At 45.6% G+C, this 230,686-nt stretch carries 199 protein-coding genes, 10 tRNA genes and 3 rRNA genes (1 of these 212 cut by a window edge); 128 read left to right on the forward strand and 84 right to left on the reverse strand.

The genetic code is table 11. The annotated features are described in order from the left end of the window. The first annotated feature begins 216 nt into the window (after positions 1-216). From dnaA to J4N44_RS00025, 5 genes are all read left to right on the forward strand, one after another. Complete coding sequence (gene dnaA, locus J4N44_RS00005; RefSeq protein WP_005451061.1) at positions 217-1,623, forward strand: chromosomal replication initiator protein DnaA; 1,407 nt, start codon at positions 217-219, stop codon at positions 1,621-1,623. Between the two features lie 63 nt (positions 1,624-1,686). Next, positions 1,687-2,787 (forward strand): DNA polymerase III subunit beta, encoded by a 1,101-nt coding sequence (dnaN, locus tag J4N44_RS00010; RefSeq protein ID WP_005451063.1) that lies wholly within the window; start codon positions 1,687-1,689, stop codon positions 2,785-2,787. Between the two features lie 9 nt (positions 2,788-2,796). Next, entirely contained in the window at positions 2,797-3,870 is a 1,074-nt protein-coding gene (recF, locus tag J4N44_RS00015) for a DNA replication/repair protein RecF (RefSeq protein ID WP_252044701.1), read from the forward strand. Positions 3,871-3,889: 19 nt separating this feature from the next. Then, positions 3,890-6,307 (forward strand): DNA topoisomerase (ATP-hydrolyzing) subunit B, encoded by a 2,418-nt coding sequence (gene gyrB, locus J4N44_RS00020; protein ID WP_017818155.1) that lies wholly within the window; start codon positions 3,890-3,892, stop codon positions 6,305-6,307. A 657-nt stretch (positions 6,308-6,964) separates the two neighbouring features. Then, the gene (locus J4N44_RS00025) at positions 6,965-7,402 is read left to right on the forward strand and encodes an Hsp20 family protein (protein WP_252044703.1); all 438 of its coding nucleotides are present in this window, start codon (positions 6,965-6,967) and stop codon (positions 7,400-7,402) included. Between the two features lie 107 nt (positions 7,403-7,509). Here J4N44_RS00025 and J4N44_RS00030 read toward each other — a convergent pair whose 3' ends face one another. From J4N44_RS00030 to glyQ, 4 genes are all read right to left on the reverse strand, one after another. Then, the gene (locus J4N44_RS00030) at positions 7,510-8,784 is read right to left on the reverse strand and encodes a valine--pyruvate transaminase (protein ID WP_252044704.1); all 1,275 of its coding nucleotides are present in this window, start codon (positions 8,782-8,784) and stop codon (positions 7,510-7,512) included. A gap of 229 nt (positions 8,785-9,013) precedes the next feature. Next, positions 9,014-11,098: an alpha-amylase gene (locus J4N44_RS00035; protein ID WP_252044705.1), complete on the reverse strand. Its 2,085-nt coding sequence runs from the start codon at positions 11,096-11,098 to the stop codon at positions 9,014-9,016. A 218-nt stretch (positions 11,099-11,316) separates the two neighbouring features. Then, entirely contained in the window at positions 11,317-13,383 is a 2,067-nt protein-coding gene (gene glyS, locus J4N44_RS00040; protein ID WP_252044707.1) for a glycine--tRNA ligase subunit beta, read from the reverse strand. Between the two features lie 13 nt (positions 13,384-13,396). After that, positions 13,397-14,314, reverse strand: coding sequence for a glycine--tRNA ligase subunit alpha (glyQ, locus tag J4N44_RS00045; RefSeq protein WP_005451074.1), 918 nt, complete (start codon positions 14,312-14,314; stop codon positions 13,397-13,399). Positions 14,315-14,797: 483 nt separating this feature from the next. Here glyQ and J4N44_RS00050 point away from each other — a divergent pair, with 483 nt between their 5' ends. Beyond that, positions 14,798-15,352, forward strand: a complete 555-nt coding sequence (locus J4N44_RS00050; RefSeq protein ID WP_005451076.1) for a TMEM165/GDT1 family protein — start codon at positions 14,798-14,800, stop codon at positions 15,350-15,352. Between the two features lie 160 nt (positions 15,353-15,512). Beyond that, the gene (locus J4N44_RS00055) at positions 15,513-15,773 is read left to right on the forward strand and encodes a hypothetical protein (protein ID WP_005451077.1); all 261 of its coding nucleotides are present in this window, start codon (positions 15,513-15,515) and stop codon (positions 15,771-15,773) included. 44 nt (positions 15,774-15,817) lie between these two features. Here J4N44_RS00055 and tusA read toward each other — a convergent pair whose 3' ends face one another. After that, positions 15,818-16,066: a sulfurtransferase TusA gene (gene tusA, locus J4N44_RS00060; RefSeq protein ID WP_005426051.1), complete on the reverse strand. Its 249-nt coding sequence runs from the start codon at positions 16,064-16,066 to the stop codon at positions 15,818-15,820. A 132-nt stretch (positions 16,067-16,198) separates the two neighbouring features. Between tusA and J4N44_RS00065 the strand changes: the two genes are divergently transcribed. Both J4N44_RS00065 and J4N44_RS00070 read left to right on the forward strand, forming a co-directional pair. Continuing rightward, positions 16,199-16,381: a hypothetical protein gene (locus tag J4N44_RS00065; protein ID WP_005426049.1), complete on the forward strand. Its 183-nt coding sequence runs from the start codon at positions 16,199-16,201 to the stop codon at positions 16,379-16,381. 167 nt (positions 16,382-16,548) lie between these two features. After that, positions 16,549-17,490: a LysR family transcriptional regulator gene (locus J4N44_RS00070; RefSeq protein WP_009699107.1), complete on the forward strand. Its 942-nt coding sequence runs from the start codon at positions 16,549-16,551 to the stop codon at positions 17,488-17,490. A 73-nt stretch (positions 17,491-17,563) separates the two neighbouring features. Here the strand turns inward: J4N44_RS00070 and acuI are convergent, their stop codons facing one another. The 3 genes from acuI to fadB form a co-directional block, all read right to left on the reverse strand. Continuing rightward, the gene (acuI, locus tag J4N44_RS00075) at positions 17,564-18,544 is read right to left on the reverse strand and encodes an acrylyl-CoA reductase (NADPH) (protein ID WP_005451082.1); all 981 of its coding nucleotides are present in this window, start codon (positions 18,542-18,544) and stop codon (positions 17,564-17,566) included. A gap of 236 nt (positions 18,545-18,780) precedes the next feature. Continuing rightward, on the reverse strand, positions 18,781-19,956 hold the full coding sequence (gene fadA / locus J4N44_RS00080) for an acetyl-CoA C-acyltransferase FadA (RefSeq protein WP_005426042.1): 1,176 nt from the start codon (positions 19,954-19,956) through the stop codon (positions 18,781-18,783). Positions 19,957-19,970: 14 nt separating this feature from the next. Further along, on the reverse strand, positions 19,971-22,142 hold the full coding sequence (gene fadB, locus J4N44_RS00085; RefSeq protein WP_050902810.1) for a fatty acid oxidation complex subunit alpha FadB: 2,172 nt from the start codon (positions 22,140-22,142) through the stop codon (positions 19,971-19,973). A gap of 266 nt (positions 22,143-22,408) precedes the next feature. On the opposite strand from fadB, the gene J4N44_RS00090 reads away from it, so the two are divergent. The 11 genes from J4N44_RS00090 to J4N44_RS00140 all read left to right on the forward strand — a co-directional run bounded on the left by J4N44_RS00090 (position 22,409) and on the right by J4N44_RS00140 (position 31,081). Then, positions 22,409-23,032: a YigZ family protein gene (locus J4N44_RS00090; protein ID WP_045485546.1), complete on the forward strand. Its 624-nt coding sequence runs from the start codon at positions 22,409-22,411 to the stop codon at positions 23,030-23,032. A 46-nt stretch (positions 23,033-23,078) separates the two neighbouring features. Beyond that, positions 23,079-24,536 (forward strand): TrkH family potassium uptake protein, encoded by a 1,458-nt coding sequence (locus J4N44_RS00095; protein ID WP_005451087.1) that lies wholly within the window; start codon positions 23,079-23,081, stop codon positions 24,534-24,536. A 9-nt stretch (positions 24,537-24,545) separates the two neighbouring features. Beyond that, positions 24,546-25,073 (forward strand): menaquinone-dependent protoporphyrinogen IX dehydrogenase, encoded by a 528-nt coding sequence (gene hemG / locus J4N44_RS00100; protein ID WP_005451088.1) that lies wholly within the window; start codon positions 24,546-24,548, stop codon positions 25,071-25,073. 451 nt (positions 25,074-25,524) lie between these two features. Further along, positions 25,525-27,074 (forward strand): 16S ribosomal RNA (locus tag J4N44_RS00105). An 89-nt stretch (positions 27,075-27,163) separates the two neighbouring features. Further along, a tRNA-Glu gene (locus J4N44_RS00110) sits at positions 27,164-27,239 on the forward strand. A gap of 2 nt (positions 27,240-27,241) precedes the next feature. Then, positions 27,242-27,317: transfer RNA gene (locus tag J4N44_RS00115), tRNA-Lys, on the forward strand. Positions 27,318-27,326: 9 nt separating this feature from the next. Next, positions 27,327-27,402, forward strand: a tRNA-Ala gene (locus J4N44_RS00120). Between the two features lie 35 nt (positions 27,403-27,437). Beyond that, positions 27,438-27,513, forward strand: a tRNA-Val gene (locus J4N44_RS00125). 327 nt (positions 27,514-27,840) lie between these two features. Further along, a 23S ribosomal RNA gene (locus J4N44_RS00130) occupies positions 27,841-30,728 on the forward strand. Between the two features lie 91 nt (positions 30,729-30,819). Next, positions 30,820-30,936 (forward strand): 5S ribosomal RNA (rrf, locus tag J4N44_RS00135). Together the 16S, 23S and 5S rRNA genes with 5 tRNA genes alongside form the textbook arrangement of a ribosomal RNA operon. 68 nt (positions 30,937-31,004) lie before the next feature. Continuing rightward, a tRNA-Asp gene (locus J4N44_RS00140) sits at positions 31,005-31,081 on the forward strand. Between the two features lie 408 nt (positions 31,082-31,489). Here J4N44_RS00140 and ilvY read toward each other — a convergent pair. Then, on the reverse strand, positions 31,490-32,380 hold the full coding sequence (gene ilvY / locus J4N44_RS00145; RefSeq protein ID WP_252044709.1) for an HTH-type transcriptional activator IlvY: 891 nt from the start codon (positions 32,378-32,380) through the stop codon (positions 31,490-31,492). Between the two features lie 142 nt (positions 32,381-32,522). Between ilvY and ilvC the strand changes: the two genes are divergently transcribed. Beyond that, positions 32,523-34,007 carry a ketol-acid reductoisomerase gene (gene ilvC / locus J4N44_RS00150; RefSeq protein WP_005446356.1) on the forward strand — a complete coding sequence of 495 codons (1,485 nt, stop codon included), beginning with the start codon at positions 32,523-32,525 and terminating at the stop codon, positions 34,005-34,007. 379 nt (positions 34,008-34,386) lie between these two features. On the opposite strand, the gene ubiK is transcribed toward ilvC, so the two are convergent. The 4 genes from ubiK to J4N44_RS00170 all read right to left on the reverse strand — a co-directional run bounded on the left by ubiK (position 34,387) and on the right by J4N44_RS00170 (position 39,610). Continuing rightward, entirely contained in the window at positions 34,387-34,638 is a 252-nt protein-coding gene (gene ubiK / locus J4N44_RS00155; protein ID WP_005427244.1) for a ubiquinone biosynthesis accessory factor UbiK, read from the reverse strand. Positions 34,639-34,769: 131 nt separating this feature from the next. After that, positions 34,770-37,892 carry a multidrug efflux RND transporter permease subunit VmeD gene (gene vmeD, locus J4N44_RS00160; RefSeq protein ID WP_005446354.1) on the reverse strand — a complete coding sequence of 1,041 codons (3,123 nt, stop codon included), beginning with the start codon at positions 37,890-37,892 and terminating at the stop codon, positions 34,770-34,772. A gap of 11 nt (positions 37,893-37,903) precedes the next feature. Next, positions 37,904-39,010, reverse strand: a complete 1,107-nt coding sequence (vmeC, locus tag J4N44_RS00165) for a multidrug efflux RND transporter periplasmic adaptor subunit VmeC (RefSeq protein WP_005446353.1) — start codon at positions 39,008-39,010, stop codon at positions 37,904-37,906. An 18-nt stretch (positions 39,011-39,028) separates the two neighbouring features. Further along, on the reverse strand, positions 39,029-39,610 hold the full coding sequence (locus tag J4N44_RS00170) for a TetR/AcrR family transcriptional regulator (protein WP_005446352.1): 582 nt from the start codon (positions 39,608-39,610) through the stop codon (positions 39,029-39,031). A 170-nt stretch (positions 39,611-39,780) separates the two neighbouring features. Between J4N44_RS00170 and rep the strand changes: the two genes are divergently transcribed. Further along, entirely contained in the window at positions 39,781-41,796 is a 2,016-nt protein-coding gene (gene rep / locus J4N44_RS00175) for a DNA helicase Rep (protein WP_009703181.1), read from the forward strand. Positions 41,797-41,868: 72 nt separating this feature from the next. On the opposite strand, the gene J4N44_RS00180 is transcribed toward rep, so the two are convergent. Further along, positions 41,869-42,282: a c-type cytochrome gene (locus J4N44_RS00180; protein WP_005446350.1), complete on the reverse strand. Its 414-nt coding sequence runs from the start codon at positions 42,280-42,282 to the stop codon at positions 41,869-41,871. Positions 42,283-42,642: 360 nt separating this feature from the next. Between J4N44_RS00180 and J4N44_RS00185 the strand changes: the two genes are divergently transcribed. The 5 genes from J4N44_RS00185 (at position 42,643) to J4N44_RS00205 (ending at position 43,247) form a co-directional block, all read left to right on the forward strand. Next, positions 42,643-42,719, forward strand: a tRNA-Arg gene (locus tag J4N44_RS00185). A gap of 35 nt (positions 42,720-42,754) precedes the next feature. Next, positions 42,755-42,830: transfer RNA gene (locus tag J4N44_RS00190), tRNA-His, on the forward strand. Between the two features lie 76 nt (positions 42,831-42,906). Next, positions 42,907-42,983 (forward strand) — tRNA-Pro (locus J4N44_RS00195). 47 nt (positions 42,984-43,030) lie between these two features. After that, positions 43,031-43,106, forward strand: a tRNA-His gene (locus tag J4N44_RS00200). A 64-nt stretch (positions 43,107-43,170) separates the two neighbouring features. Continuing rightward, a tRNA-Pro gene (locus J4N44_RS00205) sits at positions 43,171-43,247 on the forward strand. A 467-nt stretch (positions 43,248-43,714) separates the two neighbouring features. On the opposite strand, the gene J4N44_RS00210 is transcribed toward J4N44_RS00205, so the two are convergent. Then, entirely contained in the window at positions 43,715-44,440 is a 726-nt protein-coding gene (locus J4N44_RS00210) for an HAD family hydrolase (RefSeq protein ID WP_047512706.1), read from the reverse strand. 686 nt (positions 44,441-45,126) lie between these two features. On the opposite strand from J4N44_RS00210, the gene J4N44_RS00215 reads away from it, so the two are divergent. The 5 genes from J4N44_RS00215 (at position 45,127) to J4N44_RS00235 (ending at position 51,730) form a co-directional block, all read left to right on the forward strand. Next, complete coding sequence (locus J4N44_RS00215; RefSeq protein ID WP_252044711.1) at positions 45,127-46,842, forward strand: ABC transporter ATP-binding protein; 1,716 nt, start codon at positions 45,127-45,129, stop codon at positions 46,840-46,842. A gap of 105 nt (positions 46,843-46,947) precedes the next feature. Then, on the forward strand, positions 46,948-48,501 hold the full coding sequence (locus J4N44_RS00220) for an ABC transporter substrate-binding protein (RefSeq protein ID WP_252044713.1): 1,554 nt from the start codon (positions 46,948-46,950) through the stop codon (positions 48,499-48,501). A 144-nt stretch (positions 48,502-48,645) separates the two neighbouring features. Further along, positions 48,646-49,623 (forward strand): ABC transporter permease, encoded by a 978-nt coding sequence (locus J4N44_RS00225; protein WP_005446342.1) that lies wholly within the window; start codon positions 48,646-48,648, stop codon positions 49,621-49,623. A 2-nt stretch (positions 49,624-49,625) separates the two neighbouring features. Further along, positions 49,626-50,582: an ABC transporter permease gene (locus J4N44_RS00230; protein ID WP_005446340.1), complete on the forward strand. Its 957-nt coding sequence runs from the start codon at positions 49,626-49,628 to the stop codon at positions 50,580-50,582. Positions 50,583-50,743: 161 nt separating this feature from the next. After that, positions 50,744-51,730 (forward strand): SPOR domain-containing protein, encoded by a 987-nt coding sequence (locus J4N44_RS00235; protein ID WP_252044716.1) that lies wholly within the window; start codon positions 50,744-50,746, stop codon positions 51,728-51,730. Between the two features lie 59 nt (positions 51,731-51,789). Here J4N44_RS00235 and J4N44_RS00240 read toward each other — a convergent pair whose 3' ends face one another. The 5 genes from J4N44_RS00240 to J4N44_RS00260 all read right to left on the reverse strand — a co-directional run bounded on the left by J4N44_RS00240 (position 51,790) and on the right by J4N44_RS00260 (position 59,664). Then, the gene (locus tag J4N44_RS00240; protein WP_252044717.1) at positions 51,790-54,435 is read right to left on the reverse strand and encodes a hypothetical protein; all 2,646 of its coding nucleotides are present in this window, start codon (positions 54,433-54,435) and stop codon (positions 51,790-51,792) included. A 248-nt stretch (positions 54,436-54,683) separates the two neighbouring features. Continuing rightward, a complete protein-coding gene (locus J4N44_RS00245) occupies positions 54,684-56,225 on the reverse strand; it encodes a hypothetical protein (RefSeq protein WP_252044719.1) in 1,542 nt (513 codons plus the stop codon). A 4-nt stretch (positions 56,226-56,229) separates the two neighbouring features. Beyond that, the gene (locus J4N44_RS00250; RefSeq protein WP_005446332.1) at positions 56,230-56,802 is read right to left on the reverse strand and encodes a sigma-70 family RNA polymerase sigma factor; all 573 of its coding nucleotides are present in this window, start codon (positions 56,800-56,802) and stop codon (positions 56,230-56,232) included. Positions 56,803-56,804: 2 nt separating this feature from the next. After that, entirely contained in the window at positions 56,805-58,280 is a 1,476-nt protein-coding gene (locus tag J4N44_RS00255; RefSeq protein ID WP_252044721.1) for a chromosome partitioning protein ParA, read from the reverse strand. 31 nt (positions 58,281-58,311) lie between these two features. Further along, the gene (locus J4N44_RS00260) at positions 58,312-59,664 is read right to left on the reverse strand and encodes a serine/threonine-protein kinase (RefSeq protein ID WP_017189912.1); all 1,353 of its coding nucleotides are present in this window, start codon (positions 59,662-59,664) and stop codon (positions 58,312-58,314) included. A 231-nt stretch (positions 59,665-59,895) separates the two neighbouring features. Between J4N44_RS00260 and J4N44_RS00265 the strand changes: the two genes are divergently transcribed. The 4 genes from J4N44_RS00265 to J4N44_RS00280 all read left to right on the forward strand — a co-directional run bounded on the left by J4N44_RS00265 (position 59,896) and on the right by J4N44_RS00280 (position 62,797). Then, positions 59,896-60,903 carry a LacI family DNA-binding transcriptional regulator gene (locus J4N44_RS00265; protein WP_252044723.1) on the forward strand — a complete coding sequence of 336 codons (1,008 nt, stop codon included), beginning with the start codon at positions 59,896-59,898 and terminating at the stop codon, positions 60,901-60,903. 54 nt (positions 60,904-60,957) lie between these two features. Continuing rightward, positions 60,958-61,884 (forward strand): LysR family transcriptional regulator, encoded by a 927-nt coding sequence (locus J4N44_RS00270; protein ID WP_009699062.1) that lies wholly within the window; start codon positions 60,958-60,960, stop codon positions 61,882-61,884. A gap of 203 nt (positions 61,885-62,087) precedes the next feature. Then, positions 62,088-62,465, forward strand: coding sequence for an SMR family transporter (locus J4N44_RS00275; RefSeq protein ID WP_077201213.1), 378 nt, complete (start codon positions 62,088-62,090; stop codon positions 62,463-62,465). 2 nt (positions 62,466-62,467) lie between these two features. Then, on the forward strand, positions 62,468-62,797 hold the full coding sequence (locus tag J4N44_RS00280) for an SMR family transporter (protein WP_005434604.1): 330 nt from the start codon (positions 62,468-62,470) through the stop codon (positions 62,795-62,797). Positions 62,798-62,974: 177 nt separating this feature from the next. Here J4N44_RS00280 and edd read toward each other — a convergent pair whose 3' ends face one another. Next, positions 62,975-64,771, reverse strand: a complete 1,797-nt coding sequence (edd, locus tag J4N44_RS00285; protein ID WP_252044725.1) for a phosphogluconate dehydratase — start codon at positions 64,769-64,771, stop codon at positions 62,975-62,977. Further along, positions 64,768-65,289, reverse strand: a complete 522-nt coding sequence (locus tag J4N44_RS00290; RefSeq protein ID WP_005449047.1) for a gluconokinase — start codon at positions 65,287-65,289, stop codon at positions 64,768-64,770. The genes edd and J4N44_RS00290 overlap by 4 nt, the downstream gene beginning before the upstream one ends. A 152-nt stretch (positions 65,290-65,441) precedes the next feature. Here J4N44_RS00290 and J4N44_RS00295 point away from each other — a divergent pair, with 152 nt between their 5' ends. Both J4N44_RS00295 and J4N44_RS00300 read left to right on the forward strand, forming a co-directional pair. After that, positions 65,442-66,818, forward strand: coding sequence for a GntP family permease (locus J4N44_RS00295; protein WP_252044726.1), 1,377 nt, complete (start codon positions 65,442-65,444; stop codon positions 66,816-66,818). A gap of 9 nt (positions 66,819-66,827) precedes the next feature. After that, complete coding sequence (locus tag J4N44_RS00300; RefSeq protein ID WP_005430025.1) at positions 66,828-67,439, forward strand: bifunctional 4-hydroxy-2-oxoglutarate aldolase/2-dehydro-3-deoxy-phosphogluconate aldolase; 612 nt, start codon at positions 66,828-66,830, stop codon at positions 67,437-67,439. Between the two features lie 121 nt (positions 67,440-67,560). Here the strand turns inward: J4N44_RS00300 and gorA are convergent, their stop codons facing one another. The 3 genes from gorA to J4N44_RS00315 form a co-directional block, all read right to left on the reverse strand. Further along, positions 67,561-68,916, reverse strand: a complete 1,356-nt coding sequence (gene gorA / locus J4N44_RS00305) for a glutathione-disulfide reductase (RefSeq protein WP_005429991.1) — start codon at positions 68,914-68,916, stop codon at positions 67,561-67,563. Between the two features lie 240 nt (positions 68,917-69,156). Further along, on the reverse strand, positions 69,157-69,861 hold the full coding sequence (locus tag J4N44_RS00310; protein WP_252044727.1) for a glutathione S-transferase family protein: 705 nt from the start codon (positions 69,859-69,861) through the stop codon (positions 69,157-69,159). A gap of 148 nt (positions 69,862-70,009) precedes the next feature. Next, entirely contained in the window at positions 70,010-70,849 is an 840-nt protein-coding gene (locus tag J4N44_RS00315; RefSeq protein WP_005434590.1) for a 23S rRNA (adenine(2030)-N(6))-methyltransferase RlmJ, read from the reverse strand. 424 nt (positions 70,850-71,273) lie between these two features. Between J4N44_RS00315 and prlC the strand changes: the two genes are divergently transcribed. After that, positions 71,274-73,316 (forward strand): oligopeptidase A, encoded by a 2,043-nt coding sequence (prlC, locus tag J4N44_RS00320; RefSeq protein ID WP_252044729.1) that lies wholly within the window; start codon positions 71,274-71,276, stop codon positions 73,314-73,316. A gap of 85 nt (positions 73,317-73,401) precedes the next feature. Here the strand turns inward: prlC and asnC are convergent, their stop codons facing one another. Then, the gene (gene asnC / locus J4N44_RS00325) at positions 73,402-73,866 is read right to left on the reverse strand and encodes a transcriptional regulator AsnC (protein WP_005430014.1); all 465 of its coding nucleotides are present in this window, start codon (positions 73,864-73,866) and stop codon (positions 73,402-73,404) included. A gap of 115 nt (positions 73,867-73,981) precedes the next feature. On the opposite strand from asnC, the gene J4N44_RS00330 reads away from it, so the two are divergent. From J4N44_RS00330 to J4N44_RS00340, 3 genes are all read left to right on the forward strand, one after another. Then, on the forward strand, positions 73,982-77,107 hold the full coding sequence (locus J4N44_RS00330; RefSeq protein ID WP_252044731.1) for an EAL domain-containing protein: 3,126 nt from the start codon (positions 73,982-73,984) through the stop codon (positions 77,105-77,107). Positions 77,108-77,210: 103 nt separating this feature from the next. Beyond that, positions 77,211-77,990 carry a class I SAM-dependent methyltransferase gene (locus tag J4N44_RS00335; RefSeq protein WP_239924115.1) on the forward strand — a complete coding sequence of 260 codons (780 nt, stop codon included), beginning with the start codon at positions 77,211-77,213 and terminating at the stop codon, positions 77,988-77,990. Positions 77,991-78,463: 473 nt separating this feature from the next. Next, entirely contained in the window at positions 78,464-79,063 is a 600-nt protein-coding gene (locus J4N44_RS00340) for a hypothetical protein (protein ID WP_017817159.1), read from the forward strand. Positions 79,064-79,132: 69 nt separating this feature from the next. Here J4N44_RS00340 and J4N44_RS00345 read toward each other — a convergent pair whose 3' ends face one another. Together J4N44_RS00345 and uspA are read right to left on the reverse strand one after the other, a co-directional pair. Beyond that, complete coding sequence (locus tag J4N44_RS00345) at positions 79,133-80,011, reverse strand: carboxylate/amino acid/amine transporter (protein ID WP_005434580.1); 879 nt, start codon at positions 80,009-80,011, stop codon at positions 79,133-79,135. 70 nt (positions 80,012-80,081) lie between these two features. Beyond that, positions 80,082-80,507 carry a universal stress protein UspA gene (uspA, locus tag J4N44_RS00350; RefSeq protein WP_005434578.1) on the reverse strand — a complete coding sequence of 142 codons (426 nt, stop codon included), beginning with the start codon at positions 80,505-80,507 and terminating at the stop codon, positions 80,082-80,084. 421 nt (positions 80,508-80,928) lie between these two features. On the opposite strand from uspA, the gene ftnA reads away from it, so the two are divergent. From ftnA to J4N44_RS00365, 3 genes are all read left to right on the forward strand, one after another. Further along, entirely contained in the window at positions 80,929-81,456 is a 528-nt protein-coding gene (ftnA, locus tag J4N44_RS00355) for a non-heme ferritin (protein WP_005434576.1), read from the forward strand. A 90-nt stretch (positions 81,457-81,546) separates the two neighbouring features. Beyond that, positions 81,547-81,870 carry a universal stress protein UspB gene (gene uspB / locus J4N44_RS00360; protein ID WP_005448571.1) on the forward strand — a complete coding sequence of 108 codons (324 nt, stop codon included), beginning with the start codon at positions 81,547-81,549 and terminating at the stop codon, positions 81,868-81,870. 154 nt (positions 81,871-82,024) lie between these two features. Next, positions 82,025-83,218: a BaiN/RdsA family NAD(P)/FAD-dependent oxidoreductase gene (locus tag J4N44_RS00365; protein ID WP_009703674.1), complete on the forward strand. Its 1,194-nt coding sequence runs from the start codon at positions 82,025-82,027 to the stop codon at positions 83,216-83,218. Positions 83,219-83,269: 51 nt separating this feature from the next. Here the strand turns inward: J4N44_RS00365 and J4N44_RS00370 are convergent, their stop codons facing one another. The 4 genes from J4N44_RS00370 to J4N44_RS00385 all read right to left on the reverse strand — a co-directional run bounded on the left by J4N44_RS00370 (position 83,270) and on the right by J4N44_RS00385 (position 87,846). Beyond that, positions 83,270-83,710: a hypothetical protein gene (locus tag J4N44_RS00370; protein WP_252044732.1), complete on the reverse strand. Its 441-nt coding sequence runs from the start codon at positions 83,708-83,710 to the stop codon at positions 83,270-83,272. A gap of 2 nt (positions 83,711-83,712) precedes the next feature. Beyond that, positions 83,713-84,156, reverse strand: coding sequence for a hypothetical protein (locus J4N44_RS00375; protein WP_038877030.1), 444 nt, complete (start codon positions 84,154-84,156; stop codon positions 83,713-83,715). A gap of 138 nt (positions 84,157-84,294) precedes the next feature. After that, positions 84,295-86,742 (reverse strand): sensor domain-containing protein, encoded by a 2,448-nt coding sequence (locus tag J4N44_RS00380; protein ID WP_252044734.1) that lies wholly within the window; start codon positions 86,740-86,742, stop codon positions 84,295-84,297. Positions 86,743-86,937: 195 nt separating this feature from the next. After that, entirely contained in the window at positions 86,938-87,846 is a 909-nt protein-coding gene (locus J4N44_RS00385; RefSeq protein ID WP_029788974.1) for a DMT family transporter, read from the reverse strand. Positions 87,847-88,015: 169 nt separating this feature from the next. Here J4N44_RS00385 and rmuC point away from each other — a divergent pair, with 169 nt between their 5' ends. The 7 genes from rmuC (at position 88,016) to tatC (ending at position 94,198) form a co-directional block, all read left to right on the forward strand. Further along, entirely contained in the window at positions 88,016-89,548 is a 1,533-nt protein-coding gene (rmuC, locus tag J4N44_RS00390) for a DNA recombination protein RmuC (protein WP_049534201.1), read from the forward strand. 78 nt (positions 89,549-89,626) lie between these two features. Continuing rightward, entirely contained in the window at positions 89,627-90,406 is a 780-nt protein-coding gene (gene ubiE, locus J4N44_RS00395; RefSeq protein ID WP_005434558.1) for a bifunctional demethylmenaquinone methyltransferase/2-methoxy-6-polyprenyl-1,4-benzoquinol methylase UbiE, read from the forward strand. Positions 90,407-90,417: 11 nt separating this feature from the next. Continuing rightward, complete coding sequence (locus J4N44_RS00400; RefSeq protein ID WP_020195460.1) at positions 90,418-91,053, forward strand: ubiquinone biosynthesis accessory factor UbiJ; 636 nt, start codon at positions 90,418-90,420, stop codon at positions 91,051-91,053. Further along, entirely contained in the window at positions 91,050-92,684 is a 1,635-nt protein-coding gene (ubiB, locus tag J4N44_RS00405) for a ubiquinone biosynthesis regulatory protein kinase UbiB (protein ID WP_005434553.1), read from the forward strand. Before J4N44_RS00400 ends, ubiB begins: the two co-directional genes overlap by 4 nt. Before the next feature lie 48 nt (positions 92,685-92,732). Beyond that, on the forward strand, positions 92,733-92,981 hold the full coding sequence (tatA, locus tag J4N44_RS00410) for a Sec-independent protein translocase subunit TatA (RefSeq protein WP_005429959.1): 249 nt from the start codon (positions 92,733-92,735) through the stop codon (positions 92,979-92,981). Between the two features lie 3 nt (positions 92,982-92,984). Further along, positions 92,985-93,383, forward strand: coding sequence for a Sec-independent protein translocase protein TatB (tatB, locus tag J4N44_RS00415; protein ID WP_005430029.1), 399 nt, complete (start codon positions 92,985-92,987; stop codon positions 93,381-93,383). 68 nt (positions 93,384-93,451) lie between these two features. After that, positions 93,452-94,198 carry a twin-arginine translocase subunit TatC gene (tatC, locus tag J4N44_RS00420; protein ID WP_005448551.1) on the forward strand — a complete coding sequence of 249 codons (747 nt, stop codon included), beginning with the start codon at positions 93,452-93,454 and terminating at the stop codon, positions 94,196-94,198. 864 nt (positions 94,199-95,062) lie between these two features. Here the strand turns inward: tatC and J4N44_RS00425 are convergent. After that, complete coding sequence (locus tag J4N44_RS00425) at positions 95,063-95,827, reverse strand: TatD family hydrolase (protein ID WP_017189945.1); 765 nt, start codon at positions 95,825-95,827, stop codon at positions 95,063-95,065. 186 nt (positions 95,828-96,013) lie between these two features. Here J4N44_RS00425 and hemB point away from each other — a divergent pair, with 186 nt between their 5' ends. The 4 genes from hemB (at position 96,014) to spfP (ending at position 101,275) form a co-directional block, all read left to right on the forward strand. After that, positions 96,014-97,075: a porphobilinogen synthase gene (gene hemB / locus J4N44_RS00430; RefSeq protein WP_005448548.1), complete on the forward strand. Its 1,062-nt coding sequence runs from the start codon at positions 96,014-96,016 to the stop codon at positions 97,073-97,075. Between the two features lie 125 nt (positions 97,076-97,200). Next, on the forward strand, positions 97,201-97,635 hold the full coding sequence (locus tag J4N44_RS00435; RefSeq protein ID WP_009701602.1) for a GNAT family N-acetyltransferase: 435 nt from the start codon (positions 97,201-97,203) through the stop codon (positions 97,633-97,635). A gap of 606 nt (positions 97,636-98,241) precedes the next feature. Then, positions 98,242-101,034 (forward strand): DNA polymerase I, encoded by a 2,793-nt coding sequence (gene polA / locus J4N44_RS00440; RefSeq protein WP_252044736.1) that lies wholly within the window; start codon positions 98,242-98,244, stop codon positions 101,032-101,034. Positions 101,035-101,227: 193 nt separating this feature from the next. Further along, positions 101,228-101,275, forward strand: coding sequence for a small protein SpfP (gene spfP, locus J4N44_RS28245; protein ID WP_438356636.1), 48 nt, complete (start codon positions 101,228-101,230; stop codon positions 101,273-101,275). A gap of 516 nt (positions 101,276-101,791) precedes the next feature. Here spfP and yihA read toward each other — a convergent pair. Then, entirely contained in the window at positions 101,792-102,451 is a 660-nt protein-coding gene (yihA, locus tag J4N44_RS00445) for a ribosome biogenesis GTP-binding protein YihA/YsxC (protein ID WP_009698995.1), read from the reverse strand. 159 nt (positions 102,452-102,610) lie between these two features. On the opposite strand from yihA, the gene J4N44_RS00450 reads away from it, so the two are divergent. The 5 genes from J4N44_RS00450 to hemN all read left to right on the forward strand — a co-directional run bounded on the left by J4N44_RS00450 (position 102,611) and on the right by hemN (position 107,228). After that, positions 102,611-103,228: a c-type cytochrome gene (locus tag J4N44_RS00450; RefSeq protein ID WP_005448544.1), complete on the forward strand. Its 618-nt coding sequence runs from the start codon at positions 102,611-102,613 to the stop codon at positions 103,226-103,228. Positions 103,229-103,971: 743 nt separating this feature from the next. Beyond that, positions 103,972-104,610 (forward strand): class I SAM-dependent methyltransferase, encoded by a 639-nt coding sequence (locus J4N44_RS00455; RefSeq protein ID WP_005448542.1) that lies wholly within the window; start codon positions 103,972-103,974, stop codon positions 104,608-104,610. After that, entirely contained in the window at positions 104,610-105,155 is a 546-nt protein-coding gene (gene yihI / locus J4N44_RS00460; RefSeq protein WP_005448540.1) for a Der GTPase-activating protein YihI, read from the forward strand. The genes J4N44_RS00455 and yihI overlap by 1 nt, the downstream gene beginning before the upstream one ends. A gap of 7 nt (positions 105,156-105,162) precedes the next feature. Continuing rightward, on the forward strand, positions 105,163-105,651 hold the full coding sequence (locus tag J4N44_RS00465; RefSeq protein WP_005448538.1) for a DUF2489 domain-containing protein: 489 nt from the start codon (positions 105,163-105,165) through the stop codon (positions 105,649-105,651). A 185-nt stretch (positions 105,652-105,836) separates the two neighbouring features. Next, on the forward strand, positions 105,837-107,228 hold the full coding sequence (gene hemN, locus J4N44_RS00470; protein ID WP_005448537.1) for an oxygen-independent coproporphyrinogen III oxidase: 1,392 nt from the start codon (positions 105,837-105,839) through the stop codon (positions 107,226-107,228). Positions 107,229-107,295: 67 nt separating this feature from the next. On the opposite strand, the gene add is transcribed toward hemN, so the two are convergent. The 6 genes from add to glnA form a co-directional block, all read right to left on the reverse strand. Further along, the gene (gene add, locus J4N44_RS00475; protein ID WP_005448535.1) at positions 107,296-108,300 is read right to left on the reverse strand and encodes an adenosine deaminase; all 1,005 of its coding nucleotides are present in this window, start codon (positions 108,298-108,300) and stop codon (positions 107,296-107,298) included. 148 nt (positions 108,301-108,448) lie between these two features. Further along, the gene (gene gepA, locus J4N44_RS00480; protein ID WP_252044737.1) at positions 108,449-110,995 is read right to left on the reverse strand and encodes a phosphodiesterase GepA; all 2,547 of its coding nucleotides are present in this window, start codon (positions 110,993-110,995) and stop codon (positions 108,449-108,451) included. A 112-nt stretch (positions 110,996-111,107) separates the two neighbouring features. Further along, complete coding sequence (glnG, locus tag J4N44_RS00485) at positions 111,108-112,511, reverse strand: nitrogen regulation protein NR(I) (RefSeq protein WP_252044739.1); 1,404 nt, start codon at positions 112,509-112,511, stop codon at positions 111,108-111,110. 60 nt (positions 112,512-112,571) lie between these two features. Further along, the gene (glnL, locus tag J4N44_RS00490) at positions 112,572-113,618 is read right to left on the reverse strand and encodes a nitrogen regulation protein NR(II) (RefSeq protein ID WP_286037164.1); all 1,047 of its coding nucleotides are present in this window, start codon (positions 113,616-113,618) and stop codon (positions 112,572-112,574) included. A 130-nt stretch (positions 113,619-113,748) separates the two neighbouring features. Further along, complete coding sequence (locus tag J4N44_RS00495) at positions 113,749-114,330, reverse strand: DUF4124 domain-containing protein (protein WP_038897932.1); 582 nt, start codon at positions 114,328-114,330, stop codon at positions 113,749-113,751. 196 nt (positions 114,331-114,526) lie between these two features. Then, positions 114,527-115,936 (reverse strand): glutamate--ammonia ligase, encoded by a 1,410-nt coding sequence (glnA, locus tag J4N44_RS00500; protein WP_005448527.1) that lies wholly within the window; start codon positions 115,934-115,936, stop codon positions 114,527-114,529. A gap of 530 nt (positions 115,937-116,466) precedes the next feature. Between glnA and typA the strand changes: the two genes are divergently transcribed. Beyond that, positions 116,467-118,296, forward strand: coding sequence for a translational GTPase TypA (gene typA, locus J4N44_RS00505; protein WP_005448526.1), 1,830 nt, complete (start codon positions 116,467-116,469; stop codon positions 118,294-118,296). A 75-nt stretch (positions 118,297-118,371) separates the two neighbouring features. Continuing rightward, the gene (locus tag J4N44_RS00510) at positions 118,372-118,920 is read left to right on the forward strand and encodes an AAA family ATPase (protein ID WP_239969617.1); all 549 of its coding nucleotides are present in this window, start codon (positions 118,372-118,374) and stop codon (positions 118,918-118,920) included. A 97-nt stretch (positions 118,921-119,017) separates the two neighbouring features. Here the strand turns inward: J4N44_RS00510 and J4N44_RS00515 are convergent, their stop codons facing one another. After that, the gene (locus J4N44_RS00515; protein WP_005448522.1) at positions 119,018-119,659 is read right to left on the reverse strand and encodes a DUF2959 domain-containing protein; all 642 of its coding nucleotides are present in this window, start codon (positions 119,657-119,659) and stop codon (positions 119,018-119,020) included. 35 nt (positions 119,660-119,694) lie between these two features. Between J4N44_RS00515 and J4N44_RS00520 the strand changes: the two genes are divergently transcribed. From J4N44_RS00520 to J4N44_RS00530, 3 genes are all read left to right on the forward strand, one after another. After that, positions 119,695-120,639, forward strand: a complete 945-nt coding sequence (locus tag J4N44_RS00520; RefSeq protein ID WP_005448517.1) for a virulence factor BrkB family protein — start codon at positions 119,695-119,697, stop codon at positions 120,637-120,639. Beyond that, a complete protein-coding gene (dtd, locus tag J4N44_RS00525; protein WP_005434513.1) occupies positions 120,611-121,045 on the forward strand; it encodes a D-aminoacyl-tRNA deacylase in 435 nt (144 codons plus the stop codon). Before J4N44_RS00520 ends, dtd begins: the two co-directional genes overlap by 29 nt. Before the next feature lie 108 nt (positions 121,046-121,153). After that, positions 121,154-122,071, forward strand: coding sequence for a bifunctional GNAT family N-acetyltransferase/hotdog fold thioesterase (locus tag J4N44_RS00530; protein WP_005448516.1), 918 nt, complete (start codon positions 121,154-121,156; stop codon positions 122,069-122,071). Here J4N44_RS00530 and J4N44_RS00535 read toward each other — a convergent pair. The 4 genes from J4N44_RS00535 to hslR form a co-directional block, all read right to left on the reverse strand. Next, the gene (locus tag J4N44_RS00535; protein WP_252044741.1) at positions 122,057-124,276 is read right to left on the reverse strand and encodes an AsmA family protein; all 2,220 of its coding nucleotides are present in this window, start codon (positions 124,274-124,276) and stop codon (positions 122,057-122,059) included. The genes J4N44_RS00530 and J4N44_RS00535 overlap by 15 nt on opposite strands. A 164-nt stretch (positions 124,277-124,440) precedes the next feature. Beyond that, complete coding sequence (gene pckA / locus J4N44_RS00540) at positions 124,441-126,069, reverse strand: phosphoenolpyruvate carboxykinase (ATP) (RefSeq protein ID WP_005448514.1); 1,629 nt, start codon at positions 126,067-126,069, stop codon at positions 124,441-124,443. 337 nt (positions 126,070-126,406) lie between these two features. Further along, complete coding sequence (gene hslO / locus J4N44_RS00545) at positions 126,407-127,282, reverse strand: Hsp33 family molecular chaperone HslO (protein WP_005448509.1); 876 nt, start codon at positions 127,280-127,282, stop codon at positions 126,407-126,409. Positions 127,283-127,313: 31 nt separating this feature from the next. Further along, on the reverse strand, positions 127,314-127,700 hold the full coding sequence (gene hslR, locus J4N44_RS00550) for a ribosome-associated heat shock protein Hsp15 (protein ID WP_005448506.1): 387 nt from the start codon (positions 127,698-127,700) through the stop codon (positions 127,314-127,316). A gap of 256 nt (positions 127,701-127,956) precedes the next feature. Between hslR and gspC the strand changes: the two genes are divergently transcribed. From gspC to J4N44_RS00610, 12 genes are read left to right on the forward strand one after another with little or no spacing between them, the layout of a single operon-like run. Continuing rightward, complete coding sequence (gene gspC, locus J4N44_RS00555) at positions 127,957-128,880, forward strand: type II secretion system protein GspC (RefSeq protein ID WP_009701537.1); 924 nt, start codon at positions 127,957-127,959, stop codon at positions 128,878-128,880. A gap of 36 nt (positions 128,881-128,916) precedes the next feature. After that, the gene (gene gspD, locus J4N44_RS00560; protein WP_009698982.1) at positions 128,917-130,953 is read left to right on the forward strand and encodes a type II secretion system secretin GspD; all 2,037 of its coding nucleotides are present in this window, start codon (positions 128,917-128,919) and stop codon (positions 130,951-130,953) included. Next, positions 130,946-132,448, forward strand: coding sequence for a type II secretion system ATPase GspE (gspE, locus tag J4N44_RS00565; protein ID WP_005448500.1), 1,503 nt, complete (start codon positions 130,946-130,948; stop codon positions 132,446-132,448). The genes gspD and gspE overlap by 8 nt, the downstream gene beginning before the upstream one ends. Continuing rightward, complete coding sequence (gene gspF / locus J4N44_RS00570) at positions 132,448-133,668, forward strand: type II secretion system inner membrane protein GspF (RefSeq protein WP_009698980.1); 1,221 nt, start codon at positions 132,448-132,450, stop codon at positions 133,666-133,668. The genes gspE and gspF overlap by 1 nt, the downstream gene beginning before the upstream one ends. A 60-nt stretch (positions 133,669-133,728) precedes the next feature. Next, entirely contained in the window at positions 133,729-134,172 is a 444-nt protein-coding gene (gene gspG, locus J4N44_RS00575) for a type II secretion system major pseudopilin GspG (RefSeq protein WP_005434493.1), read from the forward strand. A gap of 31 nt (positions 134,173-134,203) precedes the next feature. Further along, on the forward strand, positions 134,204-134,809 hold the full coding sequence (locus J4N44_RS00580) for a prepilin-type N-terminal cleavage/methylation domain-containing protein (protein WP_033001300.1): 606 nt from the start codon (positions 134,204-134,206) through the stop codon (positions 134,807-134,809). Next, a complete protein-coding gene (gene gspI, locus J4N44_RS00585) occupies positions 134,790-135,185 on the forward strand; it encodes a type II secretion system minor pseudopilin GspI (RefSeq protein WP_252044742.1) in 396 nt (131 codons plus the stop codon). Before J4N44_RS00580 ends, gspI begins: the two co-directional genes overlap by 20 nt. Beyond that, positions 135,172-135,891 carry a type II secretion system minor pseudopilin GspJ gene (gene gspJ / locus J4N44_RS00590; protein WP_009702504.1) on the forward strand — a complete coding sequence of 240 codons (720 nt, stop codon included), beginning with the start codon at positions 135,172-135,174 and terminating at the stop codon, positions 135,889-135,891. Before gspI ends, gspJ begins: the two co-directional genes overlap by 14 nt. Further along, complete coding sequence (gene gspK / locus J4N44_RS00595) at positions 135,884-136,894, forward strand: type II secretion system minor pseudopilin GspK (protein WP_252044744.1); 1,011 nt, start codon at positions 135,884-135,886, stop codon at positions 136,892-136,894. The genes gspJ and gspK overlap by 8 nt, the downstream gene beginning before the upstream one ends. Further along, positions 136,863-138,065 carry a type II secretion system protein GspL gene (gene gspL, locus J4N44_RS00600; RefSeq protein ID WP_050921279.1) on the forward strand — a complete coding sequence of 401 codons (1,203 nt, stop codon included), beginning with the start codon at positions 136,863-136,865 and terminating at the stop codon, positions 138,063-138,065. The genes gspK and gspL overlap by 32 nt, the downstream gene beginning before the upstream one ends. Before the next feature lie 7 nt (positions 138,066-138,072). Beyond that, on the forward strand, positions 138,073-138,564 hold the full coding sequence (locus tag J4N44_RS00605; protein WP_005448492.1) for a type II secretion system protein M: 492 nt from the start codon (positions 138,073-138,075) through the stop codon (positions 138,562-138,564). 1 nt (position 138,565) lies between these two features. Then, a complete protein-coding gene (locus J4N44_RS00610) occupies positions 138,566-139,327 on the forward strand; it encodes a type II secretion system protein N (protein ID WP_005448490.1) in 762 nt (253 codons plus the stop codon). 289 nt (positions 139,328-139,616) lie between these two features. Here J4N44_RS00610 and cysQ read toward each other — a convergent pair whose 3' ends face one another. The 4 genes from cysQ to J4N44_RS00630 form a co-directional block, all read right to left on the reverse strand. Then, positions 139,617-140,444 (reverse strand): 3'(2'),5'-bisphosphate nucleotidase CysQ, encoded by an 828-nt coding sequence (gene cysQ / locus J4N44_RS00615; protein ID WP_005448488.1) that lies wholly within the window; start codon positions 140,442-140,444, stop codon positions 139,617-139,619. Between the two features lie 47 nt (positions 140,445-140,491). After that, positions 140,492-141,058, reverse strand: coding sequence for an ADP compounds hydrolase NudE (nudE, locus tag J4N44_RS00620; RefSeq protein WP_009698975.1), 567 nt, complete (start codon positions 141,056-141,058; stop codon positions 140,492-140,494). A 175-nt stretch (positions 141,059-141,233) separates the two neighbouring features. Further along, entirely contained in the window at positions 141,234-141,818 is a 585-nt protein-coding gene (gene nfuA / locus J4N44_RS00625; protein ID WP_005448480.1) for a Fe-S biogenesis protein NfuA, read from the reverse strand. Between the two features lie 97 nt (positions 141,819-141,915). Then, entirely contained in the window at positions 141,916-142,641 is a 726-nt protein-coding gene (locus J4N44_RS00630; RefSeq protein ID WP_009700712.1) for a ComF family protein, read from the reverse strand. An 84-nt stretch (positions 142,642-142,725) separates the two neighbouring features. Between J4N44_RS00630 and bioH the strand changes: the two genes are divergently transcribed. Together bioH and J4N44_RS00640 are read left to right on the forward strand one after the other, a co-directional pair. Continuing rightward, positions 142,726-143,490, forward strand: a complete 765-nt coding sequence (gene bioH, locus J4N44_RS00635; protein WP_009700713.1) for a pimeloyl-ACP methyl ester esterase BioH — start codon at positions 142,726-142,728, stop codon at positions 143,488-143,490. Between the two features lie 136 nt (positions 143,491-143,626). Continuing rightward, on the forward strand, positions 143,627-144,091 hold the full coding sequence (locus J4N44_RS00640) for a hypothetical protein (RefSeq protein ID WP_009700714.1): 465 nt from the start codon (positions 143,627-143,629) through the stop codon (positions 144,089-144,091). Between the two features lie 103 nt (positions 144,092-144,194). On the opposite strand, the gene J4N44_RS00645 is transcribed toward J4N44_RS00640, so the two are convergent. Further along, positions 144,195-146,516, reverse strand: a complete 2,322-nt coding sequence (locus J4N44_RS00645) for a Tex family protein (protein ID WP_017189965.1) — start codon at positions 146,514-146,516, stop codon at positions 144,195-144,197. Between the two features lie 209 nt (positions 146,517-146,725). On the opposite strand from J4N44_RS00645, the gene J4N44_RS00650 reads away from it, so the two are divergent. Further along, complete coding sequence (locus J4N44_RS00650; protein WP_009698971.1) at positions 146,726-148,609, forward strand: putative ATP-dependent zinc protease; 1,884 nt, start codon at positions 146,726-146,728, stop codon at positions 148,607-148,609. 72 nt (positions 148,610-148,681) lie between these two features. Here the strand turns inward: J4N44_RS00650 and greB are convergent, their stop codons facing one another. Beyond that, the gene (greB, locus tag J4N44_RS00655; protein WP_009698970.1) at positions 148,682-149,167 is read right to left on the reverse strand and encodes a transcription elongation factor GreB; all 486 of its coding nucleotides are present in this window, start codon (positions 149,165-149,167) and stop codon (positions 148,682-148,684) included. Positions 149,168-149,381: 214 nt separating this feature from the next. Here greB and ompR point away from each other — a divergent pair, with 214 nt between their 5' ends. Together ompR and envZ are read left to right on the forward strand one after the other, a co-directional pair. Next, on the forward strand, positions 149,382-150,101 hold the full coding sequence (gene ompR, locus J4N44_RS00660) for an osmolarity response regulator transcription factor OmpR (RefSeq protein WP_005430151.1): 720 nt from the start codon (positions 149,382-149,384) through the stop codon (positions 150,099-150,101). A 125-nt stretch (positions 150,102-150,226) separates the two neighbouring features. Beyond that, complete coding sequence (gene envZ, locus J4N44_RS00665) at positions 150,227-151,519, forward strand: two-component system sensor histidine kinase EnvZ (RefSeq protein ID WP_005448471.1); 1,293 nt, start codon at positions 150,227-150,229, stop codon at positions 151,517-151,519. A gap of 78 nt (positions 151,520-151,597) precedes the next feature. Here envZ and J4N44_RS00670 read toward each other — a convergent pair whose 3' ends face one another. From J4N44_RS00670 to J4N44_RS00735, 14 genes are all read right to left on the reverse strand, one after another. After that, positions 151,598-152,989, reverse strand: a complete 1,392-nt coding sequence (locus J4N44_RS00670; RefSeq protein ID WP_252044745.1) for a uracil-xanthine permease family protein — start codon at positions 152,987-152,989, stop codon at positions 151,598-151,600. A 252-nt stretch (positions 152,990-153,241) separates the two neighbouring features. Next, positions 153,242-155,203, reverse strand: a complete 1,962-nt coding sequence (locus J4N44_RS00675) for a S9 family peptidase (RefSeq protein ID WP_252044748.1) — start codon at positions 155,201-155,203, stop codon at positions 153,242-153,244. 205 nt (positions 155,204-155,408) lie between these two features. Continuing rightward, a complete protein-coding gene (gene recG, locus J4N44_RS00680) occupies positions 155,409-157,490 on the reverse strand; it encodes an ATP-dependent DNA helicase RecG (RefSeq protein ID WP_017189969.1) in 2,082 nt (693 codons plus the stop codon). 131 nt (positions 157,491-157,621) lie between these two features. Then, the gene (trmH, locus tag J4N44_RS00685; RefSeq protein ID WP_005448464.1) at positions 157,622-158,305 is read right to left on the reverse strand and encodes a tRNA (guanosine(18)-2'-O)-methyltransferase TrmH; all 684 of its coding nucleotides are present in this window, start codon (positions 158,303-158,305) and stop codon (positions 157,622-157,624) included. Between the two features lie 53 nt (positions 158,306-158,358). Then, positions 158,359-160,479: a bifunctional GTP diphosphokinase/guanosine-3',5'-bis pyrophosphate 3'-pyrophosphohydrolase gene (gene spoT / locus J4N44_RS00690; RefSeq protein WP_005434453.1), complete on the reverse strand. Its 2,121-nt coding sequence runs from the start codon at positions 160,477-160,479 to the stop codon at positions 158,359-158,361. A gap of 39 nt (positions 160,480-160,518) precedes the next feature. After that, complete coding sequence (rpoZ, locus tag J4N44_RS00695) at positions 160,519-160,791, reverse strand: DNA-directed RNA polymerase subunit omega (protein ID WP_005379346.1); 273 nt, start codon at positions 160,789-160,791, stop codon at positions 160,519-160,521. Between the two features lie 163 nt (positions 160,792-160,954). After that, on the reverse strand, positions 160,955-161,578 hold the full coding sequence (gmk, locus tag J4N44_RS00700) for a guanylate kinase (protein WP_045490663.1): 624 nt from the start codon (positions 161,576-161,578) through the stop codon (positions 160,955-160,957). A gap of 364 nt (positions 161,579-161,942) precedes the next feature. Continuing rightward, on the reverse strand, positions 161,943-163,157 hold the full coding sequence (locus tag J4N44_RS00705; protein WP_005448461.1) for a tetratricopeptide repeat protein: 1,215 nt from the start codon (positions 163,155-163,157) through the stop codon (positions 161,943-161,945). 11 nt (positions 163,158-163,168) lie between these two features. After that, entirely contained in the window at positions 163,169-163,798 is a 630-nt protein-coding gene (locus J4N44_RS00710; protein WP_005430078.1) for an energy transducer TonB, read from the reverse strand. Between the two features lie 4 nt (positions 163,799-163,802). Further along, positions 163,803-164,210, reverse strand: a complete 408-nt coding sequence (locus J4N44_RS00715; RefSeq protein ID WP_005430119.1) for an ExbD/TolR family protein — start codon at positions 164,208-164,210, stop codon at positions 163,803-163,805. Between the two features lie 25 nt (positions 164,211-164,235). Continuing rightward, a complete protein-coding gene (locus J4N44_RS00720) occupies positions 164,236-164,763 on the reverse strand; it encodes a MotA/TolQ/ExbB proton channel family protein (protein ID WP_005448458.1) in 528 nt (175 codons plus the stop codon). 9 nt (positions 164,764-164,772) lie between these two features. Beyond that, positions 164,773-166,134, reverse strand: coding sequence for a MotA/TolQ/ExbB proton channel family protein (locus J4N44_RS00725; RefSeq protein ID WP_252044750.1), 1,362 nt, complete (start codon positions 166,132-166,134; stop codon positions 164,773-164,775). 3 nt (positions 166,135-166,137) lie between these two features. Continuing rightward, positions 166,138-166,902, reverse strand: coding sequence for a DUF3450 domain-containing protein (locus J4N44_RS00730; protein ID WP_005448454.1), 765 nt, complete (start codon positions 166,900-166,902; stop codon positions 166,138-166,140). Between the two features lie 69 nt (positions 166,903-166,971). Further along, complete coding sequence (locus tag J4N44_RS00735; protein WP_005448453.1) at positions 166,972-169,455, reverse strand: TonB-dependent receptor; 2,484 nt, start codon at positions 169,453-169,455, stop codon at positions 166,972-166,974. 821 nt (positions 169,456-170,276) lie between these two features. On the opposite strand from J4N44_RS00735, the gene J4N44_RS00740 reads away from it, so the two are divergent. The 8 genes from J4N44_RS00740 (at position 170,277) to J4N44_RS00775 (ending at position 178,239) form a co-directional block, all read left to right on the forward strand. Then, positions 170,277-171,302, forward strand: a complete 1,026-nt coding sequence (locus J4N44_RS00740) for an ABC transporter permease subunit (protein ID WP_005434432.1) — start codon at positions 170,277-170,279, stop codon at positions 171,300-171,302. 1 nt (position 171,303) lies between these two features. Then, positions 171,304-172,347, forward strand: coding sequence for an ABC transporter permease (locus J4N44_RS00745; RefSeq protein WP_005449386.1), 1,044 nt, complete (start codon positions 171,304-171,306; stop codon positions 172,345-172,347). 38 nt (positions 172,348-172,385) lie between these two features. After that, a complete protein-coding gene (locus J4N44_RS00750) occupies positions 172,386-174,212 on the forward strand; it encodes an extracellular solute-binding protein (protein WP_252044752.1) in 1,827 nt (608 codons plus the stop codon). A gap of 9 nt (positions 174,213-174,221) precedes the next feature. Then, on the forward strand, positions 174,222-175,079 hold the full coding sequence (locus J4N44_RS00755; RefSeq protein ID WP_005449382.1) for an ABC transporter ATP-binding protein: 858 nt from the start codon (positions 174,222-174,224) through the stop codon (positions 175,077-175,079). A gap of 36 nt (positions 175,080-175,115) precedes the next feature. Next, positions 175,116-175,955, forward strand: a complete 840-nt coding sequence (locus J4N44_RS00760; RefSeq protein WP_005449380.1) for an ABC transporter ATP-binding protein — start codon at positions 175,116-175,118, stop codon at positions 175,953-175,955. A gap of 161 nt (positions 175,956-176,116) precedes the next feature. Next, a complete protein-coding gene (locus J4N44_RS00765; RefSeq protein WP_005449378.1) occupies positions 176,117-176,542 on the forward strand; it encodes a phosphate-starvation-inducible protein PsiE in 426 nt (141 codons plus the stop codon). A gap of 173 nt (positions 176,543-176,715) precedes the next feature. Next, entirely contained in the window at positions 176,716-177,087 is a 372-nt protein-coding gene (locus J4N44_RS00770; RefSeq protein WP_252045075.1) for a hypothetical protein, read from the forward strand. Between the two features lie 198 nt (positions 177,088-177,285). Next, the gene (locus J4N44_RS00775; RefSeq protein ID WP_050925332.1) at positions 177,286-178,239 is read left to right on the forward strand and encodes a DMT family transporter; all 954 of its coding nucleotides are present in this window, start codon (positions 177,286-177,288) and stop codon (positions 178,237-178,239) included. Positions 178,240-178,293: 54 nt separating this feature from the next. Here J4N44_RS00775 and J4N44_RS00780 read toward each other — a convergent pair whose 3' ends face one another. The 3 genes from J4N44_RS00780 to J4N44_RS00790 form a co-directional block, all read right to left on the reverse strand. Next, complete coding sequence (locus J4N44_RS00780) at positions 178,294-178,770, reverse strand: hypothetical protein (RefSeq protein WP_009698961.1); 477 nt, start codon at positions 178,768-178,770, stop codon at positions 178,294-178,296. 186 nt (positions 178,771-178,956) lie between these two features. Then, positions 178,957-180,375, reverse strand: coding sequence for a winged helix-turn-helix domain-containing protein (locus J4N44_RS00785; RefSeq protein WP_252044754.1), 1,419 nt, complete (start codon positions 180,373-180,375; stop codon positions 178,957-178,959). 125 nt (positions 180,376-180,500) lie between these two features. Then, positions 180,501-181,367 carry a YicC/YloC family endoribonuclease gene (locus J4N44_RS00790; protein ID WP_009698958.1) on the reverse strand — a complete coding sequence of 289 codons (867 nt, stop codon included), beginning with the start codon at positions 181,365-181,367 and terminating at the stop codon, positions 180,501-180,503. Between the two features lie 174 nt (positions 181,368-181,541). Here J4N44_RS00790 and rph point away from each other — a divergent pair, with 174 nt between their 5' ends. Together rph and pyrE are read left to right on the forward strand one after the other, a co-directional pair. Beyond that, positions 181,542-182,258: a ribonuclease PH gene (gene rph, locus J4N44_RS00795; protein WP_005430192.1), complete on the forward strand. Its 717-nt coding sequence runs from the start codon at positions 181,542-181,544 to the stop codon at positions 182,256-182,258. Positions 182,259-182,482: 224 nt separating this feature from the next. Further along, positions 182,483-183,124: an orotate phosphoribosyltransferase gene (gene pyrE / locus J4N44_RS00800; RefSeq protein WP_005379384.1), complete on the forward strand. Its 642-nt coding sequence runs from the start codon at positions 182,483-182,485 to the stop codon at positions 183,122-183,124. A gap of 188 nt (positions 183,125-183,312) precedes the next feature. Here the strand turns inward: pyrE and J4N44_RS00805 are convergent, their stop codons facing one another. From J4N44_RS00805 to coaBC, 3 genes are all read right to left on the reverse strand, one after another. Continuing rightward, a complete protein-coding gene (locus J4N44_RS00805; RefSeq protein ID WP_009701742.1) occupies positions 183,313-184,263 on the reverse strand; it encodes a Kdo(2)-lipid IV(A) acyltransferase in 951 nt (316 codons plus the stop codon). 5 nt (positions 184,264-184,268) lie between these two features. Continuing rightward, positions 184,269-184,859 carry a nucleoid occlusion factor SlmA gene (gene slmA / locus J4N44_RS00810; protein ID WP_005449362.1) on the reverse strand — a complete coding sequence of 197 codons (591 nt, stop codon included), beginning with the start codon at positions 184,857-184,859 and terminating at the stop codon, positions 184,269-184,271. 159 nt (positions 184,860-185,018) lie between these two features. Next, positions 185,019-186,218: a bifunctional phosphopantothenoylcysteine decarboxylase/phosphopantothenate--cysteine ligase CoaBC gene (coaBC, locus tag J4N44_RS00815; protein WP_009701743.1), complete on the reverse strand. Its 1,200-nt coding sequence runs from the start codon at positions 186,216-186,218 to the stop codon at positions 185,019-185,021. 207 nt (positions 186,219-186,425) lie between these two features. Here coaBC and J4N44_RS00820 point away from each other — a divergent pair, with 207 nt between their 5' ends. The 9 genes from J4N44_RS00820 (at position 186,426) to J4N44_RS00860 (ending at position 194,191) form a co-directional block, all read left to right on the forward strand. Next, positions 186,426-188,099 (forward strand): methyl-accepting chemotaxis protein, encoded by a 1,674-nt coding sequence (locus J4N44_RS00820; protein ID WP_029788917.1) that lies wholly within the window; start codon positions 186,426-186,428, stop codon positions 188,097-188,099. 113 nt (positions 188,100-188,212) lie between these two features. Next, entirely contained in the window at positions 188,213-188,887 is a 675-nt protein-coding gene (gene radC / locus J4N44_RS00825) for a RadC family protein (RefSeq protein ID WP_045490672.1), read from the forward strand. Between the two features lie 303 nt (positions 188,888-189,190). Continuing rightward, positions 189,191-189,427 (forward strand): 50S ribosomal protein L28, encoded by a 237-nt coding sequence (rpmB, locus tag J4N44_RS00830; RefSeq protein ID WP_005384783.1) that lies wholly within the window; start codon positions 189,191-189,193, stop codon positions 189,425-189,427. Positions 189,428-189,440: 13 nt separating this feature from the next. Further along, positions 189,441-189,611, forward strand: coding sequence for a 50S ribosomal protein L33 (gene rpmG / locus J4N44_RS00835; protein ID WP_004410866.1), 171 nt, complete (start codon positions 189,441-189,443; stop codon positions 189,609-189,611). An 87-nt stretch (positions 189,612-189,698) separates the two neighbouring features. Further along, a complete protein-coding gene (locus J4N44_RS00840; protein ID WP_252044755.1) occupies positions 189,699-191,231 on the forward strand; it encodes a phosphoethanolamine transferase in 1,533 nt (510 codons plus the stop codon). A gap of 69 nt (positions 191,232-191,300) precedes the next feature. Continuing rightward, entirely contained in the window at positions 191,301-191,777 is a 477-nt protein-coding gene (locus J4N44_RS00845) for a hypothetical protein (RefSeq protein ID WP_005449354.1), read from the forward strand. Positions 191,778-191,880: 103 nt separating this feature from the next. Continuing rightward, positions 191,881-192,690: a bifunctional DNA-formamidopyrimidine glycosylase/DNA-(apurinic or apyrimidinic site) lyase gene (gene mutM / locus J4N44_RS00850; protein ID WP_017817197.1), complete on the forward strand. Its 810-nt coding sequence runs from the start codon at positions 191,881-191,883 to the stop codon at positions 192,688-192,690. Positions 192,691-192,786: 96 nt separating this feature from the next. Next, positions 192,787-193,269: a pantetheine-phosphate adenylyltransferase gene (gene coaD / locus J4N44_RS00855; RefSeq protein WP_005449352.1), complete on the forward strand. Its 483-nt coding sequence runs from the start codon at positions 192,787-192,789 to the stop codon at positions 193,267-193,269. Continuing rightward, a complete protein-coding gene (locus J4N44_RS00860; RefSeq protein ID WP_005449351.1) occupies positions 193,256-194,191 on the forward strand; it encodes a glycosyl transferase family 90 in 936 nt (311 codons plus the stop codon). Before coaD ends, J4N44_RS00860 begins: the two co-directional genes overlap by 14 nt. Before the next feature lie 48 nt (positions 194,192-194,239). Here J4N44_RS00860 and J4N44_RS00865 read toward each other — a convergent pair whose 3' ends face one another. The 3 genes from J4N44_RS00865 to J4N44_RS00875 are packed head-to-tail and all read right to left on the reverse strand — an operon-like array spanning position 194,240 to position 196,916. Then, a complete protein-coding gene (locus tag J4N44_RS00865; protein WP_005535598.1) occupies positions 194,240-195,028 on the reverse strand; it encodes a glycosyltransferase family 2 protein in 789 nt (262 codons plus the stop codon). Beyond that, entirely contained in the window at positions 195,025-195,792 is a 768-nt protein-coding gene (locus J4N44_RS00870; RefSeq protein WP_009698950.1) for a glycosyltransferase family 2 protein, read from the reverse strand. The genes J4N44_RS00865 and J4N44_RS00870 overlap by 4 nt, the downstream gene beginning before the upstream one ends. Before the next feature lie 38 nt (positions 195,793-195,830). Next, positions 195,831-196,916 (reverse strand): glycosyltransferase family 9 protein, encoded by a 1,086-nt coding sequence (locus tag J4N44_RS00875; RefSeq protein WP_252044757.1) that lies wholly within the window; start codon positions 196,914-196,916, stop codon positions 195,831-195,833. 104 nt (positions 196,917-197,020) lie between these two features. On the opposite strand from J4N44_RS00875, the gene J4N44_RS00880 reads away from it, so the two are divergent. From J4N44_RS00880 to J4N44_RS00995, 24 genes are all read left to right on the forward strand, one after another. Then, the gene (locus J4N44_RS00880; RefSeq protein ID WP_005449346.1) at positions 197,021-197,425 is read left to right on the forward strand and encodes a diacylglycerol kinase; all 405 of its coding nucleotides are present in this window, start codon (positions 197,021-197,023) and stop codon (positions 197,423-197,425) included. A gap of 24 nt (positions 197,426-197,449) precedes the next feature. After that, complete coding sequence (locus tag J4N44_RS00885; RefSeq protein WP_252044759.1) at positions 197,450-198,160, forward strand: 3-deoxy-D-manno-octulosonic acid kinase; 711 nt, start codon at positions 197,450-197,452, stop codon at positions 198,158-198,160. Positions 198,161-198,306: 146 nt separating this feature from the next. Next, positions 198,307-199,371 (forward strand): dTDP-glucose 4,6-dehydratase, encoded by a 1,065-nt coding sequence (gene rfbB / locus J4N44_RS00890; RefSeq protein WP_017189986.1) that lies wholly within the window; start codon positions 198,307-198,309, stop codon positions 199,369-199,371. Further along, positions 199,371-200,237, forward strand: coding sequence for a glucose-1-phosphate thymidylyltransferase RfbA (gene rfbA / locus J4N44_RS00895; RefSeq protein WP_074051000.1), 867 nt, complete (start codon positions 199,371-199,373; stop codon positions 200,235-200,237). Before rfbB ends, rfbA begins: the two co-directional genes overlap by 1 nt. 1 nt (position 200,238) lies before the next feature. Continuing rightward, positions 200,239-200,781: a GNAT family N-acetyltransferase gene (locus J4N44_RS00900; RefSeq protein ID WP_050923980.1), complete on the forward strand. Its 543-nt coding sequence runs from the start codon at positions 200,239-200,241 to the stop codon at positions 200,779-200,781. Positions 200,782-200,789: 8 nt separating this feature from the next. Further along, entirely contained in the window at positions 200,790-201,860 is a 1,071-nt protein-coding gene (locus J4N44_RS00905) for a 3-oxoacyl-ACP synthase III family protein (RefSeq protein WP_252044761.1), read from the forward strand. A 9-nt stretch (positions 201,861-201,869) separates the two neighbouring features. Next, positions 201,870-202,088 (forward strand): hypothetical protein, encoded by a 219-nt coding sequence (locus J4N44_RS00910; RefSeq protein WP_050923982.1) that lies wholly within the window; start codon positions 201,870-201,872, stop codon positions 202,086-202,088. A gap of 9 nt (positions 202,089-202,097) precedes the next feature. Further along, positions 202,098-202,841 carry an SDR family NAD(P)-dependent oxidoreductase gene (locus J4N44_RS00915; protein WP_050923983.1) on the forward strand — a complete coding sequence of 248 codons (744 nt, stop codon included), beginning with the start codon at positions 202,098-202,100 and terminating at the stop codon, positions 202,839-202,841. A 10-nt stretch (positions 202,842-202,851) separates the two neighbouring features. Beyond that, complete coding sequence (locus tag J4N44_RS00920) at positions 202,852-203,139, forward strand: hypothetical protein (protein ID WP_009699603.1); 288 nt, start codon at positions 202,852-202,854, stop codon at positions 203,137-203,139. Positions 203,140-203,149: 10 nt separating this feature from the next. Further along, positions 203,150-203,851, forward strand: a complete 702-nt coding sequence (locus J4N44_RS00925; protein WP_050923985.1) for an SDR family NAD(P)-dependent oxidoreductase — start codon at positions 203,150-203,152, stop codon at positions 203,849-203,851. Then, positions 203,848-205,206 (forward strand): AMP-binding protein, encoded by a 1,359-nt coding sequence (locus J4N44_RS00930; protein ID WP_252044763.1) that lies wholly within the window; start codon positions 203,848-203,850, stop codon positions 205,204-205,206. Before J4N44_RS00925 ends, J4N44_RS00930 begins: the two co-directional genes overlap by 4 nt. A gap of 25 nt (positions 205,207-205,231) precedes the next feature. Further along, positions 205,232-206,374 carry a dTDP-4-amino-4,6-dideoxygalactose transaminase gene (gene rffA, locus J4N44_RS00935; RefSeq protein WP_188015439.1) on the forward strand — a complete coding sequence of 381 codons (1,143 nt, stop codon included), beginning with the start codon at positions 205,232-205,234 and terminating at the stop codon, positions 206,372-206,374. Between the two features lie 2 nt (positions 206,375-206,376). Then, positions 206,377-207,492, forward strand: coding sequence for a hypothetical protein (locus J4N44_RS00940; protein WP_187992561.1), 1,116 nt, complete (start codon positions 206,377-206,379; stop codon positions 207,490-207,492). A gap of 28 nt (positions 207,493-207,520) precedes the next feature. Next, positions 207,521-208,711: a UDP-N-acetylglucosamine 4,6-dehydratase gene (locus J4N44_RS00945; protein ID WP_187992560.1), complete on the forward strand. Its 1,191-nt coding sequence runs from the start codon at positions 207,521-207,523 to the stop codon at positions 208,709-208,711. A 12-nt stretch (positions 208,712-208,723) separates the two neighbouring features. Continuing rightward, positions 208,724-209,875: a LegC family aminotransferase gene (locus J4N44_RS00950; RefSeq protein ID WP_074051002.1), complete on the forward strand. Its 1,152-nt coding sequence runs from the start codon at positions 208,724-208,726 to the stop codon at positions 209,873-209,875. A 17-nt stretch (positions 209,876-209,892) separates the two neighbouring features. Further along, positions 209,893-211,068: a UDP-N-acetylglucosamine 2-epimerase gene (gene neuC, locus J4N44_RS00955; protein WP_074051003.1), complete on the forward strand. Its 1,176-nt coding sequence runs from the start codon at positions 209,893-209,895 to the stop codon at positions 211,066-211,068. 39 nt (positions 211,069-211,107) lie between these two features. Then, complete coding sequence (gene neuB / locus J4N44_RS00960) at positions 211,108-212,181, forward strand: N-acetylneuraminate synthase (RefSeq protein ID WP_074051004.1); 1,074 nt, start codon at positions 211,108-211,110, stop codon at positions 212,179-212,181. A gap of 10 nt (positions 212,182-212,191) precedes the next feature. Then, positions 212,192-212,827: an acetyltransferase gene (locus tag J4N44_RS00965; RefSeq protein ID WP_005449336.1), complete on the forward strand. Its 636-nt coding sequence runs from the start codon at positions 212,192-212,194 to the stop codon at positions 212,825-212,827. A gap of 22 nt (positions 212,828-212,849) precedes the next feature. Next, positions 212,850-213,905: a nucleotidyltransferase family protein gene (locus tag J4N44_RS00970; RefSeq protein WP_005449334.1), complete on the forward strand. Its 1,056-nt coding sequence runs from the start codon at positions 212,850-212,852 to the stop codon at positions 213,903-213,905. A gap of 2 nt (positions 213,906-213,907) precedes the next feature. Then, positions 213,908-214,627, forward strand: a complete 720-nt coding sequence (locus J4N44_RS00975; protein ID WP_074051005.1) for an acylneuraminate cytidylyltransferase family protein — start codon at positions 213,908-213,910, stop codon at positions 214,625-214,627. Beyond that, positions 214,624-215,643, forward strand: coding sequence for a Gfo/Idh/MocA family protein (locus J4N44_RS00980; protein WP_029788889.1), 1,020 nt, complete (start codon positions 214,624-214,626; stop codon positions 215,641-215,643). The genes J4N44_RS00975 and J4N44_RS00980 overlap by 4 nt, the downstream gene beginning before the upstream one ends. Continuing rightward, positions 215,640-216,959 carry a glutamate-1-semialdehyde 2,1-aminomutase gene (locus tag J4N44_RS00985; protein ID WP_045490691.1) on the forward strand — a complete coding sequence of 440 codons (1,320 nt, stop codon included), beginning with the start codon at positions 215,640-215,642 and terminating at the stop codon, positions 216,957-216,959. Before J4N44_RS00980 ends, J4N44_RS00985 begins: the two co-directional genes overlap by 4 nt. Beyond that, positions 216,959-217,774 (forward strand): carbon-nitrogen family hydrolase, encoded by an 816-nt coding sequence (locus J4N44_RS00990; RefSeq protein ID WP_029788887.1) that lies wholly within the window; start codon positions 216,959-216,961, stop codon positions 217,772-217,774. Before J4N44_RS00985 ends, J4N44_RS00990 begins: the two co-directional genes overlap by 1 nt. A gap of 19 nt (positions 217,775-217,793) precedes the next feature. Further along, positions 217,794-218,564, forward strand: coding sequence for an oxidoreductase (locus tag J4N44_RS00995; protein ID WP_029788886.1), 771 nt, complete (start codon positions 217,794-217,796; stop codon positions 218,562-218,564). Between the two features lie 49 nt (positions 218,565-218,613). On the opposite strand, the gene J4N44_RS01000 is transcribed toward J4N44_RS00995, so the two are convergent. The 10 genes from J4N44_RS01000 to J4N44_RS01045 form a co-directional block, all read right to left on the reverse strand. Beyond that, entirely contained in the window at positions 218,614-219,624 is a 1,011-nt protein-coding gene (locus J4N44_RS01000; protein ID WP_029788885.1) for a polysialyltransferase family glycosyltransferase, read from the reverse strand. After that, positions 219,624-220,340 carry a glycosyltransferase family 25 protein gene (locus J4N44_RS01005; RefSeq protein ID WP_050923822.1) on the reverse strand — a complete coding sequence of 239 codons (717 nt, stop codon included), beginning with the start codon at positions 220,338-220,340 and terminating at the stop codon, positions 219,624-219,626. Before J4N44_RS01005 ends, J4N44_RS01000 begins: the two co-directional genes overlap by 1 nt. Continuing rightward, the gene (waaA, locus tag J4N44_RS01010) at positions 220,340-221,611 is read right to left on the reverse strand and encodes a lipid IV(A) 3-deoxy-D-manno-octulosonic acid transferase (protein ID WP_252044764.1); all 1,272 of its coding nucleotides are present in this window, start codon (positions 221,609-221,611) and stop codon (positions 220,340-220,342) included. The genes J4N44_RS01005 and waaA overlap by 1 nt, the downstream gene beginning before the upstream one ends. Continuing rightward, positions 221,605-222,663, reverse strand: a complete 1,059-nt coding sequence (gene waaF, locus J4N44_RS01015) for a lipopolysaccharide heptosyltransferase II (protein WP_029788882.1) — start codon at positions 222,661-222,663, stop codon at positions 221,605-221,607. The genes waaA and waaF overlap by 7 nt, the downstream gene beginning before the upstream one ends. Continuing rightward, positions 222,660-223,649, reverse strand: a complete 990-nt coding sequence (gene lpxM, locus J4N44_RS01020) for a lauroyl-Kdo(2)-lipid IV(A) myristoyltransferase (RefSeq protein WP_045490704.1) — start codon at positions 223,647-223,649, stop codon at positions 222,660-222,662. Before lpxM ends, waaF begins: the two co-directional genes overlap by 4 nt. A gap of 115 nt (positions 223,650-223,764) precedes the next feature. Beyond that, positions 223,765-224,706, reverse strand: a complete 942-nt coding sequence (gene rfaD / locus J4N44_RS01025) for an ADP-glyceromanno-heptose 6-epimerase (protein ID WP_005449311.1) — start codon at positions 224,704-224,706, stop codon at positions 223,765-223,767. 136 nt (positions 224,707-224,842) lie between these two features. Next, positions 224,843-227,041, reverse strand: a complete 2,199-nt coding sequence (locus J4N44_RS01030; protein WP_074051007.1) for a YjbH domain-containing protein — start codon at positions 227,039-227,041, stop codon at positions 224,843-224,845. 2 nt (positions 227,042-227,043) lie between these two features. After that, the gene (locus J4N44_RS01035; RefSeq protein ID WP_074051008.1) at positions 227,044-227,805 is read right to left on the reverse strand and encodes a capsule biosynthesis GfcC family protein; all 762 of its coding nucleotides are present in this window, start codon (positions 227,803-227,805) and stop codon (positions 227,044-227,046) included. Next, on the reverse strand, positions 227,802-228,476 hold the full coding sequence (locus J4N44_RS01040; protein WP_074051009.1) for a YjbF family lipoprotein: 675 nt from the start codon (positions 228,474-228,476) through the stop codon (positions 227,802-227,804). Before J4N44_RS01040 ends, J4N44_RS01035 begins: the two co-directional genes overlap by 4 nt. 73 nt (positions 228,477-228,549) lie before the next feature. Further along, positions 228,550-228,768, reverse strand: coding sequence for a hypothetical protein (locus J4N44_RS01045; protein ID WP_009698932.1), 219 nt, complete (start codon positions 228,766-228,768; stop codon positions 228,550-228,552). A gap of 631 nt (positions 228,769-229,399) precedes the next feature. Here J4N44_RS01045 and J4N44_RS01050 point away from each other — a divergent pair. Both J4N44_RS01050 and J4N44_RS01055 read left to right on the forward strand, forming a co-directional pair. Beyond that, positions 229,400-229,912 (forward strand): porin family protein, encoded by a 513-nt coding sequence (locus tag J4N44_RS01050; protein WP_024700418.1) that lies wholly within the window; start codon positions 229,400-229,402, stop codon positions 229,910-229,912. Between the two features lie 66 nt (positions 229,913-229,978). Next, positions 229,979-230,686 carry the beginning of an SLBB domain-containing protein gene (locus J4N44_RS01055; RefSeq protein WP_074051010.1) on the forward strand. The gene runs 1,965 nt beyond the window's last position, so only the first 708 of its 2,673 coding nucleotides appear in the window; it begins with the start codon at positions 229,979-229,981; the stop codon falls past the right edge of the window.

Genomic DNA, 230,686 nt, shown 5'->3' on the forward strand with positions numbered 1-230,686 from the left:
TCACCAATGACTCGATCTGACTGATTTTGCCTAAATGTGGATCAATGTGTGGGCAAATTTGGGGCAAGATGTGTTGATCTCACTAAGTTGGGCGAAAATATTGTGAATAACTTAGATCTTATTCACTGGATCATCGATCAATTGCTGGCGATCTTGGTTATCAACAGGTAAAATTGCCAGTCTTTTCCGATAATTCAAATACTCAGTGGGGGCACCGTGTCATCTTCGCTTTGGTTGCAATGTTTGCAGCAGCTTCAAGAAGAGCTACCAGCTACAGAATTCAGTATGTGGGTTCGTCCGTTACAAGCGGAGCTCAATGACAATACTCTCACTTTGTTCGCACCTAACCGCTTTGTGTTGGATTGGGTTCGTGACAAGTACCTGAATAGCATTAATCGCTTACTGCAAGAATACTGCGGTAATGATGTACCTAGTTTGCGCTTTGAAGTTGGCAGTCGCCGAGTTGCAGCACCAAAACCGGCACCGACACGAACGCCGGCGGATGTTGCGGCAGAGTCTTCAGCGCCCGCTCAGCTGCAAGCCCGTAAGCCTGTGCATAAAACGTGGGATGATGACGCGCAAGTGATCGCAGACATCAACCACCGCTCTAATGTGAACCCAAAACATAAGTTCAATAACTTCGTTGAAGGTAAGTCGAACCAATTGGGTCTTGCTGCTGCTCGTCAGGTTTCGGATAACCCAGGTGCTGCATATAACCCGCTGTTCCTATACGGTGGTACTGGCTTGGGTAAAACGCACTTGTTGCATGCAGTGGGTAATGCCATTGTGGATAACAACCCAAATGCGAAAGTGGTGTACATGCACTCTGAGCGTTTTGTGCAAGATATGGTGAAAGCACTGCAAAACAATGCGATTGAAGAGTTCAAACGCTACTACCGAAGTGTTGATGCGTTGCTTATCGATGATATCCAATTCTTTGCCAATAAAGAGCGTTCACAAGAAGAATTCTTCCATACCTTCAACGCATTGCTAGAAGGTAACCAACAGATCATTTTGACTTCAGATCGCTACCCAAAAGAGATCAGCGGTGTAGAAGATCGTCTGAAATCACGTTTCGGTTGGGGATTAACCGTCGCGATCGAGCCACCAGAGCTTGAAACTCGTGTAGCGATCTTGATGAAGAAAGCGGAAGACCACCAAATCCACCTAGCAGATGAAGTGGCATTCTTTATTGCTAAGCGTCTGCGTTCCAACGTTCGTGAGTTGGAAGGGGCACTTAACCGCGTTATTGCTAACGCGAACTTCACCGGTCGCCCAATCACGATTGATTTCGTTCGTGAAGCGCTGCGCGACCTACTTGCTCTGCAAGAGAAGCTCGTTACTATCGACAATATTCAAAAGACAGTGGCGGAATACTACAAGATTAAAGTGGCTGATCTGCTGTCTAAGCGTCGCTCTCGCTCAGTTGCTCGTCCTCGTCAGTTGGCGATGGCGCTGGCAAAAGAGCTGACTAACCATAGCTTGCCGGAAATTGGTGATGCGTTTGGTGGTCGTGACCACACCACTGTACTGCATGCTTGTCGCAAGATTGAGCAGCTACGTGAAGAGAGCCACGATATTAAAGAAGATTACTCTAACTTGATTCGCACCCTGTCTTCTTAATCGGTTAGAATGACAGTATTCCAAGCAAATCATTAATTGAGCTGACAGCGTAAAGAGCCAAGCATGAAATTTACTATTGAACGTAGTCATTTAATCAAACCGCTACAACAGGTTTCGGGCGCATTAGGTGGTCGACCAACCCTACCAATTCTGGGTAACCTACTGCTTAAAGTAGAAGATAACGTGTTATCCATGACCGCGACCGATTTGGAAGTGGAATTGGTGAGCAAAGTGACTCTAGAAGGGGATTTTGAAGCGGGCAGCATTACCGTTCCTTCTCGTAAGTTTCTTGATATCTGTCGTGGTCTACCTGATGACTCCATCATTACCTTCGTATTAGAAGGCGATCGCGTACAGGTACGTTCTGGTCGTAGCCGTTTCTCACTGGCAACACTTCCAGCGAACGATTTCCCAAACATTGAAGATTGGCAGAGTGAAGTAGAAGTTTCACTGACTCAGTCTGATCTACGTACGCTGATTGAAAAAACACAATTCTCGATGGCGAACCAAGACGTTCGTTACTACCTAAACGGCATGTTGTTTGAAATCGACGGTACGACGCTACGCAGCGTGGCAACCGATGGTCACCGTATGGCAGTATCTCAAACTCAGCTCGGTGCAGATTTTGCGCAAAAGCAAATTATCGTGCCTCGCAAGGGGGTACAAGAGCTTGTTAAACTGATGGATGCGCCAGAACAGCCTGTCGTACTACAAATTGGCAGCTCAAATGTACGTGCAGAAGTGAACAACTTTATCTTCACTTCTAAGCTGGTTGATGGTCGTTTCCCTGATTATCGCCGCGTATTGCCGCAAAGCACCAACAAAACGCTAGAAGCAAGTTGTGATGAGTTACGTCAAGCCTTCTCACGTGCTGCGATTCTTTCTAACGAAAAATTCCGTGGCGTTCGTGTGAATCTTGCGGGTAGTGAAATGCGCATTACTGCTAACAACCCAGAGCAAGAAGAAGCAGAAGAAATGCTAGACGTGACCTTTGAAGGTGACGCTATTGAGATCGGCTTCAACGTTAGCTACGTGCTTGATGTGCTTAATACACTGCGTTGCGATAACGTACGTGTGTCGATGTCAGATGCGAACGCAAGTGCGTTGATTGAAAACGCAGACGACGACAGTGCCATGTACGTGGTGATGCCAATTCGTCTGTAAGTCATCTGAATGCCACTTTCTCGCCTCATCATTCAGCAGTTTCGAAACATTAAAGCCTGTGATATTGACCTATCAGCAGGCTTTAACTTTCTTATTGGACCGAACGGCAGCGGTAAAACCAGTGTTTTAGAAGCCATTTACTTGCTCGGACATGGTCGCTCTTTCAAGAGTTCGTTGGCCGGTCGAGTTATCCAAAATGAGTGCGATGAGCTGTTTGTTCATGGTCGTTTTTTGAACTCGGATCAATTTGAGCTACCTATCGGCATTAATAAGCAGCGTGATGGCTCAACAGAGGTTAAAATAGGCGGTCAATCTGGACAAAAACTGGCGCAACTTGCACAAGTTTTGCCTTTACAGTTGATACATCCAGAAGGATTTGATCTACTAACGGATGGTCCAAAACATCGTCGTGCATTCATCGACTGGGGTGTGTTTCACACCGAGCCTGCTTTTTATGATGCATGGGGGCGTTTCAAGCGTCTTAACAAGCAACGCAATGCTCTGCTTAAAACGGCCAGAAGTTATCGTGAACTCAGTTATTGGGATCAAGAAATGGCACATTTGGCTGAAAACATCAGTCAATGGCGAGCGCTATACATCGAACAGATGAAAACCGTAGCGGAAACTATCTGTCAGACGTTTTTGCCAGAATTTGAGATCCAATTAAAGTATTATCGTGGTTGGGACAAAGACACCCCTTATCATGAGATACTAGAAAAGAATTTCGAGCGTGATCAGTCATTGGGTTACACCTTTAGTGGTCCAAATAAAGCTGATTTGCGCATTAAAGTGAACGGAACGCCAGTTGAAGACGTTTTGTCACGCGGTCAATTAAAACTCATGGTGTGTGCTTTGCGTGTGGCGCAGGGGCAACACCTTACCGAAATGACCGGCAAACAATGTATTTACCTAATTGACGACTTTGCGTCGGAATTAGACAGCCAACGTCGCAAGCGTCTAGCTGACTGCTTGAAAGAGACGGGCGCACAAGTATTTGTAAGCTCTATCACTGAAAGCCAAATCGCCGATATGTTGGACGATACGGGCAAATTGTTTCATGTGGAACATGGCAGGATAGAGTAAAACTAGAAGAGAGAAACTCATGTCTGAAAATTACGATTCATCGAGTATTAAGGTACTGAAGGGTCTGGATGCGGTACGTAAGCGTCCAGGTATGTACATCGGCGACACGGACGACGGCACTGGTCTTCACCACATGGTCTTCGAGGTGGTGGATAACTCAATTGATGAAGCGTTGGCAGGTCACTGTAAAGACATCGTTGTGACAATTCATGAGGACAACTCGGTTTCAGTTACGGATGATGGTCGTGGCATTCCAACAGAAATGCACCCAGAAGAAAAAGTATCTGCTGCAGAAGTTATCATGACGGTACTTCACGCTGGTGGTAAGTTCGATGATAACTCATACAAAGTATCAGGCGGTCTACACGGCGTAGGTGTTTCAGTAGTAAACGCACTGTCTGAGAAAGTGGTTCTGACTATCCACCGCGGCGGTCATATCCATACGCAAACTTACCATCATGGTGAGCCTCAAGCGCCACTAGCAGTAATTGGTGATACTGACCAAACTGGTACACAAATCCGTTTCTGGCCAAGTGCAGAAACATTCTCGAACACAGAATTTCACTACGACATCCTAGCGAAGCGTCTACGTGAACTTTCTTTCCTGAACTCTGGTGTTTCAATCAAACTGGTTGATGAGCGTGAAGCAGACAAGAGCGACCACTTCATGTTTGAAGGTGGTATCCAAGCGTTTGTTGAGCACCTAAACACCAACAAAACACCAATCATCGAGAAAATCTTCCACTTCGACTTTGAGCGCGAAGATGGTATCTCGGTAGAAGTGGCGATGCAGTGGAATGACGGTTTCCAAGAGAACATCTACTGTTTCACTAACAACATCCCACAACGCGACGGTGGTACTCACCTTGCCGGTTTCCGTGCAGCGCTAACTCGTACACTGAACTCTTTCATGGACAAAGAAGGCTTCTCTAAGAAAGCGAAAACAGCAACTTCTGGTGATGATGCGCGTGAAGGTCTAACTGCGGTTGTTTCGGTTAAAGTGCCTGATCCTAAGTTCTCAAGCCAAACTAAAGACAAACTGGTTTCTTCTGAAGTGAAGTCAGCGGTTGAATCAGCAATGGGTGAGAAACTGTCTGAGTTCCTAATTGAGAACCCGGCAGAAGCGAAGATGGTTTGTTCGAAAATCATCGATGCAGCTCGTGCTCGTGAAGCGGCGCGTAAAGCTCGTGAAATGACTCGTCGTAAAGGCGCACTAGACCTAGCTGGTCTGCCAGGCAAACTTGCAGACTGTCAGGAAAAAGATCCAGCACTCTCTGAACTATACATAGTGGAGGGTGATTCGGCAGGCGGCTCCGCAAAACAAGGCCGTAACCGTAAGAACCAAGCAATCCTACCGTTAAAAGGTAAGATTCTTAACGTAGAAAAAGCGCGTTTCGACAAGATGCTTTCTTCTCAAGAAGTAGCAACGCTGATCACGGCACTAGGCTGTGGTATCGGTCGTGACGAGTACAACCCGGACAAACTGCGTTACCACAACATCATCATCATGACCGATGCTGACGTCGATGGTTCGCACATCCGTACGCTACTGTTGACCTTCTTCTACCGTCAAATGCCAGAGCTTATCGAGCGTGGCTATGTGTACATTGCTCAGCCACCACTTTACAAAGTGAAGAAAGGCAAACAAGAGCAGTACATCAAAGACGAAGATGCGATGAACCAATACCAAGTTGCTTTGGCACTTGATAACGCATCGCTACACGTAAACGCAGAAGCACCAGCATTGGCAGGCGAAGCGCTAGAGAAGCTAGTTCAGCAATACAACGCTGGTATCAAGCTAGCGGATCGCATGAGCCGCCGCTACCCAAGCGCGCTAGTTCATGAGCTAATCTACACGCCGCGTCTAACGGCAGAGCAATGTCATGATGCTGCAACAGTAGAAGCGTGGACAAAGCAGCTTGTTGAGCAGCTAAACGCGAAAGAAGTAGGCGCAAGCCAATACAGCTTCGAAGTTGAGCAACACGAAGAGCTAGGTCTAAACCTACCTAAGATCATCGTACGTACTCACGGTGTGACTCATGACTACGCACTAAGCATCGACCTACTGAACTCGAAAGAGTACGGCAAACTAGCGGATCTATCTGAAGCGCTAGACGGTCTGCTAGAAGAAGGCGCTTACATCAAACGTGGTGAGCGTACTCAGCCGGTATCAAGCTTTGCAGCGGCACTTGAGTGGCTAATCAAAGAGTCGCGTCGTGGTCTAAGCCTACAGCGCTACAAAGGTCTAGGTGAGATGAACCCAGATCAGCTTTGGGAAACCACAATGGACCCAGAGACACGTCGCATGATGCAAGTAACCATTGAAGATGCGGTAGGCGCAGACCAATTGTTCACAACGCTAATGGGTGACCAAGTTGAGCCGCGTCGTAACTTCATCGAAGAGAACGCGCTTAAAGTAGCAAACCTAGACGTTTAGACTATTTTTCCTTTGCTGGATATGCTGATTTCGTTGTCGAAGGTGCTCACATACACTTGTATGCTGCGCGCCTTCTCCTAGAACTAAGCATATCCCCCTGCGGAAAAACGAATCTAAATTTCTTTTGATAGAATTTTAAAAGCACTGCCTTCGGGTGGTGCTTTTTTATTGAGTGGAAAGAAACCAGATAAAAGAAACGAGACACAAGAATTGGCTGCACTCTATGGAGGCGGGGAAGCTTGGCTTTGAAACTCTACATTTATGGAAAGAGTGAATGTAAGTGGCGCTTTTCATTATTAGTATGTTAGGACGTCATCCTCGAGAGGGAGAAACGACCGAGTCGGGGATCTAAAATATTTTCACCGTAGCCCTTGAAAGCCCATTTTTCGACCTTATATCTAGTTATGAAGAGGGATGGCTAACTTGCTCAACAAGAGAAGAACAGCGCCTCTGGAATCGCTAAACGAGATCGCTCAGGAGAGGATACTCTGTTTTAGCACACAACTTGACCCTAGATTCGACATCATGTCCCCGCACCTAAAGAGTAGGTCAGAGGAATGAATCATCGGATCCCTTAGCTCGGCGTTTTCTTGCATAAATGCGCCACGTGGATGACCCTCATCTGGGCTAAGACTATTGCTTAAAAGAGGATAGATTATGCGTAATGTAGATTTCTCACCACTATACCGTAATGCAATTGGCTTCGACCGTCTGTTCAACCTGATGGAAGCAAGCTCTGCGAAGAACACTTCTGGCGGTTACCCTCCATACAACATCGAGCAAAAAGACGAGCACAACTACCGTATTATTATGGCAGTTGCAGGTTTTGCTGAAGATCAGCTCGATTTGACTCAAAACGAAAACATGTTGATTGTGAAGGGCGAGCGTAAAGCAGAAGAAGGTAAAAACTACGTTTACCAAGGTATTGCGGAGCGCGATTTTGAACGTAAATTCCAACTTGCGGATTACGTAAAAGTCGTTGGAGCATCAATGGAAAACGGTCTACTTCATATCGATTTAGTTCGTGAAATTCCAGAAGCGATGCAACCACGTAAGATTGCTATCGGTGGCAACAACCTGATTGAAAACAGCTAATCAGCTAAAGACATTTCAGTTAACTACACGGTTATAGAATGAGAAAGAGCGCCTTCCATTATGGAAAAGGGCGCTCTTTTTAGTTTGGGGCTTTCAAATCCGCTATTTCAAAGAGAAGAACGGCTGAGTTTTTTACCTTCGCGGTAAGCCTTTTCCACTTCTTCTGCGATAATCGCAATGCCTTTTTGCATCATCTCATCGTCTTGAACGTAGTTCATACGCAAGCATTGGTGCGCGTGATCCCACTCGTCTTTCTGACCAATAAAGAAGTATTCACCCGGAACAATCAAGACCCCACGCGCTTTCAAGCGTTGGTAAAGTTCCATTGTCGTAATTGGCAGTTCATCAAACCATAGCCATAAGAAGATAGCACCTTCCGGTTTGTGAATGCGGAATCGCTCATCGGTAATCGCTTCTTGGAGCAGTTCAACCGCACGTTGCGACTTCTGTTTGTAGAACGGCTTAATCACCTCTGAGCTCAGTTTAAGCAGATCGCCTTTACCTATGATGTGGTTTGCCAACGCAGGACCAACACTGCCTGGAGCTAGGCTGATGATGCCGTTCATATTGGTTAATGCTTGAGTGATTTCTTCACTCGCAATCACAATCCCACAACGCACGCCCGGCAAGCCAAGTTTAGATAGGCTCATGCACAGGATGGTGTTTTCATTCCAGAACGGCTCGACATCTTCAAAGATGATGTTCGGGAAAGGTAGACCGTAGGCGTTATCGATAATCAGTGGGATGTTGTTCTCACGTGCCAGCTTGTCCAGCTTACGTACTTCTTCGTCTGTCAGTACGTTACCCGTTGGATTGGTTGGGCGAGACGCGCAGATTGCCGCAACAGAGTCATCGACGGTTAGCTGCTCAAAATCGACGTGGTATTTAAACAGACCGTTATCTAACAGCTCGATCTCTGGGTGGTATGAGACAAAGATATCTTCATCAATGCCTGCATCACCATAACCGATGTACTCAGGCGCGATAGGTAGCAGCACCTTCTTGTGCGAACCGTCTGGCTGTTTACCTGCTAACAAGTTGAACAAGTAGAAAAAGCCACTTTGGCTGCCGTTAGTTAGGCTGATGTTTTTCTCGGAAATATCCCAGCCGTAAGTTTCACGGAATAACTGAGCCAGCGCTTTAACGAACGCGTCTTTGCCCTGCGGACCATCGTAGTTGGCGAGGGCGGCGACGAGCTCCCCACTGGCGAGCATTTCCTCACTGGCTTGGCGAAAGTAATCGAGCATGGCAGGAATGGCGGCTGGGTTACCTCCACCGAGCATGATGGCACCTGGTGTGCGCAGACCATCATTCAAATCGTCCATTAACTGCGTGATACCTGAATACTGATTAAATTTTTCACCAAACTTTGAGAACTGCATTTGTCGTTATACCTAATTCATTGTGATTGCTTTGTGTATGTTTGTGCCGATGTTTTATCGGCTTATCGAGTAATCCTTGACCTTACCTCAATGCGTAATTAACGCAAAGTGTGAATTAAGCCGAAAAAGAAAAAAGTGTGTCATCAGACCAGAGGTACGAGATAAAAAGGCAAAAAGAGCAATAAAAAAGGGAAGCTTATGCTTCCCTTGCTGGTGGAGAGAGTGTGATTTACTCACCGGTGTAAACAATCAGCACCTTGTCGTCTTGGTATTGGCGTTCGAACGCGTAATAACCTTCTTGATTGCGAGTGATGTGCTTACCTTGAGCAACCGCTGGGTGGCGTTTACGGAATTCACCCAACTTTTGCCAATGTTGCAGTAGATCTTCACGCTCGCCATGAATCTTATCCCATGGCATATCTGAGCGTGTGCCTTGGTGAGCATCTGAACCAGTAATGCCAAAATCACGAGCTATCTCATCACCGTAATAGATCTGTACTGCACCTGGAGCCAGCATCAGTGCATTTGCGGCACGAGCTTGGTCATCAAAGCTGCGGCTGCGTGCTGACCAAAACAGCTGTGTATCGTGTGAAGATAGGTAGCTCAATACGTTGAACTCAGGATCGGTATTGATGCGCTCTGCATAGCGGCGGTAATCATTATCAAGTTGAGCGAAACACTTCAGCGCTTTTGGCGCTACGTCAGATTGGAACTCGAAGTTGATGATGGAATCGAAGCCGTTATCGAAATACGGGCTCTTCACCACGCTGTGTGCCCACACTTCACCCGTCATCCAGAAAGGTAGATCATCCAAAGCTTTGTCCGGGTTGTTTTTCTTCCATTGAGCAAGCGCTTGGGTGGTGCTGGCTTTCAACTCTGCCCACGCTTCCATTTCAACGTGTTTAGCGGTGTCGACACGGAAGCCGTCGATGCCGTAGTCGCGCACCCAATCGGATAACCAGGTAATCAGGTGTTCACGTGGGGTTTGCAGCTCATCTTGCGCATTGGTGTCTTTATTGCGGAAGAAGTTTGGTAATCCGGTTTTCTGAGTCGATTCGGTTTTGAGATCCGGTAGGTAGTTCAAAGACATGGTGATGTCGTTGTAGCCCGGAGCATCGTAGTCGCCAATATCGGTGCGGATCCAATCTTTGCCCCACCATTTATCCCACGCTTCGCTATCACCGTATTTGATGTAGTCGTTGAAGCTGTGCCAGCTTTGTCCTGATTTTGGCTGCCAGTCGGTCCATTTTTCACCAAGGACTTCTTTAGCTTCTTGGTCATCTAGGTAAAGCTGACCAAAGCCGAATTCCTGCATGTCTGCTAATGTTGCGTAGCCTGTGTGGTTCATGACTACATCCCAAATCACGCGGATGCCTTTCTTGTGGGCGGTATCAACGAAGGTTCTGAGTTCATCTTCGGTACCCATGTTGGCATCAAGCTTGGTCCAATCTTGGTGGTAGTAGCCGTGGTAGCCGTAGTGCTTAAAGTCGCCTTTATCGCCGCCGCCAACCCAGCCGTGGATTTGTTCCAGTGGCGAGGTTATCCAGATAGCATTCACACCAAGTGATTCGATGTAATCGAGTTTTTTCGTTAGACCCGCTAAGTCACCACCGTGGAAGGTGCCAATCTCGTATTTTCCATCTTTGCTGCGACCGTAGCTGTTGTCGTTGTCTGGGTTGCCATTGTAGAAGCGGTCAGTCATGACGAAGTACACCGTCGCGTTATCCCAGTTGAACGGTTTATCGGCTTGCTGTTCAGCCTCTTCTAGTAACAACAGACCTTGACTCATAGGACCCGGTTGCATGGTGACGCTGCCATTGGCGACAGTGGCTTCTTGTCCGGTTAAGGCATCACGAACGACAGTGCCATCATTAAAGGTTTGAGCAACATTGATGGTTTTTGGCGTGTCAGTTGCGACAGGGCAAGAGTAGGTGATGTCCTGAGTCTGTTTTGGTTTGATTTTGACCGTGAGCTCATTGGTGGTTGGGTTGAGCGTAAATTGATAGGTATTGGCTTTGAAGATGCGCAGCGGCATTTGTGCGTCAGTGGCGCAGTTATCCATTTTTAATGGACGATTGAATTTGATGCGATCTTCTTCTGCTAGGGCAAAGCTACTGCCACAGCTTTGCTTGCTGTCAGCAATGGTAAAGCTATAACTGCCTTTTTCGAGTTTTTGCTCGGCGACAAGTAAGCCCTGTGAGTTTTCTTCAAAAACTGCGGTGTCATCACCAACGCTTAATACGATGGCATTTTCTGGAATCTGGCTGCAGGCGCTCAGTAGACCGATAGAGAGTGCGAGAATTGTTTTTTTCATTGTGTCCTTCCCCCCGAATAAACAGTCCAGTTATAGCAAAACTGTGCCTCTACAATCCGAGCTCTACACCAACAAGTTAAACGCGTCTCACCCTACAAATTTTAGTCTTGTTCACAAAATGAATAATAAGCGTCACCTTCATCGGTTTGAAGGCAACAAAAAAGGGAAGCATCTGCTTCCCTTTTACTTATTTCTTAATCACTTCTAAGAGTAATGAATTACTTTTGAAGCAAAGAAATGTCTGCGATCTGTAGGAACAGGTTACGCAGGTTGTTCAGTAGTGTCAGACGGTTTTTCTTAAGTGCTTCGTCTTCTGCCATTACCATTACGTTATCAAAGAACGCATCAACTGGTTCACGTAGGTCAGCTAGCTTACTTAGGGCTTCTTGGTAGTTACCTGTAGCAAATGCTGGCTCTAGCGCTTCTGTCATTACTTCAACGCTTTCTGCTAGTGCTTTCTCTGCGTCTTCTTGTAGAAGTGCTAGGTCGATGTCTGCTGCTAGCTCGCCGTCGAATTTCGCTAGGATGTTACCTACACGTTTGTTCGCTGCTGCTAGAGACTCTGCTGCTTCTAGTTCACGGAAGTGTGAAACCGCTTTAACTCGTTGGTCGAAGTCTGCTGGTTTCGTCGGGCGACGAGCTAGAACCGCTTGAATGATGTCTACGCTGAAGCCTTCGTCTTGGTACCAAGCACGGAAACGACCAAGCATGAACTCGATAACGTCTTGCTCAACGTTGTCGTTGGTTAGGCGATCGCCAAACAGTGACTTCGCTTTCGCTACTAGGTCAACAAGATCTAGGTTGTAGCCGTATTCAACGATGATACGTAGTACACCTAGAGATGCGCGGCGTAGTGCGAATGGGTCGCTGCCTTTAGGCGCTTGACCAATACCGAAGATACCTACGATAGTGTCTAGCTTGTCTGCCATTGCAACTGCAGTTGAAACGCCGTTTGATGGCAGTTCATCACCTGCGAAACGAGGCATGTATTGCTCGTTCAGTGCTACTGCAACTTCTTCTGCTTCACCGTCGTGGCGAGCGTAGTGCATACCCATAACACCTTGAGTATCCGTGAATTCGAATACCATTGAGGTCATTAGGTCACATTTTGCTAGCAGACCAGCACGCTTTGATTTCTCAACGTCAGCACCGATTTGTTCAGCAATGTAGCCAGCAAGTTCTGTGATGCGGTCTGTTTTGTCTTTGATCGTACCCAGTTGCTTTTGGAAGATCGCTTGTTCTAGTTCTGGCAGACGGTCGATAAGCGGACGCTTACGGTCTGTATTGAAGAAGAACTCTGCGTCAGCAAGACGAGGACGAACCACTTTCTCGTTACCTTCGATTACGTAACGAGGCTCTTTTGATTCGATGTTCGATACGAAGATGAAGTTAGGTAGTAGCTTCTTGTTTTCGTCATAAACAGGGAAGTATTTTTGGTCACCTTTCATGGTGTAAACCAACGCTTCAGAAGGCACTTTTAGGAACTCTTCTTCGAACTTCGCTGTTAGTACTACTGGCCATTCAACCAGAGACGTTACTTCTTCTACTAGGTCATCTTCTAGGTCAGCGATACCGCCAACCGCTGCTGCTGCTTTTTGTGCGTCAGCTAGGATGATTGCTTTACGCGCTTCGTAATCTGCCATTACTTTACCGCGCTCTTCTAAGATCGCAGGGTATTGTTCAGCAGAATCGATAGTGAACTCTTGCTCACCCATGAAGCGGTGACCACGGATAGTGCGGTCTGAAGCGACACCAAGGATCTCGCCTTCGATTAGGTCGCAGCCCATTAGCATGGTTAGCGTCTTAACTGGACGGATAAATTGAGTCGTTTTGTTACCCCAGCGCATTGGTTTTGCGATAGGTAGGTTTGCTAGTGCTTTCGCTGCAAGTTCAACTACGATCTCAGACGTTGGCTGACCTTTCACTTCTTGTTTGAACAGTAGCCATTCACCTTTGTCTGTTACCATGCGCTCTGCTTGGTCAACCGTGATGCCACAACCGCGTGCCCAGCCTTGAGCCGCTTTTGTTGGGTTGCCTTCCGCGTCAAACGCTGCAGAAACCGCAGGACCACGCTTTTCAACAACTTTGTCAGACTGGCTGTCTGCTAGTGCTGCTACTTTAAGTGCAAGACGACGAGGTGCCGCGAACCATTTCACGCCTTCATGAGCAAGCTCAGCGCCTTTTAGTTCTGCTTCGAAGTTTGCTGCGAATGCTTCAGCTAGAGTGCGAAGTTGCGTTGGTGGTAGCTCTTCTGTACCTAGCTCGATTAGAAATTCTTTTGCCATGTTACTCTACCCCTTACGCTTGTTCTTTCTTACACATTGGGAAGCCAAGAGCTTCACGCGATGCGTAGTATGCTTCTGCAACTGCTTTCGTCAGGTTGCGGATGCGTAGGATGTAACGTTGGCGTTCAGTTACTGAGATCGCTTTACGTGCGTCTAGTAGGTTGAATGCGTGACCAGCTTTTAGGATACGCTCATAAGCAGGTAGTGGCAGTGGTTTTTCAAGCTCAAGCAGCTCTTTACACTCTTTTTCGCACTGTTCGAAGAAACCAAATAGGAAGTCAACGTCTGCGTGCTCGAAGTTGTAAGTCGATTGCTCTACTTCGTTTTGGTGGAAGATGTCACCGTAAGTCACTTTGCTGCCGTCTGGTGCGATGTTCCAAACTAGGTCGTAAACAGAGTCGACTTCTTGGATGTACATTGCTAGACGTTCGATACCGTAAGTGATCTCACCAGTTACTGGCTTACACTCAAGACCGCCAACTTGTTGGAAGTAAGTAAACTGAGTCACTTCCATGCCGTTTAGCCAAACTTCCCAGCCTAGACCCCATGCGCCTAGTGTTGGGTTTTCCCAGTTGTCTTCTACGAAACGGATGTCGTGAACAAGTGGGTCAATACCAAGTACTTCTAGAGAACCTAGGTACAACTCTTGGATATTGTCTGGTGATGGTTTTAGCGCTACTTGGAATTGGTAGTAGTGCTGTAGACGGTTAGGGTTTTCACCGTAACGACCATCGGTAGGACGACGTGAAGGTTGTACGTAAGCTGTAGACATTGGCTCTGGGCCAAGTGCTCGTAGACATGTCATTGGATGAGAGGTGCCCGCACCCACTTCCATATCTAGCGGTTGAACAATGGTACAACCATTTTGAGCCCAATAATCCTGCAGCGCGAGGATCATTCCCTGGAAGGTTTTGATATCGTATTTTTGCATAAGTCAGGTTCGCGCGATTCTCTTATTACTTGTGAATTCGTCTCTTTTGCTGGGTTTTATAGCCTCAACAATAGCGATTCAAAGTAATTACGGTTGAATAAAATAACAATCAAGTATACCCAGATATTGAGCATGGGAGTAGAGCTAATCTTGATTAATTCGTGGGCAATTTTCTCCTTTAATGGATTTTTACCGCTTTATCTGCTGAATTTTTCCTAAAAGGGAGTTTTCACTGGCTTTCACTCTTGAGGTGATGAGCAAAGGTGGCTAGAATTGCGCCTGTCTTTGGGGAGTAGCTTACTCGATGAAATGCCTATTTCATCTGGTTCGTTCGTCAACATAATTGGTGCAAAATCACCATGGCGTTCGAGACTCATCAACCCGATGAGTTTAGCAAGACCTTAGACAAATCATCATGAACCGGGGTGGGGCGTGAGATTTGTCTTAGGTTAAAAATAATTATCCCGCCCCAATGAGCATGTCGTGAGCGTTTTAGCTATTTCAATTACTACTGTAGCGTTAGCAGAAATTGGCGATAAGACCCAATTGCTATCTCTATTACTTGCCAGTCGTTACCGCAAGCCAATCCCTATTATTGCCGCAATCTTTTTGGCAACCATTGCCAACCACGCTTTGGCTGCATGGTTAGGTGTGGTTGTGGCAGATTACCTTTCGCCTGAGGTTTTAAAATGGGTGCTGGTGGTTAGTTTTGTCGCCATGGCGGCTTGGGTGCTGATCCCAGATAAACTGGATGATGACGAACAGATCTCCAACCGTGGTCCATTCATTGCGAGTTTTATTGCTTTCTTCGTTGCGGAGATTGGCGACAAGACTCAGATTGCAACTTCTATCTTGGGTGCGCAATACGCAGATGCATTGAGTTGGGTGATTCTTGGTACCACGATCGGCATGTTGCTTGCCAATGTTCCCGTGGTTTTAATCGGCAAGCTATCGGCGGATAAGATGCCTTTAGGATTGATTCGTAAGGTGACCGCTTTCCTATTTATTGCCCTTGCTATTGGTGCAGCATTTTTCTGATCAGCTTAAAGATAAATCGTGTTAATTATCAATAACTAGTGAAATTATGCATGAGTTCAAACTCTGGTTCAAAATCATTCAGGACCGTGACGGATGACATATTAGTGTCATACTTGTCATGGTACTTTAATGGTGTGAATGATAGCGAGAGGGCAAGGTTATGCTTACACGTTACATGGGGATGACCCCAAAGAGTCAGAGTTATTTATTCACCTTTGGTTTAGCGCTGTGCTTATTGGCAATGGTGTTGACCGATATGTGGTTGCCGATTGTTGCAGGGACCTTCATCCTTACTGGTCTAACAGTAGAGGCTTGGATTCGGGTCGCGCATATTATTCCGATGCATGAAGAGATGCGTGCAATGAGAAAGCAACTGAACAAGCTACAATCTGAAGTTCGCACACTAGAATACGATGAATAAACAAACGGCAGCCAATTGGGCTGCCGTTTTTGATCTTGCTGAGATTATTCCAAACCTTTCTTGATCAGGTACTGGTATGGAAGCTGTTCCGTTTGTGCCGCAATCAGCTGGTGATCCATAAATCGACAGAAACTCGGGATATCTCGAGTTGTGGATGGGTCGTCTGCTTTAACTAGCAATACCTCACCATCTTGCATGTTTCGAATTGTCTTCCTGACCATCATCACTGGCTCTGGGCAGCGTAATCCTTCCGCCTCTAATGTCTTGGTCGCCAGTTCAGGATTAAAGCTCATAGTGTGATTCTCGTAACTAACTGAGCGTTGAATTTTACTTTCGTTGAAAAAATATTCAATAACCACTTGGCAAACCGAATTTTTTGATTTACCTTAAATTAACAATTTGGTAACAACTGGCAAGGAGAGACGATGTTAACAGCGTTAGACAGACTAACCATCTATTCGGTTTTATGTTTTATCTCGTTCTGTGCATTGGTACTTAGGACGCCAGGTGAAACCTCATTGATGCCTCTTGTAGGCATGAGTGCAACGATTATTGGGATTTGGATTGAGATGCACAAATGGTCAGGTGCATCAGAGCAAGAAAATTAGCGCTTCTTGCTGTAATCGGAACCTATTGATATACCGCTCACCAAGTTTAACGACACTTCATTCCGACACTATCCCCATTTTTCTTGGGCTTCCCCGCTGAAAGGCGGGATTTTTTTTGCCTGAAGAGTACAATTTACCTAAATCCCCTACATGTTAAGTGGCAAATCGTGGAATTAGAAGACATCTATCGTCGAGACCTGAATTTATTGGTCGCATTACGTGTGCTGATTGAAGAGAGCAGTGTCAGTAAAGCAGCAACTCGCCTCAATTTAAGCCAATCGGCAATGAGTCGTGTGCTAGGGCGTTTACGTGATCTGCTTGGTGACCCACTGTTTACTCGTCAAGGTCAGCACTTGATCCCAACTCAAAAAGCGTTAGAAATTGATCGTTCTTTGGGTGAGCCTTTGGAGTCACTACGCCAATTGCTTTCTCCACGTGAGTTTGATCCACGCAGTTGCGATCAGACGTTTAATATCGCGACAACTGATTACGCGATGCAAACCATTCTGCCCTTCGCGTTGCCGCGTATCTATCAAGAAGCACCGAATGTGTCGTTTAACTTCTTGCCGCTGCAACACGACCGCTTATCTGATCAATTAACATATGAAGGCGCGGACTTAGCGATTTGTCGTCCAACAGGTCCAGTGGAGCCATTACGCAGTGAAGTGTTAGGGCGAGTTGGTGTGTTGTGTATGCTATCTAAGCAGCATCCGCTAGCTGAGAAAGAGATGAGTCTGGATGATTATCTCAGTCATCCGCATGCCATGATTGCCATTAGTGATGGGGTTAAAGCGCTGATTGAACAAGCGCTGGTGGAGAAGCCGCAACGTCAGATGGTATTACGCGCTTATCACTTGGAAGCGGCGCTGGCGATCGTTGATACTCTGCCAATTATTATTACCGTGCCTGCCGATTTAGCGTACTTGGTTGCTGATCGCTATGACTTAGTAGTGAAGCCATTACCATTCCAATTCACGCCGTTTGAATATTCGATGATTTGGCACGCACGTTGCGAACACTCTCCCGCTCAAGAATGGTTGCGTGCAGTAGTTCGTGAAGAATGTAGTCGTCTTATTGCTAAACGAATTGAAGATATGGGGTTGGACTGATTTTTCCAAAAATCGAAATAGCAAAAAGCCGGGCAATGACCCGGCTTTGTTTATTCTATCGAAGAGTTAACGCTTATAACTTGATAACCACACGACCAGTTACTTGACCGTTTGTGATGTCTTCAGCGTATTTTGGTGCTTCTGCTAGCTCTACTTCAGTACAAGCTTGCTCGAAGTAGCTGTCTGGTAGTAGTTCTACCAATTTTTCCCATGCTGCAGTACGTTTTTCAAATGGGCATGAAACAGAATCCACACCTTGTAGACGAACGTTACGTAGAATGAATGGCATCACTGTCGTCGGTAGATCGAAGCCACCTGCAAGACCACAAGCTGCGACTGCACTGTTGTAATCCATTTGCGCCAATACTTTTGCTAGCACTTTGCTGCCTACGGTATCAACCGCACCTGCCCATACTTGCTTTTCAAGCGGACGTGCTGGTTCTTCAAACTCAACACGGTCGATGATGCGGCTAGCTCCTAGCTTTTCTAGTAGCGGACCATTTTGTTCAACACGACCTGTCACGGCTGCCACTTTGTAGCCAAGCTGTGCTAGAAGCGTCACAGCTACTGAGCCTACACCGCCACTTGCGCCGGTTACTAGGATTTCACCATTTTCAGGTTTGATGCCTGCATCAAGCAGTGCTTGAACACACAGCATGCCAGTGAAACCAGCAGTACCAACCATCATGGCTTTCTTGCTGTCCAGACCTTTTGGTAGTGGTACTAGCCAATCCGCTTTTAGACGAGCACGTTGAGACATACCGCCCCAATGGTTTTCACCTACACCCCAACCAGTAAGAACAACTTTGTCGCCTGCTTGGTAGCGGTCGTCTTCTGAGCTTACTACCGTACCTGCTAGGTCAATACCCGGCACCATCGGGAAGTTACGGATGATTTTACCTTTACCTGTAATTGCAAGACCGTCTTTGTAGTTCAACGATGAGTAATCAACGTCGATCAGAACGTCGCCTTCAGGCAGTTGTGTTTCATCGATTTGCTCGATGCTAGCGATAGTACGTTTGTCTTCTTGATTTAGAACTAGAGCATTAAACATAAGGTTCTCCGATTGTGCGGTAGCGTGACTCTGGGTCACATGCAGCAAGATATCAACTGCTGCTAAGTGTATGTCTTCTTTGTCTATGAATAAAATGAAACTTGAGCATTTAATGTATGCTTGTTGTGCATGTAAGCAATGTTTGGCGTAAAACAAAGGGCGACATGAGATGCCGCCCTTAAGTGTAAACCTAAAACTTTTCAGTATTGGAGTATTTGCTGTGATTCTCAAATAACCTAAGGTCGTTCAAATACGGTCGCAATACCCTGGCCTAAACCGATACACATGGTTGCCAGACCATATTTCGCGTCTTTCGCTTCCATTAGGTTAATCAGAGTCGTCGAGATACGTGAGCCAGAACAACCAAGTGGGTGACCCAATGCAATCGCACCACCGTTAAGGTTGACCTTCTCATCCATCACATCAAGCAGACCCAAGTCTTTAGCACATGGTAGAGACTGCGCGGCAAATGCTTCGTTTAGCTCAACTACATCCATGTCTTCAATTGAAAGACCTGCACGCTTGAGTGCTTTTTGCGTCGCAGGTACAGGACCGTAACCCATGATAGAAGGATCACAGCCCGCAATGGCCATACCTTTAATGCGTGCTCGAATCTTCAAGCCAAGTTCATTAGCTTTCTCTTCACTCATGATCAACATCGCGGAAGCACCATCAGACAGCGCCGATGATGTGCCCGCTGTTACTGTACCGTTTGCTGGGTCGAAAACAGGACGAAGTTGAGACAGACCTTCAACGGATGTTTCAGGGCGAATCACTTCATCGTAATCCAGAGTGAACAGCGTGCCGTCAGCGGCATGCCCTTCAATTGGTAGGATTTCGTTTTTAAAACGACCCTCTACCGTTGCAGCATGTGCACGAGCATGAGAACGTGCAGCAAACTCGTCTTGTTGCTCACGGCTAATGCCATGCAGCTTACCAAGCATTTCTGCGGTTAAGCCCATCATGCCTGCTGCTTTTGCAACTGTCTTTGACATGCCGGGGTGGAAGTCCACGCCGTGGTTCATTGGTACGTGTCCCATGTGCTCAACACCACCAATTAGGCAGATTTCAGCGTCACCTGTCATGATGGCACGTGTACCGTCGTGAAGCGCTTGCATTGATGAACCACACAAGCGGTTCACCGTCACGGCGCCAATCTCAATTGGTAGACCAGCAAGTAGCGCTGCATTACGAGCAACGTTAAAGCCTTGCTCTAGTGTTTGTTGTACACAGCCCCAGTAGATATCTTCAATCTCACTTGGGTTAACCTGTGGGTTACGCGCAAGAATGCCCTTCATCAGGCGCGCAGATAGATCTTCTGCTCGAGTATGACGGAAAGCACCACCTTTAGAGCGACCCATTGGAGTACGTAGACAATCGACTACGACAACATTTCTTGTTTGATTAGTCATTTTAGAATCCCTCCTTAGATAGAACCTTGCTGTTGTGCACCGTAAAAGCTTTCACCTTTCGCCGCCATATCAATCAGCATCTGTGGTACTTGGTACATTGCACCGAGCTCTGAGTATTGTTTTGCCATTGCAACAAACTCAGCAATACCTACGCTATCTAGGTAGCGGAATACGCCACCGCGGAATGGAGGGAAGCCAAGACCGTAAACCAGTGCCATATCCGCTTCTTGTGGAGTGGCAATGATGCCTTCTTGTAGACACAGTACCACTTCGTTGATCATTGGAATCATCATACGTTGAATGATGGTTTGTTCGTCAAAGTCCTGTTTATCGGCACAAACGTCAGCGAGTACCGGCAAGATTTCTTCAGAGAAGGTTTTCTTAGGCTTACCTTTTCTATCAATGGTGTAGCTGTAGAAGCCATTGCCATTCTTCTGGCCGTATTTATCTGCTTCGAACAGCGCATCTATTGCGTCACGACCTTGTTTGCCCATACGCTCAGGGAATCCTTGTGCCATAACGGCTTGTGCGTGGTGAGCAGTATCAATACCAACAACATCGAGCAAGTATGCAGGTCCCATCGGCCAGCCAAACTTACGTTCCATGATTTTGTCGATTTTCGTAAAGTCAGCGCCATCGCGAAGTAGCATGCTGAAGCCACCAAAGTATGGGAACAATACGCGGTTTACAAAGAACCCAGGGCAGTCATTAACGACAATTGGTGATTTGCCCATTTTCGCTGCGTACGCAACAACGCGATTTATGGTTTCATCAGAGGTATGTTCACCACGGATGATCTCAACAAGAGGCATGCGGTGCACTGGGTTGAAAAAGTGCATGCCACAGAAGTTTTCTGGGCGTTTTAGCGATTTTGCCAACAGGTTGATAGGAATTGTCGAGGTGTTTGAGGTAATAACGGTATCGTCACCGACATGCGATTCGACTTCACTCAAAACTGCTGCTTTTACTTTCGGGTTTTCTACTACGGCTTCAACAATCACGTCTGATTCTTCAATGCCTGCGTAATGTAGGCTTGGTGTGATAGACGCTAAAATACCAGCCATCTTAAAGCCATCAATGCGACCACGAGATAAGCGTTTATTTAGCAGCTTAGATGCTTCAGTCATGCCTAAATCGAGTGAAGGTTGCGCGATGTCTTTCATTAACACCGGTACGCCTTTTAATGCCGATTGGTAGGCGATGCCGCCGCCCATAATGCCCGCACCAAGCACAGCCGCACGTTGCGTGTCTTTACTCGCTGACTTCGCTGATTTTTTAGCAAGCCCTTTGATGTATTGGTCGTTGAGGAACAAGCCAACCAGTGATTTTGCTTCTTCAGACTTAGCCAGTTTTACGAAGTGCTTACGTTCAATGTCGAGTGCTTCGTTACGAGCGAAACGAGCGCCTTCTTCAATAGTAATAACGGCTGTCATTGGAGCGGGGTAGTGAGGACCCGCTTTTTGTGCCACCAGACCCTTCGCCATGGTGAAGCTCATCATTGATTCAAGCTTACTTAGCGTTAGAGGTGATGTCTTTTGCTTGCGACGAGCTTGCCAGTCCAACTTCTCGTTGATTGCCGAGGTCAGTGTCTTGAGTGCTGACTCGTAAAGTGTGTCGGTATCAACAACCGCATCCAGAAGACCAATCTTTAACGCTTCATCCGCACGACACGCTTTTCCTTGAGTGATCACTTCCATCGCACTATCGGCACCGATAACTCGTGGCAGACGCACACAACCACCAAAGCCCGGCATGATGCCCAGTTTTGTTTCTGGTAGACCGATGCTGGTGGTCTTGTCACCAATTCTCATGTCGGTTGCAAGTACGCATTCACAGCCGCCACCTAACGTGTGGCCTTTTAGTACCGAGATAGTTGGGACAGGCAAGTCTTCCAGCTTATTGAAGATGCTGTTAGCAAATTGTAGCCACTGATCGAGTTCAGCGTCTGTCTTAGCGAAAAGACCTAAGAATTCGGTGATATCAGCGCCAACAATGAACGCGTCTTTATCTGAGGTGAGCATCAAGCCCTTCAGGCCTTGGTGCGCTTTTAGTGCATCAAGGGCTTTGTCGAGTGACTCTAGTGTCGCTAGGTCGAGTTTGTTAACGGATTTTGGAGAGCAGAAGCTTAGTTCTGCAATACCATCTTGTACTTCCTTTACCTGTAGGGTTTCGGCTTGGTAAATCATTGTCTATCCATGACATACAATCTTGGATTGTCTGTATACCAATTTGATGCGGGCTGAGCGCCTGTAGGGCAGCAAATAGATATAGAGGAAAGTCGTTTTATTTATTGTTCTGGTTAGACCAGTTAAGTTAGTTTGGACTTCGGATTGGTTAATTTCAATACATTTTTTAAACAAGTGTTTAACATTGTGCGCTAAGGCAGATCTTATGCGACTCACAATTACCTCTCGTGATAGACTTTAGACAAAGAGAAAAGTGACTTAATCCTATGAATGACCTGCCTTATCTGATTCCTGCTCAGCCTACTCAATTTGAAGAAGAGATCAAAAAGAGTGTCTTTATTACTTACTTAGCACATACGCCAAGCGTGGAAGCGGCGAAAGCATTCGTTGAGCAGATCAAAACCAAGCATGCTGATGCAAGACACAACTGCTGGGGATTTGTTGCTGGTCGACCAGAAGATTCGATGAAGTGGGGCTTTAGTGATGATGGAGAACCTTCAGGGACAGCAGGTAAACCAATCCTTGCTCAGCTGTCTGGCTCTGGAGTTGGAGAGATTACCGCTGTAGTGACTCGATATTCTGGCGGCATTAAGCTTGGTACAGGTGGTTTGGTCAAAGCCTATGGTGGCGGCGTGCAACAAGCGCTCAAGCTGCTTCAAACAATTGAGAAAAAAATAACCACAAAACTCCGACTAGAGTTAGACTATGGGTTTATGCCTATCGCACAGTCGCTTATGCCCCAGTTTGGTGCGGTTGAAGTGGATGCTGAATACAGCGATCAGGTGGTATTAGTGGTGGAAATTGAGCTACGTGAAGTGAGCGCGTTTACCCAAGCTATCATCAACAAAAGTGGTGCAAAGGCAATTGTCACCCCACTAGACGGACAATAATGAAAAATAGGAAGCCACAGGGACAGCTTCGCTAGTCAATCAATCCATGCAATTTCGTTCAATTATTCGAATCGTCGGGCTATTGCTCGCACTTTTTAGTGTCACAATGCTCGCGCCTGCGCTAGTTGCGCTTATCTATCGAGATGGTGCGGGTGTACCTTTTGTCACGACTTTCTTCGTACTTCTTGTATGCGGTGGGATCTGTTGGTTCCCAAACCGCAGGCACAAACACGAGCTTAAAGCGCGTGATGGCTTCCTTATTGTTGTTCTTTTCTGGACTGTACTTGGCAGTGCTGGCTCGATCCCTTTTCTGATCTCAGATAACCCCAATGTATCTGTGACTGACGCTTTTTTTGAGTCCTTCTCTGCTTTAACGACAACAGGTGCGACGGTGATCGTCGGGCTCGACGAGTTGCCAAAAGCGATTCTCTTTTATCGCCAACTTCTACAGTGGTTTGGCGGTATGGGTATCATCGTATTGGCGGTAGCCATTCTTCCTGTTCTTGGTATCGGTGGTATGCAGTTGTATAGAGCTGAAATACCAGGACCCGTAAAAGATACTAAGATGACCCCACGTATTGCTGAGACAGCAAAAGCTCTGTGGTACATCTACTTGAGTTTGACTATCGCATGTGCCGTAGCATTTTGGCTAGCAGGCATGACGCCGTTTGATGCCATTAGTCATAGCTTCTCCACGATTGCCATCGGTGGTTTCTCTACGCACGATGCCAGCATGGGCTATTTCGATAGTTATGCCATTAACATGATTACCGTTGTCTTCTTGTTAATCTCGGCATGTAACTATTCTTTGCACTTTGCCGCGTTTGCGTCTGGTGGCGTGCATCCTAAATACTATTGGAAAGACCCAGAGTTTCGCGCGTTTATCTTTATTCAAGTGGTTCTGTTCTTGGTTTGCTTCTTATTATTATTGAATCATCACTCGTATGACTCTCCTTATGATGCCTTCGACCAAGCCTTGTTCCAAACTGTGTCAATCTCTACTACTGCAGGTTTTACTACAACCGGCTTTGCTGATTGGCCGTTGTTCTTGCCAGTGTTGTTATTGTTCTCTTCTTTCATCGGTGGTTGTGCTGGTTCGACTGGTGGTGGCATGAAAGTGATCCGTATTCTGCTACTGACCTTACAAGGTGCTCGTGAGCTGAAGCGTTTGGTGCACCCTCGTGCGGTGTACACCATCAAAGTGGGTGGCAGTGCGCTACCGCAGCGTGTTGTTGATGCGGTTTGGGGATTCTTCTCTGCGTACGCGCTCGTATTTGTGGTTTGTATGCTGGGGTTGATTGCGACTGGCATGGATGAGCTAAGTGCGTTCTCGGCGGTAGCTGCGACTCTGAACAACCTCGGTCCTGGCTTAGGGGAAGTAGCACTTCACTTTGGTGATGTTAATGACAAAGCAAAATGGGTATTGATTGTTTCTATGCTGTTTGGTCGTTTGGAAATCTTTACCTTACTTATTTTACTTACGCCGACGTTTTGGCGCAGTTAAGGGGAAATTGTGGCAAAAGCATTATTTCTATATTCTTCCCGAGAAGGGCAGACTAAAAAAATTCTCCACTATATAGATGAGCAGCTATTAGAGTTCGATTGCGAGCTGGTGGATTTACATAGTGTAGAGACGATTGATTTCAGCCAATACGACAGAGTATTGATTGGAGCCTCTATTCGTTATGGTCATCTTAATAAGAAGCTGTACCAGTTTATTGAGCGAAACCTCAATCAACTTGAACAAAGTAAAGTGGCATTTTTCTGCGTAAACCTAACTGCTCGCAAAGAAGACCAAGGAAAAGATACGCCAGAGGGTAGCGCTTACATTCGTAAGTTCCTGACCAAGTCGCCTTGGAAACCAATCTTAATTGGTGTTTTTGCTGGTGCTCTTTATTATCCTCGTTATGGTTGGTTCGACAAAACTATGATTAAGTTCATTATGTCGATGACTGGGGGCGAAACCGATACGACCAAAGAAGTGGAATACACCAATTGGGAAAAAGTGGCTCTTTTCGCAGATAAATTCAAAGAACTGTAGAAATAACGTGCTCTTTTGAACGCTTTTGATGCAAATTTATCCGAACGATAAAAAAATCAAAAAAAACGAGAAAAAGGGCTTGCCAATGTGATCGCAATCTCTATAATGCCACCTCGCTGACACGGCAACGCTTCGAAAGAAACGAGGTCAAGTTAGCAAGCCAATTAGCCGAGCGGAAACGCTTGATAAAAAGTTTGAAAAAAGTGATTGACACTAAACTTTAACTCGCTAAAATGGCCATCCGATTTGAGCAAAGCTCAATAGGAAAGCTCTTTAACAATATAGACCTATCAATCTGTGTGGGCACTCGTTGATGATAATCCAATTAGATACTTCGGTATCAAATTAGGTTTCAATGAAACGAAGTGACCATTGAATCGAAAGATTCAGCACAGTCAATTCAAACATTACTTATGTAATGTTCAGTATTCATTGAGCCGAACAAAATCTTAAATTGAAGAGTTTGATCATGGCTCAGATTGAACGCTGGCGGCAGGCCTAACACATGCAAGTCGAGCGGAAACGAGTTATCTGAACCTTCGGGGAACGATAACGGCGTCGAGCGGCGGACGGGTGAGTAATGCCTAGGAAATTGCCCTGATGTGGGGGATAACCATTGGAAACGATGGCTAATACCGCATAATACCTACGGGTCAAAGAGGGGGACCTTCGGGCCTCTCGCGTCAGGATATGCCTAGGTGGGATTAGCTAGTTGGTGAGGTAATGGCTCACCAAGGCGACGATCCCTAGCTGGTCTGAGAGGATGATCAGCCACACTGGAACTGAGACACGGTCCAGACTCCTACGGGAGGCAGCAGTGGGGAATATTGCACAATGGGCGCAAGCCTGATGCAGCCATGCCGCGTGTGTGAAGAAGGCCTTCGGGTTGTAAAGCACTTTCAGTCGTGAGGAAGGTAGTGTAGTTAATAGCTGCATTATTTGACGTTAGCGACAGAAGAAGCACCGGCTAACTCCGTGCCAGCAGCCGCGGTAATACGGAGGGTGCGAGCGTTAATCGGAATTACTGGGCGTAAAGCGCATGCAGGTGGTTTGTTAAGTCAGATGTGAAAGCCCGGGGCTCAACCTCGGAATAGCATTTGAAACTGGCAGACTAGAGTACTGTAGAGGGGGGTAGAATTTCAGGTGTAGCGGTGAAATGCGTAGAGATCTGAAGGAATACCGGTGGCGAAGGCGGCCCCCTGGACAGATACTGACACTCAGATGCGAAAGCGTGGGGAGCAAACAGGATTAGATACCCTGGTAGTCCACGCCGTAAACGATGTCTACTTGGAGGTTGTGGCCTTGAGCCGTGGCTTTCGGAGCTAACGCGTTAAGTAGACCGCCTGGGGAGTACGGTCGCAAGATTAAAACTCAAATGAATTGACGGGGGCCCGCACAAGCGGTGGAGCATGTGGTTTAATTCGATGCAACGCGAAGAACCTTACCTACTCTTGACATCCAGAGAACTTCCAGAGATGGATTGGTGCCTTCGGGAACTCTGAGACAGGTGCTGCATGGCTGTCGTCAGCTCGTGTTGTGAAATGTTGGGTTAAGTCCCGCAACGAGCGCAACCCTTATCCTTGTTTGCCAGCACTTCGGGTGGGAACTCCAGGGAGACTGCCGGTGATAAACCGGAGGAAGGTGGGGACGACGTCAAGTCATCATGGCCCTTACGAGTAGGGCTACACACGTGCTACAATGGCGCATACAGAGGGCGCCAACTTGCGAGAGTGAGCGAATCCCAAAAAGTGCGTCGTAGTCCGGATCGGAGTCTGCAACTCGACTCCGTGAAGTCGGAATCGCTAGTAATCGTGGATCAGAATGCCACGGTGAATACGTTCCCGGGCCTTGTACACACCGCCCGTCACACCATGGGAGTGGGCTGCAAAAGAAGTAGGTAGTTTAACCTTCGGGAGGACGCTTACCACTTTGTGGTTCATGACTGGGGTGAAGTCGTAACAAGGTAGCGCTAGGGGAACCTGGCGCTGGATCACCTCCTTATACGATGATTACTCACGATGAGTGTCCACACAGATTGATACGGTTTATAAAGTAAAGAGAGGAAGAGTTCCCAAACTCTTCAATCCAGTGTCCCGTTCGTCTAGAGGCCTAGGACACCGCCCTTTCACGGCGGTAACAGGGGTTCGACTCCCCTACGGGATACCATTGGGTCGTTAGCTCAGTTGGTAGAGCAGTTGACTTTTAATCAATTGGTCGCAGGTTCGAATCCTGCACGACCCACCATTTCTCGATGGGGCTATAGCTCAGCTGGGAGAGCGCCTGCCTTGCACGCAGGAGGTCTGCGGTTCGATCCCGCATAGCTCCACCATTCGAGACGTCTACCACGAGACGTAAAACTAATGTGGGCGATTAGCTCAGTTGGGAGAGCACCTGCCTTACAAGCAGGGGGTCACTGGTTCGAGCCCGGTATCGCCCACCATCTTTAAGCGCATTCGATGAGTGCTTTTAAAAATGGTTACTTCATTAGAAGTGATTAGCTCTTTAACAATTTGGAAAGCTGACAAAACAAACTTTTAAGTTTGTTTGTAAAGTTCTCAATGTTTGTCTTTATGACAAACACCAATACAACACATTCAAGTGTTCTTGGGAATATCACTTTTAAGTGATTATTCGAAATTGAGTCCGGCAAAATCGAAATGTCTCTCGCTCATTCAAATAATGAGAGACAACTTTGGTGATTTGACCGTTTGTTTTCACTTTTTAAAGTGAAAGTAAATTGGCAACTCGAAACTCCTTCGGGTTGTATGGTTAAGTGACTAAGCGTACACGGTGGATGCCTTGGCAGTCAGAGGCGATGAAGGACGTATTAACTTGCGATAAGCCCAGATTAGGTAGTAAAAACCACTTGAGTCTGGGATTTCCGAATGGGGAAACCCACTTACATAAGTAAGTATCGCTGCGTGAATACATAGCGCAGCGAGGCGAACCGGGGGAACTGAAACATCTAAGTACCCCGAGGAAAAGAAATCAACCGAGATTCCGAAAGTAGCGGCGAGCGAAATTGGACTAGCCCTTAAGCTTTTTATGCGTCAGGTGAAACTTCTGGAAAGTTGTGCGATACAGGGTGATAGCCCCGTAACCGGCAACGCATTTAAAGTGAAATCGAGTAGGGCGGGACACGTGATATCCTGTCTGAATATGGGGGGACCATCCTCCAAGGCTAAATACTACTGACTGACCGATAGTGAACCAGTACCGTGAGGGAAAGGCGAAAAGAACCCCTGTGAGGGGAGTGAAATAGAACCTGAAACCGTGTACGTACAAGCAGTAGGAGCACCTTCGTGGTGTGACTGCGTACCTTTTGTATAATGGGTCAGCGACTTATATTCAGTGGCAAGGTTAACCATCTAGGGGAGCCGTAGGGAAACCGAGTCTTAACTGGGCGTTCAGTCTCTGGATATAGACCCGAAACCAGGTGATCTAGCCATGGGCAGGTTGAAGGTTGAGTAACATCAACTGGAGGACCGAACCGACTAATGTTGAAAAATTAGCGGATGACTTGTGGCTAGGGGTGAAAGGCCAATCAAACCTGGAGATAGCTGGTTCTCCCGAAAGCTATTTAGGTAGCGCCTCGGACGAATACTACTGGGGTAGAGCACTGTTAAGGCTAGGGGGTCATCCCGACTTACCAACCCTTTGCAAACTCCGAATACCAGTAAGTACTATCCGGGAGACACACGGCGGGTGCTAACGTCCGTCGTGGAGAGGGAAACAACCCAGACCGCCAGCTAAGGTCCCAAATTACTACTAAGTGGGAAACGATGTGGGAAGGCTCAGACAGCCAGGATGTTGGCTTAGAAGCAGCCATCATTTAAAGAAAGCGTAATAGCTCACTGGTCGAGTCGGCCTGCGCGGAAGATGTAACGGGGCTAAGTAGTAAACCGAAGCTGCGGCAATGCACTTTAGTGCATTGGGTAGGGGAGCGTTCTGTAAGCGGTTGAAGGTGTGTGGTAACGCATGCTGGACGTATCAGAAGTGCGAATGCTGACATGAGTAACGATAAAGGGGGTGAAAAACCTCCTCGCCGGAAGACCAAGGGTTCCTGTCCAACGTTAATCGGGGCAGGGTAAGTCGACCCCTAAGGCGAGGCCGAAAGGCGTAGTCGATGGGAAACGGGTTAATATTCCCGTACTTCTTACAATTGCGATGGGGGGACGGAGAAGGCTAGGTGGGCCTGGCGACGGTTGTCCAGGTTCAAGTGCGTAGGCTTAAGAGTTAGGTAAATCCGGCTCTTTTTAAGGCTGAGACACGACGTCGAGCTACTACGGTAGTGAAGTCATTGATGCCATGCTTCCAGGAAAAGCCTCTAAGCTTCAGATTGTAAGGAATCGTACCCCAAACCGACACAGGTGGTCGGGTAGAGAATACCAAGGCGCTTGAGAGAACTCGGGTGAAGGAACTAGGCAAAATGGTACCGTAACTTCGGGAGAAGGTACGCTCTCGACGGTGAAGTCCCTCGCGGATGGAGCTATTGAGAGTCGCAGATACCAGGTGGCTGCAACTGTTTATTAAAAACACAGCACTGTGCAAAATCGTAAGATGACGTATACGGTGTGACGCCTGCCCGGTGCCGGAAGGTTAATTGATGGGGTTAGACTTCGGTCGAAGCTCTTGATCGAAGCCCCGGTAAACGGCGGCCGTAACTATAACGGTCCTAAGGTAGCGAAATTCCTTGTCGGGTAAGTTCCGACCTGCACGAATGGCGTAATGATGGCCACGCTGTCTCCACCCGAGACTCAGTGAAATTGAAATCGCTGTGAAGATGCAGTGTACCCGCGGCTAGACGGAAAGACCCCGTGAACCTTTACTACAGCTTGGCACTGAACATTGACCCTACATGTGTAGGATAGGTGGGAGGCTTTGAAGCACGGTCGCTAGATTGTGTGGAGCCGTCCTTGAAATACCACCCTTGTAGTGTTGATGTTCTAACGTTGACCCCTAATCGGGGTTGCGGACAGTGCCTGGTGGGTAGTTTGACTGGGGCGGTCTCCTCCCAAAGCGTAACGGAGGAGCACGAAGGTGGGCTAATCACGGTTGGACATCGTGAGGTTAGTGCAATGGCATAAGCCCGCTTGACTGCGAGAATGACGGTTCGAGCAGGTGCGAAAGCAGGTCATAGTGATCCGGTGGTTCTGAATGGAAGGGCCATCGCTCAACGGATAAAAGGTACTCCGGGGATAACAGGCTGATACCGCCCAAGAGTTCATATCGACGGCGGTGTTTGGCACCTCGATGTCGGCTCATCACATCCTGGGGCTGAAGTCGGTCCCAAGGGTATGGCTGTTCGCCATTTAAAGTGGTACGCGAGCTGGGTTTAGAACGTCGTGAGACAGTTCGGTCCCTATCTGCCGTGGGCGTTGGAAGATTGAAGGGGGCTGCTCCTAGTACGAGAGGACCGGAGTGGACGAACCTCTGGTGTTCGGGTTGTGTCGCCAGACGCATTGCCCGGTAGCTAAGTTCGGAATCGATAACCGCTGAAAGCATCTAAGCGGGAAGCGAGCCCTGAGATGAGTCTTCCCTGATACTTTAAGTATCCTAAAGGGTTGTTCGAGACTAGAACGTTGATAGGCAGGGTGTGTAAGCGTTGTGAGGCGTTGAGCTAACCTGTACTAATTGCCCGTGAGGCTTAACCATACAACACCCAAGGGGTTTTGATGGACTCGATGTAAGAACATTGAATGTGTGTAAGTAGAACTTAAATCAGTTTTCCGAATTAAAGAATTTGCTTGGCGACCATAGCGATTTGGACCCACCTGACTTCCATTCCGAACTCAGAAGTGAAACGAATTAGCGCCGATGGTAGTGTGGGGCTTCCCCATGTGAGAGTAGGACATCGCCAGGCTTTAAATTTATTTTCACTTTTTATGAAAAAGTGAAGACAAAAACTTAGACTTTAGGTCTAACCAGTGCGGAGCGGTAGTTCAGTTGGTTAGAATACCGGCCTGTCACGCCGGGGGTCGCGGGTTCGAGTCCCGTCCGCTCCGCCACTTATTTAGAAACCCAGTCTCCGGACTGGGTTTTGTCGTTTTCGAGCAGGATAATTTTCCTGCCGAGTGCGCAAGTCCAGCTAGGCATCTCTGTAGTTTTGCCACTTATTTAGAGAAACACCCTTTGGATTGGGCTGATATCCTCAGAGCCCAGTGCCTGCAGCATAGCGAACTCTGTGGGATAAAGGTCTTATTTATCTTTTATCATTGGCTATTTTCTCAGCCTTAAAACTCCCTAAACGTAAGTGCTTACTTACTCTCATCGTTTTTCTAGTACTATCTTTGTTATATGAACAGCGACGTTGCGCTCTTTAGTGCTGATCTAGATTTTATGTTCAAAATTAACTGTAACTAAAAAGCCCGTTACTTGTGTAACGGGCTTCGAATACTTATTTGAATGATGTATGCCTACAGGGAGATATATTTACTTTCTGCTACTTCCCATAGTGCTTTAACCAAAGGGTTTTCCAGCTGGCTTCTAATGCAGCAAACACCGAGCTCGAATGGTTTGATAGGCAAAACTTTAAGCCTATTTATCTTCTCTCTTACAGGGCTGTTGTTGATTACCACATCCGGTGCAATACCGACTCCGCAGCCCAAGGCCACCATACTGACAATGGCTTCATGTCCTGCCACCTGTGCGTAGATATTTGGTTTAATCTTCATTTTCTTGAACCAAACATTCGCTCTTTCTCTTGCTGTGCCTGCTTCTGGGAGAATAAAAGGGATCGTTGACCAATCCGGACTTTCTCTCTGCAGTTCTTCTGCAAAGCTGCTGACTCCAACTGGCGCTATCACCGATAGGGGAATCTCACTGATTGGTTCAAAGGAGACTTTAGCTGGCAGTTGGTCTGGCTTAGCAGAGATCGCGATATCAGCCTCATCTGCCAATATTTTATCGATGGCTTGCGCTGGGTCGCCAGTAGAGAGTTTGAATTCGATAAATGGATGCTGAATGCGGAATTCGGAAATAAGCTCTGGGAGGTGGCTATAACTTGCCGTTACCGAGCAAAATAAACGTATCTCCCCTTTTAACTCGTCTTCCGTTCCTTTGACGTAACTTTGGTATTGCTGCCATTCCCCTAAGATCTTTAGTGCAACAGGTAATAGCTTCTTTCCTTGAACCGTTAATTCGACACTTCGGTTATCACGCAAGAACAGCTGTTGATGCGTTTCTTCTTCCAATTTCTGGATCTGCCGGCTTAGTGCAGAAGGGCTGATATGCATTGCCGCCGCTGTCTTAGCGAAGCTCTTACTATCACATAGATGAATGAATAACTGCAGGCTTTTGATGTTCATTAAATCTTCACTTCCATGTTGCATTAATTGCAATAAGTAATTGTGAATATATCACTTTCAGCAACAGAATGTCTGTTTTAGTATGAACTCATTCGGTAACACAAGTACCGACCTCTATGGAAGAATGTTAAGGAGCACCCAGATGGCTAACTATTTCAATACCCTAAACTTGCGTGAGCAATTGGACCAACTTGGTCGTTGTCGCTTTATGGACCGCGAAGAATTCGCATCAGAAGCAGATTACTTAAAAGGTAAGAAAGTGGTCATCGTAGGTTGTGGTGCTCAAGGTCTTAACCAAGGTCTAAACATGCGCGATTCTGGTCTAGACGTAGCTTACGCACTTCGCCAAGCGGCAATTGATGAGCAACGCCAGTCATTCAAAAACGCAAAAGACAACGGCTTTGAAGTGGGTAGCTACGAAACGCTAATTCCACAAGCTGACCTAGTCGTAAACCTTACTCCAGATAAGCAACACACAAACGTTGTTGAGACGGTAATGCCGTTGATGAAAGAAGGCGCAGCACTAGGCTACTCACACGGTTTCAACGTTGTTGAAGAAGGCATGCAAATCCGTAAAGACCTAACGGTAGTAATGGTTGCGCCTAAATGTCCGGGTACGGAAGTCCGTGAAGAATACAAGCGTGGCTTCGGTGTACCGACTCTTATCGCTGTTCATCCAGAGAATGACCCTAAAGGTGAAGGTTGGGATATCGCGAAAGCTTGGGCAGCAGCAACAGGTGGTCACCGTGCCGGCTGTCTAGAGTCTTCTTTTGTTGCTGAGGTGAAATCTGACCTAATGGGTGAGCAAACTATCCTTTGCGGCATGCTACAGGCTGGTTCTATCGTATGTTACGAGAAGATGATTGCTGATGGTATCGATCCAGGCTACGCAGGTAAGCTTCTTCAATACGGTTGGGAAACCATCACTGAAGCACTGAAGTTTGGTGGTATCACTCACATGATGGATCGTCTATCAAACCCAGCAAAAGTAAAAGCATTTGAGCTTTCTGAAGAGCTAAAAGAGCTGATGCGTCCGCTATACAACAAGCACATGGATGACATCATCACAGGTCACTTCTCTAGCACAATGATGGCTGACTGGGCAAACGACGATGCAAACCTACTAGGCTGGCGTGCAGAAACGGGTGAAACTGCTTTCGAAAACTACCCAGAAACTGACGTAGAAATCTCTGAGCAAGAGTACTTCGACAACGGTATCCTGATGGTTGCTATGGTTCGTGCTGGTGTTGAGCTAGCGTTCGAAGCAATGACAGCATCTGGCATTATCGATGAGTCTGCTTACTACGAGTCTCTACACGAGCTACCGCTGATCGCGAACACTATCGCACGTAAGCGTTTATACGAGATGAACGTGGTTATCTCAGACACTGCGGAATACGGTAACTACCTGTTCGCTAACGTAGCAACACCGCTTCTACGTGAGAAGTTTATGCCAGCAGTAAATACTGACGTAATTGGTAAGGGTCTAGGTGAAACTTCTAACCAAGTAGATAACGCGACTCTTATCGCTGTAAATGATGCTATCCGTAACCACCCAGTGGAGTACATTGGTGAAGAGCTACGTGGGTATATGACTGATATGAAGAACATCGCTGTAGGCGGCTAATTACTTGCCTTAAGGTTCCATTTCGGTGTCGAAGGTGCTCATTTACTATCGTAAACTCCGCGCCTTCTCCTAGAAATGAAACCTTAATTCAGCGCAATTCGTTTAAGGGACTAAAGCTCTTAGCTTCGAATATACAGTCTGCGTAATTGCATTAAAGCAAAGCAGATAAGAACTCCAGACAGACTGGGGTCAATAAATACAACATAAAACACAACATCTAATTAAAAGGCTTGGTCGCCGTTGACCAAGCCTTTTTTGTTTTTATAAAGGTGAATTTTGTCCTTAAGAAGGCAAAATAGAAGCGAACCCCCGAATCCCAATAAACAAAAAGGGCTGATGTTCTCACATCAACCCTTATAATTTTCTTGTCGCTTTTAGCTTATTTATCAGCTAGCTTTTCTTCAAGCTCTGCCAATTTCTTTTCCATTTCTGTCAGCTTTTGACGAGTACGCAGCAGAACTTGAGTTTGTACGTCGAATTCTTCGCGGCTAACTACGTCTAGCTTGTTTAGCTGACCTTGGATTACTTGGCGAACTTTTTGATCAACATCCGCGCCTAGTTCTTTTACTGGCTGTGGCATTGATTCGTGAATTTGTTTAGCGATTTGCTCTAATTTCTTTGGGTCAAACATAGTGGCTAAAACTCCTTTTGATTTGCCCACATTCTATGTAAATGATACGGGAAAGTCGCCATTTAGATGGTAAAAAAGAGAGCAGCAATAAAAAAGGTCACCGAAGTGACCTTTTTCTCAGTGCTTTACGCTTACTTATTATCAGCTAATTCGCGATGAGCAGCTTTTGCTTCATCCACTCGAGCTAGCTTTTCTAAGTCTTTGTCTTCAACAAATACTGGCAGTGGCTTATGTTTCTCAGCTAGGTAGCTGTAAATCACAGGCAGTACGAATAGCGTAAACAGTGTACCGATTGCTAGACCGGCAACGATTACGATACCGATACTGAAACGCTGAGCTGCACCTGCGCCTGTTGCGTACATCAGTGGGATCAGACCTGCAATCATCGCCGCTGTTGTCATCAGGATTGGACGTAGACGAACTTTCGCCGCTTCCATTACCGCATCGATACGAGACAGTTTGTTGTGTAACTGCTCTTCTTTCGCTACTTCACAGATCAGGATACCGTGCTTGGTGATCAGACCAACTAGAGTAATCAAACCAACCTGCGAGTAGATGTTCATCGATGCCGTACCCCACGCCAGAGCAATCAATGCACCACATACCGCTAGCGGCACCGATACCATGATTACGATTGGATCGCGGATAGATTCAAACTGAATCGCCAGTACTAGGAATATGATCGCCAGTGCTAAACCGAATGTTGCGTATAGTGCGCTACCTTCCGTTACAAACTGACGAGCTTCACCCATATAGTCATGGTTGTAGCCTGATGGCAGTTTGTTTTGTGCTACGTCTTCGAACCAGTTGATCGCATCACCCATTGCTACGCCTGGAGCAGGTACTGCACCAACCGTTGCTGAGTTTAGCTGGTTGAAGTGAGGCAGTGAGCGAGGCTCTGCAACAACATCAATCGTGATTAAACTTCCTAATGGTACCGCTTTACCGTCAACCGAACGCACGTAGTAGTTCTTCATCGACTCTGGGTTTAGACGCCATTTACGTTCAACCTGAGGGATAACCTCGTATGAACGACCATTTAGGTCGATACGGTTTACGTAACCGTCCGCCATCATAGTACTTAGCGTTACACCGATGTCTTGCATGGTCACACCGTAGGCACCGGCTTTGTCTTTGTCGATGCTGATCTTCATCGTTGCTGAATCGTAATTTAGATCCAGATCCGAGTAGACGAACATTGGACTGGTAGACACATCAGCTAGGATATCGCTTGCGATAGTAAACAAGCTCTCGAAGCTGTTTGGTGTGGTGATAACGAACTGAATTGGCAGACCTGAACCGGCACCAGGAAGCTCTGGCATCTGGAATGCGGTAACTGACATACCTGGTACGTGAGCGACTAGTTCACCTACACGTTTGGTAATATCAGCTTGGCTCGCTTCACGCTCACTCCAAGGTTTAAGAGTTGCTAGACCGAACGCTTGGTTTGAGTTTGGTACACCGTTAAACACCTGAGCGTATTCTACTTCTGGCTGATCAGACAGAATCTTGTTCACGTCATTCATGGTGTGTTCGATGTAGTCCAAGTTCGCGTTCGAAGGTGCTGTACCCATTAGTACCACTACGCCTTTATCTTCTGAAGGAGCCAATTCACTTGGAATAAACTTAAACAGAATTGGTAGCGTTGCGAACACGATGATCGCGAAAGCAATGATCACTGGGCGATGCGCCATAACAGCGGTCAGCATTTTCTCGTAGCGGTTGGTCATGCCATCCAATACGTGATGTACTTTTTGCTCAAACTTGCTTGGCTCTTCATTTGCCTTAAGCATTTTTGAACACATCATCGGCGACAGAGTCAGAGCGATGATACCAGACACAAATACCGCGCCAGCTAGGGTTAATGCGAACTCTTTAAATAGCGAGCCCGTGATACCGCCCATTAGTGCGATCGGCGCGTATACCGCACCTAGTGTCAGTGTCATTGCAATTACTGGCACAGCGATTTCACGAGTACCAATGATAGCTGCACGGAACGGCGATTCCCCTTCTTTGATGTGACGGTCGACGTTCTCAAGAACCACGATCGCGTCATCCACCACCAGACCGATGGCGAGTACCATTGCCAGAAGTGTCATCAAGTTCCACGAGAAGCCCATCGCCTGCATTACCATCGCAACACCAATCAATGATAGTGGGATAGTAACGATAGGGATGATTACCGCACGGAATGAACCAAGGAACAGAGTGATTACCACAAGTACGATAACTGCCGCTTCAAGAATGGTTTTCACAACTTCGTGAATAGATTCGTTGATGGCGATAGTTGAGTCGTACATCACGTTCATTTTGATGTTGCTTGGCAAGTTACGCTCTAATTGAGGTAAAAGTTTCAGCACATCTGCCGCGATGTTGATTGGGTTAGCACTTGGTGCCGCGTTGATCGCTGCAACTACAGCCTCTTGACCGTTCGCACTTGCGCGGTAAACGTCGTGGCTCTTCTCTAAGGTCACTTTCGCAATGTCGCCAAGACGAATGACGTCACCTTCACCAGTTTTAACAACCAGCGCTTCGAGTTCAGCAACGTTGGATACTTGAGTATCTGCGCTACCGTTGTAAAGTACGAATTCACCTGTCGCCTGACCGGTTGCCGACTGATAGTTGTTGGCGTTTAGTACCGTCATCACGTCGGTTGCTGTCAGCTTAAGTGCGCCCATTTTCGCTGGATCTAGCCATACGCGTAGCGCGTATTTCATACCACCGTATAGGTCAACTTTCGATACACCATTTACCGTAAATAGCTGCGGGTTGATTACACGCTCAAGATAGTCGGTGATCTGGCTAGAAGACAACTCGTCACTGGTGAAACCGATGTACAGTACCGCGGTAGTCGAGCCAGTCGACATCGTTACTGTTGGGTCTTCCGCTTCTTTTGGAAGCTGTGAGCGAACGGAGTTGGTTTTTGCCAGAATGTCAGACAGCGCCGCATTCGGGTCGGTGTTCAACTTCATGTTTACGGTAATGGTAGATGTACCAAGCACCGAGGATGAAGTCATATAGTCGATATTATCGGCTTGCGCTACCGCTTGCTCCAAAGGCTGGGTAATAAAGCCTTGGATCAGGTCGGCACTCGCACCGTAATAACTGGTGGTTACAGTAACCACCGTGTTTGTCATTTCAGGGTATTCACGAACTTGCATCTTGAATACGGCTTGCAAACCAAGCAACGCAATCAAAAAGCTGATCGATACCGCTAAAACTGGACGTTTAATAAAAACATCAGTAAAGCGCATGATGCCTCCAATTAAAGCATTGGTGTTTCAGCAGGTGGTGTCAGTGCTGCATCTTCAACGATAGTCACTTTCGCGTGGTTACTTAGACGGATTTGACCCGATGTGACCACGACGTCACCTGGTTTCACGCCTTCTAGGATATGCGCGATGTCTTTAGTACGCTCACCCACTTTCACAACGTGCTGTTTAACGCGTTTTTCACCGTCTTCTTCAGTCACGATGTAGACGTTGTCGCCGTAAAGCGTAAACGTGATAGCCGTTTGTGGCAGCGTTACTTGGTTCTCTAGCTTAGGCAGAATGATGTTTGCACGCGCAAACATACCGCTGCGAAGTTTGCCATCGCTGTTAGGAATGTCGGCTTGAACTTGGATCAGACCACTTTGAACGTTAACTGCTGGTTCAATCGCTGAGATAGAACCTTTGAAAGGCTTATCAGGGTAAGCATCAACAAAGATGTCCACTTCTTGGTCTAGCATGATGCGAGAGATGTCCGTTTGAGGAACAGTGAAACGTAGACGCATCACGCTAGTGTCTTCAAGACGAACGATATCGGTACCTGCTTGTAGGTACTGACCAAGATAAACATTACGAATACCAACCACGCCAGCAAAAGGCGCTTTGATTTCACGGCGGTCAATGGTCGCTTTCAAGCTTTCGATGTCCGCTTTAAGTGAGAAGTAGTTTGCTTCAGCTTCGTCGTACGCTTCTTTAGAGATAGAGCCTTTTTTGAAAAGACCTTGGTAGCGTTTGTACTTAGCTTGAGCTGCTGGCAGTTTTGCTTGTGAGCTCTTAAGGTTTGCTTTTTCTACCTCAGAGTCCAGAAGAACCAAAGGTTGGCCTTCTTCAACTTGAGTACCAGAGTCGAAAGAGATCTTATCGATCACGCCGCTGGTTTCGTTCGCAACAGTGACACCTTGGTTAGGTTCAATGAAGCCGATTGCCTCGATAACAGGAACCCAATCAACCGCTTTTACTTCTGTTACGGTTACTGGGAATTCTGGTTCCGGACGATTCGCCATGTATTCAGCAATTTTCTGTTGCTTGAATAAATTGAATCCTATCACGCTCCCGAATAGGAGAATCGCGATAAGCAACATAAAGAAAGTCCACTTTTTCATTCTATTAAGAACTCCAAGTTAGTGTTTAATAATTGCATCCCAGCTAGCTTCAACGGCTGCTTCCAGCGCGTCTTCATCCAACTGATAAAATCCCAAAGCATGTTTTCTAGCAAGCGCAACACTAGCTTCGAAACTCAACCCTGAAAGAATCTCGTTATCTAGGAGTTTGAATACCCCTTCCGCCTTACCTTGATCGAAAAGACGATCTACTTGGGCAAACATTTGCCTTTCAAGTTCCCGAGTTCCTTTACGATTTGTACAAGGTAGTGATTCATATTGGACACGGTTGCTTAAGGTGTCTAAATTTGAACCAGCAAGGTGCCAAATATTGAGCCACATGGTGCGGTAACGCTCTTTCAGAGGCATATCGTCATGAACATCCGCTTGAACGGCGTCCGCAATACGTTTGGTAACAGTAAGGCGAACCTCTTCCAAAAGATGTTCTTTATCTGAGAAATATCGGTAAATCGTGCCCGCTGCGACACCTGCTTCAGTTGCGAGCTTTTGCATGGAAAGACCATGAAAGCCCGACTCAGCGATTAAGCGTTCGGCAGCTGCAATGATTTGCTCGTATTTATCTCCAGTAGTGTTATTGGTCATAACCCCACCACCCAATGAATGAACGTTCATTCATTATAGCGTAAAGAGTGGTCGCTTATGCAACAAAATGTTGCAACTCTCTGTGTAAAAATTACGTGAAAATGACCGTAGCTTTCACACACTCACCCCTTTATCATAGGCGCCACTATTTCCACCCGCAGAGAATTTTTATGAAGCTGAACCCAAGACAAGACGAAGCCGTTAAGTACGTATCAGGCCCATGCTTGGTACTTGCGGGTGCTGGCTCGGGTAAAACTCGTGTAATTACCAATAAAATTGCTTATTTGGTTCAGCAGTGTGGCTACAAGGCGCGTAATATTGCTGCGGTGACCTTTACCAACAAAGCTGCACGTGAGATGAAAGAGCGTGTAGGGCAGACATTAGGCAAAGCTGAATCGAAAGGCTTGATGGTCTCGACGTTCCATACTTTGGGGCTAAACATCATCAAGCGCGAGTACAAGCACCTTGGTTTGAAAGCGGGCTTTTCTTTATTTGATGATCAAGATCAGCTAGCGCTGCTTAAAGAGCTGACAGAAAAGCAGCTAGATGGCGACAAAGATCTGCTGCGTCAGTTGCTAAGTTGTATTTCCAACTGGAAGAACGACATGCTGACACCAGAGCAAGCCAAAGCGTTGGCTCAAGGTGAGCAACAACAACTGTTTGCTTTCTGTTTTGAGATGTATCAGAAGCAAATGAAGGCGTACAACGCGCTCGACTTTGATGACCTGATTTCTCTGCCAGTGCAATTGCTACGTAACAATGAAGAAGTGCGTCAACGTTGGCAGAACCGCATTCGTTACTTATTGGTGGATGAGTATCAAGACACCAACACCAGTCAATACGATTTGGTGAAGTTAATCGTTGGTGAGCGCGGTCGTTTGACCGTAGTAGGTGACGATGACCAGTCTATTTATTCATGGCGTGGTGCTAAGCCGCAAAACTTAGTATTGCTTGGTGAAGATTACCCAAATTTGCGCTTGATTAAGTTGGAGCAGAATTACCGCTCAACCAGTCGTATTCTTCGTGCGGCAAACATCTTGATTGCGAACAACCCACACGTATATGAAAAATCACTGTTCTCGGAAATTCCTGACGGTGAAAAACTCAAAGTGTTGCTGGCGAAGAACGAAGAGCACGAAGCGGAGCGCGTAACGGGTGAATTGATTGCGCACAAGTTCCTAAACCGCACCGAATATAAAGATTATGCGATTTTGTATCGTGGTAACCACCAATCGCGTTTGATTGAAAAATCACTGATGCAAAACCGCGTGCCATACAAACTATCTGGCGGCACATCGTTCTTTGCTCGTGCCGAGATTAAAGACATCATGGCTTACCTGCGCGTGTTGGTGAACCCAGATGATGACAACGCGTTCCTACGTATCGTGAATACACCGCGTCGTGAAATCGGTCCGGTCACACTAGAGAAGTTAGGCAGCTATGCCAACATGCGTGGTAAAAGTCTGTTTGAAGTCAGCTTTGAAATGGGATTGGAGCAGCACCTTACAGGCCGAGGTTTGGAAAACCTGCGTCGTTTTACACAGTGGTTAGTTGCGATTGCCGATCAAGCCGAGCGTGGTGATACCGTTGAAGCGGTACGTTCACTTGTACGTGATATTCACTATGAAGACTGGCTGTATGAAACGTCAGCAAGTCCGAAAGCGGCGGAAATGCGCATGAAGAACGTTTCTGATCTTTACTCGTGGATTGTTGCTGACTTAGAAGGTGATAACTACGACCAAGAAGAAAAGACGTTAAAAGAGGTGGTTCAGCGTCTTACTCTGCGCGACATGATGGAACGTGGTGAGGAAGATGAAGACAGTGATGCGGTGCAATTGATGACACTACATGCGTCGAAAGGCCTCGAGTTCCCATTTGTTTACTTGATTGGTTCGGAAGAGGGTATTTTGCCACACCAAACCAGTATTGATGAAGACAACGTCGAAGAAGAACGTCGATTGATGTACGTAGGTATTACGCGTGCACAGCGCGAGCTGACTTTTACCATGTGTAAAGAGCGCCGACAGTTTGGTGAATTGATCAAGCCGACTCAAAGTCGTTTTCTCGATGAGCTGCCATTTGATGACGTTGAATGGGAAGCAAACAAAAAGCCAGTATCAGCGGAAGAGCGTATGGCGAAAGGTCAGGCACATATTGCCAATATCCGTGCAATGTTTAAAAAGTAGTCACGGACGGTTCTAATTTGTCAAAAATAAAAAGGCTTGCCACGCGGCAAGCCTTTTTCATTGATGTCTTTATTATAGACCTTCAATCATGTGGTCGATGGCTGCGATGATTTCGTCATCAGAACAGTCCATACACGTACCTTTAGCTGGCATCGCGTTGAAGCCTTGGATTGCGTGGTTGGTCAGTACGTCTTTGCCTTGTGCAATACGAGGTGCCCAATCGCCAGCATCACCAGTTTTTGGTGCACCGTTCACGCCAGATGAGTGACAAGCAATACAGAAGGTACCGTAAACTGCCGCGCCATCACGTGGACCAGTTGGTTCTGCTTTTACTGGTTCCGCACCTGCAAGGTAAACATCACCGACAGGTTTGATGCGTTCTGCGATCGCATCGTATTCAGTTTGGCTGATGTCAGAAGCTAAAGCTGCCGTAGAGAAAGTTAAGGCAGCGAACAAAACGCTAATCATTCGTCGAGACATATCCATTAAACCCACTTCACATTCCGAGGTAAGTGACTTACCTATTTATATAGTTAGAGTATTTAGAGCTGTTGGATAAAGTTTTAGGTGATTGCTTCTATAGTGAGCAAAAAACCTTATCTAACAGTCTAGAGTGATTGAACAACCAAGTTGCAGCTGTTAAATCAATGTAAATAATGGGTGATTATATCCCGATAACTTGTTGCAATAAACAACAAGTTATCCATGACAGGGCGTGAATCACATCAAAAATTCACTTTAAAGGCAGATAACTGTCGAAAAAGAGACCAAACGAGAAAAAAAGTAAAAAAAGTACTAGACGGCATAGTGTGATATCCGTATTATTCCTCTCCGCCGATGGGGCATGCGCCCGTAGCTCAGTTGGATAGAGCGTTGGCCTCCGGAGCCAAAGGTCGAAGGTTCGAATCCTTTCGGGCGTGCCATTCCGGAATACAAATTAAAGGCACGAACAATAGTGGTGGCTATAGCTCAGTTGGTAGAGCCCTGGATTGTGATTCCGGTGGTCGCGAGTTCGAATCTCGTTAGCCACCCCATTATTTCGGTAACTCATTAAATTAGTGAAGTTTCCAGTTTTGATTCAAATATCCCAAGAGTCGAAACAAAATTCGTCGGTGAATAGCGCAGCTTGGTAGCGCATCTGGTTTGGGACCAGAGGGTCGGGGGTTCGAATCCCTCTTCACCGACCACTATTTAGTTTATGGCTATAATAGAGCGGTAAACAGCAAAATTGATGGTGGCTATAGCTCAGTTGGTAGAGCCCTGGATTGTGATTCCGGTGGTCGCGAGTTCGAATCTCGTTAGCCACCCCATTAATTTAGGTGACTTCTTAGTTGAAGTATCCTGTCTGATTTGAGAGAATCAGGAAATACAGTTCGGTGAATAGCGCAGCTTGGTAGCGCATCTGGTTTGGGACCAGAGGGTCGGGGGTTCGAATCCCTCTTCACCGACCACTATTTAAAGCCTCAGTCGAAAGACTGGGGCTTTTTTACATTTGAAATTTAGAATGTTGGAACCTGAGGGACATGGGCTGGAACGCCAGTCCGCAGGGAGCCCTGCCGCGTCGAATTTCTTCACCGACCACTATTAGAAAGCCTGCTTTTTAGCAGGCTTTCGTCGTTTTAGAGCTTATGATCTCGCTTGGACTAGATGAGTCGGCAATATTTCAATGGATTTGAACCCATATGGGGTTCGCCTGAAGTTAGAATATGGCTCTTCATCGACCAATATTTAAAGCCTCAGTCGAAAGACTAGGGCTTTTTTGCATTTCTCACCCTAAAAAATCTGCATTCCGTTTCAATATCAGTAAACATGTACAGCTCTGGAAGGTTTTGGTCACCTATGATCTAAATGCGATTCGAGCTGATAAAAGAAACCCCAGCACGTTGGCTGGGGTTTTGTGTTTCTTGAATTAAGCGCTTTACTGAGCGAGCGTTTTTAGGATTTCATTCAGCTCAACCGTCTCTCGCACTTGATAGTTGGGTTTGATATCGGTTGTATTTTCCGTACCTGTTGCGTTTACCCACACGCTCAGAATACCCATATTGTTGGCACCCGCAATGTCTGCTGGTAGAGAGTCGCCAATATGAATCACCTCTTCTGGCTTTGCATCCACAAGGTTGAGTGCTTTGCGGAAAATGCTGGCTGCTGGCTTCTCTTCTGGCTCTTCCCCACCGACGATAATGTGATCAACCCATTCGCTCATTTGTGTTGCTTTGAGTTTTGGGTGCTGTGAGAAGATTGGACCGTTAGTGATCACCACTAATTTGTAGTGTTGACGTAGCTCGGTCAGCATCTCTTTTACGCCAGGGAAGAAGTCAAAAGCCCCCATGCGAGCCGAGTCAAAATAGCTCTGCGCCTGTTGAGCCTTTTCTGTATCAATCTCTATACTTTGCTCTGCCAAGATGGCCTGAATTAAACCGCAGCGGAAGGCATTTTCATCTGGCAGTAGAGCAATAAGTTGAGGAAATTCGTTATTGAGCTTTTTGTATACGCCTTGCAAGTAGCGCTGAACAAAAGCAGTTGAATCGGCGACTTGCGGGTAATTTTGAGCAATCCAAGCAGCAAATTCTTGTCCTGCCACTTTATCGGCTTGAGATGTGCCGCATAACGTTTCGTCCATATCAAAAAATATCGCTTTAAGCACAGGGGCTCCTTCATTCACTACTCGATGTTGGAGCTTGATTATCGCTGATCTCACTCAAAATGACAGTGGAAAGCGTAAAACTGATGGCTGAACTTCTCTTTTCCCCCACCAAAGCTCCCAGTTCGGAGAGTGTTTTAAATCTATAGAAAGTTAGCTTAATCACAAAATCGCATAACAGACGCATAACTTGGGGTAGGTGACAGATTTCATTTGTTTTGCTGAACTGCTCACGTTTTCGCCTCTGTTTACTAGAGTGAATTTTGGCTTTTTATGTATGCAGACTATTTTGTTAGTAACATTTTATGTCGAAATATCCCAATAGGAACGGAATATTGTTTGGTTAATGTTAATAATGACGCGTGAATAATAGGGATACTATCAATAGTGACTTTATGCGTAATTTTAGAGCATTTTTCTGTTTTTATTGGTGCGTATCGCACAAAAATGGGGTGTTATGAAAATGGTTAAATACTTGTTAATGCATTTCTATTCGCTCATTGTGCGTGTAAATAATGTTTTTTCGGCGGAATATACTTTAATTGTTGCTTTTTTGTGTAATTTTTGCCAAATTGTCTCCGCATTAAGATTTCAGAGTATTATTCTGAATTTGAACGGATTCATTCAGGTGATGAATGGCGCTTTTATTGCGCGATTCGATACCACAGACAAGGCAGTAGAGGTCTGAAATGTCACTATTAGAGGTGAAAAACCTTCGTATTGAATATCCATCCCGTCACGGTGTCCATGCGGCCGTGAAATCGCTTTCTTTTCATATCGATCGTGGCGAAATTGTGGGTGTTGTTGGCGAATCAGGTGCGGGTAAATCCACCGTTGGTAACGCCGTTATTGATTTGCTTAGTCCTCCGGGACGTGTTGCTAGTGGCGACGTGTACCTTGATGGGGAGAAAATTTCTGGTTTAACACCGGAAGCGATGCGTAAGGTTCGCGGCTCTAAGATTGGCTTTATCTTCCAAGATCCAATGACCTCACTTAACCCTCTATTTACGGTTGAGCAGCAATTGAAAGAGACCATTCACGCCAACATGAAGGTGTCGGATGAAGAGGCGTATCAACGTGCGCTTTCTCTAATGCAGCAGGTTGGCATTCCTCAACCTGAAAACCGTCTTAAGCAGTATCCGCATCAATTTTCTGGCGGTATGCGTCAGCGTGTGGTTATTGCTATCGCTTTGGCTGGTGAGCCAGACCTGATCATTGCCGATGAGCCAACGACAGCGCTCGATGTATCTATTCAAGACCAAATCCTAAACCTTATCCGCGAACTGTGTATCAAGAACAACGTAGGTTGTATGTTGGTTACGCACGACATGGGCGTGGTTTCAAACGTGACTGACCGTGTGGCGGTTATGTACCGTGGCGATTTGGTGGAGTTTGGTCCTACAGCTAAGGTATTGGGCGACCCTGATCACCCATATACGCGCAGCTTGATTTCTGCCGTTCCGCGTTCTGATGTAAAGCTCGATCGTTTCCCATTGGTGAGCTACATCGAAGAAGCGACAGAGTTACAAGAGCTAGACATTAAGAATCACTGGTTGGGTCAAAGCCAAGACCAACGTGAGTACACAGGTCCTTTATTGGATGTGAGGAACGTTAACCTGCGTTTTGTAACCAAAGATTCATTGTTTGAAAGCCGCCGTGAATACGTGCAAGCATCAAACAATGTTAGCTTTGAAGTGCATGAAGGTGAGACGTTTGGTTTGGTGGGTGAATCTGGTTCAGGTAAATCGACCATCGCACGTGTGATTGCTGGTTTGTATGAACCAAACTCAGGTCAAGTAAGCTTTGAAGGCATTGACCTGACGGCGCTTAAATCGGAAAAAGCACGCCGCCCATTGCGTCGTCAGATGCAGATGGTTTTCCAAAACCCATATACCTCAATGAACCCGCGAATGAAGATTTTTGACATCATCGCGGAGCCAATTCGTTTCCATAAGCTAACGAAAAATGAAGCGGAAACGCGCCAGATTGTGAATGACCTACTTGATCACGTAGGTTTAGGCAAAATGGCAGGTGTGAAATACCCTCATGAATTCTCCGGTGGTCAGCGTCAGCGTATCTCAATTGCGCGTGCGCTGGCGACCCGCCCTCGATTACTGATTTGTGATGAACCAACATCTGCGTTGGATGTATCGGTACAGGCACAAATTCTAAACTTGCTGAAAGATCTGCAAAGTGAACTGAATCTCACCATGCTGTTTATTAGTCACGACTTACCGGTTATTCGTCAGATGTGTGACCGAGTAGGTGTGATGCAGATGGGTACGCTACTGGAAGTGGCTCCGACAGAGCAATTGTTTACTGCTCCTCAGCATGAATACAGTAAGAAACTGATTTCTCTGATGCCTGAATTCACAGGTTTGAGAGAAGAAATCAAAACGGCATAAACCAAGTTTTTCGCTTGGCTGACCATCAAGGTCAACAAACCTTAGTCATAACAAAGACGCAAACACAACAAGGGATTCGAATTCCCGCATGAAGGAGTTATGCAAATGAAAACCATGAAAAGCAAGTTAGCAGTGGCGCTAATGGCAGCAGGTCTAAGCTTTAACGCATTGGCAGCAGATATCAAAGTTGGCTATGCAGCTGACCCAGTATCTCTAGACCCGCACGAGCAGCTATCAGGTGGTACGCTGCAAATGTCACACATGGTATTTGACCCTCTAGTTCGTTTCACACAGGACATGGACTTTGAACCTCGCCTAGCGGAAAGCTGGGAGCGTATCAATGATACGACGGTTCGTTTCAAACTTCGCCAAGGCGTTAAGTTCCACTCAGGCAACGACATGACAGCGGATGACGTTGTGTGGACTTTCGAACGTCTACAAAGCTCTCCAGACTTCAAAGCTATCTTTGACCCGTACGAAAAAATCGTGAAAGTGGATGATTACACGGTTGATCTAGTGACTAAAGGGCCTTACCCGCTAGTGCTACAAACAGCAACGTACATCTTCCCAATGGACAGTAAGTTCTACACGGGTAAAACCGAAGATGGTAAAGACAAGTCTGAGCTAGTGAAGCATGGTAACTCATTTGCATCAACACACGTTTCTGGTACTGGTCCGTTTATCGTGACGGCTCGTGAGCAGGGCGTAAAAGTAGAATTCGAACGTTTCAAAGATTACTGGGATAAAGAGTCGAAAGGTAACGTAGACAAACTGACGTTACTTCCGATCAAAGAAGACGCGACTCGTGTTGCAGCACTGCTTTCTGGCGGTGTTGATATGATCCACCCAGTAGCGCCAAACGATCACAAACGTGTGAAAGACGCAAAAGGTATCGATCTAGTAACACTACCTGGTACGCGTATCATCACGTTCCAAATGAACCAAAGCAGCAACGAAGCACTGAAAGACGTTCGCGTGCGCCAAGCGATTGTTCACGCAATCAATAACGAAGGCATCGTGAAAAAAATCATGAAAGGCTTCGCAACAGCTGCAGGTCAGCAAAGCCCGGCAGGCTACGTTGGTCATGATGACAAGCTGGTTCCTCGCTACGATCTTAAGAAAGCAAAACAGCTGATGAAAGAAGCGGGTTACGAGAATGGCTTTACGCTAACGATGATTGCACCAAACAACCGCTATGTGAACGATGCGAAAGTGGCACAAGCGGCGGCGGCAATGCTGTCTAAGATCGGCATCAAGGTTGACCTGAAGACTATGCCTAAAGCGCAATACTGGCCTGAGTTCGACAAGTGTGCGGCAGACATGTTGATGATCGGTTGGCACTCAGATACTGAAGATTCAGCAAACTTCAACGAGTTCCTAACCATGACACGTAACGAAGAGACAGGTCGTGGTCAGTACAACTGTGGTCATTACTCTAACCCAGAAATGGACAAAGTGGTTGAAGCGGCAAACGTAGAAACGGATCCAGCTAAACGTGCAGAAATGCTGAAAGGCGTTGAAGCAACGTTGTACAACGACGCTGCATTCGTACCGCTACACTGGCAAAGTGAAGCCTGGGGCGCGAAGTCTAACGTGAAAGCTGCAGACATCGTTAACCCAATGGTAATGCCTTACTTCGGTGACCTAGTGGTTGAATAATCACGGTTAGTCGATGTTGAGGAGGGATGGATGTCCCTCCTCAACTCTACGTACTCGGCTCAGTTTTGTTTCAGTCGGACTGAGTTGTTTTTAGACTGAATTTTCTCTCTGAATAGAGATCTATGGATAGTTAAGGGGCAAGGAATGTTTTCGTTTCTGGTCAAGCGCCTGTTTCAGGCACTGATAGTGATGTTTGTGATCAGTTTGGTGGCGTTTGCCATTCAGGATAACCTGGGTGACCCGCTACGTGAGCTTGTAGGTCAGTCGGTTTCAGAAGCGGAGCGTCAAGCGCTGCGTGACGAACTGGGCCTGAACGATCCCTTTATCACAAAGTACACTCGCTTTGTGAGCAATGCGCTACAAGGTGATTTAGGTACGTCTTACTTCTTCAAGCGACCTGCAGTTGAGGTCATCCTCGATAAGCTGGTGGCTACATTAGAGCTCGTGTTTGGTGCGACGCTCATTATCATTGTTTTCTCTATACCGCTTGGGGTGTATTCAGCGATACATCCGAAGAGTATTTTTACAAAATTCGTTATGGCGATGAGTAGTGTCGGCATCTCGATTCCGGTGTTCTTAACCGCAATCATGTTGATGTACGTCTTCTCCATAGAACTCGGTTGGCTACCTTCCTTTGGACGGGGTGAAACGTCTAATATACTCGGATGGGAGTCTGGCTTCTTTACCATCGATGGTATTAAGCACCTGATCCTGCCGTGTATTGCACTCGCATCTATCATGCTGCCGTTGTTCATCCGTTTGGTGCGTTCAGAAATGCTGGAAGTACTGAGCTCTGAGTACATTAAGTTCGCCAAAGCGAAAGGCTTGAACTTACAAAAGATTTATTACCAACATGCACTTAAAAACACCATGCTACCTGTATTGACGGTCGGTGGTGTGCAAATTGGTACCATGGTGGCATACACCATTCTGACAGAAACCGTGTTCCAATGGCCGGGTACTGGCTTTCTTTTCCTAGAGGCAATCAACCGTGTAGATACACCGTTGATCACTGCCTACGTTATCTTTGTTGGTCTGATCTTCGTGGTAACTAATACCATCGTTGACTTGCTGTACGGCATCATCAACCCAACTGTGAACCTAACTGGAAAAGGAGCTTAATCATGAGCCAATCAAATGTAACACCAGCTCCTGCTGCCGCACCGTCAGCCTGGCAGCGTTTCAAAGAGTCGGACTTCTTGTATTACTTCAAGCGCGACAAAGTTGCGATGGCAAGTTTTACCGTCTTCATGATGTTTTTAGTCTTGGCTGTAGCAGCACCGATTCTAGCTCCAACTGACCCATACGATTTGACGTCTATCGACATCATGGACTCAGAGCTACCTCCATCTTGGATGGAAGATGGCGATGAGCGTTTCGTATTGGGCACTGATGAGCAAGGTCGTGATATTTTGTCGACCATTCTTTACGGCTCTCGTTTATCTTTGACGATCGGCTTCCTCGCGGTTGGTCTTCAGCTTATGCTGGGTATCATCATTGGTTTGTCAGCAGGTTACTTTGGTGGTCGTATTGATAGTTTCTTGATGCGTTTTGCTGACGTTCAGCTGTCGTTCTCGACCATGATGGTTGCGATCATCGTGTCAGCTATCTTTAAAGCCAGCTTTGGCAGTGATTTTTACAGCCAATACGCGGTAGTCATGCTTGTCGTGATTATTGGTGTGGCGGAGTGGCCGCAATATGCACGTACCATTCGTGCTTCAGTACTGGCTGAGAAGAAGAAAGAATACGTAGAAGCGGCACGAGTGATGGGCTTTAAAGCACCGCGAATCATGTTCCGTCATATTCTTCCGAACTGCCTATCACCAATCTTGGTTATCTCGACGGTACAGGTAGCAAACGCAATCATGTCAGAAGCGGCATTGTCATTCCTTGGTCTAGGTTTGCCTGTAGACCAGCCATCATTGGGTGCACTAATCAGTATTGGTTTTAACTACATCTTCTCTGGTGCGTGGTGGATTACCGCCTTCCCAGGTATCGTGCTAGTGACATTGGTACTGGTGATTAACCTACTGGGTGACTGGTTACGTGACGTGTTCAACCCGAAAATCTACAAGGGTTAATGACGCGATAAAATCGACGTATTATTTGCCTATTTAATAAATTTCTTTCTAAACTGAGAGCCGGATGCAATTCCGGCTCTTTTTTTGCTTATCACTTTTTATGCATGTTTTATTGACGCTCTGTCGCGATAATTTCATCACCTACTGTTTAGAGTGAAGCTATGGAAATGAAAAAGGCACTACATTCTTCCCGTATCGTCCAATCTGGCTTGAGCCTTGGGCTGCTGGTGGCGTGCGCTCAATTTTCGACTCCGGTTTTGGCGAGTGAATTTCTTTGCCAAGCCTCTCAGGCCAGTAATAAAGAATTGCCTGTGCTTGAGCAATCTTGTCCGATCGGTAAAGGGCTATGGGGAAAGAAAGTGCCGCAAGGAGGCAATGATTTCTTCTGGATCCAGTGTGGCCTATTGCCAAAACCGATGTCTTTAGCCAAAGCAAAGCCGATTTACGGCAAAATCACCACCGATGTTTGGATGAAGCCAGAACAAAAAGGCTATCGTTGCCTCATTGGTCCTTATACGGAATTTGCTAAAGCATCTCAGGACTTGCAACGAGTCAAAACCTTGCCGACCTATAAAGAAGCATTTATTCGTGTGGTTGATAAAGGTGGCACAGTCCCTACGAAACAGACAAAGCCAATGACCAAGCCGGTGGCAAAACCTGTAACACCTGTCGTACCAGCTGCTACTCGTGCTAATACGGACGCATTTAAGACAAAAGATGCGCCTGCGAAAGCTGCGCCAAAGCCAAAGTCGCCAGAACCAGTTGCCGCTAAGCCTGCTAAAATGACCAAGCCAGCTCAACCAACTATCAAGAATGACAACGTTGAAGTGCGTTTGAAAACGGTACTGAAGGGCAAGACATTTGTGGTGCCGTATTTAATCGAGAACAACAACCAGTTCTACATGGAACATGGAAAACCATGGAATCGTCTTAGCTACTCAAGCTCAATGAAAGTTTGCCAACAGCTAGGAATGCACTTAGCAACTGCGTCAGAGTTTAAAACATTGCGCGATTCTGGCGTGATGGAGAAGAACAAGTGGCCTTTGCAGTTACCTTACTGGGGTAAAGATAAAAAAGGCTTGTTTGCTGACCGAGAGCCAAATCAGCTAACGGGCACCTCGTTGCTTAACGTGATTTGCGTGAAGTAAAAAATGGATTAAAAAAAGCCCCGCAAGAGCGGGGCTTCGTGTTTATGAGCTTCTAGTTATCACTTTTCAAAACTAAAGATAATGCGTTCTGCTTCATCAGTACGCTCTGGAGTGGCTTCGATAGTGTAAAGCCCCGCAGGAATTGCTGCTGAATGATCTAAAGGCATGAAATCGATGTAACAAGAGCCTTCAGCATCTCTATATTGTGGTTGGCTGCTGAAGTAGTTGTCAGCACTGTAGCTGTCACCGTGAACTTGGATACGACCGTAGTCGAGATAGATATCTTTTAGGATTTCACAAGTTTTTGCATTACGACCATAGATTGAAGCTGAAGTGTATGGACTGCCTTGGTAATCAAATTGTTGAACGATGCCAGAAACTTTCAGTTCAGTTACCACAATATCATTTACGCCTTCTTCAGATGGCATCGCAATGAATGTTTCACGGTCTACCCAATTAGCATCTTCTTGAGATTCGCTAACGTCGTTGTTAAGCGCTTCTTCGACATATTGAGCATTTGTGTGGTAAGAATACAGCTCGGTTGATTTTTCATCGCCTTCTTCATCTGTGAATGACACGAGGAAATGCTCGTCGTCATCAAAAGAGTGTTGTTTGATGACATCCAATGTCATTTTCATACCATCTTCTTGGGAGATAATTTTGCCATCAACGATTGTGTATGGGACACCTTCTGTAAACTCTGACATGTCTGTGTCACAAGTTGATAGATTGTCGCTATCTCGATCGTTCCAGTACATCGTTTTCGTGTTCACATCTAGGTAGATTGAGTCACACCATCCTTTAGCGAAGTTGGTACCATTGTGACCAATTTCTACGAAATGTAGGAACTTACCTTCTAACGGATGTCCTGCAGGAGGAGGTGTTACGTCATCTGCTGGTTGAACGTTTGGCAGTGTGATCGTTACGTATTCAGAAATTACGGCATCGTCAGCATCTGGGTTTACACCTGCCGCAATCACGAATGAACCGTTTTTCGTTGCACTAGTTGGTGTGCCAGAAACCGTCAGTGTGCCGTTGTTATCAACATTGACTTTTAGACCCGGAACGGTTGTTGCGTACTCATCTTCTTCTGTACCAGCGTAGTATTCGATTGCACCTGACGTGTGCTGAGCTTCAAAGACTTCAGTAATATTGAAATCTGCATCAACAGCTTCACCAACTTTTAGTGTTGTTAGCTGTACTGTGATTTCTTGTTGAAGTTCTGCAAGATCACCGCGATCAATTTCAATCGATGCTTCAGGTTGTTTTTCAATGTCATCTAGCTCGAAGACTTTGTAAGTCGTATTGATACCGTCAAATGCAGAGATCGTGATTGTTTGACCTTCAGGGTAAATGCGAGATGGCTTACCTGTGATTTTCAGCTCAGTCTGACCTTGTGTTTCTACAAGTTCAAGTACTAAGCCATCAACAGATGTGTATGCTTTAAATGCAAGCTTTTCGTCGTCAGAGAACAAGTTGTCAATACGGAATTGTTCATTCTGAACTTCAACACCTTGGTATAGCTCAATACTGTCAATCCACTCTTCGATTGTATCAGCGGCTTCTGTGTTGATTGTTGGCGCTGGATTTTCAACGTTTACTTGTAGGTCGAAAGCGGTTGTTACAGCACCAAAGGACTTATCTTGTTCTTGTGAGTTGTAGTCAGTTGCCGTTAGCTTGATTTGGTAAGCAGGACGAACTGGAGTTAGCTCACCTGAAATCGTTAACTTGCCACCATTGATAGCCGTAGTTGTTAGATTTTTGACCACAGAACCATCAAGTGTGATGACGCTTACTGTGATGTCGATGTTTTTGTTATCGTCATCTTCAAAAAGGGCAAGATCGCCAGCAGCAAGAGGCAGTTCTAAATTGATTGAGTGGCTATCAAGAGGCTTCAGTTCTGTATTGATAGCTTTTACAACGCTCTCATTTGCAAATAACTTGCTGTTGATAACGGGTTCGCTAACTACGCCATTGTTGACTTCAATAACTGGTTTGAAGTTTGGATCATCTAGTTTGTCTGCGTTGTTTTTATCATTAACGACGTCAGTTGCTTTATCGGCAATTGCAATAGCGGTTTCTGCAGAGTAGCTGTCTTTTGCTTGTGCTTTAGACTCGGTTAGAATCTGAGCCGTTTTATGTAAAGCGGTATTGTTAGCGGCGATTACATCAGTAAATGCAGTATCACCCTCGATACCTAATGTCTCATTTACTTTGTTTTTCGCTGCTTGGATTTTTTCTGGTGTTGGGTTAGCACCAGCTTGGATTGCAACAAGGTCAGTCAGCGGAGAGATAACTTTCTCACCCGGAAGTGTACGGAATACAACCTCATGAGCCATAGCTTGGGTTGGGTTGTCCATATCAACCGTGTATGTGCCAGCAAAAAGTTGTGGATCGCGAGCAATCAGTTCAGCTTGAACAGTACCACCCGGAATAATGGTTTGAATCGCAAGGTTCTTTTCAGCAGAGTATTGTTTGTCTGTTAGCGTCACCTGACCCTCATCATTGGTTAGACCAATAATTGGGTCGTTGCTATCTAGCTTTCCATTGTTGTTTACATCTTCAAAAACGACTGCTTCTTTGAAGTATCCATCAAAGCCTGTAATCACTACACCAGAGTTGTTGTTGCTTGAACCACTATCTGAACCACCACAACCGGTTAGCGCGATAGCCACTGACGCTGCTAGTAAACTCACCTTATTCATTGTTTATTTGTCCTTGTTTCGTTTCCGAATGAGAAAGTCGCTTTTTATTGTTTTATTTTCTAATCTCACTAGTGAGATTAGAAAAGCTGCGCATTTTTAATCGGATTTGGAAGCGGCTTCAAGACACGGAAAACCAAAGAAAAACCGTAAAAATTTTTGGAATATTTTTTCTTGGAATTTCTATCAATAAAAATATCAATTAACTTTAAATTTAGGTCTTTATAAACAATGACTTGTGTTGTTTTGGTTTATTTATAGGCTGCTGTATTTTTTGGGTAGTGGTAAATCATGTTTATTTTTAGCTCTTCTACTTTGCTCGCGTACTGAGGAAATGGGCGTAGGATGTAGCTATAAACCTCCCCCTGAATAAACTCATCATTAGCATGATAATCATTGTTGAAGTAGACATAAGCGTATGCGGATGGCTTAGGTGCAGTCGCGCAATCGGTATTATTGGAGTAAGAAATTACCTCGCTAAACATCCCTTCACCTGCAAGGATTGAGGTGTCCCAAAACTGACAGAATTCATGAGCAAATAAGTCGCTATTAGACGTGACTATGTTGAGATCTGAGTCGAAACCGTCGTAATACTCACCACCTTGAGCATGCCTTCGGTCAAAAATATAGTTACCCGCGAGCGCATGGCGATAACCACCGGCAGTCGGAATGAGCAGATCAAATAGGGCGGACTGATACAGCTCTTTTCCAGTATTGACGTTCAAACGCTCTTCCATTGAGCGCTTGTTTTTTTGCATGGTGTAGCTTTCGAAACGATTGTTATCAAAGACGGTAATAAAGTAGTTCTCAGTGTCTTTGTGAACTCGTGACGGGTAGGTTTTCTTCGTAGTCCAGATCTGACGGCTACCTTTGATGTGGATGATCAATGAGTCATCACTGATCTGGTATTCCCCGACTTTATTCAGCTTATGCTCGTCTGGGCAGCGAGTTTTGTTGTTTGAAGCAGCATAAAAAACTTCATCATCAATGAATTTAAATGCTTCACAGTACACAACTTCGTAAGGGTACTTGCGTCCACCGAGCAAAGTTGTGGTTTCAAGGCGATATACCACACCATCAATGAGCGGATGTTCTGTATCGTTCTGCTCTGCAGTGACTGCTGGCAGCTCGAAGCGTGTCGTGACCCAAGCGTGATCTTCTGTCCCATGGTGGTCATCACGTGCAGAGACTGCCAAATATGTGGTTTGGTTGAAGTCTTTTGGCGCGCCTTGCAGCATGATTTGCCCTTGGTTGAGAACGCTCAGTCCGTTGGCGTTTTCTAGCCAAATTCGCGTGGTGAGTAAGTCTCCTTCTGGATCTTCGAACAGCTGTTCCAACCCTAATGAGTAGTTGATAGGGTTGTTTTGTGTCAGTTCCCAACTATAGATAATGGTTTGTAATTGCTGCTCAACCGCTAGGTTTATTATCGGCTTGCCGTTCTCTGTTGCATCGTCGTGTGCAGATTCACTGATGTAGGTTATCGTTAGGTTTTGGGAGTAATTGGCCTCCAATGATCCCAAGGCATCTTCAACCTGATCAGGACGGTCTGACAACGTGGATTCAAGCGCTTTTTCAAACGCCAGTTCATTGCTTCTTTCCAATGCAGATGCGGTGAGTGCCTGTTTTACTTCGATAAGGGAAGTGCGTTCACCGTGAGGCGTATTTCTCTTTTCCTCGTTATTATTCGCTGGTTGTATGTTGGCAGCCGCAGCTGTGGTTTGCTCGTCTGTTAGCCAGTAAAGCGCCATCAAGCAGGTACTTAATGCACTTGCAATCCAGTATTTCTTCTTCATGATTTTACGCGTGTGCCATTCTTGATTGCAGCCAACTGCGGGAGAACTTAAGGTCTTTTTCAATCAAACTGGCGCTGCATTCGAGCAGTTCACAGATCTCTTGGTTTTTCATGCCCATCAGATATTTGAGCTTTAACGCGTTGGATTGGCGTGGGTAGCGCACACTAAAGTTATCGAGTGCTTTATCCATGATGATGAGTTGCTCGAAGCGATCTTCTTCTTCTTTCATTAGCGTGATGTGTTGGCGTTTTTGCGCTTGATGCGAGCGAGCGTTGTCGATCAGGATTTGGCGCATTACTTTGGCTGCCATTAAGAAGAAATCGCGCTTGGTTTCAATCTCACTCATGTCGCAGTTAGACATCTTTAAATACGCGTCATGGATCAGCGCGGTGGTGCTGTTTACGCTGTCCGACAGTACCTTATTGTCGGTTCCGTATTTCTCTGCGTTGCGCTCGCGTTCTTGTTGAGCAATTTTACGCAGTTGTAGGTAAGCGAATTGGTACAACTCACTTTCCGCCTGTTTATCGCCTGCTTGCCACTGTTGGATAATTTGCGTCAGAGTAGATTTAGAAGTCATTGCTATACATCCTCACTTACTTTTACAAACTCAGAGATGGAATAGGTTTCAACGCGATCAGAACCATCGCGATTACGGCTAATGTCTTGTTGGTAACGATACAAAATGCCTTGCTCCCAGCTTTTGCCTGCAGGTAGGTATTCCCACGTGGTGTAGTTGATTTCTGCTGGGGTTGGTGACCAACGCACCATTACGTTCATTTGCGCGAGTTCAGCACTTGGCTGGTCATTGTTGACCCACCACATGTCCAAATACTCGTTGGTGACATCTTGGGTGTATAGACTGGTATCTGTAGGGCAGGCAACGGCATCGACAGGTAAACGCAACACTTGGTTATGACGCATTAGTAGACACGACTGCTTCATTGAGTCTTGTAGGTATTGAGTTTGTTGCCATACACCTTGGTAGGCAATTTCGCTATCGACAGAGTCAGGATAGGTAAACCACAACATCTCAGTACGGTTGTGGTGCTTAACGTGCTCGTTTGGTCCCAACCCCTGTACTTTTTCCATTAATAGCTGGGTGCTCGGATCGAAGTTGAGTGCAACCGATCGATATTTCCAATCGCCTTCATCGTCATAATCTTCTAACGAGAAGCCATTGAGGTCGCTACGGGTACAGCCTGAATCGGCGCAGCCGACCAAGCTTTCCCATTCAGAGAACTTTTCAATCGGTTCGACAATTTCTTCGGTTACGCTCTGGTTAAGTGCTAGGAAACAGCCTTGGAAGTAGTCGCCAACACTTGGATGCTGAATCAGGCTCTCTTTAGTGATGGTGAAGTTAATCTCGCCAATTGGTGGGCGGTAACGCGGGTGGTGTTGATAGCGAATATCGAATGCACAGGCGCGACCCTGCCAATCCTTTTTCTTGATGATGATGTTCTTAAATCGCACGTCACGAGGCTCAAAAATGATCTCATTTGAGGCGAAGTTCTTTTCGATGTAGCGTTGGCTTTCATTTAGATGTTCAACCGCTTCTTGCACCGAAACCCAATCCAAATTGAGTTGGTGTTTGGCGTCATCTAGGAAATTGAGGTCGAGACGCTTGAGCTGTGCTTGGAAGGTTGGATCGGATAATACCTTGTTGATTAGCACGATTTCTTGACGGTTTTCCGGAGTGCTGTCGAGAGAGAGCAACAAGCGGGTCATATTGATGCTTCGACTGGGTTTTGTGGTCGCCATGGTCGGTGTGAGCACTTCTTGGCTCGACATTGTGGTGAGCAAGTAGCCGTTGTCGTCATTGCCGAGGAAGAAGCTGATGACATCGCCAGGGCGATACTGAAATGCGCCTTTGTTTGTGTGACCAGACAGGTTGGAACTGGTTTTGTAATACAGACCAGTTACCGGTGAATCGATGAAGAAACCTTGTTTTATGGTAGGCGCTGTCGCTTCTGCCGACGGAATCGTAGAAGTAGAGTTCGCCCATGCTGGTGCTATCGCTAACGCAGACAGCCAGATCGCAATGGAACGTGTGTGCATTTTAATTTTTAAGCCTTTTTTATGTTTAGCCTTACTGTTGAGTGCGGTCCTTTGGTGCACAATTTGGCTGACAACTTATTGATTTAGTGAGGTGCTTCTCTGGCACCGGTGTCATCATCGCCAACAGCATTTTCTGTTTTATGTGTTTGGGGATATCTGGGTTAGACAGAATCCGCCTGCGTGTCAGTTCCATCATGGCACTGACGGACATATGCTCGACGTTTTGCCCCTTGGCATGAAAGACAAGGCGCGTCACTTCGTACATGATGTCTTCTGCAATCTTCTTCTCTTGTTGCAGTTGTATGTTCTTTTGAATCAGAGTGTTACCAAACAGCAAACCAGATAACACTAAGATTGCGGACAACAGCGACGGCAGCGGTCGGCGTTGTACTAAACGAAGCGTACTGTACAGTGGCCAGTGCTTCTTTTGCTCTATTGGGCGTCGTTCTAAAATACATTCAATATCTTGGCGCAGTGTCCGAACATTGAGGTAGCGCTGCTTTGCTTTCGCTCGCGTTGCGCGTCTCACCACCCAATAAATATCTGACCATATTGGCTGATCAGGAAACATCAGCGCCAGAATCTTACCCAGTGAATACACATCACTTTGCTCAGTCAAAAACGCTCCGGCTTGCTGTTCTGGGCTGGCGTATTTTTCACTGAAGGCAATTAATGCCGGAGACGAATCATCACTGTTTGATTGCACCTTTTGTGTTAGGTTGAAATCGAGCAGTTTTGGTCGTTTATTGCGATCAATGAGGATGTTTTCTGGTTTGAGATCCGCATGCAGGACTTGATGCTGGTGGGCGTGTTCCATTGCCTGACAAATCTGCTTAAACAGCAACAACTTGTCATCGTCTTCCATTGGCGTGAGCAACAAATACGAGTCTAAGGTCTGACCAAAAACGCGTTCCATCACGATGTAAACCGAATCACCGTGCAAGCCGCCATCAAACACTTTGGCAATGTAAGGATGGTTCAAACGAGCCAGAAGCTGAGCTTCATCAAACAGCGCGCGTTTGCCTAATACATTACTGAGATTGGTTTGGATGAACTTGATCGCAAGGTCTTGCTCGAACGTCTCGTCAGCGCGCAGTGCTGCATATACGACCCCCATACCTCCACGCCCTAACTCGTGGGTGAGTCGGTACTTGCTAACTTCTTCGCCCGTTAGGTCGACCTCTTGTTTGGTTGCCAAATTCGCGCCGAAGCCGAGCAACTGTGTCAGTTGTTCTTCTTCGTTTTCGCTAGCTAAAAGAGGAGCGATTTGGAGGTAAAGCTCAGGTTGACTCTGCTGCAATTCGTTGAGGTATTGCTGCTTTTGAGAGTCGTCCAGATCAAGCAGGTGATAGTAAATCTGGGTTTCGCTAGAGCCTAACTGCACTGTACTTCGTATCTTATTGTTTTAGGTACGCTATTTTATAAGAAACTCAATATTAATGTCATTTATTTATTCAGCTTTGAATCACAATGTTGGAATTGCAATTTGATGGTTATTTGAGCGGTAAGGTTATGATTTTATTAATGATGTAGCAGATGGATTTTGCCGAGCTTGTCGACGAGGAGTCTATTCGTCATAATGTTACTAGTAACATTACTGATAAATTAGATATTTATGGCTCAGCAGAATAAGAAAGCACGAACGACATTGCAGGATGTCGCAGACAAAGTTGGCGTAACAAAAATGACCGTCTCGCGTTACATGCGCAATCCAGACTCAGTGGCAGAAAAAACGCGAGTGAAAATTGCCGCTGTAATTGAAGAGATGGGCTACATCGAAAACCGTGCTCCGGCGATGCTGTCGAAGTCTTCCAGTAAAGCGATTGGTATTTTACTGCCTTCACTGTCCAACCAAATTTTTGCGTCTTTTGTTCAGGGCATTGAAACGGTCACTAAAGCTAATGGCTATGAAACACTGCTTGCGCACTTTAGTTATGACGAGCTGGAAGAAGAACGCAAAATCGCGTCGCTGCTCTCTTATCAAGTTGACGGCTTAATCCTAACTGAAAGCCATCACACTCAACGCACTTTGCAGATGATCAAAAACGCTGGCGTTCCTGTGGTAGAGACCATGGAAGTGCCAGAGCAGCCGATTGATATGGCGGTTGGTATGGATCACGAAGACGCTTCTTACAGCGTCGTAAAGCGTATGTTGGAGTCGGGCAAGCGTACTATTGTTTACTTCGGTGCTCGCTTGGATACGCGTACTAAATTGCGTATGCAAGGCTACGATCGCGCGATGACAGAAGCAGGATTGGAGCCAAAACACGTGCTAACGGGCGATCACTCTAGCTTTTCGTTGGCGCATGATTTATTGGAGCGCGCACTGGCAACCTACCCAGAACTTGATGGTGTATTTTGTACCAACGACGACATCGCGATTGGTACTTTGTTGAGTGCTCAGCAACGCGGCATCAAAGTGCCAGATCAACTTGCGGTGGTGGGCTACAACGCATTGGACATCGGGCAAACTATTAGCCCGAAACTGACCAGTGTGGATACACCGCGTTTCGAGATTGGTGAGAAAAGTGCCGAGCTACTGATTGCACGCCTCAAGGGTGAAGAGCAAGCCGAGACGGTCGTGAATATGGGCTATCAAATTACAGCAGGCGAGAGCGTCTAACTCGCTCTGACTCACGTTTATTTTTCATCATTCGTTTCTGATAAGGACACGGGCATGCCACATCAACTTGATGCGTTAGATCTTAATTTAATGCGCTTACTTAAAGCCGTGGTAGAAAATCGCAGCATCAAGTTGGCGGCGATGCAGCTTGGCATTTCGCAACCCAGTGCCAGTCGTGGGGTGATGAAACTTAAAGACGTGTTTGATGATCCGCTGTTTGTGCGTAAAGCCCATGGGGTAGAGCCATCCCCAATGGCGATTCGCTTAGCGGCGGAGTTTGATAACATGCTGTCGCCGCTAGAAAAAGTAGTGCAGGAGTTTTCGGACTTTGACCCATTGGAATACCAAGGTCAGATTGCTATTGTGACTGACCCTTATTTGATGGATGAACAAGGTCAGCGTTTATTGCGCGGTTGCCATCAGGCGTTTCCTCAAGCTTCGTTTGCCTTCTCAAGCTGGAACATTTATTCCCAAGACGAGATGCTAGAGGGTGAACACGACTACTGCATTCTCGACCAAGAAACCGAGTTGTCGAAAGACATCTACATGCGCCCATTGTTTGTTGAAAAGCGTGTGATTTTGGCGCGTAAAGATCACCCGACGCTGTCGCAAATCAGCAATGACTGGGACACGGTGTCGGAATTGCCACTGGTCTCTTTGCCTGCACCTGCATCCTACAATCCGCTGTGTACGGTGGAGTCGGAATATCGCCGCATGGGTTACGAACCCGTTGTATTGCTCAAGTCCTACAACTTGCGTGTCGCTTGCCAAATGTTGCTTGAGACCGATGCCATCATGTATGCCAGCCAAAGTACTGCACATTTGATGCACGAGCTTGCCTCTTATCCAATGCCGATGGTCAACCGAGAGTTCAGCCAATTTGTTGTTTCTGGTGGTTATTTACAGACCTACCGTAACCACCCATTGCACCGCCATTTGCACCAAGTGGTGCAGCAAACCCTCAATACGCCATTAACGTGATCGGATAAACAAACTGTTCTTTAAGATATTCAAAAATGAATATCTCAATTACCTGTCTGTTTTGCTGAAGAAGGGCTAATCTGACTACAAATAGTCAGGAGAAGCGGCTCTTTTTATCTTATCAATTCTTTGAATGTCTGATTCTTAAAGGACATTCACCATTCTCCGTTATGCAGTTTTTTAATTTCTGGGGAGGATGAATCATGCTCATTGCACGTCTATTTTTATTGCTCGCCATCGTTGCCGAAGTTGCTGGTACCAGTACGATGTCGTTTATTGGTGAAAGTAATGCGTGGGAAGGCTATCTGGTGATGTATGTTCTGATCGCCATTTCCTATTACTTCTTGTCGAAAGCGGCAAAGAAAATCTCTATCGGTGTCGCGTACGCAACATGGGAAGGTTTGGGTATCGCCTTGATTACCCTCGTTTCTATCGTTTTGTTTGATGCCAACTTAAGCACGCAGCAGTTGCTTGGTTTGGCGCTGGCAGTAGTCGGTATCGTGTGTGTGACACTAGGCGAATCACACGGTCAGCCTCAACAAAAAGATGAGTTGCCACGCTCATCGAATGCGAGGTGTTAATCATGAGCCAATTTTTTACTGTTTCATTTGGATTTGTTGTTATGGCGGCGTTGGTCGACATCATGGCGAACATGGCGCTGACTCGCTCTAAAGGCTTTAAGCACAGAGGGTGGGGCATCACTGCGATTGTATTGGTGATGGCGGCGTTTACTTTGCTTGCTCAAGCGGTAAAAGAGATCGACCTTGCGATCGCCTATGCCTCTTGGGGCGCGATAGGTATTTTAGGTACCGCGATTGGTGGCGCTTTGCTGTTCAAACAAAAGCTTAAGCCGATTGGCTGGTTTGGTATCTTCGTGGTGATTGCCGCGGTTGTGGTGATGAAGACGGCTTGATGTTCTTTGCCTGAATCCTAGATATCGTCATTCTGAACGGCGAGGGACGAGCATGATTCAGAATCTACCAACAAAAAGTGCTGTGGCAGAGGTGTTTCCTCTCGCTTCACAGCACTTTGATATTAGATTCCTGATCTCGCTTAGGCTCGTCGGAATGACGGGGTCTTTCTTCCCGTCCTAAACAATAAAGCTTGCGCCTTCTTCTGCGCTCAAAACGCTCTGACGAATCACGCTAAAGAAACCACGACCCCAAGTCTGTTGTTTCACTTCAGTATCCATCTCTAACAAGTCACGACCCGTAACGTCGCTTAGGTTATTCAGTTCGCCAGTTTGGCAATCAACGCGGATGATGTCGCCATTGCGCACCAAGCCAATCGCGCCGCCACGAATTGCTTCTGGAGAAACGTGGATTGCTGATGGAATCTTACCGGATGCACCAGATAGTCGACCGTCCGTCACGAGCGCGACTTTAAAGCCCGCTTTCTGCACGTTGCCGAGAATTGGCATTAGTTTATGCAGCTCTGGCATGCCGTTCGCTGCAGGACCGTTGTGCGTCACGACCACGATGCAATCTTGGTTTAGCTCACCACGTTTGTACGCCGCTTCCACTTCGTGTTGGCATTGGAATACGATCGCAGGGGCTTCGATGATGCGCTGATCTTCTTTCACCGCAGAGACTTTCACCACCGCTTTACCCAAGTTACCGTGAAGTACGCGAGTACCACCGGTGTTTTGGAAAGCTTGCGTTGGCGCAGCAATCACCTCGCCGTCTTGGCTGCCACCACATGGTGTCCAAGTCAGTTTGCCGTCGACTAGCGTAGGTAGTGTCATTTGGTCTTCGAATTCGCCGAATACCGGTTTCACGTCACGATGAAGCAAGCCTGACTCGTCCAAGCGATGCAATAGCGCAGGTACGCCGCCCGCTTCTTGGAATGCATTCATGTCTGCTGGACCGTTCGGGTAAACGCGCGCCAATAGTGGCACCACTTCAGATAGGTCACTGATGTCTTGCCATGTCAGAATCAAACCTGCTGCACGCGCCACCGCCAACATGTGGATAGTGTGGTTGGTGCTGCCGCCCGATGCCAACAGCGCAATAATACCGTTGATCAGGCTCTTTTCTGTGACAACTTCAGACAATGGGCGGAAGTTTGCTGAACCTGCATTCATTGCCGCGATTTTTAGAGCTGCGTGATCAGTCAGCGCCTTACGTAGCTCAGTATGTGGGTGGATGAATGCCGAACCTGGCAGCATCAAACCCATAGCTTCAAACACAAGTTGGTTAGTGTTTGCGGTGCCGTAGAAGGTACACGTACCTGCTGAGTGGTAAGCACGACACTCCATATCAAGCAGTGCGTCTTTGCCTACTTCGCCCGCCGCGTATTTTTGGCGAACGTCGACTTTCTCTTCATTGCTGATGCCCGTTGCCATCAAACCTGCTGGCACAAATGCCGTTGGTAGGTGTGCGTAAGACAGCGCGCCCATCAATTGTCCCGGTGCGATCTTGTCGCAGATACCCAGCAGCAAGGTCGCATCGAATACGTTGTGGCTCAGTGAAAGTGCTGTTGATTGAGCAATTAAGTCACGAGAAAACAGTGACATGTCCATGCCTGCTTGACCTTGAGTCACGCCATCACACATTGCCGGAACGCAGCCAGCAACTTGCGCAGTGTGACCATAACCAGACAGCACTTGCTTGATTTGATCTGGGTAGTGTTGATAGGGCTGGTGGGCACTCAGCATATCGTTGTAAGCACTGATCAGCGCTACATTCGAATGAGTGAAATCCAGAATGCTTTTCTTTTCTGAAGAACAAGATGCCGCAACAGCGTGAGCCAAGTTACCGCAAGACAGACCGACACGACCTTTACCTGCTTCTGCTTGGACTTCAGTGCGAGCAAGAAATGCCGCACGCGCCTCTTGGCTGCGCTCAACTAAGCGTTGGGTAACGTCTAAAATTACTTGATGAGTCATGCCATTGCCTCGTCTTGCACTAGGATTAACTCAGCGGCATTCGACACAACGTCTTCGATGGTTGCATCAATGCTGACGAAAATGGTGCGAGGCTCATCTTCTGGGCGTTCTAGAGCTTCGAACTGGCTGTTGACCATGTTCTCTTTCATGAAGTGACCTTGGCGAGCACGCATACGCTCAAGGATCAGTTCTTTGCTGCCGTCTAGGAAAAGGAAGGTCACGTTCTCGTTGCCTTCGCGGATTTGGTCACGATAAATCTTTTTTAGTGCGGAGCAGACAATAATGCCGTGCTCATTTTTGCTTTCTAAGCTATAAGCAGCGTCGCGGATACGTTCTAGCCAAGGTTTGCGGTCGTCGTCGTTCAGAGGCTGACCTGATGCCATCTTCTGAATGTTTGCTCGTGGGTGAAGATCATCACCATCAATGAATTTACGTCCCAGCTTTTTCGCCAAGTGCTCACCAATTGTGGTTTTGCCACTCGCACAAACGCCCATAACGACGACACTACTACCAGCCATAACTTATCCTCATAACAAATTTGCGCGTGATCTCAATTTTTGAATTCACTTTAAAATATGGGTTTATCTTATTCATGTTATCGGTAACATGTTACCGGTAACTCAAATAAATGTGAACCACAACACAAACAATAATTTTTAAAGGTGAACCCATGGAACAGCTAACCCAAGCTCCAGACCCTACGTTCCTATTAACGATTGCAGTCCTCGCGATTGCGGCGTTACTTGTATTGATTATTAAGCTAAAAGTGCACGCTTTTGCTTCCCTAACTATGGTGAGTTTAGGTACTGCGATTGCGACTGGCGTTTCTTCTGACCAAGTTGTCCCAACCATGATGAGTGGTTTTGGTGGCACGCTGGCTTCAGTAGCATTGCTGGTTGGTCTTGGCGCAATGATCGGTAAGATTTTGGAAGTAACTGGCGGTGCGCAAGTGCTGGCAGATACTTTGATTGGACGCTTCGGTAAAGAGCGTGCACCATTTGCATTGGGTGTGGCTTCACTACTGTTCGGTTTCCCAATCTTCTTTGACGCTGGTCTAGTGGTCATGATGCCAATCATCCTAAGTGTGGCAGCACGCTTTGGTGGTTCGCCAATCAAATACGCACTACCAGCAGCGGGTGCGTTTGCAGTAATGCACGGCTTTGTTCCTCCGCATCCAGGTCCAGTTGCAGCAGCAGAATTCCTAGGCGCAAACATTGGTCTATTGCTTGTTGTTGGTATCCTAGTGGCTATCCCAACTTGGTACCTAGGCGCTTACCTATTTGGTCTGTACGCAGGCAAGAAATTCGATATCCCACTATCAAAAGCATTCTTCAACGGTGAAACACAAGTTGATGAATCTAAGCTGCCAAAATTTGGCACAGTAATGACCATCCTAGTGCTGCCTGTACTGCTAATCTGTTTAGACACAGTATTGAACACACTAGCGGTTGCGGGTGTGATTGATGGTAAAACAGCACTGGTTGAGTTCCTACGTATGCTAGGTAAAACACCGGTAGCACTTCTGATTACTCTGCTAGTGTCTCTTACGGTATTCGCGAAAGACTACGGCATGGCAAAACTTGAGAAGCTGTGTGGCGACTCATTGGCTCCGATCTGTGGCGTTATCCTAGTAACCGGTGCGGGCGGCATGTTCGGTGGCGTACTGCGTGCAAGTGGTATCGGTGATGCACTAGCAGACGTTCTGACTGACACAGGTATGCCAGTGATCGTAGCGGCATTTGTTATCTCTACCTGTCTGCGTGTTGCTCAAGGCTCAGCAACCGTGGCACTAACGACAACTGCAGCACTTATCGCACCAGTAGTGGCAGCATCAACTGGTTTGAGCGAGCTAGACCTATGCTTTATCGTTATCGCGATTGCAGGTGGTGCAACAGTGCTTTCTCACTTCAACGACTCTGGTTTCTGGCTAGTATCTCGTCTACTAGAGATGGATGAGAAAACAACGCTAAAAACTTGGACGGTAATGGAAACTTTACTTGGTGGTATCGCATTTATTATCGTAGCAACATTAAGCTTTATTCTTTAGAGGTTACCCATGACAACACTTGAACAACGATTAAGAGAAATCAAAATCGTCCCAGTTATCGCAATCAACGATGTAGCACACGCTCTGCCACTGGCAAAAGTGTTGGTAGAAAACGGTTTACCATGTGCGGAAGTAACATTCCGCACTGAAGCGGCGGCTGAGTCGATCCGCATCATGCGTGAGGCGTACCCAGAACTGCTGATTGGTGCTGGTACAGTACTGACAACAGAGCAAGTGGACATCGCGATTGAAGCGGGCGTGGACTTTATCGTGAGCCCAGGTTTCAACCCAACCACAGTGAAATACTGTCAGCAACGCAACGTGACAATCGTACCGGGTGTGAACAACCCAAGCTTGGTTGAGCAAGCGATGGAAATGGGTCTACGTACCCTGAAGTTCTTCCCTGCTGAGCCATCAGGCGGCGTAAACATGCTTAAAGCACTAACGGCGGTTTACCCAGTGGAATTCATGCCAACAGGTGGTGTAAGCCCATCTAACGTGGAAGATTACCTAGCGCTGAAATCGGTTGTAGCGTGTGGTGGTACTTGGATGGTGCCAACCGCTATGATGGACAACGGCGATTGGGAAGGTATTGCTGAATTGGTTCGCGCAGTTAAGTAAAACGCGCAAACGGCTCCGAAATACCCCCGAACGTTTTAAAACGTGAATAGAAAAAGGGTCATCAAGTAATTGATGACCCTTTTTGTTTATCTGCTTAAATCGCAAAGTGATTCACGCGTGATTAACGCATCGTTACGAACTCTTCAGAGCCTGTTGGGTGGATAGCCACAACAGAGTCGAAGTCTGCTTTGGTTGCGCCCATCTTCATTGCTACGCCGAAGCCTTGAATCATTTCATCAACGGTAAAGCCGATGCCGTGTAGACCAACAACCGTTTCTTCTTCGCCAGCACATACTAGCTTCATCTTACATGGTTGACGGTGCTTAGTAACCGCTGTGTACATCGCAGTAAAGCCAGACGTGTAGACTTTGATGTTGTCTTTGCCGTACTTCTCTTCTGCTTCTTGAGTCGTTAGACCGATAGTGCCGATTGGTGGGTGGCTGAATACCACAGTTGGTACCAAATCGTAGTCCATCTTCGCGTTTGGTTTGTTGTTGAACAGACGCTCAGAAAGTTGACGACCCGCTTTAACAGCCACTGGTGTTAGCTCGATACCGCCTTCCATGATGTCACCTACACAGTAGATGCCTTTCACGTTCGTTTCTTGGTACTCGTCTACCTTGATGTAGCCACGATCGTTCGTTGCAACGCCAGTTGATGCTAGGTTGATAGCGTCAGTTGCTGGGTGACGACCGATTGCCCAGATTAGGGTATCAACGTTTTGGCTCTCACCGTTTTCTAGGTGCAGAGTTAGGCTGCCGTCTGCTTCTTTTACCACTTCTTTTGGAACAGAGTGGGTGTGCAGCGTTGGACCTTCTGCGTCCATTACTTCTACTAGCGTTTCGATGATCATTGGATCGAAGCTACGTAGCGGTGATTCTTTACGAACGAATAGGTGTGTTTCTGTGCCTAGTGCATGCAGTACGCCAGCGATTTCTACCGCGATGTAACCTGCACCGATCACTGCAACGCGTTTTGGTTGTTCAGCAAGCTCGAAGAAGCCGTTTGAATCGATGCCGTATTCTGCGCCTGGGATGTTTGGAATCGTTGGACGACCACCCACTGCGATCAGGATGTGATCCGCTGTGTAGTGTTCACCATTTACTTCAACTGTTTTCTCGTCAACGAACTTAGCAAACCCTTTGATCACGTTTACTTTGTTGTTGCCAAGAACGCGGTCGTAAGATTGGTGGATACGACCAATGTAAGCCTGACGACTCTCAACCAGTTTGCTCCAGTCGAAACCTTTTACATCTACATCGAAGCCGTAGTCTTCTGCGTACAGGTTCATTGCTTCTGCAACTTGCGCGCCGTGCCACATCACTTTCTTAGGCACACAACCAACGTTTACACAGGTACCGCCAAGGTCTTGAGCTTCGATAAGCGCTACTTTAGCACCGTACATTGCCGCACGGTTTGCTGATGCGATACCGCCGCTGCCGCCGCCGATACAGATATAATCAAAATGAGTCGCCATTACTTTCTCCAAGAGCTTATTAATTTTGTCTGACAACAACTACATTGGGGTAGTGGGTGATGAACTCAACAGCCCAACGGAATTGTTGTTAATTCCATGTCCCTATCATAAATCGAGTCTAGCAATTTCCTAAATGGGAAAAAGTGACATTGCTTATGACAAATAGCGATGAAAGGATAGCAAAGCGGAATAAGGCGCTATTCCGCTGGTGTTTTTCATGCTCAGGGTAGGGGAAAACCATTAACCGCAGCAGCTTGATGTGCTACAGCCTGACTGGGCTTGTACGTCTTTGCCATCCGCAAGATAAGTGTTGGTGAGGTAGAAATCGCTAAACAGCTGCACGAAATCTTCCGATACTGTCTTCTCTACCAATCCTGATTCTAGGATGTGCTTTTGCCATGCCTGCATTTTTGGCAGACCACAGAAGAAGTCGTAATCAGAATGCGCTTTGACGATGGCAGCGCGATGCAGAAGCGGCAACCACGCCATGTCTACATTGCTTAGTTCATCGGATTTGAAGAACTTGGTTTCACCAGACAGTTGGTTTTCTGCTTTTTGGAACGCTTTGATCAGTTTCTCTGCACGTTCTTCAAAGGTTGCTTGGTCTTTGCTGCTCATCGTGCCGCACTGTGCCAAGTAGTGTTTAGAACCTAGGTAGCTCCATGCTCGGTCTAGTGCGCGTTGTTCGTTTGTCACGCCTTGCTCTGACGGACCGTATTCATCTTCGATGTATTCGATGATCGCATCCGACTCAAACAGTGCAGTGCCAGATTCTGTCACCATCACCGGTACTTGACCGTTTGGTGAGATGTCTAGGAACCATTGTGGCTTGTCTTTTAGGTTGATGTATTCAATCTCGTAAGGGATCTGTTTTGCTTCTAGTGCCGCCGTTACACGTTGAACAAATGGGCAAATTTTAAAACTGATAACTTTAAGCATGGTCATTTCTCTCTATGTTTTAGCTTGTTTACATCCCTAAGACGCAGGCAAAAAAGAAAAGACGAAGCGAAGAAGAAAATTTTTTAGAAAATAAATAAAAAAAAAGCGCAACGAGGTCATCGTTGCGCTTTAAGATTCTGAAATTCAGTGTTTTTTATTCTGGAACGATCCAGTCGACTTTCCAGTGACCCGTTGCTGGCGCGATCGCTTCTTGCAGGAATGGCAGAATTTCTTTCATCTGGCTTTCCAGTTTCCACGGTGGGTTAATCACGATCATGCCCGATGCAGTCATGCCGCGTTCGTTGGTGTCTGGAGATACGCCCAATTCGATTTGCAGAATTTTGCGAATGCCAAGCCCTTCTAAACCTTCAATCATGTCTTCGATGTCATGGCGGTTTACGACTGGGTACCAAATCGCGTAGATACCCGTTGCCCAACGCTTGTGGCTTTGGTAAATCGCTTGCACGACGTCGCGGTACTCTTTTGCTAGCTCGTATGGTGGGTCAATCAGCACCAAACCACGACGCTCTTGCGGTGGCAGACTGCCTTTTAGACGCTTAAAGCCATCTTCTTTGTAGATGCTCACTTGACGATCGCGGTGGAACTCTTGCTCTAGTAGCGGGTGATCGGCTGGGTGCAGCTCAGTCAGGACCATGCGGTCTTGTGGGCGGATTTGCGCACGTGCAACACGCGGTGAGCCTGGGTAGTAACGCAGATTCTCACCGTTGTTCAATGTTTTGATTGAATCGATGTAGCTTGCGATCTCTTCAGGGATGTTTGAGTTATCCCAAATGCGTGCGATGCCTTGTTTGTACTCGCCCGTTTTCTCAGACCATTCGTGAGTCAGATCGTAGCGTCCCACACCCGAGTGGGTATCGTGATAAACAAACGGCTTATCTTTCTGCTTTAGTGCATCAAGAATGAGGCTTTGAACGATGTGTTTTACCACGTCAGCATGGTTGCCAGCGTGGAAGCTGTGGCGGTAACTTAACAAATTAAACTCTCGAAACACTCTTTGACTGAGTGTGGTCTGTGATTTTCGCGATATGGCGGTATTATACTCAAGTAACTTGAAGAAGTAGAACTTCGATTCAAATCAGTATCACTGATAGGGATTCGCTATTGAAATTTCTTTAAGTCACCCATACTTAGTATGAGTAAACAAATTGAACCTAAGTGGGATTGTGCCGCTCCAATAGAGTGCCAAACCGAACTTAGGCATAACAAGACTCAAGGACAGAGTAAGCGCTCTTTGACCCATTCGGTCATTGCTGCATCGAGAAAGGGAACGGAAATCCCCCCATCCATGTTGTCGGCTTGCCTGTGCATTGAGTTCGCCTACTGTTTTGCAAACACCAATAGGTTCTTTGCAAATGCGAATAGGCAAATACAGAGCCAAAACACAAAAGGAATTATTCATGTCTAATCCACTTCTTACGTTTACGGATCTTCCTCCGTTTTCGCAAATCAAACCAGAACACATTAAACCTGCAGTGGAGCAGGCGATTGCGGATTGTCGTGCCAAGATTGACGAGGTACTAAAAGACAACGCAAACCCAAGCTGGACCAGTGTGATCGCGCCAATTGAAGAAGCGGATGACCGCTTGAGCCGCATTTGGTCACCAGTGGGTCACATGAACTCAGTAGTGAACAGCGAAGCGCTACGTGAAGCTTACGAAAGCTGTCTACCAATCCTGTCTGAATACGGTACTTGGGTTGGTCAGCACAAAGGTCTTTACGAAGCTTACAAAGCGATCAAAGCCAGCGAAGAGTACGCGACGCTGACGCGTGCACAGCAAAAGACCATTTCGGATTCACTACGCGACTTCGAGCTTTCGGGCATCGGTCTACCATTAGACGAGCAACATCGCTACGGCGAAATCAGTAAGCGTATGTCTGAGCTGAGCTCAAAATTCTCCAACAACGTACTGGATGCAACCATGGGTTGGACCAAGCACGTTGCCGACGAAAAAGACCTAGCGGGTATGCCAGAATCTGCACTTGCAGCGGCAAAAGCGGCAGCAGAAGCAAAAGAGCTCGATGGCTACCTAATCACGCTAGATATCCCATCTTACCTACCAGTTATGACGTACTGTGATAACCAAGACCTACGTAAAGAAGTGTACGAAGCGTACGTAACGCGCGCTTCTGATCGTGGTCCAAATGCAGGCAAGTGGGACAACACAGAAATCATCACTGAGCAGCTAAAACTGCGTCATGAAATCTCTCGTATGTTGGGTTTCAACACTTACAGCGAGAAATCTCTGGCAACCAAAATGGCAGAGAACCCAGCGCAAGTTCTTGGCTTCTTGAACGATTTGGCAACCAAAGCGAAACCACAAGGTGAGCGCGAAATCGAAGAGCTACGCCAGTTTGCTAACGCAGAATTTGGTGTTAGCGAGCTAAACGTGTGGGACATCGCGTACTACAGCGAGAAGCAAAAGCAGCACTTATTCCAAATCTCGGATGAGGAACTGCGTCCTTACTTCCCTGAATCAAAAGCAGTAAGTGGTCTGTTTGAAGTACTAAACCGCGTGTTTGGTATGACAGTGACAGAGCGTGAAGGCGTGGATACTTGGCACGAATCCGTGCGTTTCTTCGATATCTTCGATGGCGAAGGCACCCTGCGCGGCAGCTTCTACCTAGATTTATACGCACGCGAACACAAACGTGGCGGTGCGTGGATGGACGATTGCCGTGGTCGTCGTGTGACGCTATCAGGCGAGCTACAAACACCGGTTGCTTACCTAACGTGTAACTTCAACCGTCCTGTGGGCGACAAGCCTGCACTGTTTACGCACGATGAAGTGGTGACACTATTCCACGAGTTTGGTCACGGTATCCACCACATGCTGACGCAAGTAGAAACAGGCGCGGTATCGGGCATCAACGGTGTACCTTGGGATGCGGTTGAGCTACCAAGTCAGTTCCTAGAAAACTGGTGTTGGGAAGAAGACGCGCTGGCGTTTATTTCTGGTCACTACGAGACAGGCGAACCACTACCAAAAGCGATGCTAGATAAAATGCTAGCAGCGAAGAACTTCCAGTCGGCGATGGGCATCCTACGTCAGCTAGAGTTCGGCTTGTTCGACTTCACTCTGCACACAGAATACGACCCAGAAGTGGGTGCTCGTGTGCTTGAAACTTTGGCAGAAGTGAAAGAGAAAGTGGCAGTTGTACCAGCGGTTGAGTGGGCGCGTTTCTCACACAGCTTTGGTCACATCTTCGCGGGTGGTTACAGCGCGGGTTACTACAGCTACCTATGGGCAGAAGTACTGTCTTCAGACGCGTTCTCTCGCTTTGAAGAAGAAGGCATCTTCAATAAAGAAACCGGTCTGAGTTTCTTGAACAACATCCTAGAAATGGGTGGCAGTGAAGAACCAATGGAGCTATTTAAGCGCTTCCGTGGTCGTGAGCCAGAAATTGATGCGCTATTGCGCCATTCTGGTATCGCAGCGTAATCTCGATTGAGAATGAAAATGGGCAGCCAAGTGGCTGCCCATTTTTTTGTTCTTAGATTCAGCTTTTAGTATCTGATTCAGAGTGTTATGGATTTACGCTGCGATTGATCGGGTTTTGCAGTGAAATCAGCGTCTCGGTGGATTGCACTTCGTCGATCGCTTGAAGCTTATCAATCAATACAAATTGCAGCTCCTCAATCGACTTGCACATCAATTTGACGAATATGTTATACGCGCCCGTGGTGTAGTAAGCTTCTACCACTTCATCGAGGGCATTGAGCTTTTCTAGCGCTGAATGATAGTCGCGCGCGGCATTCAAGTTGATGCCGATAAAGCAACATACGTCATATCCTAGCTTTTTGGTATTGACGATTACCTCAGTACCTTCGATGATGTCTGCCGCTTTCATTTTCTCGATACGAACGTGGATGGTCGCTGGACTGACATTAAACTGTTTTGCCATTTCTGCGTAAGGCTTACGCGCATCCGCCATCAGAGTTTTGAGAATAGCGCGATCGAGATCGTCGAGTTTAGGCAAGCTCGCATTCATACAATTATTTCCGTTGGGTATGAGGTTTAAAGTTCATTTTATACTCACAGCGGACAGGATTCACAAGGTTTACGCAGGGATAACCGCGAGGTAGCTCTGAAGTCATGGAGTTGATGTGCCATTTTTTCTGTTTTGCATAGCGATCATGTTCAGTGCTGTCGCTGCGGCGCAAGAGCAAAAAGTCCTCGTTGTTCACTCTTACCACCAAGGCTTCTTCTGGACGGATTCTATCCAGCGTGGTTTCACCCAGCAGCTTGAAGGGCGACAGCTCGATACGCGCGTCTTGTATCTCGATTCCAAGCGTAGCCAAAGCCAGCACTTCTTCAGTCAGTTGGAATCACTTTACCGCACCAAACTGAGCGAAGAGCATTTCGACGCGATCGTGGTCAGCGATAACAATGCACTTGCTTTGATGCAGCGCTTATCTTCTTTCATTAAAGACACGCCGGTGATTTTCAGCGGCATCAACAACTATCATCCTGCACTGCATCAGGGGTTGAAGGCGACAGGTGTGATTGAGGATGTCGATCTGTCTGCCAACCTCGCTTTAATTGAGCGTTTGCATCCGACCCACAAACAAATCCTTATTGTCAGTGACCATTCTGTTACTGGTGCGGCACTTCGTGCTCAGATCGAAGACTTTCTTGATGATAACTCAGCATATCGCGACAAAATCCTTCATTTAGTGCCGGAAACGGTAGATGACCTAAAACAACAAGTGTCGCAAATGAACATCGATAACGTAGTGCTGTTTTGGACTTACTACCGCGATATCCACGGTAACGTCGCGACCGATAAAGACTGGCGGGATATCAACCAAGCCTCTAATGCGCCGCTGTTCATGGTGCACGATATTGGACTTGGGCACGGTGCGGTTGGCGGTGTGATTCAAACTGGCTATCGCCAAGGTTTTGAAGCTGCGAAGTTATTGGCGCAAGTGCTGGATAACCCACAGCAACCTTTGCCTGCGATTGTACGTGCAGAATCGGACATCAAACTCGACTATCAATCGGTTGTGCGTTGGGGCTTAGGCGCAGAGCAAGAAGCCTCGTCGGTGTTCTTCAATAAGCCAGTGGAATTTACAGAGCGTTACGCCCGAGAAATTAAACTGTTTGGCAGTGTGCTTGTGGCTATGACCATCGTGATTATGCTGCTTAGTTACTACCTACATCGCATTCGTCGCAGCGAAAGTATTGCTCGCGAGAGTCAGACGATTTTGGAATCGGTATTCGACCAAAGCATGCAGTACATGGGCATTCTCGACCAACATGGTTTGCTTAAATCCGGTAACGATCGTCTGCAATCGTTACTCAATCATCAGGATATGCGTCTCGATCGTCCGCTTTGGCATCATAAAAACTGGAGCGAAGACGCACGCCAGTTACTTGCCAATTACTTCCAGTCCAGCCATCGCCAAGTCTCCACTTTTGAAACGGAGATCTGGAGTAAAGAACATGGCGCTATGGTGCTGGAAGTGTCCCTCAAACCGTTTTCTCAGCAAGTGGCGAATCAAGAGCAATACTTGTTCGAAGCGCGTGACATCACCAGCCGTAAAGCGATGGAAGATAAGCTCTACCAACGTGAATCGAGTTTGCGTAACTACTACGAGCAGCAGCCGGTAATGATGGTGACGTTAGATAACAATAACCGCATTCAGGAAGTGAACCGTTTTGCTCAGCAGCTTTTGGGTTATCAGCCATTGGATATGCTGGGGCATCGCCTACGTGAGTTCTATTCGGACGAAAAAGCACTGATTCCTCGCCAAGTGCTATTACAACCGCAGCAAGTGATGCACGGCGTTTGGCGTCGCGAAATCGAATATCGCCATGCGGATGGTCACCGCGTTTGGGTGCGTGAAAACATTCGCCCATTAAGAGATTCCGACCAACTGCTGATCGTAGGTGAAGACATCACTGAGACTAAGAAGCTCGCCAAACAGCTAGAGTATCAAGCACGTTACGATTTGCTCACTGACACTTACAACCGCAACTACTTCGAGTTAGAGCTACAAACCGCACTGCGAGAAGTAGAAAGCCACCGTCGCGTGCACGCAATGCTGTATCTCGATCTCGACCAGCTAAAAGTGCTTAACGATACCGTGGGTCACGATGCGGGTGATGCGGCTATTCAGTTCTGTGCCAGCATGTTGGAAGAGGTACTGCCATACAATGCAGTCTTGGCGCGCATGGGCGGTGATGAGTTTGCCGTGTTGTTGAAAGATTGCGATGAGCACGGTGCGATTAACGTGGCGAAGCAGATTATCACGACCTTGAGCGAACAGCTTTTCCGTTGGGAAGACACGCAACTGTTTATGAGCTGCTCAGTAGGCATTCGTATCATTGACCACACTGCCGAAACGCCACAAATGGTTCACGCTCAAGCAGACTCCGCGTGTCACGTTGCCAAAGAGCAGGGACGGAATCGTTACAACCTATTCAGCTTAGATAACGAAGAGCTGCAGCGTCGCCAGTTAGAAATGCAGAGCGTTAATCTAGTGCACGAAGCGCTGTCGAGTAAGCGTCTTGAACTGTTTGCTCAGCGCATTGTTAACTTGAGCGGTGAAGGCTCACCATTGTGTTTTGAGATTCTGGTACGTATTCGTGATGCACAGGGCAATTACTTGTCACCTGGTGTTTTTATCCCAGCCTCTGAACGCTACAACATCGCGCACTGGATTGATAAACAAGTGATTACCCAAACCCTAGAGTGGTTTGAAGCTCGCCCAGAGATAGTAGAAAAACTCGGACGCTGCGCGATCAACTTGTCCGGTCAGTCGATGGGGAATCAAGAGTTTATCGACTTCCTGCTAGAGCGTTTGCAGTCGTCCTCGATTCCTTGTGAGAAGATCTGTTTAGAAATTACTGAAACTGCAGCGATGAGCAATATCGACCAAGCGCTCGGCTTCTTTACTCGCGTGCGCACACTGGGCTGTTTGATTGCGTTGGACGATTTTGGTTCTGGCTTATCTTCTTTCGGCTACTTAAAGCAACTTCCAGTCGATATCGTGAAAATTGATGGTCTTTTCGTGCGAGATATCAACGTAAACGAGATGGATCGCGTGATGGTGCGTTCAATCAACGACTTAGCTAAGCAGATGGGTAAGGTCACGGTGGCGGAGTTTGTTGAGAATGACCAAGTCAGAGAGCTGCTGATCGAGCTTGGTGTTGACTATGGGCAAGGTTATGGCATTGGGCATCCTAAACCTTTGGCTGAGCTGGTCGACGAACTCCAACAGCTTTAGCAATCAAGACGAACGCCATCTAACTTCTCCCCAACCTAGCAATTAGAGGTGGGTTGGGTATACACTCAGCGCCAGTTAAACCGATTTTTACTGGAGCCTCCTTTTGCAACTGCAATTGATTTGTGAAGACCCATCTCAACAGTCTCACCTTGATGAACTCGCTGCGCGTTGGCAGCTTTCTCACACTGATGACAGTGACTTTGCCTTAGTCCTAACGACAGAGCGTTTAGAGCTGCGTAAAGTGGATGAGCCAAAGCTGGGTGCAATCTTTGTGGATTTGATTGGTGGTGCAGTAGGTCATCGTCGCAAATTCGGTGGCGGTAAAGGTCAGGCAATCGCGAAAGCGGCGGGTTTGAACAAAGGCGCAACTCCAACCGTGCTTGATGGCACCGCGGGCTTAGGGCGCGATGCGTTCGTATTGGCGTCGTTAGGTTGTAAAGTCCAAATGGTTGAGCGTCACCCAGTAGTCGCAGCTTTGTTGGATGATGGTTTGGCACGCGCGAAACACGATCCAGAAATCGGCACTTGGGTATCGGAGCGCATGTCTTTGATTCACGCTTCCAGCCATGATGCGCTAGAACAATTGGCGCAAGATAAAGACTTTGTCCAGCCAGATGTGGTTTACCTCGACCCGATGTACCCGCACCCTGAAAACAAAAAGAAATCGGCATTGGTGAAAAAAGAGATGCGCGTTTTCCAATCTCTGGTTGGTGCAGATCTTGATGCGGATGGCTTGCTGGCGCCTGCAATGGTATTGGCGAGTAAGCGTGTGGTGGTCAAACGCCCAGATTACGCCAACTGGCTTGATGAGCAAAAGCCGAGCATGGCAATCGAAACCAAAAAGAACCGTTTTGATGTGTATGTGAAGGCATCAATGGCGTAGTTCGACTAGGGTCTATTGACCTTTTGAGCTGATTTTTGCAGCCGTTTGTGGATTCTTTATACAAGGCAGAGGCTTTGAAATGTAGTTGCCCTACCTGATAAGCCGATAACGCAGTAGAAAGGAGCCACAAACGCTGCCCAAAGGGTTCGGCTAAAAGCGTTTTACTCTTTGTTGAGAGGATTTTGCTTAGAATAACTAGGCTACAAACCTCTCGCCGCGATTAAAACGCTTTTATCTCGAACAAAATTTAACCGCAAAAGGTCAACAGACCCTAAACACCTGACGATACAAAACTTCTTCTCACAGCGCCTAATTCGGCGCTGTGTTTGTATCTGGTGTTTGCTCTGCTTATTGATACTTTTCTCTTGCTAATTCGGCATACTGACTGTATATCTAACTAAGAATTATTATTATTTCACTTGTGTGATGCCGTAGAGTAAAACAGTCGAGAATTGGGAAGCTGGAGTAGTAGCATGGCGAAACGTTTATGTAAGATGAGCCGCAAACAGATTGCTGAGAGTTTGGGTGATATTCACCGCCTGGTGGTCGCACCTAAGTTTGTCTGTCGTTCTTGTGCTCGTTCTTCTGCATCGAAAAGCAGCTTGTGTAAGCCTGCCGCGATTCCACCTCAAAAGTGCCAAGACAAACCGCTGTCTGAGCAACAGGCTTGTGGTCTATTGGCGGAAGCACTGCCAACTTCATCTCTCACTCAAGATACCCCAATTATCATGGCTCCAGAACAAAGCGCTGAGAAAGCCGCGATCGTCAAACGTGTTGTAGAACGAGTGAAAGAGAAAAAACTGGCAGCAAAAGTCGCAGCCGTAACCTCAACCACTAAGCTAGAGGCGCCAGCTATGTTTGATTTGTCAGATAAGAAAGCGCTGAAAAAGGCGAAGAAAGCGGTTAAGAAACACTACAAGCAGCAGAAGAAGTTGCTTAAGTTAGCCAAAAAGCAGCAAAAATTGCTCAAACGCCAGCGCAAGCTTGAAGCGCGAAATGCCAAACTAGAGGTGTTGCTGCCAACGCCACCAAACACGTTGATGAGCACAAGCTCGCAAGCCAAAGTGCATTAACCGAATAAAAAAACGCTCTCCAGTTGGAGAGCGTTTTTTATTGTCGAAATGTTTGTAGGACTAGCTGTGTTACTTGTTGGCGTAACTCATCTCTACGCGTTTTTTCACCCAAGTTTCGTTAATCCATAGTGATAGCATGATGATCGCACCACCAATAGCAAGTCGCGTCACATCAACATCGCGGTTCCAAATCACGATATTCACAATCAGACCAGCAGGGACGAGCGCGTTGTTCATTACCGCAAGTGCACCCGCGTTGACCATGGTTGCGCCTTTGTTCCACGCAAAGTAACCAAAACCTGATGCAATCAAACCAAGGTAAGTCAGAATACCCCATTGCGTAGCTGTGGTTGGCATCTTGTCTAAGTTACCCATCAGAGCAAAGGCGACGGTCGCCACGCACAACGCACCCAAGTAGAAGTAACCAAATACTGTGTGCTGTGGCAGTTCAACCGATTCGGTTTCCATAATGTACTTATAGCCGACCTGACCGATGGCAAAACACAGGTTCGCTCCTTGTACGACCAAAAAGCCCATCAAGAAGTTTTCATTGATGCCTGCAAACTTAATCCACGCCGCGCCCAGCACAGCAATTGCCGCCGTAACCAAATACCAAGGCGAGAATCGACCTTTTAAGAAGTCATAAATCAAGGTGACGTAAATAGGGGTAAATACGGTGAACAGCAGTACTTCTGGTACAGAAAGGAGTAGGAAAGACTGGTAGTAGAAGCAATACATTAAGCCGAGTTGGAAGCCGCCCACGATCATCAATTTCGCGATCAGAGATTTGCTTACGCCACGGAATTTTAAGAAAGGAATGAAGACTAGGCTCGCCAGCGCAACGCGCATGAAAACTGAGAACCAAGAGTCAACCTGACCGGCAAGGTAAACGCCGATCAGGCTAAATGAGAATGCCCAAAGTAGGGTAACTGCGGATAGATAAGCCATGGATGAGAATCTTTATCAACAACAAATGTGCCCGCAGTCTAACCAAGTTTTGAGGTCACGCCAACGCAAATCAGTCTTTTAGCGGTACGACCAGCATATCGACGGGTGAGCAGTTAATAAGCTGACGCGTCGAAGAGAGAATTTTGCTCCAGAAATCTTGGTGATGACCACAAACCACCAAATCAATGTTGTAGTCCTGAATGGTATCGCACAGCTCGTTACTCAAATCACCACTACCAACTAACGTATGCGTGATTGGGTACTCTGCGTATTCTTCAAAATTCGCTAACTGTGTACGAGACGCTTCCATCGCTTGGTGTTGCGCCTCCGCCATGTTGATGTCGATAAGCCCGGTGTAAAGCTCGGCGTAATTCACATCGATATGAATGAAAGAGACTTTCGCATCCAGAGGTTTAGCCAGTGACACGGCTTTCTTAATCAACACTTTACTGTCGTCTGAGAGGTCGACTGCCACAAGTACGTGTTTGTAACTCATATTGCTATCTCCTTGATAAGGTCATAGTGTCAGATTAGCACTAAGTCTCAGATAATTTTGCTGAAGTGATCTCATATCAATATCGTAGGTACAAAGTGTTGCCACAGTAATCATGTTATAGTGGCGTTATACCCAAGTGACTTCAAGACGTGGGATTCAGAGCTTTGTCACTGATTCGAGCGCAAGGAAAACATTGCAGCGTAATAGTTCGCTCTTACCAAAATGTTTGACGAAGAGATCGGTTCAGTGACAAGCTCCCAAAGGGCGAGTTATCTTGGCTTGCAAACATTGTTGACGATTATTGATTTAGAACCACTAGATCTTCAAACCGTCGCCTCGTCTGCAAACCAAGCTATTCTCGCTGAACCCACCCATCTTGAGGTTACTTGGGTATATTGCATGCACATAAATAGGAGTTAACATGCTGTCTCAAACTATGGTTGAACAATTGAATGAGCAAATTAACCTAGAATTTTTCTCATCCAATCTATACTTACAAATGAGTGCTTGGTGTGAAGACAAAGGTTTTGAAGGTGCGGCTGAATTTTTACGCGCTCACGCCGTAGAAGAAATGGAGCACATGCAACGTCTTTTCACTTATGTAAGTGAAACTGGCTCAATGCCAATCCTAGGTGCGATTGAAGCACCTAAGCATGACTTTGCTAGCCTTGGCGATGTTTTCCGTGAAACCTACGAACATGAGCAAATGATCACGGAAAAGATCAACAAATTGGCGCATGTTGCATTTACAAGCCAAGACTACTCAACGTTTAACTTCCTACAGTGGTACGTGGCTGAACAGCACGAAGAAGAGAAGTTGTTTAAAGGGATTTTAGATAAGATCGAATTAGTTGGTGAAGACGGTAAAGCATTGTTCTTCATCGATAAAGATCTAGCACAAATGGCAAAAGAAGGTTCATCTTCAATTATGGGTGCTCCAGCTGCATAACGTGTTCCCGACGCGGTAAGCAGCGGGTTAAGGACGAAGCATTGATCGTCTTTATCTCTTGAGCATCGTTGAAGATGTAGGGAGGAAAAGATGATCAGTGGAGACACAATCTTATTTGCGCTAATGGTAGTAACGGGAGTAAACATGGTCCGTTATCTCACCGCTCTTCGTTCTTTAATTTACATCATGCGTGAAGCGCATCCTTTGCTTTATCAGCAAGTGGATGGCAATGGATTTTTCACCACCCATGGTAACGTCACCAAGCAGGTGCGGCTGTACCATTACATTAAGAGTAAAGAGTATCACCATCATCACGATGAGATCTTTACTGGCAAATGCGAAAGGGTGCGCGGGTTATTCATTTTATCGACCGCTTTACTTGGTGTGACCTTACTGGCTGCCTTCATTCTTTAAGCTAGCAAGCTGTGCTTGGAATTTAAGCGCTTTTCCCGCTCGACTTTTGTCGTTAGAATAGCGCCCGCAGAAAGCAAGGATGTGCATTACGCACATCCTTTTTTATTTTTGGATTTTGGACAAACCAATCTAAATAAGTAATTGAGCGTTACCCATGAGTAAGAAATTTGATGTTGTTGTAATCGGCGCAGGTGCGGCGGGTTTGATGTGTGCAGCAGAAGCAGGCAAACGCGGACGCAGTGTGCTCGTGCTGGATCATGCGAAAAAGCCAGGACGTAAAATCCTTATCTCAGGTGGTGGTCGTTGTAACTTCACTAACTACGACGTCTCAGCGAGCAACTACTTATGCCAAAACCCACACTTCGTGAAATCGGCGTTGTCTCAATACACCAACTGGGACTTTATCTCGATGATCAGCAAGCATGGCATCGAGTTTGAAGAGCGTGATCACGGACAGCTGTTCTGTGTTGATGCATTTACTGCAAAAGACATCGTTAAGATGCTACTAGCAGAATGCGACATGCCAAACATCCAACAACGCTACCAATGTGATGTACATTCGATCGAGAAAACCGATGTGGGCTTCCGTCTGCATGCTGGTACTGAAAATATCGAATGTGAATCTTTAGTGGTGGCAACGGGTGGTCTGTCGATGCCTAAATTGGGCGCGACGCCATTCGGTTACAAGATTGCTGAACAGTTCGAGATCCCGGTGATTACCACTACAGCAGGTTTGGTGCCGTTTACACTGCATAAAGAAGACAAAGAAGATTTTGCTGAGCTATCGGGCATTGCGATCCCGGCAGAAATCACTGCGCAAGACGGTACTATGTTCAAAGAAGCATTGCTGTTTACTCACCGCGGCTTGTCGGGTCCATCGGTACTGCAGATCTCGTCATTCTGGAAAGCAGGTCAGAAGGTGACGATCAACCTTGTACCAAACGACGACATCGCCGAGCTATTAGAACGCAGCCGCGAGAAGCATCCGAACCAATCGTTGAAGAACACACTAGCAAAAGTGCTACCAAAGCGTTTGGTTGAAGTGCTGATTGAACGTAAAGAATTAGCAGACAAACCTCTTAAGCAGTTCAACCAGAAAGAGATGGCAACCATCGTTGAGCGTCTAGAAAACTGGGCAGTCGCACCGAACGGCACAGAAGGTTACCGCACTGCAGAAGTGACCCTAGGCGGCGTAGATACTGATCACCTGTCTTCAAAAACCATGGAATGTAAGAACATCAAAGGCTTGTACTTCATCGGTGAAGTGATGGACGTAACCGGCTGGTTAGGTGGCTATAACTTCCAATGGTGCTGGTCGAGCGGCTTTGTTGCGGGTCAGTGGGTTTAAGCAAAATTTTCTGCAGGCTGAGCGTCGTCTCAGCTCAGCCTATCCTTCACTTCAAAACACCATATAGTCTCGTGGGCATGTCGCTTTGGTCGGGAACTCTTTTTCTGAGTTATGCAGCTGCACATCGATGTGCGATATCAATGCTTGGCTATTTTCTATCTCATATTCAATATTGAACGTGATGGGCTCATCGTTTGAGTTTTTGCCATTCACGCTAAGGCAGCCATAGTCGTTGAAATGCACCTCATAGACACTGCTTGTCGACCTCATCAAGTGTTTGAACAGTAACTGTTCTTTTGTTGTTGGAGAGCTTACCTCGATACCTGTGAGTGCCTCCTTCGAGAAATACTGCCAATAAGTCTCTGAGATATTTTCCTCTGATGCGTTTGCCAAATAGTTAGCATAGGTTGCGAGTAATGAGGGCGGGGTTGGTTTGCTAATTGCAGTAAAACTCCATAGCAACGTAGCAGCGAGCAAAAAGAAATTCTTCATTTCTACATTCCCATTGCTGTAGCTAGTTGGCGCTCTATCTGAGCTGGTCTGTTCTTGTAAGCCCTTGCCGCTCTGCAAAGTAATCCAGAGCAAGACAGAATAAGCTCTTCTGCATTAAAAATACCTTTAACGGAGACGCTGAAGAACCCCCATGTCATCGTCCCTGAGTATTCAACGTTTCCATCTTCGGCAATTTTAAAACTTACCCCAATCCTTTTTACTTCGACGCCAAGCTCTTCCAGAACACCTTTGCCTTTGAAGGTAACAATTCCTGCTTTACCAGAAAGGACGCAATCACCGTTTTGATTGACAGTTAGTTTTGCATTTCCGGCTTTCAACATGATAGATGTCGTTATTCCTTTTTTGGACGAGTAAGCCACTTCAATGAGCTTGGCTATGGTGATTTTGAACTCAGTTTGAGAGACAGAGCTTTTTTTGACAGTCATAATTCTTCCCTTACTTAATTTGAAGTGAGGGTGCTCTTATATGCATTCGTGTGTCTAATGAGTTGGTAGACGTTTAGAGTTACCCCCAATGAAATAAGATTCCGTTTCATTGGAGGGTATATTTTTTGCGAACGATCTCTAACGAAACAACTTCTCTGCGCGAACTGGGGCACTAAAGCGGAAGCCTTGTCCGTAGATGCAGCCGCGCTCGAATAGGTATTGGGCTTGCTCGTCGGTTTCGATGCCTTCTGCGACCACTTTCAATGACAGGGTTTGTCCCATCGCGATGATGGCATTCACGATCGCATTGCTGTCGGTGTTGCTTGGAACATCGCTTACGAAAGAGCGGTCGATCTTCAATTTGTTGATTGGCAAACCTTTGAGGTAAGACAGTGACGAGTAACCGGTACCAAAGTCATCAAGAGAGATCTCAATGCCAAGCTCGCGCAGCAAGTTGAGTGATGCGATGGCTTGTTGTGGGTCAATCAGCAAGAAGCTTTCGGTGATTTCTAGCTCTAGACGGTGCGCCGGGAATTCAGTCTCTTTTAGAATCACCCCAAGTTTACTGATGAAGTCCGATTGTTGTAGCTGAAGAGCCGATACGTTTACCGCGAGCTTGCCAAATTCAATGCCGTTATCTAACCATGCGCGACCTTGCAAACAAGCTTGCTCCAAGACCCATTTACCAATGCTTTGAATCAAGCCCGTTTTCTCTGCAATCGGGATAAAGTCCGCTGGAGAAATCATCCCAAGATCGGGATGTTGCCAACGCAGCAGGGCTTCTACGCCCACCAGTTCGTTTGCACTTAAGTTGTATTGCGGTTGGTACGCTAAATGAAGTTGGTTTTTCTCAATCGCTTCATGCAAAGCAGACTGCATACGCACGTGAGACACGGATTTATCGGTCAAATCTGGCGAGTAGAACGCGTAGCCGTTACGACCATTTTTCTTCGCCAAATACATGGCGGTATCGGCGTTCTTTAGCAAGGTTTCGCTGTCTTGTCCGTCTTGTGGGTAACGCGCCACACCTACGCTGGTGGAGATGCGTAAAGATTCGTTCTTGCTGACTTCAAAAGGACGGTTGAACAGGCAGAGTATGTCCTCAATGGTGTCGATCAGCTGCGAATCCGATTCGATATTCGGCAAGATAATGACAAATTCATCGCCACCAATACGTGCCACATGAGCGCGTAAGTGCAGCACATCTTGCAGACGTTCAGCGAGCTTAGTCAGCAGTTGGTCACCACAGAAGTGTCCCATGCTGTCGTTGATATGCTTGAAGTGGTCGATATCGAGGAACAGAGTCGCAAACGCGTGTTGATGTTTCTGACCGTTCTCAATGTGTTGTTCTAGCAAGCTGATCAAATGGGTACGGTTAGGAAGGTTGGTCAATGGATCGTAAAACGCCATGCGTTGCAGCTTTTCTTCGTGCGCTTTACGTACCGAGATGTCTTCGAACACACAGATGTAGTTGATCAGGTGGTTCTTATCGTCCATCACCGCACTGATGGTGGCGAGCTGTGGGTAAATGCTGCCATCTTTTTTACGGTTGATGAACTCGCCTTTCCACTGACCTTTGCTTTCTAGCTGACGCCACAACTGCTGATAAAACTCGCGGTCGTGATGCCCAGAACGCAAGATATTTGGGTTCTTACCGATCACTTCTTCTGCTGTATAACCGGTGATGTGGGTGAAGGCGCTGTTCACATCAAGAATGTTGGCTTTGCGGTCGGTGATCACCATCCCTTCGTGGGAGTTATCGAAGATTTTTGACGCCAATGACAACTGAGTTTCTACCATTTTTCGACGAGTGACGTTGCGTGTCATACCCAAAATACCAATCAGCTCTCCGGTTTGATTGCGGATTGGCGATTTGATGGTTTCCAGCCAAGTCGGATTGTTGTTGTCATCAATCAGAGTGCACTCTTCAACCGTGTTTTGGCTGCCTGTAGCGATCACCAACTGGTCGGTATCAATGAACTTTTTTGCTCGACGGCTGCTGAACAACTCGAAGTCATTCTTGCCGACGATTTCACTGCCGGTCATTTGCCAAGAGTCTTCAACGCTGCGGTTGGTCATCGCATAACGACCATCAGTGCTCTTTATCCACGTGTGGTCTTCTAAGCAATCGATGAACTCTTGCAGGGATGGCAGTAACTCTGGCAATTGAACATCGTGACGCTGCTGCTCTTTATGGTAAGTCTGAGCAGCATCAAAGCCGACGCGTCCTGCCAATGCGCTTAACCATCCAGTAATGACAGTATCTTGCTCGGTAGGATGAACTAATGCGAAGGCAGCAAACAGCTCACCGCTCGGCAGCCATACCGGGCAGTAACTCAAGGTTTGGTTTTGAAAGGGCGTTTGTTCAACAACAAGCTGAGGATAGATAAAGTGCTCAGTGGCAGGTTCGAGAATCGCGACGACTTCACGATGATGTTGCGGCGACGTCGCCACCTCACTCAAGTGCCATTGGCGAGTGTAGCTGAAAGTATAAAGCTGACCGTGCGCCTGTGTGGCATCACAGCATTGTTGCAAAGCCTGTTTCCAGTCTGTCATCAATGCAGGGGAGATAGCGAAGCGAAACATAGTTAATAAAGCATCCTGAGCGCCCTTGGATTTATGTTGTTAACATCTAATTAGACGTTCATATCGGGCTTTGGCTATATCGTATCCAAAGCCCGAACAAATCCAAGCAAGGAACACTTCATTAATCGAGTAAACTGTTAGCTAGCTCTCTTTTTTATAAATCGCGTCTCATTTTTGCAATGGTTTCGGACGTCATCATTGAGCGGTGTTCGCCTGTTTTTGCTTTTTGCCGAACTTCACTTGTTGAATCACCAAGCCGCTGATGATCAGCACTAAGCCAATCAAAGTGGATGGGTGAATCTCTTCACCAATGATGGTGGCAAGCAGCATGAGCGAGATGAATGGTGAAGCGAAAATCAGGTTGCTGATGCGTGCGGTGTTCTCGGTGAGCTTGAGTGCCGTTAGCCACAACACGAAGGTTACGCCCATCTCAAACAGACCAACATAAGTCACTGCCGCCCAACCTTTCGCGGTGATTTGGCTCCAGTCAGCGCCTTCATAAATGCTTAAGCCAATCGCAAATGGAATTGCAACCAGAAAGCCCAATAGCACGCCCACCACTGGATCGGCTTTGTTTTTGGTGTTGAGAATCCAGTAACTTGCCCAAAGCAATGTTGAAAGTAGCGCTAATCCCACACCAAGCGGACTTTCGAATTCCATTCCTAACACGTTACCTTTGGTGGCAATCACGATGACGCCCAAATAACTAAAACCACAAGCAATCCAGTCTTTATTGCGGATCTTCTGACCCAAGAAAACCGCCGCCATCAAGGTGAGCGTGATCGCCCAACTGTAGTTGATCGCCTGCGCTTGGGAGGCTGGCAATAAGTCATATGCTTTAAACAAGATGAGGTAGTACGCCAGTGGGTTAATCAATCCAAGCAGCAAGTAGTACCAAGGATTGGCAAGAAACGTCGAACTAAGCTGATTCAACTTGCCCTGCACGCCACATACCACGATAAGTGCGATAGCCGAGACAATACTCGCCATGGTTAGCATCTGAATCGGTGAGAATTCCGCCAAAGTCAATTTAAATGCGGTCGCTACTGTTGACCAAAGTAATACCGCTGATAGCCCAAATCCTAGGGCGCGACGCTCGTTCATGATGCCTCTGTGTGATGATGTACCGCTCATCGCTGTTGGTTTGAGCTGGTGTGAGTATGTTGTACGGAGCGCCTAGTGTATGCGAGGATTTTTCATCCAACAAACTGGACATTTATCCAGTATGTAAATACCATTATTAAAGATAAAAAACACAGGCTAACTCGCTATTATGCAATGGATTCTTGAGCATCAATCTCTCATTCTGTCTTCTCTTTTTACCGCGACCATCAGCGGTGTTGCAGTGGGTTGGTGGGTTAAACAACGCTTTGCCACGCAAACTCAGTTGCTCGAACAACAGCTCTCCTCTGAAAAACAGCTTCATCAACAACAACTTGAACAAGTGAAGCAAAGCCTTGCCGAAGCACAGCAAGAATTGGATGAGCTTGATGACGAGCGCGATAAAGCGGCATTCGAGGTGCGCCAAACTCACGGTAAATTGATGGCGGCGATGGAAAAGCTGCGCTATTTCGAAGCGGTGAAACAGGAGCGTCAGCAGTATTTTGATGAGCTAGGGCAGATGCGAGAGCACAAATCGCGTCTTGAAACCCAACTTGGTGAGCAGCAAGCGCGCCACGAGCAAATCAACCAAGCTAATGCCGAAAAGCTGCAAATTCTTGAGCAAGCAGAAGTGCGTTTGAAGCAGCAATTTGAACACTTAGCGAACCAGTTGTTTGAAGAGAAAACCGCCAAAGTCGACATGCAAAACCGTCAGAGCTTGGAAGGTTTGCTGTCTCCACTAAAAGAGCAGCTGGAAGGGTTCAAAAAACAAGTTAACGACAGCTTTAGCCAAGAAGCCAAAGAGCGTCACACCTTGGTGCATGAGTTGAAGAACCTGCAACGCTTGAATGAGCATATGACCCGAGAAGCGGTCAATCTGACTCAAGCTCTGAAAGGTGACAACAAACAACAGGGTAACTGGGGTGAAGTGGTTCTGGCTCGTGTATTGGCAGAATCTGGTTTGCGTGAAGGGCACGAGTACCAAACTCAGGTGAGCTTGCAAAATGAAGCAGGCAAACGCTATCAACCGGATGTGATTGTTCACTTACCGCAAAACAAACAAGTGGTGGTCGATTCGAAAATGGCGCTGGTGGCGTACGAGCGCTACTTCAACGCAGAGAACGACATTCAACGAGAGCGGGCGTTGAGCGATCACTTAGCCGCGCTGCGCGCGCACATCAAAGGTTTGAGCCTTAAGGATTACCACCAGTTAAAAGGCATCCAGAGTTTAGATTATGTGTTGATGTTTATTCCGGTGGAGCCTGCATTCCAAGTCGCGATTCAAGCCGACCCAAGCTTGGTTAAAGATGCGATGGAACAAAACATTATTTTGGTCAGCCCTACCACTTTGCTGGTGGCGCTACGTACGATAGATAATTTGTGGCGTAACGAGCGTCAAAACGAAAACGCCCAATTGATCGCTGAACGAGCGGCGAAGCTGTACGACAAACTGCGCTTGTTTATTGATGACATGGAAGGGCTGGGCGGCGCATTAGACAAAGCCAACCAAACGTACCAAGGGGCAATGAATAAACTGGCAACAGGGCGTGGCAACGTGATTCGTCAGGCTGAAAGCTTTAAGCAATTAGGAGTGGAAGTAAAACGTCCAATCTCGCCAGATCTTGCTCAGTTGGCGCAGACAGAGTCATTTTCGGAAAATGCTTCTTTAGTAGAAAGACATCCGGCTGAGGATAAAGTAAACTAATCGCCCGCAGTACAGTGGGCGACCCTATTTGTTATCAACCGCCCCGTAGTGAGAAAGTGCTGCCCAAGAGGAATCAGAATGACGGACACAAGTGTGCAATCAAATACAGCGTTAGATAACGACACTACCCACTTTGGTTTTACCACAGTGGCAAAAGACGAAAAAGTGACCAAAGTTGCCGAAGTTTTCCACTCAGTGGCAGCAAAATACGACATCATGAATGACTTGATGTCAGGTGGCGTTCATCGCCTTTGGAAGCGTTTTACTATTGATTGCAGTGGCGCTCGTCCGGGACAACGTGTTCTTGACCTAGGTGGTGGTACTGGCGACCTGACGGCGAAGTTTTCGCGCATTGTTGGCGACCAAGGTCACGTGATCCTAGCGGACATCAACAACTCAATGCTGAATGTGGGTCGTGACAAACTACGCGACAACGGCATTGTTGGTAACGTGCATTACGTTCAAGCGAACGCAGAAGAACTGCCGTTCCCAGATGATTACTTTGACGTGATCACGATTAGCTTCTGTCTACGTAACGTAACCGATAAAGACAAAGCGCTGCGCTCGATGTTCCGCGTATTGAAGCCAGGTGGTCGTCTGTTGGTGCTTGAGTTCTCAAAACCAATCCTAGACCCACTATCAAAAGTGTACGACGCGTACTCATTCCACCTATTGCCAAAAATGGGTGAACTAGTAGCGAACGACGCAGACAGCTACCGTTACCTAGCAGAATCTATCCGCATGCACCCAGACCAAGACACGCTGGAAGGCATGATGAAAGAAGCGGGCTTTGAAAACACCAAATACTACAACCTAACGGGTGGTATTGTGGCGCTGCACCGCGGCTACAAATTCTAAGGATAAGCGGTATGCCATTTGAACCTCTTATCACTGCCGTTATTGAAACGACACTAAATACGCTGATTAAAGACGATCCTGAATTGGGTCGTCGTTTGTCACGTCTTAAAGGTCAGGTGATTCAAATTCATCTGAAAGAAATCAATAAGACACTGACGTTCATCTTCAGTCAGCAAATCGATGTTTTGGGCAACTACGAAGGTCAGCCAGATTGTTATCTGTCACTGAATCTAAGCGTCCTGCCTGAGTTGCGCGATCAAGCCAACATCACTCGTCTTATCAAGCAAGACAAACTTGAGCTTGAAGGTGACATTCAATTGGCACAGAAATTCTCTCAATTGATGGTGGATTGCAAACCTGATATCGAAGAGTGGCTGTCTCGCGTGACGGGTGATGTCGTGGCACATACTTTTGTGCAAGGTACCAAGAACGTCGGGGGTTTCTTTGCTTCTCAAGCAGAAAAACACCAGCGTCATCTTGCTCAAGTGGTAACAGAAGAGTGGAAACTGGCGCCAGCACCGCTAGAAATTGCCCACTTCTGTGACCAAGTGGACGACGTTCGTAGCCAAGCCTCTCGCGTTGAAGCGCGTCTAAACGCATTACTAAAAAAGTTCGATTCGGATAAGCCTGCGCTGGAGAACTCATGACGCCAGCAGAAATAAAGCGCTTATACCACATCATTAAAGTTCAGCTGGAATATGGCTTGGATGAGTTGTTGCCCGATCATCAACTGACCAAAGCGCCGCTTTTGATGCGCAAAAGTCTATTCTGGATGAAGAACAAGCACCCAGAAAAACCGCTGGGTGAACGCCTTCGTCTCGCTCTACAAGAACTTGGTCCAGTTTGGATTAAGTTCGGTCAGATGATGTCGACTCGTCGCGACCTTTTCCCTCCGCATATCGCAGATCCTCTTGCGCTTTTGCAAGACCAAGTTGCGCCATTTGATGGGCAGTTAGCGAAAGAACAAATGGAACTCGCTCTGGGCGGTCCATTAGAAAACTGGTTTACTGAATTTGATATCAAACCGTTAGCGTCTGCGTCGATTGCTCAGGTGCATACAGCGCGATTAAAAGACACTAACCAAGAAGTGGTATTAAAGGTCATCCGTCCAGATATTCGTCCGGTCATTGATTCAGATCTAAAACTGATGCACCGAATGGCGCGTATAGTCGCCGGAGCGATGCCTGAAGCACGTCGTTTGAAACCAGTTGAAGTGGTTCGCGAGTACGAAAAAACCTTACTTGATGAACTCGATTTGCGTCGTGAAGCGGCGAACGCGATTCAACTGCGTCGCAACTTCGAAGGCAGTGAAGAGCTTTACGTACCAGAAGTTTTTCCTGACTTTAGTAATGAAACTGTCATGGTTTCTGAGCGAATATATGGCATCCAAGTCTCTGATATTGAAGGCTTGGAAGCGAATGGCACCAATATGAAACTGCTCGCGGAACGCGGTGTGAGTGTGTTCTTCACTCAGGTGTTCCGAGATAGCTTTTTCCATGCCGACATGCACCCGGGCAACGTGTTTGTTAAGCCGGAGCATCCAGAGAATCCAATGTGGATTGGGCTCGATTGCGGGATCGTTGGTACACTTAATAGTGAAGACAAACGCTATCTGGCGGAAAACTTCCTCGCTTTTTTCAATCGTGATTACCGCCGCGTAGCGGAATTACACGTTGATTCGGGGTGGGTGCCTGCCGATACCAATGTCGATGAATTTGAATTTGCGATTCGCATTGTGTGTGAGCCAATCTTTGCTAAACCACTGTGTGAAATCTCTTTCGGTCACGTACTGTTGAACCTCTTCAACACTGCGCGTCGATTCAACATGGAAGTGCAACCGCAGCTTGTGTTGCTACAAAAAACGCTGTTGTACGTCGAAGGACTGGGTCGCCAGTTGTACCCGCAACTTGATTTGTGGGAGACCGCGAAACCTTTCCTTGAAGAATGGATGATGAACCAAGTCGGTCCGCAAGCTTTAGTGAATGCCATTAAAGACCGCGCGCCGTTTTGGGCAGAGAAGTTACCGGAACTGCCGGAGCTGCTTTACGATAGCCTTAAACAAGGTAAAGCCATGAATCAACGCATGGATCAGCTTTATCAAGGTTACCGTCACAGCAAGCGTCAGCAGGCGACAGGAAAGTTTTTATTTGGCGTTGGAGCCACTTTAGTCGTATGCTCGGCAATATTGGTGGATAACGCTTATGAGCAGCTATCGATCGCTAGCGGTATCGCAGGGGTCACATTTTGGTTGCTTAGTTGGCGAGCTTATCGTCGATAGACGTTAAACTCTTGAAATAATTTTGTTTAAAGACCCGAGGTAAAAAGAATGGGTGGTATCAGTGTTTGGCAACTTCTAATCATTGCTGTAATTGTTGTATTGCTATTCGGAACTAAGAAACTACGCGGTATCGGTGGCGATCTGGGTGGTGCCGTTAAGGGCTTCAAAAAAGCAATGAGCGAAGATGAGCCTGCGAAGAAAGACGACAAAGACGCAGACTTCGAGCCAAAAAGTCTAGAAGAGCAGCAAAAGAAAGAAGCAGCTCCTGAATCGAAAAAAGACAAAGAGCAGGCGTAAAACGTGTTTGATATCGGTTTTTGGGAACTGGTATTAATATCTGTTGTTGGTCTGGTTGTTCTTGGTCCAGAGCGTTTGCCACATGCCATCCGCAGTGTCTCTCGTTTTGTCGGAGCAGCTAAGAGTATGGCAAATAGCGTCAAAGACGAGTTGTCACACGAGCTGAAAGTTCAAGAACTGCAAGAAAACTTGCGCAAAGCTGAGCAAATGGGGATGGATGATCTATCTCCTGAGCTGAAATCTTCGGTCGAAGAATTGAAGAAAGCGGCGCAATCTGTAAACCGCCCTTACGCGGAGCCAACCAAATCAGAAGCGGAGCCTAAACAAGAGGCACCAGCGACTGAAACCGTTGAGAAAGCGGAAGAGATTAAGGTTACAGCGGCAGATAAGAAAGCCGAATAGTCTCATTAGGAGGAGCTACTAGTGATTGGTAGCTCCTTTTTGATCAGGTTTTAAAAAAGAGGTTTGCCATGTCTACCGTCGAGCAGACACAACCTTTAATTAGTCATTTATTAGAACTTCGCAACCGACTGCTTAAAGCCATTGCTGCAGTTTTGGTGGTGTTTGTTGGACTAATTTACTTCTCTAACCACATTTATGAGTTTGTTTCAGCACCTTTGGTAGAACGCCTACCTGAAGGTGCAACGATGATCGCAACCGATGTGGCTTCACCGTTTTTCACACCTTTGAAGCTAACCTTGATTGCTTCGGTGTTTATTGCGGTGCCGTTTATCTTGTACCAAGTATGGGCCTTTGTAGCGCCAGGTTTGTACAAGCATGAACGTCGATTGATCATGCCATTGCTGTTCTCTAGCTCACTGTTGTTCTACTGCGGTGTGGCGTTCGCTTACTTCGTGGTATTCCCACTGGTGTTTGGTTTCTTTACCGCCATCTCTCTTGGTGGGGTAGAGTTCGCAACCGACATCTCAAGTTACCTCGATTTTGTACTGGCGCTGTTTATGGCGTTTGGTATCGCATTTGAGGTACCTGTGGCGATCATCTTGCTATGTTGGACTGGCGCAACCACACCACAAGATCTGAAAGAGAAGCGCCCATACATTATCGTGTGTGCGTTTATTGTCGGTATGCTACTCACGCCGCCGGATATGATCTCGCAAACTCTACTGGCAATCCCGATGTGTTTGCTGTTTGAGGTGGGTTTGTTCTTCGCTCGTTTCTACACACGTAAAGATGAAGAAGAGCAAGTGGAAGAGTAAAGTCACTCCAACTCCACCATTCAGTATTAAAAAAGCGGCTCATGGAGCCGCTTTTTGGTATCTACAGTTTATCGAAGTTTGATTTCGTGACCGCATTTAGAGCAGACATATACTTCTTTAATTCCAATCAATTTTTGAAACCAACTGCGTTGTTGACGTTGTAAATACACTCCGTGATTACACATTGCGAATCCTATCTTTTTTATTTTATAAGCCGGCGGGCATTTTATGTGAAATCATGTACATAATTCAATGGGACTAACTATATAGTTAAGAGTACAACTATATGATTATGAAATAATTGGTTTGTAGCACTAAATTATCTATATACCCAAGTGACTTCAAGATGCAGGATTCAGAGTGTTGTCATTGATTCGAGAGCAAGGAAAACAACGCAGTGTAATAGCCAGCTCTTTCCAAGTTGTTTGACGCAGCAATCGGGTCAATGAAACGCTCTCAAAGGGCGAGCTGCCTTGGCTTGTATACTTTGTTGCCGATTCTTGATTTAGACCCACTAAACCTTTAAATCGCCGCCGCGTCTACAAACCAAGTCAGTCTCGCTGAACCTAGCATCTCGAGGTTACTTGGGTATACCAAGACTATGTAATTTTGCGGATGTATCCGCACCTTGAGCAGATGTATACCTCTTTGATGCCCATTAGTTTTTGCAATAGGGTGCGTTTTTGACGCTGTAAGTAAATACCGTGCTGGCAAGTGTTCATGAGCAGCCCATATCATTGAATATATGGGCAATAGTTTAGGGAGAGAAGCGCTTATATCTCAATAGCATGTTACTTATATATTTAAGGTTAATGTATTGAATTATAACGAAATGTTTTATTTTTATTTATGTAAGTACTTACATCACTTCAGGCTAAACAACTCTTCTGCGTTTTTGGTCGTCAGAGCATCAATCGCTTCAAGGCTTTCTCCGCGTAGTTCCGCCACGCGCGCCGCCACTAAAGAAGTGTAAGCTGGTTCGTTACGTTTCCCACGATGTGGAACAGGGGCAAGGTACGGGCAGTCTGTTTCTAGAATCACCCAGTTCATATCCAGATGCGGGATAACCTTATCCATACCGCCGTTTTTGAAGGTTGATACTCCGCCCAGACCTAAGTGGAACCCAAGCTCGTTGATCGCCTGTGCTTCTTCTACGCTGCCACCAAAACAATGGAATACACCACGCAAGCGACCATCTTGTTCTTGACGAAGTAAGGTCAGTGTTTCTTCAATTGAATCACGAGTGTGGATAACGACAGGCAAATCCATCTCTTTAGCCCAGTTTAACTGAGTCACAAACGCCATCTCTTGTTCTGCTCGGAAGGTTTTATCCCAGTACAGATCAATACCGATTTCACCCACTGCAATAAAGTTATGCTTTTTAAACCAGCCACGGATGATTTCCAGTGTTTGCTCGACATTGCCATCGACGTAACATGGATGCAGCCCCATCATTGAACGACAAACCTCAGGATAAGCCGCTTCGGTTTTTAGCATCGGCTCAATAGACTCAAGATCGATGTTCGGCAGCAGAATTTTATCAATGCCTTGTTCTAAAGCGCGCTTCACCACCTCGTCGCGGTCGTTATCAAATTCGCTAGCGTAAATATGAGCGTGAGTATCGATCATGGTTGGTCTCTATGGTTTATCGGTGTATGGAATTAGTGAGAAGTATACTTGAGTGTGAGTACGGGGTCATTTTCGGTTTTTTTCATGCCGTTTTTCCATATTGCTGCTCGCAAGGTGTATCAAGAGTGATATGATTTTGCCACCAGATGATTTGATCATCGTAACCTTCCAGACAAGGAGAAAGTGGTGTCTGTATCAATTCAAGGTCCATTCCCTGCACGCCGTATGCGTCGTATGCGTAAGCACGATTTTAGTCGTCGTCTGATGGCTGAAAACCAAGTTTCAGTAAACGATTTGATTTACCCAATGTTCATTCTGATGGGTAAAGATCGTCGTGAAAGTGTTGAATCGATGCCGGGTGTAGAACGTTTGTCGATTGATTTAATGCTAGAAGAAGCACAATACCTAGCAAACCTAGGCGTACCAGCAATCGCGCTTTTCCCTGTCGTAAACCAAGACGCTAAAAGCTTATGTGCTGCTGAAGCTTACAACCCAGAAGGTTTGGTTCAGCGCGCAGTACGTGCATTAAAAGAGCACGTGCCTCAAATCGGTGTGATCACAGATGTGGCACTCGACCCGTTCACTACTCACGGTCAAGACGGCATCATCGATGAAGATGGCTACGTGATGAATGATGAGACAACCGAAGTACTTGTAAAACAAGCGCTGTCTCACGCAGAAGCGGGCGCAGACGTGGTTGCACCATCAGACATGATGGATGGTCGTATCGGCAAAATCCGTGAAGCACTAGAAGAAGCGGGTCACATCCATACTCAAATCATGGCTTACTCGGCGAAGTACGCATCAAACTACTACGGTCCATTCCGTGATGCAGTTGGTTCATCAGCGAACCTAAAAGGCGGCAACAAGAAAAACTACCAAATGGACCCTGCGAATACGGATGAAGCGCTACATGAAGTGGCTCTTGATATCAATGAAGGCGCAGACATGGTGATGGTTAAGCCAGGTATGCCTTACCTTGATGTGGTTCGTCGTGTTAAGACTGAGCTTCAAGTTCCAACGTTCGCTTACCAAGTTTCTGGTGAGTACGCGATGCATAAAGCAGCCATCATGAATGGTTGGCTAAAAGAGCGCGAGACCGTGATGGAATCCCTGCTTTGCTTCAAACGTGCAGGCGCGGATGGCATCCTGACTTACTTCGCGAAAGATGTAGCAGAGTGGTTAGCGGAAGAAAATGCACAAGCTGCAGAGCACCTAGTAAAGACTCAAGAAGCGACAGACGAGTAATTATCGCTCAATGAGAAAAACCAGACCGACAATTGTTGTCGGTCTGAATATACCCAAGTACCCTCAAGACGGAATACACACGGCTTGAAGTTACTTGGGTATATTTATTTCTGGAGAGTAAGACAATGACAATGCTGATTCGTGAAGGCACGCTGGAAGAAGCGATCCAAGTGGTGGCTCGTGTTACTGAGTTTGCACGTGGTGAGACGGTTGAATCCATGGCGGAGCGTCTTGGGGATAAAAAAAGCTTAATCTTAGTCGCTGAGAAAGCAGGAGCTATCCTTGGCTTTAAAATCGGCTATGAGTTAGATGATTACACCTTTTACAGCTGGTTTGGTGGCGTTGCGCCAGAAGCGCGCAATGAGGGTGTGGCACAGATGTTATTGGAAGCGCAAGAAGAATGGGTCGCAGAGCAGGGTTACAAAACGTTAAAAGTGAAATCACGCAACCAATTTCCTGCCATGCTTCGTTTGTTGCTAAGAAACGACTATATCATTGAAAAATTTGAAGAAAAAACCAACTTGCGTGAGTCTCGAGTCCACTTCATTAAGGCGCTATAAAAAATAAATGAGATTTTTTCTCATTTAGGTATTGACTGTTAAATGAGAATCATTATTATTAAACCTGTCTTAGGGAATGAGGAAAGTTCACAAGGACGTTGAGTTGCTAATTAACTGAGTGTTGAGAAGGTAATGAAACATTTTCCCCAGAACTTGCACGAATTCTTTTTGACACGACATTGCTCACATTGCTTCCAGTGTAATTTATAGCTTCTTGGTTAAGCTGCCATATAAATGGAAATAGCTTCACCACTTCTGCTAGGCGACCCAATTGGGTCGCTTTTTTCTTTTCTGAGATTTCTAATTGACGCCTCTATTGGCAACTTTTCCACATGTCATGATCATTTTAGGATCGTTGATCTTCTCGCCTGTTGGTATTTATTTTTATTAAAAACAATGCCTTACGTTGGTGTTTTGTTGGTTTTATTTCCGTTGGATAACCAGTGGATAATTTCTATAAACAGAGTTATCCACAAGAAGGTGCAAATTTCGTGAATAACATCGGAAAATTTCCGCGACCTTGATCGAGCGAACAAGATAGATTCGGATCAGCAGTCATGGCATTCTAAGCAGATCTATTAAGTACTGATTTGGATACAGACAATTATGGCAAGTATTCCTGAAAATCCGTTGATTCTGATCGACGGTTCTTCTTATCTATATCGCGCTTTTCACGCTTACCCAGGCACGATGAGTAACGGTGAAATTCCAACTAACGCAGTTTACGGTGTAGTCAACATGTTACGCAGCATGATGCGTCAGTTTGCTTCTGATCGTATCGCAGTGGTTTTCGATGCGAAGGGTAAAACCTTCCGTGACGATATGTACCCGGAATACAAAGCGAATCGTCCACCAATGCCGGACGATCTTCGTTGCCAGATTGAACCTCTGCACAACGTTATTCGCGCTATGGGTCTGCCATTGATCTGTATTCCTGGCGTAGAAGCCGATGATGTGATTGGTACTCTGGCTTATCAAGCATCGCAGCAAGGCATGCCTGTTTTGATCAGTACTGGCGATAAAGATATGGCGCAGTTGGTGGATGACAACGTTACCTTGATCAACACCATGACCAACGTTGTGATGGATCGTGAAGGTGTGGTTGAGAAGTTTGGTATCCCACCAGAATTGATCATCGACTACCTAGCGTTGATGGGCGATAAAGTTGATAACATTCCTGGCGTCCCGGGTGTGGGTGATAAAACCGCTACTGCTTTGCTACAAGGCATTGGCGGTCTGACTAAGCTGTATGAAAACCTCGACGATATCGCTGCGCTTGGCTTCCGTGGTTCAAAAACCATGGCTAAGAAGCTAGTCGACAACAAAGACAACGCAATGCTGTCTTACGAGCTAGCGACCATCAAGTTGGATGTGGAGCTGGAGGAGACGCCAGAATCATTGCTAAAAGCAGAACCAAGTACAGATGAACTGATCAAACTGTACGGTCAGTTGACGTTTAAGTCTTGGTTGAATGAGCTATTAGAAGGCGGCACAGGTGTAGTAGAAGCGGATGAATCAACCGGCGCTGCGCGTGGTGGTTCTGCTTCATCTAAAGCAGATATGGACACCTCCGCAGTAAAAATCGACCGTAGCCAATACGAAACCATCCTAGATGAAGCTTCATTTAATGCTTGGTTAGACAAACTAAAAGCGTCTGAATTATTTGCGTTTGATACCGAAACTGACAGCCTAGATTACATGGTGGCAAATCTAGTCGGTCTATCATTTGCGACCAATGAAGGCATTGCTGCTTATGTACCAGTGGCTCATGACTACCTAGATGCGCCTCAGCAGTTGGATCGTGATTGGGTGCTAGAACAACTGAAACCAATTCTTGAAGATGATGCTCAGGCTAAAGTTGGTCAAAACCTAAAATACGATGCGTCTGTGCTGGCTCGCTACGGCATTGAGATGAAAGGCATCAAGCACGACACCATGTTGGCGTCTTACGTCTACAACAGTGTAGGCGGTAAACATGATATGGACAGCTTGGCACTACGCTTCCTACAGCACAGCTGCATTTCATTCGAACAAATCGCAGGTAAAGGTAAAAACCAACTGACCTTCAACCAAATCGAACTGGATGAAGCTTCACCATATGCTGCAGAAGATGCGGACGTGACACTTCGCCTACATAACCGTTTGTTTGCCAACATCGAACAAGATGAAAAGCTAAAAACGGTATACGAAGAAATCGAAATGCCACTTGTACCAGTGCTGTCTCGCATAGAGCGTACTGGTGTGTTGATTGATGACATGAAGCTTAGCGCACAATCGGTAGAGATTGCCGCACGTCTGGATGAGCTTGAGCAAAAGGCGTACGAGATTGCAGAACAAGAGTTCAATATGAACTCACCGAAGCAACTGCAAGCGCTTCTGTTTGAAAAAATGGGTCTACCAGTTATCAAGAAGACGCCATCAGGCACACCTTCTACCAATGAAGAAGTGCTGCAAGAGCTGGCTCTGGATTACCCACTACCAAAACTGATTTTGGAATACCGTGGTCTGGCGAAGCTAAAATCAACGTACACCGATAAGTTGCCGAAGATGATCAACCCATCAACGGGTCGTGTGCATACTTCTTACCACCAAGCGGTGACAGCAACGGGTCGTCTATCTTCAACCGATCCTAACTTGCAGAACATCCCAATTCGTAATGAAGAAGGTCGTCGTATTCGTCAGGCATTCGTTGCACCTACGGGTTATAAGATTCTGGCAGTCGACTACTCTCAGATTGAATTGCGTATTATGGCGCACCTATCTGGTGACCAAGCGCTGCTTGATGCGTTCCGTGACGGCAAAGATATCCACGCAGCAACCGCAGCAGAAATCATGGGCGTTTCTATCGAAGACGTTTCAAGTGAGCAACGTCGACGTGCGAAAGCGGTTAACTTCGGTCTAATCTACGGCATGAGTGCATTTGGTTTGGCGAAGCAACTGGGTATTCCTCGTGGTGAAGCACAAGCGTACATGGACAAGTACTTCGAGCGCTATCCAGGCGTGATGCAGTACATGGAAGACACGCGCAGTGCAGCTTCAGAGCAAGGCTTCGTCGAGACCATCTTTGGTCGCCGTCTACACCTTCCTGAAATTCAATCTCGTAACGGCATGCGTCGTAAGGCGGCAGAACGTGCAGCGATCAATGCACCGATGCAAGGTACCGCTGCGGACATCATCAAGAAAGCGATGTTGTTAGTTGATCAGTGGATTCAAGAAGAAGGCAACGGTCGAGTGAAACTTCTGATGCAAGTACACGATGAACTGGTATTTGAAGTTGAAGAGTCGTCTTTGTCCGAAATTGAAAGTAAAGTACAGAATTTGATGGAATCTGCAGCAGAGCTGAAAGTACCTCTAGTGGCAGAAGCAGGTCACGGTGACAACTGGGATCAAGCACACTAGTCATTTTTAAGCCAATTTAGCCCATTTAGTATGAGCCAGCGCACAAACGCTGGCTTTTTTGTGTCATTAAAAAAGCAAATCAGATCTGAGATTTAATGTTGCTTAATAAAACTTTAATGAAAAAAAACTACAAAAGTTCTTTGCAAATCTGACCAATTGTTGTACATTATCTCTCGTAGGGTACAGAGGTAAGATGTTCTATCTTTCAGACCTTTTGTTTCACGTTATTGGATTAGGCTGATTCAGCCGCCCCAGTCAGTTTTTGACTGGGGCGTTTTTTATTGGGCGAAAGAAAAATTTTCTTTTTGATCAGTAAGTTAAGCTAAACCCTCAAAAACCTTCTTTTTTGACCTCTCTAAGTCACTGCAAAATCTCGATTTTTCCTTTAAATTTATTGCGTTATTCATGCTGTAAATTTACGCCAGTCACACTATTATTTTTTCTTGAAAGAAACTAAGTTACGTCTTTTTGATACTTCGTTTAACTTAACTATCTGAATGTTAAGACTATTGGATGGTTTGGGTGGGGATATTTGTCGGTGAGCAGGAAATAAGATTGTTTTTTAACCTATTGAAATCGAATCTCAGTTCAGTAATGCTTCGCCACATAACAATAATTACCAATTTTTCTCTCCCGTTATCCCTGCCAGGAAGGTGGGGATTTTTATTGCCTGAAATTCACGTTTTTAGATGACAGATAAACAAAAGCCCCACCAAAAGGCAGGGCTGTGTCGAAAAAATTTAACAAATTTTGTTAATTATTCTTCGCCGCTCTCTGGAGCGCCTTGCTCGTCTTCTTCAATCAAGTGTGCAAATGCTGGTGCAAACCAAGTGTCCAGTTTGGCACGTAGCTGATCGACACCTAGACCTTTCAGTGAAGAGAACACGTCAACCGATACGTCACCACCAAATGTTTCCACTTGCTTGCGGATTTTCAGTAGCGTTTGTTTGCGAGCACCGCTTTTCAGTTTGTCTGCTTTAGTCAGAAGAACTTGAACAGGAATGCGGCTGTCGATTGCCCAGAAAATCATTTGTTGGTCGAGATCTTTCATTGGGTGACGGATGTCCATCAGAACCACCAAGCCCTTTAGGCACTCGCGTTTCTGTAGGTATTCACCTAATGATTTTTGCCATTTGTTCTTCATCTCAACCGGTACTTGAGCGAAGCCATATCCTGGCAAATCGACAATGTGACAACCTTCTTCCACTTTGAAAAGGTTGATCAATTGAGTACGACCTGGTGTCTTTGATGTCTTTGCTAAGCTTTTTTGGTTAGTAAGACGGTTAAGTGCACTCGATTTACCAGCGTTTGAGCGTCCTGCAAACGCAATTTCGACACCTTCGTCCTCAGGTAAGTGACGAATATCGGGTGCGCTGGTGATGAAATGCGTGTTTTGGTAATGAATTTTTACGCTCACTGTTAACTCCATCTCGACTTTGTGTAGTCGATTGATTACTTTTTTGTGAAATTGTGTAAAATAACCGTGCTCGGCATAAGGTCGCCTATTGTACCATGAGTGTACGCGGTATGTTCACATTCCGTGGTACTGGAAGCTTGATAATTATAATGGAATGTCATGAAGAAATTAGCGCTAATTTTGAGTCTTTTAGCCAGTTGCTCAGTATGGGCCCAAGGTAATATTGAAGCTGGTAAAGCAAAATCACAAACTTGTGTCGCCTGTCACGGAGCGGACGGTAACAGTGCAATCGCAATGTACCCGAAACTTGCAGGCCAACACGCTAAGTATCTTGAGAAGCAGTTAAAAGATCTAAAACTAGGTATGACTAGTGGTGGTAAGCAAGGTCGTTATGACCCTGTGATGAGTGGTATGGCAATGCCACTGAGCGATGAAGACATCGCTGATCTATCTGCATACTATGCCTCTCTACCAATCTCAGAGAGTTCAACACCAGAAGATGTTGTTGACAAAGGTAAAGTACTTTACACCGCTGGTAACGCAGAACGCGGTCTAACCGCATGTATCGCATGTCACGGCCCTCGTGGTAACGGCACTGAGCTTTCAGGTTTCCCTAAAATTTCTGGTCAGCACTCTGACTACATCAAAGCTCAGCTAGAGAAGTTCCGTGATGGTAACCGTGGTAACGATATGAATGCCATGATGCGTGACATCGCGAAAAAAATGACAGACGAAGACATCGAAGTTCTGTCGAAATACGTTGGCGGTCTGCACTAAACCCCTACATAGTTCGAGCACAGTTATACAAATATGCCCTAGCTTTTTTGCTGGGGCATTTTTGTTAGTGATCTTGATCACATATGGATTTTCATTCACAAGTGATAGTTAGCTCGGTGCTTTGTGAGACATTTGCCATACTTGTTCGATACTATTTCTCATCTTGTTCTTTAAGTTATTGATAGATTAGACTATTTATTTTTGACTAAAAAATCCTATCAATAATTCTTTTCAATGACTTGTCGGTTTTTATCCAGTCCGTAAAGTAGAGGCTGTTCACAAGGAGTGAATGACAGGAATTTAGACCATGGATATAAGGTCTCCAAGGACGCAAACGAAGGACGTTTGATAGTCGGAAAAGGGACTTAGGTAGGCAAGGAGCCTATCAGATATGGATGGTCATCTAGTCTAACGGTTAAGACAGCGAAACGGATCAAGCTCAGGAAGTAGCTCAGTAGACAGGAAGTAAACGGATAGCCAAAACTCATCAGGAAGATGAAGAACAACACTTTTTGGCAAGGAAAGCTCGAAAAACAAAAGGATTCTTGGTGCACCAAATGAGTGCAACACAGTTTCGCCACTATTGGTGGCATTCAGAAAGCGACAGTCTCACTGTCGCTTTTTTTATACCTTCAATTCCGATAAAAACTTTTTTAACAAAAACTGCTGAAAAAGTATCCAGTAACACTCCAATCTGAGTCCACTTTCTGGTATGTTTCGCATCCCTGTTTGAGGAAGTCAGCATGCACACCTGTCCTTTATGCCAGAATCAGCGCACTCACCACTTTTTTGAAGATAAGCAACGCGAGTATCTTCAATGTGAGCAGTGCAGTTTGGTATTCGTCAATCCAGACCAACGTTTGGATGCGGAAACTGAAAAAGCTCACTATGATCTGCATGAGAACAATCCTGAAGATATGGGATATCGCCGTTTTTTGGCACGAATTGCTGACCCAATCGCAGAGCGAATTTCACCACAATCGAACGGAATCGACTTTGGTTGTGGTCCGGGTCCTACGCTTTCCTTAATGTTAGAAGAAGCGGGGCACAACATGGCGTTGTACGATCTTTACTATCACCCAGATACTTGTGTGTTGGAAAAGCAGTACGATTTCATGACAGCAACAGAGGTGATCGAACACCTCTACCACCCAGATATGGTGTGGAAGCAATGGTTGAATTTAGTTAAGCCAGGTGGCTGGATAGGCCTGATGACGAAAATGGTCATCGATGTAGAAGCCTTTCGGACATGGCACTATAAGAACGATCCGACGCATGTGGTGTTCTTTAGCCGTGATACGTTCCAGTTCCTAGCAGAGCGGGATAAGCTCGAACTCGAATTTATTGGTAATGATGTAATTTTACTGAGGAAGACCCAGTAATGAGCCGTAAAAAGAAATCAAGAAAGCCAGGTGCCTCTGGCGCACCTGAGTTTGTAGTAACTCGTAACCGTACAGAATCAGATGTAGAAGGTCGTCTACGTAAGCGCGCGAAAAAGCGTAAAGGCTTGAAGACTGGTAGCCGCAACTCTGATGCGGAAGAGCAGAAGAAACAAGCCGCAGCGCAAAAACGCGATCCTCGCTTAGGCAGCAAGAAGAAAATTCCTCTGATTGTTGAGCCAGCGAAGAAGCAAACGAAACAAGAGCGTCGTCTATCTGCTGAGCAAGAGCTAGAGATGCTAGAAAACGATGCGCAATTGAACGTGTTGTTGGATCGTATCGAAGCGGGCGAGAACCTAGGTACTGGTTTACAGAAATATGTAGACGAGAAGCTAGATCGCATCGAGAAGCTAATGGATCAACTAGGTCTACTAGAGCCGGAAGAAGACGACGAAGACTTTACTGCGCCAGCAGTAAAAGGGTCTCGTAACGACGACGATCTACTTGCAGACTTCGACGATATCAACTTCGACGACTACAAAGGATAAGTAATCCATGAACGTAACCTTATTAGCGATTGCGGGTGCAGTGATTATTATCGCGCTGGCTTCTTATGCAGGTTACCTTCTGCTTCAATTGAAAAAGCAAAAGGAATTGCAGCTGAAGCATCAAAAATTGGCGATCGATAAGCGTAACGCCAACATTTTTGAGAACGTGCATACCTTGTGTCAGGCGGGCATCCAAGGGCAATGTGACTTGTCGGAAATCAGTATTCGTGTTTACAACATCATGGATTATGTCCAAGGTGAAGACCGTATCGATTTTGATGCCACATACCCTGCGATTTCTGAGTTGTACCATACCGTGAAAGATATGGCGCGCGGCGAAGATCGCCAGCAGCTTGCCAAAAAAGAACGTATGCAACAGAACCTGACGCGTCACAAAGCTGAACAGCGCTTAACGGACGCGATCATCGAAGAGCTCAAAGTGTTGCAAAAAGACGTTCAGCCACTGAATAACCAAATCAATATTCAGATGATCTAATTGGTGCCCCCGATGGTTTCCTTATAACCAATGGGGGTATCGTGATCACGCTAGCACTTCTTTGGTTTTATACTTAAAAAGCCGACAGCGACTACCGTAGTTGTCATCGTCGTATGGCAAAATAACGGTTTCTGAATATCGGGCGACGGCTTTTGTCTCCCTAGCATTTAACGGAAAGTACCACCATGTCGAATCAACACACTGAATCGAAACAGCAAATCGTCTGGGATCAAGCGGTATTGGATAAGTACAACTACTCTGGCCCGCGCTACACGTCGTACCCGACAGCACTGGAGTTTCATGAAGCGTTTACCATTTCGGACTACGATATGGCATGCACTCAGTACCCAGATCGTCCGCTATCTCTGTACGTTCACATTCCGTTTTGTCATAAGCTTTGCTACTACTGTGGCTGTAATAAAGTCATTACTCGCCATTCGCATAAGGCTGACGAATACTTGGATGTACTTGAGCACGAGATTCGTCAACGCGCGTCACTATTGGGTGAACGCCAGGTGACTCAATTGCACTTTGGTGGTGGTACACCAACTTTCCTATCTGAAAAGCAAATCACGCGTGTGATGAACTTGCTACGCCAAGAGTTTACGTTTAGTGCGGATGCGGAAATCAGTATTGAAGTTGACCCACGTGAAATCGAGCTCACTATGCTGGATCACTTGCGTGGTGAAGGCTTCAACCGTCTGAGCATTGGCGTGCAGGATTTCAATAAAGAAGTTCAACAGCTCGTGAACCGTGAGCAAGATGAAGCATTTATCTTTGCGATGGTTGCTCGCGCAAAAGAACTTGGTTTCCGCTCAACCAACCTTGATTTGATTTATGGTTTACCGAAGCAAACTAAGGCATCTTTTGCGAAGACACTAGAGCAAGTGTTAGAAATGCAGCCAGGTCGTTTGTCTGTGTTTAACTATGCGCACATGCCACAACTGTTTGCTGCGCAGCGTAAGATCAAAGACGAAGATTTGCCAAAAGCGGAAGAGAAGATGGCGATTCTGCAAGACACCATCGCTACGCTAACAGGTGCTGGTTACCAGTTCATCGGTATGGACCACTTTGCCATGCCAGATGATGAGCTTGCTGTTGCTCAACGTGAAGGCATCTTGCACCGCAACTTCCAAGGTTACACGACGCAAGGTGAATGTGACTTGGTAGGCTTTGGTGTTTCTGCAATTTCAATGATTGGTGATGCCTACGCACAAAACCAAAAAGAATTGAAAAAGTACTACGCACAAGTGAATGAATCTCGCCACGCGCTGTGGAAAGGTGTATCACTGGATGCGGATGATTTGCTACGTCGTGAAGTGATCAAACAGCTTATCTGTAACTTTAAGCTGGATAAGAAGGCGATTGAGTCTGAATTTGGCGTTAAGTTTGAGCAATACTTCAAAGAAGACCTAGAGCTACTACAAACCTTCATTAATGACGAGTTAGTGGAAGTGGATGACCGTGAAATTCGCGTTACGCTTCGTGGTCGTCTGTTGATCCGTAACATCTGCATGAGCTTCGATAAATACCTAAGAGCGAAAGCGCGTCAGCAGCAATTCTCGCGCGTTATCTAATCTTTAGCCGATTCTAGATATAAAAAATGCCAGCAAATGCTGGCATTTTTTTATGTTTTTGCGGCAATTAAGCGCGATCTTTCACTTTTTCTTTCAGTTCAGTTTTTTCTGCATCTGATAGGAAAGCGATGTCTAGACCGTTGATTTGCGCTTGGCGAATCTGTTCTTGAGTTAGGCCTGCTGCTGGTGCCGCCACTTCGTATTCGTAAGGCAGTTCAATACCTTCCACTGCTGGATCGTCCGTGTTTAGACACGCAAGTACGCCGTGATCTAGGAACTGTTTCAGTGGGTGGTTTGCTAATGATTCAACAGTGCTAGTTTGGAAGTTTGACGTTAGGCACGATTCAATACCAATACGGTTTTCTGCAAGGTAATCCATCAGTTTAGGATCGTGGATTGCTTTCACACCGTGACCGATACGTGTCGCTCCAAGCTCTTGAATAGCTTGCCACATGCTTTCTGCGCCAGCCGCTTCACCTGCGTGCACCGTTACATTCAGACCTGCGTCGCGCACTTGTTTGAAGTGAGACACAAAACGGTCACCTGGTTGACCAAGCTCATCACCAGCAAGGTCAACGGCAACCATGTGGTCTTTTTGGCTAAGGATTGCATCAAGCTCTTGCTGACACGCATCAGTACCGAAAGTACGGCTCATGATACCGATTAGGTTTGCCTTGATACCAAAATCACGCATACCCGCTTGCACGCCATCAACTACTGCTTCTACTACGCCTGCGACTGGTAGTTTGTGTTTCATCGCCATGTAGTATGGAGAGAAACGCAGTTCTGCGTAATCAATTTGCGCGTTTAGTGCGTCTTCAACGTTTTCGTAAGCAACGCGGCGACACGCATCTAGATCACCCAACACTGCTACGCCCCAATCAAGCTTAGAAAGGAAAGCAACAAGAGATGGCTCAGCTTCAACAATTTGAACGTGTGGTGTTAGTGATTCGATGTCGTAAGCAGGTAGCGCAATACCAAATTGCTGACCAAGCTCAAGAATAGTCTTAGTACGAATGTTGCCGTCAAGGTGACGGTGCAAATCAGTTAGGGGAAGATTCTTAGTTATCATTATGGCGATCCGGGTTTGTTGTGAACAGGAACTCAGCCCAAACATTATCAATGACAATACATGGGGAAGATTTGCAGTTAAGTATAAATAACAGTTAGGCAAGTTGTCAGTAGAGGATGACTAGGAAATCAACGATTTCAGCTGTTTTCTACTTCATGTTAACCAAATGTGTTGGCCATTCTTCCATCGGCATTGGGCGACTGTAGTAGAAACCCTGAACCTGATTACAGCCAAGTGAACTGAGCAGTTGTGCTTGCGCAGCCGTTTCCACGCCTTCTGCTACTACATTGGTCTTCATGCCTTTGGTGATGTTGATGATCGCTGATACAACAGAGCTGTCGAGGTTCTCTTTAGTCAGACGATTAATAAAGGTGCGATCTATCTTCAAGCAGGTAAACGGTAATGCGTGTAAGTAAGCCAGAGATGAGTAACCTGTGCCGAAGTCATCAATAGCAATACCCAGTCCCATTTCTCGCAGTTTGAGCAAATTATCCAGTGTCGTTGGTGCGCTGTCGATGATACGCGACTCGGTGATCTCTAGCGTCACATTGGTAGCAGGCAGCCCCGTTGTTCGCAGCACTTTCGCCACGGATTCAACAAAGTTAGGGCTTGAAAGCTGATGAACCGACACATTAACGTGTAATTGGAAGTCTTCAGGCCAACGTCTACTGTCGATTGCTTTACGAGTATCACTACACGCTTGGAATAAGATTTGTTGACCAATGGTCTTGATCATGCCGCTTTCTTCGGCGATTGGGATGAAATCTAACGGAGATACCATTCCCGAATCACTGTGCCAGCGTGCGAGTGCTTCGGCGCCACAAATGTTGCCTGATGCAAGATCAATAATAGGTTGGTAGAAAGGCACAAATTCACGGTTATCGATGCCTGTTTGAATCTTAGCGATCATCTGAGTTCGGAATTTAGACGCGCTCGCCATTTCAGGACTGTAGTGGCAGACGCTGGTGCGAGAATCTTGTTTCGCGTAACTCAACGCAATACTGGCATTACGCAGCCATAAAGACATTGTCTGATCGGGCTGAGTGCGTACGACGCCAATAGAAACTTTAATGACGACCGTTTCACCATCAAGAACAAATGGTGCTGCCAACAGTTGGTGTAAACGGCGCTCAACTAAGCTGATGTCGCTATCACTGTTTGTGTTGGGCATGAATACGGCAAACTCATCACCACCGATGCGCGCTAGTGTCGCTTCATCTTGCAGTTGCTGTTTAAGGCGTTCAGCGATGTGTATCAGAAGCTTATCGCCGTTGTGATGACCAACACTGTCATTAATATCTCTAAATTTGTTGATCCCAATAAGATACAAACTCCCTTGCCCTGAGTGAGGTAAGCTGTCACTCACTTCTATTAGCCCTTGGCGGCTATACAGGCGGGTTAGAGAATCAAACTCAAGTTGTTCACGCAGTGCTTTAAAGGACGCTTTGAGGTTGCTTGCCATCTCGTTAAACGCTTGCACCAGAATAGTCGTCTCGTACACATAACCAGGACGAGGCATAGTGCTATCCCAATCGCCTTTCGCAAGGTGTTGGGCTGCTGTCGCTGTGGCATTGATGGGGCGAGTAACTCGGCTGAAGATAAGCATGCTAATGACGATGCCAACTAAGCTAACGAAAATACCCACCATCCAGCTTCTTTGCTGGTTCTTTGGTAGGGTGCCAAGCAGTTCTGTCTCAGAGATCGAAGTGCCAATAAACCAAGTTAAACCGTTAGCATCATGATATGGCGTGACTCGGCTAAAGGTGCGCTGACCGTTGAAGTCGAACTCAAAAGTATAAGGCTTATCGCTGTAGCTTAGGTTTTTGCCACTGACGCGAGCCGCGCTCATCTGAATGACTGGATCTGCGCTTTCTGAAGCGAATAAGCGCTGACCTTTATCTGAGAACTTTGTCCCCCAAGAAATGACACTACCTTGTCCAGAGTGCGCCACTAAGCGTTGCTCTTGGTCCATGATGTAAACCGAGGCATTCGTATCTTGCTTAAGCTTTTGCAAAAATAAGTTAAACGTATTGATGCGTACATCGGTTACCAGCACACCAGCAAACTCACCCATTTCATAGATAGGCGTCATCGCTGACAGAGTGATGTCTTGACGTTCGTCGGCATTAGCATAGATGCTCGACCAACGAGGTTTGTTGTCTTGATCGATGGGTTGATACCAAGGACGAGTGCGAGGATCGTAAGGCTCGATGATGGTGCGAATGTCATCACTGATGGTTTCACTACCGTAAATCACTAAGTTGCCATTGGTTCGATGGTCTTGAAGCATCAGTGTATAGGCGCCATCAGATTCACGACGAAAACCTGTAAAGTCCCCAGATTCTGAACCGAATGCAATGACATCTAACTGTGGGATCGAATGATACAAATCCTTAAAGGCACTTAACAGATAGTCTTGGATTTCTTTGGTGTCGTGCGGGCGATAAAGATTGTGGTAACTAACGTTGTGACCAAGCGCAGTCACTGCAGTGAAAGGCTTGCGCAGGTAATCATTCAGATGATCGTGGACACTTTCTGTTAATACAGAAAGCTGTTTGTCACTGATGTCGGTAACAACCTCTTCATAGCTCTGTTTCTGGACGTAAACAATCACACTGATAGCCAGCAAAAAAATCATCACAAAAGGGATGAGTACAGCGGTGCGTAGTGTAATTTGAGTCGTTGCGTTTGACATTGCCTAGCCATATAAGGGGTGTCGTACCATAATTGTACTGATACTTAGGTTATCAAGCGAGAGCAAAAGTGTGCGCTTGATAACCTTTTGTCAAACTCGTTGTCGCTTAAGGTCAGTACAGTTCTTTCAATTTTCTGGTTAGGGTATTGCGTCCCCAACCTAATACTTTAGCGGCATCTTGCTTATGACCTTTAGTATGTTCTAATGCGGCTTCCAATAAAATGCGCTCAAATTCTGGTAAAGCGTAGGAAAGCAGTTCTTTATCCCCAGCTTCTAGCGCATGGCGTGCCCAATCCGCCAATTGTTCTTGCCAACTGCCGCGGGTGGTTTCAGTGATGATTTTCTTTTCTTCCAGCAATTCGGCAGGCAAATCACTAGGTAGCACCTCACTTCCGCTGGCCATAACGGTTAACCAGCGACAGATGTTTTCCAGTTGGCGAACGTTACCCGGCCAATCAAGGCGATTAAGAATTTCCACCGAAGATGGATGCAGGGTTTTGGTTTCAACACCGAGTTCATCAGCCGCTCGAACGAGGAAGTGTTGGGTGAGTTTTTCAATGTCTTGCTTACGTTCTCTCAGTGCGGGGATTTGCACGCGAATAACGTTCAAACGATGGAATAAATCCTCGCGGAAATCACCCTCATGGACCAATTTTTCAAGGTTTTGGTGGGTGGCTGCGACAATACGAACGTCGACACGGATTGGAGAGTGCCCGCCAACTCGATAAAACTGACCATCCGCCAACACGCGCAATAATCGGGTCTGAATATCTAATGGCATGTCACCGATTTCATCCAAAAACAGCGTGCCACCATTGGCTTGCTCAAAGCGACCTTGACGGACGCTATTGGCACCAGTAAATGCGCCTTTCTCGTGACCAAACAGTTCCGATTCAATCAAGTCTTTTGGGATCGCAGCCATATTGAGGGCAATAAAAGGTTTGTTGGCGCGCGGACTGTGGCGGTGCAAGGCATGAGCAACCAATTCTTTGCCGGTACCCGACTCACCGTTGATCAGAACAGAAATAGAAGAGCGCGATAAACGACCGATAGCACGAAATACTTCTTGCATTGCTGGTGCTTCACCAATGATTTCAGGTGTATCAGTAGGGATATCGTCCGGTAGAAGTTGCTCGCGCTTGTTCTCTTGGCTGTGAGCGATGGCGCGCTCTACCAATGTGAGCGTTTCGTCGATATCAAACGGTTTGGGCAAGTATTCAAAAGCGCCTTTTTGGTAGGCGTTTACTGCCGCATCTAAATCGGAATGCGCCGTCATGATGATGACGGGGAGATCTGGGTAGTCGCGTTGTACTTGTTTTAATAGCTCTAAGCCATCGATACCCGGCATGCGAATGTCAGAAACTAAAACGTCTGGTACTTCACGTTCTAGCGCCATTAAAACGTTTTCCCCATCCGCATAGGTTTCGCATTTGATGTCGGCTGAGGAGAGGGTTTTCTCCATGACCCAACGAATCGAACTGTCGTCATCGACGACCCAAACATATCCTTTACTCATGTAATAAATCCTTGCAGCAAAAGCCTAAAAACTGACGAATAGCAAAGCCAATTAACCAAGTCAGATTGGCAAATAAATAGTAAAAGTGGTGTGACCTGGCCAACTCTCGACATCAATCTTGCCGTTATGCTGGTCGATCAAATTTTGTGAAATAGATAGCCCAAGTCCGGTTCCGCCTTCGCGTCCGCTGACCATGGGGTAGAAAAGCGTGTCTTGCAGTTCGGGTGGAATTCCCGGTCCGTTATCAGTGATTTCAACGCGAGCCGCGAGTTTGCAACGCTGACCATGAATGTTGGCTTGATGCACCGTTCTGGTGCGTATGGTGATTTTACCGTGTTCTTGGTGGGACAGAATCTGTGCCGCATTGCTGACGATGTTGAGCATTGCCTGTTCGATTTGGTCCGCGTCCATCAAAATCTCTGGCAAGCTCGGATCGTAGTCTCGTTCGATGACGATCGAATGCTGTGACTCCAATTCGACTAATTGACGTACCTTCTCCAACACTTGGTGCAGGTTTTCTTGTGCTTTCTTACCCGGCTTTTGCGGTCCAAGAAGACGATCAACCAAGGCTCTCAATCGGTCGGCTTGTTCAATGATGATGTGTGTGTATTCCGTCAAGGAAGGGTCGGGCAGCATTTTTTCCAATAGTTGTGCTGCGCCGCGTAAACCGCCGAGTGGGTTTTTAATTTCATGCGCCAAACCGCGTACTAACAGTTTCGCCGCTTGTTGTTGAGCGTGTTGATTGAGCTCTTGAGTGAGGCGGCGTTGCTGATCAATTTTGCGCATCTCAACCAACAACATCAGCTGTTTTTGCCATGTAATAGGACTGACGGTGACTTCGAGCATCAAAGGACGCCCATCGATGACAAAAGTGACGTCACTGTCAGTGATGCTTTGTCCGCTCTGCAATGGTTGAGTGAGCAGGGCGAGATCCAGTGACGCATGCTGAATTAACTGAGATAACGACTGTTCAACAATGCGTTTAGCACTTTGTGAGAACAACAACTCAGCCGCGGGATTGGCGTAACGTACCGCTAACCCATCATCAAGAATCAGCGTAGCTGTCACCATATTATTGAGAATGGCACTGGAGAGACTGGTATCCACATTACGTCCTTGTTTGCGTTGTGATTGTGCGTTGCACTATATTGGTGCAATAGAACGTAAGTATGGCGAATAAATCTAAGAAGAAAAAGTGAAAAGCGCCATCAGAGTGCGGTTTTTTTCACTTAATATTCTACTTTGCCCCTTTAATGGTCGGCTTGATACTCGCTCTATGTAAATGCACCGTTATAGGGCTAGTAGATGCAATAAGCTTGCCGCTTCTTTTGGCTTTTACCGCAAGGGTGTGCGTGCCACGGTCGATATTGTTTAACTGCCAAGTTAAGCGGCTTTGAGGAGCTCCATAAGGCTTACCATCAAGGATGAGTTGCAGTTGTTCGCCGATGCCTAATTTGCGGTTTGCTTCGAGCTGAATATTGATGACACCAGAGTTACTGCGAATGGTTTCATCGTGCTGTGGAGTGAGCATAGTGAGGGAAAGGGGTAACGGTTTATCCGTTTTAGTTTTTTTCTCTGTGGTCGGCTTCTGAGCTGCATTTGCTTGTGGAGCGAGAGACTCGGTGCTCTCCACTTTAGGGGCTGGAGCGCTGGATTCAAGATTTGGCAGAGAGATGGTCTTTGCGCCTTGGTTTGGTGTGTCACTGAAGTGCACCACACCGTCTTTATCCACCCAAGTGTACGCGACTTGAGCTAAGGCTGTCGTTGCAATCAGTACACTACTGAGGGCGCATAGTGATGGTAAAAGCTGAACTTTCATTGCTCACCTTCTTTTGATAGATGATTTCACGTTTAGGTGCTTAGCTCTTTGACTTATCAAGCAAAAGAGTCTGAGCGTATTTTAGTTATCCCTCCATGTTAAACGCCCAAATAGAGTGAGCGAATACAAAAAAGGCCCGCCTGCGAGGCGAGCCTAATATTTTGTAACTGCGTTTACATTTTACACAGCTGAAACCTTATACAGAGTAGTAAAGTTCGAACTCAAGTGGGTGAGTTGTCATGTTTACTTTCTCTACGTCTTGAGACTTAAGGCCGATGTAAGAATCGATGAAGTCGTCAGAGAATACACCACCTGCAGTTAGGAACTCACGGTCTGCATCTAGTTCTTCTAGTGCATCTTTTAGTGAGTATGCAACAGTTGGGATTTCTGCTGCTTCTTCAGCTGGTAGGTCGTAAAGGTCTTTATCCATCGCTTCACCTGGGTGGATCTTGTTCTTAATACCGTCAAGACCAGCCATTAGCATTGCTGCGAAACATAGGTATGGGTTAGCCGCTGGGTCACCGAAACGAACTTCGATACGACGCGCTTTAGGGCTTGGTACCACTGGGATACGGATAGAAGCAGAACGGTTACGCGCTGAGTAAGCTAGCATTACTGGTGCTTCGAAGCCTGGTACAAGACGCTTGTACGAGTTAGTTGATGGGTTCGCAAATGCGTTTATTGCGCGAGCGTGCTTGATGATACCGCCGATGTAGTAAAGTGCAGTTTCAGATAGACCGCCGTACTTGTCACCAGCAAATAGGTTTACGCCATCTTTTGCTAGAGATTGGTGAACGTGCATGCCGCTACCGTTGTCGCCAACTAGTGGTTTAGGCATGAATGTCGCCGTCTTACCAAATGCGTGAGCAACGTTGTGTACAACGTACTTGTAGATTTGAATTTCGTCAGCTTTCGTTGTTAGCGTGTTGAAGCGAGTTGCGATTTCGTTTTGACCCGCGGTTGCTACTTCGTGGTGGTGCGCTTCTACAACTAGACCCATTTCTTCCATTACTAGACACATTGCAGAACGGATGTCTTGAGATGAATCTACTGGAGCTACTGGGAAGTAACCACCTTTAACGCCTGGACGGTGACCTTTGTTACCTTCTTCGTAATCAGAACCTGTGTTCCATGCTGCTTCTACGTCATCAATCTTGAAGAAAGAACCAGACATGTCAGTTGCGAACTTAACGTCGTCGAATAGGAAGAACTCTGGCTCAGGACCGATAAGAACGGTGTCTGCAATACCAGTAGAGCGCATGAAGTCTTCTGCGCGCTTAGCGATAGAGCGTGGGTCGCGGTCGTAGCCTTGCATTGTTGCAGGCTCAAGGATGTCACAACGGATGTTTAGCGTTGCATCTTCAGTGAATGGGTCAAGTACTGCAGAAGATGCGTCTGGCATCATAACCATGTCTGATTCGTTAATGCCTTTCCAGCCAGCAACTGATGAACCATCGAACATTTTACCTTCTTCGAAGAAGTCTGCGTCGATTTGGTGAGCAGGGATAGAGATGTGCTGCTCTTTACCTTTTGTATCAGTGAAGCGTAGGTCAACAAACTTAACTTCGTTTTCTTGGATCAGTGATAAAACGTTTTCTACTGACATCTTGGATAACCTCCAGTGTTAATAAAGCGGTAAAAGCTCGATTTATGAAACATTAATTAAATCCAGCATTGATTAATCTGTTTGACATTTTATTAATCGATGCTGGTTTCTCTAAAGCCAAAACCGTGCCAAAAAAATTATTCCATTAATTTCAATGGATTGCGTTTTTATACGCTAGTTTGGTGCAAACGATTGCACCAAAATGATCTGTAGGTGCACCGTTATGGTGCATTATTTTATTATTGCACCACAATGTGACAACTACGTTGCTTATTCAGCCCAGTTTTTGAGCAAGAGTCAATTTGTAATATGCGCGATTGGAATAAAGTTGCGTTGAATCAATTCGCATGGCGCTCTAAAGCGGGTGTTAAGCGTAAATTTGACAGAAATGCTCGGGAGTAGATCACATATCTCTATGCTTTTTGCTAGAATCTGGTACATTATGGCCGTTTTTTTAATCAGTAAATGTCGTCAGAGAGCACCCGTTCTCAGCATGAGGGCATTTCATCTATCTAAGTGAATCAATATCCATGGCTACTCCACAGATTGATAAATTAAGAAATATCGCGATTATCGCGCACGTTGACCACGGTAAAACAACGTTGGTTGACAAGCTGCTACAACAATCAGGCACGCTTGAGTCTCGCGGTGAAGCTGAAGAGCGAGTCATGGACTCGAACGACATTGAAAAAGAGCGTGGCATTACCATTCTTGCTAAGAACACAGCAATTAACTGGAATGACTACCGCATCAACATCGTAGATACTCCGGGACACGCGGACTTCGGTGGCGAAGTAGAACGTATCATGTCGATGGTAGACTCAGTTCTACTTATCGTTGACGCTGTTGACGGTCCAATGCCGCAAACTCGCTTCGTAACTCAAAAAGCATTTGCTCACGGTCTTAAACCAATCGTTGTAATCAACAAGATTGACCGTCCTGGTGCACGTCCTGATTGGGTTATGGACCAAGTCTTCGACCTATTCGACAACCTAGGTGCAACTGACGAACAGCTAGACTTTAAAGTTGTTTACGCGTCAGCACTTAACGGTTGGGCTTCTCTAGAAGAAGGCGAAACTGGCGAAAACATGGAACCTCTATTCGAAACTATCGTTGAAGAAGTAGCGGCTCCAGAAGTTGACCTAGACGGTCCACTACAGATGCAAGTTTCTCAGCTAGACTACAGCTCTTACGTTGGTGTTATCGGTGTTGCTCGTGTAACTCGTGGTAGCGTGAAAGCAAACCAACAAGTAACAGTTATCGGTGCTGACGGTAAAACTCGCAACGGTAAAGTGGGTACAGTAATGGGCTACCTTGGCCTAGAGCGTCACGAAGTTGAGCAAGCTAACGCTGGTGATATCATTGCAATCACAGGTCTTGGCGAGCTAAAAATCTCTGACACTATCTGTGCGCAAAACGCAGTAGAAGCACTGCCGCCGCTGTCTGTTGATGAACCAACAGTAACAATGACGTTCCAAGTAAACACGTCTCCATTCGCGGGTAAAGAAGGTAAGTTCGTTACTTCACGTAACATCCTTGAGCGTCTAGAGAAGGAATTGGTACACAACGTTGCATTGCGTGTAGAGCAAACAGACGATCCAGACAAATTCCGCGTATCAGGTCGTGGTGAGCTTCACCTATCTATCCTGATCGAAAACATGCGTCGTGAAGGCTTCGAGCTTGCTGTATCTCGTCCAGAAGTAATCATCAAAGAAGAAGATGGTCAGCTATTGGAACCGTTCGAAACGGTAACTATCGACGTTATGGAAGAGCACCAAGGCGGCATCATGGAGAACATCGGCCTACGTAAAGGTGAGCTGAAAGACATGTCTCCAGATGGTAAAGGTCGCGTACGTATGGACTTCGAAATGCCATCTCGTGGTCTGATCGGCTTCCAAACTGAGTTCATGACGCTGACTTCTGGTTCTGGTCTTCTATACCATACGTTTGATCGCTACGCGCCACACAAAGGCGGTAACATCGGTCAACGTGTAAACGGTGTACTAATTGCTAACGCAATGGGTAAAGCGCTAACTAACGCACTATTCAACCTTCAAGAACGTGGTCGTCTATTTATCGGTCACGGTGTTGAAGTTTACGAAGGCATGGTTATCGGTATTCACAGCCGCGACAACGACCTAACAGTAAATGCACTGAAAGGTAAGCAGCTAACCAACGTTCGTGCATCTGGTACAGATGACGCACAGGTTCTTACTCCACCAATCAAGATGACTCTTGAGCAAGCACTAGAGTTCATCGATGATGACGAACTAGTAGAAGTAACACCTGAAAGCATCCGTATCCGTAAGAAATTCCTAACGGAAAGCGATCGTAAACGTGCTTCACGTTCAGCAAAATAATTTGCTGTAACGGATTCTATTAAGAATAAGCCCCGAGTTATGCTCGGGGCTTTTTGTATCTGAAGGAATAAGACGATGACGCCAATTGTTATCACTGGTGGTCCGGGTGCAGGTAAAACCACCTTGTTGAATGCGTTAGGCGAGTTGGGGTACGCCACCTTTGCTGAAGGTTCACGTACCTTGATTGAGCAGCAAAGCCAATTGGACAATGGTATTTTGCCTTGGGCGAATTTACCTGAGTTTGCCAACTTATGCCTTGAGTTAATGGGCAAGCAAAAGCGAGAAGCGCTGAATCATCCAGTCGCTTTTGTTGACCGTGCTATCCCAGACATCGTGGCATACCTAAAAGTGGGCGGCTGTCCTGTTGAACAAGCCTTCTTGATTGAGAGTGCAGGGTACCAGAGTAAGGTGCTCACATGTCGACCTGAAGCCTCTATTTATGTTCAAGATGATGTGCGTCCACACAGTTTTGAAGAGGCGCTACAAATCCATCAAACCTTAGTCGATACCTATACTGAACTGGGGTATGAAGTGGTTGAAGTGCCATGGGGAAGCGTAGCTGAACGGGTGGTGTTTGTTCGACAAGTAATGGGCTTAGTTGCTGAGGTAGAAGGTGGGGAGTAAAGATAGAGCTTGGTAGGTATGCCGGTAACTGACGGAGCGAGGGATAGTTTGGTCGTTAGATAGCAAAACCTCCTCACGAGGAGGAGGCTTTATCGAATTACTTTTGATTCAGCTGCTGTAAGAACTTATCTGACTCAGCAATCGCGGCATTCATTTGTTTGATTGCGTATTGAATGTCTTTCTCTAGGCTAGAGAATTCACCTTTCAGTGAGCCGATCGCGCTCGCGTTCAAGTTATGCTTGAGGTAAAGCGTGTTGTCACGCAGTGTATTCAATACTGGCGTCATCTTGTCTTCTGCACGCTTCATAGCGTTAAGCATGGTTTTGTAAGAGGCTTTGGTTTCACGCAACTTCTGTTCGCTAGAGCGACGCAGTTTCGCACTGGTGTATAGGTCTAGCTCGCCTTGCCATTCATCAAACAGAGCATCTGACACATCTTCAATTGCAGCAATCCGGTCGCGTACATCTTGCGCCGCTTTTTCACTGTCTTCGTATTTGTCGTTAATGTTGTTGTAGACGCTTTCCAGCTCACCGCCGTCAAAGTTAGTTAACGCAGAAAGAGCTTCTAGCGCGCTGGTGAACTCTTCTTGTGCGTCTTGCTGCGATTCTTTGGCGTCTTCCACACGATCAACCATAATGTCACGTTTGTGGTAACCCACTTGTTCCATTGCTGAATAATATGCGGACTGACATCCTGTCAAAGTGAAAATTGATAGTACAATTGCTAATAAATAAGGCATTCTTATGTCCTCGACGCTAATTTATGGGATGAACTATGAACCAGTTATCAGAGAGTTACAAGGTGAGATTGAGCAAGCTCGTGCCGGGGAGCGTCGCGTTTTTCAAATATTTGCTCAAGCGTATGACGCACGATCGCGTCAACGTTAATGCAGGCTATTTAGCTTACATCACTTTGTTGTCTATTGTGCCGATGTTGACGGTATTGCTGTCGATATTGTCGAAGTTTCCGGTATTTGAGAATGTGGGCGAAACCTTGCAAGGTTACATCATTGATAACTTTGTCCCTGCTTCTGGTGATGCAGTCAGAGTTGCGTTGCAAGAGTTTGTCTCAAACACAGGCAAGATGACCGCCGTAGGTGGTGCGTTCTTGTTTGTTGCCGCTTTGATGCTGATTTCGAATATCGACAAGAACTTAAACTACATTTGGCGAGTGAAAGATAAACGTCGTCCTGTGTTTTCTTTCTCCATGTATTGGATGGTGTTGACCCTTGGTCCGATTCTAGTCGGCGCGAGTATTGCAGCGACCTCCTACGTGACATCGCTAAAGCTGATTGAAAACGAAACCTTATCGGGCGCTTACAACCTGTTTTTACGTTGGTTACCTTTACTGTTGTCCTTCTTTGCGTTCATGGGGTTGTACTTCTTAGTGCCAAACAAAAAGGTTTACCTATCCCATGGTGCGGTTGGTGCTGCCATTGCCGCTGTGCTGTTTGAACTGAGTAAGAAAGGCTTTGCTTTCTACATTACTCAATTCCCGTCATATCAGCTGATTTACGGTGCGCTCGCTGCGATTCCGATCCTGTTTGTGTGGGTGTATCTGTGCTGGCTGATCGTATTGATTGGGGCGGAAGTGACTGCTGCTCTGGGGGAAAGAGAGCACTGGAGTGACGACCTAGAAATGATACACTCGACCGCTGAATTGCAATTAACAGATGAAGGAAGCGAGAGTCGTGATAGCGCTAATTCAACGAGTCAGTGAAGCCGCCGTTCGTGTAGACGGTGAAGTTGTCGGTGAAATCGACCAAGGTCTACTTGTCCTACTTGGTGTAGAGAAGGACGATGATGAAGCAAAAGCAAAACGTTTGATGGAGCGCGTAACCACGTATCGTGTGTTTGAAGACGATGAAGGCAAAATGAACCTTAACGTCAAACAAGTGAACGGTAAGGTTTTGGTGGTGTCTCAATTTACGTTACCAGCGGATACCAAAAAAGGCACTCGCGCAGGCTTTTCTCGTGGCGCGCACCCTGCGGATGCAGAACGTCTGTATGACTATTTCTCGGATTTGTGTGAGCAAGAACTGCCAACACAACGCGGTCGCTTCGCGGCAGATATGAAAGTGTCATTAATTAATGACGGTCCAGTGACTTTTTGGCTACAGGTCTAATCTGGCAACCACAACATCATGGTCTAAGCTTTAAGCCCAAGTAAATTGAATTTGCTTGGGTATTTTCTCCTAAGGCTTTCATTTGATTTGTACTTTCAAAGGATTGATATGTTCAAACTCATAACTCCAAAAACAGAAAATCAGCTCAACAAGTACTATCAATTTCGTTGGCAGTTGCTGCGCGAACCTTGGCGTATGCCTGTAGGCTCCGAGCGTGATGAGTACGATGGCATGAGCCATCACCGCATGATTACCGACAGTCGTGGTCGTCCGATGGCGATTGGTCGTTTGTACATCACCCCAGATAACGATGGTCAGATCCGCTATATGGCGGTGAAGAACAACCGTCGTAGTAAAGGCATGGGCTCATTAGTGCTGGTGGCGCTTGAGTCGTTAGCTCGACAAGAAGGGGCGAAGCGTCTGGTGTGTAATGCCCGTGAAGATGCGATTGCCTTCTATGAGAAGAATGGTTTTGAGCGTCGCGGTGAGCTGACCGATGAACGTGGTCCCGTGCGTCACCAACAAATGGTTAAACAGCTTGACCCAATGGCGGATGTGCTACGTCGTCCTGATTGGTGTACCGAGCTGCAACAGCGTTGGGAAGCGCAGATCCCGATTGCAGACAAAATGGGGATCAAAATTAACCAGTACACTGGCTATCAGTTTGAATGCAGTGCGCAGCTCAATCCAAACCTGAACCCGCACAACACCATGTTTGCCGGTTCTGCGTTTACCCTAGCAACGCTAACTGGCTGGGGCATGACGTGGCTGTTGATGAAAGAGCGCGGTTTGCACGGTGATATTGTGTTGGCGGATAGCTCGATTCGTTATCGCCATCCTGTTGAAGAGAACCCAGTCGCGAGCACGTCGTTAGATGGTATCAGTGGTGACTTGGATAGACTTGCTTCAGGTCGTAAAGCGCGTATCGTTATCCACGTAGTGATTTACAGTGGAGATGTGCCTGCCGTGGATTTTGTAGGCACATACATGCTGCTGCCAAATTACTCTAAGCTACTCAGCTGTTAGATTATTAGGCGCTGGTGTTTCTTGTGGCGCATCTTGGTTTTCTGATGCGCCTAGTTCTGTCTTGGTTTTATCTGTTGCTTGATTGGCATGTTCTTCGGAGCCCTTTTCTTCTGAGGTCTGCGCTTCAAGGCTTGAATCTTTAGTTACGTCTTTTTGTTCTGAGATAAGTTGCTCTTCTGAATGCGGCGCTACGGCTGATTCTTGTTCTTCCTCTACAACCTCACTTAACTCTTCCTCATATTGTTCTAAGTTGATGGGATCAATACTGGTGCGGCTTGTTGTTTTTGACGAGCTCTGTTCTGATTCTGCTGGTTTTACTGATTCAGTCTGTTTTGATGTATTTGTGCATTCATTTGTTTTGACTTCGCCATTCAGCACATCACCTTGGATCGAACCACATGCTTCTTGGAGTTGGTAAATCACGCCACTTAACGGGTTGTTCGCCATATCAAACTCACCAGACAGATTGCCCGAGATGGCTTCGCCTGAAATGGTCACCGGTTGAAGCTCAACAGCACCACGTTGAGCTGCCAAACGCAAAGGGCTCAAAGTGATCGCTGTGAGTGAATCATCCGATTGTGACTTTAAGGTGGTATCACGTAAGTTGGCTTCCACTTCGCCCGATAAGCTGTAAGCAAGCATGTTTTGATCGCCGGCTAAGCCTTTTAAGTCGAGACTTAGATCTGAGAAGCCATTGACCGCGAGCACTGTTGGCAAATAGGGGTGAAGCAATTGCAAGGGAATCCCATCGGCGTTGAGACTCAACGCCCAAGGTTGGCTGGTGGTGCTGAGATCGATTTGCCCTAAGCCTTCGATATAGCCTTGCTCTAACGGTGCAAACAAACGTGTCAGTTGCCACAAGCCATTGTCACTCTGTGTAGAAATGGCTGCGTGTGATGTGATTACTTGATCGTAACTTGCGTTTACCACGCTAGCATCAAGCTTACCGTTCCAAATTCCCCAGTGACCATTGCGGTGTTTTACTTCGAGCTGGTCACCTTCCAAATTCAAGCCAGAAAGCTGCCAGTAAGGTTGTTTAGATAACTGGATAACTTGGCTGCGTTCAATCTCTAACTGCTTCACATCGACTTGCTGGAGCCTTTCTGTGGCGATTTGCCACCAGTCGGTCTTATCGTCAGGTTGGATAGCCCATTTCAATTCATTGATGGTTGCGCTGTTGATTTTCCAATGCTGTGGCTCGAACTCACCAGATACCTGCACACTACCTTGCTGCCAATCAAAGCTTAGCTCTTGTAGTTGGATTGACTCCGGCTTGAGTTGGGCGTTCAAACGAGGCTCAACTGCGGTTTGGTCTTGGAAACTGACGCTGTCAGCTTGCAAAGAAACCTGTGCTGTTGTTTTCCAAAATGACAGTGGCAGAGAGGCGTTTTCTACTGATAACTCAAGGTTTTGCCAATGCCAATCTCCGTACTCAATATCTGCATTCAGGAGATCGAGGCTGTTGATATGGTTGATATTAATTGGCAACGCTTGCCATGGTTTAGCGAGTAAAGATTGCAACTGTAGGTTATCGATTTTCAGCTTATCAAGGGTCACATTCACCAGTGACCAGCCTTGTGGGTACTGTTCGCCTTGTCCTGAGACTTCACTGCCACGCCAGTTAAATGAAGCGCCGTAAAGCGTGCTGTCTTGGGCTTTGTAATCCAAGTCTATAAGCAACTTATCGAAAGCTTCGCCATTCCAATACAATTGATCAGCCGAAAGTTGAACCTCACCATAAGGTATTTGCTGAGCATCGCTCGACCAAATTGGGTTTTGGATCTGTACATTCAAGCCATTAATGCTGAATGCATCATCTGCGTAATCGATGTTCTTTAACGCGATTTGATGGAAATAAACATTGCTGAGCGTCGGCAATGTTGGCATGCCGTGTTGCAGGCTCAGACCATCAATCAACAGACTGTCGACAATCCAATTTCCGTCACGACGGACATCGGGGTTCAGCCATAGATCGACTTGCTCAATGAACGGCAAGTTTTTTTGTTTTTTCGCCACTCCATTGAGGGTGAGGTGATAAGGAAATTCGTATTGCACGTTATCTGCATGCAGCGGTAGATCGACTAGATCAGAAAATAGATTCCATGTTTGGCGAGAATAAGAGGTGGTCAGCATCCCCACAAAGACAACCGGAATTGCAATCGTCACTATGAGTATAAGAAGTAGAATTCGAACTGCTGTTTTCATCCCTGCCAAAACCTGTAAGTAATATGAAGTAAGTGTGAGAGTCTCGACTTACTAAGATAGGTTTAAGCTTGTATCAATCTTGAGGCAGATTCAATAAAAAGCCCCTCAAAAGAGGGGCTTGACGATTATTTTTGTAGCTAAGTCACGAAGAGTTAGCGAGTGGTCTAGTCGAGTTGAGGACCTGCAGCCACTAGTGATTTACCTTCTGCGTTGTCAGTGTACTTATCAAAGTTGTTGATGAAGCGCTCTGCCAAGTCTTTTGCTTTGCTTTCCCATTGTAATGGGTCAACGTAGGTATCACGTGGGTCAAGGATGCTTGGGTCCACGCCAGGAAGTGAAGTAGGCACTTCTAGGTTGAAGATAGGAATATGCTTAGTCTTCGCATCCTCAATTGAGCCATCAAGGATTGCATCGATAATGCCGCGTGTATCTTGGATAGAGATACGCTTGCCGCTGCCATTCCAACCAGTGTTCACTAGGTAAGCTTCTGCACCTGCTGCTTCCATACGTTTCACTAGCACTTCTGCGTACTTAGTTGGGTGTAGAGTTAGGAATGCTGCACCAAAACATGCTGAGAAGGTTGGCGTCGGCTCCGTGATGCCACGCTCAGTACCTGCTAGCTTAGCGGTAAAGCCAGACAAGAAGTGGTACTTAGTTTGCTCAGGTGTCAGTTTAGACACAGGAGGAAGTACGCCGAACGCATCAGCCGATAGGAAGATCACTTTGTTTGCGTGACCGCCTTTCGATACTGGTTTAACGATATTGTCGATGTGATGCAGTGGGTAAGACACACGAGTGTTTTCAGTCTTAGAACCATCATCAAAGTCGATAGAACCATCGCTACGAACCGTTACGTTCTCTAATAGCGCATCACGGCGGATAGCATTGTAGATATCAGGCTCAGCTTCTTTAGATAGCTTAATGGTCTTCGCGTAACAGCCGCCTTCGAAGTTGAATACGCCGTCGTCATCCCAACCATGCTCGTCATCACCAATTAGTGCACGTTTAGGATCAGTAGATAGGGTAGTTTTACCTGTGCCAGACAGACCGAAGAAGATTGCTACATCGCCTTCTTCACCCATATTTGCACTACAGTGCATTGATGCGATGTCTTTCAGCGGAAGGAAGTAGTTCATCATGGCGAACATACCTTTCTTCATTTCGCCGCCGTACCAAGTACCGCCGATCAACTGAGTGCGCTCTGTTAGGTTGAATACGGTGAAGTTTTCAGAGTTCAAACCGTGCTCTTCCCACTTCTCGTTCGTGCATTTCGCGCCGTTCATTACGACGAAATCAGGTTCAAACGTTGCCAACTCTTCTTCTGTTGGACGGATGAACATGTTTTTCACGAAGTGTGCTTGCCATGCAACTTCTGTGATCACTCGAATGCTCAAACGAGTGTCTGGGTTTGCACCACAATAACCGTCAATCACAAATAGACGCTTACCTGAAAGCTGGTTGGTCACTAGCTCTTTTAGGTCGTCCCATACTTCTTTGTTGATTGGTTTGTTGTCGTTTTTCACTGCGTCAGAAGTCCACCACATGTGCTCTTCTGTCGTTGCATCTTTAACAATGTACTTATCTTTTGGTGAGCGACCAGTAAAGATACCAGTGTCTACGGCAACCGCGCCGAGTTCTGTAACCACACCACGTTCATAACCTGTTAGGTCAGCACGGGTCTCTTCCTCAAACAGCATTTCGTAGCTTGGGTTGCGAACAACCTCTTTAACGTTATGCAGTCCGTGTTTGGTTAGATCAAGTGTTGCAGCCTTTGTATGTTCCATAACGGTCATAGGTGCTCCTTATAAGGATTTTTGTAGGGATTTTGTAAGAATGTTTTAATTTTTATCTGCTCACCATGCTAGCAACGGGGCGGGGAGAAAACAGGGATATAGTTCAAAAATTATCCATGATTTCAATGTGGTTTTAGGTAACCCGTCACATATTGGTGCGAATAGTTTATCGTGGGCGCAAACCTTTGCGCTAGGGCAAAAGAATTATTAATTATTTAAAATTAAGCGGTTGCTTTATTACGTGGAAAGCCAAGTTATACGAGGGTTTGATCACAAAAAGGCCAGCGTTGCGCTGGCCTTTTGAAGGGTAAATTACATGCTTGTTAAGCTATGAAAATTAATGCACGGTTTTATTGTCTGAAGTTGCCTGCGTATACAGTTCGGTAATTTCAGGTTCGTCGAACGTGTATGACGTGCCGCAGTAATCACAATGTAAAGAAATTGATCCTTCTTCGGCTAAAATGTCATAAATTTCAGTTTTATCAACAGTAATGATCGCTGCACCGCTACGCTCACGAGAACAACCACAGTGGAATTCCACCGGTTGCGGTTCGTATAGGCGAACAGAATCTTGGTTGTATAGACGGTAAAGCAGTTCATTTGCAGGTAGTGTGAACAGCTCTTCGTTTTTCACTGTCGCAGTCAGTTGCTCTAGGTGCTCAAAGTCTTCAGGTGTACCCGTACCATCTGGCATTACCTGAATCATCATACCTGCTGCGTGCTTTTTGCCCTCATGTTCACCAGTGCGGATCCAAAGACGTGTTTTTAGCTGTTCTGAGTTTGCGAAGTAACCTTCGATAACGTCAGCTAGTGTTTCACCTTCCAGACCAACCACGCCTTGGTAGCGTTCGCCTTTTTTAGGTTCGATGGTGATCACCAGGTAGCCTTTACCCATCATGTCGTGCAGGCTTGCGTCTTCAGCAATGTCGCCTTCCCAACGTGCAACGCCGCGGATCTTCTGATCGTGGTCGCCGTTAATGACAGCTAGTGATACAGGACCATCACCTTGTAGTTGGATAGTGATTGAGCCTTCGAACTTCAAAGTTGCAGTTAAAAGAGTGGTTGAAACGAGTAGCTCACCCAACAGTTTTTGCAGTGCTGCCGGATATTCCTTGCTGGAGATAATACGTTGGTATGCTTCATCCAATTGAACCAACTCGCCACGTACTGAAAGATCTTCGAATAGGTAGCGGTTTAAAACATTATTTGCCATGGAGTGCTTTCCTCGTCGGTAATTCCGGCTTTTATTGGTGTTTGAACTTGATGATGTCGCGGCGCTGCTTCTTATCTGGGCGGCGTTCCGGACTTGGGTTGTGGGCGTTGAGTTTGCGCTGCATCGCATGCTCTTCACGTTGGCTGATGCTTGATTCAGTCTCGCGATATAGCGTTTGAGCGATAGGTGCGCCTCGGCGTTGATCAGAGATTTTCTCGATGATCACCGTCTTCTCTTCGTTACCTTGACGAAGGCGAATCTCAGCACCCAATTCAACGATTTTACTTGGTTTGCTTCGTTGCCCATTATAGTGGACTTTACCGCCATCGACCATATTACGAGCGATAGAGCGGGTTTTATAGAATCTGGCAGCCCACAGCCATTTATCTAGCCTTACGGCTTCATTTACGGAACTCATAGAACTCTGTGCAATCTAATCACTGCATTAATGGCGCAGTGACTGGTGGATTATTCACCTACAGATGGTGCCAAGGCTGTTTTTTTTCAAGGGAGTTGGCAAAAACGGCATAAGAAAAAGGTATGAAAAGGAACTTGTGATATAGTTCACTGCTCTTTGTTGAGTAGTAATTTTATTGCAATTTTAGCAAGATAGGGTCGACATTCTTTGACTTATACTTAAGGTCGACGGACGTAAGAATAAAGGAATCAATTCAGTGAAGCGTTTAGAGCTAAGTGCAGGATTAGCAAGCAGCCCGCTACTGGCTCAGATTAAGTCCAACAATCACACCATTCAAGCGAAACTTAGTGTGCTTCTTACTTGTCTATTTATAGCCATGACGGGTTGGATACTTGGCAAAGTGGTGTGGCTAGCAATGCCTCAAACTTCTGATGTGGCTCAATGGAAGCCGTCAGCAAGTGCTGTTGCGTCAACGAGTAAAAAAGACGCGATTGATTTTAACGCCCTCCAAAATGCCAATTTGTTCGGGAAGTACACTGAGCAAAAGCCGGTCGTAATAGAACAACCTGTCGTGCAAGATGCGCCTAAAACCCGCTTAAACCTAACACTTGTTGGTGCAGTTGCGAGCAGCAACGCAAAAACGAGTTTGGCGGTTATTGCCAATCGAGGTAAGCAAGCGACATATGGTATTGGCGAAGAAATTGACGGCACACGAGCAGAATTAAAAGCGGTATTGGTCGATCGCGTGATCATTGACAACCAAGGTCGAGACGAAACCTTGATGCTACAAGGCATTGAGTACAGCAAACTGTCTGAAAGTCGACCGGTTAATCAACCCAAAGCTCAAAAAGCAAATAACTCATCCGCAGTGAGTGAAAAGGTTGATCAAATCCGCGCGGAAATTGCTAAAGATCCGCAAAGCGTATTCAAGTACATCAACATTTCTCCGGTTAAAAAAGACGGAGGGATTGTCGGCTATCGCGTTTCACCAGGACGTGATGCGGCACTGTTTAATGATGTCGGTCTAAAAGCTGGTGATATTGCGGTGCAATTAAACGGGATCGATTTAAGTGATCCATCATCTTCAGTAGAACTGATGCAAGTGATGAACGATCCGCAAGAATTGAATTTGACTGTTGAGCGTGATGGCCAACAGTACGACATCTATATCCAATTGTAATACTTAGGCAACCAGCGTAAGTTCAGGGAGACATACGTGAAACATTGGTTTAGCAAAAGTGCTTGGTTACTAGCAGGTACACTACTCTGCGCACCGGGTGCGATGGCGAACGAGTTTAGTGCTAGCTTCAAAGGCACAGACATTCAAGAATTCATCAACATTGTTGGTCGTAACCTAGAGAAGACCATCATCGTTGACCCATCGGTACGCGGCAAAATCGACGTACGCAGCTACGACGTTCTTAACGAAAAGCAATACTATAGCTTCTTCCTTAACGTTCTTGAGGTGTATGGCTATGCTGTTGTGGAAATGGACAACGGCGTACTGAAAGTCATCAAGGCGAAAGATTCAAAAACCTCTGCGATTCCAGTTTTGGGCGATGACAGTGCGCAAGGCGACAGCGTGATTACACGTGTGGTAGCGGTGCGTAACGTATCGGTTCGTGAATTATCGCCACTACTGCGTCAACTTATCGATAATGCGGGCGCGGGTAACGTCGTGCACTATGACCCTGCTAACATCATTTTGATCACAGGTCGTGCTGCGGTGGTTAACCGCCTTGCTGAAATCATCAAGCGTGTTGACCAAGCGGGTGACAAAGAGATCGAAGTGGTTGAGCTGCGTAATGCATCTGCTTCTGAAATGGTTCGTATCGTTGATGCCCTGAACAAAACGACGAACCAAAAAAGCACACCTGAATTCCTAGAACCAAAAATCGTAGCGGATGAGCGTACCAACTCAATCCTGATTTCTGGTGACCCAAAAGTACGTGCTCGTCTGAAGCGTTTGATTCGTCAACTTGATGTCGAAATGGCGACTAAAGGTAACAACCGCGTGGTGTACCTCAAGTACGCTAAAGCAGAAGACCTAGTTGATGTACTAAAAGGTGTCTCTGACAACCTACAGGCTGAGAAGCAAGCAGGTCAAAAAGGTGGTTCATCTTCTGCAAAACGTGGTGAAGTGGTGATTGCAGCTCATGAGGCAACTAACTCGCTCGTACTGACAGCTCCGCCAGATATCATGATGGCACTGCAGGACGTGATTTCTCAGTTGGATATCCGTCGTGCGCAAGTATTGATTGAAGCGCTAATCGTTGAAATGTCGGAAGGTGATGGTATTAACCTTGGCGTTCAATGGGGCTCGTTGGAAACGGGTGCGGTTATCCAATACGGCAACACTGGTGCACCGATTGGTCAGGTGATGGTTGGTTTGGAAGAAGCGAAAGATACGACTGAAAAGAAACCGATTCGTGACTCAGATACTGGTGCGATTAAGTACTACGAAGAAACGACAGTGAAAGGTGACTATTCGACCCTAGCATCCGCTCTTGGTGGTGTTAACGGTGCAGCAATGAGCATCATGATGGGTGACTGGACTGCACTGATTACGGCAGTGTCATCGGACTCAAACTCAAACATTCTGTCCTCTCCAAGCATTACTGTAATGGATAACGGTGAAGCGTCATTCATTGTTGGTGAGGAAGTGCCAGTAATTACTGGTTCTACTGCTGGTTCAAACAATGACAATCCATTCCAAACGGTCGATCGTAAGGAAGTGGGTATCAAACTGAAAGTGGTTCCTCAGATCAACGAAGGTGACTCTGTTCAACTGAACATTGAACAAGAAGTTTCTAACGTGCTAGGTGCAAATGGTGCTGTTGACGTGCGTTTTGCTAAGCGCCAATTGAACACTTCAGTAATGATTCAAGACGGTCAAATGCTGGTTCTTGGTGGTCTAGTTGATGAGCGTGCGCTTGAAAGTGAATCTAAAGTGCCACTGCTGGGCGATATTCCAGTGCTTGGTCATCTGTTTAAATCAACCAGCACACAAACTGAGAAGCGTAACTTGATGGTGTTCATCAAGCCGACCATTATCCGTGATGGTATGACGGCTGATGGTATTACGCAGCGTAAGTACAACTTCATCCGTGCTGAGCAGCTATACAAAGCACAAGAAGGTTTGAAACTGATGGATGATTCAAACATTCCAGTGATGCCTGAATTTGGTCAGGAACGTAAGCACCCTGCTGAAATCCAAGCCTTCATCGATCAGATGGTAAAGAATAATGGTTGATATGTTAGACACTGCGCCAAGTATGCGCCGTCTGCCATTCAGTTTTGCCAACCGCTTTAAACTGGTATTGGAGACGGAGCACCCTGAGCGCCCTCCAATTCTATATTACGTAGAGCCGCTCAATCCTGCGGCTCTCGTTGAAGTACGCCGAGTTCTAAAACAAAACTTTATCCCTCAAGCGATGGATAAAGAAGCGTTCGACAAAAAGCTCACTGAAGCTTATCAGCGAGACTCTTCTGAAGCTCGTCAGTTGATGGAGGACATTGGTGCAGACAGTGATGACTTCTTCTCTTTAGCGGAAGAGTTGCCGCACGATGAAGACTTGTTGGAGTCTGAAGATGATGCACCAATCATCAAGTTGATTAACGCCATGCTTGGTGAAGCGATCAAAGAAGGGGCGTCGGATATCCATATCGAGACGTTTGAGAAAACCCTTTCGATTCGTTTCCGTGTTGATGGTGTATTGCGTGAAGTCTTAACCCCAAGCCGTAAGCTCGCTCCTTTGCTGGTTTCTCGTGTGAAGGTAATGGCGAAGCTTGATATTGCAGAAAAACGCGTACCTCAAGATGGTCGTATTTCGCTGCGTATTGGTGGTCGTGCAGTAGACGTGCGTGTATCGACCATGCCTTCATCACATGGTGAACGTGTCGTAATGCGTCTGTTGGATAAGAACGCGACTCGTCTTGATCTACACAGCTTAGGTATGACGCCGTCTGTGCATGATAACTTCCGTCATTTGATTGGTCGTCCTCATGGCATCATATTGGTGACCGGTCCGACAGGTTCGGGTAAGTCGACCACCTTGTATGCTGGCTTACAAGAGATCAACAGCAACGAGCGCAACATTCTTACCGTTGAAGACCCGATTGAATTTGATATTGATGGCATCGGTCAAACGCAAGTGAACCCGAAGGTCGACATGACGTTTGCGCGTGGTTTGCGTGCGATTCTTCGTCAAGACCCAGACGTCGTGATGGTCGGTGAGATCCGTGACTTAGAAACCGCACAGATTGCTGTACAAGCGTCTTTGACTGGTCACTTAGTAATGTCAACGCTACACACCAATACCGCAGTTGGCGCAATCACGCGTCTGCGCGATATGGGTATCGAACCATTCCTGATTTCTTCTTCGCTATTGGGCGTGCTAGCTCAGCGCCTAGTTCGTACACTTTGTTCTGACTGTAAAGAACCATACGAAGCGGATAAAGAACAGAAGAAGCTGTTTGGTTTAGAAGAACACGAATCATTGACTTTGCATCGTGCTAAAGGTTGTGAAGTGTGTAACCAGAAGGGTTACCGAGGACGTACTGGTATTCATGAACTGCTGATGGTGGATGAGAAGGTTCAAGAGCTGATCCACAGTGAAGCGGGTGAGCAAGAAATTGAGAAAGCCGTACGTGCACACACACCAAGTATTCGTAGTGATGGTTTAAGTAAGGTCCACCGTGGTATCACTTCTCTTGAAGAAGTCATGCGAGTGACCAAGGAAGCGTAATGGCAGCATTTGAATACAAAGCGCTGGATGCGAAAGGCAAACAAAAGAAAGGCACTATTGAAGGGGATAACGCCCGTCAGGTGCGCCAACGCCTAAAAGAGCAGGGCATGATCCCAGTTGAGGTGATGGAAGCCAAAGCGAAAGCCGCTAAGTCTTCAGGTGGTTCGGTTGGCTTCAAACGTGGTATCAAAACCGCAGAACTTGCCTTGATTACTCGTCAGCTATCAACGCTTGTACAATCTGGTATGCCATTGGAAGAGTGTTTAAAAGCAGTTTCCGAGCAAGCTGAAAAGCCACGTATTCGTTCGATGATCGCAGCCGTGCGCTCAAAAGTGACGGAAGGTTATCCGCTGGCAGACAGTTTGGGTGATTACCCACATGTGTTTGATGAGCTATTTCGTTCTATGGTGGCTGCTGGTGAAAAATCTGGTCACTTAGATGCGGTACTGGAGCGATTAGCGGAATACGTAGAAAACCGCCAGAAGATGCGTAATAAACTGCTTCAAGCCATGATTTACCCTGTGGTACTTGTGGTGTTTGCGGTGGGTATCGTGTCGTTACTGCTTTCTTCTGTGGTGCCGAAAATCATCGAACCAATCATTCAAATGGGGCAAGAGTTACCACAGTCGACGCAAGTATTGTTGTCAGCCAGTGAATTTGTCCAAGAATGGGGTTTAATCATCTTTGTTGTGTTGGTGGTGTTTTTCTATGGCTTGAAGCTCGCACTGCAAAGACCCAATTTCCGTTTAGCATGGGACAGAAAAATCCTCAGTCTGCCTTTGCTAGGCAAAATCTCTCGAGGTCTTAATACGTCTCGATTTGCGCGCACGTTATCGATTTGTACTTCAAGTGCGATTCCTATTCTTGAAGGTATGCGCGTCGCGGTGGACGTTATGTCAAACCGATACGTGAAACAACAGGTCTTAGTGGCGGCTGACAACGTACGTGAAGGTGCAAGTCTGCGCAAAGCGTTGGATCAAACTCGCTTGTTTCCACCAATGATGCTGCACATGATTTCTAGTGGTGAGCAGAGTGGTGAACTAGAGAGCATGCTAACCCGTGCGGCTGACAACCAAGACCAAAACTTTGAATCTACAGTGAATATCGCTTTGGGGATTTTCACTCCAGTGTTAATTGCACTGATGGCTGGTCTCGTTCTTTTCATCGTAATGGCGACATTGATGCCAATGTTGGAAATGAATAACTTGATGAGCGGATAAAATTCGAGTTAAGTCGTGTCTATTGATGGCACGGCTTGAATCTAACTTTCGGAGAAAATAATGAAATTTAAGCGCAGTAAGCAACAAGGCTTCACTCTATTAGAAGTAATGGTTGTTGTTGTTATTCTAGGTATTTTGGCGAGTGTTGTTGTTCCTAACCTACTAGGTAACAAAGAAAAAGCAGACCAACAAAAGGCGATCACAGACATCGTGGCATTGGAAAACGCGTTGGACATGTACAAGCTGGATAACAGCGTTTACCCAACGACAGACCAAGGTCTAGATGCATTGGTGAATAAGCCTTCTAACCCAGAGCCACGTAACTACCGTGACGGTGGCTACATCAAGCGTCTACCATCTGATCCATGGGGCAACGAGTACCAGTACCTAAGCCCTGGTGACAATGGCACGATTGATATCTTTACTCTAGGCGCTGATGGTCAAGAAGGCGGCGAAGGTCCGGCTGCAGATATCGGCAACTGGAACATGCAAGATTTCCAATAAGCCCTCGCTTAAACCAGCACTAATGAAAAAAATGCAAAAACACCTCGGTTTTACATTGATAGAAATTCTATTGGTGCTGGTTTTGTTATCTCTTACCGCTGTCGCGGTGATCGCAACTTTGCCTACCAGTCAAAAAGACCTTTCCAAACAATACGCGCACAGTTTTTTTCAGCGCTTACAACTGCTTAATGAAGAAGCAGTACTAAGTGGCAAAGATTTTGGTTTGCGTGTTGATGACGTTAAATCTACCTACACTTTGTTGAGCTTGACCCAAGATGGCTGGCAACCACTGGAATTAAAGCAGATCCCAAGTGAAACCAAGCTTGAGGGGGATATTTCTCTGCAGTTGGATTTAGGTGGTGGTGCGTGGGATAAAGACGATCGACTGTTCGAACCTGGCTCCTTGTTTGATGAAGACATGTTTGCCGAGGAAGAGGACAAAAAGAAAAAGAAAGTGAAGCCACCTCAAGTGTTCATTTTCTCTAGTGCAGAGATTACGCCTTTCACTCTGTCATTCTTCCCTGAAGAGGGAGATGCATTTAACGATGGCTGGCGGATCATTGGTAAAGAGACTGGCGAGATAGAGTTATTAGCGCCAGGAGAAGAAGCAGAAGACGATGACAATACGACATTCTAAGCCAAATCGTATTGGCACATCGCACTGCAATACTCGAGGTATGACATTACTTGAGGTGTTAGTCGCACTTGCGATTTTTGCCACAGCCGCGATCAGTGTGATCCGCTCTGTGAGCCAACACATCAATACGGTCAGTTATTTAGAAGAAAAAATGTTTGCAGCTATGGTTGTGGATAACCAAATGGCGAATGTGATGCTCTCAACGGAAAAGCTTAAAGCAAAGAACGGTACTGAAGAGCTAGCAGGGCGCACTTGGTATTGGAAAATCACACCCGTTGCTACCACGCAGCCATTGCTGAAAGCATTTGATGTCAGTATCGCGACTGAGAAAAACGCGAGCCCAGTGGTTACGGTGAGAAGTTATGTTGCGCAGTAAGATTCAACGTATCAACAAACACCGCAAACGCAATCAACGTGGTTTTACTTTGATTGAAGTACTGGTGTCGATTGCCATTTTTGCCAGCATGAGTGTTGCTGCTTACCAAGTCGTGTCACAAGTGCAGCGCAGCAATGTGTTGTCCCAAGAGCGTACTCAGCGCCTTAATGAGCTGCAACGTGCGATGGTGATGATGGATAACGATTTTCGCCAAATGGCAATGCGTCAGATGCGTACCAATGGCGAAGAACCATCAAAGCAACTACTGTTTTGGTCAGATTATCTGCTTGATTCAGATGCAAAAGGCGTGATGTTTGCTCGTCTAGGTTGGCACAACCCACAACAGCAATTTCCACGTGGTGAAGTCACGAAAGTGGGCTATCGCATTAAAGATGAAGTGCTGCAACGTGTGTGGTGGCGATACCCAGATACGCCAACAGGGCAAGAAGGGATCGTGACGCCTTTACTCACTCAGGTCGAAGAATTCGATATGCGCTTTTATGATGGAAAGTCATGGAAGAAAGAATGGGCAAGTAGCAGTGAGTTACCTAAAGCGGTATCGGTTATTTTGAAGCTAAAAGACTATGGTGAGATCACTCGCACCTATCTGACGCCGGATGGAAAACTTGCGTCAAGTAGCCAAGATAACTCTGGCGGTAGCAACTCGTCTGGGGGTAACAACTCCTCTGGAGGTAATAATGGCTAGTCGTCAACGTGGGGTCGCGCTCCTTATCGTTTTGATGCTACTTGCCATCATGACGACAGTCGCCGCAAGTATGTCAGAGCGACTGTTTTTGCAGTTTCAACGCGCTTCAAACCAGATTAATTATCAGCAGGCGTATTGGTACAGCTTAGGGATAGAGGCTCTAGCCGAAATTGGTATTGAGCAAAGTTACAAAGACAGCGATACCATTAATTTAAGTCAGCCGTGGGCGATCAAAGAGCAGGTTTATCCGCTCGACTATGGTCAAGCCGCTGGTCGTATTATCGATAAACAGGCGTGCTTTAACTTGAACGTATTGGCAAGTGTCCAACCTAACGGCGCGCAAGCAACTCGCCCATACTTAGTGCAAGTTTTTCAACGCTTGATGGAAGAAATGGACGTTGAACCTTACCAAGCTGAAGTGATTGCCGATTCTACATGGGAATATGTTGATAGTGATAGCACAGTGCGTTCTACGGCAGGTGTGGAAGATAGCACCTATGAAGCGATGAAACCCCAATACTTGCCACCAAATGGATGGATGGCGGATGCGAGTGAGTTACGTGCGGTTTACCAAGTGAGTGGCGATATCTATCAGAAGATAGCCCCAATGGTTTGTGCGCTCCCAAGCGATGATTGGCGTTTGAACGTAAACACAATTGACGTTGAACAAGCACCGATCTTAGTTGCGATGTTTACGCCCGGCTTGAGTAGCAGCGATGCGGTGCAACTGATAGAAAAGCGTCCTTTTGATGGTTGGGATAGCGTTGATGAATTTTTAGCTGAGTCGGAATTAGCTGGCTTAAGTGGTGATGTAAAGAAAAATGCCAAAGGTTATTTGGGAGTAGACAGCTCCTTCTTTGAGCTGGATGCACAGGTGCTGGTGGATGAATCCCGAGTACGTATTCGAAGCCTTTTGCAAAGTACAAATAGAGAAACGGTGACTGTCGTTCGCCGTCGTTTTGGAGGAATCAGTGAGCGAGTTTCTGACCGTTCGGCTGAGTAGCGAACAACAAAGTACCATTCCATGGTTGGTGTGGTCGACACAACAGCAAGAAGTGATTGCCAGTGGTGAAATTGCCGGATGGGAACATCTGGACGAACTGGTAGCCTACGCTGATCAGCGCCAAATTGTTGCGCTGTTAGCCAGTAATGATGTTGTGTTAACAGAAGTAGATATCCCACCAGGCGCATCGCGTCAGTTTGACAGCATGCTGCCATATCTGGTGGAAGACGAAGTCGCGCAAGACGTGGACAACCTGCATTTCACAGTATTAAACAAGCAAGCAGAAACAGCACAAGTGTGTGCAGTGGAGCGAGCTTGGATTCAGACCATTTTGCAGCGTTTCTCCAGCCAAGGTCTTGTGATCAAGCGTATGTTGCCTGATGTTTTGGCAATGCCTGCGAATGATGAAAACAGTTCGGCTGCAATGCTAGGCGACCAATGGTTAATTCGTCATTCTGACACTCAAGGTGCTGTGGTGGATGCATCCTGGCTCGATCTGTATTTATCCGCTTACCTTCAAAGTCATGAAGGTTGGAAGCTTGATTGCTACAGCTCTGCACCAGAATCAACGGTGCCAGATATCTGGGTAGCAAAACCAGAAGAAATGACCATGGCACTGCTGGCGAAAGGGGTTGCAGAGAGCAAAATCAATCTCCTTACTGGCGCTTTTAAACCGAAATCCTCGTGGGGCAAGTACGTTAAGGTATGGCAGAAAACGGCGATTGCCGCTGGTGTGTTGTTGGTAGTACTTGTTGGTCAACAATTGTTGATGGTTCATAAATACGAAGCGCAAGCACAAGCGTATCGCGAAGAAAGTGAACGTATTTTCCGTCAAATATTCCCGAATAAGCGTCGTATTCCGACAGTCAGCTACTTGAAGCGTCAAATGACCGATGAAGAACGCCGTTTATCTGGTGGATCGAGTGATGTGGCGATGCTGTCTTGGATCGCGGCACTGCCAACGACTCTGGGACAGGTGAATGATCTGCAAATCACCAGCTTTAAATATGACGGTCAACGTGGCGAAGTTCGTATTCAAGCGAGCAGCTCTGACTTCCAGCCATTTGAACAAGCACGTGTGAAACTGGCGGAGAAGTTTAACGTCGAACAAGGTCAACTGAACCGCAACGGCAACGTTGTGATGGGCAGTTTTGTGTTGAAGCGTCAGTGAGGTGATGATGAAGAATTTAATCGCACAAGCTCAAGCTTGGTGGAGCAGCATCTCGCAACGTGAGCAACGTCTGGTGATGGGCGGTAGCATTATTGCTGTCCTTGGCATCATTTACTGGGGCCTTTTACAGCCAATGAATCAACGAGCTGAATTAGCTCAGTCTCGAATTCAAAGTGAGAAACAACTGCTAACTTGGGTACAAGATAAAGCCGATGATATTACCGCACTACGTAAAAGTGGCGGTGTTAGCTTTTCCAATCAACCATTGAACCAAGTGGTGTCTTCATCTGCGCGCCGCTACAAAGTTGAACTGATCCGTGTACAACCGCGTAATGATAGCGTTCAGGTGTGGATTAAGCCTCTGGCATTCAATCAGATGGTGGATTGGTTGCGTTATCTAAAAGAACAACAAGGGATTGAGGTGGAATTCCTAGACATCGACCGTACTGAGCAAGCAGGTATGATCGACGTAAACCGCCTGCAATTTAAGCGAGGTTAAGGTGAAAAAAGCTGTTCTTTACGTTGTTATTTTTATTGCCTTTTTCTCGACTAGTTTAATTGCTGGTTTGCCAATCTCTTGGGTACTACAACAAGTGCCTATGGTGCGAGGTTTAGATATTCAAGGTGCGCAAGGCACGGTTTGGCAAGGTAGCGCATCCAATGTGCGTTGGCAGCGTCAAAACCTGGGAGAATTGAACTGGGACTTCCAACTGTCGGGGTTATTTACCGGTAAAGCCGAGTTTGCGGTACGTTTTGGTCGCGGTAGCGATATGGACGTTCGTGGACGAGGTTTGGTTGGCTACAGCCTTACCAGTGGTCCGTATGCTGAAAACTTAGTCGCATCTATTCCTGCGGCAAAAGTGGTTGAACAGGCACGCCTTCCAGTTCCTGTTGGGGTGGAAGGGCAACTTGAACTGAACATCCGCCATGCGACATACGCAGCACCTTGGTGTAAGACTGCGGAAGGCACGTTAGTTTGGAGTGCGAGTGGTATTCAAAGCCCGCTAGGTAGCCTTGAACTTGGGCCTGTCATTGCCGATTTGAACTGCAAAGACAGCGTATTATCAGCGTCTGGCGAACAGAAAAGCCAACAAGTATCAGCGGCGTTTTCCGCTGAGCTCATGCCAAATCAGCGTTACTCAACGAAAGCTTGGTTTAAACCAGGAGCGGAGTTCCCATCGGGTATGAGCGATCAACTAAAATGGCTGGGTAACCCTAACTCGCAAGGTCAATACGAGTTTGATTACAAAGGGCGTTTCTAGCCAAATCTGTCATTCAGAACATTATTAAAGAGCTGCCAGTGTGCAGCTCTTTTTGCTTTTGGATCATGGTAGGCTAAACCCTCTATTTGCTGTACGAAAACTTAGTTGGTTATTAGTTTGATCTTTAACCTTATGATTTTTATGTGAATAATGCGGCTTTGTGCAGGTTGGTAAGCATTTGGATCATAGTAGGCCAAATACTCCTAACGCTGTACAAAAGGCAAAAAGAAAGGCCACGAAGTGAATTCGTGACCTTCTTTCTCATTGATATAGTCAGGTTGAGTGGCGATCAATCTTTGTGTTGTAGAATCTCATTCCAAGGCAAATCAGCATCGCCAAGTACGATAAAGTTTGGGTTCTCCAACGTCTCGCGCTCATTGTAAGATAGCGGTTCAAGTTGCGTACTGAGAATTCGTCCGCCCGCTTCTTCTACAATGCATTGTGTAGCAGCGGTATCCCACTCGCCAGTTGGACCTAGACGTAAATAACAGTCCACTGCACCTTCAGCAACAAGGCACGCTTTGAGTGCGGCAGAGCCAAGTGGAATCAAATCGTAATTCCAAGCGCTACTCATGCGGCTCGTGATGCGGTTAATGTCTTGACGACGGCTGATCGCGATAGCAATGTTTTGTCCAGGTTGCTCATGTTTATGAGTGTGGATTTTTACACTTTCAGACATGTCTGGAATCTTCCACGCGCCCTTACCGTTGTATGCATAATACGTAACACCAGAAACCGGACCGTAGACTACGCCCATGGTGGGTTTGTTGTTGTCGATAAGCGCAATAATGGTTGCAAAGTCGCCGCTGCGTGCGATGAACTCTTGTGTGCCATCAAGTGGGTCGACTAACCAGTAGCGTTCCCATTGTGCACGCTGCTCTAAGCTGATATCTGCAGCTTCTTCAGAAAGCACCGGGATATCTGGCGTCAACTCACTTAAACGCTCGGTGATCAGCTTGTGCGCCGCGATATCTGCGCTGGTGACTGGGGTCTCGTCACTTTTAGTGTATGCTTCGTACTGCTTTTTCTCGTATATATCGAGAATCAATTGTCCTGCGCTGCGAGCAATTTCGATGACTTGCGGAAGCAGGTGAGATAAATCTTTTGTCATTGGCATAAGTAATGGTCCTTTCTCACTATTATGGTCCAGCTCTTCGGCTGTGATTAATTTTGTTTGTGAGTGGTGTTTTGTAAGTGTTTCAGTGCCAACATCAACGCTGTGATGCTTCGTGCTTCACAAAAATCTAAGTGCGTTAATAGTTCTTCCGCTTGCGCTAATGGCCAGCGAACGATTTCTAATGGTTCTGGCTCATCACCTTCTTGTTTCTCTGGGTATAGGTTTTGTCCCAAGAACAGCGTCATTTTGCTCGAGAAGTAAGAAGGCGCAAGGATCACTTGTTTTAAGGGTGTTAGCTCATGAGAACCAAAACCAATTTCTTCTTTTAACTCTCGATCTGCTGCTTCTATCGGTGTTTCTCCAGGGTCGATAAGACCTTTCGGAAAGCCCAGTTCGTAGCGTTCTGTGCCCGCTGCGTATTCACGTACTAGCAGTAAGTCACCTTGCTCAGTGATAGGCACTACCATCACGGCATCGCGACCACTTGGTTTCATGCGCTCGTAAGTACGCAGTTCACCATTAGAGAAGCGAAGGTCGAGGGCTTCCACTGCAAACAGCTTAGATTGTGCGACCGTCTGACAAGAGAGTATCTCTGGTGGGGTCCTTTTCGACATAGCGCTGGCTCCTTAGTGTCGTTTACTCAGCGAGAGAAATGAGATTTCTTAATATATGAGAAGAAAGCTCGAGTTTCTAGCGTGATGATTCAGCTTAACTCAATTGAAAACAAAAATGGGAGGCAAACGCCTCCCATTTCTCGTCGATATGCATCGCTAACAAGCCATGAACGACTTAGTAGTAAGAGTGATCACCACGATCGTGCTCTGTTGCATCGCGAACTGCCGTCAGTTCACCAACGAATTGGTTTAGAAGTTCTTTTTCAATGCCTTCTTTTAGCGTTACATCGACCATTGAACAGCCGTTACAACCGCCGCCGAATGCAACGATTGCTATGCCATCGTCTGTGATTTCAACTAGATTTACGTGACCACCGTGACCTGCAAGTTGTGGGTTCACTTGAGTTTGGATTACGTACTCAACACGTTCTACAAGTGGAGCGTCGTCCGCCACTTTACGCATTTTTGCGTTTGGCGCTTTTAGTGTTAGCTGAGAACCCATTTTGTCTGTCACAAAGTCGATTTCAGCGTCTTCTAGAAACGGTAGGCTTAGCTCGTCAACGTAAGCTGAAAAACCGCTGTAAGGGATTTCAGTGTCAGTACCTTCAATGGCTTCTGGTGGGCAGTAAGACACGCCACACTCTGCGTTTTGTGTTCCTGGGTTCACGACGAAAATACGAATGTTTGTGCCTTCAGGCTGTTGACCTAAAAGGTTGGCGAAATGCGTTTGCGCAGTTTCTGTAATAGTAATATTTGACACGACGAATACCTGAGTAATTTTGTAGGCTATTGCTGCTATTCTACTCCTGTTGACGCCTCGGTCTAGTCTTTTTGATGCTAAGACATGGCGAAGCGATCTAGATTGAGCCGGGGGCAGGAGTTCTGCAGATGCAGTAAATATCGATGCTTTCTACGCCAACTTCAAGTAGTAAATGACATAATTGTCGGACCGTACTACCTGTTGTAACCACATCATCCATAATCGCGACATGGGAAAAGTCCACCTCACCTTGTAGGGCAAATGCCCCTTGCAGATTTTGCTCGCGACTGGCTTTTTTGTTTCCTCGCTGCGACTGAGCGCTTTTGACACGTTTAAATATCTTGCTTTCATATCGCACATCTAAATGGCGGGCGAGGTGTTTGGTTAAGATATGGCTCTGATTGAAGCCTCGTTTTATGTAGCGCTGCCAGTGAACGGGCACGCTGGTGATGACGGGGGCAGGCTGCTCAATTCGTTCTGCTAATAGTTGAGTAAGCGTACTCACCTGCCATGCCTCGCCGTGATCTTTAAAGCGCTGTACTTGTTGAGAGAGCGGAAAGTCATAGTCACCTAAGGTATACAAACGCCGCCATGGTGGTGGCTCTTTCAGGCATTCTCCGCACTCTGCGGAGGATTGTGATTCCTCTTCTGTCATTTTTAAACCACAACGTGAGCAGCGTTTGATTGGTGTGAGGTGGTCAAAACAGCTGTCACACCAACGCATTAGGTTGGGCGTTTGGCGGTGAGGTATGGGAAATCGGCATAATCCGCATTGGCTACTGAGTACGCGATGCATGATGTTTTGCCATTGATGAGATAACATACAATCCATCCAAGGTGAGCGAGCCATCAGACTAAAGCTTGGATTGCGTTGTAAGGAATAAGATAAGTGGGAGAGAACGAGAGCATGAGCACGAATTTACACTGGCAGTCATTTGGTCAAGGACCAGATTTGGTGTTGCTTCATGGTTGGGGTATGAATGGTGCGGTATGGCAGCAGACCGTCGAGTCTCTTCAACCTTATTTCCGAGTGCATGTGGTCGATCTTCCGGGATACGGACACAGCGCAGAATCTCACGCTGAAGATTTAGCAAAAATCGCTGACCTTGTTTTGCAAGACGCACCAAAGAAAGCAGTTTGGCTTGGCTGGTCATTAGGTGGCTTGGTGGCAACCCACATTGCACTTAATGCTCCGCAGCGTGTGAGCAAATTAATCACGGTAGCAAGTTCACCAAAATTTGCTGCTGAGCGTCCTTGGCGTGGTATTCAACCTAACGTGTTAACCGCATTCACCGATCAATTGCTGGAAGACTTCTCTGTCACTATTGAACGTTTTATGGCGCTGCAAGCGATGGGCAGCCCGTCTGCGCGCAAAGACGTTAAACAACTCAAACAAGCGGTGCTATCGCGTCCGCAGCCGAACCCTGATTCGTTGTTGGTTGGTTTGAACATTCTTGCCGATGTGGATCTGCGCGATGCGCTGACTTCCCTTTCTATGCCGATGCTGCGCCTTTATGGTCGACTTGATGGCTTAGTGCCAATCAAAGTGGCAAGTGACTTAAGCGAGCAGTTGCCAAGCACTCAGCAGTTTGTTTTCAATCAATCCTCTCATGCGCCGTTCATGACCGAACATGAAGCGTTTTGTCTCCAAGTGAGAGAATTTGCCGCTTAACGGTTAGGCCTGCACATCTAAACGAATAAAACTCCTAAAGCTGATTAAAAATTGGTCGATATAAGTTTTAGCGAACTCTTCTTGTGGGAGGAGTTTGCTGTATTGACGAGTTGGGCGACTCTGAGGAGGGTTCGCAATGATTGTGTCACCGGCTAACGTTAGCGTGCCACTGATCGCCCCATCCGTTAATGTGCAGACGGAACAAGCTGCTCGTGACAATAAAATCCGAGAACCTGTGACGCCAACAGTCGCACTGGCGAAAACCAATGCGGAGCGCAAAGTAAAAAGTGATGAGAAACGGCGACGCCAATCCTCGTGGGACCCATCGGAGCATCCTGACTACGAAGTGGAACCCGAGGTGGATACCCGTTATCACGAAGAACCGAAAGACACGCTAGAACGTCTTTTCGGTTTGCTAGCGCTCAAGAGTTACAGTGAAGATCAGGGTAAGGGCTACGCGATACGCTTTCGATTACCTAAGCGCATTTTGGATGCTGCGGTCAAAGAGGGATTGATGGAAAAGCGCAGGAAGGTGATTAAGTTTCATTATGGTCACTCGGTCGCGCCCCATACACCGTCAGAAGTGATAGCAGTATTATGACGACTCAATATCCTACTCAAATAAAAACGCTCCGAGCAGATTACCTGACCGGAGCGTTTCTTTTTAGCTATGAAAACGAGCTAGCGGTGAAGCCTAGGCGAGATTACTTTTTCGCTTTAGCAAACGCTGCTGCAAAAGCACCGCCCATCGCGCTGTTAGATGACGAGTCATCACGGCGAGGCTGACGACGTTGCGGTTGGTCATTACGACGCGGTGCTGCTGATGAGCGTTGGCTGCGGTTGTCTTGACCCGGCTCGTCGTTCATACGCATCGATAAACCAATACGCTTGCGCTGCACGTCCACTTCCATCACTTTTACTTTAACGATGTCGCCCGCCTTCACCACTTCACGTGGATCAGACACAAAGCGGTCTGTCAGTGCAGAGATATGTACGAGACCGTCTTGGTGAACGCCGATATCAACGAAGGCACCGAAGTTGGCTACGTTAGACACCACGCCTTCTAGAATCATGCCTGGTTCCAAGTCAGATACCGAGTTTACGCCTTCTGCAAACGTCGCCGTTTTGAATTCTGGACGCGGGTCACGACCCGGCTTATCTAGCTCTTTGATGATGTCTGTAATGGTTGGCACACCGAAGTTATCGTCGGTGTAATCGACCGCATGCAGACCTTTTAGGAAGCTTGAATCACCAATCAGTGCTTTGATGTCTTTGTTGTTCTTCTCAGAGATCGCTTTTACCACTGGGTACGCTTCTGGGTGAACCGCAGACGCATCAAGAGGGTTCTTACCATCCATAATACGTAGGAAACCTGCACACTGCTCGAACGCCTTAGGACCCAAGCGAGGCACTTTCTTCAAGGTCGTACGTGCTTCGAAACGACCGTTTTCATCACGGAAGTCGACAATGTTCTGCGCGATGGTGCTCGACAAGCCCGCTACGCGCGTCAGTAGCGCTGCAGAAGCGGTATTCACGTCTACGCCGACCGCGTTTACACAGTCTTCCACAATCGCATCTAGGCGTTTTGCCAGCATAGATTGGCTAACATCATGCTGGTACTGACCCACGCCAATTGATTTAGGATCGATTTTCACTAGCTCAGCCAGTGGGTCTTGCAGGCGACGGGCAATCGACACCGCACCACGCAGAGACACGTCCATATTTGGGAATTCTTTTGCTGCAAGCTCAGACGCTGAGTACACCGATGCACCCGCTTCACTCACGATGATTTTCTGAACTTTCAGGTTGCCACGTTTGATGACGTCGGCGACAAAGCTGTCGGTTTCACGTGAAGCCGTGCCGTTGCCGATCGCAATTAAATCCACATTGTACTTGCGTACTAACTGATCAACGATTTGTGCTGATTTGTCGTATTGCTTTTGTGGTGGGTGAGGGTAGATGGTTTCGGTTGCAAGCACCTTACCAGTCGGATCGACAATAGCGATCTTCGAGCCTGTACGCAGACCCGGATCGAGACCAAGTGTTGCGCGAGGACCTGCCGGTGCTGCCATCAACAAGTCTTTTAGGTTAGTGGCAAATACTTCAATCGCTTCGATTTCTGCGCGCTCTTTCATTGCGCCCATTAGCTCGGTTTCCATGTGCATCGATACTTTGATGCGCCATGCCCAGCTGATCACTTGCTTACGCCACGTATCCGCAGGTGCGCTGCTAAGTGTCACGCCGTAGTGGTCAGCGATAATCGTTTCGCAGTAAGACTGACGCGCGCCTTCTTCCTGTTCTGGATCGGCATTCATTGCCAATGTCAGGAAGCCTTCGTTACGACCACGTAGCATTGCCAGTGCGCGGTGCGATGGTACTTTGCTTAATGGTTCGTTGTGGTTGAAGTAATCTTTAAACTTCTCACCTTCTTGCTCTTTGCCTTCAACGACGCGAGCACCCATTTCCGCATTGCGGTTTAGGTGACCACGGATTTTCTCCAGTAGGTTTGCGTCTTCCGCGATGCGTTCCATGATGATTGCGCGAGCGCCATCCAGTGCGGCTTTGGTGTCTGCCACGCCTTTGTCTGCATCAAGGTATTTGCTTGCTTCGCTTTCTGGCTCAGTTTGCGGATGATTCCAAAGCTGGTCTGCAAGTGGCTCAAGACCCGCTTCAATCGCGATCTGACCTTTGGTGCGACGCTTTGGTTTGTAAGGTAAGTACAAGTCTTCAAGACGAGTTTTGCTGTCTGCCTGAGTGATCTCTTGTTCTAGCTCTGGTGTAAGTTTGCCTTGTTCTTGGATCGACTTCAGGATGGTTTGACGACGATCATCAAGCTCACGAAGGTAAGACAGACGGCTGTCTAGAGTACGCAGTTGGGTATCATCAAGTCCGCCTGTTACCTCTTTACGGTAACGTGCAATAAATGGGACCGTGTTACCGTCATCGATAAGGGTTACAGCAGCGTTGACTTGCTCAGGGCGAACATTCAGCTCTTGAGCAATCATGCGACAGATAGCTTGGCTCATCCGTGTATTCTCTTTAATTCTGTTTAGGTATTGGTTGTGTATAGAACATTGGGGTCATTCATGGAATTTGCAATGTTTTAAACTAGTCACGCGAAAATTTACCGAGCGCTGGTGGACATCAGTCAGATTTGTGTCAAAACTGTAAGTAAATTGAGAACTTATACATTTGGTTATCGACTAACCCTGTACCTTAGCTCATACGGAAAATAATGATGAAGAAAATGTCTTTGGCTTTGGCGCTCTCTGGTGCCTTATTGGCGACACCGCTCGCTTGGTCGCAAACACTTTCCGCGACCACTCAAAATCCGATTTACCAACTTGATGATAAAGTCGTATTGGGGCGAGTAGAGAGTGTTTACTACAGCGAAATTCCTGAGCTAAGCGATGTGCCTTTTATCGGTAAGATTGATACCGGTGCAGATACCACCTCAATGCACGCAGAAAACATCCACGTTAGCAGTAGTAATCCTGAATACAAGAGCCTTAAAGATGACAAGCTGATGTGGGCCATCATTGATGATCTTGGCGGCACCAAAGCCAAATGGGATGCCGATAGCTTCGAGCCGTATCAAGTCACCGTGAGCTTCACTATTCATCATCCGTACACAGGTAAAGAAATTAAGATCACTGATGATCTTGAACGCATCAGTGCGATCCGTAGTCGTACCAGTGAAAAACCAATTTTACGTCCGACAGTGAAAATGCCGATGACCATTGCAGGGCACACTGTAGACACCGTGGTCAACCTGACCAAGCGTACTCAATTCTCAGCACCTATCTTGATTGGTAAGACTTACCTCGATAACAACGCGTGGGTGTTTGCTGGTTACGATTACCTGCAAGAGCAACAAAAGGCGCAGATGATCGGCAAGAAAGAAACGGTGGAAGTGGAGGGGGTGCCATACAAGGTAAGCATTTCGACCACCAGTCGTTACACCAACGTACATGCGCTGAACATCAAAGTCGATAAGAAGAAAAAACAAGTTTCTTTCACCCTTGAAGGCGAAAACGGTAAGCGTCACCCAATGACATTGCCACTCGTGCGTATGTTGAAAACCAGCAAGAGTGAGCGCCCTTTGGTTTACCTTCCGGTGCAAGTGAGCGAAACCGAGACGCAACAATGGCTGGTATACCTGCGTGATCGCAGCGGCTTCAGCTCACAAATCCGTCTGGGCAAAGACGTGGCAAGCCAACACTTCGTGATCGATACCGACAAAGAGAACTTGCTCGGTGGTGTTGAAAAGTCATTTAAGAATGCTCTGAAATCTAAGCCATTGGTTATCTCACCAGAAGAGTCAGTCAACATTGATGGTCATGTACTGCCTGCGTATCCAACTTTCGCGGTGAAAACGCCGCTGTTGCGTGTCGATGGCTTTGAATTGACGGAAAAAGACAAGAAAGAAGTGGTGACCTTCTATCTGCCAAGCGCGAACGGCAAGGAAGAGAAAATCACTAAACGCGTATTGAAGAAGCTCAAAGTGGGAGATTCGGTTCGCCCAGTCGTCGAAGGTGACTTCCTGTTTGGTGATGAAGAGAAGAGTATCGAATTTGCCATTGATGTACTGGAGAAAGACGATCAAGCACAGCCGTTCTTTGTCTTTGGACATAACATGGCGAAAGGCGGCGTATTGCTAAATACACGTGCAGACCACTTACTAGATGCGCGCCCGTTGTTTAGAGCGGGTCACATTGAGGTGGCGGAAGTGGAAGGCATGTCTTTCCCTGTGAAATTGGATACGGGCGCGGATGTGAGCTCAATTAATGCTCATAACATCAAGCAGTTCGAGAAAGATGGTAAAGACATGGTGAGCTTCACCTACGAGAACGACAGCGGCATGAAGAAAGAATTTACCAAGCCCGTTGTTGACGTGATGCGCATCAAAGCCAAGAAAGGTGAGAAAGCCAACGTACGTCCGGTGGTGGAAATGCACGTTAAGCTGGGTGAACTGGAGAAGAAGATTCGCGTTAACTTGCAAGATCGTAGCCGCTTCCATTACAGCATGATTCTAGGTAAGAACTTCTTGAAGCACGGTGCGATCGTTGCCAGCGATACCAACTACATTGTGACCGAGAAGCCAGACTACGAAGAGTAATCCTCAAGATTGGTACCTTAAAACGCAAAAGCCGCACTAAAAAGTGCGGCTTTCTTTTATCCGGTTGCAGAATCAATGTTGTTCGGCTTGGTAGCGAATGCTGTTGATAAACCATTCTTTGTAGCCTTCCGGCGTTCTTACTGCGAATTCGTCATCGACTTCTTTTTTTAGTAGTGCACGAGCCATTGGGGAATCAATCGAGATATAGCCTTTCGCATCACCATAGATTTCATCAGGACCAACGATGCGGAAATTCTTCACATCGCCCGCTTCATTCTCAATTTCCACCCAAGCACCAAAGAACACTTTGCCTTCTTGCTGAGGTGAGTAATCCACCACTTTGACTTGCTCTAGGCGCTTACGTAAGTATCTGACACGACGGTCAATTTCACGCAGGCGTTTTTTGTTGTACTGATAATCTGCGTTTTCGCTTCGGTCGCCCAAGCTTGCTGCCCAAGTGACTTTTTTGGTGACTTCTGGGCGTTCTTCTCGCCATAAAAAGTCGAGTTCGGTTTTTAGGCGATTGTAGCCTTCACGGGTAATTAAATTGGTTTTCATTAGAAGTAAATCAGCCGTTATTGGATTCTGTTGATCATATTAGCCTTGATTTTGTCTGACTGTAAATTGTTGTGGTGAGAAGAAAAATAATGCGAAACGTCGAAATAAATCATCAAAACCGTGGCTAAGATAAAAAGAGTAACAATTTGCACAAGCACGTTTGAAAAAACAGTGATACATTTTTGACTATAGATGCCTCTGAAAGGATGTTTCAATGCAGGAAAATCATAAAATATTAGTGGTTGATGACGATGCTCGTTTGCGTGCTCTTTTGGAGCGTTACCTTTCTGAGCAAGGTTTTCAGGTGAGAAGTGTCGCTAACGGCGAGCAGATGGATCGTCTTCTGACCCGTGAAAACTTCCACCTTATGGTGCTGGATTTAATGTTGCCGGGCGAAGATGGCTTATCGATTTGTCGTCGTCTACGTCACGCCAACAACATGCTACCTATCCTTATGCTGACGGCGAAAGGCGATGAAGTTGATCGTATCGTTGGTCTTGAAGTAGGTGCAGACGATTACTTACCAAAGCCGTTCAACCCGCGTGAACTGCTAGCTCGTATTAAAGCAGTACTTCGCCGCCAAACGGTTGAACTGCCAGGTGCGCCAAGCACGGAAGAGAAAGTGGTTGAGTTCGGTGACTTCCGTCTGAACCTCGGTACGCGTGAAATGTTCCGTGGTGATGAAGCGATGCCACTGACGTCGGGTGAATTCGCGGTGCTGAAAGCGCTTGTGACCAACGCTCGTGAGCCGATGTCGCGCGATAAGCTGATGAATATGGCTCGTGGTCGTGAATACTCAGCGATGGAGCGTTCTATCGACGTTCAAATCTCGCGTCTACGCCGTATGCTAGAGGATGATCCAAGCAAGCCGCGCTACATCCAAACGGTATGGGGCTTAGGTTACGTGTTCGTCCCAGACGGCAAAGAAGCGTAATTACCTCTAAGGTCTGCCGATAATACTCGGCTGCTCATATTCCACCCTCAAACCCCCTTCCTGTTTGAGGGCTGGAAACTCGCAATTAATGTTGTTCACTAGGAACAGTCCATTAGGAACTCTCCATGCGAATCCGAAGTTCATTTACACAATCCATTCTGCTGTTCATCTCTTTGCTTCTCGCTAGCCAAGTCTTTTCTTACTACGCCGTTTTTAACTACGCGTTGATGCCAAGTTTGCAGCAGTTCAACAAAATTCTCGCTCACGAATTGAATCTAGTGCTCGATGAAGATGGTTTACTCAAGTCCGATGCGCCACTCCGTCATCAACTGCTGGAAAACTTGGGCGTGACGGTACATAGCGTCGATAGCGAGATGATGAATGAGTTCAATCATGCGATGTCGATTGATTTGATGTCGGAAGAGATGACGCAAGAGCTCGGCTCACCAACGGAAGTGCGTTTGCTGCTTGGCAGTGAAAGCTACATTCTGTGGATGCGTATCGATCAGTTGCCGAACTCCATCATCCGTATTCCGCTCTCTGAATTGCAAGAAGAAGATTTTGCTCCGCTGTTCCGTAACAGCTTGATCATGGCGCTTCTGATCATTGCTGGTGGCTGGTTGTTTATCCGCTTGCAAAACCGACCTTTGATTGCGCTAGAAAAAGCCGCGAAAGGAGTAGGTCGAGGTGAAATTCCGCCGCCATTGCCAGAGAAAGGTGCTTCAGAAATCCGCTCTGTAACTCGCGCATTCAACCAGATGTCGAAAGGCATTCAAGAACTGGAAGAAGATCGTGCGCTACTGATGGCAGGCATCAGCCACGACTTACGCACGCCGCTGACGCGTATTCGCCTTGCGACAGAAATGATGTCACCTGAAGACAGTTACTTAGCCGAAGGCATCATCAGTGATACCGAAGAGTGTAACGAGATCATCAGTCAGTTTATGGACTACCTCAAGCCAGTAAATAAAGAGTCGTTTGAGCAGGTGGACATCAATACCATTACCAGCGATGTAGCAACGTCGGAAGGGGGTTATGAAGTCGAAATCGAAACTGACCTCAATCCTACGATGCCAACCGCGAAAGGCAGTCCAATCGCGATTAAACGCGCGGTGAGTAACCTTGTGGTTAATGCTCTGCGTTATGGTAATGGCTGGGTGAAAATCAGTACGGGCGTCACCGCCGACAAACAGTTGGTGTGGGTTTGCGTTGAAGACAATGGTCCAGGCATTGAGCAATCACAAATCGCACGCTTGTTTGAACCTTTTACTCGTGGTGATACTGCTCGTGGCAGTGAAGGGACAGGCTTGGGCTTAGCCATTGTTAAGCGCATCGTCAGTCAACACTCTGGCTCGGTTGTGGTGCGTAACCGCAGTGAAGGCGGGTTAAGCGCGCAAATCAGCTTCCCAACCAAGTAAGCTTTCTTCGCTCAACTGATTCCAATAAAAAAGCCCAACCTATGACTAGGTTGGGCTCCCCGATCATCCTAGGCAAGGTTAGGATTCTTTTATCTCTTGAGCTACCAGCTCATCTTCTTCTTCCAATTTCTCTGGAAGCAGTAGGTTCAATACGATAGCGGTGATGCCGCCTGCTGCCACACCTGTGGAGAAAATGCTCTTAATGAACTCCGGCATGAATTGCAGAATTTCAGGTTTTTGTGCAATGCCCAAACCCATCGAGAATGACAGTGCCATGATTAGGATTGCGCGGCGATCGAGGTCGACACGAGAGATGATGCGTACGCCCGCTGCGGCAATGGTGCCGAACATCACGATAGTCGCGCCGCCCAGAACTGGCTCAGGAATCAGCTGAACAAAGCTTGCCACGCCCGGGAACAGCCCCAAAATTACTAGCATGCCTGAGATGAAGTAACCCACATAACGACTTGCTACACCAGTGAGCATGATGATGCCGTTGTTTTGGCTGAAGGTAGAGTTCGGGAAGCTGTTGAATACCGCAGCAATGGCTGAGTTTAGACCATCTGCCAATACGCCGCCTTTGATACGCTTCATGTAAACCGGACCTTTTACTGGCTCACCGGAAACTTCAGACGTTGCGGTAATGTCACCAATTGCTTCTAGTGCCGTAATGAAGAAAATCAGAACCAGTGGAATAAACAACGACCAGTCGAAGCTTAAGCCGTATTGCATTGGGATCGGCAGTGCGATGAGGTCAGTTTCGCCCAGTGTTGACGTGTCGACCATGCCCATGAAGTACGCCATGACGTAGCCAACCAGCATTGCAATTACAATTGATGCAACACGTAGGTATGGGTTCTTTGAGCGGTTAAGGATTACGATCAAGCCAAGTACTGTGCCAGCGAGAGCTAACTTGTCTAGGCTACCGAAAGAGCCATCGCCCATTGCAGCATAGCCTCCGCCCATTGATACCAAACCCACTTGGATAAGCGTCAGACCGATAAGCGTCACGACGATGCCAGATACCAATGGCGTGATGATGCGGCGTGCGTGTTCTAAAACGCGAGATAGCAGGATTTCTGCAAAAGACGCTACCAAGATAGTACCGAAAATTGCTGCCATCATGGTGCTGATGTCCGCGCCGCCAGCTTTAAGAGAAAGACCCGCACCAATGATTGGACCAAGGAAATTAAAGCTGGTGCCCTGCACTGAAAGCAAACCAGAGCCGATAGGACCAAAGGTACGAATTTGAATAAAGGAAGACACGCCAGATGCAAACAGCGACATGCTGATGATGGTGTTGGTTTGGTCAGCAGGCACACCCAAAGACTGACAAATGATCAGAGAAGGGGTGATAACGGCTACGAACATCGCCAATAAGTGCTGAAGTGCAGCAAAAATGGTCAGAGGTAGTGGTGGGCGATCGTTTAACTGGTAGACCAGTTCCGAAGTTCGGTTTGAAGTTGTCATGTTTGTCTCGCTAGTCGCAATAATTCTTGCCCCAGAGCTCGCTGAATGGGAGTGCTGGGTGGAGTTGACGTTATGACCTGTGATTGCTGTTAATCAGTGTCAACTCAGGTTGGTTTGATGTGACAAGGTGCACACCATAAATTTTGAGCGCGATTATAGAGGGATTTATTCAAAAAGCAAACGTTTGCTTTGGGGTGAAAAGAAAAGGCGATAACGGAATGGTTATCGCCTTTAAGGTTTTACATTGGGAGTTTAGTTTTTTAAGTGTTTATCGAAGAACTCACCAATTTGAGTAAGGTACTTGGCTTGGTGCTCATCATTATAAAATCCGTGCCCTTCATCGCCGATCACCATTGTTTTGTGCGGATAATTGATCGCTTTGAGCGCTTCCACTAAGGCGTCAAATTGTTCAATTGGTGCTCGCTCATCTTTGGCTCCGTGGACCAACATAATGTCTGCTTTTAGCTTGTCGACATGATGAACGGGTGACATAGATTGAAGCTCTTTCTTATCATGACCGATCACTTCTTCTAGATAGTTAACGCCTGACTTGCGGTCTTTTACGTCGCCTTCAGTGTAAAGCATTTCAAGGTCATAGACGCCAAAGCTGCCTACTGCACACTGGAATAGTTCCGGTTCGACGATGGCACTTTGAAGCGCACTGTAGCCACCAAAGCTACCGCCAGAAATACAGATACGATCGGCATCGGCAATACCTTGCTTGATGATATGGCGAGTGGCATCAATGATGTCGTACTGAATATTGGTACCCCATTTACGGTATCCAAGTTCTTCAAAATTATCTCCAAAGCCACCACTACCACGGAAGTTGATTTGCAGAACAGCATAGCCCTTTTGAGCTAAGAACTGGTTCTCTGGATTGAATTCCCACCAGTCACGCGGTCCGTGAGGTCCACCGTGCGGGTTCACAATCAAAGGTAGGTCCTTTTCCGCTTTACCCGGTGGAAGTGTTAGCAAGGCATTGATTTCCTGCCCGTCTCTTGCCGTGAAAGCAAATGGACGAACTTCTGCCATTTTTTTCGGGTCGTGCCATTTCTGTGCAGAGAAAAGGTATCGACCTTCGACAGGATCGGTGTTGAATAGGTAATAATCGCCGGGATTACGGTCATTAAATGCCAGAGCAATGAATTTATCGCCATTTTCTGTTTGGCTAAGAATACGTACTTGATGACCTTCAAATGTCGCCAGTAGTTGCTTCAACTGCTTGCTCAGCGGGTGCTTGTCGTCCACAAAGGCATAGGTTGGATAGTCTTTTTCATATTCAATGGCGTACAGTTGCTTGGATTGCTGATCAAGCCAAAAGTTATGTGGTGAAACCTTTTCGCCAGCAACCACTTCTTTGTATTTTCCTGTTTTTAAATCAACATGGTAAATCGCTTGGGGTGAGCCGTCTTTACTTGCAGCGGCATAAATCGAATGATTGTTTTCGGCGAAGGAAATGGGGGTTAGTTCTTCTAAATTGAGTTTGTCTAATGTCGCGATGGATTGCCACTTGTTGCCATTGCGATAGAAAGACTTGAGTTTGAGATCATCACCAGAGCCCGTTACAAAGCCGACTTGGTTATCATGGTTAACTAGGAAATAGCTATTTCTGATAGGGGCGGACATCTGCTTGGTCGCGCGACCGTTGTAGACATTGACTTTGTAGACGTCTTTTTCCTCTTCCATGTCAAATGAGCGGTTGTATGGAATCGCAGCAATCAGCATGTGCTTTTCGTCATTTGGCATTGGGTCTAACATGATGCCGAAGGCGCGAATGGCTTTGCCTCGTTTAGAAACGCTGCTGCCGCTTTGTGGTGGTTGAGGACCGAACAGGTAGGCGGTTTTAGAACCGTCGACATTCGCGGCAACAAATTCACCTGTGGGTGAGGGTTGAGTAAACCAGCCCGTGAAGGTTTCTTTTGAAGCGACAACGCGCTCATTGTTGACCCAGTAATAATCGGCTACTTGCTCGTTGTCTGGGAATCGAAGCATGTTGGTTGGCTTCATTGTTTGTGCGTCGAGAATGACCAGCGCATCTTTACCATCCACTTTGGATTCGACCCCAAGGTATTTACCATCAGGGGAGAGTTTTGGGTTAAAAAAGCTCGACCCTTTAGCGAACAATTTCGCCATGTCTGAGGTGTCAGCAAATGCTGAACCACTACTTAGAATACAGGCTGAAGCCAACAGCCTAAGGCAGGTACTCTTCATTTCTACTCCTTGAAACGTATTTATTATCAGAGTGGAGGTTAGCAGTAGTGCTTAACTAACCTAGCCGATAGCACAACGCATCTATGTGTTGTGTTAATAAAACGTTATTGATTTTACATATTTAAAATCAATAGAATAGAAATTTAGATGTGATTTAGTTATCGAATTGGTGAAAGAAACGTCATACTTCTAAGGCGCAGCCCGTTTACGCCTTAGAATAAATGTCACGCTCGCCTAACCAACGGTCAATAATTGCGGTCGCATTCGTTGGGTAGTTGTCATGAATGTAACGTGCAATGCGTTGAACTTCCGGAATTAAGCGCTGATCTCGCACTAAGTCGGCAATTTTAAAATCTGCCAAGCCAGTTTGCTTGGTACCAAGAAGCTCACCCGGTCCACGAATCTCTAAGTCTTTCTGTGCAATCACGAAGCCGTCGTTGCTTTCTCGTAATACGCCTAAACGTTTTTGGGCGGTTTTTGATAGTGGCGAGTGATACAGCAACACACAATGGCTCGCCACTGAACCTCGACCAACACGACCTCTAAGCTGGTGCAACTGAGCCAAACCTAGACGCTCTGGGTTCTCGATGATCATCAGGCTGGAATTGGGTACGTCCACGCCCACTTCAATCACTGTTGTTGCGACTAGCAAATGCAGCTTGTTGTCTTTGAAATCCTGCATCACCGCTTGCTTCTCTGCGGGCTTCATTCGTCCGTGCACTAGACCAATTTTTACGTCAGGCAGTTTACGTTGCAGCTCTTCTGCAGTATCGGCGGCGGCTTGAGCCTCCAAGACTTCGGACTCATCAATCAAGGTACACACCCAATACGCTTGTTTGCCTTCGTTTAAGCAGGCATTGCGCACTCGTTCGACGATATCATCGCGTTTGGTGTCTGGAATCGCGACGGTCTGGATTGGTGTTCGACCCGGTGGTAACTCATCAATCACCGACGTTTCTAAATCAGCATAAGCTGTCATGGCTAACGTTCGCGGAATCGGTGTTGCTGTCATGATGAGCTGATGTGGATAAGCGCCTTGTTTCGCGCCTTTCTCGCGTAGCTCTAAACGCTGGTGGACACCAAAGCGGTGCTGTTCATCAATAATGACCAAAGCAAGATGATGAAACTCAACATGTTCTTGGAAAAGGGCGTGAGTGCCCACTACCATTTGCGCTTCACCACTGGCAATTCGGGCTAGTTCGGCTTCTTTGGCTTTACCTTTTAATTTGCCCGCCAGCCAACCGACCTGAATGCCCATTTTCTCAAACCAATTGGCGAAGTTAATCGCGTGCTGCTCGGCGAGCAGTTCGGTCGGTGCCATTAAAGCGACTTGATAGCCGTGTTCAATGGCTCTGACGGCAGCAAGCGCAGCAACTAAAGTTTTCCCCGAGCCTACGTCACCTTGAACAAGGCGCATCATTGGGTGCGTTTTTTCTAAGTCAGCTTCAATTTCTTTAACGACTCGTGCTTGAGCATTGGTCGGCGAGAAGGGCAATTGAGCCAGTAGCTGCTTTTTCAATGAGTCACACGACGCCAAAGGCAATGCCACGTCTTGTTGCCCTTTGCTGCGCACTGCCAACATAGAGAGGTTCTGCGCCAGTAACTCTTCCATGATCAAACGAATTTGAGCTGGGTGTTTACCTTCATCAAACTCATCCAAATTGATGGTTGGAGGCGGTCGATGAATCGTATGCAATGCTTGCGACATAGTGATCTGGTGATTGTACAAACCAGAAGGCAGCAATTCTTGTACTGCGGCTTTATCGAGGAGTGATAAGGCTTGTTCCGTCAGGTTACGCAAAGTGATTTGACGTAACCCATCGGTGGTTGGATAAACGGGGGTTAAGCTTTGTTCCACATCCGGCTTTTGTTCACTTACATAAAACTTGTAATCAGGGTGAACAATCTCTAAGCCCATACCACCACGCTTTATTTCACCGTAAGCGTGTACTAACTTACCATTTGAGAAATTGTTCTTCATCGCGGCAGTAAAGTTAAAAAAGCGTAGAGTAATGGTGCCATTGCCGTCGCTGATTTTTACTGTCAGCATTTTGCGTTTGCCGAAAGTAGTATCGACAGCCATGACTTTGCCCTGTACTGCCGCCCAGAGCCCGGCATGCAGCTTGGCTATTGGGTAAATGCGAGTGCGATCTTCGTAACGAAGAGGAAGGTGGAACAGTAGATCTTGAACGCTATGCAAGCCAACTTTGGCGAGTTTTTCTGCGACTTTGGCGCCAACTCCAGACAGAGAGGTTAAAGGAATAGCAGATAACATTTGGGCAGACATAGTGGGCTCAAGAAAATAGTTAACATAGCAGTATGTTAACCACGAAGCTGTGTTTTTGTACAGGGAAAAATACAGCTTCGTGAGGAGTTGAATTTCGCTCCTTCGTCGCTATTCAGGATAACAAAAGTTGATTATTTACTTTGCATCTCTTTCCACCACGATTCGTCAGCCACAATTTGGCCTTCGTCATCAAGTTGTGGATATTCTAGCCCTTTGCGTTTCGCTACTTTTGCTAAGACCGGATGCCCTCGCTCAAACAGAATGCGGTTGATGGTCTCTTTTGGCAGTGCGCTTTCATCACGTTCGTACATACCAGCGGCTTCACGCTGACGCTGCGCTTCATAAAGAATCACAGCACTGGCGACTGAGACATTTAAAGACTGCACCATACCGATCATTGGAATAATGATGTCTTGGTCTGCGAGTTTCTTCGCTTGCTCTGAAGCGCCAATTTTTTCGCTACCCAGAATGATTGCCGTTGGCTTGGTGTAGTCGATCTCACGAAAATCGACCGCGGTGTCCGAAAGGTTGGTGACCAGAACTTGCATGCCTTGTGCTTTGAGCTCGGTAATCGCAGTTTCAATCGAATCGTGAGTATCCACTTCAACCCAGTTACGTGCCCCTGCTGAGGTGTGGGTCAGTGTGCGCATTTTGTCGGGCCAAATCGCATGAACTTTGTGTAAGCCTGTTGCGTCAGCGGTACGGATCACTGCAGAAACGTTGTTCGGCTTATGAACTTCTTCAAGGCACAGGGTGAGGTCGGTTTGGCGTGCTTTTAACACCTGATGGATGCGGTTGTAACGTTCTAAATTCATAATAAATAGGGATATAAAAAAATCGCCACCCAGAGTGTGGGTGGCGATAGAGTTTAGTTCTTTCTTCGTCTGACTCGAGTCGCCTGTGGCATGGTCTTAATCTTACGCATGATGCCAGCAAGGTGAACACGATCTTTGGTGGTTAGCAGAACGGTAACGGTGTACAAGCGACCGTCGCGTTCTTCGGTTGAAAGACCGTGAATGTTCGAACCGGTTTTCGAAATCACATTGGTCAATTCCGCTAACGCACCTTGGTTATTGAGCATATCGACTTTCAGTTCCGCGATGAACTCTTTGTCGTACTCTTCAGACCAAGCGACAGCCATGTATTTGTCCGGCTCTTTCTGGTATCCGCGTACGTTTGGACACGTTTCACGGTGAACCACAAGACCACGACCTGGCGATACGTGAGCGATAATGTGGTCATCCGGGATAGGGTGACAACAATTTGCGAAAGTCAGTAGCAGACCTTCTGCACCACGGATTGGCAGTTTCTTGTTAGATTCGTTTGGAATCGAGCTTGTGGTGGTCAATTCATCAGTGTCACCCAATAAGCGACGTGCGATGACGATACTCATCAATTCACCCAATCCAATGGCTGCTAGCAGATCATCGACGCTTTCTAGGCGCAGATCAGTCAGCACTTCTTGGATGTTTTCTGGGTAGATTGAATCAATCGAATGACGACCTAAAGCGTGATTCAGTAGACGACGACCTAAGGTAATCGATTCTTCACGACGCATGGTCTTCAATACTTGACGAATCTTAGTGCGAGCGCGAGAAGTCACGACATAGTTTAACCAAGCCGCGTTTGGACGCGCACCTGGTGCACTGATGATTTCTACTGTCTGACCGTTCTTCAGTGCCTTACTTAGTGGGTAAGGGTTACGGTCAACACGAGCACCAACACAAGAGTTACCGACATCAGTATGTACGGCATAAGCAAAGTCGACAGCCGTTGCGCCTAATGGCAATTCAACGATACGACCTTTTGGTGTGAATACGTAAATCTCATCTGGGAAAAGATCCGATTTTACGTTTTCAATGAATTCGAATGAGTTACCAGCGCTTTGTTGTAGCTCAAGCAGGCTTTGCATCCAACGCTGAGCTTTCACTTGCGCTGTTGTGCCAGACTTGTCGCCCTTGTCTTTGTATGACCAGTGCGCAGCGACACCTTTGTCCGCCATTTGATCCATATCTTCGGTACGGATCTGAACTTCAACGGGCACGCCATGTGGACCAACCATAGAAGTATGTAGCGATTGGTAGCCGTTCGCTTTTGGTACCGCAATGTAATCTTTCATACGACCAGGACGTGGCTTATACAAGCTGTGCACTTGGCCTAGAACGCGATAACAAGTATCGGCAGTATCAACAACCACTCGGAAAGCGTAGATATCCATGATGGTGTGGAAACGCTGTTCTTTGGTTTTCATCTTGTTATAGATGGAGAACAGGTTTTTTTCACGACCTAACACGCGCGCATTCAAGCCAACATCTTCGAGTCGACCTTCAATTTCGCTGTGAATACGTTGGATCATCTCTTTACGATTACCACGTGCCGCTCTTACCACTTCTTTTAGAACGCGGTAGCGGTTCGGGTAAAGCGCTTCGAAGCCAAGCTCCTCAAGTTCCGTTTTGATATTGTGAATACCAAGACGGTGAGCCAGCGGCGCGTAGATTTCCAGTGTTTCGCGAGCAATACGGCGTTTTTTGTCGGGGCGCAGGGCACCTAACGTGCGCATGTTGTGCGTACGGTCAGCCAGTTTGATCAGGATAACGCGGATGTCTTGCACCATCGCCAGAACCATCTTACGGAAGTTCTCGGCTTGAGCCTCTTTCCTATCGCGGAATTTGAGTTTGTCCAGTTTAGATACACCATCAACCAGCTCAGCGACGGTATTGCCGAATTTCTCTTCGAGATCTTCTTTTGTAACGTCACAGTCTTCGATGACGTCATGCAGCAAAGCAGCTTGGAGGGTTTCGATATCGAGGCGCATTTCGGCCAAGATTCGAGCCACAGCGACTGGGTGGATGATGTATGGTTCACCGCTTGAGCGGGTTTGCCCTTCATGGGCATCTCTTGCTACCACATAAGATTGACGCAGAGCCTCAATTTGAGGCTCTGTTAGGTATTCTTGGGCAACGTCTTTGAGGCTATCGAATAGATACAAATTATAGGCCCGGGAGGTTGTTGAATTCTAAAGTCAGAATTAACGGTTGTGAGCGATGCTGCTTACTGCCGCTAGCTCTGCCGCTTCTTGCTCTTGCTGTTCTTGACGTTCACGAGCGTCTAGAACTTCTTTAGTAATTAAACCTTCTTCGATTTCGCGTAGAGCGATAACCGTTGGCTTATCGTTCTCTTCTGGCACTAGTGCATCTTTACCGCCAGTTTGCATTTGACGAGCGCGGCGAGCCGCAATCAGTACTAGGTCGAAACGGTTGCCAACTTTTTCAACAGCGTCTTGAACAGTTACGCGTGCCATGAGGACTCCAAATAGTTAACTAAATTTTGAATGACGAGAAAGTATACAGTCTCAGCGTAATATTTACTAGCGATAAGACGTGCAACAACAATGACTTTCTATATAAGCAATATAAGCTTCCTTACCGTAATAAAGAAGCGAAAATTTGTGTTTCAGTGCAGAATTACTCTGCTAGAAGCGCATCAAGCATACCTTTATATTTAGCAGCTTGCTTTTCTTCCTTCAATCTTTCCGCACGTAGGATGGCTTTAAAGTCCATTAATGCAGTATCGAAATCATCGTTTACGATTACGTAATCGTACTCGTTGTAGTGTGAGATTTCAGATTTTGCTTCTGCCATGCGTTTTGCGATCACATCTTCGCTGTCTTGACCACGAGTGTTTAGACGGCGTTCTAGCTCACCATTTGATGGTGGCAGGATAAAGATGCTTTTCGCTTCTGACATTTGCTCACGGATTTGACGTGCACCTTGCCAGTCGATGTCTAGGAAAACGTCGATGCCTTTGTTTAGCGTTTCTTCAATCCATACGCGTGATGTGCCGTAATAGTTACCAAACACTTCTGCGTATTCTAGGAAGTCGCCTTGTGCAATCAGAGTTTCAAACTCTTCTTTTGCAACGAAGTGGTAGTGGATACCGTTTTCTTCGCCAGGGCGCATGCCACGAGTAGTATGAGACACAGACACTTTCATTGCATATGTTGGGTTACGTTCCAACATTGCTGAGATCAAGCTAGATTTACCTGCGCCGCTAGGTGCAGATACGATATAGAGAGTACCTTTGCCCATTGTACTGTTCCACTTTTGGTTGGATTGAGTGAATGCCGAAAGAAGTCTCGACCTTGTTGTCATGCCAACGACGTTTATTCACGAGATTGGTATAACGATAGCACTGGCGTTGATGATTTCTTCATCAAACTGCTTGAGATTGGTGATAAACCCGCCAGAAAAATGGAGGCGAAGAGTATCATGATCTCCCAGATGTTGCTAGCCGATCTTTTGGATCTTTGAGGTGTGGTATGAATTCACCCTCTATATATAGAAGCGAAAAAAGGGGAAGCTTTCACTTCCCCAGGCGTGCGACTGACTCACACTTAATTTTCGGAGCAACCACAACCACTTTGGTTACTACTTTGCAGATGATGAGCGCCTATTAGCCTTGCGACTCTAGGTAGTTGATCCATGGACTCACTACTTGTCTCATCGAATCCGATTGTGCTGCTTTCTTCATTGATTTAAGCGCCTGAGTTGGCTGATTCAATTCAAAGAAAGCCATGCCGCGGATGTATTGCAATTCTGCGGCTTGCGAGCGCGATGCGTCAGAGGCAGGCGTCGCAGCAAACTTAGAAGCAGCTTGGTATTGCTTCGCTTGAATCATCAAACGGGCAATTTTTAGCTGGCTTTTTGTCTTAGGAGCCAATTGATAAGCGGTTTGATAGGTATCAATCGCATTATCAAGCTCTTTCGACTGCTGCCAAAATGACGCTAAACGCTCTAAGTTTTCTTGGTTTGTTTCGATATTACCGTTTGCCATTTCATCTTTTAGAATCTTCGCCGCGCGGTAAGGTATCTCTTGATAAGCAAGGAAGTTGACTAGACGTAAGTACTCTTTCTCTTCTTCAAACAAGCCCAGTTTGTACGCCATTTCTAAAGCAGAAAGTGCATTCTTGTCTTGGTTCAGCTCCATGTAAGTACCAGAAAGTTGCATCCAGTAGCGCTTTTTCTGTGGGTACTTAGTGGTTAGGATCTTAAGAACACTAGCAACGCTCTTCATTTGACCTAGCTCGTAATGAGAAGCCATCAGAAGCATGTACCACGATTCACTTGGATTCTTCGTCATTGCAATCGCTTTTTTAGTTGGTGCGATTGCTTTACGGTAGTCTTCCATTTGAACGTAAGCACTTGCTAGCGTGATGTAAGCGTGTGCTTGTGGTTTTTCTTTCGTTGTTTCAGCTACGGCAAACCACTTTTCCATGGTTTTAACCGATTTCTTAAACTGTTCTTCAGCAAGATATAACTGAGCAAGGCTGTAACGAACTTGCTGTGCAACGGGTACTGGAAGAGCATCCAGAGAAAGCGCTTCTGCAAAGTACTTAGATGCCTTTACATAGTCGTCTCTCATTGAGTACAAGAAGCCCATCTGTTGCAGCAGTACTGCACGGTCATACTTCTTTGAAGTTTTACCGAGTGCCTTGTTCAACCTTTCGATTGCATCAGAGTATTTCTCAGTCGCAATCAGTTCTTGAACTTTGTTAACGACTTTAAATGTTTTATCAGAAAGCTGTGGCGAATCTTTGGCAACAACAGGTGTGCTAAGCACACCCATTGTTAACGCAACAGAAGCCAGCAATGTCTTGAGTAATTTCATATTGTGACTCCCTAGTTGGTGGTGAACTCAATTTCTTGAGCCATGCGCGAGGCCACCGGTTGTCCATCAACCATCTTAGGTTTGAAAGTCCATTTCGATACGGTCTTTCTTGCTGCTTTACCTAAACCAAGTCGACGAGGTGTCTCTTTTACTACCTTGATGTCTTCAACCGCGCCGCGAGCGTTAACGGTGAATTCAATCAATACCACGCCTTTCTCTAGACCTGACTTCGCCGCTTTACGAGGCATTTGAGGTTGGAAAGTCGCCAATGGTACTGGACCACCCGATCCCGCAACTGAACCACCGCCCTGAGAGTAGTGACCAAGTACTGAGCCACCCGTAACATTAACTGGTAGATCAAGTTTCGGCATGTCCATCGGGATTTGATCCATCACCGGTTTGACCGTTGACGTCACCTTCATTTCAGGTGGCGGTGGCGGACGCTTTGGCGGTGGTGGTTTTGGTAGTTCGCGCTTTTTCTCCTGTATTTTTTCGTCCGGTTTAATGCGAATGAATTCAACCATACGTAGATCATCATTCGACACTAGCTCGTGGCGCTCTTTGTTTACTAGCTTGTCCATCCCCCAGAACAATCCGAGGGAGACAATGAGCGCCAGTGCAATTGAGGCCAGATACCGCATAGGCTTAATCCTTATTGGTTGCGGCAATGGAGATGCTTTCTACACCTGCCATCTTAATCTGGTCCATAACCTTCACGACTACACCAGCGTTAGCTTCAGTATCCGCTTGGATAACAACTGCACCATCTGGGCTTTCTGCACGTAGACGTTCGATGTTTGCACGTACGGCGTCTACTTCGATGCGACGTTTATCAACCCAAACGTCACCAGCGGCACCAATGGCAACCATGATGTTACCTTTCTTCACGGTTTGCGCTGAGCTAGCCGTTGGGCGATTTACTTCTAGACCGGCTTCTTTAACGAACGATGTTGTTACGATAAAGAAGATCAACATGATGAAGACGATGTCGAGCATCGGTGTCATATCGATAGCAGCTTCATCACTGCTGTCATTGCTATAGCGTCTCTTCATGACCTATACCTCTAATTCCGTTTACTCAGGCAATGTGCTTTAGCTTGTCTTCAAGCTTCTGCGTGGTGACTTTGGCTAAATGATCAAGACGAGTACTAAAAAACAGTCCTGATAGTGAAGCCACCATTCCCGCTAATGTTGGGATTGTTGCCTTTGAGATCCCCGAGGCCATTGCTCGAGGGCTTCCTGTACCTGTAACCGCTAAGATATCGAATACTTGAATCATGCCGACAACGGTGCCGAGTAGACCAAGTAGGGGACAAAGCGCAATCAGTACTTTAACGATTGGTAGTCCCTTTTTATTCTCAATATCCTGACGAGAAACGATTTCTTGTCGGATCATCTTAGCGTTCCAGCTTTTATGTTCTGAGCGCTCTTCCCAAAAGCCAACGGCTTTTTTCATTGCTTTTGGAGCGACGGCAGCGAAGTAAAACCAACGTTCTAGCAATACTGCCCACAACATGAAGCTGAGGATAAAGATGGCGACGAGTACATCACCACCCATTCCCAAGAAGCGTCTGATTGATTCAAGTTCTCCAACTAACCACCACATAACGCCTCCTTAGCTTTCGGCTTTATGCAGTTTTTCCTGATAGCGAGCGATGAAGCCTGCACTCTGTTCTTCAAGAGTTTGAACCAAACGACGACCTTTACTGTGTACGATGGTGTACAGGAACAGTAGAGGAATTGCGACAACCAGACCAAGCATCGTAGTAACAAGTGCTTCTGAGATACCGCCAGCCATTAGCTTAGGATCACCTGTACCAAATAGTGTGATTGCTTGGAACGTACCGATCATACCCATAACCGTACCCAGTAGACCTAGAAGTGGTGCTACAGAAGCGAACAGTTTGATTGAGCTGATAAAGCGTTCAATGCTCGGTGCGTTACGTAGGATGATTTCGTCCAGTTTCGCTTCAAGATCTTCAAGGTTGTCACCTTTGTGTTCTTGGTAAGCTTGGATAACTTCACCCAGAGGGTTGCCAGGAATAACAGTGTCTGATTTCGCTTGCTTACGCATTTTGCCACCGATAACGAGTAGGCGTAGGTAACAAACGAGTGCGATCAGTGCACCAATTGCACCCATAGCTAGGATTACGTAACCAACGATACCACCTTGGTCAATACGCTCCTGAACGGTAGGGCTTTGTACTAGTAGAGACAGAATCACACCACGAGATGGGTCGATAAATAGTGGTTCGTATGTGCCTTCTGCTGCCTCAAAACCGCCAACTAGGCGAGTGATGTTCTTGCTCGGTTGACGTGATAGCTCTTCGAACTTACCAGTTTGAGGTACGTAAGTTACGTATTTGCCATCTGCGATTGCGTTAAACTCACCCACTAGGGTTACGTCACGTACCGCTTCTTTACCTTCGCCGTATACAACGGTCGCTTGAGCTGTTGTTGTATCACCTGATGCGACTACTTGCTGTAGGATTGTGTGCCAAAACGCTTCAAGTTCTTGCGTAGATGGCAGTTCTTTACTTTCCGCTAGTTTAGAAAGTAGTACGTCACGCTCAGGGAAAAGAACGGCGTTTTGCGAAGCTGCAAATAGACCTTTAAATTCCCCCGCATATTGGCGAACCACACCAAACATCTCACCTAAAGTCCCTGAACGAACGCGAAGTGTTTCAGTTAGCTCAGTTAGCTGCTTGTCGTTTTCATCAAATGTTGCTTTTAGCTCATCACCAAGTGCTTGTTGGGCAGCTAGCTCGTCACGAGCTTGTTGTAGCAATGCAGCTTGCTTGTCGTGGTTGTTTTTGAACTCAGCTTCACGAGCTTTGTTCTCTTTTGATTCAACAATACTTTCTGATTTTACGTTTTTCAGTAGCTCAGATAGGTTTTTAGGTGCTTCAGCTTGCGCACCAGAAATCATGAATAAGCTCGCTAGCAAACCAGCGGCTAGAGTTTTGAATCCTTTCATTTCTTATTCCTCCCCAGCAAATACAGGCAGTTTGATCAGCGCTGGTGGCGCTTGTTTCTTAGCGATACGAAGGCCTTGCTGTACAGCGATACGGTAGTTTTCAGGTAGTGATTCCCATTGACGGGTTTGTTGATTCCACATGCCTGTTTCACCGCCATCCGGAGATTGGAATAGAAGCGCAGTACGACCAATACGTAGGAAGTCGTAAGTCACGGTTTCACCGTTGCGCTCTAGGCTAGCTTTGTAAGATTCAATGGAGCGAGAGAAGCCTTCTTCGATTTGATACGCTTCCATCACTTTACGGAATTTTTCTGAAGTCGTTACGTCTGCACGATCCATTAGGTCACGCAGCTCAGTAACACGTTTGGTGCGCTCTTCTTTTTGAAATGGAAGATCAAGAGTAACGAACTCATCTAGGGCATCGATCATTTTAAGCGTTAGAGGTACAACTTCTGTCGCTGTTTGGTCGATTTGAGCAATCTGGTTGTTTAATGAATCCAACTCGCCTTGTTGCGATTGAACCATACGATTGATTTGCTCGTTGTAGACTTTCATGCTGTCGATTTGGCGAAGCAAGCCTTTGTATTCAGCTAGCATGCTTTCCGCGCTTTCAGCATATCCGTCGATTTTTTGTTGAGAAACTTGTGCAGAGGTGTTGGTTTTTGCTTGAGTAGAAATTACCGAACCTGAATCTGCCGCTATAGAACCAGCACTTACAGACAGCAGTGCAGCGGTAATAGCACTCACGCCAAATCTCTTTAACGTCATAGTAGCATCCTTGTCAGTGTATAAAGTCAGTCGATAAGGGCGCGGGAAAGCCCCGCGCCAAAAAGGTTTTTAGAAGCCGTATTCAAGTTGTAGGTAGTAGAAACGGCCTGTGTTGTCGTGGAATGCGAAGTGGTAGCCTTCTGCTTCATTGTAGAATGGCGCCAATTCGTCAGTTACGTTACGGATACCAACAGCAATCGTTGCATTTTCGATACCTGTGTACGCAAGCTGTGTATCCCAAGTTGTTAGAGCGTCAACTTCAGAGTGCTCTGCAGTCTCGTAACGAGTGTCGTAAGAGTGCGTGTAGTTCACGATGTTTGTGAATGCGAAGTCTTCGTAGCCGTAACCAAGCGTTGCTTTACCTTTGAAGCGAGGACCACCGAAGTAAGTACCAATGTAATCTTCTAGGTTGCCGTCTGAGTCACTTTGCTTGTACTCAATGTTGTAAGTACCAGCTAGTTTCACTAGGAAGTCACCGTAGCTATCAGTTGATAGGTCGTACTTCACTTCACTATCGATACCGCTTACTTGTTGCTTAGCAACGTTCACGTACTCATCTAGGATGTAGTCGATATCACCGTTCGCTTTACGAACAACGTTAGGGCTGTTTTCGTCGATAAGCTTCTGTGCACCTAGTGTGTCGATCTTGTCATCGTTCACAATGTAGAAGTAATCAACTTTTACAGATAGGTCTTCAAGCGGCTCGATTACAGTACCGATGTTGAATGACTGTGCTGTTTCCGCATCTAGGTCTTTGTTACCTTGGCTAACAACGCGGTATTGACCACGAGTGTCAGTTTGCGGGTCGTAAAGTGTTTGGTAGCTTGTAGATGCACCCGCGTTAACTTCTGGTAGAGTCGGTGCTTTGAAGCCGTGGCTGTATGATGCACGGAATAGCACTTCATCCATTGGTTGGTAGCGAACTGCCACTTTCGGGCTGAATGCTGAACCAAAGTCGCTGTAGTGCTCTGCACGACCAGCAAGTTGTACTTCCACTTCTTCGATAACCGGTGCAACAAGTTCTACGTAACCTGCAAATACAGTACGGTCACCATCAGAGCTTGTACCACCACTACCAACGATTTGGTTTGCTTCAACACTTGCGTCTGGCGTATCAGAACCTGCTTCGTAACGGAACTCACCACCAACAGCAACGTATGCGTCACCGCCTGATAGCTCGAATACTGGGAAAGAAGCACCAGCGTTGATGAAGCCAAGTTTAGATTCACCCTTACGTTTTGTTTCAACGCGAGCACCGTCTAGTGATGATGATGGGTTGTTCGTAACGAATGGGTTGTAAGCACCGCTGTCGATCGCCGCTTGGTAGCCTGCGATTGTTAGGTAGTTCTTACCTACGTTTTCGGTTTCTGTGTAGTGGTAACCAGCATCAGCTGTCCAGTCTACGTCAGTATCAAACCAGTTTGCGTAACCTTCTGCACCTGCCACAACGCGGATAGAATCTGTTGTGATTTCGTTGATACGGTTACCAGCTTCAAGAATACGGTGACGCATAGTGACGTCTTCACCGTACGTGTTGTTCGGGTTGTCTTTCGAGATAGTAACGTTTTGGAAGTCTGGCGTCGGTGCCGAGATAGTTGTTGACTCAACTCGGTTTAAACTTAGCTCCGCAAACAGGTTGGTATCTTCGTTTAGTTGGTGGTTAAGGCTAGTTAGGAAGTTGTAACGATCACTTTCTGGGATCATTGCAATTTCTTCGTTGTAGTTGTAGTTACATTCTGCGCTACCACCAGTACATAGTGATTCCCATGTACCATCTTCTTTGTAAACACGACCTGGTGTGCCTGCAGAGCTACGCCAGTCATAACCACCTTGAGAAGAGTGGTCAGCAGTTTTCGTGTTTGGACGATCTTTCATCATGATGTTGCCTTTTTGGACAACGTTTAGAGACGCCATGATGTTTGTTGCGTCATTGAATGTTTTACCGCCAGTTAGCGTAACATCTAGGTCTTCACCATCGCTGTAAGATGTTTGACCACCGTTTAGGCGAACATCAAAGCCTTCGTAGTCACGCTTAAGGATTACGTTTACTACACCACCGATAGCATCTGAACCGTAGATTGCTGATGCGCCATCTTTAAGAACGTCGATACGCTCAACAGCTGAAAGTGGGATTGAGTTTAGGTCAACGAAAGTGTCGTTTAGGTTTTGTGCAAACGCGTAGTTTGCTACACGGCGACCGTTGAGTAGAACTAGAGTACGGCTCGCACCAAGACCACGAAGAGAAACACCAGAAGTACCTGCAGCAAAACTGTTAGTAAATGAGCTGCCGTAGCTGCCTGCACCATTCTGTGTTAGTCCACGTAGAACATCATCTACGCTTACAGCACCCATCTTAGCGATGTCATCTGCTGTATATACGTCTACTGGGTTTGGACCTTCCATGTCCGTAGTGGAGATACGTGAACCTGTTACCTTCATCTTCTGAAGTTGTTCAACTTGCTGCTCTTCTGCCTGTGCTGCTAGAGGTGCCACTGCTGCGGTTCCCAGTGCAAGGCTGATCGCAACAGATAAAGCGGTTGTGTTTTTATACATCCTTGTTGCTCCGATTATTATTATTTCCTATGTCTGGCCATATAACGACCAATTGTGACGTTAATATTTCGTTAACGTTCGGAACATGTATACCTGAGATGAAAAAAGGAAGTCAAACCAGTGGTAAACAGAGATAAAGAAATGTAAAAAAGATGTAAAAAACCAAAAGTGACCTAAATCACAGAATAATTTACTGCATGACGTTTATAAATCGAGATCAAATCTTAATAAAACACCGTATTTTGTGTTTCTTGTAAACACTAATGACTTATATCGCCTATGGATTTTAAGTGGGCGATTAGCACTGAAAATGGATGTATATCTAGAGAATAATTCTGTTCTATGCTTTTTACGGAATGGTAGGTATGTTAACTCGCTCGCACTGGATGGTATCAGAATATGATACCCACCGTTATCAAAGGGCTCACTCGTATTTTTGGGTCAAATATCGCTTAGGTGGTTTTGTCTATTTATTCTGGATATCTGCATGTTTATATAGGCTTTTGGGTCTAAAGTGCCTAGATTGATATTCTGTATGAATTGTTTTTGTGGTTTTTTATAATTATTTACAAAAACATTTCTGTTTTTCGACATCGGAAGAAGTTTGTCATGTTTTGGATTCAAACACTTGAAGCTTGCTCGGATTCAAGATAAATATGACGCTGAAATTATTGCAGTAGTGGAAAAAACTGACTTTTGAAACTCAGGGAGTGTGTTTCAACAGCTTTAGTTACTACGGGATAGAAATGCACCATTTTGGGCCGGATCTTTCCTCTCCAACCCCGCCTAATAATGGACAGTAGACAAGGAGCAAGTTGTATATGCTGTCGTACTTTTTACGTCGATTGGCGTTGGTGATTCCAACGTTTCTCGGAATTACCATTCTTATCTTTGCTATCACGCGATTCGTACCTGGTGGTCCGGTTGAGCGCATGCTGTCTCAAATGCAAGCGCAAGGTGATGGTGCCGCATCAATGACTTCTGCGGGTGGTAACACCGCTCTTTCCGATGACCAAATCGCGGAGCTTAATGCTTTCTATGGTTTAGATAAGCCAGTTATGGAAGCGTATGTTGAATGGCTGAGCCGCTTAGTGACGTTGGACCTAGGTGAGTCAACACGTTACTACGAGCCAGTATCAGACATGATTGCGGAGCGTCTACCTGTCTCCTTATTCTATGGTGGGATGACCTTCTTTATCAGTTACTTTATCTCTATCCCACTTGGTTACTATAAAGCGTTGAAGCACGGTTCCGTGTTTGACTCCGCGTCTTCTATTCTTATTTTCGTTGGTTACGCCTTGCCTGGGTATGTGGTAGGTGTCCTCCTTATTACCTTGTTCAGTTATCACCTAGAGTGGTTCCCGATGGGAGGCTTCGTTGGTGATGATTTTGATGACTATGAGACCTTCTTTGAGCGAGCGAAAGACATTATGTGGCACGCGGTGCTGCCTTTGATCTGTTATCTCATCGGTGATTTTGCAACGTTGACGATGACGATGAAGAACAACCTAATGGAAAACCTATCATCTGATTACATTCGTACTGCCATTGCGAAAGGTTTGCCATTTAAGAAAGCGGTACGTAAGCACGCACTACGCAATAGCTTAATTCCTATCGCCTCTCACTTCGGTAACTCTCTGTTGTTCTTTATGACAGGTGCATTCCTTATTGAAGTAATTTTCAACATTGATGGCATCGGTCTGCTTGGCTATGAGTCCATCATGGAGCGCGATTATCCTGTAGTAATGGGCATCGTAGCTATCAACGCGGTATTACTGCTGATCGGTAATATCATTTCAGATATCTGTGTTGCTTTAGTCGACCCACGTGTGAAGTTTGGAGCGTAATATGATTAAAGTTAGCCCGTTAACTCAAAAGAAAATCCGCCACTTTAAAGAAATCAAACGTGGTTACTGGTCATTTGTGATCTTATCGACCATGTTGATCCTTTCTCTATTTGCGGAGTTGTTGATCAACAGTAAAGCGCTTGTCGTCAAATACGACGGTAGCTTTTACTTTCCTGTGGTGAGTGATGTGCGTTTAGGCAGCGAGTTTGGTCAAGCGTCTTCCAGTGAAGCGGATTACCGCGAGCTGCAAAAAGTCTTCGAAGCGGAAGGTGGTGATAACTTCGTTATTCTGCCGATTGTGCCGTGGAACCCGTACGAGCAAGATTTTAGCGGTGACTTCCCGCCAACGGCTCCAGATGCTGAGAGTAAACACTACCTTGGTACGGACGTGATTGGCCGAGACATCTTAGCTCGATTGGTTTACGGCTTTCGAACGGCGATGGGGTTTGCCTTGCTGACAATGGCAATCTCGTATGCGATTGGTACTGCTGTTGGCTGTGCGATGGGCTTTTGGGGCGGTAAGTTTGACCTGTTTGTTCAACGTTTGATCGAAGTGTGGTCTATGGTGCCGTTTTTGTACGTCATCATGATTTTAGTTTCGATAGTTCAGCCCACATTCACCTTATTCGTTGCCATCAATGTACTCTTTGGATGGATGGGGATGACGTGGTACATGCGTACCATGACTTATAAAGAATCAGCTCGTGAATACGTGATGGCTGCGCGCGCACTTGGTGCATCCACTGGACGTATTCTATTCAACCACATCTTGCCAAATACCATGGTTATGATTGTGACTCTTGCACCATTTACTATCGCTGCAAACATCACTGCACTGACGGCACTGGATTACCTAGGTCTTGGTTTGATGCCTCCAACGCCAAGTTGGGGTGAGTTGTTGCAACAAGGTAAGTCGAACCTAGACTCGCCATGGATCGTTGCATCAGTAGTGAGCTCGATTGTTCTGGTACTGGTTATGGTGACCTTTATCGGTGAAGCGATTCGAGCAGCATTCGACCCGAAAAAATTCACACGCTATGTTTAAGCATGCATTGTGAGCAAAACATAAAAAAGGGAAGTTTTATGAAAAAAATAATTTTAGCGTCCACGCTAAGCGCCCTAAGTTTTGGTGCGATGTCAGCGACGCTTCCGACTGACTTAAACTGGCAAACGAACTGGGATGAGCCGCAATATGGCTCTCCTGAAGCAAAGCGTGGTGGGACTTACCGCACTTATATGTCGAGCTTTCCCCAGACTCTACGCAGTGTTGGTCCTGATGCTAACTCTGGCTTACGCTCTTTCATCTTGGATGAAACGCCAGGGTTGGTGGTTCGCCACCCAGATACGCTTGAATTCATCCCAGAGCTAGCCAATGAGTGGGCATTAGCGGGTGACAATAAAACGGTTTATTTCAAACTGAACCCACAAGCTAAATGGTCGGATGGCAAGCCAGTCACGGCAGACGATTTTGTTTTTATGCTTAAGTTTTACCGCTCGAAAGACATTTTAGAGCCTTGGTACAACGACTATTACAACAAAACGGTAGCTGATGTTATCAAATTTGACGATCACACCTTCGCCGTGAAGGCTGCGAAAGAGCTCAACCCAGAAGAGTTGTTATTGAGAATGGGGGCGCTACGTCCTCGTCCTGCTCATTTCTATGCGAATCCGAAGAAAGACGCGAACGGTGACGGCATTCATGATGATTTTGTGCGCTACTACAACTTTAAAAGTGAACCAACGACCAGTGCTTATTACTTAGCGGACATCAAAAAAGGTAAAAGCGTTACCTTTAAGCATGTAGGAGAGGACTGGTGGGGTTACACCAACAAGTACTACGAGAATCGCTATAACGTCGACAAAATTCGTATCACGGTTATCCGCGATAGTGATATTGCGATGAAGCACTTTGAAAAAGGTAAGTTGGACGCATTTGCGTTGGTTTTGCCAAGTCTATGGCATGATAAATCCAATACTGCCCCTTACCAAAAGGGTTACATTGAGAAGTTCTGGGGTTACAACCAATATCCCGTTGGTGCAGGTGGCGTGTGGATAAACACTGCTATGCCTCTACTTGATGATTTAAACATTCGCAAAGGGATCACTTACGCGACAGATTTCGACGGCATGATTGAGAATGTTATGCGTGGAGACTACAGCCGTAAACCCAACCCAACAGGCTTTGGGCATGGTAAGTACACTTTACCAGATGTGAAAGCGCCCAAGTTTGAACCAGAAAAAGCGGCGGCAGCGTTTGAAACTGCAGGCTTCGATAAGATTGGTTCCGATGGTATTCGCGTGAATGATAAAGGTCAGCGTTTGAGCTTTGAATTGACGTACTCCTCTCCAGTTCATACACCGCGTATTGCTTTCTTACGTGAACAGGCAAAATTGGCAGGGTTGGACATTGAGCTGAAGCTGATTGATGGTTCATCGATGTTTAAGTATGTACGTGAGAAAAAACACGAACTTGCTTTCTTTGATATGGGTACTTCGGAAATCCCAACTTACTGGGAATACTTCCATTCCGTGAACGCCAACAAACCGCAAACGAACTCATTCACCAACTACAGCACGCCAGAGTTAGATGAAAAGATCATTGCGTATCGCTTTAACATGGACATGGATAAGAAGATCCAACTAGGTCATGAGATTCAGCGAGACATTATTGATGCGCACGTGATTGTTTCTGGCTACATGGTTCCTTACGTTCGTTATGGACACTGGCGTTGGTTGAAATTGCCAGAGAAACCAATGAATCGAATGACAGAAGCGTTGTTTAGTGGCGGAATTATCGGTGATGGCACGTATTGGATCGACAAAGACGTGAAGAAAGAAACCCAGAAAGCGATGAAGTCGGGTAAAACCTTTGAACCTGTTGTTGTCGTTGATGACACGTATAAGCTGTAAGGATGTGTTATGGAAAACGATGTAATCCTGAGTGTTAAAGACCTTGAGGTTGAATTCACTACTGATGATGGTCCGGTAAAAGTGCTGCATGGTGTGAATTTTGATGTTCGCGCTGGTCGTACGCTGGGTCTAGTAGGTGAATCCGGTAGTGGTAAGAGCGTTACCTCCATGTCTATCATGGGGCTGTTGCCAAAACCTTATGGCAATATCGTCAATGGTGAGATTGACTACCGTGGTACTAATTTAGTTACCTTACCTGCAGAAGAGATGTATGCCATGCGTGGTGACCGCATCTCAATCATCTTTCAAGACCCAATGACAGCGTTGAATCCAGTTCATTCAATCGGTCGTCAGCTTTGCGAAGTGTTAGAGCTGCATCGGCCTGAACTTGGTAAGAAAGAGCGTGAAGCTTACGCGATAGAAATGTTGGCGAAAGTGAAAATCCCGATGCCGGAAAAACGCTTGAATGAGTACCCGCATAATTTATCGGGTGGTATGCGTCAGCGTGTGATGATTGCGATGGCGTTGGCGTGTAAACCAGACATTCTTATCTGTGATGAGCCAACTACGGCATTGGATGTAACGGTACAGGCGTCTATTCTTGAACTAATGAATGAACTTCAAGAAGAAACGGGTATGGCGATGATCTTCATTACTCATGACCTTGGTGTTGTTGCGGAAGTGTGCGATGACGTGGCAGTCATGTATGGCGGTCGTATTGTCGAAAAAGCTGAAATTTTCGAACTGTTTGACAACCCGCAACACCCGTACACAGAGCGTTTGATGGGCTTGATGCCAAGTTTAGATAATGAACCTAAGCAGATGATCGACATTAAACCGATTGATGCCAGTATGTTTGCTAGCTAACTGGTGCAAAGTGAACAAGTCATAAAAGAGGATGTTATGGCAAAAGAAGTATTAAGAATTGAAAATCTTAAGCAGCACTTTGTATCTGGTAAAGGACTGTTTAAGAAGGGATATACCATTAAAGCTGTTGATGGTGTGTCGTTGTCAGTAGGTCAGGGCGAGACCCTTGGGCTCGTCGGTGAGTCTGGTTGTGGAAAAAGCACACTAGGCCGTACGATCCTAAAGCTGTACGAACCGACAGAAGGTAAGATTTTCTTTGAAGGTAAAGACATTACCAAGTTTTCCGTCAAAGAAATGCGTTCGTTACGTAAGGACATGCAGATTGTCTTTCAGGACCCAATGGAGTCACTCAATCAACGTCATACGATTGGTATGATTCTCGAAGAGCCGTATGTGATTCATAAGATTGGTACATCTGCAGAGCGAAAACAGTGGGTGAAGGAGTTGCTTGTAAAAGTCGGTTTACCTGAAACCGCTGTAAACCGTTATCCACACGAATTTTCTGGCGGTCAACGTCAGCGTATTGGTATTGCTCGTGCCATTGCGCTAAAACCTAAATTGCTCATCTGTGATGAGTCGGTCTCTGCATTGGATGTGTCTGTTCAGGCGCAGATCTTGAACTTGTTACTGCAACTTCAGCAAGAAATGAACCTTGCAATCATCTTTATCTCTCATGATTTGTCTGTGGTGAAACATGTGTCTGATAAAGTGGCGGTGATGTATTTTGGTAAAGTAGTGGAAGCAGGTAAGGCGAAGGAAATCTACGCAAACCCTCAAAATGATTACACCAAGAAACTCTTGTCCGCGATTCCGATTACACACCCGAAATATCGCAAGAAAAAGCGTTTAGCAGAAAAAAAGCAGCAAGTGGCGTAACGCCATCCGCTGAGTAAAATCATCATCGAAAAACGCTCCACTTGGTTGGAGCGTTTTTATTATGTGTGTTTTTTCTCGCTGAGAGAGGACGCTCTTCAGCTTCTTGAAAAGAGCGTGCTACACTGCAAACTTATTCCTTTGATTTGTTTGGATAGTTGGCTATGCCGTCGCATTTACCTAAATCATTCAGTCGTCCATTTCTGAAAATCTTTCATGTGCTTGAAGCCGTGCTTCTGGTCGCCATTACTTTGGCAACTGTGTGGGCGATGGTGGAAGAGTTTATTCACATTTATGTACAAAAGCGTGTATCGCTTGATGACATCTTATTGATGTTTATTTATTTGGAAGTGCTCGCCATGGTCGGGCAGTTTGTGATGAATGGTAAGATACCCGTTCGTTACCCAATTTATATTGCCATGATGGCCATTGCTCGCTACATCACGCTTGGTATGAAAGAGCTCGATTCCGTGATGATAGTATGGCTCTCTTTAGCTGCGTTTATTCTGGCTGCGGCAACCTTGGTTATTCGAGTTGGTCACCATTATTGGCCGTATATAGATAATCAAACCGCCGAAAAAGACGAATGATGTTAAGCCTCGCTCATTGCGAGGCTTTATTTTTGCGTGAAGGGAAGTCACATCCAAATAGCTTGGGGGTAAAAAAGTGTAAAGTCATCTCAAGCCATCTTGTTTCTTGCTCTATTGATGAGTATCTTCACACTAACCTTTTCTTTTTTCTGCCTGTTTGATGAGATATTGTGATGCTAGCGAAAAGCACATCGACAATTTACTTTCTGCTGAGTGTCTTGATTGCTTTTGCGCTTTCAAGCGGTCTCGCTCGTGCAGAAATACCATCAACGGCGAATCACATGGCGATGGCTGATTCTTTGCATATTAGCTACTGTGATTTGACCTTTGGCTCGGTAGAAAAGAACGAGTCAGGTTGCTGTGAACCGAGCGGAACATGCTTTGAAAAGCAGTGTTGTTCTCATGGTCACGCATCGGGGACGGCTGTTGTTGAAACTCAGCCAAGATCTTATGAAGCGCCTTACAGAGATGAACTGGCGATAAGCAAAATCGCGCTCTATACCAGTGCAGACATGCACTCTCACTATCGTCCTCCGATAGCTTAATTCCTATCTCGCAGCATTTCGCTGCCAACAATTTTACTGCACGTAATGTCGTGCGAATTTGTTACGCGTGTAAATAGCTTTCTATTTGCACCATCCTGTGATGGGAATGAAAAATGAAAACCAATCTAATTGCTCGTACTGAGTACCTTGCTGCGTGCCTACCAAACCTTGTTATCAACCGACAAGCGGGAGGTCGCCATGACGCATAAGCATCTACCAATTATCTTGTTTGTGTCTGTGTGCTTGATTTGGGGCACCACGTGGTTTGCGATGGAAGTGGCAGTGCAAACTATTCCGCCCATCTTTGCCACCGGTCTGCGCTTCCTGATCGCTGCGCCGCTATTAATCATGTTGGCGAAACACCTCAATCAACCCCTGTTCTTTCCTAAGGGAAAAGTATTCTGGATGTTTGTGGTCGCGATTTTCTATTTCGCGATTCCGTTTACCTTGATGATTTTTGGCGAGCAATACATTTCATCAGGCCTTGCCTCGATCATCTTCGCCAATATGCCCATTGCGGTGATGGTGACATCAAGCTTGTTCCTTGGGCTTAGGTTACGTAAATCTCAGATTGCTGGTCTTTTGGTGGCGGTTCTGAGCTTAGTTTTGATTCTGGCTAAAGAGATGAGTTTAGGTGGCGAGGATTACATACTGGGCTTTCTCGCTTTAGGCGGCGCGGTCTCGATTCATGCGGTGATGTATGTGTTTGTTGAAAAGTTCTGTAAAGGTATTCCAGTGCTGACTTACAACGCCTTTCCAAGCTTTGTTGCCTCAGCGTTGCTCTTTATCACCTCACTGATTGTCGAACAGCCGGATCTTTCTCAGTTCTCGATGGATTCGATTACTGCTGTGATTTATCTCGGTATGTTTGCTAGCGTCGGTGGCATCGTGGCGTACTTTAAGCTTGGACAAGTGTCGACGCCGTTTACCGCCTCGATTTGTTTCCTGTTCTTCCCGTTGATAGCGCTTAGCCTTTCAACATGGATTGCAGGTAACAGTTTGTCATTAGTTTCCGTTGCTCTGCTGCTGCCATTGCTCGGAGGTATTTTTGTGACTAAAGCCGAGCCTGCTTTTTGGCAGCGTTTTCGCCTAAAACCTGCTGAGAAAAAGCCTGTGCTATGTGAACATTGTATGAAGAATATCAATGCCTAACATAGGCTAAACATCATGAAAAAGCCCCATTTAGTTGGGGCTTTTGGCGTAATGCTATTTACCTTGTTCGTTACGCAGATACATGATGGCAACCATGCTAAAGCCAATAAATTGCCATAGATATTGCCCATCACTTGCTCCCGTAATGGTTTGGGTGAAAGCCATACAACCCGTTACGAACAGAGATGCAAAAGCCGCATAGAGTAGCCACGGACGTTCTTTACCAGCCATAAACTCGCCTGCCAGCACCGAGCGAATCACCAATAAAAACGGTAAGCACTGCAAAGCAATGAGAATCGGGAACATAAAGTCAAACGTTGGGCTCAGCAGTGCATGACCGACTTGGCTCTTATCCCACGTTCCAACGATATAACCTTTCCAGCCAGCCCAAGTATCACCTGCATAGGCGGTATCAGGCGTGATGATGCCAAGTAGCACACCCATCACTTTATCGATAAAGCCATTTTTGAACCAAAAGACGAACAGAAAGATCTGGATTGGAATGATCTGAAAAGCAAACTTCTTCAACATGTGTGTATCCCAAGAAATGAATGATTTGGTTTACAAGTATGTGGAAGGTGCGTTTTTTACGCTTGATGCAAGGCAAGCGAGTTGAACTCCAAACAAAAATCAAACATCCAGAATACCCATCAGCATTGGGGAGGCTGACTTTACAATAGGCGAGAGCAGCGATTTTTCACTTCGCTTTATTTGAGGCTATTCTGCTGTTTGGAATAGGTTTGCTTTTTGTGAAGATTCAATAAGATCAAACAGTTGACCGTTATGCTCTTTTTTCATCTCCGTATAGCGTTGGTAATTGTATTGCGAGCCTTTCGGGTTATCTGCGAGTTTGTCAGCCACACTGAGCAAGTAAAAACTGATTGGGCTTGGCGTGCTTTCTGCTGCATAAAACAAGTAGGGGAAGGCTTGATTCGGGTGCTGGTTGATAAGTAAAGCAAGCCCCAAAGTGAGGTTGGCAATATCACAGCGTGGATTCAGTTCGAACGCCTGCTTAGCTGAGTGAAGCGCCTGTTCGCGATCTTCTTGTTTGTGCTCGCGTAAGTAAGCTAAAGATTCAGAGTAAGACAACAAAGCGCTGACCAAATAGCTGTCTCGCCCTTGTTGTTGAATCGCATTAAGCTGCTGAGCAATATCCGAAAAAGCAGGACCACCTTTACCTTGATAGAAAAGAGAAATCCCTTCAGAGATCACTTTCCAATCGTCATAGTTACTGATGGAAGTCACGCGATGGCTAGCCACTTCGTAATCGGGGCTCATTGGTGCAATGATGGCTTTGATTTCTAAAATTACATCGCCGATAGCATCGAAGAAGTTATCTTGGTTAAACGTCTTCTCTACCTTTTGGCTCTGGTTGGGTTGATGGTTGTTTTGCACCAAGACACTAAGCACATAATTGCTATCTACTTTCTTAATCCAGCTTTTGAGCTCAACACCGTGGTTGGCAAGAGACTGCTTACTTTGTTGGGATAACTGAGAATAGTGATAACCGGATAGGTTTTTGGCTGAATTTAGCCCATAGAAGAGATAGTTATATACGCTTTCTGCCATTTCAAAATTGCTGGTGGAATCAAGCGTAATATCATGAATATAAACGGGCACTACGTTGCTTTGTTGTGCTGTGATTACCGTGGTGTCATCAATGGTGTCACCATTTTGCACTGCCCAAGCCGCAATAACTCCAACAGTCAGGATTGCCGCTACAGCTAAAACTAAGCGCTTGTTTTTAGGCTTGGCGGTACGGGTAAGAGGAGTGGATTTTTCAGGGATTGGAGTGGGCGTTATGTTTGGCTCTGTCACTTCGATATCAAATAAGTAACCTTGCTTAGGAATGGTCTGAATGATGCGATACGGACGCGTTTTGTCCTGAAGCTGGCTGCGCAGTAGACTAATCACTTGTCTCACCAAGTTGTCGGAAACCTGCGTTCTTTGCCAGACATCGGCGGCTATTTGCTGGGTACTCACTACTTTCCCACGGTTCTCGATAAAGTAGCTCAGCAGTCTTGCTTGCAATGGTTCTAAATGAATCTCCTCACTATCAATCATCAACTGATTTTTATCAGGATAGAAAGAAATAGGGGAGTCATGTTGCAGGATGAAGCAATGCGAGCGAGTCATAGCGATTCAATGGTTTAGAAGTAACCACACAAGACTATTGGTTTTATAAATAGGAAGCAAGTTCAGCATCAGCAAATAAAAGCCCCGCAGTGCGAGGCTTTTTGATATCTCATCAAGGTCTTTTATTACTCGATGTTCTGGATCTGTTCGCGCATTTGCTCAATCAGAACTTTCAGTTCAACACCTGATGCGGTGATGTCTGTGCTGATAGATTTTGACGCTAGTGTGTTCGATTCACGGTTGAACTCTTGCATCATGAAGTCCAGACGACGACCGACTGCGCCACCTTTTTTCAAGATGTTTGTGGTTTCTTTCACGTGAGAGTCAAGACGGTCTAGCTCTTCTGCTACGTCTGATTTTTGTGCCAGAAGGATAAGTTCTTGTTCAACGCGAGATGGGTCTAGCTCTACTTTTGCATCTTCAAACTTCGAGAACAGACGCTCACGTTGCCACTCAAGAATTTCTGGCATGCGTGCGCGAACTTTTACAACTTCTGCAGTGATCGCTTCTAGGCGTTGCTCGATAAGCGCTTTCATATTGTCGCCTTCACGACCACGCGCGTCGATGAACTCGTTGATTGCTTCGTCAAAAGCAGCAAGCAGTTCTTTGTTTACTTCATCCATGTTTTGCTCTGGTGTTTCCATCACACCTGGCCATTGCATTACTTGGAATGGGTTAATGCGGCTTAGCTCGCCAGTCATGTGCATCACTTGCTCAGCGGCTTTGATCACTTGGTTTGCCAGTGCTTCATTGATGCTTAGTTCAGCTTTTGCTGCTGGGTTAGCTTCAAAACGCAGGCTACATTCTACTTTGCCGCGTGCTAGGCGCTTACGAAAACGCTCACGCAGTACTGGCTCAAGAGCACGGAACTGCTCAGGCATACGGAAATAAGTTTCTAGGTAGCGTTGGTTTACACTGCGGATTTCCCACACTGCACTACCCCAATCGCCTTTCACTTCTTTACGCGCGTACGCTGTCATGCTGTAAATCATTGAATTTTCCTGTCTTCTAATTTGCTGAAAATTACCCCGCAATAGTAGCACAGCCAGAAGGCAGTGGCTTTGCTATTCTGAGTCGAGATTGTCCAGATAGCTTTATTTAATCGATTCCGTTATAATCTGCGCCCAACCAAATCGTCTTCTCCTCATTACTTAAGGTAGATGCCCATGCGTCCAAACGATCGCAAGGCGGACCAAGTTCGCCCAATCAAAATTACTCGTAACTACACAGCTTACGCTGAAGGCTCAGTGTTAGTTGAATTTGGTAACACCAAAGTGTTGTGTAATGCGACCGTTGAAGAATCTGTGCCTCGTTGGCTAAAAGGTCAAGGTAAAGGCTGGGTAACGGCTGAATACGGCATGCTACCTCGTGCAACTCACTCGCGTACTCGTCGTGAAGCGGCAAACGGTAAGCAAGGTGGTCGTACGATGGAAATCCAACGCTTGATCGCACGTAGCCTTCGCGCAGTGGTTGATCTACAAGCGATGGGTGAGTTCATGATCACGGTTGACTGTGATGTTATCCAAGCCGACGGCGGCACTCGCACTGCATCTATCAGCGGCGCAAGCGTTGCAATGGCAGACGCGTTCCAACACCTAGTGGATAGCGGCAAGCTAAAAGCAAACCCAATGAAAGGTCACGTAGCGGCAGTTTCAGTTGGTTTGCTAGGCGATGATGTTCTGTGTGACCTTGAGTACGTTGAAGATTCAGCGGCAGACACAGACATGAACGTTGTGATGACAGAAGAAGGCAAGATGATTGAAATTCAGGGCACCGCAGAAGGTGAACCGTTCAGTCATGAGCAACTGATGGCTCTGTTAGAGTCGGCGAAAGTCGGCATTACGGAAATTGTCGCAGCGCAGAAGGCGGCGTTAGCCAATTGATTTAGATAGCTCCCATTATGGGGGCTATTTTTTTATCTCCGTCGTATATGAATCTACAGCGTTGTTCGCTGCGCTTTTCTACCCTAATTACATAGAAGACTATGCTCATAGGGATAGAAAAACTTGCTGCCTAGCTGTAAATCCATCTACTTAGGAGATAACGCATTAGTGTTTATTAACTGCTTGGGAATATGGATACCAAGCCTGTATTTAGAGAGAAAATAATGAAAGCATACCAGCGTGAATTTATTGAGTTTGCACTTGAGAAAGAAGTTCTTAAGTTTGGTGAGTTTACTTTGAAATCTGGCCGTAAAAGCCCGTACTTCTTTAACGCTGGTCTTTTCAATACTGGTCGTGACCTAGCGCGTCTTGGTCGTTTTTATGCCGCAGCGCTTGCAGATTCAGGCATTGAGTTTGATGTGCTGTTTGGTCCAGCGTACAAAGGTATTCCAATCGCGACGACAACAGCAGTAGCGCTAGCGGATCACCACGATATCGACACGCCTTACTGCTTCAACCGTAAAGAAGCGAAAGACCACGGCGAAGGCGGTAACCTTGTAGGCTCTGCGCTTGAAGGTCGTATTATGCTAGTGGATGACGTAATCACAGCAGGTACTGCGATTCGTGAATCGATGGAAATCATTCAAGCAAATGGCGCAGACCTTGCTGGTGTGTTGGTTGCGATTGACCGCCAAGAAAAAGGCAAAGGTGAGTTGTCTGCGATTCAAGAAGTGGAGCGTGACTTTGGTTGTGCAATCATCTCAATCGTTAGCCTGACTGACCTTGTGACTTTCCTTGAAGAGAAAGGTACAGACAAAGAACATCTAGAAGCAGTCAAAGCGTACCGCGCAGAATACGGCATTTAATTCTGAATTTGGAAAGCGAGATTTCCTATCGCGTTTGCTCCTCACTGTAGGAAATGACGTTAATGAGATTGTTCATTGTTCATCGTCATTTTCAAGAGGAAGAACGATGAATTGGGAGTCTGGTTTGACCTGAAAGAAAAAGGGGCTGGTGGTTATCCATCAGCCCCTTTTTAATCTGTCGACGTTGCCTATTTGTAGCGAATGCCCTTCGGCGTGCTTTCGTCAGGCATTGTTTTATAGCGTTTGTGTAGCCACATCCATTGCTCTGGTGCGCGCAGAATCACTTCTTCTACAAAGGTGTTCATATAAGCCGCTGCTGCGACTTCATCCTTTTTCGGATAGTCGGCTTCAATACACTTATCAGCAATGATTTCATACTTGCCATCTTTATTGCGGAAACCAGAACCCGGAATAATCGAGCACTTAGATGTGTAAGCCAAAATACTAGTGCCAGTTGTGGTGCATGCATCTTCGACCGCAAAGAACGGCACAAATACAGATTTGTTGCGACCGTAATCGTGGTCCGGCAGGTAGAACAAGCGCTCACCGCTGCGTAGAACGCGAATCATCTGTTTAACGTCTTTACGGTCAATCAGTTTGTTGCCGTTATGTGTGCGCCCCCAATACTGGATGAAGTTGTACGCAGGGTTGTCATGTGGACGGAACGCACCGTACCCAGCCACGCCAAGAACCGCAAAAGCGCGCGCCGTGATCTCAAGGTTAAGAGCATGAACACAGCACAGTAGGACACCTTTACCTTCTGCGGCTTTCTCACGAAGTGCGACGAGGTCTTTCTCAATGATCAGCGTTTTGAAACGCCACGTTGGCCAAAACCAAGTGATGCCCGTTTCAATTAACGCCATACCGGTGTTTTTGAAATTCTCTTCAACAATATGTTGAATCTCTTCTGCTGGTTTATCTGGAAATGCCAACTCTAGGTTACGCGTTGCAACATGCACACGCTTTTTACCATAGCGCATGCCGATGTGACCAAGCGTACGACCTAACGATAGTAGCATGCGGTATGGAAGAATATTAACTACGATAGCCAAAAAGCCAAAGCCGAGCCAAACGCCCCAGTTGCGAGGGTGGAGAAGGGAAAGAGAAAACTCCGGCTTAGTGAATTTGTCTTTACTCATAATCTCTACTTAATTTGTGCGCTAAGAAGTGCCCAGTACTCGTCAAAGTTTGCCGTTGGTTGGTATTTGAAGTCACTGCGAACAAAGCGGTTCAAGCTACCTTCAACTTGCCCTAGGATCTGAGCGGCTAAAATGCGCTCTTCAACGGGGAAAGATTTACCTTCACGGATCTTACGTTCACGCAGGATTTGACGAAGTTGCGTTTCGATGCGCTCAAACAACTGGTTGATGCGATCGCGTAGGCGCTCATTTTCAAACATTAGAGCATGACCAGAAAGAATGCGTGTCAAACCTGGGTTACGTTCTGAGAATGCCAAGATAAGATGCATAACCAAGCGAATGCGTTCTAGCGTGTCTTTCTCATCATCCAAAATACGGTTGATACGTGTCATGAGTGCTTCTTCAATGAACTCAATCAAGCCTTCAAACATGCGAGCTTTACTTGGGAAGTGACGGTAAAGTGCCGCTTCTGAAACACCGACTTGCTTAGCCAATTTTGCCGTAGTAATGCGTGAAGCGCCTTCTGTAGATTCAAGCATCTGTGCGAGAGCTTGCAAGATTTCTTCACGACGATTGGATTTTTTACTGCCGGCCATTAGTTACTTCCTTTCAAAATACAAAGTTGAGCGGAGGGGATTATAAGACGCTATTTGGCATCAAACTAGACTAGCGAGGGTGTAATGGGAGCTTTAACACCCTCAGTTGTCATGTTTGTACCAAATTTGTGCCAGTTTTCGATGAAAACGAAAGGGTTATTACATTAAATCATGCATCTTTTCTAAGATTTTGAAGCTCAATGCTTCTTTTGATTCCAATGCTAACGCCAGTTCGCCTTGCGACCAGAACAGGGTGATGGCGTTGTCGTTACTGTTAAAGCCTTGACCTTCAACTGATACATCGTTCGCACAAATCATGTCGAGGTTCTTCTTCACCAGTTTGCCACGAGCGTAAGTAGCGACATCGTTGGTTTCGGCTGCGAAGCCAACCGTGAATGGACGTTGCTCAGTCATATTGGCAACGGTCGCTACGATATCAGGGTTTTTCACCATATTGATGGTCATCTGGTCGTTGTTTTCAGTCTTTTTTAACTTTTGAGACGCTACATTTTCTGGGCGGTAATCCGCCACTGCCGCACAGCTAATGAAAGCGTCGTGGTTAGGCGCGTGAGTTGTCACAGCAGCATGCATCTCTTGAGCACTCGCAACGTTGATACGCTCAACACCTGCTGGCGTATTCAAGCTTACAGGTCCGCTGATAAGCGTTACTTTGGCTCCCAACTGTGCTGCGGCATTCGCTAATGCAAAGCCCATTTTTCCTGAGCTGTGGTTAGAGATGTATCGTACTGGGTCAATCGCTTCGCGAGTTGGACCCGCGGTGATCAGTACTGATTTTCCTGCTAACAGTTTTGGTTGGAAGAACTGTTCACACAAACCGACAAGTTGCATTGGCTCTAGCATACGACCAGGACCAATGTCACCACATGCTTGTTCACCCGCCGCAGGTCCCCAGATATGCATACCACGGCGTGCCAGTGTTGCGATATTTTCTTGGGTTGCGACGTTACGGTACATCTGCTGATTCATTGCTGGTGAAACAGCGATAGGAGAATCTGTCGCAAGTACTAACGTGGTGAGCAAATCATTGCCCATGCCTGCCGACATACGTGCAATCAAATCTGCAGTTGCAGGTGCAAGAAGAACCAAATCTGCCCATTTTGCCAGTTCAATGTGACCCATTGATGCTTCTGCCGCAGGGTCTAACAAGCTGTCCGACACCGGACGCCCAGAGACTGCCTGCATGGTTAAGGGAGTAATGAACTCCTTCGCCGCTTTGGTCATCACTACTTGAACTTGTGCGCCTCTTTCTATTAGGCGACGGGTTAGCTCCGCACATTTATACGCGGCAATACCGCCACTGATGCCGAGTAGAATTTTCTTTCCTGCTAGTGTTTGCATGTGAGATCTCCAATTTTTCTGGCGACGAGTTTAGCACAACTGAATCTCTCACCGCCCACGCAAATCTGATCAGAAGCTAATCCATATCAAACTACCGAATATTAATTGCTGAGCCTTATATAAAACTTTTGCTTACTTCACAGACAATCTCTGTCTGCTCTGCAAGATAGAAAGGTAAAAATAACAATAATGAGGTAGTGGAATAAGATGGTGTTGAAAAGTCGAAGTAAATTGCTGCTGGTGACTCTGATCCCTTTGTTGTTGATCACCACATTGATCTCGGTGGTGTATTACATCAATGGTAGTAATAGCTTAGAAGCGGAATTAGCTCGAGATAGACAAGAGCTGATTGATACACGTAAAAAAGAGCTGCAAGCCTACATGATGATGGGTGTTACAGCGATAAAGCCGCTTTACGATACGGACGTAAACGGCAATAACAAAGAAGCGGCAAAAGAAATTCTCAAAGCGATGCGTTTTGAAAGCGACGGTTATTTCTTTGCTTATGATTCGAAAGGGGTCAACACGCTGCATGCGATTAAGCCATCCCTAGAAGGTAAAAACCTTATCGGCTTGAAAGATGAAAATGGCGTAGCAGTGATTGGCGGACTGATTGATGCATCTAAGAACGGAGATGGTTTCCTTTATTTCTCTTGGCATAAACCAACTATTGATGCGCAAGCTCCAAAATTAGGTTATGCCGAATACTTGTCTAAGTGGGACTGGGTGCTTGGTACGGGCATCTATATTGATGATATTGATCAGCAAGTGGCAATGCAGCGTGAACTGCGTACACAAGAGTTGAATGAACATACGATCTCAGCGGTAACAATCTCGGTTATCGGGCTTATTATTACTAGCGTACTTACCAGCATCATCGTCTCCAAAGGAATTCTTCCGTTGCAACATATTGCTGCTTCTTTACAAGACGTGGCTGCCGGTGGCGGCGACTTGACGGCTCGTCTGAAAATTGAAAGTAAAGATGAAGTGGGTGAGGTGGCATCGGCATTTAATGAGTTTATGGATAAGCTTCATCCGTTAATGCAGGACATTCAGCGCTCTGCCAATACAGTACAAAGCGTCTCTGGACAATTGGATCAGCAAACGTCTCAAGCTAGTGCTCAAATGCAAAACCACTGCCTCGAAACTGATAAGGTGGTAACAGCAGTAACACAAATGAGCATGACGGCAAAAGAGGTCGCAAGTAATACCAATGCTACTGCTCAGGCGATTGACGATGCGAACGAACAAGTGACCGAGGCGCAGCGTGAAGTCGATCAAGCGATTGATGGCATTAGCAAGCTGGTCGATGAAGTGAACAGTACTTCTGATGCGATTGCAGAACTGAGCCAACAAACTGAGCAGATTACTAAGGTGCTCGATGTTATTGGTGAAATTGCCGAGCAGACCAACTTACTCGCATTGAATGCTGCGATTGAAGCTGCACGTGCTGGCGAGCAAGGGCGAGGTTTTGCTGTGGTGGCTGATGAGGTTCGCTCGTTAGCCAGTCGAACGCAAAACAGCACCCATGAAATTGGCGATATGCTCAAGCAACTACAAACTGGTGTTTCGAGAGCGGTGACCACTATGTCGGCTAGCCAAGAGCGCGGCGCGAAGACCGTTGAAGAGTCATCAATGATTCAGCAATCGCTGTCCGGCGTGCACCATTCTATCGGAACAATTCGAGATATGGGCATTCAAACCGCTTCTGCGGCTGAAGAGCAAAGTGCTGTTGCTGAAGACATCAACCAGAATCTAGTGGCGATTCAGCAAATCGTGAATCGTATTAATGACACACTTCAGCATGCGGAAGGCATCAGTACTCAGTTGTCACAGTCAGGATCTGAAATTCACGATCTGGTTGGAAATTTCAAGCTTTGATGGATCGCTTGATTACATAGAAAAGCAGTGACTAACGAAAAAAGCGAAAGTCAGGTTCGACTTTCGCTTTTTATTTTGTGCAATAGGCGCTCACTCATCAATCGAGCCGACTAATGACACTGAAAACCTTGCCTAACGAGTCCATGCCAAGAGAGAAGTTGCTGCAACGCGGTCCGCAAGCGCTATCGGATGCGGAGTTACTTGCAATTTTCTTACGTACAGGCACGCAAGGCATGAACGTAATAGAGCTTTCTGACTTTCTTATTCAAGACTTTGGATCACTGCGCCAGTTGTTTTCGGCTTCAGAGAAAGAGTTTTGCCGGCATAAAGGGTTAGGGCAAGCCAAGTATGTGCAGTTGCAAGCTGTTTTGGAAATGACACAACGCTATTTAGCCGAGACATTAAAGCGTGGTGATGCGTTAACCAGTCCAGAACAAACCAAACTTTACCTTTCCTCTATATTAAGAGACCGTCAAAGAGAGGCTTTTTACATTCTTTTCTTAGATAACCAGCATCGAGTGATAAAAGATGAGATTTTATTTGAAGGCACACTCGATGCGGCATCAGTATATCCAAGAGAAGTGGTCAAACGCGCCTTGCACCATAATGCCGCTGCGTTAATTCTGGCACACAACCATCCATCTGGTGTAGCGGAGCCGAGCCAAGCAGACAGAAGGATTACGCGGCGTTTAGTTGATGCATTAGCACTGGTGGATATTCGGATTTTGGACCATTTCGTTATCGGAGATGGGGAAAGCGTCTCTTTTGCCGAAAGAGGTTGGATATAACTGTGCGTTTTTTAGGTTGTTAGTTGCTAAAAATCTGCTATCATCCTCGCCACTAAATTTTTAACTGAATTCAGCTTGGACTGCTAGAAAAAACCTGCTGTCTAAAAAAAGATCACGAAAACCTGTAAAAAGGATCTGTTCGGGTCTTGAGCAATGCATATCAAGTTAGTATAATGCGCGACCTTTGATAGCCTTGTATGGATTTTCCATAGCGGTTCTTAACCTCTAACTTCTTTCCAAGAAATAGAGAGGTTCGGCCACCAAGGTTGATATCGAGCTGAAACGATTTTGGAGAAGACATTCATGTCACGAGTATGCCAAGTAACTGGTAAGCGTCCAGTAACGGGTAACAACCGTTCACACGCACGAAATGCTACTAAGCGTCGTTTTCTGCCGAACCTACAAACTCATCGTTTCTGGGTAGAGAGCGAAAAACGTTTTGTTAAACTACGCCTATCTGCAAAAGGTATGCGTATCATCGACAAGAAGGGTATTGATACTGTTCTTGCTGATATGCGTGCACGTGGCGAAAACGTTTAAGAGGAAATAGGCAATGGCAAAGAAAGGCGTTCGTGAGAAAATCCGTCTAGTATCTTCAGCAGGTACAGGCCACTTCTACACAACTGATAAGAACAAGCGTAACATGCCAGGCAAATTTGAGATCAAGAAATTTGATCCAGTTGTACGCCAGCACGTTATGTACAAAGAAGCGAAAATCAAATAATTGATTTTGTCTCTTTGACGATTTAAAAAACCCAGCTCTCGAGCTGGGTTTTTTATTATTTGCTGTAGTTATAGGAGTAAAGTAAGTATGCATTTAGGGTTACAAGCCTTGAAGTTTGTTGCATTAATTATCTTAGCTGTGATGTTTAGTGCCGCACTGGGTTATGAAATAAAAGCGGACTGTCTTATCTTAATGTCGATTACGATTGCTTTTCTTAAAGCTCATCGTATTGGTCACTGGGCATATGCCTTGTTAGCTGTGACTGCGACTTTCTATATTCCTGTTTCTTGGAATTATGGTCATCCTAATTTGACCATCATTTCTTCACTGATTGAGACCAACCCTTCAGAAGCGCTTGAGTTCTTTAATGACTTGGAGATCAAAACGTTGGCAGTCGCGGCACTTTTCGCTGCAGCGTCCTTTTACCTGTTCAAATGGGTACCACAACTTAAAGGTCGTAAAACATCAGTATTCTGTCTGATCTTGTTTTCGTTCTTACTCTTAGATAAGCCTATTCGCACCATTAAAGACCGTAATGTTAATAGCGACTACACGCATGCATTGCTCTCTTACATGCGTTACCCACCAGTTCGATTTATCTTTGATTGGTTTGATTCGTACAACATGTACCATCAATACAATGCAGAGATCATGGCTCAGCGTGAAATCCCAGCCTCTTGGCAAATTACTAAAACACCGAGCGAGGCTAAGAACACCATTTTTGTGATTGGTGAAAGCGTACGAAAAGACTACATGAATGCGTATGGTCTGCCGATGGAAAACACGCCGTTTATGTCGACGGCTAAAGGACAGCTTTGGACAAACTTTTTGTCCCCAGGTCCGAACACGTTCACTTCGGTAATGCGCTACGTCACAATGAATGATGGTCTTGATATTGAGCTGAATAACAACATCAACACCTTAGCGCAAATGGCTGGTGTGGAAACCTATTGGATTTCTAACCAGGGTCGAATGGGAGAATTCGATACCGGGATCAGTTCAATTGCTAACTATGCTGAGCATGTTTCCTTTACACGCAGTGGTAGCTTTAGAGACTCGAACGTTTATGACAGCACACTGCTGCCAAGCATTCAAAAAGCGCTGTCGAGTGACGATAAATCAAAATTGATTGTGATCCACTTAATTGGCTCACACCCAGGTTTCTGTGATCGTGTGGAAGGTGATGTTGAGTTTGACTTCAATGGCAGCAAGATCTCTTGTTACATTGAGTCGATAAAGCAAACAGACACAATGCTAGAGAAAATTAACCAACTTGCTGGGAAGCAGTCGCTGCCATACAACTTGATTTATGTTTCCGATCACGGACTTGGGCATCGCAATAGTGGTGAAAACTTGCGTCATGATCCATCGGTAAAACAATCTTACGAAGTGCCTTTGTTTGTCATCGGTTCGGACTTCAATGAACGAAAAGTAGTTGATTATCCACGTAATGGCTTCACAATGATCAAAGCAATCTCTGAATTGATGGGTGTCTCCAGTCAGAGGTTGGATGCGTTACCTTCTTTCTTCTCTTCACATGCGGATGTGCCGGAAGTGAATAATGGAGAAGGTAAATTGGTTCCGCTAAGTACGTTAAAAGATGATCCGATTCAATCATAGTTTAATGTAGATTCTCTAAATAGCAGCAGCTTGGTTAAGCTGCTGCTGATTTACGCGATGAGGTGAATTATGTCTAAAAAGGTGCACCGCCGCCGTCGTTGGAACAATATTCTAATCTTAGGCATCATCGTGTTCATGGTGATCCTTAATGCGCCAACTTGGATCAAAACCTACCTTATCGATGAACAAGTGGATCCGTATCCGAACTTGTTACGCTCCGATCATGATGTCAGTGCCATTTACTATGCTGGTTGGGAATTAGACAAGCAAAATGGACAGTGGCAATCCAACATTAAAGCCAATATCCCCGTACAAGAAATAGTGACTCGCTGGCAATCACTTGAAGGTACAGAACTGAACTCTCAGCAGTATGAACAGTTAAAGCCTCGCCTTTCATCGCCGGAAAGCATCGAAGTCTGGTATCAAGGTTTGGAAGAGCCACAACGTATCACCTTTTACCGCCTTGACGATTTTTGGCTATTTAAAAATTGGCAAGACAAGTGGATCGCCATTTCTGTTGATGGTAACTACATCATGCCTAAGTAAAAGTTGCGTAATAACCTTTCGCTGAAACTGTGTTTGTCATGCTGCTTTTCTATTATGCTAAGCGCTCACTAATGTTGTTTCTGACGCTGTTAAGGAGAGTCAAATGCCTGAATTACCAGAAGTTGAAGTAAGCCGAATGGGGATCAGCCCTCATATGATTGGGCAGACGATCAAGGCATTTGTTTTTCGTACTCCGAAGCTACGTTGGGATATTCCTCAAGAGCTTAAGCTTTTGGAAGGGCAGGTTATTCGTAATATTCGTCGTCGCGCCAAGTACTTATTGATTGATACCGACCAAGGTACAGCGATTGTTCACCTTGGCATGTCTGGATCATTGCGTGTACTCGACGCTGACTTCCCTGCGGCAAAGCACGATCATGTTGACCTTAAACTCACCAATGGCAAAGTGTTACGCTACAACGACCCGCGTCGTTTTGGTGCTTGGCTTTGGAGCGCTCCTAATGAGTCTCACACCGTATTAGATCATATGGGACCTGAGCCTTTAACCGAGGAGTTCAACGCTGAATATATGGCAGACAAAGCCAAAGGTAAGCGTGTTGCGGTTAAACAGTTCATTATGGACAATAAAGTGGTGGTTGGCGTTGGGAATATTTACGCCAATGAGTCTTTATTTAAAACCCGCATTCACCCAACTCGCCCAGCAGGAAAACTAGCTAAGAAAGAGTGGCGATTACTGGTGGAGAACATCAAAGCTACGTTAGAAATCGCGATTCAGCAAGGTGGAACTACACTTAAAGACTTCGCCCAAGCGGACGGCAAACCTGGTTACTTTGCACAAGAGTTATTAGTTTACGGAAAAGCCGGAGAGCCATGTCCAGAATGCGGTGAAGTGCTCCAAGAGCAGAAAATAGGGCAACGTAATACCTTCTTTTGCAATGTGTGTCAGCAGTAGAAATAAGATCGTCTCAGGTGTATTTCTATCAAGCAGTTGTAATCGCCGACCTTTCCTTCAATAATTCATACAGTTTTGAATAAATCAGTACATCCTATGAAAGTCATTTACCCAGGAACATTTGACCCAGTTACCAATGGTCACTTAAATCTTATCGAGCGCACCCATGAAATGTTCGATGAAGTCGTTATCGGAGTCGCAGCAAGCCCTTCAAAGAATACGATGTTCACATTGGAAGAACGCGTTGCTTTGATGGAAGAGGTCGTGGCGCATTTACCTGGTGTAACAGTGAAAGGCTTTTCTGGGTTACTGGTGGACTTTGCTCGTCAAGAGCAGGCTAAAGTATTGATTCGTGGGTTAAGAACAACGGTCGATTTTGAGTATGAGTTTGGTTTGACCAACATGTATCGCAAGTTATTGCCTGGGATTGAGAGTGTATTTTTGACCCCTGAAGAAGAGTTTGCTTTTTTATCGTCGACCATCGTACGTGAGGTTGCCATCCATGGTGGCAGTATTGAGCAATTTGTTCCTGCGGCAGTGGCTAAGGCTATCGAGAAGAAAGTAAATGAAAGACAGTAAGTTTCCTTATTATTTCTCAAACGCTCTCTCGATGCTGATCCCTCGTTTTGTCTATCGAGAGCAAGCAAAACGTTTACTTTCGACTCTGACTGAAGCGGAGAAGCAGTACTGTCTTGAGCGAGTGAATTATTACAACAAGTGTGAACAGTTGTTTTCGGTCGATAGCCGAGAGCAGAGTTACGCTAAGATTGGTGAGTTCAAAAAAACAAAAGGTTGGACTTATTTTTTCGATACGCGCCAAGTTATACGCTATTTCCCATCTGAGTTTACGTTTAACTACATCAATGGTGATGTGACGCATATTCCTAATGTGCCGAGCTTTATTAAAAGTCGTCCTATCCATGGTGACAATCAGAATTCTATCGTTTTAAAGCTGAATCAAATTCGTCACTTTAAATTTGTGGATGACGAAATGAGCTACCGAGATAAGAAAGACATGGTGGCGTGGCGAGGCGTCGGTTTTCAGCCTCACCGTCAAACGGTAATTCATGCTTTCTATGACCACCCCCGTTGCAATATTGGTCAGACTCGCCCACAAGAAGGACAGCCTTGGGAAAAAGGCTTTATGAGTATTGAGGAGCAGCTTCAATACAAGTTCTTGTTGTGTATTGAAGGCAATGATGTCGCAACCAACCTGAAGTGGGCAATGTCCTCGAACTCATTGGTTATTATGTCAAAGCCTAAGTACGAAACATGGTTTATGGAAGGTAAGCTAGAAGCTGGCATCCACTATGTTGAAGTGAAGGATGATTATTCGGATTTGCCTGAAAAGATGGACTATTACTTAGCGAATGAGCAAGAAGCATTAGCGATCATTGAGAATGCGCACCAATGGGTTGAGCAGTTTAAAGATAAACGTAAAGAGCGTTTGATCTCATTGATGGTTGCCGATAAGTACTTCACCTTATCTCAACAACAATAAAAAAGGGGCGAAACGCCCCTTTCATATTTTTATAAGCTTCTAAAGTTTTTACGCTTCTAGAAATTGGTCAACACCGTTTTCGCAACGCTTAAGTTTGTTTTTAATGGTGTTATCTAAGATCTCATCGTTTTGACCCAATGACGCACGAGAGTTTTCTACGTGATATAAGTGGTAGCCCACTCCGGCGAATTTTAGGTAAAGACGTGACTTGTTTGAGTTAAGCATGCGATGAACAAATTCGCTGTCTTCACGTCCCCAACCGACAAAATCTTGGTTGAAGCCATTCACCTCGATAACATCTTGTCGCCAAAACGCCATATTACAGCCGCGAGTCGCCTTATCGTTGTTGCGTTCGTATGAGAACCAGTTCGATAGCAGTGAGTTTGTGATGCAGTTCTTACGGTTGCGGATCCCTTTGCTAAATACAGAAGGAACCAATCCGTTTTCCATAATTTCACGGCTGCACGCTTCGTCAGTCAGAACTCGACCACCTTGAACAAACCAATTTGGTTTTGCCACGCGTTTGTGCGATTCAATAAAGGTTTGTGACAATACCATGTCGCCATCGATCATGATCAGGTAATCGCCTGATGCTTTAGCTATTGCACGGTTTCGACTCATAGAAAGCTGGAAGCCATTGTCTTCATGCCAACTGTGTACCAGTGGAACCGGAAAACCTTCACGCATTTGGTCAATCATTGCTTTGGTATCTTCACGAGAACCATCATCTGCCACAATAACTTCATCAGGCAAAACGGTTTGGCGCTTTACACTTTCTAACACGGATTTTAAGGCTTCTTTCCAGTTATAAGTGGTAATAATTAAAGTCGTTTTCATTGTTTTTTCGCCTGTTCGCGTAAGTATAAGTCGATGTATTTAACGAAGGTAGAATGCATGCTTAACCACGCAAGGATGAAGCCATGCTTACCATCAAGAAAACCACGCTTAAGAATGTACATCTTCAAGAAGCTGGCTAATGCATGGATGATTGCCGTGCTGAGACCAGATTTTTTCCTGCCTTCTCGCTCGTCTGTCCAAGCTTTGAGGTAACCTGTGGTTTTGTTGATGTAATGATGGAGGTGTTCGTACGTATAGTGGTGTAATCTGCCATCCAGTTTCTTGATTGCAAAGCCTTTATCTTCGACTTTTTCATGCACTAAAGCATCATTGTAGTGGGTATAACTGGTGCGGTAGAGACGAACGATCCAATCTGGTGACCATCCTGAGTGATAGATAAACTTACCAAACGCGGCACTCAGACGATTCACTTTATACAGTGTGTTTGGCTCGTCATTCTCAACGGCTTTTAAAATGCTTTCTTTCAGCTCTGGCGTGACTTGTTCGTCGGCATCCAACCAAAGCACATAATCTGCGGTTACGTATTGCTGAGCAAGTTGGCGCTGTTTGCCAAATCCTGGCCACTCCAAGTTGGTGTAAAACTTGTCGGTATATTGTCTGGCGATTTCTTCAGTGCGATCAGTACTGCCTGAATCAAGAAGGACAATCTCATCAGCCCAATCTTTCACTGTGTCTAGACAAGCTTGTAGGTGCTTCTCTTCATTTTTCACGATTAAGGCAACGGCTAAAGTGGGTTTAGACAAGTTGGTTTCCTTCTTAAACAATCTTATATAGGGGGAGTTTACTGATATTGGGGATACAAATCTTCTACGACTTGATCAAACATAACCATGACACGATCACTCGTGATACGATTCATCGCTTTTTCATCTTTTGCTCGCGTTCGCCAGCTAAGCTCTTGGCTGGTTTTTCCAGTCTCTGCAAAAATGGTCTCTTCATACACTGAAACGGCGTATTTCAAATAGTTATAAGGACCAACACGGACAGGGTTATGGTGAGCATACAAGCCAATAATCGGGGTTTGCATTGCACTTGCCATGTGGGCAGGACCAGTATCTGGTGCAATCACCATCTCAACCTTATCAATCAGTGCCAGCATTTGCATGATGGAGCTTTCTCCAACCAAGTTTAAGCAAGGTTCTGTAAGTAAAGATTGAATGTGTTCAGCTAAGTCGACTTCTACTTTCGCTGGGCTACCCGCTAAGATGACATTCCAGCCTTTCTCTCGAGCGTGGTTGATAACATCAACATAACCTTCTGCATTCCAGTTCTTATAAGCTTTGCTTGCCCCCGGGACCAACAATAGATTCGGCTTATCAGCTTGGCTCTGAGTTTTCGAGACTTTAGTTTCTGAAATCTTAGTTTCTGCCCAGAGAGCATCTTGCTCTGAGTACGACAATGACCAAGTAAGTTCTGACTGAGGCACACCAATTTGATGGGCAAACGCCATTAAACCATCCGCAACATGCAAAGAGCTTGGTGAAGGAACTTTGACATTGGTGAACAAAGTTTGAAAGTCTTGGCTACGGTCAGAAGAGAACCCAAGTTTGTACTTCGCTTTAATACCTAACGTCGCCACGCTCGCTCGAATGGCATATTGCATATGAAGCAAAGCATCGAACTTGCGTCCTTTGAGCTGCTTCCACAATGACTTATAACCATCAAGACCTGCTTTTTTATCAAAAACAATCACTTCAACACCATCTATCGCTTGCAGCAATTGAGCTTCAAGCTTGCCAGTAATCCAAGTGATATGGGTATCAGGCCATTGTTTTTGAATCGCTTGAACCGTCGCGATGGTATTACAAACGTCGCCGATGGCGGATAAACGCAATATACAGAGTGAAGAAGGGGCAGAAGTGAACATAGTTATTGTCTGATAAGATAAATAGATGCAGGTAAATTATGCAGACATCCCCAATAAATGTAAAATACACCGCTTCTATAATGAGTACTGACGAGCCCCTCTTAATGTCAAAGACAAAACAACACCAATCATTGAACTCAGGTAAACCTGGAAACACGGGTTTGACGCGCGTCATCAAAGCGGCTGGATATTCTGCAAAAGGGCTGAAAGCGGCGTTTAAACATGAAGCAGCCATCAGGCAAGAATTAGCCATGCTGGTACTTGCGATTGCATTGGTGTGTGTATTTGATTTGAGTGTTGTAGAACGCATTCTCATGTTAGGCGTTGTAGTGTTAGTGTTTATCGTTGAACTGATTAACTCTGCCATTGAAGCCGTTGTTGATAGAATTGGTGTCGAGCATCATGAACTGAGTGGGCGAGCAAAAGACATTGGCTCAGCCGCAGTGATGGTTGCGCTATTTTTTGCTGGCTTTACATGGCTGTATATTCTTATCAGCCACTACTTTTAATAAAACCTAACGGCAACTTTCGACATGACTCAGAGTTATCAACAAGGCAATAGCATGGTGTGGTTTGATGATGAAATCATCACAGACCCAAGCCAAGCGTTGTTTGATGCCCAATATTGGCAAGAGCAAGATAAAGTGGTGGGCAGCGCATCCGGACGTGGAACCACATGGTTTGTTCAACTTGATACTATGCAAGCTGCTTTGCGTCATTACCGCCGTGGTGGTTTATTTGGCAAGTTGGTTGAAGATCACTATTGGTTTACTGGATGGGAGCAGACTCGTAGCCTACAAGAGTTTAATCTGCTCAGAGTACTGATTGAGTCTGGTGTGAATGTCCCTCGACCGATTGCTGCGCGCGCAGTTAAAACTGGCTTAACTTACCAAGCGGATCTTTTGAGCGAAAGAATTCCCAATGCCAAAGACTTGGTCAGTATTTTGCAAGAAAACCCATTACCGGAAGCGATGTACCATAAGGTAGGGCAAGAAATTGCCAAGATGCACAACGTCAACGTGAACCATACCGATCTGAACATTCACAACATCTTAATTGATGAGCAAGAAAAGGTATGGATCATCGATTTTGATAAATGCTCTCAGCAACCGGATGGTGATTGGAAGCAAGGCAACTTAGAGCGTTTGAAGCGCTCGTTTCTGAAAGAGCTGAACAAACGTCAAATACATTGGCAAGAAAGCGACTTCGCGGTGCTTGAAAAGGCGTACTCTTTAAGTCGTTAGGTGCCAACGACGAACAATCAAAAATTTAGACTTGGCTATCTTATTAAGGTAAGCCAAGTGGCGTAGTTTAAGCGCACATTTAACTACAATTAAACAAGATTTCTCGTGCTTTACGTGAGCACAATATTAAGCAGGTAACGTTCATAATGAAAATACTAGTAACTGGTGGTGCTGGTTTTATTGGCTCTGCAGTCATAAGACACATCATTCGTGATACCCAAGATACCGTCATTAACCTAGATAAATTGACTTACGCTGGCAATTTAGAGTCCCTAGCGGAAGTATCGGATAGTGAACGTTACCATTTTGAGCAAGTTGATATCTGTCAACGTGACGAGCTTGATCGCGTATTTGCAAAGCATCAACCTGATCTCGTGATGCACCTTGCGGCTGAATCGCACGTAGACCGTTCCATTGATGGACCTGCGGCATTTATTGAAACCAATGTCATGGGGACGTATCACCTTCTTGAATCGGCTCGTCAATATTGGTCGACACTGGATGAGACTCGCAAAGCCGCTTTCCGTTTCCATCATATTTCTACCGACGAAGTGTATGGTGACCTAGAAGGTACGGATGATTTGTTTACTGAAACTACATCCTATGCACCGAGTAGCCCGTACTCCGCTTCTAAAGCGTCCAGCGATCATCTTGTTCGAGCGTGGCAACGCACTTACGGTTTTCCTACGTTGGTGACCAACTGCTCGAACAACTATGGACCTTACCATTTCCCAGAGAAACTGATCCCACTGATGATTTTGAATGCCTTAGATGGCAAGCCGTTGCCTGTGTACGGTGATGGTATGCAAATCCGTGATTGGCTGTTCGTCGAAGATCATGCTCGCGCACTCTACAAAGTCGTGACAGAAGGTGAAATTGGCGAGACATACAACATCGGTGGTCACAATGAAAAAGCGAATATTGAAGTCGTGAAAACCATTTGCTCGCTACTTGAAGAATTTCGACCAAACAAACCTGCAGGTGTTGAATCTTATGAATCGTTGATCACGTATGTGAAAGATCGACCAGGTCATGATGTACGCTATGCCATTGATGCAACAAAAATTGCTCGAGAGCTGAACTGGACGCCTGAAGAAACATTTGAAAGTGGCATTCGAAAAACCGTTGAATGGTATCTAAACAACCAGCAATGGTGGCAACGTGTGCTTGATGGCTCATACAGTCTTGAACGATTAGGAGCGGGTGAATAATGAAAGGTATTATTCTTGCTGGTGGTTCTGGTACGCGTTTATACCCAATCACACGAGGCGTTTCTAAGCAGTTACTGCCTGTATACGATAAGCCAATGATCTACTACCCACTGTCAGTACTTATGCTTGCTGGTATTCGTGAGATTTTGGTGATTACCACTCCTGAAGACCAAGAAGGTTTTCAGCGCTTGCTTGGTGATGGCTCTGACTTTGGTATCGAACTGCAATACGCAATCCAACCCACGCCAGATGGTCTAGCTCAAGCATTCATTATTGGTGAAGAGTTTATCGGTGATGACTCTGTGTGTTTGGTTCTAGGCGACAATATCTTTTATGGACAGGGCTTCACGCCGATCTTACAGCAAGCTGCGATGAAAAATCATGGAGCGACAGTATTTGGTTATCAAGTCAAAGACCCTGAGCGCTTTGGTGTAGTAGAATTTGATGCTGATATGCATGCAATCTCGATTGAAGAAAAACCAGCAGTACCGAAATCAAACTACGCCGTTACAGGCTTGTATTTTTATGATAACCAAGTTGTAGACTTAGCGAAGAAGGTGAAACCATCCATGAGAGGGGAGTTAGAAATTTCGACTCTCAACCAGATGTACCTTGAGCAAGGCAACCTGAATGTTCAATTACTAGGTCGTGGTTTCGCTTGGTTAGATACAGGGACGCACGAGAGCCTTCATGAAGCATCTTCATTCGTTCAGACCATTGAGAATGTTCAAGGTCTAAAAGTTGCGTGTCTAGAGGAGATTGCGTGGCGTAATGGTTGGTTGTCGGATACTCAATTGTGCACTATATCTCAGGGCATGTTGAAAAATGAGTACGGTCGATACTTAGGTAGTTTAGTAAGAAATTAACATGAAACACTTTGACCCCGTCGTTTTAAACGGACATGGCGTAACTCTGACGCCACTAAACGAATCTCACCTAGAAATGCTGCGAAATTGGCGAAACAGTGAATTTGTGCGTCGTTTTATGCTTTATCAAGAAGATATTTCAGAAAACCAACAAAGAGAATGGTTTGAAAAGCTTAAAGGTAGCAAAAAGTTTTATTTCATTATTACCGATGAAGCCGGCGTGTATGGTTGCTGCAATATCAACATTGAAATGGATGACTTAGGTCACTGGTTTGCGGAAGGGGGCATTTTTTCTGCTGAAGAAAGTAAGTTGAATAGTCTGACTCCAATCAAAGCCATTTGCACGCTATATCATTGGGGCTTTACTTCTTGTGAGGTGAGCTGCATAAAAGCTCGAATTCGCAATGATAACAAACGAGCCATTCGATTTAACAATGGCTTAGGGTTCAAGGTTGACCATGTAACAGATGGTGTAACTTACGCAACGTTAACTAAATCATCGTTTGAACATAGATACGATGCAATAAAAAGAGTATTAGGTTAGGAGCAAAAATGACAATAGCAAGCTTTACTAAAGCAAAAATCCGAGGATTAGCTACCGTTGTTCCTCCTGAGGTTAAGTGTATTGACGATGAAGTTCATCTATACGGTGGAAATGAAAAGCAAATTGCTCGAATTAAAAAAGCAATCGGCTTAGATAAGCGTCATGTGGTATCTGAGGGTGTTACGAGTTTAGATCTTTGTGAGGCTGCAGCTCTTAAACTGTTTAGCGAGCTTGATGTTAACAAATCTCTAATTGATGGCGTTATCTTTGTGACCCAAACCCCTGATCATTTTCAGCCTTCAAACGCAGCTATTGTGCATGGGAAGTTGGGATTAAGTACCTCGGTTGCTGCTTTTGACGTATCTCTTGGTTGTTCCGGCTATGTGTATGGCCTTTGGCTTGCTCATATGATGGTACAGACAGGCAGTTGTAAGAATGTTCTTGTTTTGGCTGGTGATACGTTAAGTCGATGTGTAAATCCTAAAGATCGCTCTACAGCACCGCTATTTGGCGATGCAGGTTCAGCCACACTCGTTTCAGTATCATCAGATGAGTCGAATAGCTACTTTAGCCTGCACACTGATGGTGAAGGGAGTGAGTACATTATTCAACCAGCCGGTGGCTTTAGAACGCCATTTTCAAATGAGACAGAGCAAGAAAGCGTTGATGATGAAGGTAATTATCGCAGTCTAAACGACTTGTACATGAATGGTGCTGAGGTGTTTAATTTTGCGATTAAAACTGAGCCTAAAGCAATTACCGATATTCTTGAGTTTAGTGGAAGAACAATGGATGACATTGATTACCTGTTCTTCCACCAAGCAAATCAATACATTATTTCAAATATTGTCAGACGAATAAAAGCACCTAAAGATAAAGCACCAAGTGATATTGTGAGTTTATACGGCAATCAAAGTAGCGCATCTATCCCTTGTGCTATTTCGCATACCCTAGGTGGAAAGGCAGTTTCTACAGATAATGTTGTCCTTTCTGGTTTTGGGGTTGGTTTATCTTGGGCGAGCGCAGTGTTGTCATTAAATAGTGCGTACGTATCTGAAGTTGTAGTGTTACAGAAGTGAGAGAAAAAAGTGAATAAAGAGCAATTTCTAACAGAGCTAACGGACGTTCTTCAACTAGAAGAAACGGTTAATGAGTCAACAAATCTTAAAGAGCTTGAGGAATGGGATTCAATGGCGCATTTAGGTGTTATCTCAATGTTTGATATCGAGTTCTCTAAAAATATCACCAATGCAGAACTTAAAGATGTTGAAATGGTGTCTGATTTGATGGTCTTAGCCGGTTTATAAGGCATTATCGTGTCTAAATTGTATTTAGTTACAGGTGTAAGCTCTGGTATAGGTCTAGCTATTTGTAAAAACTTGTTGTCTTCTGGGCATCGAGTTGTTGGTTTATCTCGAACAGAAAAGGTCGGAGTTCAGGAGTTATCTAACGAGTACCCTGAGTCATTTAGCTTTCTTAGTAGGGATTTATCCGATGATATCGATGGGCTACACCGTTTACCAATTCAATTGGCGAAGCAGTATGGTAAGTTTTCTGGATTAGTTCATGCTGCTGGCGCTCTTTCTGTTCTACCAAACCGCTTCAATACTCATGAAAAGATGCTAGCAACATTTAGCTTGAATCTATTCAGTGGATTAGCGTTATCTCGAGGGTTGTCAGATAAGAGAGCGCTCAGTGAATCTGGAGCGTCAATAGTTTTTATTGCCTCTATCGCAGCCAGCATTGGGGCAACAGGAACGGTAAATTATGGAGCATCAAAAGCCAGTTTAATTGGAGCAACCAAATCATTAGCAAAAGAACTTGCTAAGCAGAACATTCGAGTTAACACAGTTTCACCAGGGCTAATTCGAACTAATTTGACACAAGACCATAATGATGAAGCTTTTTTTGAGCGCTTGGAGCAGGTTTACCCGCTAGGGCTGGGGAAGCCAGAGTATGTTGCGGATGCGGTCGAGTTTCTTTTATCTAGTAAAGCTCAATGGGTTACTGGGACTGATTTAGTGGTTGATGGCGGTATTACGCTTGGTATTAACGAATAGAGAATAAAATATGGAAAAGTATCTTGAGCTAGTTTTGTCCACCCTACATGAAATGGGGGAAGATGAAGATAATGAAGCATTGGTTGAAGCGCACATAAAAACAAAACTTTTTGGTGCAAATGGTGTTCTTGACAGTGTAGGTATTGTTTTCTTGATCACGGAGCTTGAAGAAAAAATTAGTGATGATTTTGGCGTTGATGTCACTTTGGCTGATGAAAAGGCTATGAGCCAAGTGACGTCTCCATTCCGAAATGTAGAAACGCTAGCGAAGTATATTGCGCAGTTAGTAGAAGAGTAGAAGTTGAATTATGCCGTTGAATATTGTTATTACAGGTTCTAGAAAAGGTTTGGGTAAAGCGTTAGCAGAGCATTATCTGGCGCAAGGGCATACCGTGATTGGCTGTAGTCGTCAAGAAAGTAGCATTGAGCATGATAATTACCACCATTTTGAGCTGGATGTAACAGACGAGAAGGCTGTTGTTTCCATGGTCAGAAGCGTGAGAAAGCAATTTCGCACTGTTGATGTTTTGGTGAACAATGCTGGTATGGCAGCGATGAACCACTTCTTGACTACTCCTTTGAGTAGCGCAGAGAAAGTGATGGCGACGAATGTGTTTGGTACATTTTTATTTTCTAGAGAAATAGCAAAACTAATGATGAAGCAAAAGTCTGGCTCCATCGTTAATTATTCAACGGTTGCCGTTCCTTTAGATCTTGAGGGTGAGGCTATTTATGCGGCAAGTAAAGCGGCAGTAGAATCACTGACGAAAATATCAGCGAAAGAGCTGTCTCCTTATGGTATTCGAGTAAATGCAGTTGGTCCAACACCTGTGCCTACAGACTTGATCAAAGCAGTACCTAAGCAAAAAATTGAAGAGCTTATTGCAAGCCAAGCGATCAAACGACTTGGTAAAGAAGAAGATGTCATAAACGTCGTTGACTTTTTTATTTCGCCAAGAAGTGAGTTTGTTACTGGGCAGGTGATCTATTTAGGCGGAGTGTTCAAATGACCCCATATCTCGCTAAGTTATCTGGTTATTCCGATGATATCGCACTTAATTTTAATTCTGAACAATTCAGTTATCGAGAGCTTAATCTGAATATTGAGCGATTTGAGGCTGAGTTGACTCAGGTTGCTCCGAACCAAGTCATTTGTATTGTTAGCGATTACTCATTTGACGCTATTTCATTGTTTTTTGCCTTGGTGAAGAAGAAATGCATTATCGTTCCAATTGTAAGCGAAAACCAAGAAGAGATTGATAAGCGCATTGCTGTGATCAAACCTGATATGGTGATCAATTTACGTAACCCAGCGGGTAATATCTTTGAACAATTTGAACAGAATGATTGCTCTCGACATCAATTGATACTGGATCTGATGCACCGCGACCAGTCAGGATTGGTTCTCTTTAGCAGTGGTAGTACAGGTGAGCCAAAAGCAATGATCCATAATCTGGATGTACTGCTAGGAACTTACGTAGACAAACGACCTAAATCGTTGTCCATTATGGTCTTCCTGATGTTCGATCATATTGGTGGTTTGAATACACTACTTAACTCGTTATCAATGGGAGCAAAAATTGTTATCCCTGAGAAAAGGGAGCCAGAACATGTTGCGATGCTGATAGAACGTGAAAAAGTGAATTTACTCCCAGCCTCGCCAACATTTTTAAATATGATGCTCATAGCGAATGTCCATCAGCAATACGATCTCAGGTCTTTAAGGATGGTGACGTATGGCACCGAAGCTATGCCAGAAAGTTTGTTGTTGCGCTTAAAGGCGACATTGCCCCGAGTTAAGTTGCTACAAACCTTTGGCACGAGTGAAACCGGAATAGCTCAAACGTCGAGCCGCTCCTCAAGCAGTTTGGAAATCAAGTTTGATGACCCAAACCAAGAATATAAAATTGTAAATAATGAACTCTGGTTGCGCAGTAAAACGCAAATAATGGGTTATTTGAACCATGATATGAGTAGCTTTTCAGATGATGGCTGGTTCCAAACTGGTGACTTGGTTGAACAATCTGAAGGTGGGTACTTAAAAATTATTGGTCGCGCAAAAGAAGTGATCAATGTTGGTGGTGAAAAAGTTTTACCGAGCGAGGTCGAATCAGTCCTGCTTGGTATTGATGGCATCGAGGATTGTGTTGTTTATGCAGCGGCTAATGCCATTACAGGTCAAACTGTGGTAGCTAATGTAACGCCTAGACAAGATGTAGACCACAAAGAGCTGAAAAAACAAATTCGTAAGTACTGTCGAGCTCAGTTGGACGCTTACAAAGTACCAACTAAGGTTAACTTCAATACAGATACGGGTGTAAGCGAACGCTTTAAGAAAGTTCGTATTAACAAATATAGTAATTAATTATCTTAAGCAAGGTAATCGAAGAATGATCCCTTTTAATAAACCTCCAGTCGTTGGTACAGAGACTACATTTATTCAACAGGCACTTTGTAGTGGAAAACTGAGTGGCGATGGGGTGTTTGGTCAGAAATGTCAACGTTGGTTTGAACAGCAGACCGGTTGCGTGAAAGCTTTGCTAACGCCATCTTGTACGCACGCACTTGAGTTGGCTGCATTGCTCATCGATATTCAACCTGGTGATGAAGTGATCATGCCAAGCTATACCTTTGTCAGTACGGCAAATGCTTTTGTACTGCGTGGAGCAAAGGTGGTTTTTGTTGATGTTCGCCCTGATACGATGAACATTGATGAGACAAAAATAGAAGCTGCAATCACAAGCAAAACGAAAGCAATTGTACCTGTTCATTATGCTGGTGTTGCTTGTGAAATGGATACGATAATGAGCATTGCTAACAAACATGATTTGTTTGTTATTGAAGATGCAGCTCAAGGAGTGATGTCGACTTATAAAGGTAAAGCTCTCGGTTCCATTGGACACTTAGCTGCATATAGTTTTCATGAGACTAAAAACTATACCGCTGGTGGTGAAGGTGGATTATTACTTATCAATGACAGCGTGTTTGTAGAGCGAGCGGAAATCATTCGAGAGAAAGGGACAAATCGTAGTTTGTTCTTTCGAGGGATGGTCGACAAATATACATGGGTTGATGTTGGCAGTAGCCTGCTTCCAAGTGAAATTCAAGCGGCCTATCTTTGGGCGCAACTGGAGAATGCTGAAATCATTAACCAAAAAAGAATGCAGCTTTGGAATCAGTACTACGATGAGTTAAGTGAGTATACCGAAACCCATGGTATTGCATTGCCTGCAGTTCCATCAAATTGCCAACATAATGCTCATATGTTTTATCTTAAACTAAAAGATCTAGAGCAAAGAACGCAATTTATTAATTTGCTCAATAAGCACTCGATTATGTCGGTGTTTCATTATATACCGCTACACAGCTCACCTGCGGGAAAAGAGTTTGGTGAGTTTGCAGGGACCGACGATTACACAACGAGAGAAAGTGAAAGGTTAGTTCGCTTGCCTCTCTTCTTCAATATGGAAAGCAGTGAACAATCAGATGCTATTGCAGCAATAAAAATTGTATTGGAAAGCATGGACAAGTAACTATGCCGAATCATGATATTAAGCACGTATTTTTGGTGTCCAGTACTGACTTTTTTTCTCCGTTATTTTTAGATGCTTTGGTCAATAAGGCTGGCGTTGCTAAAGAGTCTTTGGGTGTGGTGGTGTTTGGGTGCAACAATCAATACGACGACTCTAAGAAAATCGATGGGATCTCTTACTTTTCGTATGAAAATATAGATAAATCTATATTTATTAATGCCACTAACGTGACCTACTTTTCATTGAGTTCTTTTAACTCAAGGCAAGTAAGAGAAGTGTTAGAGTTAGACTCGCAAATGAAGCATAAGTCTTACATGTTCATTACTGATGATGAAATCGATAGATGGCTGCTATGTAAAAGTCAACATGGCAGGCTCGTTCCGGATGTGAAGTTAAGCATGACGGAAAATGATATTTGGGTATTGAGTCAACAACAATGCTTTATTGCTTTAGACATGGCTTTTCGCGGTAAACTAAACCAAGCGTTAGGACGAGAAAACTATCAAATTGTCGATTCTGGTGTTGTTTTTGATACATTGCCGACGAAGTCAGCACAAGGACTTGCTCTGTCTGTTCTCGATGATGAAAAAAATAAGAGAAATATGGTTTTGTTAGGAACAAAACCTAACGCATTTGAATACCAAGATATCAAAAAAATGTTACGTGCTTTTGTCACGCGGGGCGTCAACAAAGACTTCAAGTTTGTTGTAATGTGGCCTGCAAAACAATGGCGAAAGCGCATTCTGCTAGATTTGTATTTGTTCTACCTACACAAAGTAAAAAAACAACCTATTGATATTTCGATCTTGACCTCTTTGCCCCCTCTTGCTTACACCTCGATGGTAATGTCGTGCACACATCTAGTACTGCAACCTAGAGGTGGAGCTAGCACAGCCCGTCAACTGATGAAGTGGGGACAGGGTAAGGTATGCGTGGCTAAAGGAAGTCACAATGAATTGTTCTTCAAAGATGCTCAGTCAATTGATTTAGTTGGTTTTGCTAGCTTTTCCGAACTAGCTGAAAACTTAAATGAACAGATTGATATAAAAGGAAATACTTTTAAAATCAATGCGGAAGAGCAACGTTCACTGAGTGTATTAGCTAAACTATATAGCTAATGTAATTAAAGATTTTTCAAGGCTAAATATGAGCAACATTTTACCTCTCATCGGTCGCACTGACGCCCTGTTTACACAAGATATCGCTCAGCATGAAGTTGAGTTATCTCGTATTGTTTCTGAATCTAGCTTTCTTGTGCTTGGCGGCGCAGGATCAATTGGTCAAGCAGTGACTAAAGAGATCTTCAAACGCAATCCTAAGAAATTGCATGTTGTGGATATTAGTGAAAACAACATGGTGGAACTTGTTCGAGATATCCGCAGTTCATTCGGTTACATCGATGGCGACTTCCAAACATTTGCTCTAGATATCGGCTCTCTAGAATACGATGCATTCATAAAGGCTGATGGTAAGTTTGATTACATACTGAACTTATCTGCGCTTAAGCATGTTAGAAGTGAAAAAGACCCTTACACATTGATGCGTATGATCGATGTGAATGTGTTTAACACGGACAAAACCATTCAGCAATCTATTGATGCTGGCGCGAAGAAGTACTTTTGTGTTTCTACAGATAAAGCTGCAAACCCAGTCAATATGATGGGGGCATCCAAGCGTATTATGGAAATGTTCCTGATGCGCAAAAGTGAGCAAATGGCAATCTCAACGGCGCGATTTGCGAATGTTGCATTCTCTGATGGCTCGTTGCTGCATGGGTTTAACCAGCGTATTCAAAAACGTCAGCCTATCGTTGCTCCCAATGACATCAAACGTTACTTTGTTACTCCGCAAGAGTCGGGTGAGTTATGTTTGATGTCTTGTATCTTTGGAGAGAATCGTGACATTTTCTTCCCTAAATTGAGTGAAGCTCTGCACCTTATCTCGTTTGCAGATATTGCCGTGAAATACCTAGAGCAGCTTGGCTACGAACCTCACTTATGTGAAACAGAAGAAGAAGCTCGCCAGCTTGCGCATACGCTCCCAGAGCAAGGTAAGTGGCCATGTTTGTTTACTGCAAGTGATACAACGGGTGAAAAAGACTTCGAAGAGTTTTTTACAGATAAAGAAGAGCTGGATATGTCTCGATTCGAAAATCTGGGCATCATCAAAAATGAACCTCTTTATGAGCAAGATCTGCTTACTTTGTTTGAAAACAGCATCTCTGAGATGAAAGGTGAGCGAGCTTGGACTAAAGAGCAGATTGTGAAACTGTTCTTTACCATGATCCCTGATTTTGGGCACAAAGAAACGGGTAAATACCTCGATAGCAAGATGTAAGTGGAGTATTCAATGAAAGCGACAACTATTGTTGAATTTGTGAGAGATACTTACAAAACAGACGAATTTATTCCCTTACATGCACCAACGTTTGATGGCAACGAAAAAGCGTACGTAATGGAAACGATTGAAAGTACATTTGTTTCTAGCGTCGGTAAGTTTGTTGATGATTTTGAGAGAAAAATTGAAGCTTACACTGGTACGGCTAAAGCTGTAGCGACAGTGAATGGAACAGCAGCATTGCATGCGGCATTGTACATGGCTGATGTTCAAAGAGGCGATCTGGTCATCACGCAAGCACTGACGTTCGTTGCTACCTGTAATGCTCTTTATCATATGGGAGCTGAGCCGGTTTTTGTTGATGTTTCCCCGGTGAGTTTAGGGTTGTGCCCTAAGGCTGTGGATGCATTTTTAGAAGAGAATGCTGAAGTCACAGACGTGGGATGTATCCATAAAAAAACAGGTAGAAGAATCAAAGCCGTTGTACCAATGCACACGTTTGGTCACCCTGTAGAGCTTGATGAGCTGGTTGCCGTTTGCTTGAAATGGAACATCACGTTGGTTGAAGATGCCGCAGAAAGTCTAGGCTCGTTCTATAAGGGCAAACATACCGGTACTATTGGTGATTTTGGTGCTGTCAGCTTCAATGGTAATAAGATCATCACCACAGGTGGTGGTGGCATGGTGTTATGTAAGACTCAAGAATTAGGTGCACGTACTAAGCATGTCACGACGACAGCAAAAATTCCTCATCCTTATGAGTTTTTCCATGATGAACCTGGCTTTAACTACCGTATGCCTAACCTGAATGCTGCACTGGGATGTGCACAGATGGAAGTTATCCAGCAGTATTTGAAGCAAAAGAGATTGCTTGCAGAAGGCTATAAAAACTTCTTCAAAGGTACAGATTTTAACTTTGTCACTGAGCCAGAGTATGCGAAGTCAAACTACTGGTTAAATGCAATTGTCTGTCCGGATAAAGAAAGTCGCGAAGAGGTGCTAGCTTGCACAAATGGCTCTGGTGTGATGACTCGACCTATTTGGCAGCTCATGCATAGATTACCTATGTTTGAGAATGCAATACATGGTGACTTAACTTACTCAGAGTTTATTGAGGCACACCTAATCAATCTTCCAAGTACCCCAGTGGAAATCAAAAGCTAAGTAGGTTCAATACATACATGACGCAGACAGATAAAAAGGTTGCAGTCTTTACTGGTACAAGAGCAGAGTATGGTCTGCTCTTTTGGCTTTTAAAGGACATACAAAGCGATCCAGATCTAACACTTCAATTGCTTGTTTCTGGCATGCACCTATCACCGGAGTTTGGTGAAACCTATAAACAAATTGAAAAAGATGGCTTCAGCATCGATGAGAAAATAGAGATTTTGCTATCTTCTGATTCCGCGGTAGGTACTGCGAAAAGTATGGGGGTAGGGGTTTTAGGTTTTGCTGATGCATTGTCGCGATTAGCACCAGATGTTCTTGTTATTCTTGGGGACCGCTTTGAAGCGCTTGCTGCAGCGCAAACTGCCATGATACTTCGTATTCCAATTGTTCATCTTCATGGTGGAGAGATAACGGAAGGTGCTTACGATGATGCGATTCGTCATGCTATTACAAAGTTGAGTTACCTGCATGGTACGTCGACAGAAGAGTATCGTCAGCGAGTTATCCAGTTAGGAGAATCTCCTGAGCGCGTTAAAAATATTGGGGCTATTGGGCTTGATCATCTAAAAAGAGCTTCTTTTATGGATACGCAGGAATTAAGTGAATCTCTTAATTTCTCAATTGATAAGCCTTACTTTCTTGTCACATATCATCCAGTGACCTTAGGTGAAGAAGCTCCTGAAGAAAGTTTTCAAGTGCTACTCGATGCTTTAGATACGTTTCCCGACCATCAAGTAATTTTGACGTATCCCAATGCGGATGATGGTGGGCGACGAATTATCCCAATGCTTGAAGAATATGCTAGAAGTAACCCTGAGCGTGTATTAGCAATACCATCGTTAGGGCAGGTACGTTATCTAAGTGCAGTCAAACATGCTGCTGCCGTTATCGGCAACTCATCTAGTGGTATTATAGAAGTGCCAGCCTTTGATGTTCCTACAGTGAATATAGGTTCTAGACAAAAAGGGCGTTTGGCTGCAAAAAGTGTTCTAAACGCAGCTGCTACAAAAGAATCTATCAGTAACGCGGTTAGCCTTGCTGTGAGCAGAAAGTATAAAGCTGAAAATGAGAATATTGCTAACCCCTACGGGCAGGGGGATAGTAGCAAGCAAGTCATAGAGATGATTAAAGGCTTGCAGTTTGAACGTAGCAAAGCGTTCTATGACCTTACATTCGATAATGTATAATTTCCTTGTAAACCAAGAACGAAAACAGAAAGAGACTCTATGACCTTAATAATTGCTGAAGCCGGTGTTAATCATAACGGGAATGAGAAGCTCGCCTTTGAGTTAGTGGAAGCTGCTCATAAAGCTGGCGCTGACATTGTTAAATTCCAAACATTTAAAGCTAAAAATCTGGTCACAGAATCAGCCAAACAAGCTGACTACCAAATGGCGAATACTCAAAAGCAAGAATCTCAATTGGCTATGCTAAGCCGATTGGAGTTGTCTTATGAGGTGCACCACCAGCTAGTTGACCACTGCAGTAAGCTTGGTATTGAGTTTCTTTCGACTGCTTTTGACTCTGAAAGCTTGGATTTTTTGGTAAACGATCTCGGGCTTAAGCGATTAAAGATACCTTCTGGCGAAATCACAAATGCTCCTCTTGTTCTAGAACATGCTCGCACAGGTTGCGATTTGATTGTATCAACTGGCATGGCAACTCTATCAGAAGTTGAAAATGTACTCGGAGTAATCGCGTTTGGTTATACAGCAAAAGCAGATGACCTGCCGAACGAGCAAGCGTTTCAACAAGCTTATGCTTCGGATGCTGGACAGGCTGCGTTGAAGAGTAAAGTGACCATATTGCATTGTACAACAGAGTACCCCGCTCCTATGGATGAAATAAACTTAAGAGCAATGGACACCTTACATCAAGCGTTTGAATTGCCTGCTGGTTATTCTGATCATAGTGAAGGTATTACCATTCCGATTGCTGCAGTTGCTCGTGGTGCAATGTTAATCGAAAAACACTTTACCCTTGATAAAAATATGGAAGGACCGGATCACAAAGCGTCTTTAGAGCCGCACGAGCTTGCCTCAATGGTACAAGGTATTCGACAAGTAGAGAAAGCGCTAGGGAATAGGGTGAAAACTCCCACAGTATCAGAGATAAAAAACAAATCCGTAGCCCGTAAAAGCTTAGTGGCAGCTAAGGTCATTGTTTCTGGTGAGACCTTTAGTATTGAAAACTTGGCGATTAAGCGCCCAGGAACAGGTATGTCACCTTACAAGATGTGGGATTTAATCGGGCAAACAGCGACTAAAGATTATGATGCTGGAGAACTAATAGTTGAGTAGTGAAGTGTTAATGCCGCTGGTTATGATTGGCGGTGGTGGTCATGCAAGTGTGCTCGTTGATTTGCTCCGCCATCAAAACAGAACCATTCTCGCAGTGATTAGTCCAGATGATACCTCTACTAGACCTGCTTTTGACGGTATTCCGCGACTATCAAATGATGACGATATCAGTCGATTTTCGCCGGATGATGTTCGCTTAGTCAATGGTATCGGAATGATGCCCAAATCGCAGTTAAGAAAAAAAGTAAATCAACGCTTTCTGGATCTTGGTTACCAATTTGAAACAGTGATCTCGGAGCAAGCGTTGGTTTCAAAACACGCGCATCTCCAGGATGGTGCTCAGGTATTAAAGGGCGCAATCGTGCAATGCGGTGCTGTTATCGGCGAACATTCAATAATTAACACTGGGGCTTTGATTGAGCATGATACCGTAATTGGAGAGCACAATCATATTGCCCCTAGAGCTGTTCTATGCGGCGGTATTGTTACTCAAAGTGATGTTTACGTTGGTGCTAATGCCACTGTCATCCAAAATCTTAAGCTGGCGCAAAACGTCGTTGTTGGTGCTGGTGCTATAGTCACGTGTCATTTGGATGCTCATCAAGTTTGCTATCCAAGCAGAGCGACCATCATAAACTCGAAATAATATAGAAATACAAAGGTTACTCATGAGTAATTGTTGGAAAAATGTACTAGTCAAGCCAGCGTGTACTTTATTAGATGCGTTGGAGATTATTAACGATGAAGCCTTACGAGTTGTATTGGTTGTTGATGAAAGTGATGCACTACTTGGTGTAGTGACTGATGGTGATATTCGGCGTGGATTACTACGTAATTTGCCTCTAACCGCAGACATAGCGCAAGTTATGAATACGACACCGTACACTGCTGCAATAGAAACTCCACGTGATGAGCTCATTGCTATCATGGAAAGCAATGATATTTTGTCTATTCCACTATTAGACAATGGCAAGGTCGTTGGGTTAGAGACCTTACATCATGCTTTAAGTACTCCTGTGTATGAGAACCCTGTATTTATCATGGCTGGTGGTTTCGGAACTCGCTTGCGTCCTTTGACGGATCACTGCCCAAAACCAATGTTGAAGATTGGTGATAAACCTATTTTAGAAACAGTTATTCGAAACTTTATCAAAGCAGGCTTTATTAACTTCTATATCTCAACCCATTACATGCCAGAACTTATTCAACAGCATTTTGGTGATGGTTCAAGTTTAGGTGTAAAGATCACTTATGTACATGAGCAATCTCCGCTTGGTACTGGAGGTGCTTTAGGACTTTTACCTAAAGACCTTCCTAAAGATTTGCCTTTAATTATGATGAATGGTGATGTTTTAACGAAGGTAGATTTTCAACGGTTACTGGAATTTCACACTGAGCATGATGCGGACGCAACTATGTGCGTGCGAGAATATGACTACCAGATCCCTTATGGCGTGATTAATGGAGAAGGGAACCGGATTACAAGTATGGTCGAGAAACCGATCCAACGCTTTTTTGTTAATGCGGGAATTTACGTGGTTTCACCAGTTGTCATCCAATCCGTTCCTGAAAACCATCATATTGATATGCCGACATTGCTCGAGCAGCATATGAATAAACGCAACAACGTTTTAATGTTTCCAATTCATGAATACTGGCTGGATATTGGTCGTATGGATGACTTTAATCGAGCTCAAACTGATATTTATACTCTAGGGTTGTAAAAATGATTAATCAGAAGTCTGTGCTGGCTATTATTCCGGCGAGAGGTGGCAGTAAAGGGCTACCTAAAAAAAACATCAAGCTTATGAATGGTAAACCACTGATACAGTGGACCATTGAAACTGCTTTACAAACAACTGAAATCGATTCTGTCTTAGTGACGACAGATTGTCCTGAAATACAGTCTGTTGCTCTGGCTGTTGGTGCCGAATGCCCATTTTTACGTCCAGATGCGCTTGCCAGTGATACGGCAACCAGTTTTGATGCCGTCAAACATAGTCTTGACTATTATGCTCAGGAGTTGGGGCGAGAATTTGACATCATCGTTTTATTAGAGCCGACCTCGCCACTGCGCGAAAATACAGACATATCCAATATGCTGGGTAAGTTAGAGCAACATTATCAGACCCATGATGGCATTGTGAGCCTTGGGGAAGTGTCTGAACATCCGTCTATTGTCAAAGTTATTGATCATGATGGAAGCGTTGTTCCTCTCGATGAACAGGCTGACTCTGCCATTAGACGACAAGACTGCGCAAAAGTATATTTTCCTTTTGGCGTCGCTTATGTTGTCAAAAGAGATGTATTACTAAAAGAGAAGAGCTTCTACCCGCAAAGAACTCTTCCTTATGAGATAAAACGCTACCAATGTTATGAAATCGACGATATTTATGACTTTTTAGCTATCGAAAATATTATGAAATTTGAGTGGAACTTAAAATGAAAACGAGAGCACTTGTAATTGGTTTAGGCTCAATGGGTAAGCGTCGAGTAAGAAACTTATTGGCGTTGGGAAACATTGATGTTTTTGGTTTTGATGTGCGAGCGGATCGTAATGAGGAAGCGAGCTCGAAGTATCAAATCACGACATTTGATGACGTACAGAAAGCATTTGAAGATGTGAAGCCAGAAGTTGTCGTTATTTCAACACCACCGCAATTGCATATGACATATGCAAACATGTGTTTCGACGCACGAGTTCCATGTTTTATCGAAGCCTCAGTAACTGATACTGAAGAAATTCGTGAACTTGGTAAGAAGGCTCTAGAAGCTTCACTTGTTATTGCTCCATCTTGCACTATGCGTTACTTCCCTGGTCCTAAAAAGGTTAAGGAGTTGCTTGAACAAAACGTTATTGGCTTGCCACTGTCAGTGAGTTACCAAACAGGTCAGTATTTGCCGGATTGGCACCCTTGGGAAGACATTCAAGACTTCTACGTGTCCAAACGTGAAAGCGGTGGTGCTCGTGAAATTGTTCCATTTGAGCTGACTTGGTTGAATGATTTATTTAGTCATGATGTAAAAGCCTTAGCGAGTGTTGTCGCTAAGCAAACTGATATGAATGCGGACATTGATGATATATACCATTGCCTGCTTCAATATGATTCAGGTGTATTGTTAAACTTAACGGTAGAGGTTATTTCTCGTCCACTAGCAACTCGTGAGATGCTGATTCTAGGTTCAAGAGGCAAGATTAAATTTAGTGCTGATAGTAATTCAGTCTCTTACTGCAACTTAGAAACAGACGGTTGGGTAGAAAGCACATGGGAAGAAGGCACTGTTGAGAGCCAATACATTAACCCAGAAGAACCATACATTAATGAGATGAAAGACTTTGTAACAGCAGCTTTGGCTGGTGACCAAAGTCTTTTCCCTAACAACCTTCAAGATGATGTGAAAGTGCTTGAGGTGCTTGAGGCACTAGAAGAGGTTGATCAATTGAAAGGTAACAAAGCATGAGTAATTACAAAGAGCGTTTACTAAAAGCCATTCCGGGTGGAGCGCATACTTATTCTCGTGGTTATGACCAATATCCAGAAAGTGCACCACAAATTTTGTCTCGTGGTAAAGGGGCGTATTGCTACGATGATAAAGGCACGAAATATCTAGATTACGGAATGTCTTTGCGTGCTGTGAACCTTGGTTATGCAAATGATGAAGTAGATATGGCTGCGTTTGAGCAAATGCGTAACGGTAACAACCTTACTCGTGCTTCTTTAATTGAATTACAAGCAGCTGAGCTTTTGATTGATCTTATCGACTCAGTCGATATGGTTAAATTTACCAAAAATGGTTCCACTGCAGTTTCTGCTGCAGTGAAGCTAGCACGTGCATACACTAACCGTAATTTGGTTGCGCGTTGTGCGGAACACCCGTTCTTCTCTTACGATGACTGGTTTATTGGCTCTACACCTATCACGAAAGGTATTCCAGAAGATACGATCAAACAAACAAAAATGTTTTCGTACAATGACATTAACTCCTTGAAAGCGCTTATTGAACAACACCCAGATCAATTTGCTTGTGTGGTTCTTGAGCCAAGTACGATGGACCATCCTGCGCCATCTGTTGAAGTTGAGGGCGAAACCTATCTTCACGATGTTCAACGTTTGTGTAAAAAACACGGTATTGTTTTTATTCTGGATGAAATGATCACTGGCTTCCGTTGGCATATTAAAGGTGCTCAACACTATTACAATATTCAGCCAGATTTGTGTACGTTTGGTAAAGCGATGGCAAATGGTTTCTCTGTTGCTGCTGTTGCTGGTAAACGTGAAATTATGCAACTTGGCTCGATTGAGTTTGCTGGTTCTGAGCGTTTATTCCTACTATCGACAACACACGGTGCAGAAATGTGTGGGTTGGGAGCGTTTGTAAAAACGGTCGAGTACATTCAAAAGAACGATACCATTGAACATCTTTGGGATTATGGTCAAAAGTTAATTGACCTTATGAACCGCAAAGCAAAAGAAGCAGGTGTTGAATCATATTTCCAAGCCGGCGGTGTTCCTTGTTCTCCTTGGTATATGACTTACGGTCCTGATGGTCAGGCGGACTTAGCCTTCCGAACTCTATTCTCGCAAGAAATGCTAAAAAATGGCGTTTTAATTCCATGGATTGCACTTAGCCATAGCCATGGTGAAAAAGAGTTAGAAATGACAGAGAAAGCGTTAGAAGCTGCATTGAACGTATACAAGAAAGCTATTGATGCTGGTAGTACTGAAGGTTACCTAAAAGGTGATGTCATCAAGCCAGTATTTAGGAGCATTAACTAATGAAAGTGGCATTGGTTTCGCTTGATCAAGTGTGGCGAGATAAGCTTGCAAATCAAATACAGTGTCGAAGCGTGGTTGAAGAAATCAAAGCTGCAAGTTCTGATATCGACCTTATTGTTTTCCCAGAACTTACATTGACAGGTTTTTGTGTAGATGATTCAGCGCTGGCCGAAGGTGATGGTGAACAGTCAGATACTGTACGTTTCTTTTCGGATCTAAGTCAGCATTACCAATGCCACATTATGTTTGGTCAGCTTGCTCGCTTGTCATCAGGACAAGTGGTAAATCGCCAGAACATAACAGACCAAAGTGGTCGACTTATTTCAACTTATGACAAAGTTCATACGTTTTCTTATGCGGGAGAAACTAATTATATTGCACAAGGTGAACAACCTTGTGTAAGTATGATTGATGGTATCCCTGTTGGTGGTTCTATTTGTTATGACCTTCGTTTTGCTGAGCTTTTTCATCATTATCGGGAAAGGGCTGCCATGGTCATCAATACGGCGAATTGGCCGTCGACAAGAACTGCCCAATGGCTATGTCTATTGCAAGCTAGAGCAATTGAGAATCAGTATTTTGTTGTTGGTGTAAACCGAATTGGGACAGATGGAAAGGGATTAGATTACGATAGTTCTAGTGTGATTTTTAATCCGCTTGGTGAAAGACTAGACCCACTGCAACAAGGGGTATTTTGGGATTTATATAGCATCAATTTGGAAGATGTTATGGCAATTCGAACGCAGTTCCCCTTTGTCAAAGATCGTCGTAACTCGCTTTATATGCAGTGGTCGAAAGACAAAAATTCGCAGTAATAGTTAGTAGATTAAGACTATGAATCAAATGCTTAAAGATAAAAAAATCGTTATTGCTGGTGCGGGTGGACTACTAGGTGCCAGTGTCGTTAAATCCATTTTAGAGGCTGGTGGGAGTGTCGTCGCAACAGATGTCTCACTTGAGCACCTAAAAGCTCGTTTATCTTCTGTTGGTGTAAATCTTGCCGATACTCACTTAACTATGCATGAGTTAAATATTACCCACAGCGACGATCTTACGCGATTTTGGCAAGAAGCAGACGGAGTCACTGGCGCGGTGAACTGTACTTACCCAAGAACTAAGAGTTATGGTGCTAAGTTTTTTGATGTAACCCTAGATAGCTTTAACGAAAACGTGAGTATTCATTTGGGTAGTGCATTCTTGTTTGCCCAGCAATGTGCAGCATACTTTGTTAATAAAGAACAGCCTTTTTCACTAGTAAATATTTCCTCTATCTATGGTGTTATTGCTCCTAAGTTTTCAGTGTACGACAACACGCCGATGACAATGCCCGTCGAATATGCCGCGATTAAATCGGCTATTGTCCACTTAAACAAATATGTGGTGAGTTATATTAACGACAGCCGCTTTAGAGTGAATAGCGTGAGTCCTGGTGGCATATTAGATGGTCAGCCTGAAGCTTTCCTCGACGCGTACCGTAAAAATACGCACGGAGCAGGTATGCTTAACGTTGAAGAGATGACAGGTAGTATCGTTTACCTGTTATCTGATCAGTCTAGATATGTGACAGGCCAAAACATTATTGTGGATGATGGTTTTAGCTTGTAAACCATTAGATGATACTTATATGAAAATGCCCCATTGATTGGGGTATTTTTTATTCCCACCGGTGAATATTATCACCTTCTAAGTAAGTTTCGATGAGTTCCATTAACTTATAAACTAAGGTCTTATCAATGATCTCATGATCCTCTAAGCGGCGAGTATAAATTGATAAATGTGGATAAATACGACTCAATGTAAACAGTGCTGTAGAGTAATAGCCATAAATCGCAGCTATATTATCGTATTTACATATTTCAAGTTCTATAGGTCCCTTGGTTTCTTCCGCATAACGTAAATTTGGCACTTTTTGCAACAGATCTCTTACACTCGCTTTTTCATTCCTGTGTGGAAAGTAGATAATTTCATCAAACTGTTCGGATAAGCGTTGCAGGCTTTTCTTATATTCATTTAAATCAATCCCACCATCAGTCGCTCCATCTCCAATAAATACAGCTCTTGAAGAGTTAGCTTTAAAGATGGTTGGTTGCTTAGATATCTGTCGTCGTAAGCGTGGAAATGTATTAGCCACTATATGAAAATGTTTAGCTTTTAGGTCAAATAATGTAAAAAGCTCGAATTTATTGCTAATGTAAAAGTCTCTCGGTTTTTTATAGCCAAAAAGGTTAAGAGTAATATTTCTTTTTAATTGAGAATAGCTGACACGAATATTATCGCGAAGTTGTTCTTCATATGCTTTTAGTGTCCACGTGCCGTCATCGTACATGACTTCTTTAATTTTAATAGTAATATTACCAAGTATAGTAGCTACGCGTCGGCTTGGGTATTCTGTATAAAATACATAATTGAACGTCATGCTTGGATTGAGTTTTCTGACTTTTTTTAGCACCAAAACCAATCTTGGGTAAAGCGAACGGGTAGGGTTGCGCTCTAAACGTATAATACCAAACCAATTATGCAGTGCTAACAACTCTTCCATTTGTCGCTCTGCATTTTCATTTTCTTGCTCTCTAACGATGATTATGTTGTTATTACACTGATAGTGTTCAATCGCTTCTAAAGCATTAATAAGTTGAAATGGAGTTGACGCTAAGAATAGGTTCATTATTTCTTGCTCTTATTATAATTTGCTTGATTCCATTGCTTTAATAGTCTGTAAAGCTCAATGTTTACTTTATTTAGCAAGCTATTATTGGATTTGACTTTCCGTTGTCCAATAGTGGAAGTGGTATTGCTACGAGAAATTAATTGAGGTTCGTAGCTATAAATAGTCTGTTTAGTGCGCCATTCGTTGTCCATAAAGTCATCTACAGGTTCGAAGAAACCATGGATTTGCGAAAGATAGGTCGCAGCAACCTTAGGTGTTATAGCATAAGCGGAAGTACCACAAGCACCTTTTAAATTAGAAATAAGTCGATAATTATCGTCTATTTTTACAATGTTTATATGTTTGCGTTCAAAAAAGTTACCTAGTTTCACTAATCCGTATTGGGTAGTTAGTCTATCGATATTTTCTAGTTGTTCTTTAAGATTACCTAATAATTCAATGTTATCTTCTAAGATAAGGAAGTTTTCATTATCTGAAACACATTTTCGCCAAAGGGAAATATGACTAGCCCAGCATCCTAATTCAGGTGTTGTTAGTGTGTAACCTTTATATTTTTGCGTTTTTCTCGGATCATAAAGTGCATAAATAAAATGCTCAGGGTCTTGCTTTACATTTTCCGCATCAAAAAAATCAAAATTGACACAATCTAATACTTTACTGACTTGTTCGCGACGCTCTAATGATTCTTTTAAGTTTATTACGTATATTTTCATTATGAATCCTCTGTGACCATCCTGATCGTCTTCTTCAAAGCCCCGGTATTCTTTGCCATAAACTCAATCACATTTTTACGAAAACAATTATGTTGATGGACATCTTGCATTAACACAGTAATAGAGGATGCCAGATTTTGGGCGTTGTTAACTAACAAAATGCAATCTTCCCTCAACATGGCTTCGACGATCTCTTTGAAATTAAAGAAGCTTGGACCATTGATAATAGGGACGCCCAAAGCCGCAGGCTCCAATACATTGTGTCCACCAACCTTATCTCCAACCAAGCTGCCACCCATAAAGCAGATATCTGCAGCACCTAACAATAGAAGCATTTCTCCCATTGTATCGCCGAGATAAACTTGAGTTGAATTAGCCACGTTCTCTTGTGTGGTTCTACGCACGGTTTCAAAGCCTTGTTGTTGGCAGAGGTTGTACATATCATCAAAACGTTCTGGGTGACGAGGTACAAGGATCAAAAGTGCATCTGGGTGTGACTCTAACACTCTTTTATGTGCTGCCAAGACTTGCTCGTCTTCGCCCTTATGAGTACTTGCTGCAATCCACACAGGGCGATTTTGACCTAGCTCTTGCCTTAGTATTTTGCTCTTTTCTTTCACATCATCCGAGATTTGAATATCAAACTTAATAGAGCCAGTGACTTTCAGTTTGTCTTTATCAACCCCCAGTCGTTCAAAACGGTTTGCGTCTGACTCTGTCTGACAAAGAACCTGAGTTAGGCATGGCAACATGAGGTTAAACAAAGGCTGAATTTTGGCGTAGTTGCTACATGATTTTTCCGATAAGCGGGCATTGACCACGCTGATAGGAATACCGGCTTTATGGGCCTCGTTTAACGTATTTGGCCACAGCTCCGTCTCGATGATCAGCATTTGCTTCGGTTGTGTTGTCTTCAGGAAGCGTTTTACCGCAAAGGCGAAGTCAATTGGCATATAGCGGTGCTCAATTAAAGCACCCAGCTTAGCAATCTGTTCCGCTCCGGTACTCGTCGTGGTCGTAACCAGAATAGGTTGATCAGGGTTTTGCTCTTTAAGCGCCTTAATAAAAGGCGTAGCAGCAATGCTTTCGCCGACAGAGACTGCATGTATCCAAATCGGCTTTTCTTCGCTTGTTAATTTCGGAGTAATACCAAAGTGCTCTTTCCAACGTTGACCAAATTTGGGTTTGTTTGGCTTACTTTTGTATAAGCCAACCAATAGGAAAGGCGATGCGATTGTGAGCAAGAGAGTATAGAGAATACGAATTAACATGAGCCAACAGCGATCGCTTCTAGTTTTTGAATACTATCCAAAACTTGCTTTGGCGATAACTCAGTTAAGCACTTCAAATGCTTAAACTGACACTCGCGCTTAAAGCATGGACGGCAGTCAATGTCCGTATGAACAATCTCTACCTTCTCTGCAAGTGGTGGTGTGTATTTCGGTGAGGTGGAGCCATAGACCGCCACGACATTACAGCCAACGGCCGCTGCCACGTGCATCAGACCTGAGTCGTTCGCAACAACGGTCTGGCAAGCCGCCAGAAGATCAACCGCTTCAATCAGGCTTGTTTGTCCTGCTAGAACGTGAATCTGATGCTGATGTTCTTGAGGTACTAATTGCTTGATGTTGTTGCAGGTTTCGAGATCTTTTTGAGAGCCAAACAGCCATACCTGATGCCCTGATTTCGCCATTTGAATTGCCACTTCTGCATAGTGTGCTTCGGGCCATTTTTTCGCGGGACCGAATTCCGCTCCTGGGCATAGACCAACAACAGGAGATTCTTGGTTGAGATTAAACTTAGAAATCGTAGCGCTTTGTTCTTGTTTATCAATAAACAGGCTAGGGCGAGGCAATGTTTCTAAGCCGCCCAGAGAAGAAGAGTCGATCATCTCCGCTTGTGAATAGGCCAATGCAACATAGCGCTCAACCATAAACTGGAAAGATTTCATATTTGGACGCAAGTCATTGAGTAGACCGTAGCGCATTTCACCTTTCCAACCAGTGCGAAGTGGGATATTAGCAAACCAAGGAATCAGTGCTGACTTTGCAGACTTCGGTAGGATGTAGGCGCGGTCGTACTGTTTTTCTCGTAATGATTTACCAATTTCTCGACGACCCAATAAGTTGAACTCACCATGACCAATAGGCATTTCAATGGCTTGGTGGATCTCTGGCATGCGCTCAAGAATTGGTTTACACCAACCTGGTGCAATTACATCAATTTGGCTTTCTGGATGAAGTTGCTTTAAAACGATGTATAGTGACTGTGACATCACCATATCACCAACCCAAGACGGTCCAATTATTAAAATCTTTTTCATTTTTTTAGCTGCCAGTCAGAGTTATATCTTGGTTTAAACAAATTGTAATAGTTATTGCCATCTTCTTGAGAGTGTAAAAGCTGCAACACCCACATGTATTGTTCAGGCTTATTTGCTACAAAGTACTCAATCGCTTGGTTACAAGTGCGGGCATCTTGCTCTTCGCCCTTGTCTAATTCAAACGCCGGTAAGATTTCGATATCAAACGTACCATCTTCTGTATTCATAGAAGCAAACATAGGTAACACTTTAGCGCGTGATAGTTTGGCAATTTTACCTAAGCCTGGAAGTGTTGCTTTTCTGGTTGCAAAGAAATCGACAAAAACGCTGTGTTCAGGACCATGATCCTGATCGGGTAAGTAATAGCCAATGTAACCGTCACGAACTGATTTCAAAAACGGCTTAACACCACCAGAGCGTTCATAAACGCGACCGCCATATTGCACACGTTGTTCGTGCATTAGCCAATCTGCCACTTCATTTTTCTGCTTTTTTGCCATCGCAGAGACGGGCATTCCCATCGAAGCAAGTAACACCGCAGGAATATCAATTGCCCATGAGTGTGGAACCATCAAAATGACTTTCTCATCATTGTCGATGTGTTTTTGAAGGATGTCTAAACCTCGGATCTGGCAACGTTGCTGTAACCATTTAGATGAACGTAAGCTAAGTAAGCTGAAACGGAAAAAGAACAATGCTGCGGTATAAAGCGTTTTTTCAATCAGTGCTTCGCGCTCTTCAAATGATTTCTCTGGGAAGCACAGCTCAAAGTTGACTCGAGCTCGGTGAGCCGGACCTTTGTGCGATTTAGCCAGTTTCTTCGCGATAGTTTTTGCTAGCCATTTCTGAACCCCTAAAGGTAATAAAGCAAGCGGCAAAGAAAGGACAACGCCTATCCACGTACCCCAATACTTCGGCGCTAAAAAGTGGCGCTCAAATTCAGGGTTATAAGCTTTAGGATCGAAATCATCACGTTGATTAGTCATGAAGTTTTAAGTACCTATATTTTTGAAGAAAGGCGATTGGGGGTCTGTAGAAATGATACTAGTAATCGTATCAGAGTAAAGGTGGTAGAGAGTTAACTACCACCTTTGAAGGGAATTAACGGTTTTGAATCGCTAGGTATTCAGCAACACCTTCAGCTACCGTTTTGAATTCTACATCACAACCAGCTGCACGAAGCTTAGTTAGGTCCGCTTGAGTGAATTCTTGGTAAGCGCCTTTTAGGTGATCAGGGAACGGAATGGTTTGGATTTCACCTTTGTTGTGGTGTTTGACCACTGCTTTTGCCACTTCTTCAAAAGATTCTGCACGACCAGTACCGCAGTTGAAGATGCCAGAAACACCATTTTCTAGGAACCAAAGGTTTACTTTGCACACATCACCAACATAAACGAAGTCGCGTTTGAATGATTCGCTGCCTGCAAATAATTTAGGGTTTTCACCTGCATTGATTTGGTTATTTAGGTGGAAGGCTACCGATGCCATGCTACCTTTGTGATCTTCACGCGGACCGTACACATTGAAGTAGCGGAAACCAGTGATTTGAGAAAGCTGTTCACCATGCTCTTGGGCATCTTGCCATAGGCGACGCACATAGTTATCAAATTGCTGCTTTGAGTAGCCGTATACATTGAGTGCGCCTTCGTATTCACGTTCTTCAACAAACGTTTCTGTCTCGCCGTATGTTGCTGCTGATGACGCGTACAGGAATGGAATTTCACGATCTAGACAGTAATGAAGCAACTCTTTTGAGTACTCATAGTTGTTTAGCATCATGTATTTGCCGTCCCACTCGGTTGTCGCAGAACAAGCGCCTTCATGGAAGATAGCTTCGATAGGGCCGAAGTCGTCACCTGCCATGATTTGAGTAAGGAAGTCATCACGATCCATGTAATCTGTGATATCAAGATCAACTAAGTTTTTAAACTTCTTGCCATTTTTTAGGTTGTCGACAACCAGAATATCGTTAATACCTGCTTCGTTCAGTGCTTTAACAATGTTGCTGCCGATCATGCCAGCACCACCAGTTACGATGATCATAAGACTTCCACCATAGATTAAAATTTTCTCAGGAATTCTAGCAAGAAACAGAAATTAGCGCTATTGGAAGGAAAAGAAAGGTATAGAGCGCTTGGGTATAAACAAAAGGGAGCCGAAGCTCCCTTAAATAGTGTTGTTATTCAGCGTTTGACGCGTTTGGTCTTTGGTACCAAGGATTACGTTCATCAGTCAGTTCAATCAAGCTGTACTTACGACCTAGCTTCTGACCACCATCGCGAGTCAGTGGCTGCCAGCTAAAGAACGCGCGGTTGTTGCTTGGTTTCACTGTCATGATGTCGAATGGAATTGAAATGTAGAAGCCTTTAGTAAAGCTACCTTCACCGAATTCGTCAGCCGACAAATCACTGATTGATGCGAATGCACCTGCAATGACACCACTCTTGAACTGTTTAGATACATTCACTTGTGTACCGATATCACCCGCAAGGAACTGACCAACATCAACTTGAATCATCAAATCTTGTAGGAAGTCCCATTGAGGGTAGTAATAACCCGATACAAAACCAGTAAAGCCTTTGTCTACAACTTGGAACGGACGCCCATATTCTGGAACGTATTGCCATTTCTCATCGTATACACCGAAGTAGCTTTGCGGGTCACGTTGAGAGATCAAGTTTACATCTGCACCGATCGCCCAGTTTGCGCCTTTCGGTCGGTACAGGAATTCGGTACCCACACCCGCAAACATACTTTCTAGATAACCAGCGTAGAACTGTTGGTCCATGGTATCTGAGTACTCTTGGAACCAAGTTAACTGCAGGTTGGACATGGTTACCGCGTGTTCATTTTGATAAGCACGGAACATGGTACGTACACGAGGAATCGAAGTGCCGTCCGGTGGAGTTACGTAATTAAACTTGTCGTAGTTGTTGTACCAATCCCAGTATAACGAGCCACCAATTTCTAGGTTATCTGTCAACCAGTAAGAGGCGCTGCCACTTAAACCGACGCTGAACAGATAGAACTCTTCTGGGTTGCCTAAGGTCTGAGCCAGTTTTGGTGAGAAGCCCCAATCAAAGCGCTCAAAACCATCGTAAGCAGGTTTACCTTGCGGTTTATCGCTTGAGGTTGATGTCGCATCTTCGATATTTGGATTGATGTAGTTAACTTCTGCAAAGTCACGGTATTTCTCTTTGGAGATAACCGTTTGATCGCCGATCAGACCACGACTGCGTTCATTGATAGTAAAGGTATCAATGTTGTCTGGCATTTCGTTGTAAAGGACTGCCGCTGCTTTTTCATGAGCTTCATTGCGATCACGATACTTTTTCTGCTCGCCGACAACAGAAACGGTATTGTCTTCAACATAAAGTTGGGTATTTTGGTAGCCAGCAATCTTATCCAGCTCCTCAGTAACACGTTCCCAATCTACATCAGACAGTTGCTCTGGTTGTTTGTCTTCAACTTCTGGTGTTGGTGTATCACGCCAGAAAGACGGCATATCATTGAAGTTTGTGTAAAGGCTTACGCCTGCAACTAACGTATCACCGCGCTCGTAGCTCAAGCGCAAATCTGCCATATTTCCCAAGCGATATAGAATACCAAAGTTCCAAGGAGTATGAGGTGTCATGTCTACACCACCACGTACCACAGGGAAATCTTCGCTGTAATCATTACTGTCGTATTCAAGCTTAAATCGCAGTGGTGCGTGCAAAGTTTGATACTCGACACCACCAAAGAGTGCAGCAGGACCTTTGAAGAAACGATCTGTATTGGTTGTGCCTCCAGTTGACAGAAAATCACTTGGTCTTTGGCAAAAACTATCGGACAGCTTACAAGCTGGGTTGCTGATGTTGTCGCGCGTACCTAAGTAGCCCCAGCCCATACCTAAAGTGAAATCAAAGGTACCAAGGTTTGGGTTAGAGTAACGCTTTGTCGCAGCAACAAACTCACCATCAAAAAGACCGGTGCCTGCAAAGTCACGCACACCCACAGAAAGCTCTGGCAAGTACTCTGACTCTTGCAAAAGTCGAACTTTAAAATCGATGCCTTTGTCAGTGTATTTGGTATCACCCGAGAAGCTTGGATCATCACTATAAAAGAGATCATTCACCATGGTGTAGCGAATGGTCGTCTCTAACCATGGCATCACTTGTAGTGTGACATTATAGAAAAGGTACTCATCGCTGCCAGTAACAGCAAAGTTAAACTCGCCTTCAGGCGCCATACGACCTGTTGGCATCTGCATTAAGCCTACACCACCAAAGTCCATTTGTGATGGTTGCAATGGTGGTGCTTCGAAAGGCATGTCTTGAGCCCACACCAACGCTGGACCCATTAAAGAAAGGGATAAACTGGTTCTGATCAGGTTCATGTTTAGTTCTTCGATGAGGTTGGTTTACGTTGTGCAAGCAGAGCGACAATGTCTTTATCCATTTGTGATGTTTCGAACTTATCAAATGGGATGTACACCATGGTAAGTGGTGGTAAGTAATATTGAGTGGTTAACCAACTGCCATGGTGAGGGTGAACGACCTTGCCATCCGGGTAAATTAGGATTGGCGGATAGGCGAGCTCACCAATGTCACTTGAACCTAGATTCTCGACCTGTTCATGCAGAGCGATACCCGCTTGGTTTTCTACCGCGTAGACTTTTTCTAAGTTACCCACATACAACACTTTCTCTTTGCGTTTTGGTGCACTTAACGCAAGTTGACCTTGTAAAAGAGGGTTATCAAATTTATCCAGACGGATGCGATCAACATCAATAGCCGACAGCACGCGAGGTGCAAACTGGCTTTGTTGGATAAACTTGTAAAATGGGTGCGCAACTAAATTATGTTGAATCATTTGGTTCAACACCGAATTCTTTAAGGCAGTACTTTCTTGCACTGCTGTTTCGGAATTATCAAATAGAGTCACAGCTAAAGGGTATTGCAGGGCGACTTGTTGTTCTTGTGCATGCTTAAGTACGCTCTCTAATCGTGCCGTTTGTTGGAACTGCAATGCTTTACCTGTTCCGACAAGTTCTATATTGAGCGGTGGTGGGGTGTGATTTTGAGCTTGAACGATAGTAGGTGTCGCCAGAATCGTTGCCGTTAAACTTAGGCTTAATAAAGATAGCAGTCGCTTATTCATGATTTGCTGTACCCTTTCAGAATCGTCAATTCAACAGGCACCATATTGGGACCTAAGTGTTGACGTGTTTTTACAACTTCTCCTTTACCGTTTACCCAGTATTGGTTCTCTACAGTTTTTTCTAAGCTGGTAAACGTTACAACCTCTGTATAAACATCAGTAGTGGTAGATGAAATAGGGGTGATGACGGTTTCTTTACCTTGACGAGAACGTTGGACTTTAGCTGGGAACCCATAACGGTATTTGTCAGACCAATCGTAAGAAAGAGAATATTGTAAAGAGGGCGCTGAGTAGGCAGGAACGTTGCCATAAATGCCTGCTAGATTGGTGGTTTGCAAGCCAATAGTTTTAACGATATGACCGTTTTCTGTTACCACCATTGCCTTGTCCGCACTTACCCACTTTAATTGGGTATTGCCAGTTAATGGGTTGTGCTCAGCAAAGGCCAACACTACGAAGACCTGTTTTTGGTCACCAATTTTTAAGTAAGCACTGGCATAAGGAACCGCTTCAACTTCTTTTGGAGTTAGCTCGACATCGATGTAGTTGCCATAAGCTTCTTGGACTGTCGCGGATACGTCATTAAATTTTTGTGTACAGCCAAAGATTGAGCTCAGTAAAGGTAGGGCAATCAGTAAGCGCATCCATTTTAGCGATAGAAAGGTGTTCATCATTCCCTCATTACAAATAAAATCGCCCTGAATAGATCAGGGCGATTGTTTCCATATCTACAAAACTAAAAAATTATTTAGTTACTGAAGTAGAAGTAGAAGTAGACGTTGAAGTTGAATCGCTGTCTGACGCTGCAACTGCTACTACAGTTACTGCTGCTGCTGCACCTACTGCTACTGCAGTTGTACCAGTTGCAGATGCTGCTGCTGTGCCTGCTGTACCAGCTTCAGTCGCTGCAAATGCAGTTGATGCGCTTAGAGCCATAAGAATAGCTAGAGCTGTGTTCTTCATTATTAATCCTTGTATTTCAGATTTTAAAACATCGATGTTTGGTCTGTTTATCACACACCTTTTCTCATTTTAGTTAAAAAACAATCAGCATGTAAATAGTTTCCTATGCGAATTTACCTAACGCTAAAGAAAGATCGTGGAAGAATAGGGGGTGCTTAGGTGTGATTATCGTATTTAATAAAAATGCGTATTCTAGTGCTTAAGTTGAAGTTACCTCAGAGTTCACGCAAACGTTCACGATTTTTATGCAACGCGACTCTTTGTATGTCTTGTTTTAAGTCGCTGATAGACAATGAGTTTCTCATCTGTGAGAATTTGCTAACCATAAACAGAACTCTTAGAAGTCCCTCCCTCTTGCCGTTTTGCGCTAATCCATGCATAATTTGCCAGCTTTTGTGTAGCGTTTATCAAGACTGTTTTTTTGAACGACTAGTCGCAAAAGTGAGGCTTAAAAAGAATAGTTATATCAATAAACCGAATGAATCGGGAATCAGCGAACAGTGGCTAACGCGTAATGCCGCCGGGCGGTAGCGTGGAAACGCACAAACGAAATTGACAAAAGTTAACAGACATTCACTGCGCGCGTCATTCATCATGTGCAGCGGTCAGTCGACACCCAAGGAACACTTACGTGATTAATAAACGACCATGGCTAGGGGCGTTGAGTGCAATCAGCTTAGGCTTGTGCTCATTTTCTGCCTCAGCAGATTTTTATGCTGGTGCGTTAGTCAGTTACTCTAACGCCGAATTTCATCATTCCTCTTCAGTGACCGAGGGAAACCCTTTCCTTCTTCAAGCGCAAGCTGGTTACTTCTTCAATGATTACCTCGCTTTTGAAGCGCGTTACGGAACCTCTGTACAACGAGATAGCGGACTGGCAGTAGACAGCCTCGCGAGTGGCTTTATCAAATTGAACATGCCCGTTTCCGAACGTATCGCACTTTACGGACTTGCCGGTTATTCGAGCGTTCAGATCGACCAACAGAATGTAGGCTCAAATAAAGATCAAGGTTTTAGCTTTGGTTTAGGGATGCATTACGCTTTAGACAAGCAGAATGCGGTTGTCTTTGAGTTTGTTGACAGTACATCTGAAGATCAGGTTCGTTTGAACGCACTTACTCTTGGCTTTCAACACCGATTTTAATTAAAGACCTAGCGCCTAGTTTTGTGGCTAGGATTTTTAACTCCTGACTTTAAATAGCGAATTATCATGCTCAAAGGATATTTCTCGATAGGTGCTTGCATTCTGGCAAGCCTATTTGCGCCGCTTACTAATGCGCAGACTCCAACCCCAGAACAAATTCAGATGTTTCAGAACTTACCTGCTGACCAGCAACAAGCACTGGCGAGTAAGTATGGTATCTCTATTCCATCCGGCGCTTCTTCTCAGCCAAGTAGTTACCAAAACCCTCAAGTGGTTGAACAACGTCCGGTTACTAGTAGCGCGACTGAAGTAAAGGTAAATGATGCCGAAAAAGACGAGCAAGGTCTAAAGCGTTTTGGTTTAGATTTGTTTGCAGGTTCACCTACGACGTTTGCACCAATCAGTGATGTGCCTGTTCCGGCTGACTACACGGTAGGGGCTGGTGATGAAATCGTTATTCAACTTTTTGGTAAAGAGAACACGACGCATCGCCTTCGTGTTAATCGCGCTGGTATCATTAATTTCCCTTCTCTTGGTCCTGTTCAAGTGGCAGGGATGACATTCTCTGACGTGCGTGATTCTCTAAATCAGCGTGTAAAAGAGCAAATGATCGGAGTTCGTAGTGATATTTCGTTGGGCGAAATGCGCACCATGCAAGTTTTTGTGATGGGTGATGCCTACAAGCCTGGCGCCTATACGGTGAGCGCCCTAACTACGATCTCTCAAGCGATTTATTACAGTGGTGGCTTTAGCGAGAGTGGGGCTCTTCGTAAC

Origin of the sequence: Vibrio sp. SCSIO 43155 (genome assembly GCF_023716605.1) — a bacterium.
GTDB lineage: Bacteria > Pseudomonadota > Gammaproteobacteria > Enterobacterales > Vibrionaceae > Vibrio > Vibrio harveyi.

Bases quoted from the DNA above. Each gene is read 5' to 3' on its own strand.
- dnaN (WP_005451063.1), top strand. From the start codon at position 1,687: ATGAAATTTACTATTGAACGTAGTCATTTAATCAAACCGCTACAACAG.
- recF (WP_252044701.1), top strand. From the start codon at position 2,797: ATGCCACTTTCTCGCCTCATCATTCAGCAGTTTCGAAACATTAAAGCC.
- gyrB (WP_017818155.1), top strand. From the start codon at position 3,890: ATGTCTGAAAATTACGATTCATCGAGTATTAAGGTACTGAAGGGTCTG.
- J4N44_RS00025 (WP_252044703.1), top strand. From the start codon at position 6,965: ATGCGTAATGTAGATTTCTCACCACTATACCGTAATGCAATTGGCTTC.
- J4N44_RS00030 (WP_252044704.1), bottom strand. From the start codon at position 8,784: ATGCAGTTCTCAAAGTTTGGTGAAAAATTTAATCAGTATTCAGGTATC.
- J4N44_RS00035 (WP_252044705.1), bottom strand. From the start codon at position 11,098: ATGAAAAAAACAATTCTCGCACTCTCTATCGGTCTACTGAGCGCCTGC.
- glyS (WP_252044707.1), bottom strand. From the start codon at position 13,383: ATGGCAAAAGAATTTCTAATCGAGCTAGGTACAGAAGAGCTACCACCA.
- glyQ (WP_005451074.1), bottom strand. From the start codon at position 14,314: ATGCAAAAATACGATATCAAAACCTTCCAGGGAATGATCCTCGCGCTG.
- J4N44_RS00055 (WP_005451077.1), top strand. From the start codon at position 15,513: ATGCTTACACGTTACATGGGGATGACCCCAAAGAGTCAGAGTTATTTA.
- tusA (WP_005426051.1), bottom strand. From the start codon at position 16,066: ATGAGCTTTAATCCTGAACTGGCGACCAAGACATTAGAGGCGGAAGGA.
- J4N44_RS00065 (WP_005426049.1), top strand. From the start codon at position 16,199: ATGTTAACAGCGTTAGACAGACTAACCATCTATTCGGTTTTATGTTTT.
- acuI (WP_005451082.1), bottom strand. From the start codon at position 18,544: ATGTTTAATGCTCTAGTTCTAAATCAAGAAGACAAACGTACTATCGCT.
- fadA (WP_005426042.1), bottom strand. From the start codon at position 19,956: ATGACTAATCAAACAAGAAATGTTGTCGTAGTCGATTGTCTACGTACT.
- fadB (WP_050902810.1), bottom strand. From the start codon at position 22,142: ATGATTTACCAAGCCGAAACCCTACAGGTAAAGGAAGTACAAGATGGT.
- J4N44_RS00090 (WP_045485546.1), top strand. From the start codon at position 22,409: ATGAATGACCTGCCTTATCTGATTCCTGCTCAGCCTACTCAATTTGAA.
- J4N44_RS00095 (WP_005451087.1), top strand. From the start codon at position 23,079: ATGCAATTTCGTTCAATTATTCGAATCGTCGGGCTATTGCTCGCACTT.
- ilvY (WP_252044709.1), bottom strand. From the start codon at position 32,380: ATGAACATCAAAAGCCTGCAGTTATTCATTCATCTATGTGATAGTAAG.
- ilvC (WP_005446356.1), top strand. From the start codon at position 32,523: ATGGCTAACTATTTCAATACCCTAAACTTGCGTGAGCAATTGGACCAA.
- ubiK (WP_005427244.1), bottom strand. From the start codon at position 34,638: ATGTTTGACCCAAAGAAATTAGAGCAAATCGCTAAACAAATTCACGAA.
- vmeD (WP_005446354.1), bottom strand. From the start codon at position 37,892: ATGCGCTTTACTGATGTTTTTATTAAACGTCCAGTTTTAGCGGTATCG.
- vmeC (WP_005446353.1), bottom strand. From the start codon at position 39,010: ATGAAAAAGTGGACTTTCTTTATGTTGCTTATCGCGATTCTCCTATTC.
- J4N44_RS00170 (WP_005446352.1), bottom strand. From the start codon at position 39,610: ATGACCAATAACACTACTGGAGATAAATACGAGCAAATCATTGCAGCT.
- rep (WP_009703181.1), top strand. From the start codon at position 39,781: ATGAAGCTGAACCCAAGACAAGACGAAGCCGTTAAGTACGTATCAGGC.
- J4N44_RS00180 (WP_005446350.1), bottom strand. From the start codon at position 42,282: ATGGATATGTCTCGACGAATGATTAGCGTTTTGTTCGCTGCCTTAACT.
- J4N44_RS00215 (WP_252044711.1), top strand. From the start codon at position 45,127: ATGTCACTATTAGAGGTGAAAAACCTTCGTATTGAATATCCATCCCGT.
- J4N44_RS00220 (WP_252044713.1), top strand. From the start codon at position 46,948: ATGAAAACCATGAAAAGCAAGTTAGCAGTGGCGCTAATGGCAGCAGGT.
- J4N44_RS00225 (WP_005446342.1), top strand. From the start codon at position 48,646: ATGTTTTCGTTTCTGGTCAAGCGCCTGTTTCAGGCACTGATAGTGATG.
- J4N44_RS00230 (WP_005446340.1), top strand. From the start codon at position 49,626: ATGAGCCAATCAAATGTAACACCAGCTCCTGCTGCCGCACCGTCAGCC.
- J4N44_RS00235 (WP_252044716.1), top strand. From the start codon at position 50,744: ATGGAAATGAAAAAGGCACTACATTCTTCCCGTATCGTCCAATCTGGC.
- J4N44_RS00240 (WP_252044717.1), bottom strand. From the start codon at position 54,435: ATGAATAAGGTGAGTTTACTAGCAGCGTCAGTGGCTATCGCGCTAACC.
- J4N44_RS00245 (WP_252044719.1), bottom strand. From the start codon at position 56,225: ATGAAGAAGAAATACTGGATTGCAAGTGCATTAAGTACCTGCTTGATG.
- J4N44_RS00250 (WP_005446332.1), bottom strand. From the start codon at position 56,802: ATGACTTCTAAATCTACTCTGACGCAAATTATCCAACAGTGGCAAGCA.
- J4N44_RS00255 (WP_252044721.1), bottom strand. From the start codon at position 58,280: ATGCACACACGTTCCATTGCGATCTGGCTGTCTGCGTTAGCGATAGCA.
- J4N44_RS00265 (WP_252044723.1), top strand. From the start codon at position 59,896: ATGGCTCAGCAGAATAAGAAAGCACGAACGACATTGCAGGATGTCGCA.
- J4N44_RS00270 (WP_009699062.1), top strand. From the start codon at position 60,958: ATGCCACATCAACTTGATGCGTTAGATCTTAATTTAATGCGCTTACTT.
- J4N44_RS00275 (WP_077201213.1), top strand. From the start codon at position 62,088: ATGCTCATTGCACGTCTATTTTTATTGCTCGCCATCGTTGCCGAAGTT.
- J4N44_RS00280 (WP_005434604.1), top strand. From the start codon at position 62,468: ATGAGCCAATTTTTTACTGTTTCATTTGGATTTGTTGTTATGGCGGCG.
- edd (WP_252044725.1), bottom strand. From the start codon at position 64,771: ATGACTCATCAAGTAATTTTAGACGTTACCCAACGCTTAGTTGAGCGC.
- J4N44_RS00290 (WP_005449047.1), bottom strand. From the start codon at position 65,289: ATGGCTGGTAGTAGTGTCGTCGTTATGGGCGTTTGTGCGAGTGGCAAA.
- J4N44_RS00295 (WP_252044726.1), top strand. From the start codon at position 65,442: ATGGAACAGCTAACCCAAGCTCCAGACCCTACGTTCCTATTAACGATT.
- J4N44_RS00300 (WP_005430025.1), top strand. From the start codon at position 66,828: ATGACAACACTTGAACAACGATTAAGAGAAATCAAAATCGTCCCAGTT.
- gorA (WP_005429991.1), bottom strand. From the start codon at position 68,916: ATGGCGACTCATTTTGATTATATCTGTATCGGCGGCGGCAGCGGCGGT.
- J4N44_RS00310 (WP_252044727.1), bottom strand. From the start codon at position 69,861: ATGACCATGCTTAAAGTTATCAGTTTTAAAATTTGCCCATTTGTTCAA.
- prlC (WP_252044729.1), top strand. From the start codon at position 71,274: ATGTCTAATCCACTTCTTACGTTTACGGATCTTCCTCCGTTTTCGCAA.
- asnC (WP_005430014.1), bottom strand. From the start codon at position 73,866: ATGAATGCGAGCTTGCCTAAACTCGACGATCTCGATCGCGCTATTCTC.
- J4N44_RS00340 (WP_017817159.1), top strand. From the start codon at position 78,464: ATGGCGAAACGTTTATGTAAGATGAGCCGCAAACAGATTGCTGAGAGT.
- J4N44_RS00345 (WP_005434580.1), bottom strand. From the start codon at position 80,011: ATGGCTTATCTATCCGCAGTTACCCTACTTTGGGCATTCTCATTTAGC.
- uspA (WP_005434578.1), bottom strand. From the start codon at position 80,507: ATGAGTTACAAACACGTACTTGTGGCAGTCGACCTCTCAGACGACAGT.
- ftnA (WP_005434576.1), top strand. From the start codon at position 80,929: ATGCTGTCTCAAACTATGGTTGAACAATTGAATGAGCAAATTAACCTA.
- uspB (WP_005448571.1), top strand. From the start codon at position 81,547: ATGATCAGTGGAGACACAATCTTATTTGCGCTAATGGTAGTAACGGGA.
- J4N44_RS00365 (WP_009703674.1), top strand. From the start codon at position 82,025: ATGAGTAAGAAATTTGATGTTGTTGTAATCGGCGCAGGTGCGGCGGGT.
- J4N44_RS00370 (WP_252044732.1), bottom strand. From the start codon at position 83,710: ATGAAGAATTTCTTTTTGCTCGCTGCTACGTTGCTATGGAGTTTTACT.
- J4N44_RS00375 (WP_038877030.1), bottom strand. From the start codon at position 84,156: ATGACTGTCAAAAAAAGCTCTGTCTCTCAAACTGAGTTCAAAATCACC.
- J4N44_RS00380 (WP_252044734.1), bottom strand. From the start codon at position 86,742: ATGTTTCGCTTCGCTATCTCCCCTGCATTGATGACAGACTGGAAACAG.
- J4N44_RS00385 (WP_029788974.1), bottom strand. From the start codon at position 87,846: ATGAACGAGCGTCGCGCCCTAGGATTTGGGCTATCAGCGGTATTACTT.
- rmuC (WP_049534201.1), top strand. From the start codon at position 88,016: ATGCAATGGATTCTTGAGCATCAATCTCTCATTCTGTCTTCTCTTTTT.
- ubiE (WP_005434558.1), top strand. From the start codon at position 89,627: ATGACGGACACAAGTGTGCAATCAAATACAGCGTTAGATAACGACACT.
- J4N44_RS00400 (WP_020195460.1), top strand. From the start codon at position 90,418: ATGCCATTTGAACCTCTTATCACTGCCGTTATTGAAACGACACTAAAT.
- ubiB (WP_005434553.1), top strand. From the start codon at position 91,050: ATGACGCCAGCAGAAATAAAGCGCTTATACCACATCATTAAAGTTCAG.
- tatA (WP_005429959.1), top strand. From the start codon at position 92,733: ATGGGTGGTATCAGTGTTTGGCAACTTCTAATCATTGCTGTAATTGTT.
- tatC (WP_005448551.1), top strand. From the start codon at position 93,452: ATGTCTACCGTCGAGCAGACACAACCTTTAATTAGTCATTTATTAGAA.
- J4N44_RS00425 (WP_017189945.1), bottom strand. From the start codon at position 95,827: ATGATCGATACTCACGCTCATATTTACGCTAGCGAATTTGATAACGAC.
- J4N44_RS00435 (WP_009701602.1), top strand. From the start codon at position 97,201: ATGACAATGCTGATTCGTGAAGGCACGCTGGAAGAAGCGATCCAAGTG.
- polA (WP_252044736.1), top strand. From the start codon at position 98,242: ATGGCAAGTATTCCTGAAAATCCGTTGATTCTGATCGACGGTTCTTCT.
- J4N44_RS00450 (WP_005448544.1), top strand. From the start codon at position 102,611: ATGAAGAAATTAGCGCTAATTTTGAGTCTTTTAGCCAGTTGCTCAGTA.
- J4N44_RS00455 (WP_005448542.1), top strand. From the start codon at position 103,972: ATGCACACCTGTCCTTTATGCCAGAATCAGCGCACTCACCACTTTTTT.
- yihI (WP_005448540.1), top strand. From the start codon at position 104,610: ATGAGCCGTAAAAAGAAATCAAGAAAGCCAGGTGCCTCTGGCGCACCT.
- J4N44_RS00465 (WP_005448538.1), top strand. From the start codon at position 105,163: ATGAACGTAACCTTATTAGCGATTGCGGGTGCAGTGATTATTATCGCG.
- hemN (WP_005448537.1), top strand. From the start codon at position 105,837: ATGTCGAATCAACACACTGAATCGAAACAGCAAATCGTCTGGGATCAA.
- add (WP_005448535.1), bottom strand. From the start codon at position 108,300: ATGATAACTAAGAATCTTCCCCTAACTGATTTGCACCGTCACCTTGAC.
- gepA (WP_252044737.1), bottom strand. From the start codon at position 110,995: ATGTCAAACGCAACGACTCAAATTACACTACGCACCGCTGTACTCATC.
- glnG (WP_252044739.1), bottom strand. From the start codon at position 112,511: ATGAGTAAAGGATATGTTTGGGTCGTCGATGACGACAGTTCGATTCGT.
- J4N44_RS00495 (WP_038897932.1), bottom strand. From the start codon at position 114,330: ATGAAAGTTCAGCTTTTACCATCACTATGCGCCCTCAGTAGTGTACTG.
- glnA (WP_005448527.1), bottom strand. From the start codon at position 115,936: ATGTCAGTAGAAAACGTTTTATCACTGATCCAAGAAAACGAAGTTAAG.
- typA (WP_005448526.1), top strand. From the start codon at position 116,467: ATGGCTACTCCACAGATTGATAAATTAAGAAATATCGCGATTATCGCG.
- J4N44_RS00510 (WP_239969617.1), top strand. From the start codon at position 118,372: ATGACGCCAATTGTTATCACTGGTGGTCCGGGTGCAGGTAAAACCACC.
- J4N44_RS00515 (WP_005448522.1), bottom strand. From the start codon at position 119,659: ATGCCTTATTTATTAGCAATTGTACTATCAATTTTCACTTTGACAGGA.
- J4N44_RS00520 (WP_005448517.1), top strand. From the start codon at position 119,695: ATGAACCAGTTATCAGAGAGTTACAAGGTGAGATTGAGCAAGCTCGTG.
- J4N44_RS00530 (WP_005448516.1), top strand. From the start codon at position 121,154: ATGTTCAAACTCATAACTCCAAAAACAGAAAATCAGCTCAACAAGTAC.
- J4N44_RS00535 (WP_252044741.1), bottom strand. From the start codon at position 124,276: ATGAAAACAGCAGTTCGAATTCTACTTCTTATACTCATAGTGACGATT.
- pckA (WP_005448514.1), bottom strand. From the start codon at position 126,069: ATGACCGTTATGGAACATACAAAGGCTGCAACACTTGATCTAACCAAA.
- hslO (WP_005448509.1), bottom strand. From the start codon at position 127,282: ATGGCAAATAATGTTTTAAACCGCTACCTATTCGAAGATCTTTCAGTA.
- hslR (WP_005448506.1), bottom strand. From the start codon at position 127,700: ATGAGTTCCGTAAATGAAGCCGTAAGGCTAGATAAATGGCTGTGGGCT.
- gspE (WP_005448500.1), top strand. From the start codon at position 130,946: ATGGTTGATATGTTAGACACTGCGCCAAGTATGCGCCGTCTGCCATTC.
- gspF (WP_009698980.1), top strand. From the start codon at position 132,448: ATGGCAGCATTTGAATACAAAGCGCTGGATGCGAAAGGCAAACAAAAG.
- gspG (WP_005434493.1), top strand. From the start codon at position 133,729: ATGAAATTTAAGCGCAGTAAGCAACAAGGCTTCACTCTATTAGAAGTA.
- J4N44_RS00580 (WP_033001300.1), top strand. From the start codon at position 134,204: ATGCAAAAACACCTCGGTTTTACATTGATAGAAATTCTATTGGTGCTG.
- gspI (WP_252044742.1), top strand. From the start codon at position 134,790: ATGACAATACGACATTCTAAGCCAAATCGTATTGGCACATCGCACTGC.
- gspJ (WP_009702504.1), top strand. From the start codon at position 135,172: ATGTTGCGCAGTAAGATTCAACGTATCAACAAACACCGCAAACGCAAT.
- gspK (WP_252044744.1), top strand. From the start codon at position 135,884: ATGGCTAGTCGTCAACGTGGGGTCGCGCTCCTTATCGTTTTGATGCTA.
- J4N44_RS00605 (WP_005448492.1), top strand. From the start codon at position 138,073: ATGAAGAATTTAATCGCACAAGCTCAAGCTTGGTGGAGCAGCATCTCG.
- cysQ (WP_005448488.1), bottom strand. From the start codon at position 140,444: ATGCCAATGACAAAAGATTTATCTCACCTGCTTCCGCAAGTCATCGAA.
- nudE (WP_009698975.1), bottom strand. From the start codon at position 141,058: ATGTCGAAAAGGACCCCACCAGAGATACTCTCTTGTCAGACGGTCGCA.
- J4N44_RS00630 (WP_009700712.1), bottom strand. From the start codon at position 142,641: ATGTTATCTCATCAATGGCAAAACATCATGCATCGCGTACTCAGTAGC.
- bioH (WP_009700713.1), top strand. From the start codon at position 142,726: ATGAGCACGAATTTACACTGGCAGTCATTTGGTCAAGGACCAGATTTG.
- J4N44_RS00640 (WP_009700714.1), top strand. From the start codon at position 143,627: ATGATTGTGTCACCGGCTAACGTTAGCGTGCCACTGATCGCCCCATCC.
- J4N44_RS00645 (WP_017189965.1), bottom strand. From the start codon at position 146,516: ATGAGCCAAGCTATCTGTCGCATGATTGCTCAAGAGCTGAATGTTCGC.
- J4N44_RS00650 (WP_009698971.1), top strand. From the start codon at position 146,726: ATGATGAAGAAAATGTCTTTGGCTTTGGCGCTCTCTGGTGCCTTATTG.
- greB (WP_009698970.1), bottom strand. From the start codon at position 149,167: ATGAAAACCAATTTAATTACCCGTGAAGGCTACAATCGCCTAAAAACC.
- ompR (WP_005430151.1), top strand. From the start codon at position 149,382: ATGCAGGAAAATCATAAAATATTAGTGGTTGATGACGATGCTCGTTTG.
- envZ (WP_005448471.1), top strand. From the start codon at position 150,227: ATGCGAATCCGAAGTTCATTTACACAATCCATTCTGCTGTTCATCTCT.
- J4N44_RS00670 (WP_252044745.1), bottom strand. From the start codon at position 152,989: ATGACAACTTCAAACCGAACTTCGGAACTGGTCTACCAGTTAAACGAT.
- J4N44_RS00675 (WP_252044748.1), bottom strand. From the start codon at position 155,203: ATGAAGAGTACCTGCCTTAGGCTGTTGGCTTCAGCCTGTATTCTAAGT.
- recG (WP_017189969.1), bottom strand. From the start codon at position 157,490: ATGTCTGCCCAAATGTTATCTGCTATTCCTTTAACCTCTCTGTCTGGA.
- trmH (WP_005448464.1), bottom strand. From the start codon at position 158,305: ATGAATTTAGAACGTTACAACCGCATCCATCAGGTGTTAAAAGCACGC.
- rpoZ (WP_005379346.1), bottom strand. From the start codon at position 160,791: ATGGCACGCGTAACTGTTCAAGACGCTGTTGAAAAAGTTGGCAACCGT.
- gmk (WP_045490663.1), bottom strand. From the start codon at position 161,578: ATGGGCAAAGGTACTCTCTATATCGTATCTGCACCTAGCGGCGCAGGT.
- J4N44_RS00705 (WP_005448461.1), bottom strand. From the start codon at position 163,157: ATGAAATTACTCAAGACATTGCTGGCTTCTGTTGCGTTAACAATGGGT.
- J4N44_RS00710 (WP_005430078.1), bottom strand. From the start codon at position 163,798: ATGCGGTATCTGGCCTCAATTGCACTGGCGCTCATTGTCTCCCTCGGA.
- J4N44_RS00715 (WP_005430119.1), bottom strand. From the start codon at position 164,210: ATGAAGAGACGCTATAGCAATGACAGCAGTGATGAAGCTGCTATCGAT.
- J4N44_RS00720 (WP_005448458.1), bottom strand. From the start codon at position 164,763: ATGTGGTGGTTAGTTGGAGAACTTGAATCAATCAGACGCTTCTTGGGA.
- J4N44_RS00725 (WP_252044750.1), bottom strand. From the start codon at position 166,134: ATGAAAGGATTCAAAACTCTAGCCGCTGGTTTGCTAGCGAGCTTATTC.
- J4N44_RS00730 (WP_005448454.1), bottom strand. From the start codon at position 166,902: ATGACGTTAAAGAGATTTGGCGTGAGTGCTATTACCGCTGCACTGCTG.
- J4N44_RS00735 (WP_005448453.1), bottom strand. From the start codon at position 169,455: ATGTATAAAAACACAACCGCTTTATCTGTTGCGATCAGCCTTGCACTG.
- J4N44_RS00740 (WP_005434432.1), top strand. From the start codon at position 170,277: ATGCTGTCGTACTTTTTACGTCGATTGGCGTTGGTGATTCCAACGTTT.
- J4N44_RS00745 (WP_005449386.1), top strand. From the start codon at position 171,304: ATGATTAAAGTTAGCCCGTTAACTCAAAAGAAAATCCGCCACTTTAAA.
- J4N44_RS00750 (WP_252044752.1), top strand. From the start codon at position 172,386: ATGAAAAAAATAATTTTAGCGTCCACGCTAAGCGCCCTAAGTTTTGGT.
- J4N44_RS00755 (WP_005449382.1), top strand. From the start codon at position 174,222: ATGGAAAACGATGTAATCCTGAGTGTTAAAGACCTTGAGGTTGAATTC.
- J4N44_RS00760 (WP_005449380.1), top strand. From the start codon at position 175,116: ATGGCAAAAGAAGTATTAAGAATTGAAAATCTTAAGCAGCACTTTGTA.
- J4N44_RS00765 (WP_005449378.1), top strand. From the start codon at position 176,117: ATGCCGTCGCATTTACCTAAATCATTCAGTCGTCCATTTCTGAAAATC.
- J4N44_RS00770 (WP_252045075.1), top strand. From the start codon at position 176,716: ATGCTAGCGAAAAGCACATCGACAATTTACTTTCTGCTGAGTGTCTTG.
- J4N44_RS00775 (WP_050925332.1), top strand. From the start codon at position 177,286: ATGACGCATAAGCATCTACCAATTATCTTGTTTGTGTCTGTGTGCTTG.
- J4N44_RS00780 (WP_009698961.1), bottom strand. From the start codon at position 178,770: ATGTTGAAGAAGTTTGCTTTTCAGATCATTCCAATCCAGATCTTTCTG.
- J4N44_RS00785 (WP_252044754.1), bottom strand. From the start codon at position 180,375: ATGACTCGCTCGCATTGCTTCATCCTGCAACATGACTCCCCTATTTCT.
- J4N44_RS00790 (WP_009698958.1), bottom strand. From the start codon at position 181,367: ATGATTTACAGCATGACAGCGTACGCGCGTAAAGAAGTGAAAGGCGAT.
- rph (WP_005430192.1), top strand. From the start codon at position 181,542: ATGCGTCCAAACGATCGCAAGGCGGACCAAGTTCGCCCAATCAAAATT.
- pyrE (WP_005379384.1), top strand. From the start codon at position 182,483: ATGAAAGCATACCAGCGTGAATTTATTGAGTTTGCACTTGAGAAAGAA.
- J4N44_RS00805 (WP_009701742.1), bottom strand. From the start codon at position 184,263: ATGAGTAAAGACAAATTCACTAAGCCGGAGTTTTCTCTTTCCCTTCTC.
- slmA (WP_005449362.1), bottom strand. From the start codon at position 184,859: ATGGCCGGCAGTAAAAAATCCAATCGTCGTGAAGAAATCTTGCAAGCT.
- coaBC (WP_009701743.1), bottom strand. From the start codon at position 186,218: ATGCAAACACTAGCAGGAAAGAAAATTCTACTCGGCATCAGTGGCGGT.
- J4N44_RS00820 (WP_029788917.1), top strand. From the start codon at position 186,426: ATGGTGTTGAAAAGTCGAAGTAAATTGCTGCTGGTGACTCTGATCCCT.
- radC (WP_045490672.1), top strand. From the start codon at position 188,213: ATGACACTGAAAACCTTGCCTAACGAGTCCATGCCAAGAGAGAAGTTG.
- rpmB (WP_005384783.1), top strand. From the start codon at position 189,191: ATGTCACGAGTATGCCAAGTAACTGGTAAGCGTCCAGTAACGGGTAAC.
- rpmG (WP_004410866.1), top strand. From the start codon at position 189,441: ATGGCAAAGAAAGGCGTTCGTGAGAAAATCCGTCTAGTATCTTCAGCA.
- J4N44_RS00840 (WP_252044755.1), top strand. From the start codon at position 189,699: ATGCATTTAGGGTTACAAGCCTTGAAGTTTGTTGCATTAATTATCTTA.
- J4N44_RS00845 (WP_005449354.1), top strand. From the start codon at position 191,301: ATGTCTAAAAAGGTGCACCGCCGCCGTCGTTGGAACAATATTCTAATC.
- mutM (WP_017817197.1), top strand. From the start codon at position 191,881: ATGCCTGAATTACCAGAAGTTGAAGTAAGCCGAATGGGGATCAGCCCT.
- coaD (WP_005449352.1), top strand. From the start codon at position 192,787: ATGAAAGTCATTTACCCAGGAACATTTGACCCAGTTACCAATGGTCAC.
- J4N44_RS00860 (WP_005449351.1), top strand. From the start codon at position 193,256: ATGAAAGACAGTAAGTTTCCTTATTATTTCTCAAACGCTCTCTCGATG.
- J4N44_RS00865 (WP_005535598.1), bottom strand. From the start codon at position 195,028: ATGAAAACGACTTTAATTATTACCACTTATAACTGGAAAGAAGCCTTA.
- J4N44_RS00875 (WP_252044757.1), bottom strand. From the start codon at position 196,916: ATGTTCACTTCTGCCCCTTCTTCACTCTGTATATTGCGTTTATCCGCC.
- J4N44_RS00880 (WP_005449346.1), top strand. From the start codon at position 197,021: ATGTCAAAGACAAAACAACACCAATCATTGAACTCAGGTAAACCTGGA.
- J4N44_RS00885 (WP_252044759.1), top strand. From the start codon at position 197,450: ATGACTCAGAGTTATCAACAAGGCAATAGCATGGTGTGGTTTGATGAT.
- rfbB (WP_017189986.1), top strand. From the start codon at position 198,307: ATGAAAATACTAGTAACTGGTGGTGCTGGTTTTATTGGCTCTGCAGTC.
- rfbA (WP_074051000.1), top strand. From the start codon at position 199,371: ATGAAAGGTATTATTCTTGCTGGTGGTTCTGGTACGCGTTTATACCCA.
- J4N44_RS00900 (WP_050923980.1), top strand. From the start codon at position 200,239: ATGAAACACTTTGACCCCGTCGTTTTAAACGGACATGGCGTAACTCTG.
- J4N44_RS00905 (WP_252044761.1), top strand. From the start codon at position 200,790: ATGACAATAGCAAGCTTTACTAAAGCAAAAATCCGAGGATTAGCTACC.
- J4N44_RS00920 (WP_009699603.1), top strand. From the start codon at position 202,852: ATGGAAAAGTATCTTGAGCTAGTTTTGTCCACCCTACATGAAATGGGG.
- J4N44_RS00925 (WP_050923985.1), top strand. From the start codon at position 203,150: ATGCCGTTGAATATTGTTATTACAGGTTCTAGAAAAGGTTTGGGTAAA.
- J4N44_RS00930 (WP_252044763.1), top strand. From the start codon at position 203,848: ATGACCCCATATCTCGCTAAGTTATCTGGTTATTCCGATGATATCGCA.
- rffA (WP_188015439.1), top strand. From the start codon at position 205,232: ATGATCCCTTTTAATAAACCTCCAGTCGTTGGTACAGAGACTACATTT.
- J4N44_RS00940 (WP_187992561.1), top strand. From the start codon at position 206,377: ATGCCGAATCATGATATTAAGCACGTATTTTTGGTGTCCAGTACTGAC.
- J4N44_RS00945 (WP_187992560.1), top strand. From the start codon at position 207,521: ATGAGCAACATTTTACCTCTCATCGGTCGCACTGACGCCCTGTTTACA.
- J4N44_RS00950 (WP_074051002.1), top strand. From the start codon at position 208,724: ATGAAAGCGACAACTATTGTTGAATTTGTGAGAGATACTTACAAAACA.
- neuC (WP_074051003.1), top strand. From the start codon at position 209,893: ATGACGCAGACAGATAAAAAGGTTGCAGTCTTTACTGGTACAAGAGCA.
- neuB (WP_074051004.1), top strand. From the start codon at position 211,108: ATGACCTTAATAATTGCTGAAGCCGGTGTTAATCATAACGGGAATGAG.
- J4N44_RS00965 (WP_005449336.1), top strand. From the start codon at position 212,192: ATGCCGCTGGTTATGATTGGCGGTGGTGGTCATGCAAGTGTGCTCGTT.
- J4N44_RS00970 (WP_005449334.1), top strand. From the start codon at position 212,850: ATGAGTAATTGTTGGAAAAATGTACTAGTCAAGCCAGCGTGTACTTTA.
- J4N44_RS00975 (WP_074051005.1), top strand. From the start codon at position 213,908: ATGATTAATCAGAAGTCTGTGCTGGCTATTATTCCGGCGAGAGGTGGC.
- J4N44_RS00980 (WP_029788889.1), top strand. From the start codon at position 214,624: ATGAAAACGAGAGCACTTGTAATTGGTTTAGGCTCAATGGGTAAGCGT.
- J4N44_RS00985 (WP_045490691.1), top strand. From the start codon at position 215,640: ATGAGTAATTACAAAGAGCGTTTACTAAAAGCCATTCCGGGTGGAGCG.
- J4N44_RS00990 (WP_029788887.1), top strand. From the start codon at position 216,959: ATGAAAGTGGCATTGGTTTCGCTTGATCAAGTGTGGCGAGATAAGCTT.
- J4N44_RS00995 (WP_029788886.1), top strand. From the start codon at position 217,794: ATGAATCAAATGCTTAAAGATAAAAAAATCGTTATTGCTGGTGCGGGT.
- J4N44_RS01000 (WP_029788885.1), bottom strand. From the start codon at position 219,624: ATGAACCTATTCTTAGCGTCAACTCCATTTCAACTTATTAATGCTTTA.
- J4N44_RS01005 (WP_050923822.1), bottom strand. From the start codon at position 220,340: ATGAAAATATACGTAATAAACTTAAAAGAATCATTAGAGCGTCGCGAA.
- waaA (WP_252044764.1), bottom strand. From the start codon at position 221,611: ATGTTAATTCGTATTCTCTATACTCTCTTGCTCACAATCGCATCGCCT.
- waaF (WP_029788882.1), bottom strand. From the start codon at position 222,663: ATGAAAAAGATTTTAATAATTGGACCGTCTTGGGTTGGTGATATGGTG.
- lpxM (WP_045490704.1), bottom strand. From the start codon at position 223,649: ATGACTAATCAACGTGATGATTTCGATCCTAAAGCTTATAACCCTGAA.
- rfaD (WP_005449311.1), bottom strand. From the start codon at position 224,706: ATGATCATCGTAACTGGTGGTGCTGGCATGATCGGCAGCAACATTGTT.
- J4N44_RS01030 (WP_074051007.1), bottom strand. From the start codon at position 227,041: ATGAACCTGATCAGAACCAGTTTATCCCTTTCTTTAATGGGTCCAGCG.
- J4N44_RS01035 (WP_074051008.1), bottom strand. From the start codon at position 227,805: ATGAATAAGCGACTGCTATCTTTATTAAGCCTAAGTTTAACGGCAACG.
- J4N44_RS01040 (WP_074051009.1), bottom strand. From the start codon at position 228,476: ATGAACACCTTTCTATCGCTAAAATGGATGCGCTTACTGATTGCCCTA.
- J4N44_RS01045 (WP_009698932.1), bottom strand. From the start codon at position 228,768: ATGAAGAACACAGCTCTAGCTATTCTTATGGCTCTAAGCGCATCAACT.